Origin of the sequence: Paraburkholderia sp. JHI869 (assembly GCF_038900775.1) — a bacterium.
In the GTDB taxonomy this organism is placed as follows: domain Bacteria; phylum Pseudomonadota; class Gammaproteobacteria; order Burkholderiales; family Burkholderiaceae; genus Paraburkholderia.
The window spans coordinates 1-165,944 of the sequence record NZ_JAYMSC010000018.1 but is presented as its reverse complement, the minus strand read 5'-3'; the positions used below and the strand labels follow the sequence as shown (position 1 = coordinate 165,944).

The 165,944-nt window shown below is 63.9% G+C and carries 155 protein-coding genes and 3 pseudogenes; 95 read left to right on the top strand and 63 right to left on the bottom strand.

The window, feature by feature from the left end; genetic code table 11:
- Positions 1-119: 119 nt before the first annotated feature.
- Positions 120-545, bottom strand: coding sequence for an ester cyclase (locus VSR72_RS27405; protein ID WP_342955483.1), 426 nt, complete (start codon positions 543-545; stop codon positions 120-122).
- Positions 546-751: 206 nt separating this feature from the next.
- Here VSR72_RS27405 and VSR72_RS27400 point away from each other — a divergent pair, with 206 nt between their 5' ends.
- The 9 genes from VSR72_RS27400 (at position 752) to VSR72_RS27360 (ending at position 8,661) form a co-directional block, all read left to right on the top strand.
- Positions 752-1,477, top strand: a complete 726-nt coding sequence (locus VSR72_RS27400; RefSeq protein ID WP_342955482.1) for a 2OG-Fe(II) oxygenase — start codon at positions 752-754, stop codon at positions 1,475-1,477.
- A gap of 27 nt (positions 1,478-1,504) precedes the next feature.
- Positions 1,505-2,056 carry a methylated-DNA--[protein]-cysteine S-methyltransferase gene (locus VSR72_RS27395; protein WP_342955481.1) on the top strand — a complete coding sequence of 184 codons (552 nt, stop codon included), beginning with the start codon at positions 1,505-1,507 and terminating at the stop codon, positions 2,054-2,056.
- A 6-nt stretch (positions 2,057-2,062) separates the two neighbouring features.
- Entirely contained in the window at positions 2,063-2,809 is a 747-nt protein-coding gene (locus VSR72_RS27390; protein ID WP_342955480.1) for a 2OG-Fe(II) oxygenase, read from the top strand.
- 270 nt (positions 2,810-3,079) lie between these two features.
- The gene (locus VSR72_RS27385; protein ID WP_342955479.1) at positions 3,080-3,799 is read left to right on the top strand and encodes a DUF969 domain-containing protein; all 720 of its coding nucleotides are present in this window, start codon (positions 3,080-3,082) and stop codon (positions 3,797-3,799) included.
- Entirely contained in the window at positions 3,796-4,746 is a 951-nt protein-coding gene (locus VSR72_RS27380) for a DUF979 domain-containing protein (RefSeq protein ID WP_342955478.1), read from the top strand. The genes VSR72_RS27385 and VSR72_RS27380 overlap by 4 nt, the downstream gene beginning before the upstream one ends.
- A gap of 10 nt (positions 4,747-4,756) precedes the next feature.
- Positions 4,757-5,767: a DUF2891 domain-containing protein gene (locus VSR72_RS27375; protein WP_342955477.1), complete on the top strand. Its 1,011-nt coding sequence runs from the start codon at positions 4,757-4,759 to the stop codon at positions 5,765-5,767.
- 169 nt (positions 5,768-5,936) lie between these two features.
- Positions 5,937-6,386: a CBS domain-containing protein gene (locus VSR72_RS27370; protein ID WP_342955476.1), complete on the top strand. Its 450-nt coding sequence runs from the start codon at positions 5,937-5,939 to the stop codon at positions 6,384-6,386.
- Between the two features lie 239 nt (positions 6,387-6,625).
- Complete coding sequence (locus VSR72_RS27365) at positions 6,626-8,191, top strand: methyl-accepting chemotaxis protein (RefSeq protein WP_342955475.1); 1,566 nt, start codon at positions 6,626-6,628, stop codon at positions 8,189-8,191.
- A 71-nt stretch (positions 8,192-8,262) separates the two neighbouring features.
- Complete coding sequence (locus VSR72_RS27360; RefSeq protein WP_342955474.1) at positions 8,263-8,661, top strand: VOC family protein; 399 nt, start codon at positions 8,263-8,265, stop codon at positions 8,659-8,661.
- Between the two features lie 21 nt (positions 8,662-8,682).
- On the opposite strand, the gene VSR72_RS27355 is transcribed toward VSR72_RS27360, so the two are convergent.
- Positions 8,683-10,095, bottom strand: a complete 1,413-nt coding sequence (locus VSR72_RS27355) for a DUF2252 domain-containing protein (protein WP_342955473.1) — start codon at positions 10,093-10,095, stop codon at positions 8,683-8,685.
- A gap of 215 nt (positions 10,096-10,310) precedes the next feature.
- On the opposite strand from VSR72_RS27355, the gene VSR72_RS27350 reads away from it, so the two are divergent.
- The 6 genes from VSR72_RS27350 to VSR72_RS27325 all read left to right on the top strand — a co-directional run bounded on the left by VSR72_RS27350 (position 10,311) and on the right by VSR72_RS27325 (position 15,745).
- Positions 10,311-10,562 (top strand): hypothetical protein, encoded by a 252-nt coding sequence (locus VSR72_RS27350; protein WP_342955472.1) that lies wholly within the window; start codon positions 10,311-10,313, stop codon positions 10,560-10,562.
- 38 nt (positions 10,563-10,600) lie between these two features.
- A complete protein-coding gene (locus VSR72_RS27345) occupies positions 10,601-10,768 on the top strand; it encodes a lipocalin-like domain-containing protein (protein WP_342955471.1) in 168 nt (55 codons plus the stop codon).
- Positions 10,769-11,040: 272 nt separating this feature from the next.
- Complete coding sequence (locus tag VSR72_RS27340) at positions 11,041-12,306, top strand: ABC transporter substrate-binding protein (RefSeq protein WP_342955491.1); 1,266 nt, start codon at positions 11,041-11,043, stop codon at positions 12,304-12,306.
- Positions 12,307-12,402: 96 nt separating this feature from the next.
- Positions 12,403-13,278 (top strand): branched-chain amino acid ABC transporter permease, encoded by an 876-nt coding sequence (locus VSR72_RS27335; protein ID WP_342955470.1) that lies wholly within the window; start codon positions 12,403-12,405, stop codon positions 13,276-13,278.
- Positions 13,279-13,301: 23 nt separating this feature from the next.
- Positions 13,302-14,228: a branched-chain amino acid ABC transporter permease gene (locus tag VSR72_RS27330; RefSeq protein WP_321960358.1), complete on the top strand. Its 927-nt coding sequence runs from the start codon at positions 13,302-13,304 to the stop codon at positions 14,226-14,228.
- Positions 14,225-15,745 carry an ATP-binding cassette domain-containing protein gene (locus VSR72_RS27325; RefSeq protein WP_342955469.1) on the top strand — a complete coding sequence of 507 codons (1,521 nt, stop codon included), beginning with the start codon at positions 14,225-14,227 and terminating at the stop codon, positions 15,743-15,745. Before VSR72_RS27330 ends, VSR72_RS27325 begins: the two co-directional genes overlap by 4 nt.
- Positions 15,746-15,767: 22 nt before the next feature.
- Here VSR72_RS27325 and VSR72_RS27320 read toward each other — a convergent pair whose 3' ends face one another.
- The gene (locus VSR72_RS27320) at positions 15,768-17,510 is read right to left on the bottom strand and encodes a Na/Pi cotransporter family protein (RefSeq protein WP_342955468.1); all 1,743 of its coding nucleotides are present in this window, start codon (positions 17,508-17,510) and stop codon (positions 15,768-15,770) included.
- Positions 17,511-17,549: 39 nt separating this feature from the next.
- The gene (locus VSR72_RS27315; protein ID WP_342955467.1) at positions 17,550-20,324 is read right to left on the bottom strand and encodes an HAD-IC family P-type ATPase; all 2,775 of its coding nucleotides are present in this window, start codon (positions 20,322-20,324) and stop codon (positions 17,550-17,552) included.
- 153 nt (positions 20,325-20,477) lie between these two features.
- Here VSR72_RS27315 and VSR72_RS27310 point away from each other — a divergent pair, with 153 nt between their 5' ends.
- From VSR72_RS27310 to VSR72_RS27300, 3 genes are all read left to right on the top strand, one after another.
- Positions 20,478-21,386: a LysR substrate-binding domain-containing protein gene (locus tag VSR72_RS27310; RefSeq protein ID WP_342955466.1), complete on the top strand. Its 909-nt coding sequence runs from the start codon at positions 20,478-20,480 to the stop codon at positions 21,384-21,386.
- Positions 21,387-21,553: 167 nt separating this feature from the next.
- Positions 21,554-22,861, top strand: coding sequence for an MFS transporter (locus VSR72_RS27305; RefSeq protein ID WP_342955465.1), 1,308 nt, complete (start codon positions 21,554-21,556; stop codon positions 22,859-22,861).
- 24 nt (positions 22,862-22,885) lie between these two features.
- Positions 22,886-24,124, top strand: coding sequence for an amidohydrolase family protein (locus VSR72_RS27300; RefSeq protein WP_342955464.1), 1,239 nt, complete (start codon positions 22,886-22,888; stop codon positions 24,122-24,124).
- Positions 24,125-24,207: 83 nt separating this feature from the next.
- On the opposite strand, the gene VSR72_RS27295 is transcribed toward VSR72_RS27300, so the two are convergent.
- From VSR72_RS27295 to VSR72_RS27280, 4 genes are all read right to left on the bottom strand, one after another.
- Positions 24,208-24,933, bottom strand: coding sequence for a glutamine amidotransferase (locus VSR72_RS27295; protein WP_342955463.1), 726 nt, complete (start codon positions 24,931-24,933; stop codon positions 24,208-24,210).
- Between the two features lie 108 nt (positions 24,934-25,041).
- A complete protein-coding gene (locus VSR72_RS27290; protein ID WP_342955462.1) occupies positions 25,042-25,731 on the bottom strand; it encodes a M24 family metallopeptidase in 690 nt (229 codons plus the stop codon).
- Positions 25,728-26,780 (bottom strand): flavin reductase family protein, encoded by a 1,053-nt coding sequence (locus VSR72_RS27285; RefSeq protein WP_342955461.1) that lies wholly within the window; start codon positions 26,778-26,780, stop codon positions 25,728-25,730. Before VSR72_RS27285 ends, VSR72_RS27290 begins: the two co-directional genes overlap by 4 nt.
- 2 nt (positions 26,781-26,782) lie before the next feature.
- Entirely contained in the window at positions 26,783-28,189 is a 1,407-nt protein-coding gene (locus tag VSR72_RS27280; RefSeq protein ID WP_342955460.1) for an APC family permease, read from the bottom strand.
- Between the two features lie 143 nt (positions 28,190-28,332).
- Here VSR72_RS27280 and VSR72_RS27275 point away from each other — a divergent pair, with 143 nt between their 5' ends.
- Positions 28,333-29,808, top strand: coding sequence for a PLP-dependent aminotransferase family protein (locus VSR72_RS27275; RefSeq protein WP_342955459.1), 1,476 nt, complete (start codon positions 28,333-28,335; stop codon positions 29,806-29,808).
- 185 nt (positions 29,809-29,993) lie between these two features.
- Here the strand turns inward: VSR72_RS27275 and VSR72_RS27270 are convergent, their stop codons facing one another.
- Positions 29,994-30,470, bottom strand: coding sequence for a hypothetical protein (locus tag VSR72_RS27270; protein ID WP_342955458.1), 477 nt, complete (start codon positions 30,468-30,470; stop codon positions 29,994-29,996).
- A gap of 410 nt (positions 30,471-30,880) precedes the next feature.
- Here VSR72_RS27270 and VSR72_RS27265 point away from each other — a divergent pair, with 410 nt between their 5' ends.
- Complete coding sequence (locus tag VSR72_RS27265; RefSeq protein ID WP_342955457.1) at positions 30,881-31,789, top strand: YihY/virulence factor BrkB family protein; 909 nt, start codon at positions 30,881-30,883, stop codon at positions 31,787-31,789.
- 57 nt (positions 31,790-31,846) lie between these two features.
- On the opposite strand, the gene VSR72_RS27260 is transcribed toward VSR72_RS27265, so the two are convergent.
- The 3 genes from VSR72_RS27260 to VSR72_RS27250 form a co-directional block, all read right to left on the bottom strand.
- On the bottom strand, positions 31,847-32,125 hold the full coding sequence (locus VSR72_RS27260) for a hypothetical protein (protein WP_342955456.1): 279 nt from the start codon (positions 32,123-32,125) through the stop codon (positions 31,847-31,849).
- A 2-nt stretch (positions 32,126-32,127) separates the two neighbouring features.
- Positions 32,128-32,475 carry a hypothetical protein gene (locus VSR72_RS27255; RefSeq protein WP_342955455.1) on the bottom strand — a complete coding sequence of 116 codons (348 nt, stop codon included), beginning with the start codon at positions 32,473-32,475 and terminating at the stop codon, positions 32,128-32,130.
- A gap of 312 nt (positions 32,476-32,787) precedes the next feature.
- Entirely contained in the window at positions 32,788-34,284 is a 1,497-nt protein-coding gene (locus VSR72_RS27250; RefSeq protein ID WP_342955454.1) for an oligopeptide:H+ symporter, read from the bottom strand.
- Between the two features lie 333 nt (positions 34,285-34,617).
- On the opposite strand from VSR72_RS27250, the gene VSR72_RS27245 reads away from it, so the two are divergent.
- Both VSR72_RS27245 and VSR72_RS27240 read left to right on the top strand, forming a co-directional pair.
- Entirely contained in the window at positions 34,618-35,193 is a 576-nt protein-coding gene (locus VSR72_RS27245; RefSeq protein WP_342955490.1) for a cupin domain-containing protein, read from the top strand.
- Positions 35,194-35,276: 83 nt separating this feature from the next.
- The gene (locus tag VSR72_RS27240; protein WP_342955453.1) at positions 35,277-36,443 is read left to right on the top strand and encodes a porin; all 1,167 of its coding nucleotides are present in this window, start codon (positions 35,277-35,279) and stop codon (positions 36,441-36,443) included.
- Positions 36,444-37,038: 595 nt separating this feature from the next.
- Here the strand turns inward: VSR72_RS27240 and VSR72_RS27235 are convergent.
- Complete coding sequence (locus VSR72_RS27235) at positions 37,039-37,506, bottom strand: hypothetical protein (protein ID WP_342955452.1); 468 nt, start codon at positions 37,504-37,506, stop codon at positions 37,039-37,041.
- Between the two features lie 348 nt (positions 37,507-37,854).
- Entirely contained in the window at positions 37,855-38,688 is an 834-nt protein-coding gene (locus VSR72_RS27230; protein WP_342955451.1) for a helix-turn-helix transcriptional regulator, read from the bottom strand.
- A 204-nt stretch (positions 38,689-38,892) separates the two neighbouring features.
- Between VSR72_RS27230 and VSR72_RS27225 the strand changes: the two genes are divergently transcribed.
- Entirely contained in the window at positions 38,893-39,225 is a 333-nt protein-coding gene (locus VSR72_RS27225; RefSeq protein ID WP_342955450.1) for a hypothetical protein, read from the top strand.
- 206 nt (positions 39,226-39,431) lie between these two features.
- On the opposite strand, the gene VSR72_RS27220 is transcribed toward VSR72_RS27225, so the two are convergent.
- Together VSR72_RS27220 and VSR72_RS27215 are read right to left on the bottom strand one after the other, a co-directional pair.
- The gene (locus tag VSR72_RS27220; RefSeq protein ID WP_342955449.1) at positions 39,432-40,124 is read right to left on the bottom strand and encodes a nuclear transport factor 2 family protein; all 693 of its coding nucleotides are present in this window, start codon (positions 40,122-40,124) and stop codon (positions 39,432-39,434) included.
- A gap of 100 nt (positions 40,125-40,224) precedes the next feature.
- Positions 40,225-41,115, bottom strand: a complete 891-nt coding sequence (locus VSR72_RS27215; protein ID WP_342955448.1) for a LysR family transcriptional regulator — start codon at positions 41,113-41,115, stop codon at positions 40,225-40,227.
- A gap of 732 nt (positions 41,116-41,847) precedes the next feature.
- On the opposite strand from VSR72_RS27215, the gene VSR72_RS27210 reads away from it, so the two are divergent.
- Positions 41,848-43,032 carry a porin gene (locus tag VSR72_RS27210; protein ID WP_342955447.1) on the top strand — a complete coding sequence of 395 codons (1,185 nt, stop codon included), beginning with the start codon at positions 41,848-41,850 and terminating at the stop codon, positions 43,030-43,032.
- A 92-nt stretch (positions 43,033-43,124) separates the two neighbouring features.
- Here the strand turns inward: VSR72_RS27210 and VSR72_RS27205 are convergent, their stop codons facing one another.
- Entirely contained in the window at positions 43,125-44,021 is an 897-nt protein-coding gene (locus VSR72_RS27205; RefSeq protein WP_342955446.1) for an EamA family transporter, read from the bottom strand.
- A gap of 94 nt (positions 44,022-44,115) precedes the next feature.
- Here VSR72_RS27205 and VSR72_RS27200 point away from each other — a divergent pair, with 94 nt between their 5' ends.
- Positions 44,116-45,003, top strand: a complete 888-nt coding sequence (locus VSR72_RS27200) for a LysR family transcriptional regulator (protein WP_342955445.1) — start codon at positions 44,116-44,118, stop codon at positions 45,001-45,003.
- A gap of 164 nt (positions 45,004-45,167) precedes the next feature.
- Complete coding sequence (locus VSR72_RS27195; RefSeq protein WP_342955444.1) at positions 45,168-46,625, top strand: DEAD/DEAH box helicase; 1,458 nt, start codon at positions 45,168-45,170, stop codon at positions 46,623-46,625.
- 23 nt (positions 46,626-46,648) lie between these two features.
- On the opposite strand, the gene VSR72_RS27190 is transcribed toward VSR72_RS27195, so the two are convergent.
- From VSR72_RS27190 to VSR72_RS27180, 3 genes and pseudogenes are all read right to left on the bottom strand, one after another.
- Complete coding sequence (locus VSR72_RS27190) at positions 46,649-47,323, bottom strand: class I SAM-dependent methyltransferase (RefSeq protein ID WP_342955443.1); 675 nt, start codon at positions 47,321-47,323, stop codon at positions 46,649-46,651.
- A gap of 88 nt (positions 47,324-47,411) precedes the next feature.
- A pseudogene (locus tag VSR72_RS27185) lies at positions 47,412-47,500 on the bottom strand (VOC family protein); the annotation flags it as partial.
- Positions 47,501-47,685: 185 nt separating this feature from the next.
- Positions 47,686-48,252 carry an XRE family transcriptional regulator gene (locus VSR72_RS27180; protein WP_342955442.1) on the bottom strand — a complete coding sequence of 189 codons (567 nt, stop codon included), beginning with the start codon at positions 48,250-48,252 and terminating at the stop codon, positions 47,686-47,688.
- Between the two features lie 172 nt (positions 48,253-48,424).
- Between VSR72_RS27180 and VSR72_RS27175 the strand changes: the two genes are divergently transcribed.
- From VSR72_RS27175 to VSR72_RS27165, 3 genes are all read left to right on the top strand, one after another.
- Positions 48,425-49,798, top strand: a complete 1,374-nt coding sequence (locus tag VSR72_RS27175) for an LLM class flavin-dependent oxidoreductase (RefSeq protein WP_342955441.1) — start codon at positions 48,425-48,427, stop codon at positions 49,796-49,798.
- 75 nt (positions 49,799-49,873) lie between these two features.
- Positions 49,874-50,377 (top strand): flavin reductase, encoded by a 504-nt coding sequence (locus VSR72_RS27170; RefSeq protein ID WP_342955440.1) that lies wholly within the window; start codon positions 49,874-49,876, stop codon positions 50,375-50,377.
- 2 nt (positions 50,378-50,379) lie between these two features.
- Positions 50,380-51,660, top strand: coding sequence for an MFS transporter (locus VSR72_RS27165; RefSeq protein ID WP_342955439.1), 1,281 nt, complete (start codon positions 50,380-50,382; stop codon positions 51,658-51,660).
- Positions 51,661-51,682: 22 nt separating this feature from the next.
- Here VSR72_RS27165 and VSR72_RS27160 read toward each other — a convergent pair whose 3' ends face one another.
- Positions 51,683-51,877, bottom strand: a complete 195-nt coding sequence (locus VSR72_RS27160; RefSeq protein WP_342955438.1) for a hypothetical protein — start codon at positions 51,875-51,877, stop codon at positions 51,683-51,685.
- A gap of 307 nt (positions 51,878-52,184) precedes the next feature.
- On the opposite strand from VSR72_RS27160, the gene VSR72_RS27155 reads away from it, so the two are divergent.
- Both VSR72_RS27155 and VSR72_RS27150 read left to right on the top strand, forming a co-directional pair.
- Positions 52,185-52,904 (top strand): GNAT family protein, encoded by a 720-nt coding sequence (locus VSR72_RS27155; RefSeq protein WP_342955437.1) that lies wholly within the window; start codon positions 52,185-52,187, stop codon positions 52,902-52,904.
- Positions 52,905-53,351, top strand: a complete 447-nt coding sequence (locus VSR72_RS27150) for a GNAT family N-acetyltransferase (RefSeq protein ID WP_342955436.1) — start codon at positions 52,905-52,907, stop codon at positions 53,349-53,351.
- An 18-nt stretch (positions 53,352-53,369) separates the two neighbouring features.
- Here the strand turns inward: VSR72_RS27150 and VSR72_RS27145 are convergent, their stop codons facing one another.
- Positions 53,370-54,323: a LysR substrate-binding domain-containing protein gene (locus VSR72_RS27145; protein WP_342955435.1), complete on the bottom strand. Its 954-nt coding sequence runs from the start codon at positions 54,321-54,323 to the stop codon at positions 53,370-53,372.
- A 159-nt stretch (positions 54,324-54,482) separates the two neighbouring features.
- On the opposite strand from VSR72_RS27145, the pseudogene VSR72_RS27140 reads away from it, so the two are divergent.
- The 11 genes and pseudogenes from VSR72_RS27140 (at position 54,483) to VSR72_RS27090 (ending at position 67,677) form a co-directional block, all read left to right on the top strand.
- Positions 54,483-55,604 (top strand): annotated as a pseudogene (locus VSR72_RS27140) (M20 aminoacylase family protein).
- Positions 55,605-55,652: 48 nt separating this feature from the next.
- Positions 55,653-56,447, top strand: a complete 795-nt coding sequence (locus VSR72_RS27135) for an ABC transporter substrate-binding protein (RefSeq protein ID WP_342955434.1) — start codon at positions 55,653-55,655, stop codon at positions 56,445-56,447.
- A 124-nt stretch (positions 56,448-56,571) separates the two neighbouring features.
- Positions 56,572-57,762 (top strand): porin, encoded by a 1,191-nt coding sequence (locus VSR72_RS27130; RefSeq protein WP_342955433.1) that lies wholly within the window; start codon positions 56,572-56,574, stop codon positions 57,760-57,762.
- Between the two features lie 156 nt (positions 57,763-57,918).
- Positions 57,919-58,926 carry a deoxyribose-phosphate aldolase gene (gene deoC / locus VSR72_RS27125; protein WP_342955432.1) on the top strand — a complete coding sequence of 336 codons (1,008 nt, stop codon included), beginning with the start codon at positions 57,919-57,921 and terminating at the stop codon, positions 58,924-58,926.
- A 13-nt stretch (positions 58,927-58,939) separates the two neighbouring features.
- A complete protein-coding gene (locus VSR72_RS27120) occupies positions 58,940-61,321 on the top strand; it encodes an aldehyde dehydrogenase family protein (protein ID WP_342955431.1) in 2,382 nt (793 codons plus the stop codon).
- A gap of 88 nt (positions 61,322-61,409) precedes the next feature.
- On the top strand, positions 61,410-61,889 hold the full coding sequence (locus VSR72_RS27115; RefSeq protein ID WP_342955430.1) for an RbsD/FucU domain-containing protein: 480 nt from the start codon (positions 61,410-61,412) through the stop codon (positions 61,887-61,889).
- The gene (gene rbsK, locus VSR72_RS27110; protein WP_342955429.1) at positions 61,886-62,827 is read left to right on the top strand and encodes a ribokinase; all 942 of its coding nucleotides are present in this window, start codon (positions 61,886-61,888) and stop codon (positions 62,825-62,827) included. Before VSR72_RS27115 ends, rbsK begins: the two co-directional genes overlap by 4 nt.
- 39 nt (positions 62,828-62,866) lie before the next feature.
- Positions 62,867-63,904, top strand: a complete 1,038-nt coding sequence (locus VSR72_RS27105; RefSeq protein ID WP_342955428.1) for an ABC transporter permease — start codon at positions 62,867-62,869, stop codon at positions 63,902-63,904.
- Positions 63,905-64,005: 101 nt separating this feature from the next.
- Positions 64,006-65,010, top strand: a complete 1,005-nt coding sequence (locus VSR72_RS27100) for an autoinducer 2 ABC transporter substrate-binding protein (RefSeq protein WP_342955427.1) — start codon at positions 64,006-64,008, stop codon at positions 65,008-65,010.
- 73 nt (positions 65,011-65,083) lie between these two features.
- Entirely contained in the window at positions 65,084-66,604 is a 1,521-nt protein-coding gene (locus VSR72_RS27095; RefSeq protein WP_342955426.1) for a sugar ABC transporter ATP-binding protein, read from the top strand.
- Between the two features lie 29 nt (positions 66,605-66,633).
- Positions 66,634-67,677: an ABC transporter permease gene (locus VSR72_RS27090; RefSeq protein WP_342955425.1), complete on the top strand. Its 1,044-nt coding sequence runs from the start codon at positions 66,634-66,636 to the stop codon at positions 67,675-67,677.
- Positions 67,678-67,719: 42 nt separating this feature from the next.
- Here VSR72_RS27090 and VSR72_RS27085 read toward each other — a convergent pair whose 3' ends face one another.
- Entirely contained in the window at positions 67,720-68,448 is a 729-nt protein-coding gene (locus VSR72_RS27085) for a DeoR/GlpR family DNA-binding transcription regulator (RefSeq protein WP_342955424.1), read from the bottom strand.
- A gap of 251 nt (positions 68,449-68,699) precedes the next feature.
- On the opposite strand from VSR72_RS27085, the gene aldA reads away from it, so the two are divergent.
- The 4 genes from aldA (at position 68,700) to VSR72_RS27065 (ending at position 74,489) form a co-directional block, all read left to right on the top strand.
- The gene (gene aldA / locus VSR72_RS27080; RefSeq protein WP_342955423.1) at positions 68,700-70,121 is read left to right on the top strand and encodes an aldehyde dehydrogenase; all 1,422 of its coding nucleotides are present in this window, start codon (positions 68,700-68,702) and stop codon (positions 70,119-70,121) included.
- Positions 70,122-70,322: 201 nt separating this feature from the next.
- A complete protein-coding gene (locus VSR72_RS27075) occupies positions 70,323-71,564 on the top strand; it encodes an MFS transporter (RefSeq protein ID WP_342955489.1) in 1,242 nt (413 codons plus the stop codon).
- 13 nt (positions 71,565-71,577) lie between these two features.
- Positions 71,578-72,795: a mandelate racemase/muconate lactonizing enzyme family protein gene (locus tag VSR72_RS27070; RefSeq protein ID WP_342955422.1), complete on the top strand. Its 1,218-nt coding sequence runs from the start codon at positions 71,578-71,580 to the stop codon at positions 72,793-72,795.
- Between the two features lie 17 nt (positions 72,796-72,812).
- Positions 72,813-74,489 (top strand): choline dehydrogenase, encoded by a 1,677-nt coding sequence (locus VSR72_RS27065; protein ID WP_342955421.1) that lies wholly within the window; start codon positions 72,813-72,815, stop codon positions 74,487-74,489.
- Here the strand turns inward: VSR72_RS27065 and VSR72_RS27060 are convergent.
- The 5 genes from VSR72_RS27060 to VSR72_RS27040 form a co-directional block, all read right to left on the bottom strand.
- Positions 74,462-75,340 (bottom strand): LysR substrate-binding domain-containing protein, encoded by an 879-nt coding sequence (locus VSR72_RS27060; protein WP_342955488.1) that lies wholly within the window; start codon positions 75,338-75,340, stop codon positions 74,462-74,464. The genes VSR72_RS27065 and VSR72_RS27060 overlap by 28 nt on opposite strands.
- Before the next feature lie 90 nt (positions 75,341-75,430).
- Complete coding sequence (locus tag VSR72_RS27055) at positions 75,431-76,594, bottom strand: MFS transporter (protein WP_342955420.1); 1,164 nt, start codon at positions 76,592-76,594, stop codon at positions 75,431-75,433.
- Between the two features lie 10 nt (positions 76,595-76,604).
- A complete protein-coding gene (locus VSR72_RS27050) occupies positions 76,605-77,429 on the bottom strand; it encodes a betaine/proline/choline family ABC transporter ATP-binding protein (RefSeq protein WP_342955419.1) in 825 nt (274 codons plus the stop codon).
- A 93-nt stretch (positions 77,430-77,522) separates the two neighbouring features.
- Positions 77,523-78,482 carry a proline/glycine betaine ABC transporter permease gene (locus VSR72_RS27045; protein ID WP_342955418.1) on the bottom strand — a complete coding sequence of 320 codons (960 nt, stop codon included), beginning with the start codon at positions 78,480-78,482 and terminating at the stop codon, positions 77,523-77,525.
- A 60-nt stretch (positions 78,483-78,542) separates the two neighbouring features.
- Positions 78,543-79,580 (bottom strand): ABC transporter substrate-binding protein, encoded by a 1,038-nt coding sequence (locus VSR72_RS27040; RefSeq protein ID WP_342955417.1) that lies wholly within the window; start codon positions 79,578-79,580, stop codon positions 78,543-78,545.
- A gap of 282 nt (positions 79,581-79,862) precedes the next feature.
- Between VSR72_RS27040 and fae the strand changes: the two genes are divergently transcribed.
- Genes fae through VSR72_RS27025 form a run of 3 tightly spaced genes read left to right on the top strand, consistent with a single transcriptional unit; the run spans position 79,863 to position 82,887 of the window.
- Positions 79,863-80,384, top strand: a complete 522-nt coding sequence (gene fae / locus VSR72_RS27035; RefSeq protein WP_158761135.1) for a formaldehyde-activating enzyme — start codon at positions 79,863-79,865, stop codon at positions 80,382-80,384.
- A gap of 32 nt (positions 80,385-80,416) precedes the next feature.
- Positions 80,417-81,436 (top strand): aldo/keto reductase, encoded by a 1,020-nt coding sequence (locus tag VSR72_RS27030; RefSeq protein WP_342955416.1) that lies wholly within the window; start codon positions 80,417-80,419, stop codon positions 81,434-81,436.
- Complete coding sequence (locus VSR72_RS27025; protein WP_342955415.1) at positions 81,433-82,887, top strand: NAD-dependent succinate-semialdehyde dehydrogenase; 1,455 nt, start codon at positions 81,433-81,435, stop codon at positions 82,885-82,887. The genes VSR72_RS27030 and VSR72_RS27025 overlap by 4 nt, the downstream gene beginning before the upstream one ends.
- A 95-nt stretch (positions 82,888-82,982) precedes the next feature.
- Here the strand turns inward: VSR72_RS27025 and VSR72_RS27020 are convergent, their stop codons facing one another.
- From VSR72_RS27020 to VSR72_RS27010, 3 genes are all read right to left on the bottom strand, one after another.
- Entirely contained in the window at positions 82,983-83,408 is a 426-nt protein-coding gene (locus VSR72_RS27020) for a GFA family protein (protein ID WP_342955414.1), read from the bottom strand.
- A 49-nt stretch (positions 83,409-83,457) separates the two neighbouring features.
- On the bottom strand, positions 83,458-84,351 hold the full coding sequence (locus tag VSR72_RS27015) for an alpha/beta hydrolase (RefSeq protein WP_342955413.1): 894 nt from the start codon (positions 84,349-84,351) through the stop codon (positions 83,458-83,460).
- Positions 84,352-84,429: 78 nt separating this feature from the next.
- A complete protein-coding gene (locus VSR72_RS27010) occupies positions 84,430-85,272 on the bottom strand; it encodes an EamA family transporter (RefSeq protein ID WP_342955412.1) in 843 nt (280 codons plus the stop codon).
- A 108-nt stretch (positions 85,273-85,380) separates the two neighbouring features.
- On the opposite strand from VSR72_RS27010, the gene gcvA reads away from it, so the two are divergent.
- From gcvA to VSR72_RS26980, 6 genes are all read left to right on the top strand, one after another.
- Entirely contained in the window at positions 85,381-86,271 is an 891-nt protein-coding gene (gene gcvA, locus VSR72_RS27005; protein WP_342955411.1) for a transcriptional regulator GcvA, read from the top strand.
- Between the two features lie 370 nt (positions 86,272-86,641).
- Positions 86,642-87,016, top strand: coding sequence for a BON domain-containing protein (locus tag VSR72_RS27000; protein WP_342955410.1), 375 nt, complete (start codon positions 86,642-86,644; stop codon positions 87,014-87,016).
- 507 nt (positions 87,017-87,523) lie between these two features.
- On the top strand, positions 87,524-87,817 hold the full coding sequence (locus VSR72_RS26995) for a hypothetical protein (protein ID WP_342955409.1): 294 nt from the start codon (positions 87,524-87,526) through the stop codon (positions 87,815-87,817).
- A 127-nt stretch (positions 87,818-87,944) separates the two neighbouring features.
- Entirely contained in the window at positions 87,945-89,051 is a 1,107-nt protein-coding gene (locus VSR72_RS26990; RefSeq protein WP_342955408.1) for a GGDEF domain-containing protein, read from the top strand.
- A gap of 158 nt (positions 89,052-89,209) precedes the next feature.
- A complete protein-coding gene (locus VSR72_RS26985) occupies positions 89,210-91,042 on the top strand; it encodes an SLC13 family permease (protein WP_342955407.1) in 1,833 nt (610 codons plus the stop codon).
- Between the two features lie 71 nt (positions 91,043-91,113).
- A complete protein-coding gene (locus VSR72_RS26980; RefSeq protein WP_342955406.1) occupies positions 91,114-92,559 on the top strand; it encodes an alpha/beta hydrolase in 1,446 nt (481 codons plus the stop codon).
- 27 nt (positions 92,560-92,586) lie between these two features.
- Here the strand turns inward: VSR72_RS26980 and VSR72_RS26975 are convergent.
- Positions 92,587-93,510: pseudogene (locus VSR72_RS26975) on the bottom strand (trypsin-like peptidase domain-containing protein); the annotation flags it as partial.
- Between the two features lie 527 nt (positions 93,511-94,037).
- Between VSR72_RS26975 and VSR72_RS26970 the strand changes: the two are divergent.
- The 3 genes from VSR72_RS26970 (at position 94,038) to VSR72_RS26960 (ending at position 98,171) form a co-directional block, all read left to right on the top strand.
- Complete coding sequence (locus VSR72_RS26970) at positions 94,038-95,087, top strand: AI-2E family transporter (RefSeq protein WP_342955405.1); 1,050 nt, start codon at positions 94,038-94,040, stop codon at positions 95,085-95,087.
- A gap of 38 nt (positions 95,088-95,125) precedes the next feature.
- Positions 95,126-96,595: an amidohydrolase family protein gene (locus VSR72_RS26965; protein ID WP_342955404.1), complete on the top strand. Its 1,470-nt coding sequence runs from the start codon at positions 95,126-95,128 to the stop codon at positions 96,593-96,595.
- Between the two features lie 550 nt (positions 96,596-97,145).
- Positions 97,146-98,171 (top strand): hypothetical protein, encoded by a 1,026-nt coding sequence (locus tag VSR72_RS26960; RefSeq protein WP_342955403.1) that lies wholly within the window; start codon positions 97,146-97,148, stop codon positions 98,169-98,171.
- A gap of 51 nt (positions 98,172-98,222) precedes the next feature.
- Here VSR72_RS26960 and VSR72_RS26955 read toward each other — a convergent pair whose 3' ends face one another.
- The 4 genes from VSR72_RS26955 to VSR72_RS26940 form a co-directional block, all read right to left on the bottom strand.
- On the bottom strand, positions 98,223-99,155 hold the full coding sequence (locus VSR72_RS26955; protein ID WP_342955402.1) for a LysR substrate-binding domain-containing protein: 933 nt from the start codon (positions 99,153-99,155) through the stop codon (positions 98,223-98,225).
- A gap of 79 nt (positions 99,156-99,234) precedes the next feature.
- Entirely contained in the window at positions 99,235-100,371 is a 1,137-nt protein-coding gene (locus tag VSR72_RS26950; protein WP_342955401.1) for a porin, read from the bottom strand.
- 80 nt (positions 100,372-100,451) lie between these two features.
- Entirely contained in the window at positions 100,452-101,492 is a 1,041-nt protein-coding gene (locus VSR72_RS26945) for an ABC transporter substrate-binding protein (protein ID WP_342955400.1), read from the bottom strand.
- An 82-nt stretch (positions 101,493-101,574) separates the two neighbouring features.
- Positions 101,575-102,714, bottom strand: coding sequence for a mandelate racemase/muconate lactonizing enzyme family protein (locus tag VSR72_RS26940; protein ID WP_342955399.1), 1,140 nt, complete (start codon positions 102,712-102,714; stop codon positions 101,575-101,577).
- 251 nt (positions 102,715-102,965) lie between these two features.
- Between VSR72_RS26940 and VSR72_RS26935 the strand changes: the two genes are divergently transcribed.
- A complete protein-coding gene (locus VSR72_RS26935; protein ID WP_342955398.1) occupies positions 102,966-104,414 on the top strand; it encodes a PLP-dependent aminotransferase family protein in 1,449 nt (482 codons plus the stop codon).
- A 12-nt stretch (positions 104,415-104,426) separates the two neighbouring features.
- Here VSR72_RS26935 and VSR72_RS26930 read toward each other — a convergent pair whose 3' ends face one another.
- The gene (locus tag VSR72_RS26930; RefSeq protein WP_342955397.1) at positions 104,427-105,353 is read right to left on the bottom strand and encodes a carbon-nitrogen hydrolase family protein; all 927 of its coding nucleotides are present in this window, start codon (positions 105,351-105,353) and stop codon (positions 104,427-104,429) included.
- Between the two features lie 83 nt (positions 105,354-105,436).
- Here VSR72_RS26930 and VSR72_RS26925 point away from each other — a divergent pair, with 83 nt between their 5' ends.
- On the top strand, positions 105,437-106,348 hold the full coding sequence (locus VSR72_RS26925) for a LysR family transcriptional regulator (protein ID WP_342955396.1): 912 nt from the start codon (positions 105,437-105,439) through the stop codon (positions 106,346-106,348).
- 117 nt (positions 106,349-106,465) lie between these two features.
- Entirely contained in the window at positions 106,466-107,575 is a 1,110-nt protein-coding gene (locus VSR72_RS26920) for an aromatic ring-hydroxylating dioxygenase subunit alpha (protein ID WP_342955395.1), read from the top strand.
- Between the two features lie 10 nt (positions 107,576-107,585).
- Here the strand turns inward: VSR72_RS26920 and VSR72_RS26915 are convergent, their stop codons facing one another.
- From VSR72_RS26915 to VSR72_RS26895, 5 genes are all read right to left on the bottom strand, one after another.
- Positions 107,586-107,993, bottom strand: a complete 408-nt coding sequence (locus tag VSR72_RS26915) for a DUF1801 domain-containing protein (RefSeq protein ID WP_342955394.1) — start codon at positions 107,991-107,993, stop codon at positions 107,586-107,588.
- A 68-nt stretch (positions 107,994-108,061) separates the two neighbouring features.
- The gene (locus VSR72_RS26910; RefSeq protein WP_342955487.1) at positions 108,062-108,283 is read right to left on the bottom strand and encodes an LrgB family protein; all 222 of its coding nucleotides are present in this window, start codon (positions 108,281-108,283) and stop codon (positions 108,062-108,064) included.
- Between the two features lie 2 nt (positions 108,284-108,285).
- Positions 108,286-109,749 (bottom strand): CHASE2 domain-containing protein, encoded by a 1,464-nt coding sequence (locus VSR72_RS26905; RefSeq protein WP_342955393.1) that lies wholly within the window; start codon positions 109,747-109,749, stop codon positions 108,286-108,288.
- Between the two features lie 42 nt (positions 109,750-109,791).
- The gene (locus VSR72_RS26900) at positions 109,792-110,406 is read right to left on the bottom strand and encodes an OmpA family protein (RefSeq protein ID WP_342955392.1); all 615 of its coding nucleotides are present in this window, start codon (positions 110,404-110,406) and stop codon (positions 109,792-109,794) included.
- Positions 110,403-110,843, bottom strand: a complete 441-nt coding sequence (locus tag VSR72_RS26895; RefSeq protein WP_342955391.1) for a FecR domain-containing protein — start codon at positions 110,841-110,843, stop codon at positions 110,403-110,405. Before VSR72_RS26895 ends, VSR72_RS26900 begins: the two co-directional genes overlap by 4 nt.
- 229 nt (positions 110,844-111,072) lie before the next feature.
- Between VSR72_RS26895 and VSR72_RS26890 the strand changes: the two genes are divergently transcribed.
- The gene (locus VSR72_RS26890; protein ID WP_342955390.1) at positions 111,073-112,302 is read left to right on the top strand and encodes an MFS transporter; all 1,230 of its coding nucleotides are present in this window, start codon (positions 111,073-111,075) and stop codon (positions 112,300-112,302) included.
- 18 nt (positions 112,303-112,320) lie between these two features.
- Here VSR72_RS26890 and VSR72_RS26885 read toward each other — a convergent pair whose 3' ends face one another.
- Together VSR72_RS26885 and VSR72_RS26880 are read right to left on the bottom strand one after the other, a co-directional pair.
- Positions 112,321-113,628 (bottom strand): MFS transporter, encoded by a 1,308-nt coding sequence (locus VSR72_RS26885; RefSeq protein WP_342955389.1) that lies wholly within the window; start codon positions 113,626-113,628, stop codon positions 112,321-112,323.
- A gap of 89 nt (positions 113,629-113,717) precedes the next feature.
- Positions 113,718-114,800 (bottom strand): tartrate dehydrogenase, encoded by a 1,083-nt coding sequence (locus tag VSR72_RS26880; RefSeq protein WP_342955388.1) that lies wholly within the window; start codon positions 114,798-114,800, stop codon positions 113,718-113,720.
- Between the two features lie 110 nt (positions 114,801-114,910).
- Here VSR72_RS26880 and VSR72_RS26875 point away from each other — a divergent pair, with 110 nt between their 5' ends.
- Positions 114,911-115,849, top strand: coding sequence for a LysR family transcriptional regulator (locus VSR72_RS26875; protein WP_342955387.1), 939 nt, complete (start codon positions 114,911-114,913; stop codon positions 115,847-115,849).
- A gap of 7 nt (positions 115,850-115,856) precedes the next feature.
- Here VSR72_RS26875 and VSR72_RS26870 read toward each other — a convergent pair whose 3' ends face one another.
- Entirely contained in the window at positions 115,857-117,344 is a 1,488-nt protein-coding gene (locus VSR72_RS26870; protein ID WP_342955386.1) for a PLP-dependent aminotransferase family protein, read from the bottom strand.
- Positions 117,345-117,455: 111 nt separating this feature from the next.
- Here VSR72_RS26870 and VSR72_RS26865 point away from each other — a divergent pair, with 111 nt between their 5' ends.
- The 6 genes from VSR72_RS26865 (at position 117,456) to VSR72_RS26840 (ending at position 123,629) form a co-directional block, all read left to right on the top strand.
- The gene (locus VSR72_RS26865; RefSeq protein WP_342955385.1) at positions 117,456-118,094 is read left to right on the top strand and encodes an FMN-binding negative transcriptional regulator; all 639 of its coding nucleotides are present in this window, start codon (positions 117,456-117,458) and stop codon (positions 118,092-118,094) included.
- A gap of 39 nt (positions 118,095-118,133) precedes the next feature.
- Positions 118,134-118,490, top strand: coding sequence for a cupin domain-containing protein (locus VSR72_RS26860; protein ID WP_342955384.1), 357 nt, complete (start codon positions 118,134-118,136; stop codon positions 118,488-118,490).
- Positions 118,491-118,650: 160 nt separating this feature from the next.
- Positions 118,651-119,571 carry an SMP-30/gluconolactonase/LRE family protein gene (locus VSR72_RS26855; RefSeq protein ID WP_342955383.1) on the top strand — a complete coding sequence of 307 codons (921 nt, stop codon included), beginning with the start codon at positions 118,651-118,653 and terminating at the stop codon, positions 119,569-119,571.
- Complete coding sequence (locus tag VSR72_RS26850; RefSeq protein WP_342955382.1) at positions 119,568-121,115, top strand: altronate dehydratase family protein; 1,548 nt, start codon at positions 119,568-119,570, stop codon at positions 121,113-121,115. The genes VSR72_RS26855 and VSR72_RS26850 overlap by 4 nt, the downstream gene beginning before the upstream one ends.
- Before the next feature lie 71 nt (positions 121,116-121,186).
- Positions 121,187-122,461, top strand: coding sequence for an MFS transporter (locus tag VSR72_RS26845; protein ID WP_342955381.1), 1,275 nt, complete (start codon positions 121,187-121,189; stop codon positions 122,459-122,461).
- A gap of 49 nt (positions 122,462-122,510) precedes the next feature.
- Positions 122,511-123,629, top strand: coding sequence for a malate/lactate/ureidoglycolate dehydrogenase (locus VSR72_RS26840; RefSeq protein ID WP_342955380.1), 1,119 nt, complete (start codon positions 122,511-122,513; stop codon positions 123,627-123,629).
- A 22-nt stretch (positions 123,630-123,651) separates the two neighbouring features.
- Here VSR72_RS26840 and VSR72_RS26835 read toward each other — a convergent pair whose 3' ends face one another.
- Entirely contained in the window at positions 123,652-124,065 is a 414-nt protein-coding gene (locus tag VSR72_RS26835) for a hypothetical protein (protein ID WP_342955379.1), read from the bottom strand.
- 90 nt (positions 124,066-124,155) lie between these two features.
- Positions 124,156-125,046 (bottom strand): LysR family transcriptional regulator, encoded by an 891-nt coding sequence (locus VSR72_RS26830; RefSeq protein WP_342955378.1) that lies wholly within the window; start codon positions 125,044-125,046, stop codon positions 124,156-124,158.
- A 122-nt stretch (positions 125,047-125,168) separates the two neighbouring features.
- Between VSR72_RS26830 and VSR72_RS26825 the strand changes: the two genes are divergently transcribed.
- A complete protein-coding gene (locus tag VSR72_RS26825; RefSeq protein ID WP_342955377.1) occupies positions 125,169-125,909 on the top strand; it encodes an SDR family oxidoreductase in 741 nt (246 codons plus the stop codon).
- Between the two features lie 11 nt (positions 125,910-125,920).
- Here VSR72_RS26825 and VSR72_RS26820 read toward each other — a convergent pair whose 3' ends face one another.
- Both VSR72_RS26820 and VSR72_RS26815 read right to left on the bottom strand, forming a co-directional pair.
- The gene (locus VSR72_RS26820; protein WP_342955376.1) at positions 125,921-126,358 is read right to left on the bottom strand and encodes a GNAT family N-acetyltransferase; all 438 of its coding nucleotides are present in this window, start codon (positions 126,356-126,358) and stop codon (positions 125,921-125,923) included.
- Positions 126,351-126,923, bottom strand: a complete 573-nt coding sequence (locus tag VSR72_RS26815; protein ID WP_342955375.1) for a TetR/AcrR family transcriptional regulator — start codon at positions 126,921-126,923, stop codon at positions 126,351-126,353. The genes VSR72_RS26820 and VSR72_RS26815 overlap by 8 nt, the downstream gene beginning before the upstream one ends.
- A gap of 346 nt (positions 126,924-127,269) precedes the next feature.
- On the opposite strand from VSR72_RS26815, the gene VSR72_RS26810 reads away from it, so the two are divergent.
- Both VSR72_RS26810 and VSR72_RS26805 read left to right on the top strand, forming a co-directional pair.
- The gene (locus VSR72_RS26810) at positions 127,270-127,974 is read left to right on the top strand and encodes an SDR family oxidoreductase (protein ID WP_342955374.1); all 705 of its coding nucleotides are present in this window, start codon (positions 127,270-127,272) and stop codon (positions 127,972-127,974) included.
- Between the two features lie 286 nt (positions 127,975-128,260).
- Positions 128,261-129,247, top strand: a complete 987-nt coding sequence (locus tag VSR72_RS26805; RefSeq protein WP_342955373.1) for a DUF535 family protein — start codon at positions 128,261-128,263, stop codon at positions 129,245-129,247.
- A gap of 25 nt (positions 129,248-129,272) precedes the next feature.
- On the opposite strand, the gene VSR72_RS26800 is transcribed toward VSR72_RS26805, so the two are convergent.
- The 4 genes from VSR72_RS26800 to VSR72_RS26785 form a co-directional block, all read right to left on the bottom strand.
- Positions 129,273-130,205, bottom strand: a complete 933-nt coding sequence (locus VSR72_RS26800; RefSeq protein ID WP_342955372.1) for a GGDEF domain-containing protein — start codon at positions 130,203-130,205, stop codon at positions 129,273-129,275.
- 373 nt (positions 130,206-130,578) lie between these two features.
- Complete coding sequence (locus VSR72_RS26795; RefSeq protein WP_342955371.1) at positions 130,579-131,580, bottom strand: MBL fold metallo-hydrolase; 1,002 nt, start codon at positions 131,578-131,580, stop codon at positions 130,579-130,581.
- Complete coding sequence (locus VSR72_RS26790) at positions 131,495-132,484, bottom strand: zinc-dependent alcohol dehydrogenase family protein (protein ID WP_342955370.1); 990 nt, start codon at positions 132,482-132,484, stop codon at positions 131,495-131,497. The genes VSR72_RS26795 and VSR72_RS26790 overlap by 86 nt, the downstream gene beginning before the upstream one ends.
- Before the next feature lie 167 nt (positions 132,485-132,651).
- Positions 132,652-133,566, bottom strand: coding sequence for a LysR family transcriptional regulator (locus VSR72_RS26785; protein ID WP_342955369.1), 915 nt, complete (start codon positions 133,564-133,566; stop codon positions 132,652-132,654).
- Between the two features lie 152 nt (positions 133,567-133,718).
- On the opposite strand from VSR72_RS26785, the gene VSR72_RS26780 reads away from it, so the two are divergent.
- The 4 genes from VSR72_RS26780 to VSR72_RS26765 all read left to right on the top strand — a co-directional run bounded on the left by VSR72_RS26780 (position 133,719) and on the right by VSR72_RS26765 (position 138,393).
- Entirely contained in the window at positions 133,719-134,645 is a 927-nt protein-coding gene (locus VSR72_RS26780) for a LysR family transcriptional regulator (protein ID WP_342955368.1), read from the top strand.
- A 133-nt stretch (positions 134,646-134,778) separates the two neighbouring features.
- On the top strand, positions 134,779-135,987 hold the full coding sequence (locus VSR72_RS26775; protein WP_342955367.1) for a YbfB/YjiJ family MFS transporter: 1,209 nt from the start codon (positions 134,779-134,781) through the stop codon (positions 135,985-135,987).
- Positions 135,984-137,264, top strand: coding sequence for an MFS transporter (locus VSR72_RS26770; RefSeq protein ID WP_342955366.1), 1,281 nt, complete (start codon positions 135,984-135,986; stop codon positions 137,262-137,264). Before VSR72_RS26775 ends, VSR72_RS26770 begins: the two co-directional genes overlap by 4 nt.
- Positions 137,265-137,292: 28 nt before the next feature.
- Complete coding sequence (locus VSR72_RS26765) at positions 137,293-138,393, top strand: nitronate monooxygenase (RefSeq protein WP_342955365.1); 1,101 nt, start codon at positions 137,293-137,295, stop codon at positions 138,391-138,393.
- Positions 138,394-138,486: 93 nt separating this feature from the next.
- On the opposite strand, the gene VSR72_RS26760 is transcribed toward VSR72_RS26765, so the two are convergent.
- On the bottom strand, positions 138,487-138,951 hold the full coding sequence (locus VSR72_RS26760; protein WP_342955364.1) for a RidA family protein: 465 nt from the start codon (positions 138,949-138,951) through the stop codon (positions 138,487-138,489).
- 101 nt (positions 138,952-139,052) lie between these two features.
- On the opposite strand from VSR72_RS26760, the gene VSR72_RS26755 reads away from it, so the two are divergent.
- A complete protein-coding gene (locus VSR72_RS26755) occupies positions 139,053-140,000 on the top strand; it encodes a LysR substrate-binding domain-containing protein (RefSeq protein WP_342955363.1) in 948 nt (315 codons plus the stop codon).
- 34 nt (positions 140,001-140,034) lie between these two features.
- Here VSR72_RS26755 and VSR72_RS26750 read toward each other — a convergent pair whose 3' ends face one another.
- Entirely contained in the window at positions 140,035-140,256 is a 222-nt protein-coding gene (locus VSR72_RS26750) for a DUF2945 domain-containing protein (RefSeq protein ID WP_342955362.1), read from the bottom strand.
- A gap of 204 nt (positions 140,257-140,460) precedes the next feature.
- Between VSR72_RS26750 and VSR72_RS26745 the strand changes: the two genes are divergently transcribed.
- The 7 genes from VSR72_RS26745 to VSR72_RS26715 all read left to right on the top strand — a co-directional run bounded on the left by VSR72_RS26745 (position 140,461) and on the right by VSR72_RS26715 (position 145,931).
- The gene (locus VSR72_RS26745; RefSeq protein ID WP_342955361.1) at positions 140,461-141,600 is read left to right on the top strand and encodes a hypothetical protein; all 1,140 of its coding nucleotides are present in this window, start codon (positions 140,461-140,463) and stop codon (positions 141,598-141,600) included.
- Positions 141,601-141,853: 253 nt separating this feature from the next.
- Positions 141,854-142,408, top strand: coding sequence for a DUF4142 domain-containing protein (locus VSR72_RS26740; protein WP_342955360.1), 555 nt, complete (start codon positions 141,854-141,856; stop codon positions 142,406-142,408).
- Positions 142,405-142,749 carry a cupredoxin family copper-binding protein gene (locus tag VSR72_RS26735; RefSeq protein ID WP_342955359.1) on the top strand — a complete coding sequence of 115 codons (345 nt, stop codon included), beginning with the start codon at positions 142,405-142,407 and terminating at the stop codon, positions 142,747-142,749. Before VSR72_RS26740 ends, VSR72_RS26735 begins: the two co-directional genes overlap by 4 nt.
- Before the next feature lie 17 nt (positions 142,750-142,766).
- Entirely contained in the window at positions 142,767-143,459 is a 693-nt protein-coding gene (locus VSR72_RS26730; protein WP_342955486.1) for an RNA polymerase sigma factor, read from the top strand.
- Between the two features lie 166 nt (positions 143,460-143,625).
- Positions 143,626-144,696, top strand: a complete 1,071-nt coding sequence (locus tag VSR72_RS26725; RefSeq protein ID WP_342955358.1) for an MBL fold metallo-hydrolase — start codon at positions 143,626-143,628, stop codon at positions 144,694-144,696.
- A 27-nt stretch (positions 144,697-144,723) separates the two neighbouring features.
- Positions 144,724-144,987: a hypothetical protein gene (locus VSR72_RS26720; RefSeq protein WP_342955357.1), complete on the top strand. Its 264-nt coding sequence runs from the start codon at positions 144,724-144,726 to the stop codon at positions 144,985-144,987.
- Between the two features lie 95 nt (positions 144,988-145,082).
- Positions 145,083-145,931, top strand: a complete 849-nt coding sequence (locus VSR72_RS26715; RefSeq protein WP_342955356.1) for an AraC family transcriptional regulator — start codon at positions 145,083-145,085, stop codon at positions 145,929-145,931.
- A 44-nt stretch (positions 145,932-145,975) separates the two neighbouring features.
- Here VSR72_RS26715 and VSR72_RS26710 read toward each other — a convergent pair whose 3' ends face one another.
- From VSR72_RS26710 to VSR72_RS26695, 4 genes are all read right to left on the bottom strand, one after another.
- Positions 145,976-146,155 carry a hypothetical protein gene (locus tag VSR72_RS26710; RefSeq protein WP_342955355.1) on the bottom strand — a complete coding sequence of 60 codons (180 nt, stop codon included), beginning with the start codon at positions 146,153-146,155 and terminating at the stop codon, positions 145,976-145,978.
- Between the two features lie 27 nt (positions 146,156-146,182).
- A complete protein-coding gene (locus VSR72_RS26705) occupies positions 146,183-146,935 on the bottom strand; it encodes a hypothetical protein (protein ID WP_342955354.1) in 753 nt (250 codons plus the stop codon).
- Between the two features lie 259 nt (positions 146,936-147,194).
- Entirely contained in the window at positions 147,195-148,331 is a 1,137-nt protein-coding gene (locus VSR72_RS26700; protein ID WP_342955353.1) for a hypothetical protein, read from the bottom strand.
- A gap of 45 nt (positions 148,332-148,376) precedes the next feature.
- Positions 148,377-148,715, bottom strand: coding sequence for a metal-sulfur cluster assembly factor (locus tag VSR72_RS26695; RefSeq protein WP_342955352.1), 339 nt, complete (start codon positions 148,713-148,715; stop codon positions 148,377-148,379).
- A gap of 821 nt (positions 148,716-149,536) precedes the next feature.
- Here VSR72_RS26695 and VSR72_RS26690 point away from each other — a divergent pair.
- The 5 genes from VSR72_RS26690 to VSR72_RS26670 all read left to right on the top strand — a co-directional run bounded on the left by VSR72_RS26690 (position 149,537) and on the right by VSR72_RS26670 (position 154,651).
- Complete coding sequence (locus tag VSR72_RS26690; RefSeq protein ID WP_342955351.1) at positions 149,537-149,902, top strand: glycosyltransferase family 9 protein; 366 nt, start codon at positions 149,537-149,539, stop codon at positions 149,900-149,902.
- A 254-nt stretch (positions 149,903-150,156) separates the two neighbouring features.
- On the top strand, positions 150,157-151,176 hold the full coding sequence (locus VSR72_RS26685) for an ABC transporter substrate-binding protein (RefSeq protein WP_342955350.1): 1,020 nt from the start codon (positions 150,157-150,159) through the stop codon (positions 151,174-151,176).
- Between the two features lie 66 nt (positions 151,177-151,242).
- Positions 151,243-152,619 carry a sensor histidine kinase gene (locus VSR72_RS26680; RefSeq protein ID WP_342955349.1) on the top strand — a complete coding sequence of 459 codons (1,377 nt, stop codon included), beginning with the start codon at positions 151,243-151,245 and terminating at the stop codon, positions 152,617-152,619.
- A 28-nt stretch (positions 152,620-152,647) separates the two neighbouring features.
- Positions 152,648-153,328 carry a response regulator gene (locus tag VSR72_RS26675; protein ID WP_342955348.1) on the top strand — a complete coding sequence of 227 codons (681 nt, stop codon included), beginning with the start codon at positions 152,648-152,650 and terminating at the stop codon, positions 153,326-153,328.
- Between the two features lie 195 nt (positions 153,329-153,523).
- Positions 153,524-154,651, top strand: coding sequence for a porin (locus VSR72_RS26670; protein ID WP_342955485.1), 1,128 nt, complete (start codon positions 153,524-153,526; stop codon positions 154,649-154,651).
- Between the two features lie 79 nt (positions 154,652-154,730).
- Here VSR72_RS26670 and VSR72_RS26665 read toward each other — a convergent pair whose 3' ends face one another.
- Positions 154,731-155,030 carry a hypothetical protein gene (locus VSR72_RS26665; RefSeq protein ID WP_342955347.1) on the bottom strand — a complete coding sequence of 100 codons (300 nt, stop codon included), beginning with the start codon at positions 155,028-155,030 and terminating at the stop codon, positions 154,731-154,733.
- A 421-nt stretch (positions 155,031-155,451) separates the two neighbouring features.
- On the opposite strand from VSR72_RS26665, the gene VSR72_RS26660 reads away from it, so the two are divergent.
- The 3 genes from VSR72_RS26660 to VSR72_RS26650 all read left to right on the top strand — a co-directional run bounded on the left by VSR72_RS26660 (position 155,452) and on the right by VSR72_RS26650 (position 160,136).
- The gene (locus VSR72_RS26660) at positions 155,452-156,792 is read left to right on the top strand and encodes a 2-hydroxycarboxylate transporter family protein (RefSeq protein ID WP_342955484.1); all 1,341 of its coding nucleotides are present in this window, start codon (positions 155,452-155,454) and stop codon (positions 156,790-156,792) included.
- A gap of 112 nt (positions 156,793-156,904) precedes the next feature.
- Positions 156,905-158,776: an ATP-binding protein gene (locus tag VSR72_RS26655; protein ID WP_342955346.1), complete on the top strand. Its 1,872-nt coding sequence runs from the start codon at positions 156,905-156,907 to the stop codon at positions 158,774-158,776.
- Positions 158,766-160,136, top strand: coding sequence for a sigma-54 dependent transcriptional regulator (locus VSR72_RS26650; RefSeq protein WP_342955345.1), 1,371 nt, complete (start codon positions 158,766-158,768; stop codon positions 160,134-160,136). Before VSR72_RS26655 ends, VSR72_RS26650 begins: the two co-directional genes overlap by 11 nt.
- Positions 160,137-160,162: 26 nt before the next feature.
- Here VSR72_RS26650 and VSR72_RS26645 read toward each other — a convergent pair whose 3' ends face one another.
- Both VSR72_RS26645 and VSR72_RS26640 read right to left on the bottom strand, forming a co-directional pair.
- Entirely contained in the window at positions 160,163-160,600 is a 438-nt protein-coding gene (locus VSR72_RS26645) for a hypothetical protein (protein ID WP_342955344.1), read from the bottom strand.
- A gap of 55 nt (positions 160,601-160,655) precedes the next feature.
- Complete coding sequence (locus VSR72_RS26640) at positions 160,656-161,537, bottom strand: LysR substrate-binding domain-containing protein (protein WP_342955343.1); 882 nt, start codon at positions 161,535-161,537, stop codon at positions 160,656-160,658.
- A 171-nt stretch (positions 161,538-161,708) separates the two neighbouring features.
- Between VSR72_RS26640 and VSR72_RS26635 the strand changes: the two genes are divergently transcribed.
- From VSR72_RS26635 to VSR72_RS26625, 3 genes are read left to right on the top strand one after another with little or no spacing between them, the layout of a single operon-like run.
- The gene (locus tag VSR72_RS26635) at positions 161,709-162,842 is read left to right on the top strand and encodes a C45 family peptidase (RefSeq protein ID WP_342955342.1); all 1,134 of its coding nucleotides are present in this window, start codon (positions 161,709-161,711) and stop codon (positions 162,840-162,842) included.
- Between the two features lie 45 nt (positions 162,843-162,887).
- Positions 162,888-163,754 (top strand): alpha/beta hydrolase, encoded by an 867-nt coding sequence (locus tag VSR72_RS26630; RefSeq protein ID WP_342955341.1) that lies wholly within the window; start codon positions 162,888-162,890, stop codon positions 163,752-163,754.
- Positions 163,755-163,758: 4 nt separating this feature from the next.
- Positions 163,759-165,093 (top strand): MFS transporter, encoded by a 1,335-nt coding sequence (locus VSR72_RS26625; RefSeq protein WP_342955340.1) that lies wholly within the window; start codon positions 163,759-163,761, stop codon positions 165,091-165,093.
- 11 nt (positions 165,094-165,104) lie between these two features.
- Here the strand turns inward: VSR72_RS26625 and VSR72_RS26620 are convergent, their stop codons facing one another.
- On the bottom strand, positions 165,105-165,764 hold the full coding sequence (locus VSR72_RS26620; protein ID WP_342955339.1) for a M24 family metallopeptidase: 660 nt from the start codon (positions 165,762-165,764) through the stop codon (positions 165,105-165,107).
- Between the last annotated feature and the right edge of the window lie 180 nt (positions 165,765-165,944).

The window sequence follows — 165,944 nt, the reverse complement described above, 5'->3', positions numbered from 1 at the left end:
TAACCAACCCGCGAATATCAGCTTGATCCACCGTCGAGATTTACTGCTACGCCGCCCTCAGGAAATTTACTCTAACCATGGACTAGATCTTGAAAACCGATTCCGATTGACACCGGGAGTCATATCAGCGCGGTTACGCCATCGTCGAGTCCGATCTCTTCCACGATCTTGCCGTTCCTCAGGTGCAACACCGTCGTGCCGGTGAAATGCATCTTGCGGCCGCTCGCCGCCGGCAACGATCCTGCGAGAAAGTCCGCGAACGCCGGGCCCGAATGGGTGCCGCCGCCTTCCCACTGACCCACCACGAACTCGCCTTCAGCGATGAGATCGGCCGCGCCCCAAAAGTTCAGATCGGGGAACGCCGTGCGAAAGCCTGTCATGAAGGCCTTGATGTCCTCGCGGCCGCGGCGCGGTTCGTGCAGCGAATACTTGAGCAGCATGTCTGGCGCGGCTAGCTCGTCGACGATGCCGAGGTCGCAGGTTTCGCCCCAGAAGCTCGTGAACCAGCGGCCAACGATCGCCTTGTTGTCCTCTTCCATCGACATGTTCGACTCCTTGCTGATCTCGATTCACGGTGAAGCAGGATTGCTTCGCCTGAAATGAACGATATCGAGCAGGGGGGCCGTGCAGATACCCGTTTCTTGCCATGACGTTCGCGTCGAATTGGAGCGCAACATTCGGATCGGAACGTGCGTTGCGTTGGGGTATCGTTGGTCTGTATGCGATATCGGCGAGAGGAGGGACGGACGCGATGAAAACCGGAACGATGAGGGCGGAGAAGCCGGAATCCGGAACGTATGACTGGGTCGAGATCGAGCGGTCGCTCGATGCGCGCGGCTACGCCGTATTGCCTCGCGTGCTCAGGCCCGAGCAATGCGCGCAACTCGCCGCCCTGTATGCGAGGGACGATGGCTTCCGCTCGCGCATCGTCATGGCGCGCCACAATTTCGGACGCGGGGAGTACAAGTACTTCGCGTATCCACTGCCGTCGCTGCTTCAGCGCTTGCGCCATGCGCTCTATCCGTACCTCGCGCCTGTCGCCAACCGCTGGAACGTGCAACTGGGGATCGACACGCAGTACCCGGACAACCTCGACGCTTTTCTCGACCAATGCCACCGCGCAGGGCAGATGCGCCCGACTCCGCTCATCCTCGAATACGGCGCAGGCGACTACAACTGCCTGCACCAGGACCTCTACGGCGAGCATGTGTTTCCGTTGCAGGTCGCGATGCTGCTCTCGCGGCCAGGCGTCGACTTCGAGGGCGGCGAGTTCGTGATGACGCAGAGCGCGTCGAACGGGCAGTGCGCTGAAGTGATACCGCTGGAGCAGGGCGATGCGGTGCTGTTCACCGTGAACCAGCGTCCGGCGGCGAACCGGCGCGGCGGCACGCGCAGGGTCGCCATGCGGCACGGCGTGAGCGTGGTGCGCAGCGGCAAGCGTCATACCGTCGGCCTGATCTTTCACGATTCACGGTAGCGTGCGCAAAACGCGAAGGACTGCATCATGCAACTGTTTCTCAGCCATATCGAGTCGCCGCTGGGCGACCTCATGCTGGTGAGCGATGTGCAGCATCGGCTGCATGCGCTCGAATTCTCTGATCATCGCTCGCGTCTGCATCGTGGTTTGCGCGAGCGATACGGCAGCGCCGAATTGATCGACGCCGCCGCGCCGGCTTCGATTGCCGACGCTATCACGCGTTATTTCTCCGGCAAATTGGACGTGCTCGATTCTCTTGCTGTTGTCATGGCGGGTTCGGACCTCGAAGAGAAGGTCTGGGCCGCATTGCGCGGCATTCCAGTTGGCACGACGACGAGCTACGGCAAGCTCGCGAAGGCGTTGGGATTCGAAGACCCGCGCGCGGCGATCGACATAGGTGCGGCGAATGGCGCGAATCCCATCGCTATCGTCGTGCCGTGCCATCGTGTGATCGCCAGCAACGGCGAGTTGAAGGGCTACGCGTGGGGCTTGCATCGCAAGCGCTGGCTGCTCGAACACGAGAAGGCGATCCCTGCCACGCACGAGGTTCCGAAGACCGCAACGCTGCCTGGCTTTTGACACCCCATGACTTTATCCGTGAACACACTCGACAAGCTGGATTGGAGCGCGCTCGCCGCGCAGCTGGATAGCGAAGGTTACGCGGTACTCCCTCGCCTCCTTGACGCTGATGAAGCCCGCTTGCTCGCGCGCGAGGCCGGCACATCGGACGCGTTGCGCCGCGTATCGCTGGATTCACTCGATCTCGGCCGCGGCGATCTGCTGTATTTCGACGCTCTGCTGCCGCAGCCGTGGGCGCAATGGCGTACGGAGTTCTATCGTCAGTTGGCGTCCGTCGCCAATCGCTGGAACGAGGTACTTGGCATGCCTTATCGATTTCCGGCGAAGCTGGATGCATTCGCGGAGCGCAACCGGCGGGCGGGGCAAACGTGGGCGCAGTCGCATTTGAACCGGCTAGGCACCGACGATTATCTGGCTCTGCATCAACGCAGCGACGGAGAGCACGTTTTTCCGCTGCAAGTGGTCGCCTTGCTCACGGCGCCGGGGAAAGACTTCACGGGCGGCGACCTGGTGTTGACCGAGCAACGTCCGCGCATGCAGTCGCGCCCCACCGTCGTGCCGCTCGGTCTGGGCGACGCGGCGATCATCGCCACGGCCCAGCGGCCATTCAAAGGCAGCAGCGGTTACTACCGCGTGAACCTGCGGCATGCCATTAGCCGGGTGCGAAGCGGCGAGCGCGTTGGTGTCGAGCTGTCGTTCCACGACGCGCCTTACGCGGCCAACGATCAACACACATTCGATCTGGATGCCTGACTGGTGGCAGCGCAGGCATTCAGATACACCGCCTGCAGACGCAACTAACTGTCAACCCCACCAACCCCAAGCCTACGCCGCGTTGCGGCGGCATCGATTCGCCGTCATCCGACTCGCCCTGCCCAGGGACTTCCCGTATACAGACTTTATCGACTATTTATCGATAAATTGTCGTGATAGATTCCTGGGCTGAATTGGGTGCAACGGGGAAGAGTGCGCCCGCGCGGCCGGCATCACGAGACCGGCGGAAATACATACGGCGGAGGAGAGATGCTGGTTCTGATAGGGGTGCCGATCGTGGTGATCGGTTTCGCATTGCGCCTGAACGCGCTGCTCGTCGTGACCGCGGCGGGCATCGCGACGGGGCTTGCGGGCGGCCTGCATACGGTCGAGATTGTCAGCGCGTTCGGCAAGGCGTTCGCCGATAACCGCTACATGGGCCTCATCTGGCTCACGCTGCCCGTGATCGCGCTGCTGGAGCGCAACGGCCTGCGCGAGCAGGCAAAGCACCTCATTTCGCGCGTGCACGCCGCCACCACCGGCCGCGTGTTGATGCTCTACTTCGTGATCCGCCAGATCACGGCCGCGCTCGGCCTCACGTCATTGGGCGGGCACGCGCAGATGGTGCGTCCGCTCATCGCGCCCATGGCCGAAGCCGCCGCCACGAAGCGCTACGGCGATGTGCCCGACGCCGTACGCCAGCAGATCCGCGCCAACGCATCGGCCGTGGACAACATCGCCGTGTTCTTCGGCGAAGACATCTTCATCGCAATCCAGTCGATCCTGCTCATCAAGGGCTTCCTGGAGCAGAACGGCATCATCGTTCAGCCGCTGCAGGTCTCGGTCTGGGCGATTCCCACCGCGTTCGCGGCGCTGCTCATCCACTGCGTGCGCCTGAAGCTGCTCGATCACAATCTCTCGCGTCGCCTGAAAGTGAACGGCGCCGCCAACGCGCACGACGCCGCAAACCGCCAGGGGGCCGCTTCGTGATCAAGCTCGAATCGCTCTATGTCGTCGCGGGCCTGATGTTCGCGTCATTCGCCATTTTCAACCTGCTCGACCGCGCGAACCCGCGCCGCGTCGTCAACTTCGTGTTCTGGGGCGTCTATGCCGTGACGTTTCTGTTCGGCGGCGTGCTGCCGCATTTCGTGATGGGTTGCCTCGCGATCGCGCTCGCCTTGATCGCGGGCTCCGGTAAGCTGGGGCGCAGCCCCGCGGGCAACGACAACGCCAAGGCTGTGGAACGCCGCGAGCAGGGCGCACGCCGCTTTGGCAGCAAGCTCTTCATTCCGGCGCTGCTCATCCCCGTCGTGACGCTCGTCGGCACGCTCACGCTTAAGTACGCGCCCTTCGTCGAAGCGAAGAACGTCACGCTCATCTCGCTCGTGATTGCCACGCTCGTTGCGTTCGGCGCCGCGCTCGTCATGTTGCGCGATTCGCCCGTGCAGGCGCTCAAGGGCGCACGCCACACCATGGACGCCGTGGGCTGGGCCGCGATCCTCCCGCAGATGCTCGCCGCGCTCGGCGCGCTGTTCGCGGCAGCGGGCGTGGGCCACGTGGTGTCCGAGCTCGTCACGAACTGGATTCCGCAAAATTCGGCGTTCGCGGTCGTGGCCGCCTACACTTTCGGCATGGCGTTGTTCACGATGATCATGGGCAACGCATTCGCGGCTTTTCCGGTGATGACCGCGGGCATCGGCCTGCCGCTGATCGTGCATCAGTTCCACGGCAACCCCGCTATTCTCGGCGCGATCGGCATGCTTTCGGGCTTCTGCGGCACGCTCATGACGCCGATGGCCGCGAACTTCAACATCGTCCCGGCAGCGCTGCTCGAACTGAGCGACAAGAACGGCGTGATCAAGGCGCAATGGCCGACCGCCGTGCTGCTTCTCGTCGTCAACACGCTGCTGATGTACGCCTTCGTTTTCCGGTTCTAATGAGATCGCGATGACCACACACCTCACCGCCGCGCATGCCTCGAAGTTCGCCTCGCTCGCGCTGGCTCACCTCACGCGCGAGTATCCGAACAAGCTGACCCATTCGCTCGAAGGCCCGCAGGACGTGCAGGGCCCGCGCGCGCTGCACCCGGTCTTTTACGGCAGCTACGACTGGCATTCGTGCGTGCACGGCTACTGGCTCGTGCTGCATCTGCTGGAGCGCTTTCCCGATTTGCCCGAGGGACCGCAGATCGTCGCCGTGGTCGACGAGCACTTCACGCCGGAGAAGATGGCCGGTGAGATGGCCTATCTCACGCTCGCGCACAACCGCGGCTTCGAGCGGCCTTACGGCTGGGCATGGCTGCTTGCGCTCGCGGCGCAGGTCGAGACGCTGAAGTTGCCGCAGGCCGCGCGCTGGAAAGTGGCGCTGGCGCCGCTCACCGACTGGTTCGTCGAGCGCTTCGAGGAATTCCTTCCGAAGGCGACGTATCCGCTGCGAGTGGGCACGCACTTCAACACGGCGTTCGCGCTCACGCTCGCCTACGACTTCGCAAAAGCCACCTCGCGCCCGGCGCTGGCTTCGCTGATCGAAGACACCGCCACGCGCTGGCATGCCAACGACGCGGGCTGCCAGGCGTGGGAGCCGGGCGGCGACGAATTCCTGTCGCCCGCACTGAGCGTGGCCTTGCTGATGAGCCGCGTGCTGCGCGCGCCCGATTTCGAGCCGTGGTTCACGCGCTTCCTGCCGAATCTCGTAGTGCAAGAGCCCGTCACGCTCTTCACGCCGGCCACCGTGACCGATCGCAGCGACGGCAAGATTGCCCACCTCGACGGGCTCAACCTGAGCCGCGCGTGGTGTCAGCGCTCACTCGCACGCGCACTGCCCGCCGGCGACGCACGCGTGGCCGTGCTCAACGATGCCGCGCAACTGCATCTGGCCAGCGCGCTCGACCACGTGGCCGGCGACTATATGGGCGAGCACTGGCTCGCCACCTTCGCGACGCTTGCGCTCGAAGCGTGACGGAACCGGGGCGCGCCGTTCGCGCGCGCCTCACGCCGCTTCCAGACTGAAGATTTACACGCTCGCGGTCGATATAACGGGCTGAAGCCCCGAGCCGCCGGCGGAATCTGCTGCGATCTGCTGCGCATCGACCGGCTCGGGACATCGAACCCACTCAGGTCTGGAAGGTATGCAAGTAGAGAAATTCATGACGAGCCGTGTCGTCACCATCGGTTTCGACGACACGCTCGCTACAGTGCGCGAGATCTTCGCCGAGGCGAGCTTTCACCATCTGCTCGTGGTCGAAGAGGGCAAACTGCAAGGCGTCGTCTCGGACCGCGACCTGCTGCGCGCAATCAGCCCGTTCATCGACAGCGTGGTCGAATCCGCACGCGACCTCGGCACGCTCAACAAGCGCGTGCACCAGATCATGAGCCGCAAGCCGCTCACGCTGCGGCCCGAGTCGAGCCTTTCCGAGGCTGTGGCCCTCTTTCTTGCCAACAAGATCTCATGCATTCCCATCGTCGATGCCGAATTTCGCCCCGTGGGCATCGTGAGCTGGCGCGACGTGCTGCGCTATCTCGTGCCGATGGACGAGGGCGCCGCACCCGACGCAGGTTCGGAAAAGGGCAGCGCGTGATGCGGATTGGCTCGCACGCATCCCACATTTTGATCTGTATTACGAAGTGTTGCTAACGGTCGTACTTCTTTGAGGCGAACCATAAAGTTCGCAACCTCTCCTGCCGTTGTTATGTACTGGGCGCTTAAACAGCCTGAACGACTGGGCTGCACTGGATAAGCGCGCCGGAACATTCGATGAAAAACGACTGGGACACGCGCGGCCCCCAGAGCCGCGTGCCCCACGGAGAGAGACCAGGAATGCTGCACAAGCTGTCGATACGCGCGAGCCTGACCGTGATGATTGCCTTCTTCGGCATCGTCCTGGTCGTTGGGGCCGCCACAGGACTCCTGTCGATGCGAGCGGGCAACGAGTCGCTGCGCACGATGTACACCGTCAATACGCCGGCCGTGGCGGACCTCGAAGGCAGCGCCGGCCAGTTGCTGCGTCTGCGCCTTGCGCTCGCCACCAACGCATCGCTTTCCGATCTCGGCGACCACGATGCCGCGGACGCCGTGCTCAAGCGCTTCGATCAGTACCTGAAGAACTCGAACGAGCGTCTGGACCACTATCTGTCGATTGCGAGCGGCGAAGGCGAGGCGCAGGATCTTATCGCCGACATGCAGGCCAAGCGCAACAGCTTCCTGCATGACGGCGTCGAGCCGGCGCTGGCGGCGCTCAAGGCTGGCGACAAGACCGCGTTCCAGGAACTCCAGGGCCACAAGCTGCCTTCGCTCTATGGCAACTACGAAAAGGCGATGCTCGTGCTCGAGAAGCGCCAGATCGACCTCGGCGCGCAGCGCTACCAGGAAGCGCAGGACCGCTTCAATGCGGTGAGCATCGCGGTGGGCGTGGGCATGGTGCTCTCGCTGCTGCTCGCATGGATTGGCCGCGCCGCGCTCATGCGCGCGATCGTGCATCCTGTGGACGCGGCCATCGCGCAGTTCCAGCGCATCGCCGCCGGCGACCTGAGCGGCACGGTCGAGGCGACGAGCAACAACGAAATGGGTCGCCTGCAGTCCGCGCTGCGGCAAATGCAGGACGCGCTCATCAAGACGGTCAGCAGCGTGCGCGAAGGCGCGCTCTCGATCGACAAGGGCGTGAGCGAAATTGCCGCGGGCAACACCGATCTTTCACAGCGCACCGAGGAGCAGGCCGCCTCGCTCGAGGAAACGGCGGCGAGCATCGAAGAACTGACCTCCACGGTCAAGCAAACCGCCGAAAACGCGCGCCAGGCCAGCACGCTCGCCGAGGGCGCTTCGGGTCTCGCCGCGCAGGGCGGCGCGCTCTCGCGCGAAGTGGTCGGCACGATGCAGGACATCGTGGGCGACTCGCGCCGCGTGGGCGAGATCGTCGGCGTGATCGAAGCCATTGCGTTCCAGACCAATATTCTCGCGCTCAACGCGGCCGTGGAAGCGGCGCGCGCGGGCGAAGAAGGGCGCGGCTTCGCGGTGGTGGCGAGCGAAGTGCGCTCGCTGGCGCAGCGCAGCGCCGCGGCGGCCAAGGAAATCAAGGAACTGATCGAGTCGTCGACCACGCGCGTGGAGACGGGCGCGGGCCTCGTCGAACGCTCGGGCTCGACGATGAGCGAAATCGTCGAAGCGATTGCGCGCGTGAGCGCGATCATGAACGAGATCGCATCGGCGGCTGCGGAGCAGAGCACGGGCATCGATCAGGTCAACATTGCCGTTGGACAGATGGATCTGGTGACCCAGCAGAATGCGGCACTCGTTGAGCAGGCAACGGCCGCGGCTTCGTCGCTCGAAAACGAAGCGCACCGGCTGAACGCCGCGGTTTCGGTGTTCCGCACCGGGCGCGCAGGGTAACGCTCGAGCCGCATGGGGTGATTCGCCCGGTATAGTCGGGCATTCACGACTGCCTGCGGACCTCGCACACCATGCAGCTTCTCGATCACGTTTCGATCGGCGTTCCCGATCTCGACACAGCGCGTCCCTTCTACGATGCGATCATGAACGTGCTGGGCGCGGTCAAGGTGTACGACCGCCCCAATGCACTCGGCTACGGCGAGCGTTGCGACGCCGCCGAAACGCAATCGTCCTATCTTTCCGTCTATCTGGATGCCAGCGCCATCGAGCCGAACAAGCGGCACTGGTGCTTCAAGGCCGCTTCGCGCGCGCAAGTCGATGCGTTCCATGCAGCGGGTCTCGCGGCGGGCGGCCGCTCGGATGGCGGCCCGGGCTTGCGGCCGCACTATCACGCCGATTACTACGCCGCTTTTCTCATCGATCCAGCCGGTAACCGGGTCGAGGCCGTGTGCCATCTGGCATCGGCCTGACGCCTTGACGTGCGTAACGCGTTAGACCCGGAAGTCGGCGGCCATGTCCTCGTCGCTTCGCGCCTCGAGCCTGCCTGAGCGGCATGCCGCCATGAAAACTTCGTAATCCTTTTCGTTCTGGATCGCGCAGGCTTGAGCGTATTCCACCAGCGCATCGGCAAAAGACTCGCCGCTGCCGAGGTACGCGGCGATTTCCACAGCCTTGCCGCTCGCCTTGGCGTGGGCGCGCGCGAGCGCCCAGCCGCACGCGCGCGCATAGCCTTGCAGCAGCGTGTTGTCGAGGCGTTCGATGTCGGCCGAGTACTTCATGTCGCGCAGCTGGCGGAAGTAAAAGTGGCGGCCGGCAGGGCCCGTCGTCCAGCCGAGGAAGAGATCACTCGCCGCCTGCAAAAGGCGCTGGCCGCTCACCACGCGCTCGCCCTGGTGCGGCGTGTCCTCCACCCCGAAATACTGCGCGACGACCGACTGGCGCGCTTCCTTCGCCTGCAGAAATAGCGGCTTGTCGTGACTGTCCACCATCAGCATGACGAGGCAGACCGTGCCCACGCTGCCCACGCCCACCACCTTGAACGTCACATCGTGAAGCTCGAACTGGCGCAGCAACGACCGGCGCTCGGAAGCGAGCGTGGCAAGATAGGCTTCGAAGGTCTTGCCGAGCTTGCCTTTCCAGTTTTGCGTCTGCGCCCAGGCGCTGTCCTTGCCGAGCAGCGAGTTGGGGCCGCCCGGGTGGAACATCGCGGGCGGCGCGTCCTGCATGATCCACTGGTCGTCCTGCTTCACGGCCATCTTGCGCAGCACGCTTTCGTGCGTGCGCGTCTGGCCTTTTTCCTTGGCGCGCTGGATCAGGCGGCGGCCTTCCGCCGTCGCCGCCCGCTCCATCATGCGGTCGAACGTGACGAGTTCGTACCAGAGTTCGAGCGCGCTGCGCTCGGCGTATTCGTTCATGCGGTCGCGGTATTCGGTTACCGCCGTGCGCACGATGTCGCCGATGGTGGCTTCGTCGACGCGCATATGCCGGCCCGCCACGGCGAGACTGCCGGCGAGACGCTTCACGTCCCACTCCCACGGGCCGGTGGCGACTTCGTCGAAGTCGTTGAGGTCGAACACCTGCTGGCGCTCCGGCGTGGCGAAGCCGCCGAAGTTCATCAGATGCGCGTCGCCGCAAATGGGAAACGTGATGCCGGTATTGGGCGTGCCCGCCAGGTCGTGCGCCTGCAGAATCGCGCTGCCGCGAAAGAACGTGAAGGGCGAGACGGCCATGCGCCCATAGCGCAGCGGCACGAGCGATTCGACGCGGCCACGGCTATTCGCTTCTAGCAGTTCGATCGGGTCGCGCTCGACGTTGCCGATTACTTTGTGATCCGAACGTTTTGTACGTTCGCGCGCCTGACGGCCAGCGGCTTGCCGCTCGGCCAATGATTGTGCTTCCGCCATATGCGCACCTCGATTCGTTGATGTTTTTTAAGCGCGATTCTTGACGTCTGGCTTTGCGGTGGCGACGCGCGCAAACGCTGAGCGGCGCGACGGGCCAGTGTAGCATCGAAGAGGTTTGGAGCGCGGCCAGGCAGGACGAAACACGTTGCCCAACGCACACACCCGCTCCGGCAATGGATAGATGGGCGGCATTGCGATACGCGGGAGATAGGGAAATGTCACGCACTGGCAAATACTGGTTTCGAGCCAAACGCTATGGCTGGGGGTGGGGGCTTCCGCTTACCTGGCAAGGGTGGGCGGCGTTAGCCGCGTATGTTTTGTCGATCTGTTTGATCGCTGTTTATTTCGAGCCGCACGGGCACCCGTTCGAGTTTGCGGGACTCGTGATACTCGCCACGCTCGCGCTTTCCGCGGTGTGCTGGCTCAAGGGCGAGCCGCCTCGCTGGCGCTGGGGCAAAGAGCGCTAGCGACGTGGAAACTGCAGTCCTTCATCGATGGCGATGGGGTGACCCATCATGTCGACACATCGTGGAACGAGTCATGGACGGGGACGATTCAGTTGCGCCGTTTCAGAATCGACGGCAAATACCTGCACATCACGACGCTGCCCGCGCGCAACCCGGTGACGGGAACGGACTGCATTTCCGAACTGGTGTGGGTGAGGGTCGAATAAAAAACCGCTTCAACTGTCGTATACGTGAAGATCGCGGCCTGGCGTCGCGAGGCATGCGCGAGGTGCTGCGCGCAGCGTCCGCCGCCGCGCGGGGAATCGCATTTTCTTGCCGCTTTGCACCATGAAATCAGCAGGTTATCCGTAAGTTACCTGTCATCGTTTGTACCGATTGAGCGCGCATAAGCTGGTGATACTGTTGTGGGCACATTCTTCAAAGCTGCTATGCAGCGGGCAGATGTTCCTCAACGATCCTGGCGAATCGGAGATGCATGATGTCCAGTAAAGGCGTGTGGCGAAACTTTCATCGCGCAGCGGCGACGGGTATGGTGGCAGCAGGGCTCGGGCTCGCGGCCGGCGCGCATGCCGCGGGCGACCCGATCAAGATCGGCGTGATCAGTGAGGAGTCCGCAGTGGCGGGCGCTTCGATCAGCAAGGCGGCGCAGCTCGCCGCGGACGAGATCAACGCGAGCGGCGGCGTGGATGGCCGCCCTATTCAGATCGTCGCGTATGACGACCATTCGTCGGCCTCGGACGGCGTGCGCGCGTTCCAGCGAGCCGCGACCCAGGACAAGGTGGTCGCCGTGATCGGCAGCTATATCAGCGAAGTGGCGCTCGCCATGGAGCCCTGGTCGGCGCGCCTGAAAATGCCCTTTGTTACGCCGGGCGCAGCGAGCAACGACATTTCGAAACACGTCCACGACGACTACGACCACTACAAGTACACGTTCCACGGCTGGATGACGTCGGCGTTCATTGCGCAGTCGATCTGCGATTTTTCACACGATATTCTCGTCGGCCAGTTCAAGATGAAGTCGACGGTCGTGATGAGCGAGGACGCAGCCTGGACCAAGCCGCTCGACGAACGCTTCATGGAATGCCTGCCCAAGGCCGGCCTCCAGGTGCTCGATCACATCCGCTTCAATCCGGATACTTCGGACTTCACACCAATTTTCAACCAGATCGAGGCGAAGCACCCCGATACGATCACCACGGGCATCAGCCACGTGGGCGTGCAGCCGACCGTGCAATGGCACGATCAGCAGGTGCCGATCCCGATGTCGGGACAAAGCTCGCAGGCTACGACCACGAGCTTCTGGAAGGACACGAACGGTGCAACCGAAGGCGTGATCACGGCTTCCGCTGCCGCGCCGGGCGTGGCGATCACGCCGAAGACGGTGCCCTTCGCGGATGCGTATCAGAAGAAGTTCGGCGTATCGCCCGCGTATTGCGGCTTCTCGACGTATGACCTCGTGTACATCATTGCGGACGCGATCAAGCGCAACAAGGGCTCGACCGATCCGGACCAGATGGTCGCCGCGCTAGAGAAAACGGACTACGTGGGCACGATCGGACGCTGGCAGTTCTACGGCAAGAACGATCAGTTCACGCACGCGCTCAAGTACGGTCCGGGCTATATCACCGGGATCAACCTGCAATGGCAGGACGGCAAGCAGATCGCGATCTGGCCGAAGTCCGTCGCGAATGGCAAGGTCAAGTTCCCGACCTTCATCAAGGTCCAGCAGGCTAGCGCGAACTAGGCCCTGTTCGCAGTGCGTCGCGCCGTGCGGCCCTTCGTTTGACGATGGGCCGCACGGCGCATCTGGCGACCCACCCATCCACATGAAAGGCCGCGCATGCTGCTCTTGCAGATTCTCATCGACGGCTTCGCCATCAGCTCGCTCTACGCGCTGGGCGCCATCGGCTTCACGCTGATTTTCGGCGTCTCCGGCATATTGAATCTCGCGCACGGCGGCGTGATGCTAGTCGCGGCGCTGATGGGCTGGATGCTCGCGGGCGAAGCCGGCCTCGGCACCTACCTCGGCACGTTGCTCGGCGTGGTCGCCGGGCTCCTCGCGGCTTATGTCACCTACCTGATGGTGGTGCGGCCTATCCAGCGTTCCGCTGCCATTCCCAACGAAGAGAAGGAAATCTTCGTGCTCACCGGCACGCTGCTGTGGGGCATCATGATCCAGCAGGGCATGGCCTGGCTCTTCACCGACAATCCCGTGACGATGCGCCCGCTCATCAGCGGCGTGGCGATGATTGGCAGCGTGCGCGTGCCGTTCAACGAGATCATGATCGCCGTGGTCTGCTGGGCCGTAATCGGCCTCTTGTGGCTGTTCGTGAATCGCACGCGCGCAGGCAAAGCGCTGCTCGCCGCCTCGATGAATCCGCGCGGCCTCACGCTGCTTGGCTTCGAACTCTCGCGCATCTATCTGCTGGCGTGGACCATTTACGGCGTGCTGGCCGGCATTGCGGGCGTGCTGCTCGCGTCGTTCCTTGGCGTGAGCACGAACAACGCCGGGCAGCTCACGGCTAGCGCATTCTCCATCGTCGTGCTCGGCGGACTTGGTAGCGTTTCCGGGTCGTTGATGGCCGCGTATGTCGTTGGCTACCTGGAGACCGTCACCGCGTATCTCGTCGCGCCGACGCTGCGGCCGCTGCCCGCGCTGCTACTGCTGGTGCTCGTCGTGTATGTGCGGCCCCAGGGCTTCCTGGGCCGCCGCTAACCGAGCGAAGGGAGCGTATCGACATGTCCGGTCTTCTTCGTTCGCGTGGGGTATGGGTGGCAGTGTTGCTCGCCGTCGCGGCGGCCACGCTGCCCTGGTGGATGTCGGGCTATATCCTCGGCGTGCTCACGGTCGCGTATTACTTCGGTGTGTTCGCGATGTCGTGGGACCTGCTGTTCGGCTTTGCCGGCGAGGTCAATTTCGGCCCCACGTTCCTGATCGGCCTCGGCGCTTATTCCGCGGCGATCATCGATGCCCATTGGGGCCTGCCGATTCCCGTTTGCGTGATCGCGGGCGGCCTCGTCGCGCTGGTGGGCGGGCTGCTGCTCGCGGTGCCCGCGCTGCGGCTGCGCGGTCCGTACTTTGGTCTCGTCACGCTCGTGGCGGTGCTGCTGCTACAGAACGCCATTGTGATTTTCGCGGGCGTGACGGGCGGCGAGATCGGCATGATGGTGCCCGATGTGATGTCCGTCGATGCGAACCACAACTACTGGATCGCGCTCGCGTTTCTGGTGGTATGCGCGATCCTGCTGTTCGGCCTCTCGCGCTCGGCAATCGGCCTCATTTTGCAGGCTAGCGGCCAGGACGCCACCGGCGCGCAGGCGCTGGGCTTCAACGTCACGCGGCACAAGCTCGTGGCCTTTTGCATCAGCGCCGTGTTTTCGGGCGTGGCGGGCGCGATGCTCGTGTTCTACCAGGGCACGGCTTCCGTGAGCACGGTGGTGGATTTGAGCGTAGGCGTGCAGATCATCATCGCGGCCGTGCTCGGCGGGAGGCGCACGATACTCGGCGCCGTGCTCGGATCGATCTTCCTGATCGTGGCCGGCGAGTTCCTGCGCCCGCTCGGCCAGCTCAATACGTTCGTCGTCGCGGCCGTGGCGCTCGCGGCGCTGCTGTTCTTTCCGGACGGCTTGCTCGGCAACCTGCTGCGTGCGAGGGAACGCCAATGAACGACACGCCGCTGCTCTGCGTACGCGGGCTCACCAAGCGCTTCGGCGGTCTCGTCGCGGTGAAGGACATCGGCTTCGACATCCGGCCTGGCGAGATCCTCGGCCTGATCGGACCCAACGGGTCCGGCAAGTCGACCGTGATGAAGCTCATCATGGGCATCGAGCGGCCCAACGCGGGCTCGGTCAAGGTGAACGGCGTGGAGATGGCCGGCTGGGCGCCGCACCGCATCGCGCGCGCGGGCGTGGGCATCGTGTTTCAGCATTCGCGGCCGCTGCATCGGCAAACGGTGCTGGAGCATATCAAGCTTGCGCTGCTGCCTGACTCGCTCGTGAAGCTTGCGGCCGAGCCACACGTACATCAGCGTGCCCAGGAAATCGCCGCGCGTGTGGGTCTCGCCGGTGTCATGCATCGTCATCCCGCTACGCTGCCTTTCGCGGACCTGCGGCGTATGGAAATGGCGAAAGCGATTGCGCGCGACCCGCAGGTCGTGCTCGTCGACGAGCCGTTCGCAGGACTAACGGTTGCGGAATCGGAGGCCTTCTCGGAGCTGATACGCGGCTTTCGCGCGGAAGGCCGCGCAGTGCTGCTGGTCGATCACAATGTGAAGAGTCTCTCGGCGCTGGCTGACCGCGTGCTCGCCATGTACCTGGGCGAGCACGTTGCCGAAGGCACCGCCGAAGAAGTGATGCAAAACGAAACGGTGCGCCGCGTGTATCTGGGCGGCAAGCTGGAATTGCGTCAGCGGGCGAGCTTCGCGGGCGAGGCGAAGCGCTCGATCCTGGAAGTCTCCGACGTGCGCGTGCTGTACGGCAAGGCATGCGCGCTCGACGGCGTGAGTCTCCACGTTCGCGAAGGCGAGTTCGTCTCGGTGGTTGGCCTGAACGGCGCGGGCAAGACGACGCTCTTCAATGCGCTTTCGGGGCTCCTGCCGTACAAGGGGACGATCCGCTTCGACGGGCGCGACCTGAACGGCATGAGCGGAGCGGCCGTGTCGCGCGCGGGCCTCGTGCAATGCCCGGAAACGCGCGAACTGTTTGGCGACATGACGGTGCGCGAAAACCTCGAACTCGGCGGTTATCATCTTTCGGACGAAGTGCGCAAAAAGCAGCTCACCTGGCTCTTCGACCTCTTTCCCATCCTCAAGTCGCGCCAGGGCCAAACCGCGCGCACGCTCTCGGGCGGCGAGCAGCAAATGCTGGCCATCGCGCGTGCGCTCATGCCCCAGCCCAAGCTGCTGATACTCGACGAGCCGACGCTCGGGCTCGCGCCCGTGATCCTCGAGCAGCTTTCGAAAGCGCTGGATGCGCTGCAGCAGTCCACGCCCATTACCGTACTGTTAGGTGAGCAGAACGTTCGCTTCGCCCTGCCGCATGCGGATCGCGTCTATGTGCTGGAGCACGCGCGCATTATCTGGGAGGGGAGCGCCTCGAGATTCGAAGCGGAGATGGGCCGCGGCTTTCTCGAAGCGGTGCCCACGAGCGATCCGCATGCCCTGACCTCGGGCGCTACGCGTTGAAGACCACGCGCGTGCCCAGGCTTCACGCCTGGGTTTCAGCCTCGGCCTCCGCCACGCCCTCAGCAGCCTGAGGCTCCAGCACCTTCACATCGTGCAGCCACCGCGTGGCCTTGGCGATGGCGCGGGAGAGCCGTGCCACCTCGTTGAGCTGCTCGATCACGTCGTTGGCGAAGCGGAAAATGAACGCCGCGCCCTCGTTGCGCAGTTGCAGCGCAGACATGACGTGTTGCCGCGCCGAATCGGACTGCGCTTCGATTTCGGCCTTAGCGTTGACGATGCCCGCCACGATGTCGGCCTCCGGGTGCGCGATCATCTCCACGGCAAGCGTGAATCGCTCGATCACCGACCTGGCGAATTGCAACAGCTCGGCGTTGTTCGTTAGCACGGTCAAGTCCGCACTTTGCGCGGCACGCCTTTGGCTCAGCGCGAGCATGCTCGTGGTGGCCACTTCGCGGATAGCGTCGAGGCAGGTCGCGATACGCGCGAGATCCACCAGTTGCCGGCCTTCGTCGTCGCTTTGCACGGCGTCCGAGAGCTTGCCGATATACGTGAGAATGGCGGTGCTGAGCGAGTCCGCCGCCTTGTCTTCGTTCGTCACGGCGGAAAGCGCCTGCGTAGAGCTTTCGACCACGAGCCTCGCGCTATGCTCGACCAGAATCTGCACGAGCTTGCCGAGCGAAGCGAGTTCGAGCTGCACACGGGCAATCGCGAGCGCCGGCATTTCGACCAGCGTTTCGTCGAGGTAGCGCGGCACGCCGGGGTCTTGCCACCCTTCGCGCCGCGAAGGGGCCAGGCGTTCGGCGAGCTTCGCAATGGGCCCGGTGAACCAGATCAACACGAAGGTGCTGAACACGCTGAACACCGTGTGCGCATTGGCGGCCTGACGAGGCGTTTCCGCCGCGAGGCGCGCAGCGCCGGTCAGCTCGGGCGAGCTGGGTGAAATCATGCGCACGAAATCGGCGAACTGTGGAATCGCGAACACGAAGAACAGCACACCCATCACGTTGAAGAGCAGGTGAACGATACCGACCTGCGCCGCCTCCGCCGATTTGCCAATCGAGGCGAGCAGCGCGGTGCCACAGGTGCCGACATTCGCGCCGAGTATCAGCGCAATGCCCGATTCGAGCGGAATCAGCCCCTGGCTGCCGAGCGCGATCACGATCGCAAGCGTGGCCGCCGAGCTTTGCACGACGGCCGTGAACACCGCGCCGATCACGACGCCGATCAGCGGATTGCGCATGTTCTGCATCGCGTCGATGAACGGCTGGTAGTCGCGCAGCGGCCGGGTGGCGTTACCCATCATCTCGATGCCGAGAAAGAGCAGGCCGAGGCCAAGCAGCGCGCCGCCCAACTCGCGCAGCGTTTCGCGTTTCGCAAAACCATAGAGCAGGAAGCCGCCCCCGAGCATGAACGGCGTGAGCGCTGAGATATTGAACGCGATGATCTGCGCGGTGAGCGTCGAGCCGATGTTGGCGCCCATGATCATCGGTATGGCCTGCCGCAGCGTCATGAGCCGCGCGGAAACAAAGCCCACCAGCAACACCGTGGTGATGGTCGACGAATTGAGCAGCGCCGTGATGCCCGCGCCCGCGAGCACGCCGCGAAACTTGTTGGCAGTGAGCGAACCCAGCAGCGACTGCAGGCGCGCGCCGGCAAGCGTTTTTAGCGCTCCCGTCATGAGGTCCAGCCCGAACAGGAACAGGGCGAGCCCGCCCACCAGCAATCCGGTCACCTCAACCAGGTTCAGGTACGCGCCAGGCAGCATGGCATTGGGCCCTCGCTCATGAGACGGGACGAAACGATTCTACGCGTCATGGTACTGCGTTGTGGCCCCGCCGCGCTGTTGCGGGGCCACTGTCCGCTTCAGCGCCGGTATCGAGCGAATGACGAGCTTTTCGATCTCCACCACGAGGAAGAACAGGATCGCGCCCGCCACGAGCCAGAGCCAGGTCGAGAGCGGAAGCGGCTCGGTTTCGAATACGGCATGAAAGGGCAACGTATAGGTGAACAGAATCTGCAGCACGACGACAGCGCCAATGCCGTACCAGAGATACGGGTTGCCCGTGTGTGCGCGCACCGATAGCGCCGAATTGATCAGCGAGCGGCTGTTGAGCAGATAGAAGACCTGGCCCATCGTAATGGCGTTGACGGCGGCCGTGCGCGCCATGAAGTCAGTCGCGCCCTGCGACTTCATCCAGAAGAATGCCGCGAGCGTATAGAGCACGAGCGTGGCGCCGACAAACAGAATGCGCCACACGCCGAATGGTGTGACGATAGGCCGGTCGATCGAGCGCGGCGGGCGCTGCATCACGTCGACTTCGTGAGGTTCGAAGGAAATGACGAGACCGAGCGCGACGGACGTGACCATGTTCACCCACAGCACTTGCGGCGCGGTGATCGGCAGCGCGAAGCCGAACAGGATCGCGATGGCGATCACGGCGCCCTGGGCGATATTCGTGGGCAGCATGAAAAGCATCGCCTTTTCGATGTTGTTGTAGACCGTGCGCCCTTCCTTCACCGCTGCGGAGATCGAGGCGAAGTTGTCGTCGGCGAGGATCATGCCCGCCGCTTCCTTCGTCACCTCCGTACCCTTGATGCCCATTGCCACGCCGATGTCGGCTTTCTTTAGCGCGGGTGCATCGTTCACGCCGTCGCCCGTCATCGCCACCACCTGGCGGTTGGCCTGGATCGCCTTCACGAGCCGCAGCTTGTGCTCGGGGCTCGCGCGCGCGAACACATCCACGTCGCGCACGCATTCCTGCAGTGCGGCGTCGTTCATCGCCTCGATCTCGGTGCCGGCCACGGAAGTCTTGCCGTCGCCGATGCCGAGCATGCCCGCGATCGCGGCGGCCGTGACCTTGTGGTCTCCAGTGATCATGGTCACGCGGATGCCGCCGCCGTGGCATTCGCGCACGGCCTCGATCGCCTCCTTGCGCGGCGGGTCCATGAGGCCGACGAGACCGAGCAGCACGAGCGTCTTCGGCAGGTCCTGTGGGCCGAGGTTGCCCACTTCGAGGCCGGGATCGGGCAGCCACGCGAGCGCCAGGACGCGTTCGCCCTGCGAGGCGAGCCGCTCGCCCTCGCGAGCGAAGCGCTCACGGTCGAGCGGCGCGGGGCCGCTTGCCGTTTGCTGGCGGTCGCAATGCTCGATGATCACTTCCGGCGCGCCCTTGACGAGCAGCATCTCGCCTTGCGCCGAGCGGTTCAGTGTCGCCATGAACTTGTGCTCGGACTCGAAGGGAATGCCGTCGATGCGCGGCGCGGCGGCGCCTTCCGCGCCGCGGTCCATGCCGAGCTTGCCGGCGAACGGATAGAGCGCGCCCTCGGTCGGGTCGCCTTCCACCTTCCATTTGCCATCTTCCTCGAAGAGCCCGGCGTCGTTGCACAGAATGGATACGCGACCCATGAGCGTCAGAACCTCCGGCGCGGCGGCGCCGAGCGCCTTGCCATTCGCGCGCACCTCGCCTTCGGGGGCGTAGCCGTCGCCGGTGACTTCATAGGGCGCATCCGCCGTGACGACGGAGGTCACCATCATCTCCATGAGGGTCAGCGTGCCGGTCTTGTCCGAGCAGATGCGCGAGACGGAGCCGAGCGTTTCGACAGCGGGCAGGCGGCGGATGATGGCGTTGCGCTTCGCCATACGCTGCACGCCGATGGCGAGCGTAATGGTGATGAGCGCGGGCAGGCCCTCGGGGATCACTGAGACCGCAATGCCCACCACCGCCTGGAACAACTGAATGAAGGTCATGTGGCCGAGCCAGTGACCCCATGCGAAGAGCAGCACGCTGATGATGCCGATGGCGATGGTGATGACGTATCCAAACTTCTTGATCTGGCGTAGCAGCGGCGTTTCCAGCGCGCTGACTTCGGCGAGCATCTGGTTGATGCGGCCAAGCTCCGTCTGGCTGCCCGTTGCCACGACGATGCCGGTTGCGCGGCCCGAGAGCACCATCGTGCCGGAAAAGGCCATGTTTTCGCGGTCGCCGACGGTGGCCTGCGCCGGCACTGCGCCGGTGTTCTTCTCCGCGGGCACGGACTCGCCCGTGAGCGCCGCCTCTTCCGTGCGCAGATTCCTCGCTTCCACGAGACGAATGTCCGCGGGGATCTTGTCGCCCGATTCCAGCAGCACGATGTCGCCGGGCACCACCTCGTCGGCGGGAATCAGGCGCACCTCGCCGGCGCGCAGCACGCGCGCTTCCGCGGAGAGCATGTTGCGGATCGAGTCGAGCGCCTTCTCGGCGCGCCCCTCCTGCAGGAAGCCCAGCAGCGAGTTGAGGATGACCACCGCGAAGATGATGGAAGCGTCGAGCCACAGGCTCAGCATCAGCTTGATGAAGCCGGCCGCGAGCAGCACGTAGATGAGCACGTTGTTGAACTGGGCAAGCAGGCGCATGAAGGGGCCGCTTTTCTTGCCCTGGGGCAGCACGTTCGGCCCATACGTGCCGAGGCGTTGCGCCGCATCGGTCGTATCGAGCCCTTGCGACGGATTCACGTTGAGCTGGCGCTCGATCTCGTCGGCAGGCATGGCATGCCATTGCGCCGCGCCCGCGCCTGTTCCTGCACTCTCGGCAGAACTCATCTTCGCCCCCTGGTTGCACAGAGATTCAACGCAATAGTAAGTTTTTTTCGCGGCAGGCACGCGCAAGCTGGTGCTTGCGCAGTTTCTGTTTCGGGGCAGCCGCTGCGGGATGTATGGCAACATCTCCCTGCCACGACCCGCTCGAGTCATTCCATGCGCATCACGCCTCTGCCTCCGTTGCCCTGCCTCGTCGCGTTCGAAGCCGCCGTGCGTCACGCCAGTTTTACGCGCGCCGCCGCCGAACTGCACCTCACGCAAAGCGCGATCAGCCGCCAGATCCAGCAGCTCGAAGAATTCCTCGGCCGCTCGCTGTTCGTGCGCGAGCATCGATCGCTGCGCCTCACGATAGCGGGCGAGCAATATGCGGCGCAGGTGCAACGGCTCCTCACGCAATGCGCCGAAGCCACCTTCGATGTGATGAAGCACTATGGCGATCTCGAACTGACCATTGCGTGCTCGTCGGGCGTGGCGGTGCTGTGGCTTACGCCGCGCCTGCCGGCGTTTCGCGAGGCGTATCCCAACATCAAGCTGCGCTTGATCGTGCGCGACGGGCTCGCTTCGATGTCGCCCGCCGAGTTCGACGTTGGCGTTTATTACGTGCGCCAGCAGGCGCCTGCCCATTTCACCGTGCGCCGGCTCTTCAACGAAGAGGTGTTTCCCGTTTGCTCGCCAGGCTATCTCGCGGGCCGCGCGCTCGCGCCCGCCGATCTGGCGAGTGAAACGCTGCTGCTGCTCGAAGACGGCCAGCGACAATGGATGTCGTGGCCCGAATGGTTCGACCTGAACGGCGTAACGATGCCGAAGACGCCGCAGGGCATCACGATCAATCACTATCCGCAGCTCGTGCAGCTGGCGATACTCGGCCAGGGCGTGGCGCTCGGCTGGCGCTACATGATCGACGCGTGCATGGACGACGGTTTGCTCGTGCGCGTGGGCGAGAGTTCGGCAAGCCACGGCGGCGGGTATTACGTGATCTCGCCGAACGACCGCGTGCAGAACCAGGCGGCGCGTTTGTTCACGCGCTGGCTGTTCGAGCAGGCGGAGATACAAACAGCGGGGTGATGGACTAAGCGCCGTTCAGGCGCCTGGCATGCGCTCAGCGCATGCATGCATGCGAATCTTTCGTTTCAGAAATTAATCGGGCTGTCATTAGCATGGGGAGCATGTTGGGGGCTCCGGGCGCGAAGTCGTTGGCGCGCAGCTACGATTAATCTGACAAGGAAGAGACCATGCAAGGAACGCTTTCACCTCGCGTCGCGCATGACGCTGTCGCGACCACCGCGCAGCAGCGCCGCCGCGCGATCATCGCGACGGTATTGGGCAACGGCCTCGAATGGTTCGACTTCACGGTGTACAGCTTCTTTGCTGTGATCATCGCGAAGCTGTTCTTTCCGACCGGCAACGAGCTGACCTCGGTCCTCCTCACGGTGGCGACCTTCGGCGTGGGCTTTTTCATGCGGCCCGTGGGCGGCATCGTGCTCGGCATCTACGCCGACAAGGTGGGCCGAAAGGCGGCGCTCTCGCTCACCATTCTGTTGATGGCCTTCGGCACCGCGCTCATCGGGCTCGCGCCCACTTACGAGCAGGTCGGCATTGCTGCGCCGCTGCTGATCGTGCTCGCGCGCCTGCTGCAGGGATTCTCCGCGGGCGGCGAGATGGGCGGTGCCACCGCGTTCCTGACCGAGTACGCGCCGCCGGGCAAGCGCGCCTACTATTCGAGCTGGATCCAGTCGAGCATCGGCTTCGCGGTGCTGCTGGGCGCGGCAACCGGCACCTTCGTCACCTCGTCGCTCGACGCGCAATCGCTGCATAGCTGGGGCTGGCGGCTGCCGTTTTTGATCGGCATTCTCGTCGGCCCGGTGGGCTACTACATCCGCAGCCATATCGACGAGACGCCCGCGTTCAGCGCCGTGGAAGCGCAGGCGAAAGACAACTCGCCGCTCAAGGAAGTGTTCGAGCGCTACCCGCGCGAGACCTTCGCGAGCTTCTCCATGGTCATCCTCTGGACGGTCTGCACCTACGTGCTGCTGTTCTACATGCCGACCTATTCGGTGCGCACGCTGCATCTGCCGCAGTCGATCGGGTTCTCCGCGGGCATGGTGGGCGGCCTGATGATCATGTGCGGCTCGCCTGTTGTGGGCAAGCTGGCGGATGCATGGGGCCGCCGCGTGTTCCTGAGCGGCGCTGCGTTCCTGATTCTCCTGCTGGCGTGGCCCATGTTCGCGTGGATCAACCGCGCCCCCAGCTTCGCGTCGCTCATTGTGTTCCAGGCTGTGTTCGGCGTGCTGATCGCCGCCTACACCGGGCCGATTCTCGCGGCCTTCTCGGAGCTGTTCCCGACCAAGGTGCTCTCCACAGGTCTTTCGGTGGCCTACAACTTCGCGGTCACGATCTTCGGCGGCTTCGCGCCGTTCCTGATCACGTGGCTCATTGCGCGCACGGGCAGCAACATGGCGCCCGCGATCTATGTGATCGTTGCGGCCGCAATCAGTCTGGTTGGCACCTGCTTCGTGAAGGACATGCGGCGCGCGAACTGAACGACTCTATAAGGAATCCGTAAAATGACAATCACTGTTCTCAAAGGCGGCAACGTACTCGATCTCGAACGCGGCGTGCTGCTCGAACACCATCATGTCGTGATCGAGAACGAGCGCATTGTGGAGGTGACCGATCGCCCCATCGACCTGCCGAATGCCAACGTGGTAAACGTGCGCGGCAAGACGGTTATGCCGGGCTTTATCGACTGCCACGTGCACGTGCTCGCCTCGAACGCGAATCTTGGCGCGAACGCCATGCAGCCCAATATTCTCGCGGCCATCCGCTCGCTGCCGATTCTCGACGCCATGCTCTCGCGTGGCTTCACGAGCGTGCGCGACGCAGGCGGCGCCGACTGGAGCCTGATGCAGGCCGTGGAAACAGGCCTCGTGCGCGGGCCGCGCATTTTCCCCTCGGGCAAGGCGCTTTCGCAAACGGGCGGTCACGGCGATTTCCGTCCGCGCGGCGACTTGCTCGAACCGTGTTCGTGCTGCTTCCGTACAGGCGCGATTGCGCGCGTGGTGGATGGCGTGGATGCCGTGCGTCTCGCCGTGCGCGAGGAGATCCAGAAGGGCGCAACGCAGATCAAGATCATGGCGTCTGGCGGCGTGGCTTCGCCTACGGACCCCATCAACAATACGCAGTACTCCGAAGATGAAATTCGCGCGATCGTGGCAGAGGCCGAAGCGGCGAACACGTATGTGATGGCGCACGCGTACACGGGCCGTGCGATCGCACGGGCGGTGCGCTGCGGCGTGCGTACGATCGAGCACGGTAATCTCGTGGACGAAGCGGCTGCTCAGGTCATGCGCGAGTTCGGCGCTTTCGTGGTGCCGACACTCGTGACTTACGACGCGCTGGCCACACACGGCGCGCAGTTCGGAATGCCGCCGGATTCGGTGGCGAAGGTCGCTTCCGTGCAGCAGAAGGGGCGCGAATCGCTGGAAATCTACGCGAACGCTGGCGTTCAGATGGGCTTCGGCTCCGACCTGCTCGGCGAGATGCATGAGTTCCAGACTGGTGAGTTCCGCATTCGCGCGGAAGTGCTCGGCAATCTGGAGGCGCTGCGTTCGGCTACGAGCGTGGCCGCGGATATCGTGAACATGAAGGGCGAGTTGGGCGTGATCGCAGCGGGCGCCATTGCCGATGTGGTCGTGCTAGATGGGAATCCGCTTGACGATATCGGCGTCGTGGCCGGCGAGGGCGAGCGGATCGAATATGTCCTGCAGCGAGGGAGGATTGTGAAGGCGAGGGTGGCGGGGTGAGTCGGTGTGGCGTAGTTTTCGCGTTTGCGTAGACCGACCGCGACGGATTCATCGCCCCCCGGCGACGTACAGCAACAACGTCTTCATTCCAATCCGTTGAGCCATTCGCCGAACAGAGCTCGCGCCTGCAACTCGAGCGTGCGACCATAGTGTTCGGCGCCTGTCCTTAGGCGGCTCACGCTCTGTCCGGGCGTTGAGCCGATTTCGAGGGCGTGCCCAATCAGCCAGCGGTCAAATCCGTGTACGCGGACCTCCGGGTGAAACTGGAGCCCCAGCACGTTGGGTCCAATGCTGAATGCCTGACGGGGATAGGCCTCGCTCGAGGCGAGCAACGCCGCTTCCTCGGGGAGGTCGAACGTGTCTCCATGCCAGTGAAGAACGCGACAGTCATTCGAAGTGAGAAAGCGAAGCGGCGTACTCATCCCCTCGTTTGAAAGGGTGATCTTTCCCCACCCCAACTCACGGATCCCTCCCGCGTAGACTTTCGCCCCTAGCGCAGACGCGATCATCTGGGCGCCCAGGCAGATACCAAGCGTCGGCAACCTCGCGGCGATGCGCTTTGCGAGCATCGACTTCAGTGTGACGAGCCACGGATACGCCTCTTCCTCGTACACACCGATAGGGCCACCGAGTACGACGAGCACGTCCGCGTCATCGAACGTCATTGTCGAGAAGTCGTCCAGACCGGCGTCAACGTACGTCATCTCGACACCTCGTTCTTTGAGAACGACTTCGAGCGTACCGAGATCCTCGAAATGCACGTGCCGCACAGCGACCACTCGTTGCAGAGAAACAGAACGTTCAGACATATCGAGCGAGGAAAGATCAGCGACTGGAAAAGGGATCGGCCCGCAGCCACCGGGTGGCTGCGGGCCCTCTCAGATCAACGCCTGAGCGCGTCTACGCGGGCTGGGCGCTTATGCGAAGTACGGGTCCTCGAGCAGCATGTCCTCGAAGAAGGCGCCGTAGTTCAGCTTCGGATGCCGGATGTGAATCTCCAGCACCCACAGCAGTCTCGACGGGCAGAAGTCGACGTCTGCCATGGGTCCTTCGTAGACCGCGGCGTGGGGGAAGTCGGACACTCGATGACCCGACAGGTCCATGTTCAACTCCCAACCGAGAGCTTGTGCCTGCTCGACAGCAAACTCGTACAGGACCTTGCCAGTGCTGCCGTCCGCCAACCATTTCTTTCGGACGATATGGAAGAGCTTGCGAGCGTCATCGGCGCATCGAGCCATGTCGGTGTCGCTACCGAACACGAAGGTATCGCCGCCGTCGCCTTCCCACTTCTCGAACACCGGCCCGATATCCACGAACATGATGTCGTTTTCTTTCAGGACAACGCCCGGATCGGAGTCCGCGCCGAACGTCTTCGTGGTGTTCGAACCGAACCGGACGTAGACATCGTGCCAGCCGCGAAGCATCTTGTTTGCCGCAAGGATGTCCTTCGCGATTTCCACTGCATCCTCTTCGACCATCCCCGGCTTGCAGCGAGCCGCGATCGCATGAATGATGGTCCGGGTCTTTTGCCGAACCATCAGCATCGGTTCCTCTGCAAATTCGGCACCGACCTGCTCCAGTTGAACCTGTTCGAGTACTGCGCTCATACAGAAAGCTCCTTGATTGTGGGGTTGTTCGACGGCAGACGGAGCGCCAATCCGTCAAGTTCCTGGGTGACTCGAATCTGACAACTGAGCCGGCTCAATGGCCCTGCATCCGGCAGACAAGAAAGAAGACTGCGTTCCGTTCGCGAACAGGGCGGCACTCGTTCTGACCACGCTGCGTCCAGCTCTACGAGGCAAGTACCGCACGACGCCTTTCCACCGCAAACTGACATGACGGGTAGGCCCGCCGCTTTGAGCGTTCGAAGCACGGTCTCTCCGGCCCGAGCCTGAAGACACTGTCCGCCGCAATGCATGCGGACCACGCTTTGCGCGCTGGAATCCGGTCCTAATGCTGCGGCCGCGCTTGCGCCGCTTTCATAGGTGGCGGGCGTGAATGCGTCCGATGCGAAGCTGGCAACCGGGCTTGCTGCCTCAGCGACGAGCCTTGCGAATGCATCGTCAGTCATCCGGGTGTTGCCGCAAGCCAGAACATGCGTGTTCGCAGGGTCCGCCATCTCCTGTGCGGCGACATCCTGTACGTACCCGTCACCGCGCCCTGACAGCACCGGAACGAAGCGGAACCGCTGAAACCGGGCCATCCAGTCGCCGATCGCATCCTGCGCATAGAGATCTTCGTTTCCGCGGCCTCCCCAATACAGGGTGATCGGGCGCGAGGCATTCGCAGGAAGCGCGGATTCGAGCATCGCCAGAAAAGGCGCGACGCCGGTTCCGGTTGCGAGCATGACGACTGGCCCGACTCCGTCGGGAAAAGCAAATGTGCCGAGCGGTCCGGTGATGTCGAATTCGTCACCTGTGCGCGACTCGTTCATCACGACGTCCGAGAACGAGCCGCCCGGCCAACGGCGCACGTGCAACGCAATGCGGTTGTCGCCAGACGGCGCCCGAGCCATGGAGTAGCACCGTGGCTCTCGATCCGTGCGAGCGATCGAGACGTACTGCCCTGGCCGATAGCTCAGGCTTTCGTGCGGGCTCAGGATGACCTCCCGCACGTCGCGTGAGAGCCACTGGCTCGAATGCAAGGTGGCCCGCATCGTCATTGCTCCCCGAGCTGGAACTGGGCGTGCGTGCGTTCGAGTTCGGCGCGAATCGACGTCGACACGTCGGGCTTGCGCTTGTGCAGGGAGCTCAGCCACAGGCCTCCAATCACGAGGTACGCCAGGTATGCGTACGGGAAATACTTGATTGGCGCCGGCGGCACCGGATAGACAGAACCGACAGCCGGAATCAACAGAAGGACGAGGGAGCATGCGCACAGCACCCAGTCGCGCGTTCTGAGCTCACCCAGCTTCTTGAGATAGAACGGGGCGCTCAACGTGATGAGGACATACGGGACGAGGAAGCCGAAGGCCGCCATGGTTCCCGCCCAGTTGAAGATATCGAGTGCCGCCTGGTGGGCAAGCACGAGGACGGTCGGCACCGCGAACGCGATTGCCGCCATGATCGAAACGGCGACATGCGGAGTCGCGTTCTTGTGGTGCGTGTCTGCGATGGCTCCGTGGAAGATGCCGTGGCGACCCATCGCGAAGATGACGCGCGACCCGGCGTTGATACACGACAGACACAGGGCGAAGAAGCTGAACATGGCGCCCACGGAGAGCGGAATCTGCAGAAGCCCCACGTGAGCCAGTTGCGCCATGACGTTGAGCGGCGCGTCGATCTGGTCGAGCGCCTGATGGTATCCACGCGTCCCGATGATCATCGCGTAGGTCACGAAGACGAAGAACGCACCGGAGATGATCAGGCTCCAGATGACTGCGCGTGGAATATTGCGCAGCGGATTTTTGGCTTCATCACCGAAGGCCGTGGCGCACTCGAAGCCGACGAGGCTGAAGATGGCGACCACGACGCCCAGGCCAACACTGGACCAGGGAAGTTTCGATACGTCGAACTGTGCGGTGTCGATTGCGAAGTGGTGCTCCGAAAGCACGATGAGCGACAGGACCAGTATCAGGAGCATCGAAACGCCTTCGAGCACGAGCATCAGCATCGCCGAGAGCTGGACGTTCTTCCATGCGAGAAAAAACGCAAGGCCGGCGCAGTTCGCAAAGAGGACGACTGGCGGCACGCTGAGCCCGACCATCTCGAGCAGCTTGCCGGCAAAAATCGAGAATCCGGTAATGCCGGCCATCGCGATCCCGAGGTAGGCCCAGATGAGCGACCAGCCTCCCAGGCCGCCGGACGTGAGGCCGAGGCCGCGACAGATGTAGCTATACATCGAGCCCGACGAGGTCGAGCGCTTTGCAAACTGGTTCAGATTGAACGAGACGAACAGCAGCATCAGCGTTCCGAGGGCGTATGAAAGCCAGCTCCACTCTCCGGTGTTGCCATACATGACGGGAATAATCAGCGCCGCCGTCATGGTGGGCGAGATCAAGGCGATAGCCTGTGCCAGGAGCTCGACAAAGCTCAGGCAGTTCGAGCGTAGTTGCGCGTTACTCATTTCCCATCCCCTATCGATGAGCCAGCATGTGTTGTGGGTCGAAACGTCGTCATTTGCATTTCGATGAGGGGATGGTATGGTCACCGTTGGGCCAGATAGAACCTCCAGTTTTTTAATTTCCACTGGTCCAGCCAGGACGCGCGATGCTGAGAAATTGGGACCTGAATATCGTCATCCAGCGAGAGGCCGGCTCAGTCGCTCGCCAGATCGTTCAAGCCATCATTCATGAGATACGCCGTGGACGATTGCTACCCGGAACCCCGCTGCCGGGCTCACGTGAACTCGCGAAAGTCCTGGATGTGAACCGGAAGACGGTGATCCTCGCTTACGAAGAGCTGTCCGCCCAAGGCTGGCTCAAATCCGAGAAGACGCGTGGGACCTTCGTTTCGCCTGCGCTGCCGGAAAAGGGGATCGAGGCGGTAAAGCCGCTCGACTCGGGCATTGCACCTGCATTGGGCGTGAGGTTGGCCGGAAACGGCCCAGATGTGCCGTGCCTCTACAGCGAGGACGGTTATCTCACCTTCGACGACGGCGCGCCGGACACGAGGCTCGTGCCGGTGGCGGAGCTCGCAGCGGCCTACCGCAAGGCGCTACTGGCCGCTTCGCAGAAGAACAGGCTGGGTTATGGCGACCCGCTCGGGACCCTACGCATCAGGCGAGAGATTCTCGAAATGCTGAGTTCGGAGCGTGGCATTACTGCCAGGGAGGACAACATCTGCATCGTTCGTGGGAGCCAGATGGGGATATACGTCACCGCCCGAATCCTGGTCCGGCCCGGGGACTGCGTCGTCATGGAAGCCCTTAGTTACCCACCTGCACGGGAAGCGTTTCGAGCGGCCGGAGCCGAGGTTGTCACCGTTGGTCTGGATGAGGAGGGGCTCAAGGTCGATGAACTCGAGAAGCTTTGCTATCGCAAACGCGTCCGTGCGGTGTACGTGACGCCTCATCACCAGTTCCCAACCACAGTCCTGCTGCCCGCGGCCAGACGTATGCGGATGCTGGCACTCGCCGAGCAGTTCGATTTCGCCATCATCGAGGATGACTACAGCCACGAGTTTCACTTCGCTCACCGTCCCATGCTTCCACTGGCGAGTTTTGACCGCAGGGGCAAGGTCATCTACGTCGGCTCGATGTCCAAGCTGCTGACGCCATCGTTACGCATCGGCTATCTGATCGCACCGGCTCCGTTCATCGAGCGCGCCGCCGCCGAGGTCACCATCATCGACCGGCAGGGCGACCCAGCCAGCGAAGCGGCTGTTGCCGACCTGCTATCGAGCGGAGTGATTCACAGCCACACGAAAAAAGTCATGAAGATTTACGCCGAGCGGCGCGACCTCCTCGCGAGTCTGCTGCAGACGCATCTTCACAAATGGCTTTCCTTCGAGCTTCCTGTTGGCGGCCTCGCACTTTGGGCCGTTTGCAAGGCAGACGTCGATATGGACACGCTACAGGCTGCGGGTGAACGCGAAGGCGTACGCTTTCTGCCAGCCAGCCATTTTTCGCTGAAGAACCGGCCGTATCCTGCACTCAGGCTGGGCTTCGGCAGTCTCAATGCGCAAGAGCTTGAAGAGGCGGTCTTACGACTGCGACGTGCGTTCATGGCAACCGCCGCCGATTAAACGCGCGAGGGGATGCCAAATCCGCCAGTCGGACAAAAAACCGTACGCATTGGACCATTGATGCCGATATGATCCATATTGATCGCGTAATTGTTATGGACTGCGATCCATTCGGCTTGTGAGGCGGTTGCTGCAATCAATGAAGCACCCACAACACGCACGTTGCGTGTCTTCGTGATTTCTTCCTAGCTGGCGGCAGCAGAGGCTGGGTTTCGTCCTGGAAACCCTGCCGCAGTCGAACGATGGGCGACCGCGGCTCGCGATCTCGAGTGGGCTGCAGCGAACTCGACGACCGTCTTGCGCCATGCGTTGCGCGGCCCACACACCGCACTGACGCTGGCGCCCGTCGGCGACACGAGCCTGCGCGTGAGCAGACGGCCGCTGATGCAAAAGTGCATGGCATCAAACAGCATCTGTGCGTGCCGGTCCACGACTAGCGGGTTGAACCACGACATCGTGCCGGTATTGTCCAGAAGGAACAGGTCGCCATCAAAATCAACGACGTTCAATCCCGCGCAGTCGCACGCGCGGCGAATCAAGGCAATGTCAGCCGTACGGGCACGACCATCGTGCATTTCATCGGATATCCGACGTGTCGATTGGATGTCACACAGGTAGCCAAGCATGTTCATTCCCCAGTTCACCCCTGTCTTGCGGATCAAGTTGATAAATCAACTATACAGACAGATGTAAGGCTTTTGTATGCGTCTGAGTGTCGCCAAAGCCTGTTTAATTTTCCAATGTCCGACGGGCCGCCGATGCATGGCTAGGGCGGTTGTACCCCGAAAGCAGGCGTACCATCTAAATGCAATCGACTGGCATACGGGTCGTTCACAGTCCGACGGGAGACGCACGGCCGGGTAGCGGCAAGGCGCGGTAGTTCTGCGCGGGTGCAACGGATCGCGCGCGCGATGGGCTGTCGACGAACGGGCTTGCGGTGCTGCGGCGCGCAACTGCAATGGCTTGGTGCCTGGCGTGACGGTGCGGCGGCTTGCGCGGAGTGAACTGCGCGCGCCGCGTTCAACGCGTGCGATGAGGGCGGCGCGAGTGCAATGAACGGGCGGAGCCTGATGTGAATACAACCGATGAGGCAGGCAAGCGCGCGTTGCGCTTTGTTGCGGCGCATCCAGCGCGATTCATATTCCAGGTCTGCACCGCGTTCCGTAAAAACCAGGGGCTGCTGCTCGCGGGCGCGATCGCCTATTACGCGTTGCTGTCAATCGTGCCGCTGCTCATTCTCGTTGTCATCGCGTTCGGTCACTTCATCGGCGAGGAGTTGCTGTTCGACACGCTCGGGCGTCTGCTCGAATGGCTGATACCGGGGCAGTCAAAAACGCTCGTGCACGAGCTCGCGACCTTTTTCGAGCATCGCTCCGTGGTCGGCTGGTACCTCGTCATCACGATGATCTTTTTCAGTTCGCTTGCGTTCACGGTTCTGGAGAATGCCCTGTCAATCATCTTCGTGCATCGCGTCGAGGTCCGGCGAAGGCACTTCCTGCTGTCGGCAATCCTGCCCTATCTCTTCAGTCTGTCACTTGGTATCGGTGTGCTGCTCGTGACGCTCGTCTCCAGCGGCCTGCGGGCTGTTGCGACCGGTAGCATCGATCTGTTCGGCCATGGGGTGTTACTGACCGGCGTGACCCGCGTCGTGCTATATCTGTGCGGCCTTGCTGGCGAGATATTCGTGCTGACGGCAATCTATTTTGTGATCCCGGCGGGACGCACGACACTACGGCATGCGGTCGTCGGCGCGGTCGCGGCCACCGTTCTGTGGGAAATCACAAGACGCGTGCTGGTTTGGTACTTCGCGAAGCTTTCGCAGGTGAACCTCGTCTATGGGTCGCTGACGACGGCGATCGTTGTGCTGTTCGGCCTCGAAGCGCTCGCGACGCTGATGTTGTTTGGCGCGCAACTGATCGCAGAATACGAGCGCCTCAATATGCGCGGCAACCCTGCAACGGAGTCGATGGAAACGGGCTGACCGGCGGCGGTGCGTCGAACGCGCTGATTGTGGCTTCAACCTGCTTATGCTGTTTCGTTAAGAAACAACCATCGAGAAGACTTTCTCCCGAAAGGGACCTGACCTGACTTTGCGGTTAAGCACAAGCAGAACGAGATCTCTGCCCTGCCGGTACAGGGTGCCCTCTTCCAGCCGCTGCACGCGCTCGAATGGCTTGCCGCTACCCATGCTCGTTTCGAGGAACAGGGGCCATTCGTCCAGGCCCAGACCGAGATCCCTGGCAGGAATCGAATACTTCAGGAAGGAACGTGTAGGTTCAACGTCCTCCCACTGAACAAGTTTCGGTTTGCCGTTCATGATCAGCATTGCTCAGGGTGGTGCCCAAGGGCAACCATCGCATGAAAGGCCGCGAAGACCGGGTCCATCGGGTGCGACTTTTTCGCAGTGTCCGTCGATCGTTGCATGCGTGGTGTCCGGGTTTTGACGGGTGCCAGGCCACGCTTGAAATGGCGCTCGCCACTTCGGCTGTCGCGCCGCGAAACATGCACGTCGCCGCTCAACACCAGTGCCCTAAGCGCGTTTGTTAGTCGCCGGCCAGCTACACCCGAGGCTGCGGCTAACTGCGCGATGCTCTGTTGCGCTCCATCAGCCAGCACATCCAGCAATCGCGCTTCCAGCGTCCCGACAAATTGTTGCTCGGCCATCATCGCCCCTCCGTCGTTCAAGTTGATAAGTCAACTATAACTGAGGATGTAAGCAATTTGTATGCGTCGGTGGGTCGCCAATGCCTGCTTAAATCGGGCGGTCTGGATTGTCGGGCAACCGGGCGAGCAGAGCGTCTGCACTTCGTGATCAGCGCCGTGGAACTGGACGCTCTGCTTCGATAGATCAACGACATCAACGCGGTGGAGGAGAGTCTCGCGGCGGGACGTCGCCTTCTGGCAGCAGGAGTCCCCGTCCTTCCGCGCCTTGCGCGGCGGCCGCAGGCTGAGGGCGGGGAGAGCGTCAACGAGCCGCGGTCACTCGACCGCGTACTGGCCTGCGGTTTGCTCGCCCGCGCGCTGATGCGCGCGTGAGAGGCGGCCCATCACCGGCAGCAGCAGGATCGCCAGCAAGGCGCCTACCGCAGCAAGCCAGCCGAGACCGTCGAAGAGACGCATATAGAGCGGCAGCGACTCGATGGGATCGAGATTACCCGCGGGCATCTTCGCGAAGTTCGCGACCACGCTGCCCAGATACTGGGAAACGCCCGTCGCCACGAAATACGCGCCCATCATGAAACCACCCATGCGCGCAGGCACGTAGCGCGCGATCATCGCGAGTCCGAGGCCGCTCACGAGCAGTTCGCCAAGCGAGTAGAGGCCGTAGCCCGCCACCATGAACCACGACGACACGCGGCCGTTCACTGCGTAATGGCCGCTCGCGGCGTAGACGAAGAAGCCCGCTGCCACCACGACGAAACCCAGCGCGTATTTAGCCGCAACGGGCACGTCGCTGCCACGGCGCGCGAGGCTCGAGTAGATCGTCGCGAGCACCGGGCTCATGATCATGATCCAGATCGGATTGAGCGCCTGGAACTGCGCCGCACTCCAGCTAAAGAGCTCCATGCCGAACAGGCGGAAGTTCGGGTCGACGTTGCGCACCGCGAACAGCGTGAGCGACGTCGACATCTGCTGGTAAAACACAAAGAACAGGATGACTTGCAGAGTGAGGATCAGCGCGGCCACGAGACCGGCGCGCTCCTGGCGTTCGCAGGTGCGCAGCATGTATGCGAAGATTGCGAGAATCGCTGCACCGGCCGTGTAGACGCACATGACGGCGAGTTGCTTGTGCTGTAGCACGAAGAGCGTCGCCACGCCAAGCGCGACGCCGCCCGCAATCACCGCCGCGAGACGGCGCCATTGCACCGGCATCGTGTCGGGAGCGGAGCCGATGTGCGCGAGCGTGCGTTGCATGAGAAAGAAGTTCGCGATGCCGAGCAGCATTCCCGCGCTGCATACGGCGAACGCGGCGTGCCAGCCCCAGTGATCCTTGATCCACGGCGTGAGCAGCATCGACACTGTCGAGCCGATATTCACCGCCATGTAGTAGATCGTGAACGCGGCGTCGATGCGCGCTTCGTCTCCTTCATAGATGCGGCGCACGAGATTAGCGGCGTTGGACTTGAAAAGCCCGTTACCCACCACGATTACACCGAGCGACGCATACATGTGCGAAAGTCGGTCGTCGGGCAGGGCGAGCATCACGTAACCCGCAAATAGCACGATGGCGCCAAGTATCATCGAGCGGCGTGAGCCCAGTACCTGGTCGCCGATCCAGCCGCCGATCGAAGGCGACGCATACACAAGCGCGGTGAACGCGCCCCAGGTGAGCGTAGCGTGCTCGTCGCTGAAGCCAAGGCGCTCGACCATGAAAAGAACCAGGAGTGCGGCCATGCCGTAATAGCCGAAGCGCTCCCACATCTCGATCAGAAATACCGTCGAGAACGATTTCGTTCTGGAAACCGATGAATTCATTGTGACCTCAATACGCTGAGATGATGACGATGACACGCGGTTGCGTGTAAAGCGGGCAGCGACGTATGTGATGCTGCGCCGCATGCATGGGCGCTTGTGGCGCCGGCAGAGTGCATGTCTCCTCCTTTCTATGAGTTCGTGGATCGCACGAACCCAAGGTTTACAATTTCATTCTTCTCGAGCGTTCCGCGTGGCGGATTGCGTCGGCGTAATGGCTTGGCGTCTGACGCGCCTATTTGGTGCCAGAGCTCGACGTGGTCTTGAAGGCCGCAAGCGTATCAAACGATGTTTACTTCTATCAAACAAATTTTGACGACAAAAAACGTTCCTGATATGGTCTCAACCTCTGGCAAGCGGGACTCCACCGCGATGGCACTCGGCGAAAAGATTCGCGCACTGCGCCAGCGGCTCGGACAGACGCTCGATCAGACGGCAACGGCGGCCGGTATTTCCAAGCCGTTTCTGTCCCAGGTGGAGCGGGGTCATGCGTCGCCGTCGCTGACTTCACTTGCGGGCATTGCGAAAGCGCTGGGTGTCACGATGCAGTATTTCGTCGAGACGCCGTCGGAGGAGCGCTCGGTCACGCGCGGCAGCAAGCTGGAGTTTTTCGGCTTCGCGGATTCGGCGAACCTGTTTGCGCGACTCACGAACACCGCAGGCGGGCGGCAGCTGGAATCGATACTCGTGCGTCTGCCGAAGGGCGTGAAGCGCTCGGAAGTCACGACCCACGCGGGGGAGGAATTCCTCTACGTAATCGATGGCGAGGTCACGCTGGAGCTTGAGGGTAAGTCGTTCGTGTTGCAGGCGGGCGATTCAGCCCACTACCAGTCGACGGTGCCACATGGCTGGAGTAACGAAGGCAGCAAGGAGGCTGTCGTGGTCTGGGTAGGGACTCCACGACTGTTTTAACGAGGAAAGAGGCCAGGCGCGGTACAACCGACTGGCCTCCATGTTTTTAATAAAATTAGGACGACGAATTGAAGGACGACCAGATGAAAAACAACAAGATCAAGGCCGGCGTTATCGCTGTTGCCGCTTTCGCCGCATCCTCTGCAGCAATGGCACAGTCGTCGGTCACCCTGTACGGCATGCTGGACGCAGGTATCAGCTACACCTCGAACGTCAATGGCCACTCGTTGGTCAGCCTCGTAGGCGGTGCCTCGGGTTCGAACAAGTGGGGCCTCCAGGGTCAGGAAGACCTCGGCGGCGGCCTCAAGGCAGTCTTCAAGCTCGAAAATGGTTTCAACATTGCGACCGGTGGCATCGGCGGCCAGGGTCCCATCGGCTCCTCGCGTTCGCTGTTCAACCGCCAGGCTTACGTAGGCGTCGCGTCGGAGCAGTACGGTACCCTGCGTATGGGTCGCCAGATCGATGCCGTGACGGAAATGGTTCAAGGCCTGACGGGCGATGCCATTTCGGCGTCGACATTCTCGACCCCGGGCGACGTGGACAACAACGACAACACGACGAACCAGAACAACGCGGTGAAGTACATTTCGCCGATTTTCCACGGCTTCCAGGCTGAAGGCGCGTACTCGTTCGGTGGCGTTGCCGGTGCCATGGGTTCTGGTCAATCGTGGTCGGTGGCTGCGGACTACGCTCAGGGTGGCCTGACGCTGGCTGGCGGCTACTTCCATGCAGCGAACCAGGGTGAGAACGGCTGGCAGAATGCAACGGCGCAACCGTCGTTCGGTGGTGCGCTGGGCTATCCGAGCTCGGGCTACTATGGTGGCAACGCGTTCAAGAGCGCTGGCATCGCTCAAGTCGCTGGCCAGTACCAGTTCGGTCCGTACACGGCCGGCCTGCGGTACTCGAACGCTCAGTACGCGGGCAACGATGGCCAGGAGTCGATTCACTTTAACGTGATCGGTGCCCTTATGCAGTACCAGGCAACCCCGGCGCTGTCGCTGGCTGCTGGTTACACGTACGTCTACGGTTCGGAAGCCACGCCTGCCCAAGCCGCTGAGGGCCGCACGATGGCGTCGATCAACCAGGTGTCGCTGGGTGCGACGTACTCGCTGTCGAAGCTCACCTCGGTCTACGTCATGGGTGCCTACGTCCATGCACAGGGCGCTCAGGCTTCGGCTGCCGACTTCGGCAACACGGCATCGGGCGGCAACCAGGTTCAAGCCAACATTGGCATGTACCACCGCTTCTAATCGCAGGTTGGCGGGGTAGTGGACACATCACACCCCGACCAGGAAAAGCCCCGCTAGTGAATTGCACCCCAGGAATTGGACATTGCTCCAATCTTTGGGGTGTTTTTCATGAACCGCCGGGGTCTCCTGGACACGTTGCGGCGATAGCGTCTGGCGTTTCATGAGCCTGCGGCCGTAGGCCGAAGGCTGTACTGTCGCGCGCTTTGCTACCCGTGTTGGAGTGAGCAATACAGGTCCGGGAGGCAAAGCGCAATTTCCAGCGGCAGCGGCGGCCCTGTATCCGATGGCGCATGCAAAGGGAAGTAGCGTGGAAACGGTGTGGCTCCTGGATGGGGCGCGTCCCTGGCGGCATCAAGCTCGAACTCGGCTTCGTCGGAAGCTGCAACGCATTCTTGACTCCCTGCACCCACAATTGCCGCGAATGCGCAGCAGGCTAAAACTATTGTGGTACGGATCTGGAATCTCATGTCGTGGCTCCCCATTCTGTTGCGTCGGGTTCCTCACCAATGTGCCGGAGTGGTGACTTCCGTAGCCCATGACATCCGCGGCGTCTACTTTTGCCTGTAGAGCGAGCGTTTGATAACGTCAAAGCCCATCACGTGGGTCGATCGTCAATGACGAACCATCGGAGCGTGCGAGCCGGTTGGTCAGGCACGGCGATTTGCGTGGGCAGGCTGCCGATCACACCCTTCACCTGGGCGACAAACGCGTCCCCCTTCATCGACGCAAGCGAGACAGTTTTCAGGCCGCACTGACTCGCCGTGCTCAAGCGCGAGTGAACGACGATGAGCCACCAATCCGTCATCGTGTAGCCCGTGTCGGCGGCTTCGATGCACGTCCGATAGTTCGAGGCGACAAACCTCCCTGCGTCACCGGAGGCCGCCACCACCTCCCACGCCTTTTGGTAACTGCCTCCACCCCGTCCCGTAGCGTCCCCCGCCATCGGCTGCGTTCGCAGCTCATAAAGGTTGGCCACTGCGACAACTACAATTGCAACGAGTCCAGCGAGATAGACGGGATGACGCTTCGCTGCCTGACTGCCCGTTCTCAGTGCAGAAATCATGATGATCCCCTTCCTTCGACGACAAGGTCTGGCCTATGGAACTGTGGTTGATGGCCGCCCTGCAATACAACAGCGGCCTGTAGCTTCTACGGCATCGTAGATTATTCGCCGACGCCGGAACATAACCTGAATAGGTGGCACGCGTGAGCCCCGCCCATCCTTTGCCAACGGGACCTCTCCCGTCCACTTCGGACAGAAATTGGCCAGCCCGGTTGGGCGAATCGGGCCGAATTGCTGTTGAATCGACTCACCAATTCGGCGCGCGACAGGCGTGTAGCGGCGCAGCATGCCATCGAGAGGACGGCGGCTGGGCATCGCTGCCTGCAATGCCACAGCGCCTGCAGTTCGCTATCGCAACTTGCCGAGCCACAGCGCGGTGAGCGTTGAGCGACTCCGGACGTTGAATTTGGTGTAGATCGACTTGATGTGGACATGCGTCGTGTTCGGACTCTGGTCGAGCTTCTGCGCAATCTGCTTTTCCGTGAGTCCATCGAGCAGCCCGAGCAGCACCCTTCGTTCTGCCGACGTCAGGGGGGCGTCGGCGATGAGCAGGCCGTGGCTGAGCAGTTGCTGCCGGCAGTACCATCTCAGCCCATGCACCACGAAAGCCAGAAGTTCGAGATCCAGCGCAGAGAAGCGCGGCGTCTGCACATCGCGAAACACAAAGAGGTGAATTCGCACATCGTCGTTGAGCGAGCATCGCACCTGGATGCTGTCGCTGTGACCGACTTCGAGGTAGTGGCGGCGATAGTGCTCACCTTCAAACCATTCAGCGGGCATCGCCTCGAAGAGCAGGTTGGCACGGAACGGCTCGTTCCCTGCCGCGGCCGCGACATGTGACGAGTCGACGTTGCCGGACCAGAGGGTGTCGAACTGCTCCTGCACGGAAGCGACCATCGCGGGTACCGGATGCAGCAGCCGAACCAGACGTGGACGCCAGCCGAACAAAGGATCCTTTGGCGCGGGCGAAGGCAATCGGACGACCACGGCCCAAAGCGCGTTCTGTGCCGAGACCATCGCACAGAGGGTGGTTAGCAAGTGGGTCAACGCGGCATCGCCTTCGCCTGCCGAGAACTCGGCCAGCCGATCCCAGAGTGCAAAGACGCCATCGTGGAACGGTGGATTGGCGGAATCCGCGAATGGATGCATGTCGTCCCCAGGAAGAATGGGCGGATCACCCATCTTCGGTGATCTTGGCCTCGCCTGACAAGGGCCGCAGTGCGCAAGGCATGTCGTCGGGTGCGGCGTTCACATTCCGCGTGAGGCCGCATTCCTCGTGTGGTGAAAATATCAAAGCGAGGCGGCCGTATTTTTGAAATTTTTTTTTGAGCGCCATCATAGGGCAACGAGCTTTGAATCAGGTTCGCAGCCAAATGGAGGCAAGTCATGGGCACCGCGCTGGTTTGGGCAGCAATCCCGCACAACAGTGATGGGGTCGTGTTCCAGGTTCGCGTGATTCGCGGACTTCAACGTTTCCATATCCCGCGCCGGGCGCTTGAGATCGCGTTCGGCCTGGCGCCTCATGCATCGGATGCAGGGCAACTCGAACTCTTTTATCAGCACGAGACTCTCATCCTGAGGCGGGCAATGCGGAAACGTCCGATTGCGAGTGCTGACACGGCTTCCCTTCAGACTGCTGATCTCACCACTGTCGTGGAAATGGGACGGAGTGCGACGGCGCACCTTTCGGAAACGCCAGGGGACCTGGCTTCAAACTGACGGGCAGAGTAAGTACGTCATGTCGGTTGAGACTGGCATGTGTCACCTTCACCCGCACCCAGCCTTCCTTCACAACCGGGTCAGGTCGCTCGCCAACGACAAGGGAGGCAAGCGGGTCGTCGTTATTTGCTTCTTTGGCATAGACGGCAAACATGGTCGTTCCTTTCAGGATGGATCGGGCGAGCGTGGTGCTGCGTAGACGGCGCCTAATTGCGTTTGACGGGAACGATCACAAGCTGGGCGATCGCATTGCCGGCGAGCGTAAAGTAGAAGCGGAGCTCGAGCGGATCGGGCAGACCGGTCTTGTCGTAGTCACCGGTCACCTTGGCAAGAATGGCGACGCCGCCCGGGTGATGCAGGATTTCGGTAACGAACATCGTCACCCGGTCACCGGCGATCTCCTTCGCCAGCCACGCGCGGATTGCATCGCGGCCCTCGTAGTGACGCATCTGATCGTTTGCGATCGCGTGCGGAGCGAAGCGCGAGACCATGCCGTCGAGATCGTACATGTTCATGGCCTGCACGAAGCCGAGGACAGGCGCCGGCAGGTTCAGTTTTTCCTCGACCATGCAAAGGCGAGCGATACGGTCGCCAGCAAGATCAATGTGCCAGTCGAGCTGGAAAGGCTCTGTCACGCCGAGTGCTGCGTAGTCGCCGTCGACGGCAACGGTCAGAACCGTATGGCCGTCATGCTCTTGATGGTGCAGCGGATGCACACGGACGTTCGAGCCGAGATAGAGGTTGTCCACCCAGTGAGCGATTTCCTCGCCGCGATGCTCCTCGCCCATGTCGATCAGTACGGCGTCGTCCGCGAAGGACGAGAGCACGCCGGCGCGGTCGCGGGTGGCGGTTGCCTGCAGGAAGGCTTTGATCGGCTGCGCAAGAGTAGAAAGAGACATGGCATCACCTCATCTGTTGTCGGTGATGCAAATCTATCAATTCCCTGGTGAGGTCACTAGACGCCATGTTTGGATGGTTTCTATCCCTATGGGGAATAGATCACTCGTGATCGGCCAGCAATTCCGCGAGAAAATCAACAAACACGGCGACTTTGCTGGGCTGGCGGCGCGCAGCAGGGCGCACCGCGCTGATCGTTAATGTTCCTGGCTCATGGTCGCGCAGAATGCGCCGCACAGTACCAGCGCGTATGTCGGCAGCGAACAGCCAGTGGGGCGCCTGCGTGACCCCAAGGCCAGCCAGTACAGCCGCGCGCAATTGTTCGCCATCATTGCTGCGGAATGACGCTGTCGCCTGCCAGGAAACCTGGCCGGCACGGCTAGCAAAGGTCCACGGCCGTGGCCCATCCTGTGAGACGAAGATCACTCCGTCATGGTCGTTGAGATCGCTCGGCCGCTTCGGCTCGCCTTTGCGTTCCAGGTACTCCGTCGACGCCACGGCGATGATTGCGGAAACCCCGATCTTGCGCGCGATCAGACTCGAATCCGAGAGCGGGCCATTGCGGATGGCAAGATCGATGCCTTCTTCGACGAGATTGCTGGTGCGCTCCGACACCAGCATCTCGACGACAATCTTCGGATAGCGCTCGCGGAAGAGAGGAAGTTTCGGCACGACGAAGAGGCGGGAAAATGCGTGCGCCGCAGTGACCCGTACCACGCCGGACGGTGAGGTCTGGCCTGAGCCTATTCGGGATTCGGCGGCCTCCAGATCGCTGATTATCCGCACCGCGGATTCGTAGAAGTCGCGCCCGGCTTCGGTCAGGCTCAGACTGCGCGAGGTGCGCATGAGAAGTTGTGCGCCGAGATGTTCTTCGAGCGCCGCCACTTGTTTGCTGATCGCCGGTTGGCCTGTTCCGAGTTCGCGCGCCACGGCCGAAAAGCTTCCGCTTTCGACGACGCGCACGAATATCTTTATCCCCTCAAGCCGATCCATTTGATCCTCCCGAGACTGGGAGGCTAGCATATTAATGGAATAGATCGCGCAGGAATCGGGGCGGGTCTATGCCCTGCAAAGATTGAAGTTTGGCGTAACCCGTTCGGTGTCGGCGGCATCAGCACTGCCTGCGGCGTGAGGCATGTTGATGCAGGTCCAATTCATCTTTGGCGGCCTCAAATCCCACCCCAATTTTCCATCGCCTGCCGCTTGCGCACGACGCACCGTCGATCGAAGCCGTACACGTTGTGTGTGCTACCGAACATTGTCGCGACGGCCGAGCGTGGCTGATTAACCGTGCTCTTCCGGCTCGAAGGTCGGAAAGGTTGGCGATGGTGGATCGAATGACTTCGGAATTCTGCAATCAATGCAGCGCAAGCTGTCGCGAGCCGCTGCTTTCCTGTGATGTTTGGGGCGGTGGAAAATGACGCCATCCCATAACAATTAGCACTGCGATGCAGTCTATCGCGAGAAAATCGCGCCCGCTTGCGGGCGGGGTACACCTTCATGACGTATGACCACTGTCGCGGCAGCGCAACTCGCTACGGAAACAAATGCGTTTGCCACCCATTTCGCTACCAGGCGCGAAGCCAAATCGCAGTTCATTTGCTGCAAAATTATGAAACGTGGATTGCTTTGTGCAAGGAAATTTTTCGGGCAATTAAAACTTCTGAGCAGGATACGGATATAGACTGCGCCACTCATTCCCCTCACGTCACTTGGTGTCATCTCGTGAAGAAGATCTCCATTGCCGTGGCCGCTTTCGCAGCGACTGCAGCGTCTGCTGCCAACGCGCAGAGCTCAGTCACCCTCTACGGTCTGATCGATGCCGGCATCTCCTACACGAACAACGTTCAGAACGGCGCCCCGGGTCACGGTAGCGCGCGCGTCGCGCTCGCAAGCGGCAACATCAGCGGCAGCCGCTTCGGCCTGCGCGGCAGCGAGGACCTGGGCGGCGGTCTGCACGCTATCTTCGTGCTCGAAAACGGTTTCAACGTCAACAACGGCACACTCGGCCAGGGTGGCCGCATGTTCGGCCGTCAAGCGTATGTCGGCGTGAGCGGCGATCAATACGGCACCTTGACGATGGGCCGCCAGTACGACTACATGGTCGACTTCGTCTCGCCGCTGTCCGGCACGGCAGGCACGTTCGGCGACTCGGGCTTCGCGCACGTGTACGACAACGACAACCTGCAACATACGGTCCGCTTCAGCAACTCGGTGAAGTTCTCGAGTATCGACTACGCAGGCTTCAAGTTCGGCGGCATGTACGCGTTCAGCAACAGCACGAGTTTCGCGGTCGATCGTGCGTACAGCGCCGGCGCGAGCTACAACAACGGCCCGCTGCGATTCGCCGCTGCCTACCTTCAGATCAACGGCTCGGCGGCGGCGAGCAACCCGTCAGGAACAGCAAATCAGAACGTTGCGGCTGACCCGAGCGAGTTCAAGGCGACCGCAGGTGGTGGCAACCTGACGGCGGATGTGCAGCGCACGTTCGGTGCAGGCATCGGCTACACGTTCGGCCCGGCGGCGGTCAACTTCGTCTACACGCACAGCCAGTACCAGAACACGTCCGCGTTCGGCCTGAACCCGGTGAGCGGCTCGACTCACTTCGACAACTATGAATTGAACGTCAAGTACTCACTCACGCCGGCGCTGTCGCTCGGCCTCATGGATACTTTCACGGACGGGCATTTGAACGGTGTGAGCAAGTCGAACTTCAGCTCCGATCCGAAGTGGAACCAGGTCAACGCGATTGCGCGCTACGCGCTGTCGAAGCGCACGGAAGTGTACGGTGAAGCGATGTATCAGCGCGCAATCGGACACAACAACGTCGCGACGATGTACAACGCGGGTGGCTTCTCGGCGACGAGCAACCAGGTGATGGGCGCCATCGGCATGCTGACCCGCTTCTAGGCGGACGCCAAAACCTCATCCCGGTAGTCGTTAGCCCGCCACCCTGGCGGGCTAGTTCGCCAGTGCAGCAGAAACTCGCTGCTTAACCGGATTCATCGCGGCTGGCCTTGCATGACAGAGCCGACGCTCGCAATCACGACGCAAAGAATCCCGGCAGTCTGTAACGGAGTGAGCGGTTGCGCGAGCGCCAGGAAGCCTATCGCAGCTGCAATTGCGGGCTCCGAACTCATCAGGATGCCGAACGATGACGACGTCATGCGCCGCAACGCACTGAGCTCGAGAACATAGGGCAGCAAGGGGACGAGCAGGGCCAGCCATGCCGCGTCCAGTACTTGTCCGGTAGCGATACGCCCATGACTTTGAGCGAGGCCGAGCGGCGTGAGCACCGCGGCGGCGACGATCAACGAGGTGGCGAGTCCTTGAAGACCGTCAAATTGCTGGCCGATGTGCTTCATCAGCACGATGTAAGCGGCCCAGCATACCGCCGTGCCAAGCGGGAAAAGCAGCGCTGATGGGCTGGCCACGACCCACATACCGTCATGGCGGGCGAGCAGCCATACGCCCAGCGCGGCAAGCAATGGCGAGGCGAGCATTCCGACCCGGCGCACGCCTGCGGTCGCAACGGCGAGTGGGCCAAGGAAGTTGATCGCCACGGCGAGACCAAGCGGCACGCGATTGACCGACTCGAAATAGCACAATGTCATGCCCGCCATCGCGCTACCAAGGAGGAGGGCGGCGAGCCAGTGCCGACGCGAATAGCTGCGCAACCGTGGTCGAGCCGCAATGGCGAGCACCAGCGCCGCGACGCAAAGGCGCAACCATGTCGTGCTGGCTGTGCCGTATTCGGCGGAAACCGGCCGGGATAGCGCGCCGCCCAGCTGTATGCTGGACATCGAAACCACGCAGAACAATGGCGCAATGACCTTTGAGAGTCGGGGAGTAAATCCCGCTGTGGCGGTGGTTGGGGCCATACTTGCTTCGTCGCGCATTCCATCTGCTCGTCGGTTCGGATGCTACCGATGGTAACGGGATCAGAAGCCCGCTGATAAGCTCGTACTTTTTATCGCTCCATCAAGAAAATTTATGCCCCGCGATCTCGACAGTACGCTCCTGCGCACGTTCGTCACCGTGGTCGAAACCGGCAATATCAGCGACGCAGCCGTCGTGCTGCATCGAACGCAAGCCGCGATCAGCATGGCGTTGCGTCGGCTGGAAGAAGATGTCGGTCAACGTCTGCTGCAACGTTCGCCGCGCGGCGTCAAACCAACTGCGGCTGGCAATGTGCTGCTTCCCTATGCCTATACGCTGCTCAACGCCGGATTGGCCGCGCGTGCCGCGCTCAATACAGGCGAGATCGCCGGCACGGTCAGATTGGGCATGCTTGAAGACATCGCGGTCGGGCATTTGCCGCACGCGCTGAAGCAATTCGCGGCATCCTTTGAAACCGTCGCGCTCGAAATCATGATCGACGGCAGCGAGACCCTTGGCAAACAGCTCGCTAAAGGTCAGCTCGATATTGTGATCGGCGATCCCGCGCTCATTCACGTCAGCCCGGACGTTACGTGGCAGCATCCATTGCGCTGGGCCGCGGCGAACACGCGCGAAACGCAATTCAGCGACGCTGCGCTTCCCATCGTCGCGTTTGCGGGCAATTGCCCGTGGCAGGACACCCTGTTCGGTTCCTTGCGTGACGCCGCTATTACGTGGAAGGTGGTCTGTACGAGCGCGAGCTTGTCCGCGATTCAGTCGGCCATCGAGGCGGGTCTGGGCATCGGGGTGTTGCTCGACTGGACTATCCGGCGCGACACGATGCGTGCGCTCGACTCCGGCGAACTCGGCTTGCCGACACCGCCGGCGGCCACCTTTGGGCTATTTACGCGCAGCAATGACCAGACGGCCGCGATGGCGACGTTGCAGCAGTTTCTGCTTGAGTCATTGGCGCTCGACAATCCGCGGACAAGCGAAAACTAGAACTGCGTCGGTCTCCAGGCAAGCGCTTCGAGGGCGGCGAGACTGGCGCCGCCTATGTCTACTGTGATCGTTTCGGGTACGCGGTTGCTATCGATGAAACGCATCGTACGACTAATGCCACGACGGTAACCGCTAGAATTGCGGTTTTAGCCCGGAACACGCCCATGTCTTTTGCCTCGCTTGGCCTGATCGATCCCTTGCTGCGTAATGTGCAGGATCTCAATTACCAGACACCTACGCCGGTGCAGGTCAAGGCGATTCCTGCTGTGCTCAGCGGCAAGGACGTCATGGCTGCGGCACAGACCGGCACTGGCAAGACGGCGGGTTTTGCGCTGCCGCTGTTGCAACGGCTGGTGCAACATGGCCCGGCGGTGTCCAGCAATCGCGCGCGTGTTCTGGTGCTGGTGCCCACGCGTGAGCTAGCTGAGCAAGTGCTACAAAGCTTTATCGCTTACGGCAAAGGCCTCGACTTACGATTTCTGGCCGCCTACGGCGGCGTGAGCATCAACCCGCAGATGATGAAGTTGCGCAAGGGCGTGGATGTGCTCGTCGCCACGCCGGGCCGTTTGCTGGACCTCAATCGCCAGAATGCCGTGCAGTTCGATCAAGTACAAACGCTGGTGCTGGATGAGGCCGACCGTATGCTGGATCTGGGCTTTGCGCGCGAACTCAACGCTGTCTTCGCTGCCTTGCCCGCCCAGCGCCAGACGCTACTGTTCTCTGCCACGTTTACCGACGATATCCGCGCCATGGCGGCGAGCATTCTGCGCGGTCCGGTCGATATCAGCGTCAGCCCGCGCAATGCCACGGCCAGCAAGATCAAGCAGTGGATCGTGACGGTCGATAAGAGGAACAAGCCCGACCTTTTCATGCACCTCGTGGCCGAGAACAACTGGGAGCACGCGCTGGTGTTCGTCAAGACCCGCAGTGGCGTGGATTACCTGGCGGCCATGCTCGACGATGCGGGCTATGCGGTCGACACCATCCACGGTGACAAGCCGCAACCCGCGCGCCTGCGTGCGCTGGAGCGCTTCAAGACGGGCGAAGTCAATATGCTGGTAGCCACCGACGTGGCCGCGCGCGGACTGGATATCGACGACCTGCCGCTGGTGATCAACGTCGATCTGCCGATCGTGGCGCAAGACTACGTGCACCGTATTGGCCGTACAGGCCGCGCGGGCGCGAGCGGCGTGGCAGTGTCCCTTGTATGTGCCGATGAAGCGCCGCAACTGGCCGCGATTGAAGCGCTGATCCGGCAAACGCTGCCCCGTGAAGAAGAGCCGGGTTTCGAAGCCGAACACCGCGTGCCGGAAACCAGCGCAACGGGCCAGATCATCAAGAAACCCAAAAAGCCCAAGAAGCCCAAAGTGCCGCAAGCTGCGCCGGGCGTCGTGCAAGGGCCAGGCAAAAAGCCGCACCCGCAAGGTAGCGAAAACAAACGCAAGCCTGCGGCGCAGCACGCTGTGGCCGCGGGTACGGACACGAGCTTGATCGCCGGAAGCCCATTCAGCGTGCAAAAGCCACGCAGCAAACCCGCCGGCAAGCCAGCCAGCAAGCCCGCTGCGGGTTCACGCAAATCGGCTGGCAAACCCGCTGGCGGCCGCGGTAAGCGCCAACCGTGATTCGTGGGGCACCGTGCCCCCCATCACCCAACCCGCATCGAAACTTCCACGTCCCCACCAAACGGAATCGAGAGATAACCGTTGTCGGGCGCCCGTACGCGCGCAAGATAGTCGGGGCTGTAATCGGCATTGTCCGCGACGATAAACGCGCCCGGAGCGAGACGCGACTCGACGAGGCTCAGAATGTTGCCGTAGAGCGCCTTCGCGCCATCGAGCAGCAGGAGGTCGATCGACTCCGGCAGATCGACGCTCAGCGTCTGCAGCGCATCGCCTTCGCGGATTTCCACGAGATCGATGAGCCCGCCGCTCACGAGGTTTTTGCGGGCGCGCGCGACCTTGGACGGCTCGAATTCACACGTGATCAAACGGCCGCCGCCGTTGTCCCTTAAGGCCGCTGCGAGGTGCAGCGTGGAGATGCCAAACGACGTGCCGAATTCGACGATCGTCCGCGCATGACCCCCGCGCGCCAGCATATAGAGCAGCACGCCCGTTTCTCGCGAAACGGGGAGCGCAATGTCCTTGAGGCGCCCGTAGAAGTCGAGATAGTCGGTCTTGCTGTGCATCAGCCGCGTACGCTCCTCGGGTGAGAGCGCGGCCACTGCGGAAATGGAGGCCGGGAAAATGGCATCGGCTTCTTCGAACAGGCGATTCAGCAGCGGTGCGAGTTGGGGTGAGGTCAATGTGTTCACGCAAATCATCCTTTAAATGAAATCAAAACGGATCGCAATTACATAGTATGACTAAGTATAATGAAATTAGCCGTTCTACTTTTGCGATTCAGATTAGTCAGTTGTCGAACGTGCCGCGATATCCGGGAGCGGCGTCTGTACGAGTATTCATTTCGAACATCACGCCGCACGGCAGAAAAAGCGCGACGATCATCGGTCTCTCATGTTGTGGCGGCGGCCCTGTGCCGTTACCGCCTGAGGACTTCAGAATATAAGCAAATGCTCATATTCGGCTACTCGCATTGGGCGTGCGCGTGCCATGCGCGCAAAACCCCTGCGCCATAGCCTGTTCAACGATGAAGGACAGTAGCGTCGGCGGCCCGTACTCGCATTCAGCGACGCACGAGCGCCACGATGTACACGCACGGGCCCTTGCCCGGATTGAAGAATGCGCAGTCGACAGGCGGCCCAAGCTGGAGGCAGTCGCCGGCTTCGAGCGTGTGAACCTGCTCGCCTTCCTCGAATACCAGCGTGCCGCCGCGCACCCAGATCTGCTGATGCTGAAACGTGAACGCCGACGCCGGATACGCCACGCGTATGCCGCCCGGCAACTCGATCTCGACCAGATCGAGCATGCCGCCGTTGCGCGGCGAGACGGCCCGCCGCGTATAGCCGGTTTCGGGGTCCTGCCAAAGCTGCTGATCGGCGGCGCGGCTCAAACGCTCGCCAGTTTGCTCGGCGAGCGCGAGCAGCATGGAGAGTTGCAGTCCAAAGGCGCCCGAAAGCCGGCCGAGCACGGTGGCCGTGGGGCTCGCTTCACCGCGCTCGATCTTGCTGATCATCGCCCTGGAAACGCCCGAGCGCTCGGCCATGTCCGCGAGCGACCAGCCGCGCGATTCGCGCTCGATACGCACGCGGGTGGAAATGCCGGAAGTGGGATCGGTGAGCGGTCGGTTCATGCCTGCAGGTTGGCGCAATGGGCGGGAGCGAGTCGATTATACGAGGCCATGAGCGGCACGCCATGTAACCGATCGAAAGGCATTCGAGTTAACCCGGATCAAATCCCGGTTTCACTGGTATCCGTTCGTCTACTATAGTAGATGCCATCGAGCGCGCCGAAAAGGAGCCGACATGCCGCGTGAAATCCGTCTGAACGCTTTCGACATGAACTGCGTGGGCCACATTCAGCAGGGCTTGTGGACGCATCCGCGCGACCAGTCGAGCCGCTATACGGAACTCCAGTACTGGACCGACTACGCGAAGAAGCTCGAACGGGGCCTCTTCGACGGCATTTTTTTCGCGGATGTCGTGGGCGTGTATGACGTCTACGGCGGCAATGCCGACGCCGCGTTGCGCGGCGCGGTGCAGGTGCCAGTGAACGATCCTACGCTCGTCATTCCCGCCATGGCCGCGGTCACGCAGCATCTGGGCTTTGGCGTGACGGCCAATCTCACGTATGAGCAGCCGTTTCTGTTCGCGCGGCGCATGTCCACGCTCGACCATCTCACGGGCGGGCGCATCGGCTGGAACATCGTGACGGGCTATCTCGACAGCGCGGCCCGCGCGATCGGCATGGACGGCCAGAACGCCCACGACGACCGCTACGATCTGGCCGACGAATACATGGCGCTCGTGTACAAGCTCTGGGAAGGCAGCTGGGACGACGACGCCGTCGTCAACGACCGCGCTGGCGGCATTTACGCCGACCCCGCGCGCGTGCGCATGATTCATCATCGCGGTCCGCAGTACAAGGTGGATGCGATGCATCTGTGCGCGCCATCGCCGCAGCGCACGCCGGTGCTGTATCAGGCGGGATCGTCCACGCGCGGAAGGCGTTTTGCGGCGACGCACGCCGAATGCGTGTTCATCAATGGCCAGAAGATGGACGGCGTGAGGGAGATCGTCGGGGACATTCGGGCGCAGGCCGTGCAACTCGGGCGTGCGGCCGACGACGTGAAAGTCTTTCTCGGCGCGACGCTCATCGTCGGCCGCACGGATAGCGAAGCGCAAGAGAAGTTCGAGGAGTACCGGCGCTACGTGAGCTCCGAAGCGGCGCTCGCGCACGCCGCGGCTTCGCTTGGCATCGATTTCGCGCGCTACGATCTCGACGAGCCCATCGAGACGGGCAAGAGCCAGGCGATTGTTTCCAACGTCGAAGTCATGACGCGCAGCGCCGGGCCGCAATGGACGCGCCGCAAGCTGCTCGAGCAGATGGTGCTCGGCAGCCGCCAGACGCCGTGGGTGGGTTCGGCGCAAAGCGTCGCGCAAACGCTGATCGAGTGGAGCGAGAAAGCTGGCGTGGACGGCTTCAATCTCTCGCGCACGGTGGTGCCGGAATGCTTCGACGACGTGGTCGAGTTGCTGGTGCCTGAATTGCAAACACGTGGCGCGTATAAAAGCGCGTATCGTGAGGGCACCCTGCGTGAAAAGCTTTCCGGCGGCGCGCGCCTGCCGGCGTCGCATGCGGCGGCGCGGTATCGCGGCGCGCGCGTGAATGACGCATGAGCGGCGTGTGAGCGACGCATGAAAATCGGGCACTGAATTCCCGCTACGAGGAGACCGCGGCAAGCGGGCAAGAATATGGTAGACAAATCCCTCTTTCGCGACGCGATGGCTGGTCTTGGGGCCGCCGTGAACATCGTTACGACCGATGGCGACGCCGGGCGCGCCGGCTGCACGGCGTCCGCCGTGTGCGGCGTGACGGACGAGCCGCCCACGCTGCTCGTCTGCATCAACCGCACGAGCCGCAACAACGCGATCCTGCGCGAGAACGGGCGGCTCTGCGTGAACGTGCTGGCGGCCGACCAGCACGAGGTCGCCACGTGTTTCGCCACGAAAGACATCGACATGGCCGAACGTTTCGCGCTCGCCGAGTGGTATCGGCTCGAAACGGGCGCGCCGGCGCTGCGCGGCGCGGTGAGTTCGTTCGATTGCCATATCACGCGCACGACCGAAGTCGGCACGCATACGGTGTTCTTCTGCGAGATCAAGGCGGCACGCATGGTGGGCGGGCGCGACGGGCTGATCTGGTTTGGCCGCGCGTTTCATCGCGTGCTTGCGCAGGCGCACGCGGCGGCGGCCTGAGCGTGGCGCGCACGCCTTCACAAGGCGCGGCAGGTTCCCGTTCTTCAGACGAAACGGGGCCGCCGGGGCAACGCGCGGCGCAACGCGGCAAGGCCGCATCGCTCGCGTTGCTGCTCCTCGCGCAGGTAGCGGCGATGGGGGTGTGGTTCTCGTCGAGCACGGTGGTGGCGCTCATCAAGCAGGCGCACGCCATTGCCGCCTTCGACGAGGCCCTGCTCACGAGCGCCGTGCAGTGCGGCTTCGTGGCCGGCACCATCACGTCCGCGTTGCTCTCGCTGCCCGACCGCTACGATCTGCGCCGGCTGCTCGCGCTTTCCGCGCTCGTGGCGGCGGCGGCCACGGCCTCGCTCGCGTTCCTGCCGCCGGTTGGCGGGGCGGTCGTCGCGCTGCGGTTCATCACCGGCATGTGCATGGCGGGCGTGTATCCGGTCGGCATGCGGCTCGCCGCGACCTGGGCGCAAGGCGATCTCGGTCTGCTCGTCGGCCTGCTCGTGGGCGCGCTCACGCTCGGCTCGGCAAGCCCGCATCTGCTCGCAGCGACTGGCGGGCTCGGCTGGCGCACGATCTACGGCGTCGCCGCGGCCTGTGCGGCGTGCGCGGCGGTGCTGATCGGCTTTGCGGGAATCGGGCCGAATATCCGGCGCGCGACGCGCGTCGACTTCGCAAAGGTCACCCAGGCGTGGCGGCGGCCCGCCTTGCGCCTGGCCAATCTCGGCTACCTGGGCCACATGTGGGAGCTCTACGCGATGTGGGCGTGGCTCGCGCTGTTCCTTCAACAAACGTTCGTCGCGCGCGGCATGGCGAATGCCCGCACGCGCGCGGAATGGATGACCTTCAGCGTAATCGCGATCGGTGCCGCGGGCGCGTGGCTCGGCGGCGTGCTGGCGGACCGCGTGGGGCGCACCGCCGTCACGGTCGGCGCGATGGCGACGAGCGCCACGTGTGCGGCGCTCATGGGCTGGCTGGCTAACGCGCCGCTCATCGCGATGGGCGCGGTCGCGCTCGTCTGGGGCGTTTCGGTGATCGCCGATTCCGCGCAGTTTTCGGCGAGCGTGGCCGAGCTGGCCGATGCGGACTCGGTCGGCACGCTGCTCACCGCGCAGACCTGCGCGGGTTTCCTGCTCACGCTGGTGAGCATTCATCTCGTGCCGTACGTGGTGGCGTGGATGGGCTGGCGGGGCGGCTTCGGCATGCTGGCCGTGGGGCCGGCGCTGGGTTGTGTCGCGATGCTGCGCCTGCGGCGCCATCCCGATGCGGTGAGGCTTGCGGGCGGGCGGCGCTGAGCATCGACGAATCTGCGCGATGCTAACGATCGAGCAGAAAGTAGATGCCGATGAATACCGCCATCGCAAATGCGCTACACGCGAGTACTGCGCCAGCGTCAATCAGCAATCCGTGCTGCGTATGCATGAGACTGGCGGCAAAATGATTCGAGTCCACGATGCTCTCCACGGCGAAGTGCAGCAAACGGATTGCCGCTTCCCGCACGGATGAATTCATGCCGTTATTGCTGGCACGACAACGCGAGATACGCTGCCACGCGCGATCGGTGCATGAATGCGGTTGACGAGTGACGAAGTATCGACGAGCAGTTGCGGACCCATGTCTTTCTCCCGGCGCAGTGTGTTGCGCGACAGACATCAGAATAGGCGCGGGGAGAGACGGACAACATCGAACGAATTCGAATCCGCTCGTGGCACCAGAACATCTCCCTTTCGTGGATCTTTCCACGGAGCCACGGCTGCGGTACTTTAGCGCGATCATCGCGGATAACACGCATGCATCGCGCTAGAGGAGCTTGTCACGCATGTCAGCAAGACTGAACGAATTCCAGCAGCCCATTGGCGAGCCTGTCACCGGCTGGCAGCCGCGCGAGCGGCCCGCGCGCGTGACGATCGAGGGTCAGTTCTGCCGCATCGAGCCCATTGACCTCGACCGTCACGCCGCCGATCTCTTCGAAGCCTACGGCTCGGCGGCCGACGGGCGCGACTGGACCTACCTGTTCGCCGAGCCGTTCACCGACTTTGCAACGTTCCGCGAATACCTCGCGAAAGCGGCCGCATCGAGCGATCCGTTCCACTACGCCGTGATCGACCGCGCGAGCGGTCAAGCCGTGGGCACGTTCGCGCTCATGCGCATCGAGCCGGTGCACGGTGTGATCGAAGTAGGCAGCGTGACGTTTTCGCCGCGCCTGAAGCAAACGCCGATTTCCACCGAGGCCCAGTACCTGCTGATGCGCTACGTGTTCGACAACCTCGGCTACCGGCGCTACGAATGGAAATGCGACAGCCTCAACGCGCCCTCGCGCAAGACGGCGTTGCGTCTGGGCTTCCAGTTCGAGGGCATTTTCCGCCAGGCGATCGTGTACAAGGGGCGCAACCGCGACACCGCGTGGTTCGCGGTTATCGACCAGGACTGGCCGCTCGTGAAGGCCGCGTTCGAAAAGTGGCTGTCGAAGGAAAATTTCGACGCACAAGGCAAGCAGCGCGCGTCGCTTGCGAGCTTGAGAGAAACGGCAGCGTCCTGAATGTCCGGGGCGATCCTCATCCGCGACGTCGCGAGCGCCGACCGCGACGCGTGGTTCCCCCTTTGGGCGGGCTACAACGCGTTCTACGAAACGAACGTCGAGCCGCACATCAGCGAGCGGACGTGGCAGCGCATGCTCGATGCGAGCGCGCCGGTGTTCGGGCGTGTCGCCGAAGTCGAGGGACAGCTTGCGGGGTTCAGCCTCTGCGTGCTGCATGAAGGCACGTGGGTCGATGCACCCATCTGCTACCTGGAAGATCTGTTCGTCGATCCCGCATGCCGCGGGCAGGGCATAGGCCGGCGGCTTATCGAAGACCTCATCACACTGGCGCGTTCGCGCGCCTGGTCGCGTCTTTACTGGCACACGCGCGAGGACAACCCCGCGCGCAAGCTCTACGACGAATTCGCGAAAGCCGACGATTTCGTGCGCTACCGGTTGCAGTTCTGAACCGCTCGCGCCCAGGCATCAGATCAACAGTTCGAGTGTCTGGAACAAAGCGAGATCGTCTTTCTTCGCCGAGCGCGCGTGCCGGCGTATCACCTGAAGCAGGCAATCGACGAAGGCGACCGCGGCGCGGCTTAGCGTGCTGTTGCGGCGCGTGACGATGCTCAGTTGTCGGGGCTCGAAGGTCTCGCGCAACGCGAGCGGCTGCAGGCGGCCGCCGAACGGCGGCACGTGGCTCAGGATCGTCGGGCTCCACGTGCACATGTCGGCCTGCTCGACCATGGTCTGCAGCGTCGCGACCGACTGGGCGCGCACGATCCGGCGCGCGTCGATCTGCGCGCCGTGGCGCGTGAACAGATAGTCGACCAGGTCGGCTTCGCTGTCGGGCGCGAAGTTCAGCACCCAGTCTTCGTCGAGCAATTCGTGAATCGAGCGTGCTCGCGCCTTGCGGTGCCCTGCGCGCACCATCACCGACGATTCGTAAGTCAGCACTGGCTCACAGGCGAACTCCTGTGCGCTCGCGCCGGGCTGCAACTGGCCGATGGCGAAGTCCATGCTGCCCTCGCGCAGCAGCGGCTGGGCAACGGCCATCAGCCCTTCGACCAGCTCCAGGCGGATATCGGGCATGCGCTCGCGAAAGCGCCGTACGGCCTCTGCCAGAAAGGTCAGCGTAATCCACGGCGTGACGCCCACCATGAGGCTGCCTTCCACGCGCCCCCTCAAACGCTCCAGATCGTTGTGCGCGTGCTCCAGCTGGTTGAGCACGAGCCGCGCATGCGTGAGCAGCACCTTGCCGTGCTCGGTGAACGTGATGCCTTCGGGCGCGCGGATCAGGAGCGGCAGACGCTCGCTGGCCTCCAGTTCGCGCAGCGCGCGCGTGACGGCGGCCTGCGAAAGCCCGAGCGCGCGGGCCGCGCCGCGAATGCTGCCGGCTTCCGCGCTGGCGACGAGCGCCTCGAGTTGATGCAGTTTCATTGCGATGGGCGACAACTAAACGTTGTCATCATAACAAAATGCTGGCTGTTCTCCTTGATTTGCGCTGCATACGATTCGCTCCACGTTGCACCAACAGGCGGAGGAGACGAATTGAGCAGACAGTGGGTGTTGCCGGAAGTGACGGCAATCGAAGCCGAAATGATCGCGCTGCGCCGCAAGCTGCACGCGCAGCCCGAACTGGGCTTCGAAGAACATGTGACGAGCGCGCTTGTTGCCGAGAAGCTCGAAGCATGGGGCTATCGCGTGACGCGCGGCGTGGGCGGCACCGGCGTGGTCGGGACGATGGCGCGTGGGCGCGGCTTCAGCCTCGGGCTGCGCGCCGACATGGACGCGCTGCCCATACGCGAGGCGACGGGCCTGCCCTACGCGAGCCGCAGCGACGGCGTGATGCATGCCTGCGGTCACGACGGTCACACGGCGATGCTGCTGGCGGCGGCCTGCTGCCTCGCACAGAACGCGCACTGGCGCGGCACGCTACACCTGATTTTTCAGCCGGCGGAGGAAGGCTTGGGCGGCGCACTCAAGATGATCGAGGACGGCCTCTTTAAGCGCTTTCCCTGCGACGCCGTATTCGCCATGCACAACGTGCCTGGTTTTCCGGCGGGGCAGATCGGCTTTCACAGCGGCGCTTTCATGGCCTCCGCCGACGAAGTGACGATCCGCGTGATCGGCCGCGGCGGCCACGCGGCCGCGCCCCAGCAGACGATCGACCCCATCGTGGTCGGCGCCTCGATCGTCATGGCGCTGCAAAGCGTGGTGGCGCGCAACGTGGCGCCGCACGACCAGGCCGTTGTCAGCGTCGGCGCGCTGCATGCAGGGAGCGCCTCGAACGTCATTGCGCCGCACGCCGATCTGCACCTGAGCGTGCGCGCGCTATCGGCGCCGGTGCGTGAGTTGCTGGAGCGTCGCATCCGCGAACTGGCGCAGGGGCAGGCCGCGAGTTACGGCGCGCGCGTGGAGATCGACTATCGCCATGATTATCCCGTGCTCGTCAACCATGGCGACGAAACCGAGGTGGCGCGCCGCGTCGCGCTCGAGTGGGGCGGCTAGGAGTTGCTGATCGATGGTCTGCGCCCGCTCATGGCGAGTGAAGATTTCGCCTACATGCTGGAGCACTGCCCCGGCAGCTACCTCTCGATCGGCAACGGCGACAGCGAGCAGCACTGCTCGCTGCACCACCCCGGCTACGACTTCAACGACGCGAGCCTCGCCATTGGCGCGAGCTACTGGATCAAGCTCGCGGAGCACATTCTGCAATGAGCACAGTAACCATCGAAGCAACTTGAACAACAGACAGGAGACGGGCAAATGAAGAAATGGACGATGGCGCTCTCGCTGGCGCTTGCCGCGGCGGCAACGGCGGGCGAGGCGTACGCGGTGGATCTGAAGGGCCGGGAGATCCGGCTCGCGGTCGATCCCACGTATCCGCCGCTCGAATACAAGACGCCGGATGGCAAGCTCACCGGCTTCGGCGTCGATATCGCCAATGCGTTGTGCGCGCAACTGAATGCGCATTGCGTGTGGGTGGAAGCGAGCTTCGACGGAATGATTCCGGGCCTGATCGCGCGCAAGTTCGACGTGATCTCTTCGTCGATGACGATCACCCCCAAGCGCGCGGAGCAGATCGCCTTCACCAACAAGATCTCGAACGCGCCCGCGCGGCTCGTCGTGCGCCGAGGCTCGCCGCTTTTGCCTGACGCGGCCTCGCTCAAGGGCAAACGCGTGGGCGTGGAACAGGGCACGAGTCAGGAAGATTACGCGCGCGCGAAGTGGCAGCCCGCAGGCGTGGAGATCGTGCCTTATCAGAACCAGGACCAGGTGTACGCGGACCTGACGTCGGGCCGCCTCGACGCCGCGTTCCAGGCCTCGATCGCCGCGAGCGACGGCTTTTTGAAGCGTCCCGAGGGCAAGGACTTCACGTTCGCGGGAAGCGCTATCGACGACCCGAAGTTCTTCGGTCAGGGTGACGGCCTCGGTCTGCGCAAGCAGGACACCGAACTGCGCGAAGCCTTCAACGGTGCGCTCGCCGACATTCTCGCAAACGGCACTTACGCGCGCATCAACAAGAAGTACTTCGACTTCGATATCTACGGGTCGAAATAACACCGGACGGGCGGCGCAACAGGCTAGGGCGGGCGCAGGGCATGCGGTCCGCCTCGGTGAGCAAAGGGGCAACGGTTTCACCGGCATATCATGATTAGCATGCCTTATAAAAAATGGAAGACGAATGAACAAGAGGAAGATCTTTTGCGCCATGGCGTTGTGCGGCGCCGCGGCGCCGGCTCTCGCGCAGAGCAGCGTGACCTTGTACGGTTTGATCGACGAGGGTATCGACTACACGAACAACGTGGGCGGACATAGCGTCTACGAGATGACGAGCGGCTACGCGCAAGGCAGCCGCTGGGGGCTCAAGGGCACCGAAGATCTCGGCGGCGGTAACAGCGCGATCTTCCAGATCGAAAGCGGCTTCAACGCGAGCAACGGGGCGCTGGCAGAGGGCGGCCGGGCCTTCGGACGCCAGGCGTATGTGGGCCTCGCCAACGAGCGCTACGGTACGCTCACGCTCGGGCGCCAGTACGACGCGGTGGTGGACTACCTTGCGCAAACCACGTCGAACGGCAACTGGGGCGGCTACCTGTTCTCGCATCCCTTCGACAACGACAACACCGACAACACGTTTCGCCTGAACAACACGATCAAATACGCGAGTCCGACGTTCGGCGGCTTCTCGTTCGGCGGCACCTACAGTTTCAGCAACGACACGAACTTCGCGAACAACCGCGCGGTGAGCGTGGGTGCGCAATACACGGTCGGCGGCTGGCTCATCGCGGCGGCCTACCTGAACGCCAGCAACCCCGCGCTGACTTCGGGCGGCGCGATTGCGGGCGCGAGCAGCACGAACGGCGCGGACGGCAATTTCGCTTCGTCGCGTCTGCAGATTTTCGGTGCGGGCGTGAACTACACGGCAGGGTCGGCAACGGTCGGCTTCGCGTACACCAACACGTACATCGGTCAGCCCGTGGCGAACGTTGGGTATCTCACCGGCGACGAAACGATTCAGCCAGTGACGGGGCCGCTCGCCGGCGGCCGGGTGACGTCGCTCAGGTATCAGAACTTCGAGGTGAACGGGAAATATCAGTTCACGCCGGCTTTCTACGTTGGCGCGGACTATGTCTACACGCTCGAACACTACGATGCGACGACAGGCAGTGTGAAGCCGTCGATCCATTCGGTGGGGCTGATGCTCGACTACAACCTCTCGAAACGCACCGACGTGTATCTGCAGAGCGCGTTCCAGCTCGTGGCGGGCGACAAGACCGGCTCGTCGCTCGACCAGGCTTATGTGCCCGGCGCGCAGGATCTCTCTTCGACCTCGCGCCAGGTCGTGGTGCGCGCCGCGATGCGCCACACGTTCTAACGGGCGATCGGCGGGGCAGCGGCTTGCTCTGCCGCCCCGTATGGCTCAATAGATAGGATTGTAACGAGTATTGTCACGATCGTTTCATCGGTATAGGATGGGTGCGAATAAACCACCACGGTTTGATGTGCATTGCACAAATTCGCCTCCCAGCCTATGTCAGAAGCTTCAACGAACTCGCTCATCGTGCTGCGCGGCGCGCCCGCCCAGCATGCTGCTGCGCGCAATGCCGGCGTGGCGTTCGACGCGGCGTGGCTCGACGCCTTGCGCGTCAACCAGTCCGCCGTCGAGCGGCGCACGGCCACGCTCGGCACGCGCCGCGCGGTCAAGAAGGACGCGCAGGCCGCGTGGCTCCTGAAGGCCATCACCTGCATCGATCTCACCACGCTCAACGGCGACGACACCGAAGGCCGCGTGCGGCGCCTCTGCACGAAGGCGCGCCACCCCGTGCGCGCCGACCTGCTTGCGGCGCTCGGCTTCGCGCCCGAGGCCATCACGACGGGCGCGGTGTGCGTGTACCACCGCTTCGTCGCGGCGGCCGTGGATGCGCTGGCGGGCAGCGGCATTCCCGTTGCGGCGGTCTCCACCGGCTTTCCCGCGGGCCTGAATCCCCACGCGCTCAAGCTCAAGGAAATCGAGGCATCGGTGAAGGACGGCGCCGAGGAAATCGATATCGTCGTCACGCGCGAGTACGTGCTCACCGGCAACTGGCGCGCGCTCTACGACGAAGTGCGCGAGTTTCGCGCGGCCTGCGGCGAGGCGCATCTGAAGGCCATTCTCGCCACCGGCGACATTCGCGTGCTGTCGAACATCGCCAAGGCTTCGATGGTCTGCATGATGGCGGGTGCCGACTTCATCAAGACGTCTACGGGCAAGGAAGGGACCAACGCCACGCTCGACGTATCGCTCGTGATGGTGCGCATGATCCGCGAGTACCGCGAGCGCACCGGCGCGCTGGTGGGCTTCAAGCCCGCGGGCGGCGTATCGAACGCCAAGACCGCGCTCGCGTACCAGATCCTCATGAAGGAGGAACTGGGGCGGCCCTGGCTCGAGCCCGAGCTATTCCGCTTCGGCGCTTCGAGCCTGCTCGCCGACATCGAGCGCCAGCTCGAACACCACGTGAGCGGCCGCTATTCCGCCTTCCACCGCCACCCCGTAGCCTGAGCAGACCATACCGATGAGCGTAGCCGAGTACTTCCGAACGATGGATTACGGTCCCGCCCCCGAGGACGAACAGCCCGTGCGCGTGTGGCTTGCGCACCATGAGGCCACGTTTGGGCATTTCATTGACGGCGCCTGGCGCGAGAGCGCCGAAGGCGAGCGTTTCGAAGTGCGCGCGCCTGCCACCGGCGAGGCGCTCGCCGCCGTGTCGCAAGGCGGCGCGGCGGATGTCGCGGCAGCCGTCGCGGCGGCGCGAGCGGCGCAGCCCGAGTGGTACGCCATGGGCGGCGCGGCGCGCGCGCGGCATCTCTATGCGCTGTCGCGCATGGTGCAACGCCACAGCCGTCTCTTTGCCGTGCTCGAAGCGCTCGACAACGGCAAGCCGATTCGCGAGGCGCGCGACATCGATATTCCGCTCGTGGCGCGCCATTTCCTCCATCACGCCGGCTGGGCGCAGCTTCAGGAGAGCGAGCTGACCGGATGGTCGCCGCTGGGCGTGATCGGCCAGATCGTGCCGTGGAATTTCCCGCTGCTGATGCTCGCGTGGAAGGTTGCGCCCGCCATCGCGCTCGGCAACTGCGTGGTGCTCAAGCCCGCCGAATACACGCCGCTCACCGCGCTCCTGTTCGCCGAACTGGCGCATCGCGCGGGGCTGCCCAAGGGCGTGCTCAACGTGGTCACGGGCGACGGCAGCACGGGCGCGGCGCTCGTCGAGCATCCCGGCGTCGACAAGATCGCCTTTACAGGCTCGACCGATGTGGGCCGCCTCATCCGCACCGCTACAGCTGGCACCGGCAAGTCGCTTACGCTGGAACTGGGCGGCAAGTCGCCGTTCATCGTGTTCGACGACGCCGACCTCGACGGTGCGGTGGAAGGTGTGGTGGACGCCATCTGGTTCAACCAGGGCCAGGTATGCTGCGCGGGTTCCCGTCTGCTCGTGCAGGAGGGCGTCGAAGCGCGCTTTATCGAAAAGCTCAAGCGCCGCATGGCGACGCTGCGCGTGGGGCCCTCGCTCGACAAAGGCATCGACATTGGCGCGATCGTCGATCCGGTCCAGCTTGAACGCATTGAGACGCTCGTGGAAGCTGGGCGGCGCGAAGGCTGCAACGTGTGGCAGCCGCGCGAAGTCACGCTGCCGTCGGGCGGATGTTTCTATCCGCCCACGCTCGTGACGGGCATCGGGCCCGCCTCGACGCTCGCGCAGGAGGAAATCTTCGGGCCGGTGCTCGCGGCCATGAGCTTTCGCACGCCGGAAGAAGCCGTGGCGCTCGCGAACAATTCGCGCTGTGGCCTTGCCGCGAGCGTGTGGAGCGAGACCATCGGGCGCGCGCTCGACATCGCGCCGCGCCTGCAATGCGGCGTGGTGTGGATCAACGCAACGAACCTCTTCGATGCGAGCGTGGGCTTCGGCGGCTACCGCGAATCGGGCTTCGGGCGCGAAGGCGGCCGCGAAGGCGTGTTCGAATATCTGAAGCCTGCGGCATGGAGCAAGCTGCCGATGCGCGCGCAACGCGAGGCACGCCCGCACGCACAAGACTTTGCGCACGCGAGCACCGGTCTCGATCGTACTGCGAAGCTTTTTATCGGCGGCAAACAGGTACGGCCCGATAGCGGCTATTCACACGCCATCTACACGCCGAACGGCGAATGGGTGGGCGAAGTCGGCGCGGGCAGCCGCAAGGACGTGCGCGACGCGGTTGCCGCCGCGCGCGGCGCGAGCAAGTGGACGCAGATGAGCACGCACGCTCGCGCCCAGGTGCTGTATTACCTCGCGGAAAATCTGAGCGCGCGCGCCGAAGAATTCGCGCGGCAACTCACGCGCCGTGCGGGCCACGACGCGCGCGCAGCCGAGCGTGAAGTGGAGATGGCCATCGACCGGCTGTTCAGCTACGCGGCGTGGGCCGACAAGTTCGATGGCGCGGTGCATACGCCGCCGTTGCGTGGGGTTGCGCTTGCGATGCACGAGGCGCTTGGCGTGGTCGGCATTGCTTGCCCTGACGAAGCGCCGCTGCTCGGCTTCGTTTCGCTGATCGCCCCGGCGCTCGCGATGGGCAATCGTGTCGTGGCGCTGGCGAGCGAGGCGTGCCCGCTCACGGCAACGGACTTCTATCAGGTCGTGGAAACCTCGGATGTGCCTGCGGGCGCACTCAACATCCTGACCGGCGAGCGCGCCGCCTTGCTGCCCGCGCTAGCGAAGCACGACGACGTGGATGCGCTCTGGTGCTTCGGCACGGCAGCCGATTCGGCCCTTGTGGAGCGCGAATCGGTCGGCAACCTGAAGCGGACTTTTGTGGATCATGGCCGACAGGTTGACTGGTTCGACCGGACGAGCGCAGGATTGCCGTTCCTGCGCCACGCCGTGCAGGTGAAGAACATCTGGATACCGTACGGCGACTGAGCGCTTCGAACAAGAAAACGCCAGATCCAGCTTTGCATGGGGCGGCACTAAGCGCTAAAGCGCCGAGTGCCGCCGACAGGAGACGAAAATGCTGAAGAATCTTGACCCGCTTCTGAACGCCGATGTCCTGCAAGCGCTGCGCGCAATGGGTCACGGCGACGAACTCGTCGTTTGCGACGCCAACTTTCCCGCCGATTCCGTTGCGCGCGCAACGGTGCTCGGCAAGTTGCTGCGCATCGACGGCGCGGATGCGCCTCGCGCCGTGCGCGCCATCCTCTCCGTGCTGCCGCTCGACACCTTCGTCGAAGCCCCGGCCATGCGCATGGAAGTGGTTGGCGAACCCAATACGATCCCCACCGTGCAGCGCGAAGCGCAGGCCGAGGTCGATGCCGCGGAGCGCCGCTCCGTGCCGTTCGCGCCCATTGAGCGTCATGCGTTCTATGCACGCGCCCGCAAGGCCTATTGCGTAATCGCCACGGGCGAAACGCGCGGCTACGGCTGCTTCGTGTTCACCAAAGGCGTGCTGCTCGCACCCGACGCGCCGCGCGCGACGGAGCAGGGCCAATGAGCGGACGCGTCGTCATCCTCGGCATTTATGTGACCGATCTCGCGTTTCGCGCGAGCCGCATGCCGATGATCGGCGAGACGCTCGCCGGATCGGCGTTCGCCATGGGGCCGGGCGGCAAGGGTTCGAATCAGGCCGTGGCCGCCGCGCGCGCGGGCGCGCAGGTGGTGTTCTGCACGCGAGTGGGCAACGACGCGTTCGGCGACATCGCACGCGCCACGTGGGCCGCCGAAGGCATCACGGCGCGCACCCAGGCCGTGGACGGACTGGCCACGGGCGCGGCGCACATCTTCGTGGACGACACGACCGGCATGAACGCGATCATCGTCGCGGCGGGCGCGGCGGCGACGATGGAGCCCGGCGACGCTGAAGCGATCGAAGCCGATATCGCGGCCTCCCAGGTATTCGTCACGCAACTGGAGCAGCCACTCGCGGCGGCGCGTCGCGGACTCGAACTGGCGCGCAGGCATGGCGTGAAGACGGTGTTCAATCCGGCGCCTGCCATGGCGCTGCCCGACGACATCTTCCCGCTGTGCGACTACGTCACGCCCAATGAGACCGAGGCGCAGGCGCTCACCGGCATCGAGATCCGCAACGCCGACCACGCGCGCCGCGCCGCCGACGCGCTGCTCGCCAAGGGCGCGGGCGCGGTGATCGTGACGCTGGGCGAAGCCGGCGCGCTGCTCCATACGCGCGATGCTTCGGTCCTGCTCCCCGCGTTCAATTGCGGCCCGGTGGTGGAGACGGCGGGCGCGGGTGACGGCTTCACGGGCGGCTTTGCGGCGGCGCTCGCACGCGGCGACGATGCGCTCACGGCCACGCGTTTTGGCTGCGCGCTGGCGGGCATATCCGTCACGCGCCCGGGCACCGCGCCTTCCATGCCGCGCAAGGAAGAAGTCGACGCCATGCTCGCGCGCACGGCGAACGCCGAGACGCATTGACGATTGGTACTTGCAAACACACCGCAAAGGATGAAGTCCATGAAGTCTGCACTCTTTGCCAAATGGTTCGGCGACCGGCAGTTGAACTTCCTGCTGGCCGTGAACCTGCTGGTCGTGCTGGTCGCGGTCTGGGTGTCGCGCGGTCAGTTTGTCGGTATCGACAACCTGCAGTCGATGGGCGCGCAACTGCCCGAAGTCGCGTTGCTCGCGCTCGGCATCATGCTTTCCATGCTTTCGGGCAACGGCGGCATCGATCTGTCTGGTGTGGGGCTCGCGAATCTTTCAGGCATGATCGCCGCGCTGGTGGTGCCGCGCCTTGTGAGCGGAGACGATTCGCCCGCGCTGTATACGGCGCTCTTTATCGTGATCGTGCTGGGCATGGGGCTCCTTGGCGGCCTGCTCAACGGCGTGGTGATTGCTCGCCTCGGGCTCACGCCCATTCTTTGCACGCTCGGCACGCAACTGCTTTTCACGGGCTTTGCGGTGGCGCTGAGCAACGGCGCCTCGGTGCACGTGGATTACGTCGAACCGCTCGCCGATATCAGCAACGGCACGTTCTTCCAGGTGCCGATCTCGTTCCTGCTATTCGTGGCCGTGGTCATTTTGCTCGGCTGGCTGCTCAGGCGCACGCCGTTCGGGCTGCGCCTCTATCTCATGGGCACGAACCAGCGTGCGGCCTTCTATGCGGGCATTCCGCGTGCGCGCATGCTGATCATGACCTACGCGATGTGCGGCGTGCTCGCCTCGCTCGCGGGTCTCGTGAGCGTTTCGCACACGCTCAGCGCGAAATGGGACTACGGCAATTCGTATCTGCTGATCGCCATTCTCATTGCGGTGATGGGCGGCGTGAATCCGGCGGGCGGCTATGGACGCATCATCTGCGTGTTCTTTGCCGCGACGGTGCTGCAATTCCTTTCGAGCCTCTTCAATCTGATGGGCGTCTCGCAGTTCTTCGGCGACTGCGCCTGGGGCTTCCTGCTGTTGCTCTCGCTCGCGTTCGCGGGCGGCGAGCGGGTACGTGTGATTTTCGGTCTCGGAGGCTCTTCGTCCGCTGGCAAAGGGCGGACTTCGGGCTGACCGGCTGAACTGTGTAGCAGGCGGGCCTCGAGCCTCGGAGGTCCGCCGCGATCCATTTCGGGGCGAAGGCTAATCGGCTAATAAAAACGGAGACATGGAACATGAAGATCAAGCGACTCAGCGTGGCAATCACAGCGTGTGCACTTGCCGCTGGCATGGCGGCCGTGGCGTATGCGGCGGAAAACCCGACCATCGTCACGGTGGTGAAGGTGACCGGCATTAGCTGGTTCAACCGCATGGACGACGGCGTGAAGGAATTCGGCAAGGACAACCCGAACGTTTCGGTCTACCAGACGGGGCCGGGGCGCGCGGACGCCGCGCAGCAACTGAAGATCATCGACGACCTGATCGCGAAGAAAGTGAGCGCGATCGCGGTCGTGCCGTATGACCCGCCCACGCTCGAACCGGCGCTCAAGAAGGCGATGGACCGCGGCATCAAGGTGGTCACGCACGAAGCCGATAACGAAAAGAACACGATGGTCGACGTCGAGGCGTTCGACAACTCCGCGTACGGCGCCGCGCTCAACGACCGGCTCGCCTCGTGCATGCACAACGACGGCAAGTGGGCGACGATGGTCGGGTCGCTGGGCAGCCGCTCGCAGGTGCAGTGGGCCAATGGCGGCATCGACAACGCGAAGAAGAAGTTCCCGAAGATGCAACTCGTCGAAACGAACCTCGAAACCAACAACGACGGCGAGCACGCGTATGAAGTGGCCAAGGAAGTGCTGCGCAAGCATCCGGATATCAAGGGCTTCCAGGGCTCGTCGTCGCTCGACGTGATCGGCATTGGCCGCGCGGTCGAAGAAGCGGGGCTGCAGGGCAAGATCTGCGTGTATGGCACGGGCCTGCCGACTGAGGCCGGCAAGTACCTGGAAAGCGGCGCGATCAACGGCATTGCGTTCTGGGATCCGAAGCTCGCGGGCCTCGCGATGAACAAGATCGCGTTGATGCTGATCGACGGCAAGACGGTGGAAAATGGCACGAATCTCGGCTTGCCGGGCTATGAGAAGGTCACCGTGTCGAAGGGTCCCGGCAAGGGCATTATCGTGCGCGGCCAGGGCTGGGTGAGCGTCGACAAGTCGAACTACAAGCAATACAACTTCTGATCGGGAGAAGGTGGCGCGCGCAACGGTTTTCGGACCACGCGCGCGCTTCGTCGCAACGTCACGAAGAGACGACATGGCTTCAGAACCGTTATTGCAGGTGCTCGGCGTGCATAAGCGCTTCACGGGCGTGCACGCCTTGCGCGGCGTGACGCTCGCGTTCGAGCGCGGGCAGATCTATCACCTGCTCGGCGAGAACGGGTGCGGCAAGAGCACGCTCATCAAGATCATCTCCGGCGCGCAGCCGCCCGACGAAGGCGAACTCGTGATCGACGGCGCGCGTCACGCGCGGCTCTCGCCGCTCGAATCGCTCGCGGCGGGCATCGAGACCGTGTATCAGGATCTTTCGCTGCTGCCCAACATGAGCGTCGCGGAAAACGTGGGGCTCACGACCGAACTCGCGGAGCATGCGGGACGTCTCGCGCGTACGTTCGACCGCCGCGAACTCGCCCGCACGGCCGAGCGTGCCTTGAAGGCCGTGGGCCTGCCCGGCGACGCCGATTTCCAGGCGACGCTCATCGAACAATTGCCGCTCGCCACACGCCAGCTCGTGGCGATTGCGCGCGCCATTGCGAGCGAGGCGAAGTTCGTCATCATGGACGAGCCCACGACCTCGCTCACGCAAAAGGAAGTGACCAACCTCATCGCCGTGCTTGGCCAGTTGCGCGCGCAAGGTGTGACCGTGCTGTTCGTGAGCCACAAGCTCGACGAGTGCTATGCGATTGGCGGCGAAGTGATCGTGCTGCGCGACGGCCAGAAAGTGACGCAAGGCCCCATCACGAATTACACCAAGGCGCAGTTGAGCGAGCTGATGACGGGCCGCGAGCTTTCCACTGAACGCTACCGCAACGTCGCGGCCCAGTCCGACGTGCTGCTCGCCGTCCGCGGACTTGGCCGTACGGGCCTGTTCAGCGACGTGTCGTTCACGCTGCATCGCGGCGAGATTCTCGGCGTGACGGGGCTGCTCGACTCTGGCCGCAACGAACTCGCGCGTGCGCTTGCGGGCGTCGCGCCCGCCGACGCGGGCGAGATCGTGCTCGAAGGCAGCGCGATCAAACTGGCGAATCCCGGCGACGCGCGGCGCGCGCGCATTGGCTATGTGCCGGAAGACCGCCTGAACGAAGGCCTTTTCCTCGACAAGCCGATTCGCGACAACGTCATCACGGCGATGATCGCAAGCCTGCGCGACCGCTTTGGCCAGATCGACCGCACACGTGCGCGCGCACTGGCCGAAAACACCGTGAAGGAATTGCAGATCGCCACGCCCGACGTGGATAAGGCCGTGCAGTCGCTTTCGGGCGGCAACCAGCAGCGCGTATTGATTGGCCGCTGGCTCGCCATCGACCCGCACGTGCTGATCCTGCACGGGCCGACCGTGGGTGTGGACGTCGGCTCGAAAGACATCATCTATCGCATCATGCAGCGGCTCTCGCAGCGCGGCATTGGCATTCTGCTCGTGAGCGACGACTTGTCCGAATTGCTGCAGAACTGCGATCGCGTCCTGATGATGCGTAAAGGCCGCCTCGCCGAAGAGCATCACGCCGATGGCCTGACCGAAGCCGATTTGTATCGCGCGCTGCTTGCAGAGGCAGCCTGAATTCCGCGTAACGTTTTGCCGGACACCGCATGAGCATGAATCAGACAATGAGCACGTCGTCCAATACCGTCGAAGTCGCGCGCCAGAGTGTGCCGCTCAACTGGCGCGCGAAGCTCGCCCGCAATCCCGAGTGGTTCACGGCCACGCTGATCGTCATCACCTGCGTGATCGTGGCTTCGATCAACCCGCGCTTTTTCCAGTGGGCGACGCTGTTCGACCTGCTGCACTCGGCCACGATCACGTCGCTTTTCGCGCTCGGCACGCTCGTCGTGCTGGCATCGGGCGGCATCGATGTCTCGTTCACGGCTATCGGCGCGCTCACGATGTACTCGATCACGAAAGCCGTGTTCGCCTGGTGGCCCGATGCGCCGTTCGCGCTCATTCTGCTTACGGGTGCTGCGGGCGGCATCGTGCTCGGGGTGATCAACGGCATGCTCGTGCACCGGCTGCAGGCGCCTTCGCTGATCGTGACGATCGGCACGCAGTACCTCTATCGCGGGCTGCTGCTCACCTTCGTGGGCACGACGTTCTTCATGAACATCCCGCACAGCATGGACCACTTCGGACGCATTCCGCTCATTGCGTACAAGACCGCCGACGGGCTCAACGCGGTGCTGCCCGTCTCCGCGATCGCGCTCGTGGCAGGCGCGATTCTCACGTGGTGGCTGCTCAATCGCACGATGATGGGGCGCGGTGTTTACGCCATGGGCGGCAGCACGGCAATTGCGGAGCGGCTTGGCTTCAACCTGCGCGCGATCCGGCTGTTCGTGTTCGGCTATACGGGGTTTCTCGCCGGCGTGGCGGGCATTCTGCATGTGGCGAACAACCGCCTCGCGAATCCGTTCGACCTCGTGGGCTCGGAACTCGACGTGATCGCGGCGGTGATCCTGGGCGGCGCGCGCATTACAGGCGGCAGCGGCACGGTTGTGGGCACGCTGCTCGGCGTGGCGCTCGTTACGCTCATCAACAACGTGCTCATTCTCGTGGGCGTACCGAGCACCTGGCAGAAGGTGATTGTCGGCGCGTTCATTCTGGTGGCCGGCACGCTGTTCGCGCTGCGCCGTCGCGGCTAAGGCACGCTACTGAAGCGACCGGCCTTCGCGGCCGGTCTTCGCTTATGCGCTCTTCGCGCGCAGCGTTTGGCCTTTTTCGGTGATGATGGAATTGAAGTCGCCCATCTGGGAAAAGCGCCACGCCTTCACGATGCCGTACTTGCTTGCATCCACAACAAGATGGCTTTCCACGGCGCTGGCCATGGCAGCCTGCTTGAGCGCGACTTCGTGAAAGTTCCAGCACGTCACGCCGCGCGCGGCGTCCACGCCACCCGCTGAAATGAACGCCTTGTTGATGCCCATGCGGCGCAGCGTTTCAAGGCTCTCCTCGCCGGAAAACGAATCCGACGACGGCACATACACGCCCCCCAGCAAGATCATGCGCACATTGGGCATGCGCCGCAGAATCTCGGCCACGTTGAGCGAATAGCACACCGCTGTGATCTGCAGTTGGGAGGGAATGAGGCGCGCGAGCGCGGCAAGTGTCGTACCGCAGTCGATGAACACGGTGTCGTTCTGCGCGATGAGCTGCGCCGCGTGCGCGGACGCTTGCGCTTTGGCCTGCGCGAAGTGGTCCTTTTCGTGTTCGAGCGAGTAGCCGGCGGTATTGGGCACGTCTTGCGCGCTCACGATATAGCCGCCCAGATACGTGAAACGCTCGGGATTCGCGGCGATATCGCGCCGCACGGTCATTTCGGAGACACCAAGCACGCTGGCTGCATCGCGCAGATGCATGACGTTGTGTTTTGCGAGCGCGTCGGCAAGGGCGCGCAGCCGGTCGGTTTTGGCCATGGGGTGGGTGCTGCGCCGGAACTTGCTGCCTTCCGGAGAGCGTTAGATTTATTTCGTAGGTGTGATCGAATTATAACAAGCACGGCGTGCGATGGCCACGCGCTTTGACTTCTCAAGCTCCCGCGCCTCATCCGGCGAGCATGCGTTTTTCGCATGCTCCGCTCGACAATTAATCGTTTGTCGCGTCCCGATGCCGCACGGATACTGCCCTTTCTCAAGAAGCGGCGGCAACGCCGAATGGGCGGCAATTCATGCGATCAGACCTCAATTTCATCAATGGGCAGTTCGTCGGCGCCGAAGGGCCGCACATCGCTGTCCATAACCCCGCAACCGGCGACGCGATCGGTCAGGTGAGCGCCGCGAGCGCAGCCGATGTCGTTCGCGCAGTCGATGCGGCGAAGGCCGCCCAGCGCGCCTGGCGCAAGCTTCCCGCCGCCGATCGCGGCGCGATCCTGAACCGTTTCGCGGACGCGATCGTGGCACGCGCGCCGAAGATCGGCGCAGCGCTTGCCGCCGAGTCGGGCAAGAGCGTCGCGGACGCCACCGCCGAGGCGCAGTACGCCGCCGAAATCCTGCGCTACCACGCGCAGTGGGCGCGCCGCATTGAAGGTGAGGTGATTCCGAGCGACAGCGCGAACGAAAACCTCATTCTCATGCGCGAACCGATCGGCGTGGCCGCGTGTTTGATTCCTTTCAACTTCCCGGTGTACACGCTGCTGCGCAAGGTCGCGCCGGCGCTCATTACGGGTAACGCGGTGGTCGTGCGGCCGAGCAACAACACGCCGTGCTCGGCGTTCGAAGTGGCGCGCGCCGCGCAGGAAGCGGAACTGCCGGCCGGCATTTTCAACGTGCTGGCCATGGACCACGACACTGCGGCAGTGCTCTGTACGCATCCTGCCGTCGGCATGATCACGCTCACGGGCAGCGTGAACGCGGGCCGCAAGGTGCTCGATTACTGCAAGGAAAATATCGCCAGGCCGTCGCTGGAACTGGGCGGCAAGACGCCGGTGATCATCGAAGACGACGCTGATCTCGAAGCGGCTGCAGCGGCCATCGTGCGCTCGAAAACCACGCATTGCGGCCAGCTTTGCACGGCAATCGAACGCGTGTACGTGCACGTCAGCGTACATGACCGCTTCGTCGCGCTGCTGCGCGAGAAGATGAGCGCCGTGCGCTTCGGCGACCGCGCCGAAGACGAAACCCGCATGGGTCCGCTCGTGAGCGCCAGCGCTCGTACGGCGATCCACGCGATGGTCGAGCGCGCAGTGGCCGAAGGCGCGAAGCTCGAAACGGGCGGTTACGTGCCCGAAGGCAAGGGTCATTTCTACCCGCCTACGCTGCTGACGCATTGCCGCCAGGACATGGAGATCGTGCAGGAGGAAATCTTCGGCCCGGTGCTGCCAGTGCTGTCGTACGAGACGCTCGACGACGCACTGCACATGGCAAACGACCACCAGTTCGGCCTTTCGTCGGTGCTCTTTACGGAGCGCTATCGCACGACCATGCGCGTCGCGAATGAAATCGAAGCGGGCGAACTGTATGTGAACCGCACGCCCGCCGATCCGTACCAGGGGTACCACGCTGGCTGGAAGCGCTCGGGCCTCGGCGGCGACGACGGCAAGCACGGCATGCTCGAATTCACGCAAACACGCCTTGTCGTGATGCCGTTCTGATCGTTCGAAATACTGATTAAGCGTTGAAACGGCGCCCCACGCAGCGGGCGCCTCAGATGAAGAAAAAAACGCCTCGCGCCGGCAACCGCCCGCGCGCAGGCTCAGGAGACAATCTTGCAGAAGTCCATCGGAAAGCCCAATGCGCCGGGTAGCTCGCCGCGCGCCGAAATTTCATCGCTCACGCCTGTCGCATCGGGCTCGATGCAGCGCTACGTGCAATTGCTGCTGCTCGTGCTCGCCGCGGGCGGTATTTATCCGCTGCGGTATTTGCGTCAGGTCTATCAGACCACGATGCTCGATGTCCTGCATATCGACAATGCACAGCTCGGTTACCTCTACTCGGTGCTCGGCATCGTGTTCTTCGTTTGCTATCTGCCGAGCGGCTGGCTGGCCGACCGCGTCGCCCCGCGGCTGTTGATCTGCTTTTCGCTCATCGGCACCGGCGTGCTGGGGCTGTGGTACTCCACTGCGCCGTCGTTCCATGCGCTGCTCGTGATCTTCTGCCTCTGGGGCGTCACCACCGGCCTCACGTTCTGGGCCTCGGTGCTCAAGCGCGTGCGGATGATCGCGGCAGCGAACGAGCAAGGCCGCTTTTTCGGTCTGCTCGACGGCGGACGCGGGCTCGTCGAGGCGCTGCTCGCCACCGCGGCGCTCGCGCTCTTTGCGGCTGCAACCGGCTCGGGACGCGGTGAGACGGTGGGCCTGCGCCACGTGATCTACATGTATTCCTTCACGTGTATCGCACTTGGCGCGTTGATGAGCTTCTTCAAGGACCCCGCGCCTGCGCAAGCCGAAAGCAAGTCGGCCGAGGCCAACGAAAAGGGTTCGCTGTGGCGCGATCTCGCGACGCTCGCCTCGATTCCGCAGCTTTGGCTCATGGCGGCTGTGGTGTTCTGCGGCTACCAGATCTTCTGGGCGACTTATAGCTTCTCCGCGTATCTCCAGCAGGGCGAGATGCACATGAGCGTCGTGGCCGCCGGCATGGTCACCACCGCGAAGCTCTGGATGCGGCCCATCGGCGGCATCGGCGGCGGCTTTCTCGGCGACCGCCTGTCGAACCTGCGCGTGCTGGTCTGGGCGCTGTTCCTGGCCGTCGCGGGCCTGATCGGCCTGATCCTGCTGCCTGCGCTGCGCAACATGGCGCTGCTCGGCGCGGTGGTGCTGTTCATCGGCCTCATGACCTATGCGATTCGCGGCCTCTACTGGACGCTGCTCGACTACTGCGCCATTCCCATGCGCATAACGGGCCTCGCCATCGGTCTCGTTTCGCTCATTGGCTATTCGTCGGACATCTTCCTGCCGCTCGTGAACGGCTATATCACCGAACACTACGCAGGCATGCTCGGCTATCAGATCTATTTCGCCTATGTCGCCGCCATTGGCACGCTCGGCGGTATCGCCGCGCTCGTGCTCAAGCGCATGACCCAATCCAAACCTGCCTGAAACAGCCTGAACCATGAAAGTCGTTGCCATTGAAACGAACGTCGTTGCGGTGCCCCCTCCGCACCTCGGCGGCATGTACTGGATCTTCGTTACGCTGAAAACCGATTGCGGGATCGAAGGCGTAGGCGAAATTTACGCCGCTACGTTCCACCCGAACGTGATGGTGCCCGCGATCGAAGACGTCTTCACGCGTTACTTGCTGGACCACGATCCGCACCGCGTCGAGCGTTTGTTCCGCGAGGCCTATTCGAGCGGCTTCACACAGCGCCCGGACCTCACGATGATGGGCATCGTTAGCGGCCTCGAAATGGCGTGCTGGGACATCATCGGCAAGGCGGCGGACAAGCCCGTGTACGAGCTGCTGGGCGGCATGGTGAACGAGCGGCTTCGTTCGTATACCTACTTGTACCCGAAGAACGCAAAGGGTGAATACGACTACGACGATCCCGACCTCGCCGCCGAATGCGCTGCCGAGAATGTGAAGCACGGCTTCACCGCGGTCAAGTTCGACCCGGCGGGTCCGTACACGGCGTATTCAGGTCATCAGCTCTCGCTCGAAGTGCTCGACCGCTGCGAAACGTTCTGCCGCAAGGTACGCGAAGCGGTAGGTAGCAAGGCCGACTTGCTGTTCGGCACACATGGACAGATGGTGCCGTCTTCGGCAATCCGGCTTGCGAAGCGGCTCGAAAAATACGACCCGCTGTGGTTCGAAGAGCCAGTGCCGCCGGGCCAGGAAGAGGCCGTCGCCAACGTTGCGAAGCACACGTCCATTCCCATTGCGACGGGCGAGCGCCTCACCACCAAATACGAATTCCACAAGCTGTTGCAGGCGGGCGGCGCGTCGATCCTGCAACTGAACGTTGCGCGCGTGGGCGGCCTGCTCGAAGCGAAGAAGATCGCGACGCTCGCCGAAGTCCATTACGCGCAGATCGCGCCGCATCTGTACAACGGCCCCATTGGCGCGGCGGCGAGCATCCAGCTCGCGGCTTGCACGCCGAACTTCCTGATTCAGGAAAGCATCGGCACGTGGGATGGTTTCCACGCGCAGGTACTCAAGCAACCCATTCAGTGGGAAGACGGCTACATCATTCCCTCAAAGGCGCCGGGCCTTGGCGTCGAACTCGACATGGACGTCGTGCGCGCGCACTCGCCCTATACGGGCAAGCGTCTGCATCTGCAGATGGCGAGCCAGCCCGCCGACGTGCGCGACACCTCGCCTGCACGCGGCTGATCCGCCGGAGCACTTAGATGAACTACGACTACATCATCGTCGGCGCCGGGTCGGCGGGCTGCATTCTCGCGGAACGGCTCTCGGCTTCAGGGCGTCATTCGGTGCTGCTGCTCGAAGCGGGCGGACCCGACGATTCGTTCTGGTTCAAGATCCCGATCGGCTTCGCCAAGCTCTACTACAACAAGCAGTACAACTGGATGTATTACAGCGAGCCGGAGCCGGAGCTTGGCGGACGGCAGATCTATGCGCCGCGCGGCAAGGTGCAGGGCGGCTCGGGCGCGATCAACGCGATGATCTACGTGCGCGGGGCGGCGCGCGATTACGACGACTGGGCCGCGGCGGGTAATGCGGGCTGGTCGTACCAGGAAGTGCTGCCGTACTTCCGCAAGCTCGAATCGCATCCGCTCGGCGACACGCCCTGGCACGGTGCGAATGGTCCTGTGCGCATCACGCCGATGAAGGAGGGTGCGCATCCCGTGTGCCGCACGTTTGTCGAAGGCTGCACGCAGCTCGGCTACGACCGCAACGACGACTTCAACGGCGCGCGGCTCGAAGGCGTGGGCATCTACGATGTGAATACGCGGGACGGAAAGCGCGATTCGAGCAGCGTGGCCTACCTGCATCGCGCAGGGCATCGAGCGAACCTGAAGATCGAGCATCATGCGCGGGCCACGCGCGTGCTGTTCGACGAAGCGAAACAACGCGCCGTTGGCGTGGAGATCGTGCAGCAGGGCGTGAAGCGAACGTTCCAGGCGAGCCGCGAAGTGATCGTCGCGGCGGGCGCCGTCGATTCGCCGAAGTTGCTCCAGCTTTCGGGCGTGGGCCCGCGTGCGCTGCTCGCGAAGCACGGCATCGACGTAGTGCACGAGCTGCCTGCGGTGGGGCAGAACCTGCAGGACCATTTGTGCGTGAGCTTTTACTATCGCTCGCGCGTGAAGACGCTCAATGATTCGTTCAGCAGCTGGTTCGGCAAGCTTAAGTTCGGGCTGCAATACGTTTTCCAGCGCAAGGGTCCGTTCTCGATGAGCGTGAACCAGTCGGGCGGCTTCTTCCGCACGAATGCCGATGAGGCGCACCCGAACATGCAGGTGTACTTCAATCCGCTTTCGTATCGGATTCCTAAGTCAAACCGTGCGCAGCTCACGCCGGAGCCGTATTCCGGCTTCCTGGTTTGCTTCAATCCGTGCCGGCCCACGAGCCGCGGCTCGGTGGAGATCGCTTCGTCGAACGTGGAAGACGCGCCGAAGATTCGCGGCAACTATCTCTCGACGCAGAAGGACCGCGACGAGGCGATTGCGGGCAGCCACCTCGTGCGCAAGCTGATGACGGCGCGCGCGTTGCAGGACATCACCGAAGCCGAAGTGACGCCCGCCGGCGAAGTGGCCGACGACGCGAGCATGCTCAAGTTCTTCCGCGAGCAAAGCGGTTCGATCTATCACCTGTGCGGCACCTGCGCGATGGGGCCGGACCCGCGTACGGCGGTGGTGGACGCGCGCCTGCGCGTGCATGGCATCGAAGGCTTGCGCGTGGTCGATGCATCAATCTTTCCAAATATCACATCGGGCAATACCAACGCACCGACGATGATGGTCGCGGAAAAGGGCGCGGATCTGATTCTGGAAGACGCCGATCAGGAAATCGCCGCGAGGGCCGTCGCGCAGGGCCGTCAACGCATGGCGGCGATTTCGTCCTGAAGCCATTGCCGGAACATCTGGAGCGGCTTCGAAGCCTTCTGTTCGGGCCGCACCACGAACCAGTATGACTGGCGGCCGTCCACGTGGATGTCACGCACGGGCGCGAGCAGGCCTTGCGCCAGTTCGTGCTCGATCATATGACGGTCGGCCATCGTCACGCCGAGCCCTTCCATGGCCGCGCGGATCGCATGATCGAGCAGGTCGAATTCGTAGCCGCCCGAGGTGTCCACGTCCTCGATGCGCGCCGCGTCGAGCCAATGCCGCCACGTGAGATAGCGCTGGTTGTCGCCTGCGAGCACGTGCAGCAGAGTTTGCTGCGTGAGGTCGATCGGCCCTTGCGCGAGCAGTGCGGGCGCGCACACGGCGATGTGCGATTCGTGCATCAGCAGCGAGCTGTCGAGGCCTTCCCATTCTCCGTCGCCAAAACGGATCGCGCAGTCTAGCGCCGTCGAATCGGCAAGGCTGTCCTGCAGATGCGTCGTGAGACTCAGTTCGAGTTCGGGATGGCGCGCGTGCAGGCGCGTGAGGCGCGGCACGAGCCAGCGGCTCGCGAAGGTGGGCGGCGCGTTCACGCGCAGGCGGTTGAGGTCGCTCTTCTGCTGGATCGTGCGCACCGTCAACTCGATGCGGTCGAATGACTGCTGGAGCGTGCGCAGCAGCGCGCGCCCGGCTTCGGTCAGTTCGAGCCGGTGGTGATGGCGCTCGAGCAGCTCCTCGCCAAGCTGTTCTTCAAGCTGGCGCACCTGGCGGCTTACCGCGCTCTGCGTCACGTTCAGCTGCTCGGCGGCGCGAGTGAAGCTGCCGCTCGTGCCTGCCGCCTCGAACGCCTTCAGGGCGTTCAGCGCCGGCATCTTTCGCTTCAAGGTCGTCTCCTCGCTCCAGGCGCCGTCTCGAAACGACGCCTCATGCAAACGACGCAGTATACCGGCACGCACCGACATTCAGGCGCCCCGCGCCCGTGAGAGCGCGGCGAGCGCGAGCGTGACGACGAGCGCGAAGACGTAAAGGCCGCCCGCGCCGAGGAGGCGCATAAAGAGCGATGCGACCGTAGGACCAGCCGCGCCGCCGAGCGAGAAGACGAGCAGCAACGTCGCGCTCGTCTGCACGCGCCGCGCCTGGTCGACCCGGTCGTTCACGTCGGAGACAATCACGCCGTACAGCGTGAACGTGAGCGCCACGTAAAGAAAGAGCAGCGTGTCGACGAGAGCCGGCGCGCGCAGGATGGCGAGCGCCGCGGCCGCGCACGCGGAGACGATCGAAATCACGCCGAGCGTGGCGCGCCGCCCGAGGCGGTCGGATAGACGCCCCACGGGCCATTGCGAAAGCAGTGCGCCGATCAGCACGACGCCCATGGCGCGCGAAATGCTGCTGGCCGGATAACCGATGCGCGCGAGATACACCGGCGTGAGCGCATAGAACGCGCTGGAAAGCAGCCCCGCGCCGATGCAGGCCGGCACGCTGCGCGGTGCGACGCGGTGCAGTTCGCGCAGGCCGTCGAGCAGCAGCGTGGGGCGCTTGGGCGTGGCGAGCGCGGAAGGCGGCGGCTTCGCCGCAGGCGTCGCTTCAGCCGATTGCCAATCGCCGATCAACGCCACCGGTATGAGCGCGGCCACGAACAAGCCGTTCACCAGCGCGTGCTCGAAAATGCCGCCGGGCGCGCCGAGACCCAGCAGGAATTGCCCGGCGCTCACGCCGAGATACGTGAGCACGAGATAGAACGCGAACGCGCGCCCGCGCCGCTCGTTCGGCACGGCGCCGTTCACGCCGCTTTCGATCGACGTGAACACGCCGACCATGCTGAAGCCGGTAATGAGCCGCAGCACGGCCCAAATGTCAGGGGAATCGAAGGAGAGGTAGCCGAGCGCCGCGAGCGCGGCGAGCGCGCCAAAGCCGATGAAGGCGCGCTGCGGCCCGATGCGCCCGACGATGGGGCCGAGCCCCAGCGCGCCCACGATGAAGCCGACGTAATAGCACGATTGCACGAGGCCGACGTCGAGTGCGGTGTGCTCGCCTTGCAGCATGCGCAGCGAGATCAGCGTCGTGAGGAGGCTGTTCCCGCAAACGAGAATCGTATAGCCGCCTAGCAGGCCGATGAGCGCCCGCATGTACGGCGGCTTAGTGCGTGGTCCCGGCGCGGCGCTCGACGAAGCGCCGCACATAGTCGTCGGCGGGGCGGTGCAGGATGTCGTCGGGCGTGCCGCACTGGATCAGCCGCCCGTCGCGCAGAATCGCGATCTGGTTGCCGATGCGCAGCGCCTCGTCGAGATCGTGCGTGATGAACACGATGGTCTTCTTGAGCGTGGCCTGGAGTTCGAGCAACTGGTCCTGCATTTCGGTGCGGATGAGCGGATCGAGCGCGGAAAACGCTTCGTCCATCAGCAGCACGTCGGTGTTCGCGGCGAGTGCGCGGGCGAGGCCCACGCGCTGACGCATGCCGCCCGAAAGCTCGTCGGGATAATGATCGGCGTAGCCTGCGAGGCCCACTTTGCCGAGCCATTCGCGCGCGCTCGCCTGCGCCGCCGCTTTCTTTTCGCCGCGCGTGGCGAGTGCATAGGCAGCATTGTTGAGCACCGTCTGGTGAGGCAGGAGTCCGAAGCTCTGGAACACCATGCTCACGCCGTAGCGTCGCAATTCGCGCAGGCCGTTGTCGGAGAGCTTGAGCACGTCCTTGCCGTCGATGAGAATCTCGCCCACGGTCGGCTCGATGAGCCGGTTGAAGTGGCGCACGAGCGTGGACTTGCCCGAGCCCGAAAGGCCCATGATCACGAAGATCTGGCCCGAGCCAATCGACAGGCTCACGTCGTTCAGGCCCACGTTGCAGCGCGTCTTCTCGAGGACCTCGGCCTTGCCCGTGCCGCTGCGCAGCAGGTCGAGCGCGCGCTGGCTCGCGTCGCGCGTGCCGAAGATCTTGTAGACGTTCTTGACTTCGATGCCGCTCATGATCGTTACCTCATTCCATGCTCATTGCTGGACGCGCCGGCCGGTCTTCACACGGGTTTTCCCATTGTGCCGACGCATTTGCCTTTGCGTTCGTTATTTGGCCGGCTGGCTCGCCATGTCGCCGGTCTTGGCCGCGTCGGCGCTTTCGCTTTCGCGAGCGCGGCGAAACGGAATGCGCGAGGGCTGCTTCGACTTGCGCGCGAGACCCCGTGTGCGGCGACCCTGGCCATAGCCCTGGCTGATACGGTCGATCACGATCGCGAGAATCACGATGGCGACGCCCGCCTGCGTACCCTTGCCGACGTCGAGCGTCTGAATGCCCGCGAGCACGTCTTCGCCAAGACCGCGTGAGCCGATCATCGAGGCGATCACGACCATGGACAGCGCCATCATCGTGGTCTGGTTGATACCGGCCATGATGCTCGGCCGTGCGAGCGGCAACTGCACGCCAAAGAGCAACTGCATGCGCGTGGTGCCGAAGGCGCGCGCGGCTTCGACGATTTCCGCATCCACGTGGCGAATACCGAGATCGGTCAGCCGAATGAGCGGCGGCAGCGCATAGACGACCGTGGCGAGAATGGCGGGCACCTTGCCGAGGCCGAACAGCATGAGCACCGGAATCAGGTACACGAAGCTCGGCAGCGTCTGCATGACGTCGAGCACCGGCAGGAGCACGCGGCGCAGCCCGCTGCTAGAGGCGGCGAGAATACCGAGCGGCACGCCGAGCACGACGGAGATGAGCGTGGCGACCACCATCAGCGCGAAGGTCTGCATGAGCTTGTCCCACAGCCCGAAGCAGCCGATCAGCCAGAGCAGGACGACGAACAATAGCGCCACGCCTATGCGCCGCGAAGCATGCCAGCCGAGCAGGCCCACCGCGGCGAGCACGACGATGGGCGGCGTGGCGCGCAACAGGCCTTCCAGCGGCACGAGCAGGTCGCGCAGCATGAGCACGCTGAAGTTGTGGAACGCGTCGCCGTAGCGCTGCACGAACGCGGAGACCTGGTCGTTGACCCAGTCGGCGATCGAGAGGTGAAGAAAGGGAGATCCCATGGTGAGCCTCATTCTGCGTGTGTCATGTGATGCGTACTGTCGTGCGGCAAGGACTTTGGCTTACGTGCGCAGGCCAGCCTGCACGCGCGCCGCGACTTCCGGCGTGACCCATTGCTTCCAGATTTCCGGATGCTGCTCGAAGAACGTGTGCGCGACCGTGGAGGCGTCGAGCTTCTTGTCGTGCATCTGCTGGACCAGTTGTTCGTCGAGCGCGAGCGGCAAGCTCACCTTGCCGAAGAACGCGACAGCGTCGGGTTCGGCGTCGAAGAACGGCGTGGACACCGCGACCTTCAGATGCGAAACCTTGAACGCGGATGCGCACGGCGTGCCCTTGGGATCGGCGATGGTGTTCCAGCAGGCGTCGGAATACGGCGCACCCTCCAGTTGCACGAAGTGGTACTTCGCCATCAGGCCGGCGGGCTGCCAGTAGTAGAAGAGAATGGGCTTGCCGCGCTCGTAGGCGGAGGCAATGGCCGCGTCGAGCGCGCCGCCGGTGCCTGGGCGGAAGTTCGTGTAATCGTCGCCGAGCTTGTAGGCCGTGAGCAGCCGGTTGTTGAAGCGCTCGCAATCCCAGCCTGCGGGGCAGTTGTAGAAGCGGCCCTTGCCGGGTTCTTCGTCGTCGGTGAAGAGGGACTTGTACTGCGGCAGTTGCGAGACGGAGCGCAGTTGGGGCGCCATGGGCTTGATGCCGCGCTTCGCGTCGCCGTTGATCACATAGTCGGGGACGTACCAGCCTTCCTTGTCGCCGCCGGGGATCAATTCGCCCACGAGCTTCACGCTGCCATCCTGCAAGCCGCGCGCGACGATGGGGCTGCGGCCCGTCCAGTGCTCGGCCCATACCTGCAGGTCGTTTTTCGTGAGCGCGGTTTCGGTGGCGGCCGTGGCGCCTGGCACGACTTCGGTCTTGCAGCCGTAACCTTTCTCCAGCACCGTGCGCACCATTTCGGTCATCAGCGCGCCGCTTTCCCAGGTGATTTGCGCGAGCTTCACGGTTTTGCCCGCCTGGCACCAGCCGGGGGCTGCAAAGCTGCTCGTGGTCGCGCAGGTTAGCGCGAGGGCGGCGGCAATACGCACGCCTGCCAGCGTGATATGTCTCATGTCGTCTCCAGTGATTGGAATTGTATGTGCGGTCCAGCGTGTGGCCGCCGCTTTTCGAATCAATCCGACCAGAGTCTAGCCGTGGCATTTCGGGTTGCGAAGCAACGAATAGTCATCGATGCATTACCTGACGTCATGCCACTTTCATCACGCGAATGATGACTGCCCAGCGATGACTGCGCGTCATGCCCCCATGAGATTTCATAGCTTTTGGGCGCTTGCGGCGTGTGCTGGAATGCGTCTGGCCATATTCGAACTCACGACACAGGAGACGGAGTCAAAATGAAAGACCTGCAAGTCTATATCGGCGAAGGTTTCGCTGGACCCGGCGTAAACGCTGCTCACATCAACATCATGATCGGCCCGCGCAATGGCCCCGTGGGGCAGGCGTTTACGAACAGCTTGTCGTCGCCTTCGCAAGGCCACGTGCCGTTCATGGTGGTCGCGCAGCCCAACGTGCCGGTCAAGCCCGCCACGCTCTACGTGAACAAGGCCGACATTCGCGGCGACCTGCACGGCAACGCCACGTGGGGCGCGTCGCAGGCGGCCATCGCGAAGGCGGTGACGGAAGCGATGCTCGACGGCACGCTGCCGCCGCAAGCGGAGAACGAATGGTGCATCGTCACGGCGAACTGGGTGAACTGGTCGTGCGACGACCTCGACGCCGTGTACGAGAACAACTACGTGGCCTGCAAGACGGCCATTCGCGCAGCGATGAACGGCCTCCCGAAGCTCGACGACATTGCGAAGATCAAGGATCAGATCAGCAATCCGTTCTACACGCCTAAGGCCAAGGCGGCTTGAGCCGCGCCAATCTGACAAAGCAGGTGACTACGATGCAATACGTGCAACTTGGCCGCTCAGGCCTGAAGGTGTCGCGCCTGTGCCTCGGCACGATGAACATGGGCACGCCCGAGTGGAAGCCCTGGATCTACAACGAAGAGCAGAGCGAGCCGATCGTGCGCCGCGCGCTCGAAGCGGGCGTGAACTTCATCGACCTCGCCGACTTTTATTCGACAGGCGTGGGCGAGGAAGTGGTGGGGCGCATCGTGAAGCGGCTTGCGAAGCGCGACGAACTCGTGCTCACGACCAAGGTCGGTTATCCGATCGGTAATGGCGCGAATAACCAGGGGCATTCGCGCAAGCACATCATGGATGGGATCGACGGGTCGCTGCGCCGCCTGCAAACCGACTACGTCGACGTCTACATGCTGCACTACTTCGATGTGAACACGCCGGTCGAAGAAACCATGGATGCGCTCAACGATATCGTGCGCGCGGGCAAGGCACGCTATATCGGTGTTTCGACGATGTTCACGTGGCAGTTCGCCAAGATTCTGCAGGCCTGCGAGCGCTATAACTTCGCACGCCCAATCAATATGCAGTTGCAGCTGAACTGTGCGTATCGCGAGGAAGAGCGCGAGATGATTCCGTTCTGCCAGGATCAGGGCGTGGGCGTTTCGGTGTTCAGCCCGCTCGCTCGCGGCCTGCTTTCCGGCGACGCGAAGTCGGTACGCAACCAGACCGACTTCTTCACCGGCCAGATGTACGACGATGTAGCCTCGCGCGATATCGCCCGTTCGGTGGCCGAAGTCGCGGTGGCGCGCGGCGTGTCGTGCGCGCAGATCGCGCAGGCCTGGGTGCTGGGGCGTGCGGGTATCTCGTCGATGCTCGTGGGCGCGGACACCGTCGCGCAGTTCGAGAGCGCGCTCGCCGCGCTCGACACGCCACTCAGCGCCGACGAACTCTACGAGCTTGACCGCAACTACACGCCGTGCGACGTGATCAACGACTACGTGAGCGCACGAATTCCGCGCGTGCCGCGTGCGGCACGGCGCCTGGAGATCGCAGCATGATCGACGGACTCAAGGAAGCGCGCCTGTGGCGCACATCGAGCTTTATCGACGACGAATGGGTGGCGAGCGAAGCGACCTACCCGGTCATCGACCCCGCTACCGGCAAGCCGCTCGCGCAAGTCGCACGCGCCGGCGCGCGTGAAGCACTGCAGGCCGTGGCGGCGGCCTCGCACGCGTTCCCCGCATGGCGCGACGCCACGGCGGCGGAGCGCGGCGCGAAGGTGCGCCGCTGGGGCGAACTGATGCAAGCGCATCGCGAAGACCTTGCCCGCATCATGACGGCAGAGCAGGGCAAACCGTACGCGGAAGCGCTGGGCGAAGTGACTTACGCCGCGAGCTTTCTCACGTGGTTCGCCGAAGAAGCGCGCCGCGCCTATGGCGACGTGATTCCCGCGCCGAAGAAGGGCGCGCGGATCGTCGTGACGAAGGAGCCAGTGGGCGTGGTCGGCGCGATCACGCCGTGGAATTTCCCGCTCGCCATGGTCACGCGCAAGGCCGGTCCTGCGCTCGCGGCGGGTTGCACGATGGTGCTCAAGCCTTCGGAAGAGACGCCGCTTTCAGCGTTCGCGCTAGCCGAACTGGCGGTCGAGGCGGGCATTCCGCGCGGCGTGTTCAACGTCGTTTCGGGCGATGCCCCTGCTATCGGCGACACGCTCATGGCCTCGAAGGCCGTGCGCAAGATCTCGTTCACAGGGTCGACGCGCGTGGGCAAGCTGCTCATGCGTGCCGCCGCCGATACGGTGAAGAAGGTGTCGCTCGAACTGGGCGGCAACGCGCCCTTCATCGTGTTCGACGACGCCGATCTCGATGCCGCCGTGGAAGGTGCGATGGCCTCGAAATTCCGCAACACGGGGCAGACCTGCGTGTGCGTGAACCGCTTCTACGTGCAGGCCGGCGTCCACGACGCGTTCGTCGAGAAACTCGTGAAGGCGGTGCGCGCGCTGCGCGTGTCGGGCGGCATGGAGCCGGGCGCCACGCAAGGGCCGCTCATCAACGGCGCTGCGCTGCGCAAGGTCGAGGCACACGTTAGCGACGCGCTCGAGAAGGGCGGCGCCATTATGTGCGGCGGCCACGCGCATGCGTTGGGCGGCACGTTTTACGAGCCCACGGTCATCACGGGCGCGCACGGCGGCATGATGCTCGCGCACGACGAAACGTTCGGTCCCGTTGCGGCGGTGTTCCGCTTCGAAACCGAGGAAGAAGCGATCCAGGCCGCGAACGATACCGACTTCGGCCTTTCCGCCTACTTCTACGCACGGGACATTGGCCGCGTGTGGCGCGTGGCGGGCGCGCTGGAAAGCGGCATGGTGGGCATTAACGAGGGCATTATCTCGACGGAAGTCGCGCCGTTTGGCGGCGTGAAGGAGTCGGGGCTCGGGCGCGAAGGGTCGAAGTACGGGCTCGACGAGTACCTCGAAACGAAGTATCTGATGATGGGCGGTCTCGGCTGATTTTTCCGCGCTGTTATCAGCTTGCCAGCTTTTGGCGAAGGCCGCCGCGCGAGAGCGCGGCGGTTTTTTTCTCGCGCCGAATCAGTGCGTGGATCTCAGTCAGCCGCAATAAAGCGCAGGGTGCCCGCGAGGCGAGCTGGCCCGCCGGTGTCGCTCGGATGATTGACGCCGTCCATGACCGGCACCTCGGCGAAATCGAATGGGCTTACGCCGTCAACGCAGGCCACGTTGACGCCAAACAGGTTCGGATTGGATCGCCGTTGAAGATGGGTAGCAATGCCGCAGCGGGAACAGAAGAAGTGCTGCGCCGATTCGGTGTTGAAGCGATAGCTGGTCAGCAAATCCTCGCCCTGCAGGAACTCGATCCCCCCCATTTCGGCCGCGACGATTACGGCGCCTCGCATGCGGCAGTAAGAGCAGTTGCAGCGGCGGATCGAGTTGAAGCCGTCGCTGAGCGTGACCACGAAACGCACCGCGCCGCAATGGCACTGGCCGGCGTATTTGTTCGTATCGCTAATCATGTGGGTCTATCTCTTCTTCGGATAAAACGCGTTGCGCACAGGCGCTGCGTCAGCCGGCCCATGCGTGAATGTCGAGCACCGCGTCCGCGAACGCTGCGGGTGCCTCTTGCGGAGGGTTATGGCCGGTATTCGCCACGATGCGATTCTCGTGACGCGCCGTGAAACGCTTGGAGATGGCCTCGTTTCCCGCAGGTGGGTGGACGCCATCGTCATCTCCCTCGAGCGTGATCGTTGGCACGGTGATCGGCGGCATGGCGGCGAGGCGCCGTTCGATCTCGTCGAACCGAGGGTCGCCTTCGACCAGGCCGAAGCGGTGCCGGTAAGAATGGATCACCACGTCGACGAAATCGGGATTGTCGAACGACGCCGCCGAGCGCGCGTAGGTGTCGTCGTCGAAACGCCAGGTCGGCGACCAGAGCGACCACAGGAGGCGGCAGAACGCGCGCCGGTTTTCAGTCAACCCCGCGCGGCCGCGCTCGCCGTGCAGGTAGTACTGGTACCACAACCGGTGTTCCTTATCGGGGTCGGCTGGCTGTAGCGCGGCGGCGATATTCTGGATGTTGTAGCCGTTGACCGAAACCAGCCCGCGCGCTCGCGAGGGGTAGAGCGCCGCCACGATGCATGCCGCCCGGCCGCCCCAGTCGTATCCGCCGAGGACGGCCCGGTCGATCTGCAGTGCGTCGAGCAGCGCCAGCAGGTCAGCGCCAAGCGCCGCCTGCTGACCCGAGCGAAGTGTCGTGGAAGAACGGAAGCGTGTCGGTCCGTATCCTCGCAGGTAGGGCGTGATGACGCGCGCGCCCTGGGATATCAGGCGCGGTGTCACCTCGTTGTAAGCGTGGATGTCATAGGGGAAGCCGTGCAGCAGGACGACCGGCCATCCGTTTGCATCGCCCTCTTCGTCATAGGCGATGTCGAGCAGTTCGGTTTCGATGTGTTTAAGCATGGGGCGCTCCTTCGCGCTCAGTTGCGTGCTCTATTCGGCGCTAACGCACGGCTAGCAAACGACGTGCGCGAGGCCATGTCAAAGCCCGAGGCAAACTGCACCGGCCGCGACGACCACGCAGGCGAGCCAGCGCGCTCCACTCACCGCTTCCTGCAAAAACAGTCGCCCGATCAGCACCGCGAACACCACGCTGGTCTCGCGCAACGCCGATATTGCGCCCATCGCGCCCGACTGCAGCGCCCAGATTACGATGCCATACGCCCCAATCGACACGAGGCCACCCGCGAGCGACGAGGCGATCGACAATGGCTCGGCGCGTACCGGCTTCCATAGCGGTGCGAACCCGCGGGCCGCGACGAACAGCACCGGCATCGCCAAGTAGAACAGAAACATCCATGCGGTGTAAGCGAGCGGCTGACCGTCGGACAAGCGCACGCCGATGCCGTCGATCACGGTATAGAGCGCGATGGTCGCACCGGTCGTTAGCGCGGCCAGTGCACCGGCGCGCGACACGTGACGTCCTTGCAGCGCGATCGCGACGATGCCGCCCGAGATCATCGCGATCCCGAGCACGTGCAAGGGGCCGATCGCCTCGTGCGCAAAGAGCGCCGCGCCGAGCGTGACGAGCAGCGGCGACGAGCCCCGCGCGATCGGATAGGCCAGCGCCAGATCGCTGCGGCGATACGAGCGCACGAGACTCACGTTGTAGACGATATGCACGAGCCCCGACGCGATGATGAAGGGCCAGGAGGCGCGAGCCGGCAGTGGCGTCGAGAGGACGACGAGCGTGGCGGCCACGCCAATGGCGATGCTCATCCACGTCATGGAGAAAAACCGGTCGCGGTTGCCGTGGAGCATCGCGTTCCAGCTTGCGTGGAGCAGCGCGGCGAGGAGGACGATACCGCCGGTATAACTGAGCATGAGGGTGCGGGCAGGGTGGCTTGACTGTTGTATCAGGAAGGATATCTATCTTGTGATGGGCCAACAAACCAGTTAAATTGACGGATCGCATTAGAAAAACTCTTCCGAATGAAGCTGGTATTGCCTCCTCTCAATGCCCTGCGCGCCTTCGAGGCCGCGGGTCGCCTCGGCAGTTTCAAGGAAGCCGCCGCAGAGCTGCACGTGACGCCCGGTGCGGTGAGCCAGCAGGTGCGTCTGCTGGAGGAGTGGCTTGGCGCGCCTTTGTTCGAACGGCACAATCGGCGCGTGGAACTGACGCCGGCGGCGAAGGCGTATCAGGAGGAAATCGGCCCGTTGTTCGAGCAGCTCTTGCAGGCAACCGCGAGATTCGGTGCGCCCCAGACGGTCTCGCGAACACTGTCCGTGAGCGCGCCCGCGACCTTCACGTTGCGCTGGCTGGTGCCGCGACTGGCGAAGTTCCGCGCCGGGCATCCCGATGTGGACGTCAAGGTGGAAACGTCGAACGAGCCGCTGGAGAGTCTGAAAGATGACTATGACGTCATCATCCGGGGCGGTCCGGACACGTTCTACGGCTATTCGATGCGTCCGTTTCTCTCCGAAGAGCGGCTTCCGGTTTGCAGTCCTGAGCTTTTGCAGCGCGTGCCGCTTCGAACGCCTGGCGACTTGCGAGACCACACGTTGCTGCACACGTCGAGTCTTCCGCGGCTTTGGCCTGACTGGCTGGCGAGCGCGCAGATCCCCGACCTGAGGCCGGCTGCGGCTTTGACCTTCGACCACTTCTATCTGACCTTGCAGGCGGCCATCGACGGAATCGGCATCGCGATGGGGCCAACTGCGCTGGTTGCCGACGATCTCGCCGCTGGCCGGCTCGTCGCGCCGTTCGCGGGTCCGCGTCTGCCGTCGCGCAGCTATTGCACTTACGTTGCGGATGAGAAGGCTGGCGATGAACGGGTCGCGCTGTTTCGTTCGTGGCTCGAGCGCGAGGGGATCGGTTCGTGAATGCAGCGGGGCGTCGCAATTACGCGACGCCTCGCAGACTTTTTACGCGCACGCGCGACGGGATATGCGCTCCGTTTCTCTGCCGACCGGGAAAAGGCAGCCAAAAGGCGTGTCGAAGTTGCTTGATCGTTGACGGTCCCAATTGGGCTCGAGGGCGATGTGACCACAAGCCCGTGGCCACGAACGGTGGTCCTACTCCATGCTGAGATCGATATCAAGCTATTGATTCAGCCGGATTTTCCCCGCCCTGCGCCGGACATTACATTCTTATAATTTGCCGCGCGCTCGCGCAAATGCCTAGTAGCAAATGACGTAGTGCACCGGCCCGTTCGTGGGCCCACAACAAGACTCTGACAACTGGAGAAACTGCATGAAGGCTCTTCAAGTATTCAAGCTGGCCGCAGCGACGGCTCTCGTAGCTGCTTCGCTGCACGCCTATGCGCAGGACGACGCGGCTAGCGGCGCGGCCGCCGCAACGCAGCAACAGGCCGCCCCGTCGAAGGCGCAAACGAAGCAGGAGAAGGCCGCTAATCGCGCGCTCAGCCGCAAGGTGCGCTCCGCTCTCGCCAAGGACAAGAAGATCGATGTTGCCAGGATCACCGTGCGTGCGCGCGACGGCGCCATCGTCCTGCAGGGCTCGGTGCCGGAGCAGGCGCAGATCCAGCACGCCACCGAAGTCGCCACGGGCGTGCAAGGCGTCACGTCGGTCAGGAACGCGCTGACGCTCCGTCCGAACGAGTCCTGATCATTGCGCACTATCGCCTTGCGCCCGCAAGGGCGCATGCGCTGACGCCCTGCGCATGGAACGGATATCGCGCAGGGCGATTATGTCTGCCGCCATAAAGGCCCCGGATTTCCCGAAATAGGGATGCGAAACGTAGTCTCGCAAAATGCGGTGTAAATCGTTGAGCGGGATTTCACAAGGGCATCAAAAAAGAGGCTTCTCGCGAATGCCTGATCAAACGGCCGAACCGCATATCGATTCGCGCAGCGCCCGGATTCGAGACCAGAATCCATTCCGCCAATACGGGTAATTCCCAAAAAACGAAATAAATCGTTGCGCACAATGCGCTTAATTATCCGCGATCGCTTTCCTAAACTTGATATGAACTGGCAGGGGTTTGCTTTACGTGCACCACTGCGAACAGTTACGCGATTTTAATCGTCGTGAGCCGCGCATATAACGACCGCCAACGAGAAACATGGGTGGGTTTGTGCCGGAATTCCAGTCCAATCAAAGGAGGAGCGAGTCATGATGAAGTCAACCAGCACATTGATCGCGGCCGTCGCCGCACTCACGCTGTCGGCCGGTGCGTATGCACAGAGCAATAATTCGCTGGCGACCCCGAGCGTAACGTCGCCGGCTGCCGCTGCTGCTGCCAATACCAACGCAACGAGCGGCTACGGCACGCCCGGCGCCACGGGCTCGGACAGCGGCATGAGCGGCTCGCCGAATAGCGCGAACAATAGCGCTACGCCGGTCCCCGGTGGCCCTGACAACAACTCACTGGCGCGGCCGAGCGTAAAGTCGCCGGCAGCGAAATAACAGCAGCCTCTCGCCGTAAGCAAGACCGCCGCCCTCACAGGCGGCGGTCTTTTGTTTTTCCTGACGAGCGCTCAAGTCTGTCCCCAAGCTGCCGTAATAGCAGGCTTCGGAATATTCTCGATGCATCGTGACACATCCCGGGACTCAGCCTTCACTGGATCTTGCTGCGCTTATCGAAACCGTCCAGCGGAACGAGCGCGCCTCGAAATCGTTCCAGGACGTGGAACTGCGCCTGATTGGCGCGCACGACTGGTGCGCCTTTCTCGAAGGGATGTTCGTCTATCTGCCCGAGGTGTTCCGGCTCGCTTCGGCCGGCATCTGGCTCGACGCCCGCACGCCGCTCCTGCGCGACCTGCTCGAATCCAATTGCGGGCGCGCCGACCTCGAAGCGAACCTGCGTTCCGGCCTCCAGGGCGGCCTCGCGCTGTCGCGCCTGTGTGCGGGAAGCCAGCCGTGGCTTGGCCGCGTGAGCGAACTGAGCGAACTCGAGCCCGCGGTGAGCGAGACCTTCTTCGGCGCGCAGGCAGCGCGCACGGCGATTGGCAGCGCGATCGTGTTGCCGCTTTTGAACCGCACCCACGTGCTCGGCTACCTGTGCCTCGCAAGCGATGACCCCGCGCGCTTCGACGCCAGCATGGGCACCGACCTGCTTGCGCGCTTCAGCAGCGTTGCGGCGGCGAGTCTCGACAACGTCGCGCACCGCGAGCATCTGCGCAAGACGGGCGTGACCGACCCGCTCACGGGCCTTTCGAACCGCCGCTATTTCGATGAGCGCCTGCACCACGAGATCCGGCGCGCGAACTCGCACGCGGCGCCCATGTCGTGCCTTTTCATCGATATCGATCATTTCAAGCAGATCAACGACACCCACGGCCACGCAATCGGCGATCTCGCGCTGGGCGCCATCGGCACCTGCCTGAAGCAGCAGGTGCGCGTGGGGGACACGGTGTCGCGCTACGGCGGCGAAGAATTCGTCGCGCTGCTGCTGTGCGAGTTGCCCGACGCGCTGGCTGTCGCGGAGCGCATCCGGCATGCGGTCGAGGCGCTCGAAGTGCTCGACGACGAGGGCGAGCGCATTGCGCTCAGCGTGTCGATCGGCGTGGCGGCTTACCAGATGAACTCGCTCGCCGCGAGCCCCGAGGTGCTCGCGCGCTCGCTGCTCGACCAGGCCGATCAAGCCATGTACCGGGCCAAGCACCAGGGGCGCAACCGCGTTTCCCTGCTCGAGGCGTAAAGCGCATCGACGTTCACAAACATCATGCAAAAGCCGTCGCGACGTGGGGCTAATCCAGGGCCACACTGAAACGTAAGTTTTCAAAATCCGGCACTATTTGCGGTAGCAGTGGTTTCTCAGGCCCGTTGAGCGTTGCATCGAGCAGGCAAGCCGAAATCATGTCTACCGACCTTTTGATGACCGTTGCCTGTCTGGGCTGCGCGATCGCGATGTTCCTGATCGGCCGGCCGCGTTCGGACGCGGTGGGGCTCATCATGATCGTGGCGCTGTCGCTCTCGGGCATCGTCACCGTCAACGAGGCGCTGGCCGGTTTCTCGGACCCGAACATCGTCCTCATCGCAGCATTATTCGTGCTCGGCGACGGGCTCGCACGCACGGGCGTCGCCCAGCGCGTGGGCGACTACCTCATCGAGCGCGGTGGTTCCAGCGAGCGCCGCCTCGTCGTGCTGATCATGGTCATTGTCGGCGTGATGGGCTCGGTCATGAGCTCGACAGCCGTCGTGGCGATCTTCATTCCCATCGTCATTCGCATTGCGCGCCAGTCGGGCGTGTCGCGCGCGCGCATGCTCATGCCGGTCAGCATGGCCGCGCTCACGAGCGGCATGCTCACGCTCGTCGCCACGACGCCGAATCTCGTCATCAACAGCGCGCTCGTTTATCGCGGCTACCAGGGCTTCAGTTTCTTCGCCATCACACCGCTGGGCGTGCCGATTCTCGCCGCGAGCATTGGCTGGATGCTGTTTGCAAGGCGTTTTCTGAACGGCACGGGGGGCGCCGAGTCGAGCACGCGCCCGTCGCTGAACGACTGGGTCGCGCGCTATTCGCTCGAAGGGCGCGCATTTCGCCTGGAAGTGGGCGCGGATTCCCCGCTCGTCGGGCAGACGCTCGGGCACACCGGGCTCGACGACGATCCTGTTGCGCACGTCGTCGCGATCGAGCGGCGCGCGCGCATGGGCGCAACGGTGCTGCCCGCGACCGCGGACAGCAGCATTGCACCAGGCGACGTCCTGCTGCTCGACGTGGAATCTCCAAGCTTCGACGTGCAGGCGTTTTGCGCGCGCTTTGCGCTCGCGATGCGCCGCATGTCGGGCGCCTACTTCACCGACCAGACCCACGACGTGGGCATGGCCGAGGTCATCGTGCCGCCGGACTCGTCACTCGTGGGCAACGTCGCGCGCAGTTCCGCGGCGCTGCGCCGGCACGGCGTGACGGTCGTCGGTCTGCGCCGCGCCGACGCCGCGCTCGTGCAGGACCTGCAGGCCACGCAGCTGAAAGTAGGCGACACGCTGCTGGTAGTGGGGCCGTGGATCGACATCTTCTCGATGCAGTCGGTCGAGCGCGATATCGTGTGTCTCGCCATGCCGGTCGAAAGCGACGCCTACGTGCCGGTGCCGCACAAGGCGCTGCATGCGCTCGCGATCATGGCGCTCGTCATCGCGATGATGCTCACGCCGCGCGTGCCGAACGTGCTCGCGGGCCTGATCGGATGTCTGCTCATGGGCGCGTTCGGCTGCGTGAGCCTCGACAGCGCGTATCGCGCGATTCACTGGCGCAGCCTCGTGCTGATCGTGGGCATGCTGCCGTTTTCCATTGCGCTGCAGCGCACGGGCGGCATCGACATCGCCGCCGACGCCGTGCTGCGCGTGGCCGGCAACTGGGGCGCGCATGGCCTGCTGGGCGCCGTTTTCCTGCTGACACTCGTGATCGGCACGGTGATTTCCGGCACGGCGACAGCGGTGCTGATGGCGCCCGTGGTGCTCGCGATGGCGGCACATCTGCATGCGTCGCCGTATCCGTTCGCGATGACGACGGCGGTCGCCGCATCGTCGGCCTATATGTCGCCGATATCGACACCCGTGAATGCGCTCGTCAGCACGGCGGGCGGCTACCGGTTCCGGGAATTTTTCAAGGTGGGCTCGCCGGCTGCCCTCGGGGCGCTCGTGATCACCGTAATGCTTGTGCCGCTCATTTGGCCGGTTTTCCCGCGCTAGCGCGAGGAAAGGCCGGCCACCCGTTCGCGAGGCATTGACCGGATATGGCGAATTTCTTGACGAGAGCGTGGATGCTTCGCTGGATCAAGCGGGTTTTCCTTTTCGCGCTGATCGCATTTGTGTGCATTGCCGGCGTGCGGTTCTACGACGCGCAGCGCAAGGCGCCTTTGAGCTTGTGGCACACGTATGTGCCGGAAGACATGCACGCGCACGACATCGATCACGCGACGTGGGAGGAATACATCGCGAACGAGAATCGCCTGTTCGACTCGGTGAAGAAAAACGTGACCGACAAACTACCGGCAGACGAGCGCGTTCCCGCTAATCGCTATTTCTCAGGCAGCCCGATTTATCCCGGACACTTTCGCACCGACTGGAACCGCTCGTACACATTGATGCCGGAGGGCGCACCGCGCGGCGTGGCCGTGATGCTGCACGGTCTGACCGATTCGCCATACAGCCTGCGGCACATCGCGCAGCGTTATCAGCAAGATGGCTTCGCGGTGGTGGCGGTGCGCTTGCCGGGGCATGGCACCGTGCCTTCGGGTCTGACCGAAGTGACGGCGGAAGACTGGGAGGCGGCCACGCGCCTCGCCGTGCGCGAAGCGCGGCGACTCGTGCCGGCGCCTGCGCCGCTGCATATCGTGGGTTTTTCGAACGGCGGCGCGCTTGCGGTTCAATACTCGCTCGAGGCGCTCGATGACTCGAGCCTGCCGAAAGCAGACCGCCTGATCCTGCTTTCGCCGATGATCGGCATTACGCGCTTCGCGCGATTTGCGGGGCTCGCGGCGTTGCCTGCGATCCTGCCGGCATTTGCGAAAGCCGCGTGGCTCGACATCGTGCCGGAATTCAATCCGTTCAAGTACAACTCGTTTCCCGTGAACGGCGCGCGCCAGTCGTGGCGATTGACGCGCAAGATCCAGCAGGAAGTGGCGGACGCCGCGCGCAATGGCAAGCTGGCGGCGCTGCCGCCCATGCTCGCATTCCAGTCCGTGCTCGACTTCACGGTGAGCACGAGCGCGATCATCAGTTCGTTGTATTCGCAACTTCCCGCCAACGGCAGCGAGCTGGTGCTATTCGATATCAACCGCACGGCGCAATGGAGCCCGCTGCTGCGCGCTTCGATGCGTGACGCGCTGCGCCGTCTCGCACCCACGCCGCCGTTGCGTTACCGCCTGACCGTACTCACCAACGCCTCCGCCACTTCGCCGCAAGTGGTTGAAGAGAGCACGGCGCCGAACGACACAACGGCAAAAGTCGAACCCACTGGGCTCGACTATCCGCCTGACGTGTATTCGCTTTCGCACGTGGCCCTGCCGTTTCCGGTGACCGATTCGCTCTACGGTCGCAACCCCGATCCCGACGACGACCTGGGCATCCACCTGGGCGCCCAGTCCGTGCGTGGCGAAACTGGGGCGCTGATCGTGGGGGCGGGGCTCCTCACGCGGCTCTCCTGGAACCCTTTCTACGGGTACATCGTCGAGCGTATCGACTACCTGGCGAGTCATGGGCCGTGATCTCGACCGACCACGACCCGCCCGCGCTTACGCGCGCGGCGCGAGTTCGACCTGCGCGGTCATCTGCTCGCCGTCGCGGGCGACGACGATCTGCACCTTGCTGCGTGCCCGCGCGATCATGCTTTGCAACTGCTCGACGTTGTCCACCTCGATGCCGTTGACCGCGACGATCACGTCGCCGGCGCTGATGCCCGCCGCCTTTGCCGGACCGCCGGCTTTCATGACGAGCACGCCGCCGTCCACGCCGACTTGCTGCGCTTCGTCGGCGCTGAGCGCGCGCACGGCCACGCCAAGGCGCGGATGCGAGTTGCGGGCCAACATGCTGCCGTTGCCATTGCCGTTACCGCCGCCCTGCACGATCTGATCCTTCATGTGCATCGCTTCGTCGATCGGAATCGAGAACGAGAGGCCCTGGAAGCCGCCCGTGCGCGAATAGATCATCGAGTTGATGCCGATGACTTCGCCGTTCAGGTTGAAGAGCGGGCCGCCCGAATTGCCCGGGTTGACGGGCACGTCGGTCTGGATGAGGTGCGTCGGGCTATCTTCCGAGAGCTGACGCGACTTCGCGCTGATGATGCCCGAGGTCACGGTGTTGTCGAGACCATAGGGCGAGCCGATCGCGACGACCCAGTCGCCCACCTTGCTGTTCGCCGGGTTGCCGATCTTCACCGTGGGGAAACCCGTACCGGCGATTTTCAGCACGGCCACGTCGCCTGCCTTGTCGGTGCCGATGACGCGCGCGGGGAACTTGCGGCCGTCGGTGAGCTTGACCGTCACGTCGTCCGCGCCTTCGACGACGTGATTGTTCGTCAGGATGTAGCCATCCTGGCTCACGATGAAACCCGATCCGAGGGCGCCCGAATGGCCGTCTTCGGAGTCCGGGTTTTCCTTGACGACCTCGACATGGACCACAGCCGGGCCGTACTGCGCGACGATCGCGGAGAAGTTCGGCGCCGTGCCCTTAACGTCGTCTGCCTTGGGCGCGGGTGCCGACAAAGTCGCTTTCGTGATGTGGCTTTCGTCCGCGCTGGCGTGCTCGTGGCTGACGACCCAGGCGCCGGCAAGCGCCACCGCTACACCGGCGATCAGGCCCCGGCGCCGATATTTGATGGTACTCATTGCTATGGTCTTCGAAGAGGTTGATGAAGGTGGGCGTAAGGTACTTTTTGCTGCTTAAACGTGACTTAAATGAAAGAAGGATCTTTTGACCGATCGAAGAGTCGATGTGCGCGCAACGAAAAATGGGGGCGCGGTTGTTCGGGCGGTCGTTCCACAGTCGTTCGCGCAGTCGTTCGCGCAGTTGTTCGGATCCCTCGCCAGCTAGCGCGCAAGTCTTCCTCAAAGCGGCTAGTCTTCCGAAGTGGCGCCCGATCGCGCCCCGAAGACGCATTATTGAGGGCCGGATAAAACGCGGCGGGACGTCGATGGCTTGCTAACGTCTCATCAACGCAACGTGGTTCGTCATCCCAAGCATCCCAATGAAACAGGATCTCGTCACGTTCACCTGCGTGGCCGTCATCGCCGTCATCACGGGATGGGTGCTGTATATCGGGCGGCCGGTGCTGGTGCCGATCGCATTCGCGATCATCACGTCGTACGTGATTTACGGGCTCGCCGACATCCTGCGGCGCGTGCCCCACGTGGGCAAGCGTATTCGCGCGGGCGTGCGCTACTGGAGTGCGGCCGCGCTCATCCTCGTTGCCGCGTGGCTCGCGACCGAACTGCTGCTGTCCGACACGGACCGCATGCTCGCCGTGGCGCCGAAATACGAAGCCACGCTCCTTGCCTTGCTCGCTAAAGTCACCGCACTGTTTCATCTGGAAACGGAGGCTTCGTGGACAGCTTTTCGCCGTGAGCTGCTTGCGACCGTCAACGTGCAGTCGCTGCTCACATCGCTCCTCGGCTCGCTCTCTTCGCTCATGGCGACGACGCTCGTCGTCTTGCTGTACACGGCGTTCTTCATGGTCGAGATGGGGCGGTTCCGCCGCAAGCTCTCCGCGGTCATGCGCGGCAAGGCCGACATGGAACCCGTGATCGACGCCATCAACGCGAAGATCGGCACGTATCTGGCGTTGAAAGCGCTGCTCGGCGTGGTGCTCGGCATTCTTAGCTGGATCTGCATGCAACTGGTCGGGCTGGAGTTCGCGCCGCTCCTCGCCGTGCTCATCGTGCTGCTCAACTTCGTGCCGTATGCGGGGTCGCTCATCTCCGTTGCGCTTCCGGCCTTGCTCGCGGCGCTTCAATTCGGCCAGTGGAACGAGCCGATCACGTTGCTCATCGCGCTTTCGGCGATCAACTTCGTGATGGGCAACGTGCTTGACCCGTGGTTGATGGCAGGGTCGCTGAACCTGAGCCCGGCGGTCATCCTCATGAGCCTCGCCACATGGACGGCGATCTGGGGCATTCCCGGCGCATTTCTCGCCGTGCCGGGAACCGTGGCGCTCACGATCATCTTCTCGGCGTTCAGCTCCACACGGCCGCTGGCGTTGCTGTTGACGAAGGATGATGTAGTCAGGAATGCAGAATAAAGGTTTGGCTTGGCGTGGCTTACTTTCACAGGTGATCGATGGCTTCCAGAATCAAGCGCCGCGGCAACGCAATCGGCCCGGTCTCCGCGTGCCTGTGCGACAAGGCCCTCGCGGAGTTCGCCAATCGCCGCATCAGCGCGGATCTCGACCGGCGCGGCTTTTTGATCGGCATGGGCGCATCCTTGTTGAGCGCGGTTCTGCCCGAGTTCAGCAGCGCGCAGCAGCCCGGCGCCGCGGCGCCCGCGCAGCCTACGACGTTCACGAACTTTCGCCTGTTCGACGGCAAATCAGCGGCACTGCAGGACGGCATGCATCTCGTCGTCGACGGCAACCGCATCTCGCAGCTGCGCCGGGGCCCGCCTGACGCGCAGAACGCTTCGGGTGGCCGCGTGATCGACTGCGGCGGCAAGGTGATGATGCCGGGCCTCATCGACATGCACTGGCATTCGCTGCTCGCCGCGCTCCCTATTGCCGCCATCTTGCAGTCCGACCTTAGTTTCGTGTACCTGGCCGCGGGCGCGGAGGCGCAGCGCACGCTCATGCGTGGATTCACGACCATACGCGATGTTGGCGGTCCCGCGTTCGCCTTGAAGCAGGCCATCGACGCCGGCATGCTGAGCGGCCCGCGCATTTATCCCAGCGGCGCGATGATCACGACGACGGGCGGCCACGGAGACTTTCGTCTGCTGACCGATCTGCCGCGCACGAAGAGCCAGATCAGCGCGGTCGAGCAAACCGGCGCCGCCGCCATTGCCGACTCGGCCGACGAAGTACGCCTGCGCGTGCGCGAGCAGTTCATGTTCGGCGCCACGCAGATCAAGATCGTGGGCTGCGGCGGCGTCTCCACGCCGCGCAGCCCGCTCGACATGCTCACATTCACCGAGCTGCAACTGAAAGCCGCAGTGGAAACCGCATCCGACTGGGGTACCTATGTGCTCGTGCATGCCTACACGCCGGAATCGCTGAAGCGTTCGGTTGCTGCCGGCGCGCAATGCGTCGAACACGGACACCTCATGGACGACCGGACCGCTGAGCTCCTGGCGAAGAACGGCACTTGGTTGAGCACGCAACCGTTTACCAGCGAGGAAGATGTGGCGCCGATGGCGCCGTCGAGCCGCGAGAAGTTTCTCGAAGTGACGGCTGGGACCGACAACATGTACAAGCTCGCGCGCAAGCATGGGCTCAAGGTGGCGTTCGGCACCGATCTGATCTTTTCTCAGGCGCTGGCCACGCGGCAAGGCACGATGCTCGGCCACATGACGCGCTGGTATTCGAATGCCGAGGCATTGCGCATGGCCACTGCCACGAACGGGCAGCTGCTCGCGCTGGCGGGCGAGCGCAATCCCTATCCGCACAAGCTTGGCGTGCTGGAAGAGGGGGCCTATGCGGATCTGCTGATCGTGGCGGGCGACCCGCTTCAGGATATGACGCTGCTAGCCAACCCCGATCAGAATCTGAGCCTGATCATGAAGGATGGGCGGGTGTACAAGGATGCGTTGAAGGTGTGACGCTGCGGGGCGCGAAGGCATTGAAAGGGCCACAATAATCCGGCGCCTGCGAACGCTTCGCTGACGCCTATTGTTCAGCCGTATTCGGCGTGCGGCGGGCCGCTGGTCGCGTATCAGCCACACGAAGCCAGACGATTTCTGTATCAAGATGTCACGGCGTAGGGCCCCATCAGCAGGGGCTATTTGCCTGCGTGGCGCAGCCATCATGGCACTGCCCCCAAACCCCCAGCGGGGGTCGAAATCCCGCCTGTCCAAATCCGCCATCTGTCCGATTGTGCCGGTTGAACTTCGCCGCGAAGTAGCCCATATTCAAAACGACTATTTGTTACAACCGTCCAACGATCCGAGAAATACAGTAGGGATTACAGCGAATACTTCGAATCCGTGCCGCCTGGTTGTGCGTCCACTGCGACGCGTACCAGCCGCCGGTATCAAACCCGAAAACCATCCTGTCAAAGCTTCCATGCCTGCAATGTTCAACGAACCTGGCCGAGCCAAGTCTGGTCCGTGGGGATGTCCATACTGCGGGACCGGTTTTAATGCGCCACTGATGATTTGTCCTCAGTGCGGCGCGAAGCAGCTTTCCGCCGGTCCGCGCATGCCGCCGCCGGCTAGCGAGTCCCCCGCGCCCGAATGGCACGATGGTTTCGCGCGCCATGCGCGCACCGAGTGGAAACCATCGGCATTCAGTTTCAGCGGTGCGCCGCGCGACAGCGATTACGAACTGCGCGATGAAGCGCCCGCCGCGCCACGCTCGTGGACGCCGTTCTACGCGATCGGCACCGTGGTGTCGATCGCGTTCCTGCTCACCGCGTACATGATTTCACATCGAACCGAGCGGGAACCGACTTTGGGCGCCCAGATCGTGGAGGGTTCGATCCTCGGGCCAAAGGCCACAACGTCCACGCACGACACGAAGCCGCACGCGGTGCACAGCGCGCCGCCTGTGGCCGTCGCGCAGTTGCCGCCTCCGGTCGCCAGCGTGAAGCCGCCTGCTGTCGACGCCACGCCGCCGCTTCCGGCCGTGAGCGCGCCGCCGCCTGTGGTGGCGCATGCCGCGCCGCCGAGCGCCGCTGCACGTAAGAGCGCTGCCGATGAGCGCGCGCTCGCCGCTGCGAAAGTGAAGGCGGAAAAGGCCAATGAGGCGAAGGTTGCCGCAGCGAAGGCCAACGCAGCGAAGGCCACCGAAGCGAAGGCCGCCGCCTATGCGCATGCCGATGTAGCGAGAAATCTCGCGAGCGCGCGTGCGAGCCTCGACAAGAACAGTCTTGGGCCCGCGCGAAGCGCCATCAATTCGGCGCTCGCGGAACAACCGGGCAACGTTTCGGCGCTGCAAATGCAGTCCGAATTGACGTCGCGTGAAGATCAGCGCGATTCGTTGCTGGGTTATGCGCGACTCTGCGCGCGCGACGGGCGGTGGGTGTGCGCCTGGCATAACGCGGGGCACGCGTTGACCGTCGATTCGTCGAGCGGCGAAGCACGGGAGCTCCTCTCGCGCTCGATCGCGGCACAGGGAGCGGGCACCATGAGGCAGGTGAACTCGGGGCCACCGGGACCGCCGATCGATCCCAACTGACGACATCCATCGCTTAAGGTCCAGGTGCGTGACGTCAGTCACGCGCGTGGACTATCCGCGCGCCACGCGTGGCTGGCTGTCATGTTCGCTGTGGCGCTCCACCAGCCAGTTGCTGAAGTTGCGCACACGCAGTGTGTCCTGCACTTCGGGGCGCACGTCGAGCCAGTATCCCGAAGGTCCCACCACTTCCACCTCGCTCAGTTGCACGAGCGTGCCGTTCTCGAGTTCGGGCGCGATCATGTGCCGGTCGGCAACGGCGATGCCAAGACCCGCCACCGCCGCGTGAATGACCTGATCGAGCGTGCTGAACTCCAGTTCTCCGCGCGGCGCCATTTGCACATCGAGCGCCGCGGCTTCGAGCCACGCTTCCCAGACCAGCAGGCGTCGGTCGATATCGAGGATATAGAGCCACGGATGCTGCGCGAGGATCTCGCGTAGCGCGTGCTGATCGGCGGCAGGTTGGGTGAATTCGCGCGCCGAGCCGACGAGTACGTGGCGCTCGCGCATGAGCAGCGTGCTCTGCCCACCCGGCAGCGGCTCCATGCCGAAGCGGATCTGGCAATCCTCGTTGCGCTCGGTGCCGTGCAGCGGCCCGTATTCGTTGGTGATGGAGATGCGCAGATCGGGATGGCGCACCTGGAAGTCGCGCAGACGCGGCGTGAGCCAGCGCGTGGCGAGCGTGGGCGCGGCGTTCAGACTGAGCAGGCTGTTCGACGGATCGGCGCGGATCGTGTCGAGCGTGTGGGCGATGCTGTCGAACGCGGCCTGAAGCGTCGGCAGCAGGCGCTTGCCCGCGGCCGTGATTTCGAGCCGGTGATGATGCCGCATGAACAGCGGCGTGCCGAGATAGTCTTCGAGCAGGCGAATCTGGCGGCTGATCGCCCCCTGAGTCACGTGCAGGTTCTGCGCAGCTCTCGTGAAGCTGAGCGTGCGGCTCGCCTCCTCGAATGAACGCAGTGCCGATAAAGAGGGTAGGCGGCGCATGCAAGCCTCGCGATGCAGGCGCGCCAGCGCGTTTTTTCGCGCCGGCGCAATTTCAATGATAAGGACTGCGTGAAAAATCTTAGAACGCGTGCGTGATACCCACGCGGGCGACGGCCTGGTTGTCGATGCCCGAGGGGTTGAAGCCCGTGATCTGCGCGTTTTCCGCCGAACCGGCCGCGTGCTGGTACACGCCCATCGCGTAGAGCGACGTGCGCTTCGAGAGCGCGTACTGGCCGATCAGGTTGACCTGGTGATACTTCGGCGAGCTGTCGGTGGCGTGGTCCTGACCCACCGTATAGGTGTAGCCCGCGCCCACGGTGAACGCGGGCGTCACGGCATAGGTGCCCGCAACTTCGAAGTTCTGGAAGTGCAGGTCGCCGCTGCCGGTGGCCGAGGCGAAGTCCACGTTCGAGTAGTTCGTCATGAGCTTGAGGCTGCCGATCACATACGACGCGCCGGCCGAGAGGATGCCCTGGTAGCGCGCGTTGGCGAGCGCGTCGCCGAACACCGAGTTGACGAAGCTGCCACCGCTGCCATAGCCGGCCACTGCCGTGATCGGATCGTTCACGCGCAGGTAGCCCACGCCCGCGCTGAACGAGCCGATCGTGTAGGCCGCCGCCGCGCTATACGAGGCGTTGTTCGAGAACTGGCCCGCCTGGCCGCCGAACGAATAGTGACCTTCGAACTGGAAGCCGGCGAGCACGGGGCTCACGTATTTCACGGCGTTGTTGACCGGGAACCCATTGTCGAGGTTGTCCATGTCGTTCGGGTGTGCGAAATACCAGCCGCCGTAGTTGCCGTTGAGCGAGAACGGTTCGATCAGATCGACCGTGGCGTCCCATTGCTTGCCGAAGGTGACCTGGCCATATTGATCCGACTTGAAGCCCACATAGGCATTACGCGAAAACGCGAGACCGCCGCCCAAACCGCCCGTCGCCGCGTTGAAACCGCTTTCGAGCCGGAAGATCGCGGAGTAGCCGCCGCCCAGGTCTTCGGAGCCGCGCAGACCCCAGCGGCTGCCTGCGGGCACGCCGCTTTGCATCTGCACAAGCTTGCTGCCGGTGCCCGGCACGAGCTGGCCGTTCGCCCCATTTGCCACATTGCTGGCGTAGTCCACGCCGAGGTCGATAAGGCCGTACAGCGTCACGCTGCTTTGCGCGTGCGCGCCCACAGCGGCGAGCGCCAGCGGCAGCGCCGCGAGAACCTTCTTGTTCAATTAAGTCTCCTTATCATGGAGCCGCGTTGCGCGGCCCGGTTTTCTGGTTGGAATCGTTTATTTGATGCGGCGTGTTGCGCTTACGCGCCAAGCGACTTCTGAACCTTCGCTGCGACATCCGCGGGCACCCAGGTCTTCCACATCTCGGGGTGCTGCTTGAGGAACTTGAGCGCTTCGTCCTGTGCATCGACCTTATGCTCGGTCATGTCGAGGATCGTCGTGTTCAGGAAGTCGATGGGGAAGCTCACCTTCGAGAAGAAAGCCATCACGTCGGGCTCGGCCTGATAGAACGGCGTGGAAACGCCGATCTTCAGTTGCGAAACCAGATACGACGAGGCGCATGGCTGCGTGCTGTTCGCATCGCGCAAGGTTTTCCAGCACGCTTCGTTGAACGGCGGCATCTTCAGCTGGACGAACTTGTACTTCGCCATCAGCGCGGCCGGCTCCCAGTAGTAAGTGAGGATCGGCTTGCCGCGCGCATAGGCCGAGGAGATCGCCGCGTCGAGCGCCGCGCCCGTGCCGGGGCGGAAGTTCGTGTAGGTGTCGTCGAGCTTGAGCAGCTTGAGCAAGCGCGTGTTCACGCGTTCGCAGTCCCAGCCCGAAGGGCAGTTGAGGAAACGGCCGCGGTCCGGTTCCTCGTCGTCCACGAAAAGGTCCTCGTATTTGGGCAGATCGTTCACGGACTGAAGGTCGGCGGCGCTCGCCTTGATGCCGCGTTTGGGGTCGCCATGCACCACGTAGTCGGGCACGTACCAGCCTTCCTTCGTGCCGCCCGGCAGCGTGTCGCCCACGAGCTTGACCGAGCCCGTCTTGACCGCGCCCGCGATGATCTCCGAGCGGCCCGTCCACTGTTCGGCCCAAACTTGCAGGTCGTTGCGGGAGAGCGCCGTTTCGGTGGCCGCGGTGCTGCCGGGCACGGTGTCGGTCTGGCAGCTATAGCCGTTCTTGAGGATGTAGCGCAGCACTTCGCTCGTGAAGTTGCCGCTTTCCCACGTGATGCCCGCGAAGCGTACAGGTTTGCCGCTGTTGCACCAGGTGCCCGCGGCGTGCGCCGGCAACGCGGCAATGGCGAGCGGCGCTGCGAGGCAGGCCGCACGGAAGAGGGACGTCAAGCGTTTCATTGCATGTCTCCGTTTTATTGAAATGTTTCGGAATGCTTGAGATGTGGGCTGGCATCTCGTTCGTGCTGCGGCCCATCATGTTTCAGTCGTAACGGCTGTCGTGTGCTAGCGTGGCGGCGAGCATGGCTTCGTCGAGTTCGATGCCAAGGCCCGGCGCATCGCTTAGCTCGATCCAGCCATTCGCGTCGATGTCGATCACGTGCTTGATCGGGAAGTCGCGCCGTGCGGGCGTCCACTCGGGCGGGTCGTATGGGAACTCGACGAACGGCGCGTTGCCGGCACCCGCCACGACATGCAGGTTCGCCGCAAGGCCAATGCCGTTGCCCCACGTATGTGGCGTGAACACCAAGCCGCGCGCCTCGATTTGCGCCGCAAGCCGCCGCGCGCCCTCCATGCCGAGTGTGCAGACCACGTCGGGCTGGTAAACGTCGAGGCAGTCGTGTGCGAGGAGCGCCGCGAATTCGTGTGTGTCGCGCGTCATCTCGCCGCCTGCCACACGTATGCCGAGCACTTGCGTTTGCTTGCGCAACTGCGCGTGGCCCGCGTAGTTGCCGCGATGCAGCGGTTCCTCGACCCAGTACACGCGATGCTTTTCGATCTGGCGAATCACGGCGAGCGCTTCGTCGGCGCGCCATGGCGCCTGGGTGTCCCAGGGCATGCGCCAGCCCTGGTTGCAATCCACCATAAGTTCGATGTTGTCTCCCGCGGCTTCGCGCACGGCGGCGAGCGCCGCGATATCGTCGGCGAGCGTGGCGCGGCCGAAGCGCACCTTGAGCGCCGGAAATCCGCGGGCGACGGCGTGTTCGGCCCACTGCGCCATGCCTTCCATCGTGCGATGCACGCCAGAGGACGCATAGGCCCGCACCCGCTTCGAGCGGCCGCCTGCCATTCGCCAGCACGGCTCACCGCGAATTTTTCCGGCGAGGTCCCAGAGCGCGACATCGAGCGGCCAGAGGCGGCCTGCGTGGAAGCTCAGGTTCTCGAGCACCGCCGAGTGCCGCGCGAGATCAAGCGGGTCGGCGCCGATGAAGAGGTCGCGGTAATCGTCGAAGCCGTACATCGCGTCGCCGGAGCCGATGCCGACGCGGCCTTCATCGTCTTCCACGCGCACGATCGTCGCCGGAAAGGCGCGGCGCGGGCGACCGTCCCACGAGGCGGGGAACGGCGGGTCGAGCGGCAGCCGGTGCTGGCTGATTGTGATGCGTGCGATGCGGTTCGTCATGGCGCGTGGGGCGCCGCCCGGGGTGCGCAACGTTGCGTAACTTATCGTATGAAGATACGCATGCGGCGCGCCGTAGGGCGGGCGATTGTCTCCTTGGCCTTGTCAGGCGTTACGGCATCCTAGAGGGTCAATTTCACGCACTCAATGAAGTCAATTGAAGTAAATGACAGCCTTCATTTCCGCGAATTGGGCGCGATAATGACGCAGCCGTCGCGCCGTGCCGCGGCGTGCATTTCTCCTTCGGGAAAACCATGAACGGCTGGATGCCCACGCTCTCGCGCAGCAGCGAACCCAAGTACCGCGCAATTGCTCACGCCTATGCGCAGGCCATCACCGGCGGTCAGATGTTGCCTGGAGAAAAGCTGCCCGCGCACCGGCTGCTGGCGAAAAAGCTCAACGTCACGACGGGCACAGTGAGCCGCGCGTATGCGGAGCTGGAGCGCGGCGGAATGGTGGTGGCGCGTGTGGGCGACGGCACCTATGTGGCCGAGCCCGACGCCGACGGCGCACGCATGCCGGACCGCACGCGCTCCACGCCCGAGTCCCGCGAGCGGACTGCGTCGACCACGCCGGGTGCACCTGGCCCCTTCGCCGCGGCGCGCCTGATCGATCTCGGCCAGAACGTGCCGATGCCGACCGACGAAGCCTTCCTGCTCACCCAGACTTTGCGCGAACTGGCCGCCGACGAGCGGCTGGCGGGCGAACTGCTGCTTTATCAGCCCGAAGGCGGGCGCCGCTCGCACCGCGAGGCGGGGGCGCGCTGGCTCGCGCGCATGGGCTGCACGGTGGCCGCCGAACGCGTGTTGGTCACGCAGGGCGCGCAGCACGGTCTCGCCTGTGTGTTGCGCGCGGTGCTGCGTCCAGGCGACACGATTTTCGCCGAGGCGTTGAGCTACCCCGGCATCGTCGCGCTCGCGCGGCAGTTGCGGCTCAATCTCGTCGGCATCGAAATCGACGAGGAAGGCATCGTGCCCGCCGCGTTGGAGCGCGCGTGCGGCCTGCTCGCGCCGCGCGCGCTCTTTTGCGTGCCGACGCTGCACAACCCGACCACGGCGACGCTCTCCGAAGCGCGCCGCGCGATGATCGCCGAGATCGCCGTGCGCCATCACCTCGTCGTGATCGAGGACCTCGTGCCCGCCGCGTTGCTCGATGCACCGCCCACACCGCTCGCCGCGCGGCTACCCGAGCATGGCATCGTCATCAGCAGTCTTTCGAAGGCGGTCGCGCCTGGCCTGCGCATTGGCTATGTGCAGGCGCCGCAGGACTGGGTCGGCAAGATCCTCGCGGTGATCCGCAGCGACTGCTGGATGACTTCGCCGCTCGCCGCGGAGATTGCGGCGCGCTGGATCGTGGATGGGGAGATCGATCGGCTCGTTGCGCAGCAGCGCGCGCAGGTGGACGTGCGCCATGCGATCGCCGCCGAGGTGCTGGCGGACTGGACATATCGCACCGATCCGGCGAGCCCGCATCTCTGGCTGCCGCTCGCCGAGCCCTGGCGCGCCGCCGAATTTTCGGCGGCGCTGCGCCAGGCCGGCGTGCTCGTGAAAACGGCGGACAGCTTCGTGATCGGGCGCGGGTCGGCGCCGCACGCGGTGCGCTTGAGCCTGGGCGGCGCGCGCCGCAACGAGGCGCTGCGGGAAGGGCTGGAGTTGCTCGCGCGCACGCTGCGCAACGGGCCGGAAGGGCTTTATTCGGCTTGACCCTGCGCGACATTAATCCGCAATGAACGAGACCGTGCGCTTGCGCCGCTCGTCGACCGAAAGCGAGAACACATCGGGCCGCGCATAGTGGCCCACCACATCGAAATCGTAGCGGGCGCGCGTGAGTTCTTCGGTATCGATCTCCGCGACGATGAGCCCGGTTTCACCGCGCAACGGCCCGGCCAGCACGTCGCCAAGCGGCCCGACGATCAGGCTGCCGCCATTGATGAGCGGCCGGTTCTCGTCCCAGCCCGGCACCCCGACGCCGAGCGCCGCGGGCGAAGGCTGCACCTGGCAGGCGCTGATCACGAAGCAGCGCCCTTCGTGCGCGATATGGCGCATGGAGCATTGCCAGATGTCGCGCTCGTCCACGGTGGGCGCACACCAGATCTGCACGCCCTTCGCGTACATCGCCGTGCGCAGCAGCGGCATATGGTTTTCCCAGCATATTGCGGCGCCCGCCAGGCCGGATTCCGTGCGAACGGTGGGCAGCGTCGAGCCGTCGCCTTGCCCCCAGATGAGCCGCTCGGTGCCGGTTGGCATGAGCTTGCGGTGCTTCGCCACGAGCCCCTCACCGGGATTGAAGAACAGCGCGGTGCAAAAGAGCGTGCTGCCATCGCGCTCGATCACGCCGATCACGAGCGACGCGCCGCAACGCGACGAAAGCTCGGCGAGCGCTTCGGTTTCCGCGCCCGGCACGTCGATCGCATTCTCGTAGTAGCGCGCGAAGGCCTCGCGGCCTTCGGGCAAGCGGTAGCCGAGGCGCGTGCCGAATATTTCTCCCTTCGGGTAACCGCCGAGCAACGCCTCCGGCATGACGACGAGCTTCGCGCCCGAGGCGCGGATCTGCGCTTCGAACGAGAGAATTTGTTCCAGCGTGTGCGCTTTGCCGGCGGCGGACGAACCGATCTGCAGCGCGGCGACTTTCGACTTGGCCATGATGGCGTGCTCCCAGGGGTTTGGACAGCTCACATCTTTCCATGGCGATAAAATCGCGAGAACGTATATCGATACTATGTGATATGAACCAGTTTGATATCGCGGGCGTGGACCTGAATCTGCTGAAGATATTCGAAGCGCTGTTCGAAGAGGGCGGCGCGAGCCGCGCCGCGATTCGCCTCGACATGACGCAGTCGGCCGTGAGCGCGGCGCTCAGGCGTCTGCGCGCGCTCTATGGGGACACGCTGTTCGTGCGCACCGGGCGCGGGCTCGCGCCGACCTCGCGCGCGCAGGAACTCAAGCCCGTGATCAGCGAAGCGCTCGACCGTTGCCGCCATAGCCTCGCGATCGCCTCGCCCGACGCCACGACGTTTCATGGGCGCGCAGTCTCGATCGGCCTCTCCGACGACTTCGAGGTGGCCATTGGCCGGCGCATCATCGAAACGCTGGAAACCAGCGCGCCAGGGCTGCGCATCATCTTTCGTCAGACACACAGCCAGATCGTCGCCGACGCGCTCGCGAATCAGGACATGGATCTCGCTGTCGCGGCGGGCGGCTTCGCTTCGCGCGGCCTGAGCCACCGGGTGCTCGGCGAGGGCAGCTACGCGTGCCTCGTGGACGACGCCCCGCGCACGGCACGGCGCTTGACGCTTGCCGACTACGTGTCGAGAGGGCACATCCTGGTGTCGTCGGGCGGCGTGGTGGGCATCGTCGACGAGGGGCTCGCCGCGCGCGGCCTGAAGCGCAATGTCGTGGCCTCTACGACGCATTTCGCGGCGTTGCCCTTTCTGCTCAAGGGCACGCGCAGCGTCGCCACAATCCCGCGCCACGCGGCCGAGGCGATCGCGCGCGTGACGGGCCTGAAGCTGCTTGCCTGTCCGATCGATCTGCCGCGCTATCCCGTGGAACTCGGCTGGCGCAACAGTTCGCTGCGCGACGCCGCCATCGTCAAGGTCCAGGCCGCCATCATCGCGTGCTTTCCGGCAAAACACTGATCGACACCCGGGCGGCATTCGCGTTGAATGATCAGGCACGAGATTTGCGAACAAGTATTGCTTCCCCGGCACGACGATAACAACGATATCGACGGACTCGACAAGGAGATTTCCCGCATGCGCGCAGTGCCTTTGCCCGACGGCTATACGATCGAGTCACATTTGCAGGAACCGCGCGACCTGCGCCGGGTACCCATCCATCCCGACCACTGGTACCCGCTCGCCTGGTCGCGCGAAGTCAAGCCTGGCAAGACGCTAGGGACGCATTTCGCAGGGGAGCCCATCGTGCTCTTTCGCACCGCGTCAGGCACGGTGTACGCGCTCGAAGACCGCTGCGCCCACCGCCAGGTGCCGCTGCATGCGGGCGTGGTGGACGGCGAGCAACTACGCTGCGGCTACCACGGCTGGACCTACGATTGCTCGGGCCAGTGCGTGGACGTGCCCTACCTTGGCAGGGAGCGGCTGCCCAACGGCGTGCGCGCCTACCCGTGCCGCGAGGCGCACGGCATGATCTTCGTCTTTCCCGGCAACGCGACGCTTGCCGAAGAAGCTGCGCTGCCCGTGCTGCATTCGGTCACGGACAAGGCCTACAAGACGCGCCGCTTCGGTCAGGAAGTGAAGTGTCACTACTCGTTCATGCACGAAAACCTGATGGACATGAACCATCAGTTTCTCCACCGCCGCCAGATGGGCCAGATGAAGGCTCGCTCGCTCGGCCGGCGGCGCGGCGAGAACTCCATCGAAGTGGACTACACGTTCGTACGCATGGCGGGCAAGCAGCCCAAAGGCGAGGCGCTTGTGTTCGGCGCGAGCAAGAACCGCGCGGACCCGAGCGATCAGAGCGTGATGACCATTCGCACGGAATATCCCTATCAAACGCTGAAAATCCGCTCGGGCGACGACTCGCTCCTCATGGACCTGTGGATCGTTTATGTTCCGCTCGACGCGCAGCAGCGCACGAACCGGACCTTCGGACTCCTTTCGGTGCGCAGGCCCGCCGTACCGTTCCTGCTCGACGCCGCGTGGCCGCTGCTGGTCTGGTTCACGGAGCGCATCTTCAAGGAAGACCGCACCATCGTCGAACTCGAGCAGGCCGCGCACGACAAGCAGGGCGCCGACTGGAATCACGAAGTCTTTCCCGTCATCAACGAATTGCGCGACCTGTTGCGCGAATGCGGCGAGCGCGCCGTGATCCCCATTCGCGAGGTCAGCGCCGAGGAAGTCTGAGGCAGGCGCGTCAGGCCGTTTTACTGGCGCGCGGTTTCGCAGTCGCTTTTTTCTTCGCCTTTCCCTGGTTGAATTCGATCGCCGCGCGAATGAGCGCTTTCAACGCGCGCTTGTCGACCTTGTCGCCTTCGAGATAGTCGATGGCGCGTCGCGCGTTGCCATCGAGCCCGGCGTTGAAGAGTTTGTGCGGGTCGGGCAGGCTTGCGCCGTAGAGAAACGTGAGCTTGACCTTGCCCTTGTGCGCATTGCCCACGGCGATCATGCCGTCCCGATACCACACGGGGCTGCCCATGTATTTCCATTCCTCGACGATCGCCGGGTCGGCTTCTAGAATGGCCTCGCGCATGGCGGCGAAGGTTTCGCGGCGCCAGTCGGTGAGTTCCGCGATTAGCTGGTCAATACGTTCCGATGGGGTCATTCGCGCTCCGTGCCTTGCATTACTTTCCGTTGTCGGGCAATCAGGATCGTAATGTAGCACTGAGGTCGTCAGGCGACGTGCGCGATGACCATGGGAAGCACGAAGGGCAGCACGAGCGCGGACATCGTGCCGTTCATCGCCATGCCGAGCCCGGCGAATGCACCGGCTTCCTCGCTGATCTGGAACGCGCGGGCCGTGCCGATGCCATGCGACGCCACGCCGATGGCGAAGCCGCGCGGGCAGTATCCGCTCACCTCGCGAGCGAAAACATGGACGGCAACTGAAGCAATCGTTAAGTGTTGGTCGACGCGCCCATGGCGGCCGCTTTGGCGGTGCCGGATACGCTTTGCGCTTCCGGCTCCATTAGGGAGATGGTGAAGAAACTGCCCATGACCGCGGAAAGAATAATGAAGATCGATGCGGCATCGACAAGGAAACCGAAATAACGGAACACGAGGAAGCAAATCGAAAGCGTCAACAAGTTAAGCGTAACACCGATGATGGCGGAGGCCTTCGGCACGGTGCGCATGAAGACGGCGAGGCTCGAATCGTTGCGCGGCACATACCAGATGAAGAACAGGCCGAGCACCAGGATGAAGATCGTCTCGCACCAGATGAGCCAGGCCGGACGCTGCAGGAAGCGGTCTTCGAAAATCGTCTCGATCACCTGCGCCTGAATCTCGATGCCGGGCACCAGCTCGCCCAATGCAGTCGTGCGCATGTCGGTCAAGCCCGTGCCGGTGAGGCCGACGAGAATGAGCTTGTTGCGGATGCGGCTCGCGTCTACCTTGCCTTGCAACACCTCGCTTGCGGAAACATAGCGCTGCTGCGTACGCGCAATGGAGGCGAAATGCAGCCAGATATCGCCGCCGGGCTGTGTAGGCACCCGCACGTCCGCCACGCCCACGGCCCGCACACCGGATGGTCCCTCGAACACCTCGATCGCCGGCGAGCCGGTGGCTACGCGCAGCATTTCGATGGGCAGACTCGGCACGAGCTTGTCGCCAAGACCCAGCACGAGCGGAATGCGCCGCACCGTGCCCTGTTCCTGCGCGACGTTGAGCATGGCCTGGCCGTGGGCCGCGCCCTGCAGTTCGGGCAGGCTTGCGAGCACGTAGTTGAAGCGGTGAACGTTCGCGAGTGCGTTCGAGCCGTGCACGAGCACGGGCGCGCTCAGGATGTCGGTGCGCGTCGTGGAGGTCGCGTAATCGAACGCCGCCGCGCCGAGGATGGAAGGCGATGCGCGCAACGCCGTCGCAAGAATGCGCTCGTGGCTGGGCAGCGCGCGCAGTTGCGTGGCGAGCGCCGCCTCCGAGGCGGGCAGGTTGTCGGCCACGTTGCCAGGCGACGTTTGATCGGGCTCGGGCATGTAGATGTCGAGGCCGATCGCCAGCGGCTTGTTTGCGTTGATCGCATCGATCAGGCCGGCGAGCCGGTTGCGCGGCCAGGGCCATTGGCCGAAGGCTTCTAGCGTCTTGTCGTCGATCTCGACGATGGTCACCGGCTGCGTGGTGGGCACGCGCGGAAAGCGGCGCTGATAGTGGTCGAAAAGAAGCTGGCGTGCCGAGCCGAAGGTGTCGGGCAACACATTGTCGAGCGTGTCGAGGAGAGCCGGCCGCGCAATATCGCCGGGCCATTCACTGCACAGGTTGATGAACAGAAGCGTCACGAGCACCGCGAGCGCCCAGGGGCGACCCTGGCGCGCCCGCATCATGCGCCTGACGAAGGCGATGCATGAGTTGCGGTAGCGTTTCATGGTGGCATGGGCTTGATGAGGAGCGCCGCGTATCGATATGGATTACTGAACGGTGATGACCGCGCGCCGGTTAGCCTGGTTGGGCACGCCGTCCGCGGTATGGACGAGCGGCTCGCGCTTGCCTCTGCCTGCGACTTCGATCTGCTGGGCGGGTATGCCGGACCTCACCAGAAACGACGCCACGCTTTGCGCCCTGCGCATGGAAAGCCGGTCGTTGAACTCCTGGGAGCCCGCCATATCGGTGTGCCCGACCACCGTGAGGTGGGGGGCGGGCCAGGTCGCCAATACCTTTTTCAGCTCGGCAACCGTCGCCGTAGACTCGGGCGCGAGCTGCGTGGCGGAGTCGAATACGAAGTTGATTGTGAACGTTCTGGGGCGTGGCGGCTCGGCTGCCAGCAGATCGCCGTATTGCGCCTCTACGGCGGCCTTGTTGTCGGCGGTTTGCGCTATTGCGCCACCTTTCGAAACATCGGCGCGCGTGTAGGCCTTGTCGATGACTTGCGTCTTGCTGCCGCTATGCACGATCACGTTGCCAACGCTGCCGTCCGGATTGGGCAACAGCGTGATCTTGTCGGGCGTGCTGCATGCGAAGAGGCAAGAACACAGCGCGAATGCCATACATTGCGACAGCCAGTGTGCACCGCTCGTTGTCTTCAATGATCGTTCTCCCCGCTTCCTCCCACCTCGATGATGAACTCGGTGCCCCGCACGCCGAGCGTGGTGGTGGGCGTGCTGTAGCGCACCGCCTCCGGATTGGCCTTCGCGAGCTTGCCGTCGACCACGGCGAGCGAGCCGCGCTTGATGCTCACGTCGAGCGCGCCGTCGTAGGTAGTGGTGTTGAATGCGAACTTGTTGAGATCGAGAACGGAGCTGGCGCCCTCGGTCAGCAGTGTGTTGTCGCGCAGCGTGATGCCAACCGAGGATGCGGGCCCGGTCAGCACGCGGTCGCTTGCGAACACCTCGCTGCCGACGGCTACGCTGACTGGCTGAGCCGCACGCTCGATATGCACCGAGCCTTTGATCGTCTTGACTATGCCAATAGCATCGGCTGCGTGCGCCTCGAAGACTGGCGGGCACCCGCAGGCGAGAAGCAAGGCATATTTGATGGCTTGGCTACGCACTGGCGATCCCGTTTGGCGAAACGATCGTGAGGAGTGACGCCGGGTCTCTCGGGCACCCGGCGAGGATAGGGATTCCGCGCGGTCTGCTCCGTGCGCTAGCGCACATAGTGCAAGCGCGCGGAAGGTGCGCCAGAATCGGCAAAGCGGGCACGGTTCGCGTCTGGCGAACGGCGTGCCCGTGCTTGCCGATACTTCCACTACCATGCCGCCACCGACCAACGCGAGGCCGCACGCAGCGCACGCCACGGCGCGGACATGGGCGCTCGCGGTTGCCCAACTCGTTTCGTGGGGGACGATCTACTACGCGTTCTCGCTTTTCGTCGCGCCCATGGAGAGTGCGATGGGCTGGAGCCGCACGGCGATCAATGGCGCGCTCTCAGCGGGCTTGCTGGTCTCGGGGTTCGCGGCTTACCCGGTGGGCACGCTGATCGACCGCGGATACGGGCGGCGCGTCATGACGGGCGGTACGCTGCTCGCTTCGGCAATGCTCGTGCTGTGGGCGCAGGCTCGAAATCTGCCGACCCTCTTCGTCGTGTGGTGCGGGCTTGGCGCGGCGATCGCGGCGACGCTCTACGACCCCGTGTTCGCGGTCGTGACGCGAGAGTTTGCGCGCAGCTATGCGAGGAAAATCACGCTCATCACGCTCGTGGCGGGTTTCGCGAGCACGGTCTTCATTCCGCTAACGCAAGGCTTGATTGGTGAGTTCGGCTGGCGGGCTGCGTTGCTCGCGCTTGCGCTCATCAATCTACTCGTCTGCCTGCCGGTGCACGGATTCGCGATTCATCGCGGCGAGCCGGATGAGGACGCCGCGAGGCGGCAAAGCACGCGCGAGGTCAGCCGCGCGTCGGCGCGCCAGGCGCTGCGCTCGCCTGTGTTCTGGGCGCTGGCCGTTTGCTTCACGGCGTACTACTCCACGTTCGTCGCGCTCACGTTCCATCTGATCCCGTTGATGCGCGAGCGCGCCGTTGCGGGCGCAACGATCATCGTCACCATGGCGGCGATCGGGCCGGCGCAGGTGTTCGCGCGTGTTGTGTGGTTTGCCGTCGGCAGGCGCGCTCCGCCGGGGCTCGTCGCCATCGTGGTCACGACGGCATTCCCGTGCGCCGTCGTGATTCTGATGTGTGCGGGGAGGTCGGCTGCGTGGTTGATGCTGTTCGCCATCGTCTACGGTGGAGCAAACGGCATGATGACGATCCTGCGCGGGACGATCGTGCAGGCGCTGCTTTGGACCGAAGGATACGGCGCGGTGAGCGGCCTGCTCTCGATGCCCGCGAATATCGCCAAAGGCATTGCACCCATAGCGGGCGCGGCGATCTGGGCGATACGCGAAAGCTACGTGCCGGTGGAGTGGGTCGTGCTGGTTGTCTCGTTGGTATCGATGGCGGCTTGTGTGGTGGCGGTGAGGATGGCGACGAAGTGCGTGGCCCGCTAGCGGGCCACGCCTACCCCTTCAGTGATCGTGCCGCACCTGCGCCATCACCGGCTGGCTCGCCTTGCGGCTCAGCATCAACGTCACCACTGCGGAAACCGCGAGCGTCGCGCCGACGACATACAAGCCCGCGGCATAACCCCCGGTCTGCGTCTTCAGCCATCCGATCACGACGGGCCCGACGAACCCGCCGAGATTGCCGATCGAATTGATCATGGCGATCCCCGCTGCGGCGCCCGCGCCGGAGAGAAACATGCTGGGCATGGCCCAGAGCGGCGCCTTTGCGGCGCTGATGCCGATATTGACCACCACGAGCGCCAGCACGATCATCAGCGCGGTGCTGGCCTGCCCCGCGAAGAGGAAGCCCACGCAGGCGAGCACGCAGGGAATCACGACGTGCCAGGTGCGCTCGGTCGTGCGGTCGGAGTGCCGCGCCCAGAGAATCATGGCGAAGACCGCGACGATGCTCGGAATCGCGTTCAGCAGCCCCGTTTCGAGCGAGCTGAAGCCATATTGCCGGATGATGAGCGGCGCCCACAGCCCCAGCGTGTAAAGGCCCGCCGAGGTGCCGAAGTAGATCAGCGCGAGCGCCAGCACGCGCGGGTCGCGCAGCGCGCTCAGTGCGCCTGCTGTGTGGCCCGCGTGGCCTTCACGCGAGCGCGCTTCCTCGGCGAGCTTCGCGATGAGCCACTCGCGCTCTTGCGGTTTCAGCCAGCGCGCTTTGGAAGGCGTGTCGGTGAGAACCTTCAGGACCACGAAACCCAACAGCACGGCGGGAATCGCTTCGATCACGTAAAGCAGCTGCCAGTTGGCGAGACCGAACATGCGCGGCATTTGCATGAGCGCACCCGAAATGGGGGAGCCGAGCGCGGTGGAGATCGGTGCGGCTGCCATGAACCACGCGGCGGCGACCGCGCGTTGCCGGGTCGGGAACCAGAGGCTCAGATAGAGAATGATGCCGGGGAAAAAGCCCGCTTCCGCCACGCCAAGCAAAAAGCGCAGCGCGTAGAAACTCGTGGGGCCGGTCACGAATGCGGAGGCCGCCGAGACGATGCCCCACGTGACCATGACGCGCGCGATCCAGATGCGCGCGCCCACGCAGTGCAAAATGAGGTTCGAAGGCACTTCGAACAGAAAGTAGCCGATGAAGAAGAGGCCGCCGCCCAGGCCGAACGCCGCGGGCGAAAGGCCAATCGCCTTGTTCATCGTCATTGCTGCGAAGCCCACGTTGACCCGGTCGAGGAAGCTCACGAAATAGAGCAGCATGACGAACGGGATGATGCGCCACATGAGCTTGCGCGTGACGATTGCTTCGGTATCCGAATTCATTTGTCTCCTCCTTGGAGGGTTGACGGGGGCGTGCGGGTATTTTTAGTGTCACGCCCCCGTGTCTGCTTCTTTTAACCGCGCGGTAGCGCTCAAGCAGCGACGGCTGCCTTCTCGACGAGTTCGCACACCGCAGCCGTGACCTGCGCGGTAGTCGCCTTGCCGCCAAGGTCGCCGGTATGCAGCGCGGGGTTGGCGGTCACGGTCTCGATGGCCTGCATCACATGCGCGGCGGCTTCGGTTTCGCCGAGGTGTTCGAGCAGCATGACGACCGACCAGAACGTGCCGACCGGATTCGCGAGCCCCTTGCCCATGATGTCGAAGGCCGAACCGTGGATCGGCTCGAACATCGACGGATAACGGCGCTCGGGGTCGATATTGCCCGTCGGCGCAATGCCCAGGCTGCCCGCGAGCGCGGCGGCGAGGTCGCTGAGAATGTCGGCGTGCAGGTTGGTCGCGACGATCGTGTCGAGCGAGGCGGGGCGGTTGACCATGCGCGCCGTGGCGGCGTCCACGAGTTCCTTGTCCCACTTCACGTCCGGGAACTCTTTCGAGACTTGCAGCGCGATTTCGTCCCACATGACCATCGCGTGGCGCTGCGCGTTGCTCTTGGTGATGACCGTGAGCAGCTTGCGGGGGCGCGATTGTGCAAGGCGGAACGCAAAACGCAGGATGCGTTCGACACCGGCGCGCGTGAGGATCGAGACATCGGTTGCCGCTTCGAGCGGATGGCCCTGGTGTACACGGCCGCCCACGCCCGAGTATTCGCCTTCGGAGTTTTCGCGCACGATCACCCAGTTCAGGTCTTCGGGCTTGCAGCGCTTCAAGGGCGCGTCAATGCCAGGAAGAATGCGGGTGGGGCGCACGTTCGCGTACTGGTCGAAGCCCTGGCAGATCTTCAGGCGCAGGCCCCAGAGCGTGATGTGATCGGGCACGTCGGGGTCGCCCGCGGAGCCGAACAGGATCGCATCCTTGTTGCGGATGGCGTCGAGGCCATCGGCGGGCATCATCACGCCATGCTGGCGGTAGTAGTCGGCGCCCCAGTCGAAGTTCTCGAACTCGAACGCGAAGCGCTGCGTGGTTTTCGCGAGCGCTTCCAGCACCTCCTTGCCCGCGGGCACGACCTCCTTGCCGATGCCGTCGCCGGGAATGGTTGCGATGCGATAGGTCTTCATGTCTCGTTCCTTTGGAATGTGTCCGGTGTGAGTTCACTTTACCTAACTCCTGGTTCAAAAACCGGTGCTAGACTCAAAGCATCCTTAACCTGAATTCACAAGTGGCGACCGTGACCGACACCGTTCAGCCCGCCGATCTGGGCTTTTTCTCCACGCTCGCCTCCTCGGGCAGCCTGAGCGCCGCCGCGCGCGAACTGGGCCTCACGCCCGCCGCCGTGAGCAAGCGGCTCGCGCAAATGGAGGAGCGCGCCGGCGTGCCGCTCGTGAACCGCACGACGCGCCGCATGATGCTTACGCCCGAAGGCGAGGTGTACCTGGAGCACGCGCGCCGCATTCTCGACGAGATCGACGAACTGGGCGAGTTGCTGGGCGGCGCGAAAAAGCATCCCAAGGGGTTGCTGCGAGTGAACGCCACGCTGGGCTTCGGGCGCAGCCATATCGGGCCGGCGCTTTCGCGTTTCGTCGCGCAGTATCCGCAGGTTTCCGTGCAGCTTCAGCTTTCGGTCATGCCGCCGCCGCTCACGGAAGATTCATACGATGTCTGCGTCCGCTTCGGCGAGCCGCCGGATACGCGCGTGATCGCACGGCGTCTCGCGGCGAACCGGCGATTGCTCTGCGCTTCGCCCGCGTATCTCGCGAGCCGGGGCACGCCCGCCACGCCGCACGACCTCGCGAAACACAACTGCATCAGCATTCGCCAGGGCGATGAGGCCTATGGCGTGTGGCGGCTTTCGAACGAGCGCGGCAATGCGCGAAAATCGGAAGCCATCCGGATCAATGGCAACCTCACGACCAACGACGGCGAGATCGCCGTGAGGTGGGCGCTGGACGGGCACGGCATTCTGATGCGCGCGGAATGGGACATCAACGAGTATCTGGCGGATGGGCGGCTCGTGGTCGTGCTGCCCGAGTATGAAACGCCGGGCGCGGACATCTACGCGGTGTATGCGCAGCGGCACCAGCTTTCCACGCGCATTCGGGCGTTTGTCGACTTTCTCGCAATCGAATTGGGCAAGTCGCAGCGATATCCAGTACCCCGAAGCGTTTAAGCTCGTTTCATTTCGCCACCGATGCAATCACAGTGGCGAGCCGATGCGCGGCTTCTTTCATTTGTGCGCGGCTAAAGCCGCCGAAACCCAGTACGAGCCCTGGGCGCGCGGTGCCCGCGGCGAACATGGGGGACGCCGCGCGCACGGCGATACCCTTCTCCGCGGCGAGCTGGACTACACGGTGATCGTCGAGTCCGGCGGCGAGCCAGAGCACGAGATGCATGCCTTGATCGCCGGGCTCGATCCACGCGAGGTCCCGGGGCAAAAGCGCTTCGAGCGTCTCGATGAGGCTGAGCCGCTGCTCCGCATAGACGTTGCGAACCTTGCGCACGTGCCGTTCCAGGTGCCCCTCGGTCATGAAGGCGGCGAGAACGTGTTGATCGGCAGTTGGCGGATGGCGGTCCATGAGCACGCGCGCGCCGCAGAACGCATCCACGAGATTGGGCGGCACGACGACATAGCCCAGCCGCAGCGAAGGAAAGAGGATCTTGCTGAAGGTGCCGAGATACACCACGCGATCGGGCGCGAGCCCCTGCAGCGCGGGAAACGGATAGCCCTCGTAGCGCAGCTCGCTGTCGTAGTCGTCTTCGACGACCCAGGCATGGGTCGCGCGCGCCCACGCGAGCAACGCCGCGCGCCGCGCCATGCTCAGCGGCATGCCGAGCGGATATTGATGCGAGGGCGTGACGAATGCCACGCGCGCCTTGGGCGCCATGCGAATGCCCGCCTCGACGTCCAGACCTTCGGCGTCCACGGGCACGCGGACCATGGCGTCGCGATAGGGCAGGCTCTCGAGTATGGCCGTGACGCCCCGGTAGGCCGGGTTCTCGACCCATGCCTGGTCGCGCGGCCCCAGCAGCACCTGACTTGCGAGAAAGAGCCCCTGCTGGGTGCCGCTCGTCACGATGACCTGGTCCGCTTCGCAGCGCACCGACCGGGACTTGCGCACATAATCGGCAATGGCTTCACGCAGCGCCAGGGCGCCTTGTGGATCGGCGTAGCCTGTTGGCGAAGCCGGCCCGCGCGCGCGCAAGCGATTGCCGAGGCGGCGCCAGATGTCGCCGGGCGCGGTCATGCCCGTTGGCACCGAGATGGCAAACGGCACTGGAGGAAGCGGCTTGAACTCGCGTCCGATCCTGGCGAACGTTTCGGCGCGCTCCGGCAGCCCGGCGTCCGCTGTCTGCCGCGAAGCCATGCGGGACTCGCGCGGGGGCGGCGGCTCGGCCAGCGCTTGTGCCACGCGCGTGCCAGCGCCCGCTTTCGATTCCAGAAAGCCTTCGGCGATCAGTTGCTCGTATGCCTCGACCACGGTGCCGCGCGCGACCTGGAGCGATGCGGCCAGCGCACGCGTGGAAGGCAGCGCATCTGCGGGCCGCAGATCGCCTTTGCGCACCGCTTCGCGCAGCGCCTCGGCCACCTGGCGGCTGAGACTGCCGGCCTCCCGGTCAAGCGTGCCGAACGATGGCATTTCCGCGGCCTGCGCTGTTCTCGGCATGATTCTGGTCCACTGAAATCTAAATAAACTGGATCTATAGAATAAACCACTTTTGAGGCAGACTCGGATCTGTGGCAACTCTCCAATCACCTTACGAGCAGGGATCAACGCATGTACGTACCAGCCCATTTCGCCGAAAACCGCAAGGACGTCCTGCACGATTGCATCGCCCAACATCCGTTCGGCACCTTGGTCACGCACGGGCAAAGCGGGCTCGATGCCAACCACATTCCCTTTGAACTCGCGGCGGCCGAAGGCGAGCTGGGCATGTTGCGCGCGCACGTCGCGCGCGCGAACCCGGTTTGGCAGGACGTGGCGAATGGCGACGAAGTGCTCGTGATCTTCCGCGCGGGCGACGCTTATATTTCGCCGAACTGGTATCCGAGCAAGCACGAAGCGCACAAGCAGGTGCCGACCTGGAATTACGTCGTCGTTCACGCTCACGGGCGCATCAGGATTCTCGACGACGAGCGCTACGTGCGCGGCGTGATCGGCCGCTTGACGCGCACGCACGAAGCCACGCAGCCCAAGCCCTGGAAGATGGCCGATGCGCCGAAGGACTACACGGACACGCTCGTCAAGGCGATTGTCGGCGTGGAGATCGAGATCACGCGTCTGGTCGGCAAGAGCAAGCTCAGCCAGAACAAGGAGGAGCGCGATATTCGCGGCGCGGGCGAAGCGCTCCAGTCGAGCGGCGAGTCCCGCATTGCCGACGCCATGCTTGCCGCTGCGGACCAGAAGGCGCGATAACTCGCAACCACTCGCAATCACTCGCAAAGGGGCCTCGTCATGGCAAACGATCCGCCGCTCGCGCCTGGCTTTGCATGCATCGATTCAGCGCGCATGCCATGGGTGCCCTCGCGCTTCGCACAGGGCGTGGAGATCAAGAACCTCGGCAAGGCAGACGGCCGCGCCATGCAACTGGTCCGGTTCGCTGCAGGCGCAACGTTTCCCAGCCACCGTCACACCGGTCCCGAGTTCATCTACGTGCTCGAAGGCGAGGCCGTGCAAAACGGCCGGCGGCTGACTGCGGGGTATGCGGGTGTCGCCGCACAAGGGACTGTCGACGTGGATTTCCGTAGCGATACGGGCTGCGTGTTCCTGCTTGCCTACGACCTGAACCAGGTGTTCGACAAAACCCGATAGCCGCAAACGCTCGCGGGTAAACGCGGGTAAACCACATTCCAGGCGCTTGAAGAAAATCTTCACAGGCCTATTCAACTAGTATTTAATAAACCGGCGCGGCAGTGAGCGACGGGTCACGCGCGTCGCCGTGACCTGACCCTGACGGTACGAGGCCGGAACGATGAATCCCCACGAATACGAAATCCACGATGCGCGCTTTCGCATGCTGCTACAGCCCAACGCGCAGTTCGAGAAGCTCGCGGGCGGCTGCATGTGGGCGGAAGGACCGGTGTGGTTTCCCGCCGGCGACTTTCTCGTCTGGAGCGACATTCCCAATAACCGGATGATGCGCTGGGTGCCCGGCATCGGGACGGGCGTGTTTCGCGCGAACTCGAATTTCAGCAACGGCAACACGCTCGACCGCGAATGCAGGCTCGTGACGTGCGAGCACGGCACGCGTCGCGTCACGCGCACGGAGCACGATGGGCGCATCACCGTCATTGCCGATCGCTTCGAAGGGCACCGGCTGAATTCGCCTAACGACGTGATCGTGCATTCGGACGGCTCGATCTGGTTCACCGACCCCGACTACGGCATTCTCGGCGACTACGAAGGCTTTCGCGCGCCGAGCGAGATCGGCGGCTGCCATGTGTATCGCGTGGCGCCCGACACGGGCGTGGTGCAGCGCGTGGCCGACGACTTCATGAAGCCCAACGGGCTCGCGTTCTCGCCGGATGAATTGCGGCTTTACGTGGCCGACTCGGGCGCCTCGCATATCGAGAACGGCCCGCATCACATCCGCGTATTCGACGTGGACGCGCGAGGCGGCTTGGACAACGGCCGGGTATTCGCGGAAGTATCGCCGGGCGTACCCGACGGCATGCGCGTGGACGAGCACGGCAACGTCTGGACGAGCGCGGGAGACGGCATCCACTGCTACGCGCCCGATGGCACGCTGCTCGGCAAGATCCTCGTGCCGGAAACGGTCGCGAATCTCGTGTTCGGAGGCCCGAATCGCAATCGTCTTTTCATTGCCGCCAACACATCGCTGTACTCGCTCTATGTGGGCGTGCGCGGCGCTTCCCAGGGAGACCGGCTATGACGCTTCTCGACCCCGCTCAACTTTCGGCCGCGCTCATTCTGCTCGATCGGCGCGACGACGTTGCGATCGCGCGCGGGCAGTTGATGCCCGGCTCGACGCTCTATGGCGACCACACGGTTGCGGGCATGATTCCGCCGGGCCACAAGGTCGCGCTGCGTGACATCGACCAAGGCGAAGCGGTGCGCCGCTACGGGCAGATCATCGGCTTTGCGAGCCGGCCGATCCGTCGCGGCGAACACGTGCATACGCAGAATCTTTCGATGGGCGATTTCGAGCGCGACTACGCATTCGGCGTGGACGCGCACGACACACCCGCCGCTGCACAGCCCGCCACGTTTCTCGGCATTCGGCGTGCGGATGGCCGCATTGCCACTCGCAATTACATCGGCATCCTAACGTCGGTCAACTGTTCCGCAACGGTCGCGCGCGCGATTGCCGATCAATTTCGCCGCGATATCCACCCGGAAGCGCTCGAAGCATTCCCCAACGTGGACGGTGTGGTGGCGCTCACGCACGGCGAAGGGTGTGCACTAGCTTCCGAGGGCGAGCCGATCACGGTGCTGCGGCGCACGCTCGCGGGATACGCGCGGCACGCCAACTTCTACGCAGTGCTGATCGTCGGTCTCGGCTGCGAGACGAATCAGATCGACGGTCTCGTGGAAGCGGAGCAACTGGAGCGCGGCGCGCGCCTTTCGACCATGACGATCCAGCAGACGGGCGGCACCGCGCGCACGGTTGCAGCGGGCATCGAGCAGGTGCGCGCGCTGCTGGCCGATGCGAACCGCGTGACGCGCGAACCCGTGGATGCGCGTCACCTGATGGTCGGCTTGCAGTGCGGCGGCTCGGATGGCTACTCCGGCATTTCCGCGAATCCTGCGCTCGGCGCAGCTGTGGACAGGCTGGTCACGCATGGCGGCACGGCAATCCTCTCCGAAACGCCGGAAATTTACGGCGCTGAGCATTTGCTTACGCGTCGGGCGGTGTCGCGCGAAGTCGGCGAAAAGCTGGTGGCGCGCATTCGCTGGTGGGAAGCGTATTGCGCGCGCATGGAAGCCAACATGAACAACAACCCTTCCGCCGGCAACAAGGCGGGCGGCCTCACGACGATTCTCGAAAAGTCGCTCGGCGCGGTGGCGAAGGGCGGCACGACGCGGCTCGTCGAAACTTACGAGTATGCGCAGCCCGTGCGTGCGCAGGGGCTCGTGTTCATGGATACGCCCGGCTACGACCCGGTCTCCGCTACAGGGCAAGTGGCGGGCGGCGCCAACCTGATCTGCTTCACGACGGGCCGCGGCTCCGCCTACGGCTGCGCACCTTCGCCGTCGCTCAAGCTCGGCACGAACAGCGCGCTGTGGCGCCGCCAGGAAGAGGACATCGACCTGAACTGCGGCCGGATTCTGGACGGCGAGCAAAGCGTGGACGAGGCGGGCGCGGCGATCTTCGAACTGATGCTCGCGACGGCCTCCGGGCAGCGCACGAAGAGCGAGCTGCACGGCTACGGCCAGAACGAATTTGTGCCTTGGCATCTGGGGGCCGTCATGTAGAGCGGGAGCCATTCGAACAGGCGCCGCCAGTCGATTCAGACACGACGCCATAATCAGAAGGAGTGCTTTCCATGAAGGAAAAATCGCGCTGGCTGGTCATTTTCTTCTGTTTTCTGGCGATTGCGGTCAACTACATCGACCGCGCCAATCTCGCGGTCGCCGCACCGCACATCATGAAGGACCTCGGTATTGGTCCTGCCGCCATGGGGCTGCTGCTGAGCGGCTTCTTCTGGACTTACGCCGTGATGCAGCTCCCGTATGGCTGGTTCGTCGACCGGGCAGGCGCGCGCATCGCGCTGCCGTTCGCCGTGGGCTGGTGGTCGGTGTTCACCGCGGCCACTGCCGTCGCGGGCGGATTCGCGGCGATGTTCGGCTGCCGGCTCATGCTCGGCGCGGGCGAGGCGGGGGCGTATCCGTCGTGCGCGAAGCTCGTGAGCCAGTGGTTCTCACGCGAAGAGCGCGCGCTCGCCACGAGCATTTTCGATAGCGGCTCGCGCGTGGGCTCCGCACTCTCACTGCCGCTCGTGGCCGCGATCATGGCCGCTTGGGGCTGGAAAGCTTCGTTTGTGATTACCGGTGCGCTCGGGTTCGTGTGGATCGTGGGCTGGGTCGTGATGTATCGGGAACCCGAGGCGCGCGCCGCACTTGAACAGCCGCGCGCTCCCGTGCCGGCCACCGCTTCGATACGCTGGAGCGGGCTGTTCCGCTACCGCACCGTGTGGGGCATGATGCTGGGCTTCTTCTGCCTGAACTTCGTCATTTACTTCTTCATTACGTGGTTTCCGAGCTACCTCGTAGAAGCGCGCGGTTTCTCGCTCAAGTCGCTTGGCACGCTCGGCACCTTGCCCGCCATTGCCTCGATACCGGGCGGCTGGCTGGGCGGCTGGCTTTCCGATACGCTCGTGAAGCGCGGTTGGAGCCTGACGGCCGCGCGCAAGACATGCATTGTCGGCGGCATGCTGCTTTCGTCCGTCATCACGCTCACGGGCATTGTTCAGGATGTCTATGTAATGCTTGCGCTCTTCGCAATTGCGTACGGTAGCCTCGCGGCCGCCGCGGCCAGCATCTGGTCGCTGCCTGCCGACATCGCGCCCACGCCGAAGCACGTTGCCTCGCTGGCGGGCATCCAGAACTTCGCGTCGAATCTCGCAGGCATCGCGCTGACGACGTTTACCGGCGTGATGCTGCAACTCACGCGCGGCTCTTTCACGATTCCGCTCGTTGTCGCCGGCGGGTTTTGTGTGCTCGGCGCGGTGAGCTATCTTGTGATTGTCGGACGCGTCGAACCGCTGCAGGCGCCTGAGCCCAGCCGTGTCGACGAACCGGCTTACGCGCCGCGCACGTAAGCACGTAAGCGCCACCTATAACTCCGCTGCCATACACAGGGTCACGCACATGTCGAATGCCACTGCTGCAAAGGGTTCAGAAGTCGTCATCGAGGCTCGTGCGCTGCACGCCTTCGTCGTCGCCGTCTGGCGCGCGGCGGGCAGCGAGGCGCGCGAGGCGACGCTGGTTGCCGACCACCTCGTCGAGGCCAATCTTGCCGGGCACGACTCGCACGGCGTGGGCATGATTCCGCGCTACATGCTGTCGTGCCGCGAAGGCGAACTCAAACTGAACGCGCACGCACAGGTCGTGCGCGACGCAGGTGCGGTGCTCACGATCGAAGCCGGGCGCGGCTTTGGCCAGGTCACGGCGTTCGAGGCAATGGAGCACGGCATCGAACGTGCGAAGTCGCTCGGCGTGTGTGCGCTCGGTCTGCGCAATGCGCATCACATCGGGCGTATCGGGCACTGGGCGGAGCAGTGCGCGCGCGCCGGGCTCGTGTCGTTCCACTTCGTCAACGTCGCGGGCGATCCGCTCGTCGCGCCGTTCGGCGGCATCGACCGGCGCTTCGGCACCAATCCGTTTTGCGCGGCGTTTCCGCTCGAGGGGCGCTCGCCGCTCGTGCTCGACTTCGCTACGAGCGCAATCGCCGCGGGCAAAGTGCGCGTGGCCTACAACAAGGGCATGGATGTGCCCGCCGACGCGCTGATCGACAGCGACGGCCGCCCCACGCGCGACCCCGGCGCGCTCTTCAGCGATACGCAGCATGGCGCGCTGCGTGCGTTCGGCGGCGCGGTGGCGGGTCACAAGGGATCGGGGCTTGCCGCGATGTGCGAGATTCTGGCGGGCGCGCTCTCGGGCGGCTTCACGACGCGCGAGCAAACCATCGTCTCCACTCACGCGATCGTCAATTGCATGATGTCGGTGATCGTCGACCCAGCGGCGTTCGACGCGCCCTCGGGCGAGCACGAAGCGCTCGCGTTCGTCGAATGGCTGAAGGCCACGCGGCGGGTGCCGGGTGTCGACGAGATCCTGCTGCCTGGCGAGCGCGAGGACGCGACACGGCGTACGCGCGCGGCGCACGGCATTCCCGTGGATGCGACGAGCTGGGCGCAGATTGTCGATGCCGCGCAAATGGCAGGCGTTTCCGATGCTGAGATCGCGGCATGCGAACGCAGCTCGCGCTAACTACATGGCGCGCATTTGCCGCTCACTCGTCGCACTTCACCTCGGTTTTGGGCGCGACGATGATCACCGGGTAGATTCCGCGATCGAGTTCGATGCGCACGACGATAGCGGTGGTAGCCGGGTCGCTATCGTCGTACACGCTCACCTTCTCGTTCTTCAGTAGCGTGACGCCGGTGCAGCCGGACGCGTGGCTGTCGTCGTCGGCGATCTTGCACTGAATCTCGTTTTCCTTCAGATAGCGGATGCGGTCGCGATCGGGCGTGGCCAGATAGTCGCGCACGCTTTGCGCGGAGCCCGCCACGCCCGTCACGTAACCGATCGCGCAATCGCGCTTCGCATTCGAATCGCCCGACGACGTTTGGGCAAGGGCAGGCGTGGCGGCCAGAGCCGCGGCCGCGATGACCGCGAGGACGGACGAGAGGGTGAGGCACTTCATGAGTGATCTGTTCGCGCAAAAGGGGAAGCGCTGATTTTAACGCCTGCACGCCATCGCAGCCGAAAGCGGCGGTGGTGAAATACCGCTTGCCTAAATGCGCTGCGCAAGCCTGTTGGCAAAGAATTCCGTCGTGCGGCGCACTCGTGCAGGCACAAAGCGACGTTTTGGCCAGACGAGGCTCACGTCCCTGACCTCGCTTAAAAATTCGTCGAGAATCGTGATCACGTCCGGATCGCGGAGTTCGTCGGCAAGGGAAACCTTGGCGAACAGGCCAATTCCAACTCCGGCCAGCACACCCGCCCGGATCGTTTCGACGCTGTTGGACGAGAGGTTTCCGCGCACGGATACGCTGAATCGGCCTTCCGGTCCTGCAAACGGCCAATTCACCGACTCCGTCAGGCCGCCATATAAAAGGCAATTGTGATCGACGAGTTCGGCCGGGGTCGTGGGGATTCCGTGCTGCTCGAAGTAGCGACGGGAGCCGACACATACGAGCGGGGTGCCAGCCACGCGCCTGACAACCGCATCAGGATCGTTGACGGGGCCCACGCGGATCGCCAGATCGATCCGATCTTCCACCATGTCTCGTACGTAGTCCGAAAGAACAAGATCGACCTGAAGACCGGGGTTGAGCGACAACAGTTCGGGTATGAGGGGAAGCACATGCAGGCGGCCGAAGGTAGCGGACGCGGCGATCCTGATCAGCCCGGCGGCATTGTGCGTACTGCTCGCGAGTTCTCCGTCGGCTTCATCCATCTCTTCGACCAGCGGCTTGATGCGGTCATAGTATCTCTGACCCTGATCGGTCAGGGTCACGCTGCGCGTGCTTCGATTAAAAAGCATCACGCCGAGGCGCTTTTCCAGCGCGCCGATCGCCTTGCTGACGCCAGACTGTGAATCTCCGGTTCTGCGCGCCGCAGCCGAAAAGCCGCCTGCTTCAACGACGGCGATAAAGGCGTTCAATTCGTGAAACCGATCCATTGCGTCCCTCTCGCTTGATCCATTCTCTTGGAGAATAGATCTTATGAGAGATCTGCGAATTATCATTTGAAGCGGTGGCAATTACGATGGCTCTGTCATTCACACACCGACGGAGGGTCTCAATGTCCACTCTCGCAGGCAAGACTGCAGTCATTAGCGGCGGAACGAGCGGTATCGGTTTGGCGATCGCCCAGCGCTTTGTCGCCGAAGGCGCTCACGTTTTTATCTTCGGTCGCCGGCAAGCACAGCTCGACGAAGCCGCTGAGCGCATAGGGCGCAACGTCAGCATTATTCAGGCTGATGCGGCGAACCTCGACGACCTCGACCGTGTCACCGCGGCGGTGCGCGACAAAGCGGGGAGCGTCGATATCGTCGTTTCGAATGCGGGTTTTACGGAGCAGGGTGCGCTCGACACCCTCACGCCTGAGCATTTCGACAAGGCGTTCAATCTCATGGCCCGAGGCCCCGTCTTCCTCGTGCAGAAACTGCTGCCGATGATGACCGGGCGCGGCTCGATTGTCCTGGTCTCGTCGGCCATGCACGTCATGGGCATTCCGGGCCACACCGCCTATGCCGCCACCAAGGCGGCGTTGCGCTCCTACGCTCGCACCTGGGCCGCGGAATTCAGGGATCGCGGCATTCGCGTCAACATGCTGAGCCCCGGCGTCACCGACACGCCTATTCTCGACTCGCAGTCGTTGCCGCGCGGCGAACTGGTGAAGATGTACCAGAGCATGGTTCCGATCGGTCGGCTCGCACGGGCCGAGGAAATTGCCAGTGCGGCGCTCTTCCTCGCGTCCGACGAGAGTTCGTACGTCACGGGTGCGGACCTGATGGCCGACGGCGGCATCGGCCAGGTGTGAAGCCCGGCTGGCTAACCGCGCTGCATTTGCAGCGACGTGTCGGTCGTATCGACGACCTGAAACCCCAGGCGCTGGTAAAGGTTGATCGCCCGATTCCCTTTTAGGACGCTCAGTTTGACGGGCACGCCAGCGCCGTCTGCTTCCCTTAGAAATTCACCGACCAGATGGGCCGCGATGCCGCGACCCTGCCAGGCAGGCGAGATCTGAATTTGCACGATGGTCCACTCATGCGCGTCCCGAGCGAATTTGAAAAGGCCGAGTCTCTCGGACCCGCAGCAGACGACGTGAGCGTCGTTGTAGTGGTAACGAAGACGCTCCCAATGTGCACGCTCGTCGGTCGGCTCGCCAGCGCGTTCCAGGTGCTCGTCCATCGTCGCTCTGCGCAGATCGAACAGAAATGCCTCGTCGTCAGGCGTCGCTGCACGCAGCGTGACTTCGAGATTATTCATTCGTACCGGTCGACCGTAGCGTAGAAGATCCCGCGTTGAGAATTTCGTCGGCGAGGTCCGGGTCTGCGCTCGCGATTGCACGCGACAGCACGAGCGCCCCCACCATCTGATTGAACGTTGCGATCGCATCGCGGCGACTTTGTTCCGCTGTCGCGCCCTCCGTGGCGACCATGCCAGCCAGGCGGTCCAGATATACGGCGAGTCCGCGCGCATAGGACGCACGCGCGGCGTCGGTCATCCGGGGCGCGTCGCCCGCGAAGCCGGACAGCGGGCACCCGGCCTCGATGTTGTCGCGGTGCGCGCTCGACAGGTAGCGTGCCGCCTGCTTCTCCACGCTGCCGGCGTTCGGCGAGTCTGCGTAGTCTTGCATCGCCTTTTCCATCACCGCGGCGACCAGCGCGTCCTTCGACTTGAAGTGGTTGTAAAAGCCGCCCTGCGTGAAACCGGCTTCCTTCATCAACTCGGCCAGCCCCACGGCGTCGACGCCGCGTACCCGGAACAGCCGCTCGGCGGCCGCAACGATCGCGCTCCGGTTCTCGGCGGCCTGTTGTCGTGACACACCCATCGATCCCTCCCTTATCCAGACGCTCGCATCGATTGAAAAACACAATGTCGATCGCCATTGACATGCCCGAGTCACGTCGACACAATGCGTCACAAGACGATGGTGATCGACATTGACTTGAGTGTAGCCGACTTTCGCGCACAACGCGAAGCCACGCCGGCGCGGCACGCATCGCAGTGGAGGTCCATAGTGGTCTTCGATGCCGGCGGGCGGCAGATATCGGCGCCGTTCGGCGGCGCAACGGTTCGGTACTGCGGTTCGGTACACAACGCAGGTTTGTTTTCACCGGATCTCACGCGCGCGGCGAACCGGCGCACATGCGATTCATCATGCGAAAGGATGGAATATGAAGATCGAAGGTGCTGTTGTTTTCGTGACGGGCGCGAACCGTGGGCTGGGCCTCGAGTTCGCGAAACAGGCGCTCGCAAGAGGGGCGCGCAAGGTCTATGCGGGCGCGCGCGATCCGGGCAGTGTGACGCTGCCGGGCGTCGTGCCCGTGAAGCTCGACGTGACCGATGCGGCGGCCGTGGCCGCTGCCGCCGAGGCGGCAAGCGACGTCACGCTGCTGATCAATAACGCGGGCATCGCGCGGCTCGGCAGCCTGATGGACGATGGCGCGCCCGAGGCGTTGCGCGATCACTTCGAAACCAACGTATTCGGGATGCTGGCGACGTCGCGCGCGTTCGCGCCCAGGCTCGCCGCCAACGGCGGCGGCGCGATCCTGAACGTGCTGTCGGTTGCGAGCTGGGTGAACCGGCCGATTCTCGCCGGCTATGGCGTGTCGAAGTCGGCCGCGTGGGGGCTCACCAACGGTCTGCGCCATTCGCTGCGCGAGCAGCACACGCAGGTGGTCGGCCTGCATGCCGGCTTTATCGATACGGATCTGACGCGCGGGCTGGAAGTGCCGAAGGCGACGCCGGCCGACGTCGTGCGTCAGGCGTACGACGCGATTGAAGCAGGAGCGGAGGAAGTTTCCACCGACGAATTCACGCGAGAGGTGAAGGCCGGGCTGTCTGCGGGCGTCTATCTGAACGAGCCGGCGCCTCGCTGAAGGCGCGCAAGCGCGCGCGCCGTTTCGACATGTCGCTCAGCAACCCGGCGCGCGCGACGCATTGAAACCGTTAAGGATCCCATAAGCTTTGCTCGTGTAGCATCGGCGCCCTCGAAGCATCAACCGTCGCGATGAATCGTCTGCTGATTGTCTTTGGCGCGTCCCTGTTCGCACTTTCCATCGTGACGTCCGTCGCAGCGTTAGTTATCGACAACGGGCTGTAGTCATCGGCAACGCCGGCAACGACTCTCGTACTCGTCGCCGTTGTCTCTGCCTTGCACGCGTCATGAAAATGGAAAACAGATTTTGGCCACTCACGTCAATTTCCGATATTTTCCGCCTGCTTTCCAGGGCTATCCCTGGGCGAACTCCCCATGACTACTTCCGGCGGGGCCGCGTGCTGATGTACGCGGCGCTCAACCCGCTTGCAGCACGTATCTGGTTAAAGGCACTGACCGCGAACGCTCTGCTCGCGGATATTGCTACCCGCAACCGGCGCTTTCTCGAACGTCCCTTTCGTCGCTTTGGTCAGGCGAATATGCCCGCACACGCGCGCGCCGAACTGCTGTGCGGTCATTTTCGAGTCGTTCGGGATCTGTTTGGCGAAGATCTCGTGCGCAGGGTCTATCTGAATTCCGAACACGTGACGTTGGCGGCGAGCGGCAGGTACGCGCTCGTGGTGAGCGAGCCCGTACGCTGCTGGCGCGAAGGGTTGCTGAGCGTCGCCTGGCGCGACACGTTCGACCACGTCGATCTTGCGTGGGCGACCATCAGCTTCGAAAGCCATCCCGTCTCAGGCAAACGGGGCGCGCTGATCGGCGGCCTGCAGGGGCCTGCCGGCGCGCAGCAGGAGCGGGTGCGCGAGGCTACGCGCGAATGCGACGGCTTGCGGCCGAAGGCCGCTGTGATGGAAGCCATCGGCAATTTCTGCGCGATGGCAAGGGTCGACGCGCTGACAGGCGTGACGCAGAAGACGCACGTTTCCGCCGCAACGGCGATCCGGTTTAGCGCGGACTATGACGGCTTCTGGCGTGAGCTAGGCGGCGTTGAGGTCGATGGGCGGTTCGTGCTGCCGCTGCGCCCCTATCATCGCGACATCAGCGAGGTTCCGTCCAAGCGGCGCGCAGCCTTTCGCAGGCGGCAGACGCTGATTGCGGATTTGCTGGAGCAGATCGAACGGGCAGTGGGCGACAGTCCGACTGCAGAGGTGAAGCCGCTTCATCTGGGTCACACGCAGAGTGACGACCCGCTGCCGGAACTGGCTGCGGCTTGAGATATCCGCCGGCTGACGTGCGTTATCACGCCTCCGGATCGACGAGGACACATCGGTTTTTGCCGAGCCGTTTCGCTTCGTAGAGCGCACGATCGGCGAGCCGGAACGTCTCCTGCACACCGATGAGTTCCGCGATGCCCGCAACCCCGATACTGACCGTTACCGTGTGCCCGGAAACTCGCTCCGTGGCCACGGAGGCGCAGATATCCTTTGCGAACGCGTTTGCGCTTTGCTGGTTGCCCGAAAATATCACGCCGAACTCCTCGCCGCCCAGGCGACCACACGGGTGCGGGCTGGCGCTTCGTTCGATGGCTTGCGCCACTGCGACCAGGACCTCGTCGCCGGTGTCGTGCCCGGCGGTGTCGTTGATCTGCTTGAAATCGTCAATGTCGATGAGCAGCAGCCAGAATTCCTCGCTGGACGGGCGGTCCTGGTATTGATTGATCTCCAGCATGAAGCTTCGGCGATTCGCAATCCCGGTGAGCGCGTCCTTGTAGGCAAATCGCGCCAGTTCGCGCTGGACGAGAAATGTCTTTTTTCTCTCCTGCGTGAAAAGGAGATTGAGCAGGAGCCCGAGTGCAAGGGCGGCGAGTGCAAACAGCAATATCCAGTTGCGGTCCGGTGAGGACATCAGCATGCTCACCGCGCCGCGAGAGATGATCAGCCAGACAACAAGCGCGCTTACCAGGTAGTTGAAATACCCGGAGAACACGGGGGCCATGGCCACGTTGATCGCGACACCGATGGGAAGCACCCAGAATGCGGGGTTGCCGGTGCCGGGCAAGTTCGAGTGAAACGCCAGTGCCACGAATGCGGCGCATGCGAACCGGCCAAGTGCGTCCGTGCGCACGCCGCGCGAGGCATATGTCATACCCATTGCAAGGACGATGCCGCCGACCGCGACCGCCGTGCCTGGTGCACTGAAGCTCACATTGGGGTTCGCGAACGCACGGGACATGAGCCACGACGCAAGCCCGAAGAACTGGACCGCCACCGCGAGATGGCGCGAGCTCTTTACTGCGCTTTCCTTGAAAAGCTGCCGTTCGAGGGTGTTGCGAAAACTGCGTCGTTGCTCGCGAAACCCGGTTCTTCCCGTGTACGGCATGCCAGTGGCCACCACCATTCAATGACATTTGAATTCGCCCCCGCATGTGTCGAACCCGCGGACAACGGCGAGACAGCAACAGGGCGCGCGTCCAGATGGCCGTATCACGCCACGCCGACCGCGAAATCGTCTGCGGATACAGCGCACAGATCAACTGGACTGTCGCCCCGGTATAACGACATATCCGTGATTTCCTTTAGCGTGACTTAGGCTGGCCGTTCTGGACTTAGACAGCCGGCGACCACAGATCGTAATTGAGAAGGTACGCATTGCCCTCGCGCTGGACCGAGGCCGTCGTCGGCAGATTGAAGTGCATGCCGCTGATGGAAAGCTTGTCGGTCGCCACCCTGTCGAGCAGTTGAGCGCGGGTGCGTGCAGCTTGCGCGGCGTCGCTATCGAAGGCAATGGTGACTTCCGGTTGCGCAAGCTGAATGTGCGGGAAGTGAACAATATCCCCCCAGATCAGCAGCGTATCCCGGCCGTCTCCCAGCAGATAACCCGTATGGCCAGGCGTGTGCCCAAACAGCGGCACGGTCTGGATACCGGGCAGAATCGACTCCTGGTGGAATGGAACCAGCTTCTCGCCGTAAGCGTTGAACGCATTTCTCGCTACGTCGAAAAAAGGCCGGAAGCCCTCGGGCGCGTTCGAGTAGATGCTATCGTCGCGCCAGAATGCGAGTTCTTTTTCGTGCACGAAGAACTGCTGCACGTTTCGGAATACGGGCGACTGGAGCGGGGCCGCGAGGCCCCCGATATGGTCGGGATGAGCGTGAGTGAGCAGTATCGTGTCGATGTCGAGCGGGTCGATGCCCGCAGCGGCCAGCGCGACCTGGAGGCGCCCGCCCCAACCGTTGATGCCGCCGGCGCCACCGTCGATGAGAATGGTCCGCTCGGCAGTCTGCACGACGTACGCGTTGATGTTCATCCGCGGCAACGGCGGCGCACCGCGCTTTTCGAGCAATGCTTCTGCTTTCGCGGCATCGATGCCGTCCAGCAACTCGAACGAAACATCGAGATAGCCGTCACTCAGCATGGTGACGGTCATGTCGCCGACTGTCTTCCTGTTGATGGCCGGCGCCTGGAACGCAACTTGGGAACGCATGGTTACCTCGCGGTTGATGTGGGAAAGAGGCGTGCCTCGATCACAGCGTGACGACGATCTTGCCGATCTGGTTGCCGGCTTCCATATATCGATGAGCGTCGGCGATTTCGTCAAAGCGGAATACACGGTCGATCACCGGCCGCAATGCCTTCGAAGTCAGCCCCGCCGAGATGAACGCTTTGGCCTGCTCGAGCTTCTTTTCGTCGTTGGTGATTTCGAATAGTTCGTAGCCCTGAATGACGATGTGCTTAGTCAGGATGTCCATCACCGGCACGGCAATATCCCGTGAATCGAGCGCGCCATACTGGTAGTACACGCCGTCGTGGGACATGGCGCGGATGATGTTCCGGGCGTTCGGACCGCCGACCGGGTCGAAGACGACGCGTGCGCCCCTGGAGCCCGATGCGCGCAGGATATGGCCGGTCAGGTCAGGGTCGTCGCTCAGAAGGACATGGTCGGCGCCGATCGCGCGCAGGGTGGCCTCCTTCTCCTTGCTACGCGTGAGCGCAACGGTGGTGGCGCCTGCCATCTTCGCGATCTGGATGGCAGCGAGCCCGACGCTGCTGGTTGCCGCGCCAATGACGACCGCGTCGCCGCTGCTCAACTTGCCGTAGTTGATGAGCGCGCCGTATGCGGTGACGAACATCATCCATGTGGCCGCGGCTTCTTCGTGCGATACGCCAGCCGGATTCTTGACGACTGCGTGTACAGGGGCGTTGACGACTTCCCCGTACATGCCGTATTCGGCGAACGAGAACGCCGGAATGACGCTGACCAGGTCGCCGACCGAGAACGCCTCGACCCCGGCGCCAACGGCGATGACTTCGCCGGAAGCCTCATAGCCGAGCGTGGCCGGAAACTGCGGGTCAATGACGTATTGGCCTGTGCGATACATCACTTCGGCACGGTTGATACCCAGCGCCTTGACCCGAATCTGAACTTCCGTGGACCGAGGCGCGGCGACTTCGATGTCGTCGAACCGCAGCACCTCGGGACCACCGGTTTGATGAAAGCGAACGACCTTCGACATGGCTAGACCTCAAATGCGTCGTGAACGATGACTCGCACTTTAGGCCGCTGAAAGGCTCGGATAAACGAATTCACAGGCAACTGACTGTTGCCTGGCGGAAAAACAATCTCCGGGGAGGGGCGCTCGCTACCCAGCGAGGCATGCCCCGTATCGGGCCGCGCCCGGTGTCAGGGGGCAAGCCAGGTCGGATTGATTCTGACCAGCTCGTCGGCGAGCCATTGGGAAAAAAGCCTCACGCGGGGCGAGACGTATTGCCGGCTGGGATAGAGCAGCGAGACAGGCCGGGGCGTGGGTCGATAGGGGGCCAGCACTTCCACCAACGATCCTTGCGCGAGTTCTTGCTCCACCAGGATTCCGGGCGCCTGAATCAGCCCAAAGCCCGCCACGCCGCAATGCACATAGGCATTCGCCGCGTTCACGCTGATGCTCGCGCTGCACGCCGCAGTTTGCTCCTGCGCGTCGACCAGAAAGCGCCAGGCCATCGGCCGGTTGTCGTGGCCGGACAGGAAGTTGACACCCTTGTGTGCCGCGAGGTCCGATACGGACTCTGGCGTCCCGTATTCCGCCAGATACTTTGGCGCGGCGCACATCACCATCACGGCGGCGCCGACGCGCCGGCCAACCAGGCTCGAGTCCGGCAACTCGCCGATTCTGAGAACGCAATCGACGCCTTCGGCGACCAGATCGACTGTGCGGTCCGTCACGCCGAGCACGAGCTCGAGACTGGGATACTGACGCGTGAAATCGTGCAGGCGGTTCACGAGCCGCTGTTGAGAAAGCGCGGCGGGCAGGTCCACTCGCAGCCGCCCGCGCATGGCCTCGCTCGTATGGCTGAACATCGTGGTCGCGTCGTCAATGCCCGCGAGAATTTCTTCAGCGCGGGCGTAGAACTGCTCGCCTTCCGGCGTGAGCTTGACGCTGCGCGTCGTACGCTGAAACAGCCTGACGCCAAGGGCAGCTTCCAGCTCCTGTACGGACCGGGTGACATGCGGACGCCCAACCTGGAGCACTTCGGCGGCGTTCGTGAAGCTGCCCAGCTTTGCCACCGTGCTGAAAACCTTCATTGCTTGCAGCAGTTCCATGCGATCCTTTGTTCCGTAGCGAGGCAACAATCCATTCGATGCTAGCCCATTCGAATCCGGTTCGCGAGCGAGCCGCCATGCCGCCAGCCATAAACCGCTAATATCGACGCGGAATTCACAGAACAAAGCCACCACCAGGCCAACAGCACGCAATGGATCGAATCGACGCCATGAAGGTTTTCGTCGCCACGCTCGACGAGGGAAGTCTCGCGGGCGCGGGCCGGCGCCTCGGCCGCTCGCCCGCGGCGGTGAGCCGGGCCATTGCGTTCCTCGAGGAGCACACGGGCACGCCGCTCCTGTACCGCACCACGCGCACGATCCGGCTGAGCGAGGCCGGCGAGCGCTATGCGCTCGCGTGCCGGCGCATTCTCGCCGACCTCGAGGAAGCCGACCTGCTCGCCGCCGACGAGCGCTCCGCGCCGCGCGGGCTGCTCGGCGTGACGGCGGCGGTGGCCGTGGGCGAAGAGGTGCTGCGCCCGATGATCGAGGAGTTCATCGACCGCCATCCCGAGGTGTCGATCCGCCTGCACCTGCTCGACCGTCCCGCGAGCCTCATCGACGAGGGTATCGACGTGGCGTTGCGCATTGCGCATCTGCAGGATTCGACGCTCGTCGCCATTCCGGTGGGCGAGGTGCGGCGCGTGGTGGTCGCCTCGCCCGACTATCTCGCCACGCATCCGGCCATCGAGGCGCCCGCCGATCTCGCGAGCCACACGATCATTTCGATGACGCATTTCGGGCTCGACTCGTGGAGCTTCCCGGCGGCGCGCCAGAGTGCGCTGCCCCAGGTCGTGCAGTTCACGCCGCGTTTCATCGTCAATACGATACGTGCGGCGCGGGCTTCGGCCGTGGCCGGGCATGGCGTCACGCGGCTCTTTTCCTATCACGTGGCCGAAGAGGTCGAGGCGGGCCGGCTCAGGATCGTCCTGCGCGACAGCGAGCATGCGCCACTGCCCGCGAATCTCGTCACGCCGCACGGGCGCCTTTCGGTACCCAAGGTGCGTAGCTTCGTCGATTTCGCCATCCCCCGGCTGCGCGGGTACTTCGAGCAGGCCCAGCGGATCACGGACGCCGATTGAGCGACATTCGCCCACTCGTTCGCGGCGCGGAAGAATGACTTCCGTATCGCGGCGATTCTCTCGCCAATCGATCTAACCTAGACTGGCTCCAATCTTCAGCGAATGCTTCATTGCTCGCTAGCCGGGAGTCGTCATGCACCAAGCCGTCTCGAATCCGTCCGCGCCCGCGGCCTACAACGTCTGGCGGGGCACGCTCGCCGGGGCCAGCGCGAGCCTGATCGGCATTGGCCTCGCGCGGTTCGCCTACACGCCGCTGTTGCCCGCGATCATCGGTGCGCACTGGTTCCCCGCTTCAACTGCCGCTTACCTCGCCGCCGCAAACCTGGGCGGCTATCTGGGCGGTGCGCTGCTCGCGGGAGCGATGGCGCGCGCCGCGAAGCCGGCCACCGTGCTGCGCGCAATGATGCTGCTCGCAACCCTCGCCTTCGTCGCCTGCGCGGTGCCCGTTTCGTTCCTCTGGTTCTTCGTCTGGCGCTTCGCCTCGGGCCTCTCGGGCGGTGCGCTGATGGTGCTCGCCGCGCCCACGATCCTCGCGCATGTGCCCGCCGCGCGGCGCGGCTTCGCGAGCGGCGGCATCTTCACGGGCATCGGGCTCGGTATCGCGGCTTCGGGGACGATCGTGCCGATCCTGCTGCGCCAGGGCCTCACGGCCACGTGGCTCGGGCTCGCCGTCGTCTCGCTGCTGCTCACGGCCGTGGCGTGGAACGGCTGGCCCGAACATGGCGCGAGTGCGCCCGCTCACACGACGCCGCGCTTCGAACATGCCAAGGCTTACCCGCGCTCGAAGCTGCGCGCGCTCTACGCCGAATATGGGCTGAACGCCGTGGGGCTCGTGCCGCACATGATTTTCCTCGTCGATTACGTGGCACGCGGGCTGGGCCGCGGCGTCGATGCGGGCGCGCAATTCTGGGTGCTGTATGGCATTGGCGCGATCGTCGGACCGCTGGCGGCGGGGCACCTTGCCGACCGCACGGGCTTCGGTCCGGCGCTGCGCGCCGCGTATCTCGTGCAGGCCGTCGCCGTCGCGATTCCGGCTCTCGGTCTCTTCGGCACGGAGGGGCTCATGGTCTCCGCCGTGCTGATGGGCGCGTTCACGCCCGGCATCGTGCCGCTGGTGCTCGGCCGCGTGAACGAGCTGCTCGCGCATCATCCGTCCGCCGTGAAAAACGCATGGACCCGCGCCACGACGAGCTTCGCCGTGATGCAGGCGGTGGCGGCTTACGGCTTGTCGTTCGTGTTCTCGTCGAGCGGCGGCAACTACCTCGTGCTGTTCGCGATCGGCGCTGCGGCGCTCGTGCTCGCGCTCTTCGTCGATCTCTTCTCCGCGGTGAGGGCAAAGTGAATACCACCGTTTCTTCTCCTGCCGCTGCGCTCCGGCAAACAGCGCAGCCGCCGCGCGGCTACTCGGAGCGCAATGCGCAGTACTGGCAGCGCAATCTCGTCGTCTGCGTGATCGGCTCGTTCACCACGCTCGTGAGCCTGAGCATGCTGCTGCCATTCCTGCCGCTCTACGTGCGGCAGCTCGGCGTCACTTCGCAGTCTGCCGTGATCCAGTGGTCGGGCGTCGCATTCGGCGCGACGTTCCTCGGCACGGCGCTGACCGCGCCCCTCTGGGGGCGCCTCGCCGACCGCTATGGCCGCAAGCCCATGCTCGTGCGCGCGGCCATCGGCATGGCCGTGGTGATGTCGTTGATCGGGGTGGCGCACAATGTGTACGAGCTCGTCGCGCTGCGTCTGATCGCCGGCCTCGTAGGTGGCTACGCGTCGGCTTCCACGGTGATGGTCGGCACCCAGGCGCCGCGCGAGCGCGCGGGCTGGGCGCTCGGCATTCTTTCCACGGGTGCGCTCGCGGGTAATCTCGTCGGGCCGCTGGTGGGCGGCGTGCTGCCTGGCTGGATCGGCATTCGCGGCACGTTTTTCGCGGGTGGCGCGATGATCGCCGTGGCGGCGCTCTTGACCATCTTCGTGGTGAAGGAAGAGTTTCATCCAGAAAACGACGCGAAATCCCACGCGCGCAACGCAGCGGGCAGTTCGGCTGGCAGCGTGCGCCGCCCCGACTATGCGGTCGTGGCAGCGCTGCTCGTGACCGCGATGATGGTGCTGCTCGCCAACATGTCGATCGAGCCCGTCATCACGGTTTATATCGGCAGCCTGGGCGTGGGCGCGGCGCATCTCGCGCGCGTGGCGGGCGTGGTCATGGCATGCTCGGCGCTTGGCAGCATGCTCACGGCGGCGCGCCTGGGCGCACTGGCCGACCGCTTCGGGAGCTGGCGCGTGATCGTCGCCTGCCTCGTGCTCACAGGGCTCGCGATGGTGCCGCAAGCGTTCGTCACGCACTGGTGGCAACTCGCCGCCCTGCGCGTGGTGATGGGTATGACGCTCGCGGGGCTCTTGCCTTCCATCGGCAAGCTCGCGCGGCAATCGGTAGACGAGAGCAAGACGGGTCGCCTGCTCGGCTATCTGCAATCGGCGCAATTCAGCGGCCAGGTGGTGGGCCCAGTGATCGGCGGTGTGATCGGCGTTCACTTCGGCCTGCACGCCGTGTTCTTCGTGACCGGCGCGCTGCTGGTCGCATGCGGCGGGCTCGCGCACTGGGCGCAGCGCCGCGCGCACGCTTGAAACTGGAACGGATCCGGAGGGAAGCAACATGAGCACTCAAGTGGACGAACGGGCGTTGCTGCGCTCGCTCGGCATTCAGAAGCCGATCATTCAAGCGCCCATGGCGGGCACCACCACGCCGGCGCTGGCCGCCGCCGTGTCGAACGCGGGCGCGCTCGGCTCGCTGGGCGTGGCCGCCATGACCGCGGAGAATGCGCGCAAGGCAATCCACCAGACACGCGAGCTGACGGCCAAGCCGTTCAACGTCAACGTGTTCTGCCATCGCCCGGCTACGCCCGACGCGGCCGTGGAGCGCGCGTGGCTCGACTGGCTCGCGCCGGTGTTCGAGCAATACGGCGCAAAGCCGCCGGCCTCGCTCTCGGAGATCTACACGAGCTTCGTCGTCGATCGGGCCATGCAGGCCATGCTGCTGGCAGAGAAGCCGGCGGTGGTGAGCTTCCATTTCGGCCTGCCGTCCGATGCGGTGATCGCAGAACTCAAGCACGCGGGCATCCGTTTGTTTGCGAGCGCAACGAATCTCGACGAAGCGGCCGCGGCGGTGGAAGCGGGCGTGGACGCGATCGTCGCGCAGGGTGTGGAGGCGGGCGGGCATCGCGGCGTGTTCGATCAGAACGCGCGCGACGATGGTCTCGGCACCTTCGCGCTCACGCGCCTGCTGGTGAGCGAGTTCGACGTGCCCGTGATCGCAGCGGGCGGGATCATGGACGGGGCGGGCATTGCCGCCGCGCTCGCGCTGGGCGCGCAGGCGGCGCAACTGGGCACGGCCTTCGTGGCCTGCCCGGAGAGTGCCGCCGACGAGGGCTATCGCGCCGCCTTGCTCGGCGACGCCGCGCGTCACACCACGTTCACCTCGGCGATCTCGGGGCGCCTTGCGCGCAGCATCGTCAACCGTTTCACCGCGCTTGGCGAGGACCCGAAGGCGCCGCGCATTCCGTCCTATCCGATCACGTACGACGCGGGCAAATCCCTGATCGCGGCTGCGAAAGCCAAGGGCGAATTCGGCTACGGCGCGCAATGGGCGGGCCAGGCCGCGCCGCTCGCGCGCGCGTTGCCGGCGGCGGAGCTGGTGGCGCAACTGGAGCGCGAGACGCGCGAGAGCATCGCGCGGTTGCAGTCGGTGTGGGGTTGAGCGGGACTCACCTGCCGCAAGCGGAAACGGGAACATCGGCACGCGCGAAGGATGCGCGTGCCGATGTGTCGTTACGAAGCGGTAAAGCGGTTTTCAGGCAGGCAAAATCTGCGCGATCACCACGAGTTCGACGGGCAAGTCGAGTGGCAGTCGCGGATGCGAGAACGCGGAGCGCGCATGTCCGGCCTTCTCGCCGAGCGCGGCCGCGAAGAGATCCGACGCGGCGTCGAGCACGGCTGGCTGATCGAGAAAGCCTTCGGCGCTGCTCACGTGACCTTCCATGCGTACGATGTGATGCAGACGCTCGAAGCCGCCCAGGTGCCGCCTGATCTGCGCGAGTACGTTCAAGGCGGTGAGCTGCGCGGCCTCGCGGCCTTGCTCGAGCGTCAACTCCGCGCCCACGCGCCCGGTCCATCGCAGCTTGCCCTCGGCGAGCGGTCCCTGGCCGGAGATGAAGAGCAGATTGCCCGCCTCGGAAGCGGCGCGGTAGTTGCCGAGCGGTTGCGGTGCGACGGGCAGGGCGAGACCGAGATCGGCAAGTTTTTGTTCGACGGACACGCTGTTCTCCTCGAGTGGTGGTGAGCATTCGCCTCATGTTGGAGCCTTCAGAATAGAGCCAAAACAACAGGCGCGAACAGGAACAATCAGGAGAAGCGGGCATGCAACGCAAATTCGACGATCTGCTGCTGGGCAGCATTGAACTGTTCTGCCAGGCGGCTGAGCTAGGCAGTTTCACGCTGGCAGCCAACGCGGCGAGCGTCACGCCCGCCGCGGTGAGCCGTTCGGTCGCGCGGCTCGAAGAGCGGCTCGGCGTGCGCCTTTTCGTGCGAACGACGCGCCAGATCCGCCTGACCGATGCGGGGCGGCGCTACTTCGAGCAGTGCCGCCAGGCGCTGTCGCAACTCGTGGACGCCGAGCGCGAAGTCACTGGCGAGCAGACCACGCCGGCGGGCGTGCTGCGCATCAGCATGCCCACGCCCTATGGGCACTATCGCGTGCTGCCGCTGCTGCCCGCGTTTCGCGAGCGCTATCCAGAGGTTCAGGTCGACACGCACCTGAGCAACCGCAACATCGACTTCGCGGACGAAGGCTTCGATCTGGCGATTCGCGGGCGTGCGCCGGCCGATTCCAATCTGGTCGCACGCAAGCTGGAGGACGCGGAGATGGTGGTAGTGGCAACGCCCGCGTACCTGAAGCGCGCGGGTACGCCGAAGACCGTGGCCGACCTGCAGTCGCACGAGTGCATACAGTTCGAACTGCCAAGTAGTGGCCGCCATCTCGCCTGGACGTTCGACGGCAACGCCAATGAAGACGGCGACGTGATCACGAACGGAAGTTACGGAACCTCGGGCGACGCGCTTGCAGGTGTCACGCTCGCACGCGCGGGAGCGGGGCTCTTTCAGACCTATCGCTTCGTGGTGGCCGACGACCTGCGCGAAGGCCGGCTCGTCGAGGTGCTGCGCGATGAGGGCGGGCGTACCCGGCCGTTCATCCTGCTGTATCCGCACGCGCGCTATTTGACGTCGCGCGTGCGGGCCTTCGTGGATTTTCTGGTGGAGCAACTGGCGGCGCCTGCGTCCGCGCCGCGCGCCAAGCGCGCGCAATGAGGCGCCGGGTTCGACCGGTTAATCCCGTGACAGATCAGTGCTTGTGCACCACCTTTTCCAGGTCGTCCGCGGGACAGACCGCGTGCTCGCCGGTCTTCTCGCTTTCGACCTCGTAAGACGGGTCGTCCTTCGACGCGGCGACAGACTGACCGTCGAGTTCCGTATCCCTGATGATCCTGCGCACGACCGTGCCTGTCGTGACGCCCTGCGGGGTGTTCCACGTGACGCGATCGCCGGTTTTGAGTCGATGGGACATGATTGTGCGCTCCGGTGGTTGAGTCCCCCTTATCGCCGCATTCTGCGTTCCTGAGGCGATAAGGCGTTCCGGCCTGCGTGCCAGGGAATAGCCTCGCCGCTGGTTCGTTTATGCAAAACGCGGGGCGCGCGAAGCATGGTGGGTTCACTGGCCGCGCGAGTTGTCCTGGCGTTCCGGATCGTCCCCGCGAGAAGGAGGTGTCAGATGAAAGCTTCTCGCTCGTTGTCTGCATGTCGTTCATACATCGGCAGGAGCCGGGCCGCGGTCGTGCCGCGACTGAGTTCCCTCGCGTGGTGCGCCGGGCTCTTCGCGCTCTCGCTGGCAACGGTCCGCGCCGACGCCCAGCAAGCGATCCTGCCGCCGGCGTTCGCGACGTCGTCGACCGTGCCAACGAATGGCGATGTCAATCCTTACGGCATTGCGTTCGTACCCGTCGGCGTGCCTTCGTGGAGCACGCTTAAACCCGGCGACGTGGTGGTGTCCAATTTCAACGCGAAATCGAATCTGCAAGGCACCGGCACGACGATCGTGAAGCTCGTTCCCAACAGCCAGCCGGTGACGTTCTTCCAGGGCAACAAGCTCGGCCTCACGACGGCGCTCGCCGTGCTCAGAAGCGGCTTCGTGCTGGTGGGGAACGTGCCGACCGCCGACGGTAAGAACGTCATCGCGCCGGGCTCGCTGCTCGTGCTCAATCCGCAGGGCCGGGTCGTCAAGGAACTGAAAGATGCGCGCCTGCTCGACGGCCCCTGGGACCTCACCGTGATCGACGGCGGGCAATTCGTGAAGGTCTTCGTCTCGGACGTGCTGAACGGCACCGTCGCGAGAATCGACCTCGCGATCGGCGAGAACGGCGTGACCGAGTTGCCGACCTCGACGATCGTCGCTTCGGGCTACATGCACCGCACCGATCCGGCGGCACTGGTCGTCGGCCCGACGGGGCTCGCGTACGACGGCCTACGCGACGTGCTCTACGTCGCTTCGACCGGCGACAACGCGGTGTTCGCCATTTACGGCGCGGCGTTTGCGCACCAAAGCGGCGGCGTCGGGCGGTTGATCTATCAGGACAACACGCATCTGCACGGACCGCTTGCCCTTGCGCTCGCCCCCAATGGGCATCTCGTCACGGCCAACGGCGACGCCGTGAATGCCGATCCGAATCAGCCCAGCGAAATCGTCGAATTCACCGTAGATGGGCAATTCGTCGCGCAAATGTCGGTCGATCCCGCAGCAGGGTCCGCGTTCGGGCTCGCGTTCGGCATGGACAGCCAGCACCACTCGCAGTTCGCCGCCGTAGACGACAACACCAATTCGGCGACGGTGTGGACGTTGCGCACGGGTGACTGAACAATAACCACGCAGCGCGATTACCCACGGCCCGCTCCGAGGCGGCGGAGCGAGGCCGGTAATGTCTATTGTTTAGCTAGTCGAATTAAATTCACGACTGCGCCGTGTGCAACGTGCGCTTTTAGGGCGGAACGCAAGCCAAGGCGCACAACAAGCTTCTGGTCATGGTCGCCATTGGGAACAGCCTCGCGGCTCGTGACATCTATTGCCTCGAAGGCGGGTGAAACGCCCGCCGCTCATCGAGGAGAGTCATATGAACCCCACCCGAATGCTGTCAGGCGCGGCGCTCGTGCTTTTGAGCCTGTTCGCGGGCGCGCTGTTGAGCACCCCCGCGCTCGCCCAGGGCTCGGGCCCGACCGATCCGCAGATCGCGGCCATCGTCGTGACCGCGAACCAGGCCGATATCGACGCCGGCAAGCTGGCCGTATCGAAAACGCAGACGAAAGACGTGAAGGCCTTCGCGCAGCGCATGGTCGCGGACCATACCGCTGTGAATCAGTCGGCCGTCAAACTCGTGCACAAGCTGGGCGTCACCCCCGAAGCGAATCCGACCAGCGAGAGCCTGAAGCAGGGTGGCGAGACCAACATGGCGAATCTCAAGACGCTCTACGGCGCACAGTTCGATCGCGCGTATATCGACCATGAAGTGACGTATCACGAGCAGGTCATCGACGCGCTCGACAAGACCCTCATTCCCAGCGCGCAAAACGCGGAGTTGAAGGCCTTGCTCGTGAAAGTCAGGCCGGCGTTCGTCGCGCACCTCGATCACGCGAAGCGCGTGCAGGCCTCACTCGCGAATTCGCAATGAGTCGCTTGCGCCGTATTGCGCTGAGCGCGTGTGCAAGCATGTGTGTGGGCAGCGCCGGGCCGGTGGCGGCGGCCAGCTACGTCGTGACCATCGAGCAGATGCGCTTCGAACCGCCGAGCGTGACGGTACACGCCGGCGACAGCGTCGTGTGGGTCAACAAGGACCTCGTGGCCCACACGGTCACTGCCGACGCCACGGCCAAAGCCAAAGCGTTCGACTCCGGCAGCATCGCGCCGGGCGCATCATGGCGATATGTCGTGAACCAACCCGGCCGCCATGCATATACGTGCCAGTTTCATCCTGTGATGCATGGCACGCTGAACGTGGAGCCAGGACCATGACAGACCGGGAGGCCGCAATGGCAGAAGCACATACCAGCGAATTGACGAGTGACGATGCGCAGATTGTGCGCCGCATCGTGGCGGGCGATCTTGCGGCTTTCGAGCTCTTGATGCGCCGCCACAACCGGCGCCTCTACCGGCTTGCGCGCGCCGCGCTGCGCAACGACGCGGAGGCGGAAGACGCCTTGCAGGAGGCGTATCTGAAGGCCTTCAAGGCGCTCGCGCAATTCCGCGGTGATGCCGCGCTCGCCACCTGGCTCTCGCACCTCGTGCTCAACGAGTGCCTTGCCCGGATGCGCCGCGAGGCGCGCCGCCAGAACGTGATGCCTATATCGCCCGATTGCCTGGACGAAGAGCGGATGGTTTTCGATATGGACCCGATGCACGCCCACGACGACAACGCTCCTGAACAGCAGGTCTCGCGCGCCGAGATCCGCGCGCTGCTCGAACGCAAGCTCGACACCTTGCCCGTGGGTTTTCGCACGGTGTTCGTGCTGAGGACGGTCGAGGAAATGAGCATCGAGGAAACGGCGCAGGTGCTGGGCATTCCCGAAGCCACGGTGCGCAGCCGACATTTCCGCGCCAGAAACCTGCTGCGCGAAGCGCTGGCCGAGGAGGTCGACCGGCTGGGTCCCGAGTTGTTCGAATTCGGCGGCGGATGTTGCGATCGCATCGTCGCCGCGGTGCTCGCCAGGCTGCGGCGGACGTAGCGCGGCGAATGCTTCGCCGCCGCCCGCCCATTCGTTCGTTGCCGAACAAACGCGCGCAGATCGCGCGTATATCGCGCGCGTTGAGCCGCCGGGCCGAAACCGGATGCGGCATACTGGAAAGCGCGCCACGCGTCTGCTCCACGCGTCGATTCCACAGAGAGCCGCGATGATCTTTCGCCAGCTTTTCGACCCCGTATCGTCCACCTATACCTACTTGCTCGGCGACCCCGAAAGCGGCGAGGCGCTGCTGATCGACCCTGTCTACGAACAGGTGCCGCGCGATCTCGCGTTGGTGCAGGAACTGGGCCTGCGCCTGCAGGCGACGCTCGACACCCACGTGCACGCCGACCACGTAACGGGCGCGTGGCGCTTGCGCGAGCGCAGCGGCAGCCAGATCGCGCTCGCCGAGGCGGTGGGCGCCGAGGGTGTGAACCGCGCGCTGCGTCACGGGGATCGCATCGCGTTCGGCAAGCGGTATCTGGAAGTGCGCGCCACACCTGGCCACACCAGCGGCTGCCTGACCTATGTGCTCGACGACGCGAGCATGGCCTTCACCGGCGACAGCCTGTTGATACGCGGCTGCGGCCGCACCGATTTTCAGGGCGGGAGCGCGGAGCAGCTTTTCACGTCCGTGCGCGAACAGATCCTCACGCTGCCCGGCGACTGCCTGCTCTACCCGGCGCACGACTATCGCGGCATCACGGTCACGAGCGTGGCGGAGGAGCGGCGTTTCAATCCGCGCCTGGGCGGCGATGTGGATCTCGGCGACTTTGCGGGCTACATGCACAACCTGAATCTGCCGCACCCCAAGCAGATGGCCGTGGCGGTGCCCGCCAACATGCGTTGCGGCAAGCCCGAAGCCGAGGCGCCGATCCAGGAAACGCCCGACTGGGCGCCGCTCACGCTGCGCTTTAGCGGCGTGTGGGAAATCGAGCCGATGGCGCTGCTCGAGCATGCGGCTGCGATGCAGATCGTCGATGTGCGCGAGGCGCCCGAGTTCATCGACCAGCTCGGCCATTTGCAGGATGCGAAGCTCGTGCCGCTCTCGCAGCTGATGGCCCGCATCGACGAGCTCGATCGCGAGCGGCCCGTCGTGGCGGTGTGCCGCTCCGGCGTGCGCTCGGCGCAGGCAAGCGTATTGCTGACCAAGGCAGGCTTCGGCAAGGTGGCCAATCTCGCGGGCGGCATGTTGCGCTGGAAGGCCGAGGGATTGCCCGTCGCGCCGTGCAGCCCTTGATGACGCCCTCGAGGCGAGGAGACGAACATGACAGCCCACGACTTCGCCGAGTTTTCCTGGGACGAACAGGAAGACGTCAAGGCTGTGCTTGCCAGCCGGGGGCTCGACCTGCGCGAGTTCCGGATCTCGGACAACGACAACGTCCCCGCCGGTGGACGGAGGGCGACGATTCGGCAGGTATCCGTCACGCGTATCACCAACGGTAAGCAGGCGATCTACGACACCGACCATTTCGCCCCGTGGATCACGGATTTCGACGAAGCGCTGAAGGCCGGCGAGTTTGACGACTGAGCGTGGTTGCTCTGCCGGGAGCGCACGTTCCATCCTCCGCGCATGGCTGGCGTACACTCGTGCCCTTGGGAAAGGAACCGGGAACGAGGCGAGTCATGACGAACGCGACGGTGACTGAGGGCCGGAACGATCACTGGCTCGTCGCGCGGCGCGATGCGCAGACGGGCATCGAGAGTTTGCGTGCGCATTTCAGCGGTCACGCCTACGACCCCCACGATCACGACGACATGCTGATCGGCTATACGGAGCAGGGCGTGCAGCGCTTCCAGTGTCACCGGTCGCTGCATACGAGCGTGCCGGGGCGGGCGATCCTGATCGAGCCGGGGGCATTGCACGATGGCCACGCGCCCGAGCCGGGCGGCTTCACCTATGCGATGTTGTACCTGCCCCAACCGTGGGTCGAGCGTGCGGCGCGCAGGCTGAATATTGCGGGACTCGCCGGCGTGGAGGCCGCATTCGGTCGGACGCTCGTCGACGACCCGCGCCTGACCGATGCGATCCGCCGCGCCTTTCTTGCGCTATACGGCGAGGAAGGCCGGCTCGCGCGCGACGAGGCGCTCGACCGCTTGCTGGAGCACCTTGGCGGCCATCTGCTCGATTCGACCGCAGCGGCGCCCCCAGCGCCGCCCGCGCTCGCCCGCGTGCGCGATCTGCTGCACGAACATATGAGCGCGAACATCGGGCTCGACGAACTCGTCGATAGCGCGGGCATCGACCGGTTTCGTCTGACGCGCCTGTTCCAGCGCGAGTTCGGCACGTCGCCCCATGCGTACCTGGTGCGCTTGCGCCTGCGCGCCGCGCGCAGGCTGCTGGCGGCCGGGCGCACGCCGGCCCAGGTCGCCGCGGAAGTGGGTTTTGCCGACCAGAGCCATCTCGGCCGATGGTTTCGCCGCGCATATCGCATGACACCGGCCACTTACCGGCGCATGTGCGCGCGCATCTGATTGCGCATCTGAGTGCGCGCGGCAATCGCGCACGAGCGCTCGCGTCACGCTCTGTACAACCAGCTCGCCAGTTGCGTGCCGACGAACGCGCAAGCGCCGCCGGAAAACGCTGCCATGCCTAACGATGGATAGTGAGCCGTGAACGGATACACGCAGATCGACGCGAAAAACGTGAAGAGCCCGGTGAACATGCCTCGTTTGAACTTGACGGTGGCTTCTCGCACGGCGGCTCCTCGCGGAAAAGGTCTGGGCTATCGGCCCAACGCGGCCTGAGCCCGTTGCAGCCACTCGCTATTGTGCTCGCGGGCGTGGCGCGGCCAGTGCTTCGCGTCGTGCACGATATCGGCGTAAAGCTCGCGCGAGCGCTGGCGGTCGGCGTCGCCGGGTTGCCTCGCCAGCCAGTCGGCGAAGAGGCAACGCGGGGCGGCGTCGCTCGCGCACGAGAGCGCGGTTTCGAATGCGGCGCGCGTGCCCGCTGCGCCGTTCGCGGCGAGCGCGCGTGCATACAGCAGGGATGGCTCCGGCTGCTGGCGGGCGACAGGCTGGACGGCGAACAGCTTTTCCAGCGTCTCCTGGGTGGCCGCGGCATTGCCGTTGGCAAACTGCGCGCGCGCGAGGCCCTCGAGCAAGGCCGGATCGGATGCGAACGGTCCGGTGGCCGCCGCCTGATAATGCTCCAGCGCTTCGGCGGCGTTGCCCGCGTCGAGCAGCGCCGCGCCGAGGCGCATACGGTGCGCGACGGTCGGTGCGCGGTCGAAGTCCGTGCGTGCTTCGCGCACCGCGCGGTTGGGATCGACCAGTTGCGAGATCGCGCGGCCAGTCGCCCTTGCCCCGCGCGACTGGCGCAGGCTCGGCAAATAAATGACAAAGAAATAGACGAGGCTGCCAAGACCTGGGAAAAGAAACAGGATCAGCAACCAGTACATGTTCTGCTGGTTGCGAATGGCATGCACTGCAAAGAGCAGGGCGATGATGACGTAAAGGCTGATTCCGAAAATGCGCATTGACGAGAGGGCCCGTTGTGGTGCGTGGTTGTGTGCGGTCGTGTCTCAAGCGGCGTCATTGCAGTTTGCGCCGCAGCGACGCCGGCTTTTCAATGATACCTGCCGGTATGGTTCCGCCGCATTGGAGCAACCGCCGGATTGTCGTGAATTCTAGCCGTATCGTCCGATGAGCATGCGTTTGCTTGTTGCCGACCGGCGCAGGAAGCGACGAATGTTAGGATACCGATGCGTATCGCGACGCACAGGTTGGCGCTGCGGATTACGACGAACGTGTCGGGTTCGAAATCCGTCTGCCGCCAGGACGCCGGGCGCGTTCCCGGCGGGCCGCGAGCACGGCCGCAATCAGCGTCAGCGCGAAGAGTGCCAGCGCCACCGCGCCAGCAATGCCGCCAGCCTTGCGCAGCCAGAACAGTTCGGCGAGTCCGCCCGTCACGCGCATGACGAGGCCCGCGTGGAGCACGGCGAGGGGCGCGTAGAACAACGGATGGTATTTCACGGGCAGCCGCGTGAGTGCGGGCACGATGACCGGCGCATGGCCAAACACCATGGAAAACACGAAGCCGAGCGTGAGCGCGTGGAGGGCGGCGTCATGCCACGGATGCCCCGGCATCAGCGCACCGGCGAGGCCGAGCACGCCGCTCAGCGCGAGCCAGCCATAGCCGCCGAGCAGACAAACCGCGATAAAGCGCGTGAGCGCGCGCTGGCGCACCGTGCGGCGCGCAATGTCATAGTTGGCCAACCACACGGCGAGCAGCACGACTGCCGCCGCGAACAGGCGTGTTCCTTCTTCGGGTCGCCATAGCGCCCAGAGCACGCCAGCGATCATCGCGACGACCGGCACGAAAAACAGGTATCGGGCGCTGCGCGGCAGGCGCAGCATGCGGGTGAGTTCGAGCCGCTCGGCGGCGATCGTCAAAACCAGAAACGCGAGCCAGCACAGCACGGAAGACGACACGTCGCCCGTCAACGCCCAGACCAGATTGCCGGACCACCAGCCAAGTACCGCGAGCGCGAGCACGCCCAGGTGGAGTGCCGGTTGCTTGCGCAACACCTGCAGGCTCGCCACGAGAGAAACGCTCGCCGCGGCGATGAGCAGCCATTGCGCGGCGACGGGCGGAGCACCTGCCATCAGCACGACGCCCGCTGCGATCGCGCCGGCCGGTGCCAGCAGATACACCGCTCGCTGCAGGGCGACCGCGCGTTCGAGGCTGACGAGCGCGCCGAAAAAGACCGGCAGCATCAGCACGCCGTGCCACGCGACACTCGTCATCGCGCGAGCGGGTACCTGAACGCCGAGGCGCGCCAGTCCTGCCATCACCGCGCAAACGAGGACGAGAACGATCGTCAGCGCGGCGGCGAGCTTTCCGAGGTGGCGCAGTAGTGGGGCAACGTTCATGATGTGCGTTCGCATGCCGCGAGGCCGAATACAGTGCGTGCGCACTCAGTCGGGCTCCCAACCCAGAACGGCGCGCGCCGCCTCGCTCATCATGGTGGGCTCCCACGCGGGTTCCCACACGAGCGCGACTTCGACAGGCACACCCTCGGGCACCGATTCCTCGGCCACGGCCTGCACCTCGTCCATGATGAGCTGCCCCATCGGACACGCAGGCGAGGTCATGGTGATCTCGATCTTCAGACCTGCATCGCCGGATTCAATGCCATAGACGAGGCCGAGGTCGACGATGTTCACCCCCACTTCGGGATCGATCACGCAGCGCAGCGCATCGCGGATCTGGCGTTCTTCGTTCGTGTCGTCGAGTTTGAGGCGGGGTGTGTTCATGGAGGACTCGTGATGAACGATAGGACAACCAACAATATGCAAATCGTGCTGCAGACGAACGGCGTCGGCTTGCCGCGATTAAAACATCCACCTTCGGTGAACGTTTTAATCATGATAGTGCTCCAGCGCATTCTGGCGCTGTGCTAATTGGCCGCAGCATGTGCCTAAAAAATAAACAGGGACCGAAGGCCGCGGGCGGTGCAATGCCCCCCGCGCAACCGCAGCCACGGTGCCAGCATCTGCCAATTTGCACGCGCAGACCCAGCACAGGCAGAATACGACTTCCGGCCGATATAAATGGGGCGGGATTCGCGGGCTGGCGCAGCGCGCGTGCGCACGCGAAACAATCAAAAAGCAAAGTTAGGGGAAAGTGACATGATCGGACGGTTTCTCGTGGTGGTATCGATGATCGGCGCACTGGCCGCTTTGGCGGGCTGCAATACGGTCGCTGGATTCGGTCAAGACATCACAGACTCTGCACGAGCCGTCCAGCGCGTTCTGTGACCTTCGCGCCGGGTGGCGTAATGGCCACTCGGTCGAAGGTTACGGATGCGGTGGGCAGGCTCCTGCAGAGTGAGCGATGAACGTCGATACGGTCCGTGGTTTCATAGACAAAAGTCGTCGTGTTCCCCATCCGGACATCGTTCAGGATGAAGTCGAGCGTTGTTTGCTTATAGAAACCTTCTGCTTTTGAAGCAGCAACTGCATGCGTGGTTGCTGCTCTCGCTTAACCGGCAGTTCGGTGTGTATGCGGAATCTGCAGCATTGCGATTTCGGTTGGCGTGAGGGAATCGAACCGTATCTACGGCAAGTGGGCCGATGTGCTCGCACGACTCGACGACGATTCCGAATTGTCGCGCTATCGATATGTCCTGATCGGATCGGACAATGGGCTCAAGGAAGCCAACGATCTCACTGCAATGCCATTCAGGAATTTGAAGCTCGACTCGCTGGTCGGCAAGCTGAAAATTCGCGAATGCTATGCGCTCATCGGGCAGAGCAAGCTGTTCGTGGGCGCAGACGGCGGACTGCTGCATAACGCGCACGCGGCAGGCGTGCCGACCGTTGCGTTGTTCAGCGATGACATCGAACCGAGAACCCGTTACGTGGAGAACGACTTCTTCCGGTGTTCCCCGGTAGACCTGCGCGAGCCCCGGCTGGCAAACTTCCCAGGCAGAGCCCCTTAAACAGGGTCTCGCTGCTTTGTGCACAATCAATCAGGAATCCTTTTTAAAAGAACATTGGCGAGCTTGTCGATTCTGAATAAAAGCCATTGTTATTCAGAAAAATTAAAAGCATAAATAATGCCGCCGCTCATGGAAATCCCGTATACATCGGCGTGACCCGCGAAAGCTTCGGGAAGGGTTTGAATCACTAGAATCCCCGAAACGACCGAGGCGGCGAGCATCGCGCCGCCGGCCCATTCTGATGGAGACAATCAATGCAACCCAGTTTTGGCGCGCTGCGTCAAGTCGCACTCGCCGGTGGCCTGCTGTTTGCCATGGCGGTTCACGGCGCACAGGCCGCCGACGATGCCGGCGACAAGATCACCATCATGGTCGGCGGCATTACGAAGCTCATTTACCTGCCCGCGCGTCTCACGGAACAACTGGGTTATTTCAGGGACGAAGGGCTCAATGTGGAGCTGCTCTCGCAGCCCGCGGGCGTGGATGCCGAGAACGAACTGCTTGCGGGCGCGGTGCAGGCCGTCGTGGGCTTCTACGATCACACCATCGACTTGCAGACCAAGGGTAAGGACGTCAAGGCGATCGTCGTGTTCGGTCAGGTGCCGGGCGAAGTGGAAATGGTGTCGTCCAAAGCGGCCGGCACGATCAAGTCGATGGCCGATGTCAAAGGCAAAACGCTGGGCGTGACGGGGCTTGGGTCCTCGACCAGCTTTCTCACGCAGTATCTAGCGAGCCAGCATGGCATTGCCTCCAGCGCCTACACCATGTTGCCGGTGGGCGCGGATGCGAGCTTCATCGCGGCCGTCAAGCAGGGGCGCATCGACGCGGGCATGACGACCGAGCCGACCGTCTCGGCACTGCAGAAGTCCGGCGACGCGAAGGTGCTCGTGGACATGCGCACGGTGGAAGGGACGCGCGCCGCGCTCGGCGGCACGTATCCCGCCGCGAGCCTTTACGTGCAGGACGCGTGGGCCGAGTCGCACAAGGCTCAGGCGGTGAAGCTCGCGCACGCGTTCGTGCGCACCATGCAGTTCATTCACACGCATAGCGCCGAGGAAATCGCCGCGCAAATGCCCGCCGATTATCAAAAGGACAAGGCGCTCTATGTGAGCGCACTCAAGGCCTCGCTGCCGATGTACACCGCCGACGGCAAAATGCCCGCCGACGGCCCGGCCACCGTGCTCAAGGTGCTCTCGAGTTTTAATCCTTCGGTCAAGGGCAAGCACGTGGATCTGTCCGGAACGTATACGAACGAATACGTCAGCGCTAAATGAGGCACGCCCCGAGCCGCCGTCCCGCACGCTCTGCCGGGCGGCGTCGTATCTGAGCGAGCATGACACATGGTGCATAGTCTGCGTGCGCGAATACTGTTGTGGCTGCTGGTGCCGCTCGCCATGTTTGTCGTGGTGACGAGCTACGAGTCGCATGTCGCCGCACAGCAGACAGCGGATCTCGTGCAGGACCACTCGCTGCTGGATTCGGCGCGCACGATCATCGAAGATGTCGACTGGGACAACGGCTCGCTCACCGCGACGATTCCGCCAGCGGCGCTGGAGCTGTTCGAGTCGCCCTGGCAGGATCACGTCTTCTACAAGGTGCTCGCCGGCGACGGCCGCTTGCTGGGTGGCGCGCCGGATCTTCCGCTGCCGCGCGCGAACACAGCGGAAGTGCCTGTGTTCTACGACACCACCTATGCGGGTTTGCCGATTCGCGCCGTGGCCTACGAGCGCATGCTCTACGACTCGGGCCGCGCCGAACGCGTCATGGTGATCGTCGGCAAGACGATCGCGTCGCGCGAGGCGATGGTCAACGCGTTGTGGAGGCCGCAGCTCGCACGCCAGTGGTTCATGCTGGCGCTCGTCGCGCTGCTCGTGCCGCTCGGGCTCACGCTCGAACTGCGCCCGCTCATGAAGCTCAAGGACGATGTCGCGGGCCGCGAGGTCGTGCAACTGGAGCCGATCCGGCCGGACCATCTGCCCTCGGAGCTAAGGCCGATCGTCGAGGCGATCAACCAGTGCATCGCGCGGCTCAAGGTGCACGCCGCCATGCAGCGTCAGTTCATCGCCGACGCGGCGCACCAACTGCGCACGCCGCTCACGCTGCTCACCACGCAAACGCAATTCGCGAGCCAGTGCGACGCGCGCGATCCCGCGCTCTTCGAAGCACTCAAAGGCGCGCGCCGCACCAGCCAGAAAATGGCCGAGTTGACGAATCAACTGTTGTTGCTCGCGCAGGCGGAATCGATGGCGCAGTCCTCGCGCAGCCAGACGCGCGTGGATCTCACTGAGGTCGTCTCGTCGGTGCTCGAAGAGATGGTCCAGGCCGCGGAGCGCCGCGGCATCGATCTCGGCGCGGAACTCGCCGACGACGTGCACGTGGCGGGCAACACGGGCCTGCTGGCTTCGCTCGTCTCCAACCTGATCGACAACGCCATTCGCTATACACAAAAGGGCGGCCGCGTGACGGCCGTGTGCCGCTGCGAAGGGGAGCAGGTCATGCTGCAGGTGGTGGACAACGGCCCCGGCATTCCCGCCGAGGCGCGTGCGCACGTGTTCGAGCGCTTCTATCGCGTGGCGGCGGACACCGAGGGCACGGGCCTCGGGCTTGCCATCGTGCACCAGGTCGCGCGCTCGCACGGCGGCTCGGTGAGCGTTGCCGCGGGGGCTGAGCGCGTGGGTCTTGTCGCGACGGTGCGTTTGCCGGTCTGGTCCGGTTGAGATGGCTGAAAGGAGGTGAGGAGGGACCATGAAGCTCCTGCTCGTAGAAGACAATGCCGAACTCGCGCACTGGATCGTCAACCTGTTGCGCGCCGAGAATTTCACGGTGGACTGCGTGGCCGATGGAGAAGCCGCGGACTCCGTGCTGCTCACGCAGAGCTACGATCTCGTGCTCCTCGACATGCGCCTGCCGCGCCTGAGCGGCAAGGACGTGCTCAACCGTTTGCGACGCAGGCGCAACAACGTGCCCGTGCTCATGCTGACCGCGCATGGCTCGATCGACGACAAGGTGGCGTGTTTCGGCGCCGGCGCCGACGACTACGTCGTCAAGCCGTTCGACAGCCGCGAACTGGTTGCGCGCATCAAGGCGCTGATACGGCGGCAGACGGGCGAGAAGTCGGGCTGGCTGACCTGTGGCGACCTGCAGTACGTTTCCGATACGCGCGAGTTTCGCCACAAGGACGCGCCGCTCAGCCTGCGCAGGCGCGAGCATTCCATACTCGAAGCCCTCATGCTGCGCCAGGGCAAGGCCGTGCCCAAGCATGTGCTGCTGGAGCGCATCTGCAGCCTGAGCGACGAGCCGAGTGTGGATGCGATCGATATCTACATCCACCGGCTGCGCAAGCACCTTGCGGAGTCGAGCGTGCAAATCACCACGCTGCGCGGCTTGGGCTATATCCTTCGCGTGAAGGAGCCGGTGCCTGCCTGAGCAGGCCCGAATGTTTAGCGGTATTAGTGGATGTACTTAGGAATACCAACAGTTCGTGAAAGAATAGCGAAGGATTCACCTCTCTACTATTCGTCTCATCCGTTGCATCACATCGCTGCCTCAAGTGGCGCGTGAAGACAACGGGTCCATGAAAACTTCAAACGAAGCAACCCCTTGGAGACGATCTTGAAGAGAATGAAATTCGCGGCCGCCGCAGTCGGCACGACCCTCGGCGCCCTGGCGGCAAGCGGCGCGCACGCGCAATCGAGCGTGCAGCTCTATGGCCTCCTCGACCTGAGCGTCCCCACGTATCAATCGCACGCCGACGCCAACGGCAATCACGTGATCGGCATGGGCATTGCCGGCGAACCGTGGTTCAGCGGCAGCCGCTGGGGCTTGAAGGGCGCGGAAGACATCGGTGGCGGCACGAAGGTGATCTTCCGGCTCGAAAGCGAATACCGCGTGAGCGACGGCCAGATGGAAGACCCGGGCCAGATCTTCGACCGCGACGCCTGGGTGGGCGTGGAAGACGACCGCTTCGGCAAGATCACGGCGGGCTTCCAGAACACGATTGCGCGCGACGCCGCGGCCATTTACGGCGACCCGTACGGCAACGCGAAGCTCACGACGGAAGAGGGCGGCTGGACCAACGCGAACAACTTCAAGCAGATGATTTTCTACGCGGCGAGCGCAACGGGCACCCGTTACGAAAACGGCCTCGCGTGGAAGAAAGTGTTCGACAACGGGATCTACGCTGCTGCGGGCTACGCGTTCGGCAATTCCACGAGCTTCGGCAACAACGCGAACTATCAGTTCGCACTGGGCTACAACGCCCCGACGTGGACGGCTTCGACCTTCTATAACCACGTGAACCGCGACGGCAACACGAACCAGGCGTTCTCGGTGGGCGGCAACTATACGATCGGCATCCTGCGCGCCAATGCGGGCTATTTCCGCTACTGGGGCAATCAAGGGGCGCTCGGCCAGCGTCAGGACAATGCGTGGACCGTATCGTTCAAGCTCGTGCCGAAGGGCGCGCTCGACTACGAACTCGGCTATCAGCAAATGCGCACGCACAACGCCGCGTATAACGCCGATGGCGACATTCCGAACGCCAACATCGGCGCATTCGATCCGACGAGCGGGCTGCACAACGGCTTCAAGGAAACGCTCTACGGTTCGATCTTCTACCACCTCTCGAAGCGCACCGAAGTGTATCTGGCGGGCGACTACATGAAGCTGCACGGCGGCTACACGGTCGGCACGACCTTCGGCGCGACCAACCAGGTCGAAGTGACGACGGGCGTGCGCACGCGCTTCTAAACCGACTTCTCATCTCTCCTCGTTGCACGCGGGGCCCGATTCGTCAGGCGAATCGGGCCCCGTTGTGCATTCTGCGGCATCAACCCGCGTTCACGCAGGCAACGCTCGGCGCGGTATAGGCAGAGGGATAGGGCGACTCCGGTCCGCTAACGAGCCTCAAGCGCTGCGTGGCGAGAACATCGGCCTCCACTTGCTCGCGGCGCGTGAGCGTCGCTGCTTCGCCCGCAGGCTGTGATTCGTTCACGCTGCAAAGCAGATTCCTTCCGCTCGATAACTGCACTGGCGTCTGGTAGGCCGAACCCGGCGGCGCGGCCAGCGCGCAGGTACTGCACAACGCCGCGGCGCAAATAACGGCGTATCCCGGCAAGACGATCTTCATGGCTCGCTCCTCACATTGCGGTGATTCATCTTGTGCCAACGGTCGGTCTGGTTCCAGAGCGAATTCTGAAAATCACTCTTGCCATGCGCTCAAGGATCGGGGCGCCCGCACGGGCGGCGGGCGCGATCGGCCGGCAGGCCGAGATTTCAGCCTGCGGCTCGGGCCGATTCTGAAATCTCGGATCAGCGATGGACATGGGGCGGGTGTCGATGTCGAAAATGCCAGATAAATCAATGGATTGCGGATTATTCGCGATGCCCGCGCGCGCTGGCACGGCTACTGCTTTATAGAGGCCCGGCGGCCTATCCCTCGATAGCCGCAGCCCTTATTAAACAAGCACCGGAGACGCGACGCAGTCCGGTCGCGAAAACGAAGGAGACATCCCGTGCAGAACAGCGCATCCGCATCAGCCGCCTCGCAGGTGAACCAGGCGGTTCCCGAGTCATCCCCGACGACGCAAACCCGCTTCTGGCCCGAAGGCTGGTGGAAGCTGATGGAAATCCGCATCGGCATCATTCCGCTGCCGATCTACGTGATCCTGTTTGCGCTGATCGCTGGCTTCGCGGTCACCGGCAAGGTGCCCGGCGAAATCTCGATGGCCATCGCCGTGCTCGCTTTTTGCGGCTTCACGTGCGCCGAACTCGGCAAGCGCTTGCCGCTGTTGCGCAATATCGGCGCGGCGGCGATTCTCGCGACCTTCGTGCCTTCGGCGCTCGTGTACTACCACGTGCTTCCCAAGCCCGTGCAGCACCTCACGGTCGAGTTCACGAAGCAGACCAACTTCCTGTATCTCTTCATCGCATCGATCATCGTCGGCAGCATTTTGAGCATGGACCGGCGCGTGCTGATTCAAGGCTTCCTGAAGATCTTCATTCCGCTTGCGGCGGGCACGGTGGCGGCGACCATCGTGGGCACCGCAGTCGGCGCGGCGCTCGGCCTCGGCGTCAAGCACACGCTGCTCTATATCGTCGTGCCGATCATGGCGGGCGGCGTGGGCGAAGGCGCGATTCCGCTTTCCGTCGGCTATTCGGAAATCATGCACGTGGCGCAAGGCGACCTGTTCGCGCAGGTGCTGCCGCCCGTGATGCTCGGCAGCCTCATCGCGATCATCCTCTCGGGCATGCTCGACATGCTGGGCAAGCGCATGCCGCATCTCACCGGCAACGGCCGTCTGCAAGTCGGCGCGACCGATGAACTGGCGTCCCAGGACGAAGAAGTCCGCGGGCACGTGGACGTGAGCCACATCGCAGCCGCCGGTATCACGGCGATCACGCTGTACCTCATCGGCCTGATGGCGAACAAGCTGTTCGGCCTGCCCGCGCCGGTCGCCATGCTGTTCCTCGCCGTGCTCGTGAAACTCGCACGCGCGGTTTCGCCGCCGCTGCAGGAAGGCGCGTTCGTGGTCTACAAGTTCTTCTCGACGGCGGTCACGTACCCGCTGCTGTTCGCGATCGGCGTGGCGATGACGCCGTGGGACAAGCTCATGGCCGCGTTCACGCTCGTCAACGTCGTGACGATCGCTGCAACCGTGGTCACGCTCATGGGCACAGGCTTCGTGGTGGGCCGCCTGATGAAGATGTACCCTATCGACACCGCAATCGTGAACGCGTGCCATAGCGGCCAGGGCGGCACCGGCGACGTGGCGATCCTCACCGCCGCGAACCGCATGCAGTTGATGCCGTTCGCGCAGATCGCCACGCGCATCGGCGGCGCCATCGTCGTGACCGTGACGCTCATCCTGCTCGCGCACTTCGGCGCATGACGCGCGGGTGTGCGTCCCTCGCACGCGCCTTCGCGATTGCAGCGCCGGTGCTTCCGGCGCGCGGTATCCGCTGAACCCGCCGTCTGGCGGCAGCCAATCGACGAGGGTGAACGTGCGCAAGCGTTACAAGGGCATTCCATGGTGGGGATGGGCGGCGGCGGCCGTGCTGTATGTGGGCGCGGCCGTCGCCGCAGTGGAGTTCGCATGGAACCGCGCGATCGATGCGCTCGCCGACGTTGGCGAGCACCGGCTCGACCTCTACACGGCGAGCCTGAAAAGCGAGCTGGGGCGCTTCGAGATGGTCCCCGCGCTCGTGGCGCGCCAGGACAGCGTGCGCGCGCTGCTCAAGGCGTCGCCCGACGAAGCGCGCGGCATGTTGCCCGCGGTCGATGCCTATCTTGAAGCCGTCAACAACGATGTCGGCAGCGGCGCCGTCGATGTGATCGACGCGCACGGCACGGTGATCGCCGCGAGCAACTGGAACCAGCCGGTCAGCTTCGTCGGCACCAACGTGTCGTATCGCCCGTACTTCAAGGACGCGCTCGCACAGGGCCGCGGCCGCTTCTTCGGCATTGGCACGAACACCGGCATTCCGGGTCTGTACTTCGCGAATGCGATCCATGATGGCGGTACGGCAATCGGCGCGGCGGCGGTGAAGGTCAGCGTCGATGCGCTCGAATCCGCGTGGCGCGCGCCCGGCGAAGCGGCGATCGTCGTCGACAGCAACGGCGTGATCGTGATCTCGACCCAGCCCGAATGGAAATTCACCGCCGTGCGCGCCATCACCGAGCCGCAGCAGCGCGACATTCAGGCGTCGCGACAATACGCGGGCCGGATTGTCGAGGCGCTGCAATACCGCCGCGTTGGCGACTGGAACGACAGCGCGTGGATCGGCATCTTCCCCGACCTGCGCCGCGCGGGCCGCACTGCCCGCTTTCTCGTGATGTCGCGCCCCGCGCCGCAAGGGCAAGACACGATCATGGTGCTGCTCGACACGGCGGGCGCGCGGCGGCAGCAGCGCCTCGCGTTCGCGTTCGTGACGGGTGTGTTTCTGATCGCCGCGCTCTATGCGTTGTACGCGGTGCAGCGCCGTCGCGTGATTGTGGAAAAGCTCAAGTCGCAAGAAGCTTTGCGGCGCGCGAACGATCAGCTGGAAACGACCGTTGCGCAGCGTACTGCCGCGCTCACGCAAGCCAACGCGCAAATGCAGCGCGAGATCGCCGAACGCGAACGCACCGAGCAGCGCCTGCGCGCCACGCAGCAAGAGGTCGTGCATGCCGGCAAGCTGGCCGTGATCGGCCAGATGGCGGCGGGGCTCACGCACGAGCTGAATCAGCCGCTCGTCGCGATCCGCACGCTCTGCGACAATGCGCGTACTTTCTTCGAGCGTAATCAACCCGCACAGGCGATCGCCAATCTCGAACGCGTTGGGCGCCTCGTGGACAGCATGGCGGTGCTCACGAGCGAGTTGAAGGCGTTCGCGCGCAAGCCGGAGGTGGAGCGCGTGGCGGTGTCGCTTGGCGAAGCCGTCGCGCATGCGCGGCTCATTTACGAATCGCGTATTCGCGACGAAGCGGTGCGGCTCGATGTGCGCATTGCGCCGGGCACGACGGTGTATGCGGAGTCGAGTCAACTGCAACAGGTGATCGTCAATCTGCTGGGCAATGCGCTCGACGCCGTGCGCGACGCGAGCACGCGCGTGATCGCGATGGCGGCCGGCGAGGCTGATGCGCAAGGCCGCGTGCGCTTTACGATCGACGACAGCGGCCCCGGCATCGCGCCCGAAGTGCTGGCGCATCTGTTCGAGCCGTTCGTGACGACCAAGCCGCGCGGGCAGGGCCTGGGTCTTGGGCTCGCGATCACGTCGCGCATTGTCGAAGGCTTTGGCGCGAAAATCACCGCAACGAATCGCGACGAAGGCGGGGCCCGCTTCACGATCGAATTCGCGGCCGCCGAGCCGCAAAGGACAGAACATGGCAGATGAGATTCGCGTGCTGGTCGTCGAGGATGACGAAAATGTCCGCATCGGCGTCGAGCAGGCGGTGGCGCTCGCGGGCTTTCCGGTGAGCGCCTATGCGTCGGCGGCCGATGCGTATGTGGACATCGCGCCTGGCGCTCCGATCGTGATCGTCTCGGACGTGCGCATGCCCGGCATCGACGGCCTGCAACTGCTCGATCATGTGATGTCGATCGACCCGCAAATTCCGGTGCTGCTGATTAGCGGGCACGCGGACATTTCGACTGCGGTCAGCGCGATGCGCGTGGGCGCCTACGATTTCATCGAAAAGCCGTTCTCGTCCGATGTGATCGCGGGCCGCGTGGCGCGCGCGGTCGAGAAACGGCGGCTCACGCTCGAAGTCGAGGGCCTGCGCGCTTCGCTGCACAACTGGCAGGGGATCGAGGCGCTGGTGCTCGGCAAGTCGCCGGCCATGGCGGAAGTCCGCAAAAAAATTCTGCGTCTGGCCGATACATCCGTTTCGGTGTTGATCACCGGCGAAACGGGCACGGGCAAGGAACTCATCGCACGCAGCCTGCATGATTTCAGCGCGCGGCGCGACGCGCATTTCGTGGCGCTGAACTGCGGCGGACTGCCCGAGCAGGTGTTCGAAAGCGAACTGTTCGGCCACGAAGCGGGCGCATTCACGGGCGCGATCAAGAAGCGCGTGGGCAAGATCGAATGGGCGAACGGCGGCACGCTCTTTCTCGACGAGATCGAAACGATGTCGATGCCGCTGCAGATCAAGATGCTGCGCGTGCTGCAGGAGCGCGTGGTCGAGCGGCTGGGCGCGAACGAACTGATTCCGGTGGATTGCCGCATTGTCGCTGCATCGAAAGCCGACCTCGTCGAAGTCTCGGCCGAGGGCAACTTCCGCGCCGACCTGCTGTACCGGCTGAACGTCGCGCAGATCGAACTGCCGCCGCTGCGCGAGCGGCGCGAAGATGTCCCACTGCTATTCGAGCATTTCGTGCTTGCGGCCGCGCGCCGTTTCGGCACGCCAGCGCCGGTCGTGACCGCTGCACAGGTGTCCGAACTGATGACGCATGCGTGGCCTGGCAACGTGCGCGAGTTGCAGAATGTCGCGGACCGCTTCGTGCTCGGGCTGACCGGCGATAGCCTGCTAACCGCTGGCACGGCAACGGCGAAAGGCGAGACGCTTGCGGACCAGATTGCTTACTTCGAGCGGATGCTCATCGAGAATACGCTGCGCCGCCATCATGGCAACGTCGCCCAGGCGAGCGACGAGCTTGGCATGCCGAAGAAAACGCTTTACCACAAGCTGCGTCAACTGAAGATCGCCGCCCGCGACTCGCAGGGCGAGGAGAAGGACGAGAAAGACGTCTAACCTCGAGCCGCTAGCCTTTAATCGGGCTAGTTGGTGCGGTACGTGGTCGTCGACGATTGCAGCTTCGTGAGCGCACCGTTCTTGAGCCGGAACCAGCCTTCCGAGCCTTGCATCACGACTTCATCGGGTTGCCAGAACACGCGCTTGATCGTCATGCGTGTGGTTACGTGCTGCACGAGCGGCGGATTATGGCGAAAGTCGTACAGCACCGGGCCGTAGGCGGTCTGCACGAGCATGCGCGTGATCGTGCTGTTATCGTGGCCCACTTCGTCGAAATGCGCGAGCGTCTTCGCGTCGAAGCGGTCGAAGATATCCTTGCCGAGGACCGCCACGAAGTCGCGGTCGTCGCGCACGAATTGCACCGTGCCTGCGGGGGTGGCGAACGAGCCGGTCGCGTCGCTTTGGGCGTGAGCGCAAGTCACGAGCGAGGCGGCGGTGAGCGCGGCGAGTAACAGTCGTTTCATGTTTCTTTCCAGTGGGTTCGCAGCATTTTCTCATTTTTGCGGCTGCGTCGAAGCCTTAAGCATTTGAAAGCGCCGCAAGCAACTGATTCTTCACAATAGCCGTCGCCCGCGGCTGGCGGCCGAACTCGTACCAGGCCACGTGCCGTCGCCACGTGGGGCCGGGAATCGGCTTGACGAAGAGCTGAGGGTCGTCGGTCCACGCGGCGTGCCGCAGGCTCGGCACGATCGAAACGCCGACGTTCTGCCGCACCAGATCGGCAATCGCCGCAATCGAATTCATCTCCAGCACCGGCTTGACCTCCACGCGCAGGCGGCGCAGCAGGCTCGTCACATGCCGGCCGGTTAGCGAGTCCGCTTCGAAACCGATGAAGGGCAAGCGCTTGAGCAGCGAGGCGGCGGTTGCGTCGGCGGGAGCGACCGCGGGATTGGCCAGCAGCACGAGCGGCTCCTCATAAAGCGACTCCCACGCTTCGGGCAGCGTAGTGGTGCGGGGTTCGCTGATGATGACCGCCGCGTCGATCTCGCCCGCGCGCACCTGGCGCTCCAGTTCCGGGCTGCTGCCATGCGTGAGGCGCACCTTCAGCGCGGGGTAGGGCACCTTGAGCTTGATGACGTTGGCGGCGAGAAAGCCCATCGACGATACGGTCGCGCCAATCGTGACCGTGCCTTCGATGCTATGTGTGTCCGCCACGCCGCGCAGCAGCGAGTCGTAGGCCGCGACCACCGTGCGTGCCTGCTCGAGGATCGAGCGGCCCGCGTCGTTGAGCTGGATGCTCCGGCCGCTGCGATCGAACAGCTGACGCTGGCACACACGCTCCAGCGTGCGCATTTGCGCGCCGACTGCCGCGTGGGTCAGCGCCATGCGATCGGCGGCGGCCGCCATCGTGCCGTGCTTCTCGATCGCCAGAAAGGTCCGCAGCATCCGGATTTCACTCATGTTCCGCCTCCTCGGGCGCGCTTTTTAGCAGGTCTTGCCGTGCCTGCATGATCGCACGAAACACAAAAAAATCTTTCCTTTCAAGAAACAAAATAACGCTTTTTATTTTATTTCTCTCGCTCGAAAATCGGTTCATCACAAGCTCATGTGTTTCCAGTACGGAGTTAATCGATGCCGCAAATCCAGCCGTTTCCCTTCGTCAGCGTGTCCGGCAAGCCCTATGAGCGCGGGGTGCAATATGGCCGCGCCGTGGCCGACCGCGTTCGTTTGAGTGCGTCGCGCTACGGCCGGACGCTGCGCAATATCGGCTACAGCGAGGCTGCGCAGATGGCGCTCATCCGCTCGCTCGAACAGGCCATCGGCGAGTTCCAGCCGGCGTATCTGGACGAAATGCGCGGCATTGCGGCGGGCGCGGACGTGCCGTTCGAAGACATCGTCATGATCAACGCGCGCACCGAAGTGCTGGCCAAGGCGCGCGTCGAAAAGACGACGCCCGCCGACGCCGAAGACGAAGACGGCTGCACGGGCGTGCTCGTGCTGCCGTCGCGTTCTGCGAACGGGCAACTGATTCACGCGCAGAACTGGGACTGGAAAGCCGACTGCGTCGACACTGGCATCGTCCTGCGCGTGCGTAACGACGAGGGGCCAGACTATCTGACCTTCGTCGAAGCGGGCGGCCTCGCGCGCAGCGGCCTGAATGCCGCGGGCGTGTCGATCACGGCGAACTACCTCGAATCGGATCGCGACTTCGCGCAGATGGGCGTGCCGCTCTCGCTGCTGCGCCGCCGCGTGCTCGAAGAACCGGTATTCGCCAACGCGTTGCGCACGATCGCCATCACGCCCAAGTCGTGCTCGAACAACATCATGCTGGGCATGGCCGAGGGTTTCGGCATCGACTTCGAGTGCGCGCCGGACGAGGCTTTTCCGATCTGGCCAGGAGACGATCAACTGATCGTGCATGCGAACCACTGGATGAGTCCGGTCGCCCGCACCAAGCTGCGCGACACCGGCGGTGAAAACTCGCCCGACAGCTACTACCGCGACTGGCGCGTGCGCCAGTTGCTCAACGTGGCGCCGAAGGTGGACCGCAATGCGGTCAAGGCTGCGCTGTTCGACGCGTTCGGTACGCCGCATTCGGTGTGCCGTCCGCCGCGTCCGGGCACGCGCCACACGCTGAGCGCAACGGTCGCGATGATCGTCATGCAACCGGCCAGCGGCGAGATGGACGTCGCACCGATGCCGGCGCTCAATCGCGTTTTCACGCGCTACAGCTTGCAGCACGAGCCGATTGCCGAAGCGGCTTGATGCGCGCAAGACACACGATCAGAAACGAATCAGGAGGAGAGACCGATGTCCGAAGTTGCAGAAAAGCCGCTTGCGGCTGTCACCGCGAAAGCCGAAGCGCTCTATGACCTGGGTTCGACCACGGTGTATGCAAGCCGGCACGATGCGCGGTTTCCATACACGCTCTACGTGCCGCCCGAAGTGACCGCGCCTGGCAACGATGTCGAACTGGTCGTCTTGATGCACGGCACCGGCCGGCAATTCATTCAGTACCGCGATGCATTTGCTGGCTTTGGCCGCTGGAACCGCTGCATCGTGCTATGCCCGCTCTTTCCCGTGGGCGTGCGCGGCAATGGCGACCGCAACGGCTTCAAGCGCCTCGTGGAAGGCGACATCCATTACGACAAAGTACTGCTCGATATGGTGAGCGAAGTAGGCGAACGTTACGGCAAGCGCTTCGAGAAGTTCGCGCTGTTCGGCTACTCGGGCGGCGGGCAGTTCGTCAACCGCTTCGCCTACGTTCACCCTGAACGCTTGTGGGCGGCCACCATAGGGGCGCCGGGCAACGTGACACTGCTCGATTCTTCGAAGGCCTGGTGGCTGGGCGTGGGCGGTTTCGAGCGGCAATTCGGCAAGCCTTTCGATCTCGCCGCATTGCGCCGTGTGCCGGTGCAAATGGTGGTGGGCCGCGCGGACCTCGAAACATGGGAAATCACCGTGCGCGACGATAGCCCGATGTACCTGCCGGGTATCAACGACGCGGGCAGAACGCGCCCTGAGCGGCTCAGGGCGCTCAAGGCATCGTTCGAGGCGGCCGGCGTTGGCGTGCGCTTTGACGAACTCGAGAACATCGCCCACAGCGGCCTGCAGGTGGTCGAGGTGGTCCAGGACTTCTTCGCGCAAAGTCTGCGCGCGATGCGCACGGGAGCCTAAGCCGATGAACGCCGATAGCGAAGCCAGAAAGATCCGCAAAGTCATTATCACGACCGTGGCGGGCGGCACGTTCGAATGGTTCGACTTCGCGGTGTACGCCTATTTTTCGAGCCTGATTGCGCGGACCTTCTTCGCCGGCGTGAATCGCGGCGAGTCCTTGCTGCTGACGTTCGCGACGTTCGCGGTCGGGTTTCTCGTGCGGCCGATAGGCGGCGTGGTCATGGGCATGTATGCCGACCGCGCAGGGCGCGTGAAGGCGCTCTCGTGGATCATGGTGGCGATGTCCGTGGCCTCGCTGCTGCTGGCGTTGACGCCGGGCTACGCCACGCTGGGGCTCGCGGCGCCCATTCTCGTGGTGATCGGCCGCCTCGTGCAGGGCTTTGCGGTGGGGGCGCAGTTCGCGCTCTCGTCGGTCACGATCTACGAGGTGGCGCCGCCTGGCAAGAAGATGTTCTACGGCAGCTTCAACATGGTCTCGCTCGGCGTGGCGGCCATGCTGTCCTCGGGTAGCAGTTACCTGCTGACGAGTCATCTCTCGCACGCCGCGCTCGCCGCGTGGGGATGGCGAGTGCCGTTCCTGATCGGCGCACTCGTCGGGCCCATCGGCTTCTACATCCGCCATCACATCGGCGAGTCGGACGACTTTCAGCGCATGCAGGCGCGCCCCGCCGCGCAGGCGCCGGCGCTCGTGCGTGCGCGTCAGTTCTTGCGCGAAAACGGCGATGCGCTCGTGTGCGCGATGGGTGTGATGATTGCCGGCACCTCGCTCAACTACGTGTGGAATGCGTATCTGCCGAACTATGCGCAGTTCCAGTTGCATCTGTCGCTCGGATCGACGCTGCGCGGCGTGTTCGTGACGAGTCTCGTGATGTCGATCCTCTCGCCCGTGTTCGGCAAGCTCGCAGACCGTATTGGCGCATATCGTTTGTTCTGCTTATTTATTGCAGGGTGGATGGCGTGCGTCTTTCCGCTCTTCTGGTACCTGCTTGCCCAGCCGAGCGAGAACAGGCTGATGTTCGTGCAGATCGTCGGCATGCTGTTCCTCACGCTCCAGGGCGCGGCGCACCCCGGCATGCTCGTGAAGATCTTTACCGTGCAGGGCCGCTCGACCGGTGTTGCGATCGCGTATAACACGGCGGTGATGCTGTTTGGCGGGCTGGCGCCGTTTTATATCTCGGTCGTGGCGCGATTTACCGACGCCAGATTCATTCCGCCGGGCTATTTGTTCGGCACGAGTCTGCTGGCCATCGTGCTCGTGCTGCTCACGCGCACGGGGCGGCGCGTGCTGCACGACGACCGCGCGCAGCGCAGCTACGAAGCGCAGACGTCTTCAGCCTGATTGCGGCGCGGCTACGCGAGCAGGTCTTCGTAGAACGCGCCGAACGCGCGCGTGGGGTGAGCGATCTGTATTTCGAGGATCCACAACCCGGCGGCCGGCACCGTTTCGAAGTCGCCGAGATCGCCGGCCCGGTAGATGGCGTGCGGAAAGTCGCTCACGCGATGGCCTTTGATATCGACGTTCAAGCGCCAGCCGTAGATTCGTGCGCGTTCGGCGGCAAATTCGTAGAGCGCCCGTCCGCTGCAGCCCGTGCTGCGCCAGTGGATGGCCACCTCGTCGTAAATGATCTTGACGTCGCGCGCGCAGCGCCGCATTTCCGGGTCGCTGCCGGTGACGAAAGTGGCGCCCGCGTCGCCTTCGTGCTGGTTCCACACCACGCCCAGGTCGATGAAGAAGATGTCGTCCGCGCCCAGCACCGGGTCGCCTTCTGAGCGCTCCTTGAAGATGCGCAGCGTGTTTTCGCCGAAGCGGATCAGCACGGGATGCCAGATGCGGTCCATGCCCAGTGCTTCGAGTATGGCCCGGCCGCGGGCGTTGGCCTCCGATTCCCGCATGCCGGGCGCGATGGCGGCCGCGATCTGCTCGATCGCCTTCCAGGTCATCGCGCGTGCGTGCTCCATGGCGGCCGGCGAGAATTTTTCGCCAACAGCTTCCTTGCTGCCAGTGTTCACCTGATGTCGCTCCCGTTGTCTTGCCGCCCATTGCGCCGGAGACCCGGCGGGCTGGCGCGCTATATTCTCGCGTATATTTCGGTGCGTTGACAACCGTCACGATGGACGGCGCGCGGTGAGCCTGCCGCGCCGGCGGTAAACGGAAGAGGCGCCCGGCCCGCGGAACAGTGTCCGCGGGCC

Bases quoted from the DNA above. Each gene is read 5' to 3' on its own strand.
- VSR72_RS27405 (WP_342955483.1), bottom strand. From the start codon at position 545: ATGTCGATGGAAGAGGACAACAAGGCGATCGTTGGCCGCTGGTTCACG.
- VSR72_RS27400 (WP_342955482.1), top strand. From the start codon at position 752: ATGAAAACCGGAACGATGAGGGCGGAGAAGCCGGAATCCGGAACGTAT.
- VSR72_RS27395 (WP_342955481.1), top strand. From the start codon at position 1,505: ATGCAACTGTTTCTCAGCCATATCGAGTCGCCGCTGGGCGACCTCATG.
- VSR72_RS27390 (WP_342955480.1), top strand. From the start codon at position 2,063: ATGACTTTATCCGTGAACACACTCGACAAGCTGGATTGGAGCGCGCTC.
- VSR72_RS27385 (WP_342955479.1), top strand. From the start codon at position 3,080: ATGCTGGTTCTGATAGGGGTGCCGATCGTGGTGATCGGTTTCGCATTG.
- VSR72_RS27375 (WP_342955477.1), top strand. From the start codon at position 4,757: ATGACCACACACCTCACCGCCGCGCATGCCTCGAAGTTCGCCTCGCTC.
- VSR72_RS27370 (WP_342955476.1), top strand. From the start codon at position 5,937: ATGCAAGTAGAGAAATTCATGACGAGCCGTGTCGTCACCATCGGTTTC.
- VSR72_RS27365 (WP_342955475.1), top strand. From the start codon at position 6,626: ATGCTGCACAAGCTGTCGATACGCGCGAGCCTGACCGTGATGATTGCC.
- VSR72_RS27360 (WP_342955474.1), top strand. From the start codon at position 8,263: ATGCAGCTTCTCGATCACGTTTCGATCGGCGTTCCCGATCTCGACACA.
- VSR72_RS27355 (WP_342955473.1), bottom strand. From the start codon at position 10,095: ATGGCGGAAGCACAATCATTGGCCGAGCGGCAAGCCGCTGGCCGTCAG.
- VSR72_RS27350 (WP_342955472.1), top strand. From the start codon at position 10,311: ATGTCACGCACTGGCAAATACTGGTTTCGAGCCAAACGCTATGGCTGG.
- VSR72_RS27340 (WP_342955491.1), top strand. From the start codon at position 11,041: ATGTCCAGTAAAGGCGTGTGGCGAAACTTTCATCGCGCAGCGGCGACG.
- VSR72_RS27335 (WP_342955470.1), top strand. From the start codon at position 12,403: ATGCTGCTCTTGCAGATTCTCATCGACGGCTTCGCCATCAGCTCGCTC.
- VSR72_RS27330 (WP_321960358.1), top strand. From the start codon at position 13,302: ATGTCCGGTCTTCTTCGTTCGCGTGGGGTATGGGTGGCAGTGTTGCTC.
- VSR72_RS27325 (WP_342955469.1), top strand. From the start codon at position 14,225: ATGAACGACACGCCGCTGCTCTGCGTACGCGGGCTCACCAAGCGCTTC.
- VSR72_RS27320 (WP_342955468.1), bottom strand. From the start codon at position 17,510: ATGCTGCCTGGCGCGTACCTGAACCTGGTTGAGGTGACCGGATTGCTG.
- VSR72_RS27315 (WP_342955467.1), bottom strand. From the start codon at position 20,324: ATGAGTTCTGCCGAGAGTGCAGGAACAGGCGCGGGCGCGGCGCAATGG.
- VSR72_RS27310 (WP_342955466.1), top strand. From the start codon at position 20,478: ATGCGCATCACGCCTCTGCCTCCGTTGCCCTGCCTCGTCGCGTTCGAA.
- VSR72_RS27305 (WP_342955465.1), top strand. From the start codon at position 21,554: ATGCAAGGAACGCTTTCACCTCGCGTCGCGCATGACGCTGTCGCGACC.
- VSR72_RS27300 (WP_342955464.1), top strand. From the start codon at position 22,886: ATGACAATCACTGTTCTCAAAGGCGGCAACGTACTCGATCTCGAACGC.
- VSR72_RS27295 (WP_342955463.1), bottom strand. From the start codon at position 24,933: ATGTCTGAACGTTCTGTTTCTCTGCAACGAGTGGTCGCTGTGCGGCAC.
- VSR72_RS27290 (WP_342955462.1), bottom strand. From the start codon at position 25,731: ATGAGCGCAGTACTCGAACAGGTTCAACTGGAGCAGGTCGGTGCCGAA.
- VSR72_RS27285 (WP_342955461.1), bottom strand. From the start codon at position 26,780: ATGCGGGCCACCTTGCATTCGAGCCAGTGGCTCTCACGCGACGTGCGG.
- VSR72_RS27280 (WP_342955460.1), bottom strand. From the start codon at position 28,189: ATGAGTAACGCGCAACTACGCTCGAACTGCCTGAGCTTTGTCGAGCTC.
- VSR72_RS27275 (WP_342955459.1), top strand. From the start codon at position 28,333: ATGCTGAGAAATTGGGACCTGAATATCGTCATCCAGCGAGAGGCCGGC.
- VSR72_RS27260 (WP_342955456.1), bottom strand. From the start codon at position 32,125: ATGAACGGCAAACCGAAACTTGTTCAGTGGGAGGACGTTGAACCTACA.
- VSR72_RS27255 (WP_342955455.1), bottom strand. From the start codon at position 32,475: ATGATGGCCGAGCAACAATTTGTCGGGACGCTGGAAGCGCGATTGCTG.
- VSR72_RS27250 (WP_342955454.1), bottom strand. From the start codon at position 34,284: ATGAATTCATCGGTTTCCAGAACGAAATCGTTCTCGACGGTATTTCTG.
- VSR72_RS27245 (WP_342955490.1), top strand. From the start codon at position 34,618: ATGGTCTCAACCTCTGGCAAGCGGGACTCCACCGCGATGGCACTCGGC.
- VSR72_RS27240 (WP_342955453.1), top strand. From the start codon at position 35,277: ATGAAAAACAACAAGATCAAGGCCGGCGTTATCGCTGTTGCCGCTTTC.
- VSR72_RS27235 (WP_342955452.1), bottom strand. From the start codon at position 37,506: ATGATTTCTGCACTGAGAACGGGCAGTCAGGCAGCGAAGCGTCATCCC.
- VSR72_RS27230 (WP_342955451.1), bottom strand. From the start codon at position 38,688: ATGGGTGATCCGCCCATTCTTCCTGGGGACGACATGCATCCATTCGCG.
- VSR72_RS27225 (WP_342955450.1), top strand. From the start codon at position 38,893: ATGGGCACCGCGCTGGTTTGGGCAGCAATCCCGCACAACAGTGATGGG.
- VSR72_RS27220 (WP_342955449.1), bottom strand. From the start codon at position 40,124: ATGTCTCTTTCTACTCTTGCGCAGCCGATCAAAGCCTTCCTGCAGGCA.
- VSR72_RS27215 (WP_342955448.1), bottom strand. From the start codon at position 41,115: ATGGATCGGCTTGAGGGGATAAAGATATTCGTGCGCGTCGTCGAAAGC.
- VSR72_RS27205 (WP_342955446.1), bottom strand. From the start codon at position 44,021: ATGCGCGACGAAGCAAGTATGGCCCCAACCACCGCCACAGCGGGATTT.
- VSR72_RS27200 (WP_342955445.1), top strand. From the start codon at position 44,116: ATGCCCCGCGATCTCGACAGTACGCTCCTGCGCACGTTCGTCACCGTG.
- VSR72_RS27195 (WP_342955444.1), top strand. From the start codon at position 45,168: ATGTCTTTTGCCTCGCTTGGCCTGATCGATCCCTTGCTGCGTAATGTG.
- VSR72_RS27190 (WP_342955443.1), bottom strand. From the start codon at position 47,323: ATGATTTGCGTGAACACATTGACCTCACCCCAACTCGCACCGCTGCTG.
- VSR72_RS27180 (WP_342955442.1), bottom strand. From the start codon at position 48,252: ATGAACCGACCGCTCACCGATCCCACTTCCGGCATTTCCACCCGCGTG.
- VSR72_RS27175 (WP_342955441.1), top strand. From the start codon at position 48,425: ATGCCGCGTGAAATCCGTCTGAACGCTTTCGACATGAACTGCGTGGGC.
- VSR72_RS27170 (WP_342955440.1), top strand. From the start codon at position 49,874: ATGGTAGACAAATCCCTCTTTCGCGACGCGATGGCTGGTCTTGGGGCC.
- VSR72_RS27160 (WP_342955438.1), bottom strand. From the start codon at position 51,877: ATGAATTCATCCGTGCGGGAAGCGGCAATCCGTTTGCTGCACTTCGCC.
- VSR72_RS27155 (WP_342955437.1), top strand. From the start codon at position 52,185: ATGTCAGCAAGACTGAACGAATTCCAGCAGCCCATTGGCGAGCCTGTC.
- VSR72_RS27150 (WP_342955436.1), top strand. From the start codon at position 52,905: ATGTCCGGGGCGATCCTCATCCGCGACGTCGCGAGCGCCGACCGCGAC.
- VSR72_RS27145 (WP_342955435.1), bottom strand. From the start codon at position 54,323: ATGAAACTGCATCAACTCGAGGCGCTCGTCGCCAGCGCGGAAGCCGGC.
- VSR72_RS27135 (WP_342955434.1), top strand. From the start codon at position 55,653: ATGAAGAAATGGACGATGGCGCTCTCGCTGGCGCTTGCCGCGGCGGCA.
- VSR72_RS27130 (WP_342955433.1), top strand. From the start codon at position 56,572: ATGAACAAGAGGAAGATCTTTTGCGCCATGGCGTTGTGCGGCGCCGCG.
- deoC (WP_342955432.1), top strand. From the start codon at position 57,919: ATGTCAGAAGCTTCAACGAACTCGCTCATCGTGCTGCGCGGCGCGCCC.
- VSR72_RS27120 (WP_342955431.1), top strand. From the start codon at position 58,940: ATGAGCGTAGCCGAGTACTTCCGAACGATGGATTACGGTCCCGCCCCC.
- VSR72_RS27115 (WP_342955430.1), top strand. From the start codon at position 61,410: ATGCTGAAGAATCTTGACCCGCTTCTGAACGCCGATGTCCTGCAAGCG.
- rbsK (WP_342955429.1), top strand. From the start codon at position 61,886: ATGAGCGGACGCGTCGTCATCCTCGGCATTTATGTGACCGATCTCGCG.
- VSR72_RS27105 (WP_342955428.1), top strand. From the start codon at position 62,867: ATGAAGTCTGCACTCTTTGCCAAATGGTTCGGCGACCGGCAGTTGAAC.
- VSR72_RS27100 (WP_342955427.1), top strand. From the start codon at position 64,006: ATGAAGATCAAGCGACTCAGCGTGGCAATCACAGCGTGTGCACTTGCC.
- VSR72_RS27095 (WP_342955426.1), top strand. From the start codon at position 65,084: ATGGCTTCAGAACCGTTATTGCAGGTGCTCGGCGTGCATAAGCGCTTC.
- VSR72_RS27090 (WP_342955425.1), top strand. From the start codon at position 66,634: ATGAGCATGAATCAGACAATGAGCACGTCGTCCAATACCGTCGAAGTC.
- VSR72_RS27085 (WP_342955424.1), bottom strand. From the start codon at position 68,448: ATGGCCAAAACCGACCGGCTGCGCGCCCTTGCCGACGCGCTCGCAAAA.
- aldA (WP_342955423.1), top strand. From the start codon at position 68,700: ATGCGATCAGACCTCAATTTCATCAATGGGCAGTTCGTCGGCGCCGAA.
- VSR72_RS27075 (WP_342955489.1), top strand. From the start codon at position 70,323: ATGCAGCGCTACGTGCAATTGCTGCTGCTCGTGCTCGCCGCGGGCGGT.
- VSR72_RS27070 (WP_342955422.1), top strand. From the start codon at position 71,578: ATGAAAGTCGTTGCCATTGAAACGAACGTCGTTGCGGTGCCCCCTCCG.
- VSR72_RS27065 (WP_342955421.1), top strand. From the start codon at position 72,813: ATGAACTACGACTACATCATCGTCGGCGCCGGGTCGGCGGGCTGCATT.
- VSR72_RS27060 (WP_342955488.1), bottom strand. From the start codon at position 75,340: ATGCCGGCGCTGAACGCCCTGAAGGCGTTCGAGGCGGCAGGCACGAGC.
- VSR72_RS27055 (WP_342955420.1), bottom strand. From the start codon at position 76,594: ATGCGGGCGCTCATCGGCCTGCTAGGCGGCTATACGATTCTCGTTTGC.
- VSR72_RS27050 (WP_342955419.1), bottom strand. From the start codon at position 77,429: ATGAGCGGCATCGAAGTCAAGAACGTCTACAAGATCTTCGGCACGCGC.
- VSR72_RS27045 (WP_342955418.1), bottom strand. From the start codon at position 78,482: ATGGGATCTCCCTTTCTTCACCTCTCGATCGCCGACTGGGTCAACGAC.
- VSR72_RS27040 (WP_342955417.1), bottom strand. From the start codon at position 79,580: ATGAGACATATCACGCTGGCAGGCGTGCGTATTGCCGCCGCCCTCGCG.
- fae (WP_158761135.1), top strand. From the start codon at position 79,863: ATGAAAGACCTGCAAGTCTATATCGGCGAAGGTTTCGCTGGACCCGGC.
- VSR72_RS27030 (WP_342955416.1), top strand. From the start codon at position 80,417: ATGCAATACGTGCAACTTGGCCGCTCAGGCCTGAAGGTGTCGCGCCTG.
- VSR72_RS27025 (WP_342955415.1), top strand. From the start codon at position 81,433: ATGATCGACGGACTCAAGGAAGCGCGCCTGTGGCGCACATCGAGCTTT.
- VSR72_RS27020 (WP_342955414.1), bottom strand. From the start codon at position 83,408: ATGATTAGCGATACGAACAAATACGCCGGCCAGTGCCATTGCGGCGCG.
- VSR72_RS27015 (WP_342955413.1), bottom strand. From the start codon at position 84,351: ATGCTTAAACACATCGAAACCGAACTGCTCGACATCGCCTATGACGAA.
- VSR72_RS27010 (WP_342955412.1), bottom strand. From the start codon at position 85,272: ATGCTCAGTTATACCGGCGGTATCGTCCTCCTCGCCGCGCTGCTCCAC.
- gcvA (WP_342955411.1), top strand. From the start codon at position 85,381: ATGAAGCTGGTATTGCCTCCTCTCAATGCCCTGCGCGCCTTCGAGGCC.
- VSR72_RS27000 (WP_342955410.1), top strand. From the start codon at position 86,642: ATGAAGGCTCTTCAAGTATTCAAGCTGGCCGCAGCGACGGCTCTCGTA.
- VSR72_RS26995 (WP_342955409.1), top strand. From the start codon at position 87,524: ATGATGAAGTCAACCAGCACATTGATCGCGGCCGTCGCCGCACTCACG.
- VSR72_RS26985 (WP_342955407.1), top strand. From the start codon at position 89,210: ATGTCTACCGACCTTTTGATGACCGTTGCCTGTCTGGGCTGCGCGATC.
- VSR72_RS26980 (WP_342955406.1), top strand. From the start codon at position 91,114: ATGCTTCGCTGGATCAAGCGGGTTTTCCTTTTCGCGCTGATCGCATTT.
- VSR72_RS26970 (WP_342955405.1), top strand. From the start codon at position 94,038: ATGAAACAGGATCTCGTCACGTTCACCTGCGTGGCCGTCATCGCCGTC.
- VSR72_RS26965 (WP_342955404.1), top strand. From the start codon at position 95,126: ATGGCTTCCAGAATCAAGCGCCGCGGCAACGCAATCGGCCCGGTCTCC.
- VSR72_RS26960 (WP_342955403.1), top strand. From the start codon at position 97,146: ATGATTTGTCCTCAGTGCGGCGCGAAGCAGCTTTCCGCCGGTCCGCGC.
- VSR72_RS26955 (WP_342955402.1), bottom strand. From the start codon at position 99,155: ATGCGCCGCCTACCCTCTTTATCGGCACTGCGTTCATTCGAGGAGGCG.
- VSR72_RS26945 (WP_342955400.1), bottom strand. From the start codon at position 101,492: ATGAAACGCTTGACGTCCCTCTTCCGTGCGGCCTGCCTCGCAGCGCCG.
- VSR72_RS26940 (WP_342955399.1), bottom strand. From the start codon at position 102,714: ATGACGAACCGCATCGCACGCATCACAATCAGCCAGCACCGGCTGCCG.
- VSR72_RS26935 (WP_342955398.1), top strand. From the start codon at position 102,966: ATGAACGGCTGGATGCCCACGCTCTCGCGCAGCAGCGAACCCAAGTAC.
- VSR72_RS26930 (WP_342955397.1), bottom strand. From the start codon at position 105,353: ATGGCCAAGTCGAAAGTCGCCGCGCTGCAGATCGGTTCGTCCGCCGCC.
- VSR72_RS26925 (WP_342955396.1), top strand. From the start codon at position 105,437: ATGAACCAGTTTGATATCGCGGGCGTGGACCTGAATCTGCTGAAGATA.
- VSR72_RS26920 (WP_342955395.1), top strand. From the start codon at position 106,466: ATGCGCGCAGTGCCTTTGCCCGACGGCTATACGATCGAGTCACATTTG.
- VSR72_RS26915 (WP_342955394.1), bottom strand. From the start codon at position 107,993: ATGACCCCATCGGAACGTATTGACCAGCTAATCGCGGAACTCACCGAC.
- VSR72_RS26905 (WP_342955393.1), bottom strand. From the start codon at position 109,749: ATGAAACGCTACCGCAACTCATGCATCGCCTTCGTCAGGCGCATGATG.
- VSR72_RS26890 (WP_342955390.1), top strand. From the start codon at position 111,073: ATGCCGCCACCGACCAACGCGAGGCCGCACGCAGCGCACGCCACGGCG.
- VSR72_RS26885 (WP_342955389.1), bottom strand. From the start codon at position 113,628: ATGAATTCGGATACCGAAGCAATCGTCACGCGCAAGCTCATGTGGCGC.
- VSR72_RS26880 (WP_342955388.1), bottom strand. From the start codon at position 114,800: ATGAAGACCTATCGCATCGCAACCATTCCCGGCGACGGCATCGGCAAG.
- VSR72_RS26870 (WP_342955386.1), bottom strand. From the start codon at position 117,344: ATGCCGAGAACAGCGCAGGCCGCGGAAATGCCATCGTTCGGCACGCTT.
- VSR72_RS26865 (WP_342955385.1), top strand. From the start codon at position 117,456: ATGTACGTACCAGCCCATTTCGCCGAAAACCGCAAGGACGTCCTGCAC.
- VSR72_RS26860 (WP_342955384.1), top strand. From the start codon at position 118,134: ATGGCAAACGATCCGCCGCTCGCGCCTGGCTTTGCATGCATCGATTCA.
- VSR72_RS26855 (WP_342955383.1), top strand. From the start codon at position 118,651: ATGAATCCCCACGAATACGAAATCCACGATGCGCGCTTTCGCATGCTG.
- VSR72_RS26850 (WP_342955382.1), top strand. From the start codon at position 119,568: ATGACGCTTCTCGACCCCGCTCAACTTTCGGCCGCGCTCATTCTGCTC.
- VSR72_RS26845 (WP_342955381.1), top strand. From the start codon at position 121,187: ATGAAGGAAAAATCGCGCTGGCTGGTCATTTTCTTCTGTTTTCTGGCG.
- VSR72_RS26840 (WP_342955380.1), top strand. From the start codon at position 122,511: ATGTCGAATGCCACTGCTGCAAAGGGTTCAGAAGTCGTCATCGAGGCT.
- VSR72_RS26835 (WP_342955379.1), bottom strand. From the start codon at position 124,065: ATGAAGTGCCTCACCCTCTCGTCCGTCCTCGCGGTCATCGCGGCCGCG.
- VSR72_RS26830 (WP_342955378.1), bottom strand. From the start codon at position 125,046: ATGGATCGGTTTCACGAATTGAACGCCTTTATCGCCGTCGTTGAAGCA.
- VSR72_RS26825 (WP_342955377.1), top strand. From the start codon at position 125,169: ATGTCCACTCTCGCAGGCAAGACTGCAGTCATTAGCGGCGGAACGAGC.
- VSR72_RS26820 (WP_342955376.1), bottom strand. From the start codon at position 126,358: ATGAATAATCTCGAAGTCACGCTGCGTGCAGCGACGCCTGACGACGAG.
- VSR72_RS26815 (WP_342955375.1), bottom strand. From the start codon at position 126,923: ATGGGTGTGTCACGACAACAGGCCGCCGAGAACCGGAGCGCGATCGTT.
- VSR72_RS26810 (WP_342955374.1), top strand. From the start codon at position 127,270: ATGAAGATCGAAGGTGCTGTTGTTTTCGTGACGGGCGCGAACCGTGGG.
- VSR72_RS26805 (WP_342955373.1), top strand. From the start codon at position 128,261: ATGAAAATGGAAAACAGATTTTGGCCACTCACGTCAATTTCCGATATT.
- VSR72_RS26800 (WP_342955372.1), bottom strand. From the start codon at position 130,205: ATGTCCCGTGCGTTCGCGAACCCCAATGTGAGCTTCAGTGCACCAGGC.
- VSR72_RS26790 (WP_342955370.1), bottom strand. From the start codon at position 132,484: ATGTCGAAGGTCGTTCGCTTTCATCAAACCGGTGGTCCCGAGGTGCTG.
- VSR72_RS26785 (WP_342955369.1), bottom strand. From the start codon at position 133,566: ATGGAACTGCTGCAAGCAATGAAGGTTTTCAGCACGGTGGCAAAGCTG.
- VSR72_RS26780 (WP_342955368.1), top strand. From the start codon at position 133,719: ATGGATCGAATCGACGCCATGAAGGTTTTCGTCGCCACGCTCGACGAG.
- VSR72_RS26775 (WP_342955367.1), top strand. From the start codon at position 134,779: ATGCACCAAGCCGTCTCGAATCCGTCCGCGCCCGCGGCCTACAACGTC.
- VSR72_RS26765 (WP_342955365.1), top strand. From the start codon at position 137,293: ATGAGCACTCAAGTGGACGAACGGGCGTTGCTGCGCTCGCTCGGCATT.
- VSR72_RS26755 (WP_342955363.1), top strand. From the start codon at position 139,053: ATGCAACGCAAATTCGACGATCTGCTGCTGGGCAGCATTGAACTGTTC.
- VSR72_RS26750 (WP_342955362.1), bottom strand. From the start codon at position 140,256: ATGTCCCATCGACTCAAAACCGGCGATCGCGTCACGTGGAACACCCCG.
- VSR72_RS26745 (WP_342955361.1), top strand. From the start codon at position 140,461: ATGAAAGCTTCTCGCTCGTTGTCTGCATGTCGTTCATACATCGGCAGG.
- VSR72_RS26740 (WP_342955360.1), top strand. From the start codon at position 141,854: ATGAACCCCACCCGAATGCTGTCAGGCGCGGCGCTCGTGCTTTTGAGC.
- VSR72_RS26735 (WP_342955359.1), top strand. From the start codon at position 142,405: ATGAGTCGCTTGCGCCGTATTGCGCTGAGCGCGTGTGCAAGCATGTGT.
- VSR72_RS26730 (WP_342955486.1), top strand. From the start codon at position 142,767: ATGGCAGAAGCACATACCAGCGAATTGACGAGTGACGATGCGCAGATT.
- VSR72_RS26725 (WP_342955358.1), top strand. From the start codon at position 143,626: ATGATCTTTCGCCAGCTTTTCGACCCCGTATCGTCCACCTATACCTAC.
- VSR72_RS26720 (WP_342955357.1), top strand. From the start codon at position 144,724: ATGACAGCCCACGACTTCGCCGAGTTTTCCTGGGACGAACAGGAAGAC.
- VSR72_RS26715 (WP_342955356.1), top strand. From the start codon at position 145,083: ATGACGAACGCGACGGTGACTGAGGGCCGGAACGATCACTGGCTCGTC.
- VSR72_RS26705 (WP_342955354.1), bottom strand. From the start codon at position 146,935: ATGCGCATTTTCGGAATCAGCCTTTACGTCATCATCGCCCTGCTCTTT.
- VSR72_RS26700 (WP_342955353.1), bottom strand. From the start codon at position 148,331: ATGAACGTTGCCCCACTACTGCGCCACCTCGGAAAGCTCGCCGCCGCG.
- VSR72_RS26695 (WP_342955352.1), bottom strand. From the start codon at position 148,715: ATGAACACACCCCGCCTCAAACTCGACGACACGAACGAAGAACGCCAG.
- VSR72_RS26685 (WP_342955350.1), top strand. From the start codon at position 150,157: ATGCAACCCAGTTTTGGCGCGCTGCGTCAAGTCGCACTCGCCGGTGGC.
- VSR72_RS26680 (WP_342955349.1), top strand. From the start codon at position 151,243: ATGGTGCATAGTCTGCGTGCGCGAATACTGTTGTGGCTGCTGGTGCCG.
- VSR72_RS26675 (WP_342955348.1), top strand. From the start codon at position 152,648: ATGAAGCTCCTGCTCGTAGAAGACAATGCCGAACTCGCGCACTGGATC.
- VSR72_RS26670 (WP_342955485.1), top strand. From the start codon at position 153,524: ATGAAATTCGCGGCCGCCGCAGTCGGCACGACCCTCGGCGCCCTGGCG.
- VSR72_RS26665 (WP_342955347.1), bottom strand. From the start codon at position 155,030: ATGAAGATCGTCTTGCCGGGATACGCCGTTATTTGCGCCGCGGCGTTG.
- VSR72_RS26650 (WP_342955345.1), top strand. From the start codon at position 158,766: ATGGCAGATGAGATTCGCGTGCTGGTCGTCGAGGATGACGAAAATGTC.
- VSR72_RS26645 (WP_342955344.1), bottom strand. From the start codon at position 160,600: ATGAAACGACTGTTACTCGCCGCGCTCACCGCCGCCTCGCTCGTGACT.
- VSR72_RS26640 (WP_342955343.1), bottom strand. From the start codon at position 161,537: ATGAGTGAAATCCGGATGCTGCGGACCTTTCTGGCGATCGAGAAGCAC.
- VSR72_RS26635 (WP_342955342.1), top strand. From the start codon at position 161,709: ATGCCGCAAATCCAGCCGTTTCCCTTCGTCAGCGTGTCCGGCAAGCCC.
- VSR72_RS26630 (WP_342955341.1), top strand. From the start codon at position 162,888: ATGTCCGAAGTTGCAGAAAAGCCGCTTGCGGCTGTCACCGCGAAAGCC.
- VSR72_RS26625 (WP_342955340.1), top strand. From the start codon at position 163,759: ATGAACGCCGATAGCGAAGCCAGAAAGATCCGCAAAGTCATTATCACG.